Genomic DNA, 225,597 nt, shown 5'->3' on the forward strand with positions numbered 1-225,597 from the left:
CGTTTTCCTTGTCCTTCGCCGGCCTGGTGGTTCTAGCGAGGAGCATGAACCCGATCCCATCCCGAACTCGGCCGTTAAACTCCTCAGCGCCAATGGTACTATGGCTTAAGCCCTGGGAGAGTAGGTCGCTGCCAGGCCTGCCAAGGACAAGAAATTCCTCTTTACGTGTCACGTTGTTCGAAGCGCCGCCTCCAATCGGAGGCGGCGCTTTTTTGTGCGTGGTGAGGGCCGACCCGCGCGCTATTTGGCCATCATCGCGGCTCACCCTGAATGCCAAGTTCACGGCGCGTTCATTTCAAAATTCGTACGCAGTTTCGCCTGTACAATCCAACCGGCCCAAGGACACCCCTCAGGAGACTTTCATGCGCGCGTTCGTTCGTCCCGCTCTTGCTGCGTTGAGCTTAGCGTGTTTCGCTGCCGCCTTTGCCGCCGATGGCGCGCTGGCGCAGAGCAAGGAGGCGCCGCCGGCGCAACAGGCGGCGCAGGCGCCGCAGATCAAGCAGATTCCGCTGACCGAAAAACAGATCCAGGGCGTGCTCGCCTCGCAAAAGGACATGGATGCCGTCACCGCGAAGCTGCCCGAGAATGCCAAGCCGGACCAGAAGGTGATGGCGCAGCTCGACGCTGTCGCCAAGAAGAACGGCTTTGCGAGCTACGACGAATACAACACGGTGATGGACAATATCAGCCTGGTGCTTGGCGGCTTCGATCCCGCGACCAAGAAATATGTCGGCAGTGAAGCCATCATCAAGCAGCAGATCGCCCAGGTGGAGGGCGACAAGAAGATGTCCGCCGCCGACAAGAAGCAGGCGCTCGCCGATCTCAACACGGCGCTGAAGTCGCCCGAGCCGCCGATCGAGAACAAGGGCAATATCGATCTCGTCACCAAGTACTATGACAAGCTCGCCGAGCTGATGGGCGACGACCAGAATTGATTCTCAAGGCCGGCTTGGCGAGAGCCGGAACGACCAAGCAACGCAACGAGCCCCGAAGAACACTCCGGGGCTCGTTTTTCTTGGCAGCTCCGCAAGATCACGTCCTCGTCCGCATCCGCATCATGAAGCTGTCGAACGAGAGCTCCGCCACCTGCATCCAGGCGAGCGATTCGCCACGGTAGGCGGTGAGGCTCGCATACATCTTGTTGAAGTGCGGGTTGCTCTTGGACAGATCCGCATAGATCCCGTTCGCCGCGGCGTAGCACGCCTCGAGCACTTCCTGCGGGAAAGCCTTTAGAATTGCGCCGGCCACCAGGAGCCGCTTCAGTGCCGGCGGATTGACGTAATCGTATTTGCCCGTGACCCAGGTGAAGGTGTCGGCGGAGGCCGACTGCAGCGCCGCCCGGTAATGCTTGGGCAGCGCATTCCACTTGTCGAGATTGATTACGTTATGGCCCTGGCCGGTGCCTTCCCACCAGCCCGGATAGTAGTAATACTTCGCGACCTTCACGAAGCCGAGCTTCTCGTCGTCATAGGGGCCGACCCATTCCGCGGCGTCGATGGTGCCCTTTTCCAGCGCGGGATAGATGTCGCCGCCCGCGATCTGTTGCGGCACGCCGCCGACCTTCGCGATGATGTTGCCGGCAAATCCGCCGACGCGGAATTTCAAGCCTTTCAGATCCTCCATTGACCTGATCTCCTTCCGGAACCAGCCGCCCATCTGCGCGCCGGTCGAGCCGGTCGGAATGCCGATGCAATTATGCTCTTTCAAGAGATCGTTGAGCAGATCCTGTCCGCCGCCCCAGAGCAGCCAGGAAATGTGCTGGCGCGTGTTCAGCCCGAACGGCAGCGCGGTGCCGAAGGTGAACGCCGCGTTCTTGCCCCAGTAGTAGTAGAGCGCGGTATTGCCGATCTCGACCGTGCTGTTGGAGACGGCATCGAGCACCTGAAGGCCCGGCACGATTTCGCCCGCGGCAAACGGCTGGATCTGAAAGCGATTGTCGGTGATCTCCGCGACGCGCTTACAAAAATATTCGCAGCCGCCATAAAGCGTGTCGAGCGATTTCGGCCAGCTCGCGGCGTAACGCCAGCGCACCTCCGGCATCGATTGCGCGACTGCCGGAGCGGCCAAGCCGCTTGCGGCAAGCGTGGCGCCGCCGGCCTTCAGGAATTCACGACGTTTCATGCGTTTCCCTCCTGGTGAGCCGACGCATCGGCGAGGGACAACGATCTTGATTGTCGTTTTATGGTTCGCCGTCGACGGCTTTGGTTTGCATTTGTCCGAGGTCCGTGGGACCGCGGTCAGGATGGTCCTTCAATCTGCGCAAATCAAGCGCATCTCGCCTAACGCAATTGCGAGATGCTGAGTGGCGCCGCTTATCGCGTCCTGAGTTTTTGTCTCGGCGCGCGCTCTTCTTTCCAAGACCGCTGCCCAGTCCGCGCTGACGCGCCTTTTCGGTCCGGATCACGCTCTAAAGGCCGCTTCCATGGCTTTGCGCGTCTTGACGGTATCGCTCTCCGCATCGAACGCGACATCACTCCAACGCACCACCGCACCATGGCTGATATCGTTCTTCAACGTGACATTGTGTGCCAGTCCGATCGGCAGCGCGCCCGCCTCCAGGCTCGCTTTCGCCGGCAGCAATTTGCCCCACACGGTGTACCCGCCTTCGCCGTCCAGCATCTCGCCCTTGCGCAAGCTGCGCTTGGCGACTGCGGCGACATCGCCGCGAAAGCCGATCGGTTGGCCGGTGGCCTCCTTGCGCAGCGCGGCCGATAAGACCGAGATGTTCAATTCCAGCCCGATCAGATGATAGGGCTTGTACATCGCGGCATAACGGCCGCTCTCGTCGGTCTTGAGCCCATACTGCTTGAAGCAGTCCGCGGCATAGTCGTTCGGTGCTTCCAGCACGACATAGACGCCCCAGCGCAGATCGCGAAACACCGGACGGCCGTCGCGCTCGAGCGAGGACACCACCTCGACCATTCCCGCTTTCTCCAGTACGCCGCCTTGCGCGCGCGGCCGCAACACATGCGGCAGGTCGTCGACCCCGCAGGGCGGAAACAAGAGACCGTTGCTCGGCACGTCGAGCCCGGTGGCGTTCGCGATCGCCGCCATCTCGATTGCCGATTTGGTGCCGTCGAGAAAGGAGTTGAACATCTGCGGATTCATGCCGGCCGACTGCGCCTCGCTCCGGGTCAAGCCGTAATGCTGCCAGACATCATCAGGCGTCACGCCGTGATAGGTCGGCAGATATTTGGTGCCCTTGCCGGCACAGACCACCCGAAAGCCGGTGGCGCGCGCCCAATCCACCATTTCCGCCGTGAGCGCCGGCTGATCGCCATAGGCGAGCGAATAAACGACGCCGGCTTTGCGCGCTTCGTCCGCCAGCAGCGGACCGGCGAGCACGTCGGCTTCGACATTGACCATGACGATATGCTTTCCGTGCGCGATCGCCGCGCGGGCATGGCGAATGCCGGCGGCGGGATTGCCGGTTGCTTCGACCACCACTTCGATGTCGTCCGCCATGGCCTTTGCGCTGTCGGCCGTGAAGGTCGTGGCCGCAATGCGCGCGCCATCCCAGCCGACGGTGCGGCAGGCCTCACGCGCCCGCTGCGGGTCGAGATCAGCGATCACGGACACCTCCAGGCCCGGCACATGCGGCACCTGCGACAGAAACATCGAGCCGAATTTGCCGGCGCCGATCAGCGCCACACGCACCGGTTGGCCCTTGGCGCGGCGGGCATTGAGGAGAGGGAACAGGTTCATAGGAATTCCATTGTTGACGGTCATTCCGGGGCGACGCGTCAGCGTCGAACCTCGGATGTGCAATTGCGCATCGGGGAATCTCGAGATTCTCAGGTGCGCAATTGCGCACCATAGTTCGGTGCTTTCGCACCGCCCCGGAATGACGGGGGAACGTCTCTACTCCGCCGCCTGCCGCTGCGCGCGTGCCAGCCGCAGCAGCGCGTCGTCGTCGACCGTTGTGATCGGCGTGAAATCGCGGTGCGCGATATAGTCCGGCCGCGTCGGCGTGCGGATGTAATTGGAAACCGCGTTCAGCGTCAGATAGACGATCTTGCGCGGGTAGGGCGTGATGTTGCCGGCGGAGCCGTGCACCAGGTTACCGTGGAACATCAGCATGCCGCCAGGCTTGCCGGTCGGCGCCACGATGCCGCCCTGTTTCACCAGCCGCGTCACCGTTTCCTCGTCCAGCGTCCATAACGGATAGGACGTGGTCTGAAGATCGTGCGCAGCCTCGAGGTCGCCGGCATGCTGGCTCTTCGGCACCAGCATCAACGGGCCGTTGATCGGCATCACCTCGTCGAGAAAGATCGCGATGTTCATCGCGCGCGGCTCCGGCATGCCGTCGTCGCGCTTCCAGGTGCCGTAGTCCTGATGCCACTGCCAGACGTCGCCGGTGAAGGCGGATTTGGCGTTGATCTTGAACTGGTGCATGTAGACCTTCTCGCCGAAGATCTGCTCCACAGGTTCGATCATGCGCGGGTGCGCGGCCAACACGCCGAACGCTTCGTTATAGAGGTGCGCGGCAAAGGCGGTGCGCGGCGCGCCGCTCTTTTCGCGCCAGACTTCCGGGCGGTTGGCGTCGTAAATGCGCTCCGCCTCGTGCGCCAAAAACTCGGTCTCCTCGGGACTGAACAGTTCGGGCAGGAACAGCCAGCCCTCGCGGTTGAAGAATTGCAACTGCTCTGCCGATAGCTTCATGGGACTTCCTCCTTGTTTGTTGTTGTCATTGCTTTGATCGTTGTCATTCCGGGGCAGGGCCACCGGGCCCAGCCTGTGGCCGGTCCGACGATAACTCCGCCCGACCCCGAAACCCCGAGCTTCCGGGTCAGCGCTAACGCACGCCCCGGAATGACGGCTCCTCACGCCGCCTCAAGTGTCGCCTTCAGCCTCTCTTCCGTTTTCTGGCCTGCGTTAACAGCGTGTGCCAAGGCGGCTGCCTCGGCCGCCCTGGCATTGCCGGAAAGGATGTGCGCCGCGATCTCGGCGTGTTCAGTCCAGGCGCTGTCACGATAATCGAGCTCGGACAGCACGGTCGCCATCGAGCGGCGCATATGCGGCCATTGCGGCGCGATCATTTCCTCAATTACCGGATTGCCGGCGAGGCGATAGATCGCACGATGGAAGTCCACATCGAACGCAATCAAACGTGCCAGCGGCGTTTTCTCATCAGCGCTGCGTCCCGCACGCAGCGCCGATTCAAGCCGGTCGCGCCCGGTCGCGTCAGCCTTGCTGCGTCGTGCCGCGAGTTTTGCCGCGAGCGCATCGATGGCGCCGCGGACCTCGTAAAGCTGACGGATGCGCGGCGGATCGAGCTGGGTGACCTCGAAGCCGCGGCGGCCGCTTTCGGCGACGAGGCCCTGCCGGTGCAACAAATGTAATGCATGCGAAACCGGCTGGCGTGAGACGCCGAGCTTTTCCGCAAGCTCGTTCTGCCGCACCCGCTGCCCCGGCGGCAGCGTCCGGTCGATGATCGCTGCGAGAATCCGCTCATAGACCTGGTCGGCCAGATTGGGGAGCGGGTCGAGGGGGATCATGCGCGCGCCGCCTTTTGGAATACGGAATTCCGTATTCGGAAAGCTAATCCGGCCTCAAGCGGCCGTCAAGCCTGGAGCATGATCTGGAACCGGTCCCTCGCGACAGGTGCGAGGCGTTTGCGCGAAGATCATGCTCAAACAAAGGGATGAGATCATGATCCGATTCCCGTCCAATCGGATCATGATCTAGGGCGCGCCGGGAACGGGGCGCCCGTTGCGACCCCGCTTGCGCGCCGTTACTCAGCCAGAAAATCGAGAACGATTTTGCTGTAGGCCTGCGGTGCCTGCTCGAACATCGAGTGGGTTGCGCCTGCAATCATCTCCGTGCGCGATCCCGCCACATGCGCCGCCAGCGTATGCAGCACCTTTGCCAGCAAGCCCCTGGTAGCGCCACCGCCGATGAATAGCGTCGGCGTCCGTATCGATTCGGCATCGGATTTCGCGAATGGAAGGCGCGCGTCGCGCGCATCTCCGATCAGAGTGGTGGCGTTGTCGCGCAAGAGCTGCTTCGCGGCTGCGGGCAGCCGTTTCCAAGGCACGTGCAACGCGCTCAAGAAAATCTCCAGGCCGCCATCGATATCGCCTTCGGCGATTCGCTCGGCGGCTGCCGAGATCGGCTCCGCCATCGCCCACGGGCCAAGCGTATAGTCGGAATCGAGGCTGGCATCGATCTCGCCGCCCGGCTCGGCCAGAATCAGCTTGCGCAGCAAGTCCGGTCGTCGCTGCGCGACGCGAAAGCAGATATGTCCGCCCCGGGAATGTCCCATCAGGTCGACCGGGCCTGCATCAAGCTGCTCGATGAAGGCGATCATGTCGTCGATGTGCTGCGCGAGGGAATAAGTGTTGCCCGAACCATCCCAGTTCTCGGGAAAGAAATGCCGCAGGCTCAGCGCAATCACGCGACCTCGCGCCGTCAGCGGGCCCAGCACCGGCGACCAGACGCGGAAGTCGCAGAGCGAGCCGTGCACGCAGACCAGGGGCCGGCCACGCCCGATATCGAGATAGGCCATGTCATATCCGTTGACGCGAAGACTTTGCATGCGGCGCTCGTGAGGTGATCGTGTGTGACCTCCCTGGCGGGAGGTGGCAGGACGCGGGATGATAGTTGATGGCCTTAAGGTTTCATCGGAATCCGGGTGGATCGCAACATTCTCCAAGCCTAGATTTCGCACTCAAGGGTAGCATATGGGGTGAACAGAGATTGTTGGAGCCGACCATGCCAAGTCAGCATTTTGCTTTGTTCGACACCGCGATCGGCGTTTGCGGCATTGAATGGGGCCCGCGCGGCATCAATGGCGTGCAACTGCCGATGGGTGATGTCGAGAAGACCAAGACCCGCATTCGCCAGCGTCACGGCGAGATCACCGAAGCCGAGCCGACCGAAGAGGTCAAGCACGCGATCGACGAGATCGTCGAACTGCTCTCGGGCAAGCCGAATGATCTTGCCGACATCGCGCTCGATCTCGAGGACGTGCCTGCCTTCAATCGCAGCGTCTACGAGATTGCACGGCAAATTCCGCCGGGCAAGACCATGACCTATGGCGACATTGCCAAGCGGCTCGGTGGCGTGGAGCTGTCGCGCGACGTCGGCCAGGCGCTCGGCCGCAACCCGTGCCCGATCGTCGTGCCCTGCCATCGCGTGCTCGCGGCCGGCAACAAGCCCGGCGGTTTCTCCGCCAATGGCGGCGTTGCCACCAAATTGAAGATGCTGGCGATCGAAGGCGCGCTCGTCAATCACACGCCGAGCCTGTTTGACTGACGGCTCTTATCCCTCTCCCCGCAAAGCGGGGAGATGTAAGACGACTCAGCCCACCGCCTCGCACGTGAACGCATTGCCCCTGCGCCGGATCTTTCCGACCGAGGGGGAGGGGAAATGCGCGGGGCAGCAGAGCGTATCGGTGTCGCAATAGCGCTCCAGGAAATTGCGGCGTGTCAGCGCAGCCTGCGCCGGATCGACGTCGAATTTCGGTGACAGCGCTGGATAGCGTGTCTGCAGCGGCGAATGCATGAGATCGCCGCTGAACACCGCCTCATCCTTGCCCTTGCCGAATGCAAAGGCGACATGGCCCGGCGTATGCCCAGGCGTGGGGAGGATGTGTGCGTGATCGCCGATCGTAAAATCGTTGCTCACCATCTCGGCCCTGTTGGCCTCGACCACCGGCAGCACGCTATCGATGAAGGTCGGGACTGCCGCCTTGGCGTTCTGGGCGGTCCAGTGGTCGAATTCGGTCTTTGCAAACACATAACGAGCGTTCGCAAAAGTCGGTACCCATCGCCCGTTCTCCAGCCGCGTGTTCCAGCCGGCGTGATCGGGATGCAGATGCGTGCACATCACGAAATCGATCTCGTCGACCGAAACGCCCGCGGCGTTTAATGCCTTCATGTAGGTATCATCGGTCTTCATGTGCCAGTTCGGTCGTGTCGGTCGTTGCTTGTCGTTGCCGATGCAGGTGTCGATCAGGATGGTGTGATGCGGCGTTTTGACGACGTAGGACTGGAAGCACAGGATCAGCGCGTCCGCATCGTCCAGCGCCCTGGCTTGCCGCAGCCAGGCCCGGTTTTCCGCCAGCAATTCCGGTGTGAGATCCGGAAACATCTCCAGCGCGGGCAGGAAGGTCGTCTCCTGCTCGATGACGCGATGGATGCTGAGATCGCCGACGTTAAAGCTGAGACTCATAGCGTCCTTAACCTTCGATTTGGGCACGAGCGCAACGCGACGGCCGCCAATGCCGCCATGCTCTGCTCTATGCTGCCGGCGGCAGCGACACCTTTACCGAGGGCCGCTGCAGCATTCTCTCATGAAACGCATCGAGCTTGGGATAGGCCTTGCGCCAGCCGCAATCGGGGAAACGGAAATCGGCATAGCCGAGCACGCACACGAGTGCGATCTGCGCGATATCGAGCGGGCGTGCCTGCATCGCTTCCACCCGCGTCTCGAACCGCGCCATGCCCAGCCAGGCGCGATTCCAGTGATCGTCGGACCACGCCTTCCAGCGCAAGGCTTCCGGCCGCGTGATGTTTTCGTAGCGGCACAGCAGCATGGAATCGAGCATGCCCTGCAACAGCGAATGATCGGTCTTGATCTTCCATTTCAGCGGGCCCGCGGTCGGAACCAGCTTGTTGCCGCCGGCGAGCTCGTCGAGATATTCGACGATCACGTAAGAATCGACGACGGTATCGCCATTGTCGAGGATCAGCACCGGCAGCTTCTTTAAGGGATGGATCTTCGAATATTCCTCGTTGGGCTGACCGGGCGCGATGGTCACGGGCGTCAGTTCGATCTTGTCGATCAGGCCGAGCTCGATCGCGGCAATACGTACCTTGCGGGCGAAAGGCGAGGCGGGGGAAAAGGTGAGCTTCATGCAAATGTCCTCTTGGGAAAGGCGGCTGCTCGTCCTTGCAAGCCAGCCGCTTAGGACCGTCATTCCGGGTCTGGTGCTAACGCACAATCCCGGAATGACAGTGCCGATCGTGGCTCCCCACCATCAATCCGTCGCCGCGATGATCTGCTGGCGCTGTTCGCCCAGACCTTCGATACCGAGGGTGACGACGTCGCCGACATTGAGGAACTGCGGCGGCTTCATGCCGGTGCCGACGCCGGGCGGCGTGCCTGTCGTGATGATGTCGCCGGGCAGCAGCGTGAGGAATTGCGAGAGGTAGGAGACGCACTTCGCGATCGAGAAGATCATGGTCTTGGTCGAGCCGGTCTGCTTGCGCTGGCCGTTGACGTCGAGCCACATCGACAGGTTCTGCACGTTCTCGATCTCGTCCTTGGTGGCAACCCAGGGGCCGAGCGGGCCGAAGGTGTCGTGCGACTTGCCCCTCGTCCATTGCCCCGGACGGTCGATCTGGAAATTGCGTTCGGAGACGTCGTTGCAGACGCAATAGCCGGCGACGTGGTTCATCGCGTCCGCTTCGGAGACGTATTTGGCGCGGGTGCCGATGATCGCGGCGATCTCGACCTCCCAGTCGAGCTTGGTCGAGCCGCGCGGCTTTTCGACCGGATCGTTGGGCCCCGACAGCGAGGTATTGGCCTTCAAGAAAAAGATCGGCTCGGCCGGGATCGGGTTGCCGGTCTCCTTGGCATGATCGCTGTAGTTGAGGCCGATGGCCACGAATTTGGAAATGCCGGTCACCGGCGGGCCCAGGCGCGGATTTCCGCCCACCGTCGGGAGTGAGGCGGGGTCGATTGCCGCCAGTTTTTTCAGCGAGGCCGGCGTATAGGCCTCCCCATCGAGATCCCGGATATGTGCGGAAAGGTCGCGCAACTGCCCGGATTTGTCGATCAGACCCGGCTTTTCCGCACCCTTCGCGCCGTAACGAACAAGCTTCATTGAACTCACTCCCTAGGATGGACCGCTTGGTTAAATAGCTTCATGGAACAGGGCGGCGGGAAATTCAACCGTTCCCGGGCACTTGCATTGCAGCTCCTCACACCATGAAGGCTTTGAAGGCTTTGTAGGGTGGGCAACGGCGCATCGCGCCATGCCCACCATGCTCCCAGGAAACCCGTTGGTGGGCACGCTTCGCTTTGCCCACCCTACAATTCTCACTACCCCAGCGCGATGAACTTGAAGGCATCGCGCTCGCGTCGGATATGGCCGGCGTCGAAATGTCCGCCGATCACCAGCGTCGGCGTATCCGCAAACCGGGCGAACAGTTGCCGCCGCGTTGCGGCAGACTGGGCGGGGTTGGAGTCGGCCGTCGACGACCAGTCCAGATGCGCCATCTGGCAGGGGTGGTGGGCGACGTCGCCGGCCAAGAGCGCCTCTTCGCCATCGGATGTGATCAAGATGCTCAGATGGCCCGGGCTGTGGCCCGCGGTCTGGATCAGGCTGATCTCGTCGGTGATCTCGGCATCGCTTGCGAGCAGCGTGGCTTTGCCGGCCTCCACGATCGGCTGCACCGAGTCCTCAAAGACCGCGCGCTTGTCTGGCGTCTCGCTGTGGTTGCGCCAATGCTCATATTCGGTCCTGCCGAACAGATAGCGCGCATTGGCAAAGGTCGGCACCCACTTGCCCTCGACGAGTCGCGTATTCCAGCCGACGTGATCGACATGCAGATGCGTGCACAGCACGGTATCGATGCTGTCGGGCGGAAAGCCGGCGGCCGCCATGGCTTCCAGAAACGGCCCCTTGCGGTTATTCCAGGTCGGGATGTTGCGGCCTTCCTTGTCGTTGCCGAGCCCGGTATCGACCACGATGCGATGCTTGGGCGTCTCCACCACCAGCGAGTGGATGGACATTTTGAGCCGGCCGTCCTCGGTGGCGAAATGCGGGATCAACCAAGGCAGCTTCTGGATTTCATCCTTCGTCGCCTGCGGCAGGATGAAGCGCGTCGAGCCGACGGTCTCCAATTCCACGATCTTGCTGATCCTGACCTTGCCTACTTTCCACTGCATCGCCCGCTTCCCAAGCTTGTGATGTTGGGCCGAAAGATGCGGTTTTCCGCCGTCTGGCGCAATGGATCATGTTGGGCCATGCTGCGTTATCGGGTTCACGTTAGGAGGAAGGCGCAATGCCTGAGCTGACGATTTCGCCGGAAAAGGTCGCTTTTGTGATCGAGAAGGCGCGGGAATTCGATGTCAAGGAGGAGGCTTCGGATCCAGATTCGGGATCGAACGCCGCCGATGACGATATGGTCGACGTGCTCGGCGACGATGGCCGGGACCCGGTCGTGCGCGAACTCTCCAGCTTCATCCGGGCACTCAACGAGGACGAACAGATCGATCTGGTCGCGCTGATGTGGCTCGGTCGCGGCGACGGCACGATCGACGAATGGGAGGACTTGCGCGCCCGCGCGGTGGACGCGCGCGGCGAATACCGCAACCCGCGCAGCGAGACGGTGCGCTATCTGCTGGGCGAGCCGATGCTGGGCGATTTTCTCGCCGACGGTCTCGACGAGTTCGGCGTCGAATGGGACGACGAGCACACGACGCCGGATTCCTCCAGCCCGAGCGAGCGCGACGAGGACGAGAGTACGAAGCAGTAAACGGATTTCGCAGCGCTGTTTCCGCAGGTTCAGTCCACCTCTCCCGGAGAGAGAGGTGGAGCAAACGTCTACAGCGTCCCAGGATAGGCGCCGCCGTCGAGCAGGATGTTTTGCCCGGTGATGAAGCCGGCCTTGGCGCCGCACAGGAAGGCACAGAACAGACCGAATTCCTCGGGGTCGCCGAAGCGCCCGGCGGGATTGGCCTTGGCACGCTCGGCCAGAAGCTGGTCTGGCGTGATGCCGCGTTTGTCGGCTTCGGCCTTCGCGGTGCCGCGCAGGCGGTCGGTGGTGAACGGCCCCGGCAACAGCGCATTGATTGTGACGTTGTTGATCACGGTCTTGCGCGAGAGCCCTGCGACGAAGCCCGTCAGGCCTGTGCGCGCGCCGTTGGAGAGTCCCAAAATGTCGATCGGGGCTTTCACCGCGGCGGAGGTGATGTTGACGATGCGGCCAAATTTCCGCGCCATCATGCCATCCACCGTCGCCTTGATCAGCTCGATCGGGGTCAGCATGTTGGCATCCAGCGCCTTGATCCAGTCGTCGCGGGTCCAGTTGCGGAAATCGCCAGGCGGCGGGCCGCCGGCATTGTTGATCAGGATGTCCGGATCGGCACAGGCTTTGAGCACGGCTTCGCGCCCGGCGGGCGTGGTGATGTCGCCCACCACTTCGGTGACGGTGACGCCCGGATTGACCTTGCGAATCTCCTCCGCGGTCTTTGCCAGCGCCTCCGCGCCGCGCGCGGTCAGCGTGACATGTACGCCCTCATTGGCCAGCGCGATCGCGCAGGCGCGGCCCAATCCTTTCGAGGATGCGCAGACGATGGCGCGGCGGCCCTTGATTCCGAGATCCACTTTTTCGCTCCCGTTGGCTTAAGGTGAGTTGGAAGCCGCCAATGTAGCCAAGCCCGGCGGCCGTGGTAAGCCATCCGGCGCTTTGCAAGCGCAGCAAATGCTCTGTATCAAGGCGGCTTGCGGCTGTCTTCCGGAGATTTCGTCATGTCTGGTCTGTTCGACGTCAGTCAGGAAACCATTCTGATCACCGGCGCCTCGCAAGGGCTCGGGCGGCAGTTCGCACGCGTACTGGCCGCTCATGGCGCGGCCGTGATCATTGCGGCGCGGCAGACGTCCAAGCTGAAAAATCTCGAGGAGGAGATCAGGGGCAAGGGCGGCCGTGCGGTCGCCGTGCAGATGGACGTGACGGACACGGCATCGATCGCCAACGCCCTCGATGCCGCGGAGGCCGCGCTTGGGCCGATCACGGTGCTGATCAACAATGCCGGGATCGCGACCGAAAAGCTCGCGCTCGAGCAGAGCGAGGCGGATTGGGATGCGGTCATCGGCGCCAATCTCAAGGGCGCCTATTTTGCCGCGACCGAAGCGGCACGGCGGATGATCGCGCGCAAGCAGGGCGGCAATATCGTCAATATCGCTTCCGTGCTCGGTTTCTCCGTGCTGAAAGCCGTCTCACCTTACGCAATCTCCAAGGCCGGCATGATCCAGGCCACCAAGGCGCTCGCGCTCGAGCTTGCGGGCAACAACATCCGCGTCAATGCGCTCGCGCCCGGCTATATCGACACCGAGATGAATCACGATCTCTGGTCGACGCCCGCCGGCGAGCGGCTGATCAAGCGCATCCCGCAGCGCCGCGTCGGCGCCGAATCCGATCTCGACGGCGCAATCCTTTTGCTCGCCTCAAAAGCTTCGCGTTACATGACCGGCAGCGTGGTGACGGTCGATGGCGGCTTTCTGTTGACGTAATTTTTTCGCCGTCATTCCGGGGCGACGGCACCGTGTGTCTACGACATGAACCGCATCAGCTTTTCCAGCCGTGCGATCTTCGCGCCGTAAGGCGGATAGAGATCGGCCAGCCGGTTCAGCGCCGAGCGATAGAACACCGGCTTGAGCTTGCTGAACGTCCTAAAGCCCCATTCGCCGTGATAGACGCCGCTCCCGGAGGCCCCGACGCCGCCCATCGGCTGGTTGATTTGCGTGAAATGGAACAGGCAATCGTTGACGGTGACGCCGCCGGAGATCGTGCGTGCGAGCACCTCGTCGCGCGCGGCGCTGTCCCTGCCGAACCAGTATAGCGCGAGCGGCCGGTCATGCCTGTTGATGTAGTCGATCGGCTCCTTGGCGTCGCGATAGGCAAGCACGGGCAGCGCAGGCCCAAAGATCTCCTCCTGCATGATCGCCATATCCGGCGTGGCGCCGACCACGAGGGTTGGCGGGAATTTGCGCCTCGCTTTCCAGTTCGGATCGTCGGGTTTGGCGGGTTGGAGAATCCTGGCGCCTCTGGCGGCTGCATCCGCCACCAAGCCTTCAAGGCGCGCATAATGCCGGTCGGAGATGATCGAGGTGTAGTCCTTATTCGCGGGCTCGGTGCCGAACATGCGGCGCATATCGGTGCGCACCTTCTCGGCAAAGGCCTGCACGGATTCTTCCGGCACGAACGCATAATCCGGCGCGATGCAGGTCTGCCCGGCGTTGAGCAGCTTGCCATAGGCGATGCGTTCGGCGGCCTCGTCGAGGCTGGCCGAGCGATGGACGATCGCTGGCGACTTGCCGCCGAGTTCGAGCGTCACCGGCGTCAGGTTGCGCCCCGCCGCCTCCGCGACCAGACGGCCGACCCGGGTCGAGCCGGTGAACACGAGGTGGTCGAAGGGCAGGGCCGCGAACGCTCTTGCGATCTCCTCCTCCACCCCGGTCACAATCAGCTCGTCGGCCGCGAACTTTGCTGCGATCAGCTCTTTGAGCAGCGCGGCAAAACGAGGCGTCAGCTCGCTCGGCTTGATCATCACGCGGTTTCCGGCCGCGATCGCGCCGACCGCCGGCGCCAGCGTCAACTGTAGCGGATAGTTCCAGGGCGCGATGATGCCGACCACGCCGAGCGCTTGCGGGATCAGCCGGTTCTTCGCCGGCAGGAATTGCATGGCGGTGGCGACCCGCTGCGGCGCCATCCATTTTTTCAGATGCTTTGCGGCATGCTTGATCTCGGAGAGCAGGAACAGGACTTCGGCGATCAGGGTCTCGGTCGCCGAGCGATGGCCAAAATCGGCCGAGATCGCCTGTTCGAACCGGGCCTCGTTGTCGGAAATCACCGCGCGCAGGCGGGCGAGCCGCTCGAGACGCACCTCGAGCGAGGGCGGCGTCTCGGTGCGCGATTTTTCGAACATGGCATGGAAGGCATCGTCCAGGGCGGCAAGCCGTTGGCTCTTCACCGGCAGGTCCATGGCGCTTTCCTCAGGCTTCATCGACGGAAGGCTGGTCTTTCGCGGAACTTCTGGCAAGAGGCGCGATTTTGGTCCCGTTTGGCGGATTTTGCGTGTCATAAAATCGAAAAAAGAGCGCGCAACACCCTTTCCAAAGCGGTTCCTGGTTGATACATAGCCCCCGCACCCCGATGGCACAGCCCCGGGGTCGCCTTCTCAGGAAGCTCAAGGGATCGATCGGCGCGGCTGCCGCGTTAGCCCGCTTTCGTCCCCGGCTTTTCCTTTCAAGGCACGCAACGGTTTATCGCGGGGTGGAGCAGCCCGGTAGCTCGTCAGGCTCATAACCTGAAGGTCATAGGTTCAAATCCTATCCCCGCAACCAAGACGTCCGAAATCCAGCAATCCTAACGGATTGCTGGATTTTTGGTTTCTGAGGCGAAGTCATCGCACGAGCTTGGTTGAAGGCGCTCCGCGGGCCTGCAACGTCATCGCCGATTCGAGCCAGCCGCGTGCTCGCGCAAGAAGACTGCAACGACAATTCCGGTCTCGGCGCTCTCGCGCATGTCACCAACGCCATGGCGCAGATGGAGGGAGATTTCGAGAAGGGCGAGGCGATGGCGCGAAGCGACCCTGGCTGCCGTCGCCGCCGCGGCTCGCGCCTTGCGCGAATCGCGCGTGAGAAAGCCGGCGGACAAGCCTCAAAACAAGTTGACCCGGTGCGGAATTAGAACGCCTCAAATTGCACCGACCCGAAACCGGCAGTACGACCGTCATCGGGACAACCTTCAATCTGGCATCCCCGTGACTCTGCTATCCGTACCGCCGCGTCTCGCAGTGCTCGCCATGCTGCTCGCTGCCTTATTCTTCGGCACGGCGAGGGCCGAGACCAGCGATGTCGAAACCACCTGGCGACTGCTGGACTACATCGCGGTGGATTACGCCGGCGCGGTGTCGCGCGGCGCGGTCACGAGTCCTTCCGAATATGCCGAGCAGAACGAGTTCGCGGCGACCGTTGCCGCAAAGCTTGCTGCGCTTCCACCCAAGCCGGAACGGCAAGCGCTTGCGAGCCAAGCCGTCCGCCTGCAGCGCGCCATCGCCGACAAGGCTGATGCCGAGCAGGTTGCGGGCATAGCGCGTGGCCTGGCGGCCGCGTTGCTTGTGGCCTACCCAGTGCCGCTGGCGCCGAGCAAGGTTCCGGACGTCGCACGCGGCGCCACGCTGTTTGCTCAGAACTGCGCCGCCTGTCATGGCGAGGCCGGCGACGGTCATGGGCCGAACGCCGACAAGCTGGATACGCCGCCCGTCGCGTTCACGGATGCCGAACGCGCCCGCCAACGCAGCGTGTTCGCGCTTTACCAGGTGATCACCCAGGGCCTCGATGGCACGGCGATGCCGAGCTTCGACAGTCTTCCGACCGATGATCGTTGGGCTTTGGCCTTCTACGCCGGTCAGTTCGCTTTTCCCGATCCCGCCGCGGTGGAAGGCGAACGGTTGTGGAAGCAGGACTCAGCGCTTCACCGGCTCGTTCCCGATCTGAAGACGCTCGTCGGCACGATCCCCGCAGCGCTCGCCAGCAAGATCGGACAGGACAAGGCCGACGCGCTCATGGCTTATTTGCGTTGCCATCCCGATGCGGTCATGCAGCAGCAGGTCGGATCGCTGTCGCTGGTGCGCAGCCGCCTGAGTGAGAGCCTTGCGGCCTATCGTGCAGGCGACCGCAAGCATGCCGGCGAGCTGGCTTTGTCCGCCTATCTCGACGGATTCGAGCCGGTCGAACCGATGCTGAGCGCGCGCGATCGTACGCTCATGGAGCGGATCGAGGGGGCGATGGGCGACTACCGCGCCGCTATTCAGAGCGGAGAAAATGCCGATGCGCTCGCCAAACGGGTGCAGGTCCTCGACGGTCTCTTTGCTGATGCGGAGGCCTCGCTTTCACCCGATGCGGCAAGCAGCCTTTCGACCTTTCTCGGGGCGGCGACGATCCTGCTGCGCGAGGGGCTGGAAGCGCTGCTGATCGTCGTTGCGATGATCGCCTTCCTCCGCAAGGCCGAGCGCACAGAGGTCATGCCTTACGTCCACGGGGGCTGGGTGGGTGCCCTCGTTGCCGGCTTCATCACCTGGGTCGTCGCGACCTGGGTGATCGGGATCAGCGGCGCGAGCCGCGAACTGACCGAGGGGTTCGGCTCGGTCTTCGCTGCGGTCGTCCTGCTCTCGGTCGGCATCTGGATGCACGGCAAGGCGCAAGCCGACCAATGGCAACGCTACATTCGCGAAAAGATGGCGAAGGCGCTATCCAGCGGTTCGGCCTGGCTTCTATTCGGACTCGCCTTCATCGTCGTCTACCGCGAGGTGTTCGAGACGATCCTCTTCTACGCGGCGCTATGGACCCAGGGAAACGGCGGCACCATACTTGCCGGAGCATTGAGCGCGTGCGCCGTGCTCGCGATCATTGCCTGGGCGATGCTGCGCTATAGCCGCCGGCTGCCGATCGGCAAGTTCTTCACCTATAGTTCGTGGCTCATGGCGGTTCTGACGGTCGTGCTGGCCGGCAAGGGTATCGCGGCGCTGCAAGAGGCCGGCATCGTCAGCATCGCCCCGTTGGGCTCGGTGCCGCGGATCTCGTTGGTTGGTCTGTTCCCAACGACGCAAACGATCGCGGCGCAGATCCTCATGATTGCGGCCCTGGCCATCGGCTTCGCTCTCAATCGTCGAAAGGTCGCATAGAGGAACGGATCGAGCCTTGGTCGCTGTCGCCGCCTTTCTTCGCAAAGACAGCGCAGCGAAGAAGGTGAAGCGACCGTGACGCAAACGGGCTGGATGCGACATCGGACCTCGAGCAACTGACGAATAATGCGAAGACTACAACCGGCGTGATGCGCTCTTAGAACCGGCTGCTATTAGGGCCTGCGCCGGCAGGCGCTTGCGACATTGCGCTATCGCCGGTGAATTTGAGGCGCATCACGACGTTGGCCCCGTCTGACAGGCTGCGCTGATGGAACCCCGGGCGCCCGCACTCCGATCATGCGCTCGTTCACCGCTTTTCCAAAAAGATCATGCCCGGCCGGAAACCTCGCGCATGATGGCGAATTAATCGCAATCGCGTTCCACGCTGCGGGGTCATAGCCAGGAAGGGAGACGCATCATGCAGGACAGCGCCCGGACTCACACTGCTTCCCCGGCCATTCCGTTCGATGCCAAAAAGCTCGATGAGCTGATGGAGGAGGCCGGCATCGACGTCCTGCTCGCCACCTCCAAGCACAATGTGCAGTACCTTCTGGATGTCGAGCGGGCGATCTTCTTCGACTACATGGATGCGCTGGGCGTCAGCCGCTATCTGCCGATCGTGATCTACGCCAAGGGCGCGCCCGACAAGGCGGCCTATGTCGGGCATCGGCTGGAGACGCATCAGCGCGAGGTCGCCGGTCCCTGGGTGCCGGAGCTGCGCACGACGGCCCACGGAACCACGGACGCGATTGCGCTGGCGACGCAATTGATCCGCGGCGCTGGCGTGCCGGCGAAAAGGATCGGCGTCGAGTGTGCCTTCATGCCGATGGATGCCGGCAAGGCGCTGCAGGACGCGTTTCCAAACAGCCAGGTCAAGGACGCGCTTTACGTGCTGGAGCGGCTACGCGCGGTGAAGCGGCCCGCCGAGCTGGCGAAGCTGCGCATGGCGTCCGAGCTCGTCATCGAATCGATGCTCGATGTGATCGCCCATCATGAGCGTAGGGCCACCAAGCGCCAGCTCTCCGATGCGCTGCGCGTGGCGGAAACGAGCCGCGGCCTGACCTTCGAATATTGCCTGCTGGCCTGCGGCGCGAGTCACAACCGCGCGCCCTCGGAGCAGCGCTGGGAAGAGGGCGACGTGCTGTCGCTCGATTCCGGCGGCAATTACCACGGCTATATCGGCGACCTCGCGCGCATGGCGGTGCTCGGCGAGCCGGACGCGGAGCTGAAGGATCTGCTGGCCGAAATCGAGCAGGTGCAGCGCGCAGCCTTCGCTGCGATCAAGCCGGGTGTTGCGGGTGGCGAGATTTACAGCGCCGCCGAACGAGCCCTGCAGACGACGAGCCAGCGCGACAATACCGAGTTCCTCGCCCACGGCATGGGGCTGGTCAGCCATGAGGCGCCGCGCCTCACCGCCACTGGGCCGGTCCGCTACGACGCGGCCGACGCCAAGCGGCCGCTTGAGCCCGGCATGGTGGTTTCGGTGGAAACCACGATGAAGCATCCCAGGCGCGGTTTCATCAAGCTCGAGGACACGGTGGCGGTTACACCGGCCGGCCACGAGATCTTCGGTGAAGGCGGCCGCGGCTGGAATCTCGGCGGCACCGCGCTGCGGTAGGAACCAGCTCGCGGAACCGGCCATGAACTGTCACCGTCACCCCTGAGAAGGCCGCGGAAGCGGCCGTCCCGAAGGGCGACGGTGCGGCTCTCGTAGCCGAGCCGTTCATCCTTCGACGCCTCCGCTGCGCTACGGCACCTCAGGACGACGGATTGGGGTCCAGCGGCTCGGCTTCCGTATAGGCGATGCCATATGCTTCACGCACGGCGTCCTCCAGCTTTCGCCCTTCGCGATAGCTTGCGAGATGGGTCGGGCGCGCCACGCCGGGGAGCAGGCGCGTGCAGGCTTCGGGCGTGCCCAGCACCGTGTAGACCGGCAGGCGTTCGGCGTAGATCGGCAGCTCGTAATCTTCATCGTCATCCGCGACGCCCTTGGCACGGATCTTCGCCGAGGCGCGTTCGATCTCCATGGTGACGACGGCTGTCGCCTTGATTTCCTGCTGCGTGCTCTGGCGCAATTGCGCGGTGCGGCCGGGGAAGAGGCGATCCACCATCATCACCAGCGCGCGTTCCTTCTCTTCCGGATCGCTTACCAGCCTGGCGCGGCCGAACGCCATCACGGAACGATAATCGGCCGAGTGGTTGAAGCCGCAGCGGGCCAGCACGAGGCTGTCGAGATGGGTCACGGTCAGGCAGGCCGGCTCGCCTTCCGACAGATTGCGCAGCATCCGGCTCGCGCTGCTGCCGTGCCAGTACAGCCGTGATCCCTCCCGCCAATACAGCGTCGGCGTGCAGTAGGGCTGGCCGTCGATCACGTAGGCGACGTGGCACAGCGCGGCTGAATCGAGCAGCGCATGCACGGTTTCGACATCATAGAAGCCGCGGTCGTGGCGCCGCCTTACGCGGTTGATCTCATCGACGGGATAGCTCGCACAGGTCTTGCTGGTCATTCTCGCACTTTTCCGAAGTTGAGCGTCATCTAGGCCACAGCTAAAGTGGTCGGCGCGAGGTCCAATTTTGAGCTGATTATGCCGACCACTTCCAAACGACGGGGCGCCGTGCTCGATCTGCCGCTGCAGTTGGAGCGCGCTGTGGGCAGCCGGGCGCTGCAGGTCTATGCAGGCCTCCGCGGTGCCATTCTCGACGGGCGGCTCGGTGCGGGCCTGCGGCTGCCCTCGACGCGCGCGCTCGCGGGCCAGCTTCGGGTCAAGCGCAACGCCGTCGTCATTGCCTATGAACATCTGCAAAGCGACGGGCTGGCCGAGGCGCGCACCGGATCAGGGACGTTCGTCGCATCGCTTCCCGCCCCGCCGCGCCGTGCAAAGCCGCCGCAGGCGGGCGTGCCCGCAGAGGTCAAGCGGCTGCCGAGCAGACCCTTCGCATTGGGCAAGACTTACGCCGATCCGCAATTGCTGCGGCGGCTCGCGGCGGCCACGCGCCGCCGCATCATCAAAGCCAGCGATGCCGATTTCGGCTACGGGGATCCGCGCGGCAGCGAGCACCTTCGTGTGCAGATCGCGCGCTATCTCGCCGCAAGCCGTGGCTTTGCGTGCGACCCCGATTGCGTGGTCATCGTCAACGGCATCCAGCAGGGCCTGCGGCTGTGCGCGGAGGCGCTGCTGGCCCCTGGCGATGCCGTGTGGATGGAAGACCCGGGCTATCCGGCCGCGCGCAGGACTTTGACCAGGGCCGGCCTGAAGGTGGTGCCCGTCCTCGTGGACGCCGAAGGGCTCGACGTGCGCGCCGGGCAGCGGAAGACCGGAGGCGCGAAAGCGGCCTATGTCACGCCATCCCACCAGTTTCCGACCGGGGTCACCATGACGATGGCGCGCCGCACGGCCCTGGTCGATTGGGCGCGCGCGTCAAAAGCGTGGCTGCTGGAGGACGATTACGACAGCGAATTTCGCTACAGCGGTCCGCCGCTGACGGCGCTGGCCGGCATCGGCGGCGGCGATCGTGTGATCTATCTCGGTACCTTCTCAAAACTCCTCGGCGCCGCTCTGCGCCTCGCGTACATCGTGCTTCCGCCTGCCGCCGTCGAGGCCGTTGTTGCGGTGCGCGAGGGACACGATCGCTTTCCGCCGACCCTTGCCGCGGGCGCGGTGGCCGATCTGATGGCGGATGGCTTTCTTGCCGATCACACGCGCCGCATGCGCCGGCGCTACCGTGCAGGGCGCGACGCCGTGGTCGCCGCACTCGAGGCTGCGGCGGATGGCGCCCTCGACATCGTGAGCCCGCAGCAAGGATTGCACCTGCTGGCGCTGCTGCCGAAAGGCTTGCCAAGCGATGCAGCGGCCCGGATCCGCACGCAAGCGCGGGTCGAGAGCTGGCTTCTGTCGGAAACGCGCGTGAAGCCTGCGGACCCTGACGGGTTCATCCTGGGATTCGGCGGACACGACGTCGGTGAACTGATCGCCGCGGCAAATGCCCTGGGACGGACGGCCAAGCACTATCTCGCAGCGTTGCGCTGAGCGCGCCTCGATCCCGCGTTGCGCCATCGCGCCGAGCGGCCCGGCCGCCCGCGCGGCCGGGCCGTCCGCATCAGTAGTCCATTCCCGGAGCAGCCGGTGCGTTCGCCTCGGCCTTCTTCGGCTTGTCTGCCACCAGCGCCTCGGTGGTGATCAGGAGCGAAGCGACCGAGGCGGCATCCTGCAGCGCAGCGCGGACAACTTTGGCCGGATCGATCACGCCGGCCTTTACCAGGTCCTGGTAGTCGCCGGTCGCGGCATTGAAGCCCCAATTGAAGTCCGGATGTTCGAGCAGCTTGCCGACGATCAGCGAGCCGTCCTCGCCCGCGTTGATGGCGATCTGCCGCGCCGGCATCTGGATGGCGCGCCGCACGATGTCGACGCCCGCCTTCTGGTCGTCATTGGCGCTCTTGACACGCTTCAGCGCATTGAATGCGCGCAGCAGTGCCACGCCGCCGCCGGGCAGGATGCCTTCCTCGACCGCCGCGCGGGTCGCGTGCAGCGCGTCGTCGACGCGGTCCTTGCGCTCCCTCACCTCGACCTCGGTCGCGCCGCCGACGCGGATCACCGCGACGCCGCCGGCGAGTTTCGCGAGCCGCTCCTGCAGCTTCTCGCGATCGTAGTCGGAGGTCGTCTCCTCGATCTGCGCCTTGATCTGGGCGACGCGCGCCTCGATGTCCTTCTTGGCGCCGGCGCCATTGACGATCGTCGTATTCTCCTTGTCGATCACGATCTTCTTGGCGCGGCCGAGCATGTTTAGCGTGACATTCTCGAGCTTGATGCCGAGATCTTCGGCGATCGCGGTGCCGCCGGTCAGGATCGCGATGTCCTCAAGCATAGCCTTGCGGCGGTCGCCGAACCCCGGCGCCTTGACGGCCGCGACCTTCAGGCCGCCGCGCAGCTTGTTGACGACCAGCGTCGCCAACGCCTCGCCCTCGACGTCCTCGGCCACGATGAGCAGCGGCTTGGCCGATTGCGCGACCGCTTCGAGCAGTGGCAGCATCGATTGCAACGCCGACAGCTTCTTCTCGTGGATCAGCACATAGGCGTCCTCGAGATCGACCCGCATCTTTTCGGCATTGGTGACGAAATAGGGCGAGACGTAGCCGCGGTCGAATTGCATGCCCTCGACGATTTCCAGCTCGGTGTTGAGGCTCTTGGCCTCCTCGACCGTGATCACGCCCTCATTGCCGACCTTCTTCATGGCATCGGCGAGGAATTTGCCGATCTCGGCATCCCCGTTGGCCGAGATGGTGGCGACCTGGGCGATCTCCTCGTTCGCCGTGACCTTCTTGGCATGCGACTTCAGGTCCTCGACGATGGCGTCCACCGCGAGATCGATGCCGCGCTTTAAGTCCATCGGGTTCATGCCGGCGGCGACCGCTTTGGTGCCCTCCTTGACGATGGCTTCCGCCAGCACGGTCGCGGTCGTGGTGCCGTCGCCCGCGCGGTCGGATGTCTTGGAGGCCACCTCGCGCACCATCTGCGCGCCCATGTTCTCGAACTTGTCCTCGAGCTCGATCTCCTTGGCGACGGTGACGCCGTCCTTGGTGATGCGCGGCGCACCAAAACTCTTTTCGATCACCACATTGCGTCCCTTGGGACCGAGCGTGACCTTGACCGCGTTCGCCAATATATCGATGCCGCGCAGCATGCGATCGCGGGCGTCGGTTGAGAATTTCACGTCCTTGGCAGCCATGATGCGAAACCTCCTTATGTTCTGTCAGCTCCTTTAACTCGGCCTTCGAGCATGATCCGGACCCGGGGGCGCTCCGTCATGCGCAACAGCACACGGTGATGCAGCGGACGGAAATGCATGCACCGCGACGTCATGGGGCCTGGCTGGTCCGCAAAGCGGGCCCGGGCGAAAACCGACCTAGGAAAGAAGAGGAACCGTTCAAGAGACTCGCGAAAATTTTTTGGCACTCCCGGGTCCGGACTGCCAGATGTGCCTTGAAGGCGCCGTTTCTGCGCCCCAGCTATTCGCGCGCGAAAAGGCTCAAAAGCTTCGTGGGAAGGAAAATGAAGGTTTTGCAATTATTTAGGCCTGCGGCCGTGTGGCCCGCGCTATTGTGGTTGCTCATGGCGGGTGCGGCCGCCGCCCAGATTCCGGACCTCGGCACCGGCCGCGTGCCGACGTTGGCGCCGCTGGTCAAGGAGGTGACGCCGGCGGTCGTCAACATCTCGGTGCAGGGTCGGATTCGGGAGGACAATCCGCTCTATCAGGATCCGCTGTTTCGCGAATTCTTCGACGTCCCCCGACAGCTTGAAAAGGAATTCAGCGCCACCGGATCGGGCGTGATCGTCGACGCACAGCGGGGCTATGTGCTGACCGCGAACCATGTCGTGGCGCACGCCTCCGTGGTTCAGATCACGACCAAGGACGGACGGAAGTTCGCAGCCAAGCTGATCGGGCGCGACCCGCCGACCGACGTCGCGCTCCTGCAGATCAGGGATCCGAATGGGCTGAAGGCGCTCAAGCTCGGTGACAGCGACGCGCTGCAGGTCGGCGATTTCGTCATCGCGGTCGGCAATCCTTTCGGACTCGGTCAGACCGTCACCTCGGGCCTGGTGAGCGCGCTGGGGCGTACTGGGCTGGTCAAACAGGGCTATGAGGATTTCATCCAGACCGATGCGGCGATCAATCCGGGCAATTCCGGCGGCGGCCTCATCGACCTCAAAGGCGAGCTCGTCGGCATCAACACCGCGATCATCTCGCCGGCCGGCGGCAATGTCGGGATCGGCTTTGCGGTGCCGATCAACATGGCACGCAAGGTCATGGAGCAGCTCGTTGCATCAGGCCATGTCGAACGCGGCCGGATCGGCGTCGGCTTGGCCGATCTCGACGAGCCCGTCTCCGGTCACCTGCAGGGTGCGCGGATCACCGAGGTCAGTCCTGGGTCGCCGGCGGATCGCGCAGGCTTACGCAAGGGCGACATCATTTTAAGGGCCAACGACGTCACCATCCGCAGCGCCACGCAAATGCGTAACCTGATCGGGCTCACGCCGGTTGGCCAGCAGGTGCGGCTGACGATCGAGCGCGACCGGGCAACGGAAAGCGCCACGGTGCAGGTCGAGCCGCTGGCGGAGCGAAACGCAAAAGCGAGGGTGAGGGGGTAATTTCACAAGCGGATCCCATCTACGGACCGGGGCGAATTGCTCACGCGTTGCTCGCCAGCCGCTCCGCGTAGTCGATCGCCTCGATCAGGCTGCGTTCGTTGGCGATGCCCTTGCCGGCGATATCGAATGCGGTGCCGTGAGCTCGGCGGCGGAGTTGACCGCACCGGTCAAATCGTCGGCCAACAGTCTCAGTATCATTCACTCGCCGATCGCCTCGCGCGATTGCGATCCCTCCGCCATGACGGCAGCGTTCATTTCGCGCAAGTCACGACTTTCCGCAGGGACGATGGATCGTAACCTCATGCCACGGCCAGCCGGATCACCAGTGCCAGTCCGCAGGTATAAGTCAACAGCGCGCCGAGAAACCTGGCCGCATTCGACTTGTCGAGCGACGAGCCCCACAATAAACCTGCAGCCAGCAGAAAGCGCGCGATGGTTGCGATCACGATGAGCACGGAAACCCATCCCGGCGCCGGATGCGCTGCGAACCATAGGAACAGGAGGCCAAGGAACGGTGCATATTCGGCCGTGTTGCCATGTGCGCGCACCGCGCGATGCAGCGTATCCGTCGGATCGCTGTCGTGGCCGATGAGGCGGTGCGCGCGCTGGCGTAGGATCGAGATGTAGAGCCCGAGCCCGAACAGGAGAAGTCCGAGCAGGGCCGTGCAGAGGATGCCGACAGTCATGCTTGCCCCCTTGTGTCCGATCAGGAGAGTAGCAGACCCGAAGATGAAAACACCGCTCTCCGCCGGTACGCCGATCGCCCAACTCTCATAATCCCAGAGCACATCCAATGCCTCAGTTTACCTGCTTTCAGTGCGGCGCGCAGTTTCCCGAAAGCGACAAGCCGCCGGCGTCCTGTCGGATTTGCGAGGACGAGCGGCAGTTCGTGCATTGGGGCGGGCAAAAATGGCTCACCCGCGAGGAACTTGCGCAATCGCACCAGCCGGTCTGGCGCGATGATCTTGGCCTTGTCGGCATTGGCCTGGAGCCGAGCTTCGCCATCGGCCAGCGTGCGCTGTTGATTCCCGAGCGTGACGGCTGCGTCATGTGGGACTGCATTCCGCTCGCGACGCCCGCCGCCGTGCAGCATGTCCGTTCGCTCGGCGGGCTGAAGGCGATCGCGATCTCGCATCCGCACTATTATGGCGCGCTGGCCGATTGGAGCGAAGCCTTCGGCAATGCGCCGGTCTATCTGCATGCGGACGACCGCCAATGGGTCACCCGGCCGTACCAGGGCATCGTGTCGTGGTCAGGTGAGACCTGCAGGCTTTCCGATGACATCCTGCTCCTGCGCGCCGGCGGGCATTTCGCTGGCGGCACGGTGCTGCACTGGCGCGCCGGCGCCGCTGGCCGCGGCGCGTTGCTGACCGGCGACATCGCACAGGTCGCGATGGACCGCCGCTTCCTCAGCTTCATGTACAGCTATCCGAACTACATTCCGCTCAACGGCGAGGCGGTGAGGTCGATTGCCGCAAAGATCGCGCCGCTTGCCTTCGATCGCATCTACGGCGCCTGGTGGGGCCGCAACATCGCAAATGGCGCGAAGGCCGCCTTTGATAGCTCGGTGCAGCGCTATCTGTCGGCGATCGCGTGATCGTCCTTGGCGCGCGCGGGGCCAAGGCGCGCGCCGCGATCCTGCTGCCGCGACCACGATACGTAATAGGCGACCGCCGTCATCAGCACGAGCGCGGTAGCGCTGACCAGCACCTGCAGCAGGTAGGAGTTCGGACTGGTGATCAGCACGATGTATCCGGCCAGCGAGAGGAACACGCCGGCGCAGAAGCAGGCCAGCCATTCTTCGCCGCATTTGATGATGGGCTGCATGAGCCGGCTGTGAAACCCCTTCCAATCTGCCGGCACGAGCCAGGTGAACAGCAGGGCGATGCTGAGGATGTGAAGGACGCGGGCAAGTCCCAAATTCTCGCGGTCGATCGGGATGAACGCCTTGCTGAGGATGTCGGGAAGCATGCTACCGATAGCAGGACTTTCCGCGGCGACCATGATCAAAAGTGAAAACACCAGATAGGCCAGCGCCAGGACCCGCAGCGGCCAAAGTTCCTGCAGCGTGCGCACGAATTTGCCGCCGGAAAGCGCAAACCAGGCGCCGAGCACGAACAGGAGCTGCCAGCAGAATGGATTGAGATAGGGGCTGCCTGCCGGGAAGGCCGGCAGGCCCCAGCCGAATTGGCGGGAGACAAAATAAAGCACAATTGATCCGAGCATGGTCAGATTCGGCCAGCGCAAGAGGCCTGCGAGCGCGACTGGAAAAAACAGCAGCAGCACGATCGCCATCTGCAGCACGTCCAGATTGAGCGGCCGCGATTGCAAGAGCAGGCCATGCGTCAGCACCCGCACCGGATCGTTGAGAATGCCGATCACGCGATATTCTTCGATGATGTCGGGCGCGGCATAGCGCTCCGCGGCCCAGCCGATCGCATTGATGTAGATCACGAACAGGACGATGTGAGCCGCGTAGAGCTGCCAGGCTCTCTTGATGATTCGGCTCGCGGCGACGATGAAGCCGCGCTCCAGCGTCATCTTGCCGTAGAGGATCGCCACCGCATAGCCGGAGACAAAGACAAACAGATCGACGGCGCCGCTGAAGCCGAAATTTCGCATCGTGAAAAGGCCGACCACGTCGTGCGGGATGTGGTCGATCAACATGAACCAGTTGGCGATACCGCGCGCGAAATCGATCCGCAAATCGCGGCCATGCGCAGCGAGGCTCGCCTTGATGGTCGGCTGCATAGAAATTGTGCTGGAATCAAAAGTCACTTGTCAGAACCGCCATCTAGGGACTTAAGGGCGGCTGTCCAGCCCTGTTGCAATAGCGTTTTTGTGAAGTCACGCCGCATTCGGCGCAACGGCTCGCGGCTCTGCGATCATATCCCGGGAAAAGTTAACGCGATGCGTTCAGACCGGCGGCCGCCAGGCGTCTCGGAAGGCCGATGCTGTGGAGATCGGCGAGGTCGGCGAGCCCGGCCGAATGCCTGATACGCTCTGGTAGCGCCGCACCGTGGCCGGCATTGGGAAGCCGCTCCTGCGGCAAACGCTTGCCGGAGCGCGCGGCAAGGCTGCCAACATAAAAAACGGGTCGGCCCGCAGCGGGCCGATCGCATCCACGTCCGCAAGGTTGCGCCTCAAGTGAGATGCGCCGCCTCCTCGACCTCCTCGTCGTTCCAATCGGCGTTGGCGATGGACGTATCGATCAGTTCTCCGCGCAGAAGTGCCAGCGGCGATTTGTAGTAGAGCGCGATATTGTGGAACGGGTCGGTCAGAACCTTGAAGATCCACACCAGCCCGGTTGAAACGCCGCGGGTCATGAAGAGTTGCATCATGCGGAACAGCCCGCCGCCGATGCCGATGACCAGCCACACCAGACCGACGTGGCGAACGAAATCGAACCTCCCGACAGGCGGGGCAAAGATGCCGAACAGCGTTGGGAAGAAAAACAAGGCGAATGGGGCCAGGCCCCACACGATGAGGAGCACGATCTTCCGATTCTGGTTGTAGCCGAGCTTGACGGCTTCCTTGTATTCGTTGGTCGCCTGGTTCATGCTGTCATAGCCGTTCGGCTCGAAAAAGAAGTGACCGGTCTGCCGCGTCAGCATCGCGAGCCAGCCGATCAGGCCGGCCGTCGCCGGGTCCTTGAAGAGAAGGGCGTAGCAGGCCAGGAAAATCACGGCGCTGATCAGGTGCAGCGTCTGATTGATCCGGCTTTGATGATAGTAGCGATAATCGTCCCAACGTTGCGTGCGCAGCGTGTCGTTGAAGCGGCTCATGCGAATCCCCAGTGGTTAAGCAGCAGGCGAACGCGTAGGCCGGTTCAGTGAATGGGTCGTGACAAATGAGTGTCGTCATACAATTTCTGCTTTACATGCCAATAAGTTGCAACTGCAACAAACGTCTTGTTTCATTGATGTGCAGTTCTACTGCGGGATTAGTGGACGCATTCGTGCCTCCTCACCATGAGGGTTCACAGACGCGGTAAGACTAGCTTGAAGGGATGGTTCACATGATCGATCAACCCAACAACCGCTATATTCCAGCGCATGCCGGTGCCTTCGAATATCCGCTGATCAACTTTGCCAGGTGCCTTCGCGCGCCCGAGAGAATCAAGATCGTGGCGATCGGCTCGTCCTCGACCGCAGGCGAAGGCGACATCGTGCCTTATCCCTATCGCCTGGAAACGGCGCTGCGGATCAAATATCCCGGCCGCCTCATCGATGTCCTCAACAAAGGAATTGGCGGGGAGGAGGCGCCGGATGAGCTCGGGCGCATGCGGCGCGATGTGATCGTGGAGGCGCCTGCATTGACGATCTGGCAGGTTGGCACCAACGCTGTCTGGCAACAGGGCCATGATCTCGACTTTGTCGCGGCCAAGATCGATGAGGGCTTGAAGCTGCTTGCCGGCGCGGCGACCGACGTCGTCGTCATGGACCTGCAATACGCGCCCGCCGTGCTGACGGACGACAAGATCGATGCGACCCGCCGCATGCTGTCGCTGATCACGAAAATCGCGGCTGCCAACAAGGCGAATGTCTTTCGCCGGTTCGAGCTGATGCGAAGGCTTGTCGAAGTCGAGCGACGTTCGTTCGACACAATCATCGATCCGACCGACCCGGATCGGCTGCACCAAAGCGATTTCAGCGCGCGCCGCATCGGCTATGAGCTTTGCGAGGCGATCGCGGCTGCCGCCGCGAAGGTCGGCGAATCTCCGGCGTGATGATGCCCTGACTGAGAGCGATTTTTTTGCCGCCTGTGTCGGAAACGACCATCCTCCTTCGTCTTGCAGGCACTGACCACAGCAAGAGGAGAGAGGTATGGTGTCGTCCTATCGCTGGGTGATCGTGGCCTGTGGTGCGCTGATGACATGTGTTGCCATCGGCGCGATGTTTTCGCTCGCCGTCTTTCTGCAGCCGATGTCGGCCGCGACCGGGTGGTCGCGCACGGGGATTTCGAGCGCGATGACGCTCGATTTCCTGGTGATGGGGGCGGCCGGCTTCGGCTGGGGCGCGCTCAGCGACCGGATCGGACCGCGTGCGGTGGTTCTGGCGGGGGCCGTCCTGCTCGGTCTCGGACTGGTGCTCGCAAGCGGGGCGACGTCGCTGTTCCAGTTCCAGCTCACTTACGGCCTATTGGTGGGGCTCGCCGTCGGCGCCTTCTTCGCGCCGATGATCGCGGCCGCCACCGACTGGTTTACCGACAATCGCAGCCTTGCGGTGTCGCTGGTCTCAGCCGGCATGGGTGTAGCGCCGATGACCATCTCGCCCTTCGCCCGCTGGCTGATCTCGGCCTACGACTGGCGCACCGCAATGATGGTGATCGGCATGCTCGCCTGGGCATTGCTGATCCCTGCTGGCCTTCTGGTCCGGCGCGCCCATGCCGCGAAGGCTGCTCCCGCGGCGCCGCAGGCCGCGGCTGTCGAGCCTGCGATGTCGGCGATGCAAGCGTTCCGCTCGCCGCAATTCATCGTGCTCGCTCTCACCTTCTTTCTCTGCTGCGCCGCGCATTCCGGGCCAATCTTTCACATGGTGAGCTATGCCATCGGTTGCGGGATCGCGCCGCTCGCCGCGGTCTCGATCTATAGTCTCGAGGGGTTGTCGGGTCTCGGTGGACGGCTTCTGCTCGGGCTTCTCGCCGACCGTTTCGGGGCCAAGCCGGTGTTGATCACAGGCCTCATGGTGCAGGCGGTCGCGATTGCCTGCTATCTCTTCGTCAGCCGCTTAGGCGAATTCTATGTGCTCTCGCTGGTGTTCGGCACGGCCTATGGCGGCACGATGCCGCTCTATGCGGTGCTGGCGCGGGAGTCCTTCGGCCAGCGCGCCATGGGCACGGTGTTCGGCGCCATGACCATGGCGTCCGCCATCGGCATGGCCTTCGGCCCCTGGGCCGGCGGGCGCATCTTCGACGCCTTCAACAGCTATATGTGGCTCTATCTCGGCGCCTCGATGGTCGCGCTGGGCGCGGTCGCCGTAGCCTGTGCTTTCAGCACGCGACCGCAAGGGCGCCGGTTGCAGGTGGCGTGAGGCGAGGGGCGGCGCAATGCGCCGCCCAGGGCCGCAATCGTGAAGGCTTGATCGGAAGATCGGCTTCGCTATATCGACGTCTTGCCATTCATTTCCGGGTAAGACGTATGACCACGAACGACACCATTTCCGCGACCCAGCCGTTCCAGGCCGAAGTCTCCGAGCTCCTCAATCTGATGGTGCATTCGGTCTATTCCGAGACCGATATTTTCCTGCGCGAATTGATTTCGAATGCATCGGATGCCTGCGACAAGCTGCGCTATGAGGCGATCGCCAGACCTGAGCTGATTGGCGACGGCGAGCCGCCGAAAATCCGCATCCTGCCGAACAAGAAGGCCAATACGCTCACGGTCGCCGACACCGGCATCGGCATGGATCGGCAGGAACTGATCGACAATCTGGGCACCATCGCCCGGTCCGGCACCAAGGCCTTTGTCGCCAGGCTCACTGAGGCGAAGGACGGCGCCGGCCTGATCGGCCAGTTCGGCGTCGGCTTCTATTCCGCCTTCATGGTGGCCGAGCGCATCGTCGTCACCAGCCGTCGCGCCGGATCGAGTGAGGTGTGGACCTGGTCATCTTCCGGCGGGGCCGGTTTCGAGGTCGCCCCTGGCTCGAAGGACGACGCCAAGCGCGTCACCCGCGGCACCGAAATCGTGCTGCATCTGAAATCCGAGGCCGCGAAATATCTCGAGACTTACGAGATCGAGCGCATCGTCGGTGCCTACTCCGACAACATCCAGTTTCCGATCGAACTGGTGGCCGAAGAAGGCGAGCCGCGCCAGATCAATTCGGCAAGCGCGCTGTGGCAGCGGTCGAAATCCGAGCTGACGCCAGAGGATTACAAGCAGGCCTACAAGTCGATCGCGAATGCCTTCGACGAGCCGGCGCTGACGCTGCATTACCGCGCCGAGGGCCGCTACTCCTACGCGGTCCTGCTGTTTGCGCCTTCCACGAAGCCGTTCGATCTGTTCGAGCCGGCGCGCAAGGGCAAGGTCAAATTGTATGTCCGCCGCGTCTTCATCACCGACGATGCCGATCTGTTGCCCGCCTACCTGCGCTTCATCCGGGGCGTGATCGACAGCGAGGATCTGCCGCTCAATATTTCGCGCGAGATGCTGCAGAACAATCCGCAGCTCGCGCAGATCCGCAAGGCGGTCACCGGTCGCGTCATCAGCGAACTCGAACAGCTCGCCGAGAAGGACCCGGAGAACTTCAACAAGATCTGGGACGCCTTCGGCGCCGCGATCAAGGAAGGCATTTACGAGGATTTCGAGCGGCGTGACAAATTGCTGGCGCTGTCACGCTTCACCACCACCAGCGGCGAGCGGCGCTCGCTCAAGCAATATGTCGCGGAGTTGAAGCCCAACCAGACCGAAATCTATTTCCTGGTCGGTGACAGCCTCGACCGGCTGAAATCGAATCCGCGCCTGGAGGCAGCGCGCGCGCGAGGGCTCGAGGTGTTGCTCCTGACCGATCCGGTGGACGCCTTCTGGACCTCCATGCCGTTCGAGTATGAGGGCAAGCCGCTGAAATCGCTGAGCCAGGGCGACCTCAATTTCGATCTCATTCCGCTCTTGGACGAACATGCCAAGGTCGAGGAGAAAGGCGAGCCCGCGGCGGACGAGGCGGCCACGATTGCGCTGATCAAGGCGAGCCTCGGCGATCGCGTCACCGACGTCAAAGCCTCGACGCGGCTGACCACCAGTGCGTCATGCCTCGTGGCCGGCAGTGGTGGGCCGGACCGCGCGCTGGAGCGCTTCCTCGCGCTGCAAAATCGCGGCACCAATGCCAAGCCGATCCTGGAGATCAATCTCCGACATCCGCTGGTCACGGCGATCGCCAGGAATACGGCCGAATCGAAGCTGGTCGACGATCTCTCGCTCTTGCTGCTGGAGCAGGCGCAAATCCTCGACGGCGAATTGCCAGAAGATCCGGCCGCGTTCGCCGCGCGGCTGAACCGGCTGGTGCTGCAGGGCGTGGGAGCGGGGTAGAGACGCAGATTAGGAATATGGTTATTCCGGGGTGGTCCACTGAACTCGGGTTTACCCGATTTCAGCAGTATGAATGTCCAAGTCGGCAACAGCCGACTTGGATGGACCAGACCCGGAATCTCGAGATTCCGGGTTCGATGCTGGCGCATCGTCCCGAAGTGACGGAGCGTTGTTACTCCTTCCGCACTCCCGATAGCTCCACCACCTTGCGCCAGCGCTCGGTCTCCGTCGCAAGCATCGCGCCGAATTCAGAAGCATTGCCGGTGATCGGGATCGCACCGAGTTCGTCGATGCGCTGCCTGATCGCCGGATCCACAAGCGCGGCATTGATCTCCTTGTTGAGGAGATCGACGATCTCGCGCGGGGTCTCATGCGGCGCGCCGACGCCGTAGAAGGAGCTGGTCTCATAGCCCGCCAGGGTGTCGGCGATCGGCGGCACATCGGGCAGGATGTTCGAGCGCTCGCGCGTGGTCACGCCTAGCGCGCGGAGCTTGCCGGCCCGCACCAGCTCGAACGACGAGGTGACGTTATCGAACATGCCCTGAATCTGTCCGGACATCACGTCGGTCAGCCCTGGCGCGGAGCCGCGATAGGGTACGTGTGTGAACTGCACGCCTGCCAGCGCCTTGAACAATTCGCCGGACAGATGCAGCGAGGTGCCGATACCGGAGGACGCGATCGAGAGCTTTCCGGGGTTGGCTTTGGCATAAGCGATGAACTCGGCAACATTCTTGGCCGGCAGGTCGTTGTTGACGACCAGCACCAGCGGAATGCGCGCGACGCCCGCGACCGGCGCAATGCCTTTGGCGAAATCGAACGGCAGCGAGGGATCGAACGACGCGTTGATGGCGTTTGCCGTCGAGGTCAATAGCAGCGTGTAGCCGTCTGGTGGCGCGGCAATCACCGCCTGCGTGCCAATGTTGCTTCCCGCACCCGGCTTGTTCTCGACCACGAAGCTCTCGCCGAGGCGGTCGGAGAGCCGCTGACAGATCAGCCGCGACAATACGTCGGTCGCGCCGCCCGCGGTGTAAGGCACCACCCACCGCACCGGGTGCGACGGATAGGCCGCGCTGGCAAGAGCCGAGGCGGCCGGGCGAAAGACAGGCAGCGCGAGGCCGGCGACGGCAACGGCAACGGACTTAAGAAAGCATCGTTTGCTGATCATGATTACCAAATTCGGTTTTGGCGCATCGTCGTGCGGGTGAACGGTGAGCGCATCACCCGTCACCAGGATCGCCGAATGCTTCTGATCTTGCAGGAATTGGGCCAGTGCGCACCAGCTTCCCGGAATCGTGGTAAAATTCACATTGCACGGGAAACGAGCGGTGGGAGCAGGCGCGCCGGAGCTGTGCGCCGTTACTCCGCGGCGTCCTTCAGCTTTTGGCTGTGATCGTTCGGCTCCGCATGCGCGCCCTTGCGCGGCGTGGTCCAGCGCGTCAGCGCGTTGGAGAGAGTGTCGAGGTAAAGGTAAATCACGGGCGTCGTGAACAGCGTCAGCGCCTGGCTGACCACGAGCCCGCCGACCATGGCATAGCCCAGCGGCTGACGAATCTCCGACCCCGTGCCCGTGCCCAGCATCAAGGGCACGCCGCCGAGCAGCGCCGCCATCGTCGTCATCATGATCGGGCGAAAGCGCAGCAGCGCTGCTTTCCGGATCGCATCGCGCGTGGACAGGTGCTCCTCGCGTTCCGCGGCGATCGCGAAGTCGACCATCATGATCCCGTTCTTCTTGACGATGCCGATCAGCAGGATGATGCCGATCAGCGCGATCAGGCTGAAATCGAAGCCGAACCCCATCAGGATCGCGAGCGCGCCGACGCCGGCCGACGGCAAGGTCGAGAGGATGGTGAGCGGGTGAATATAGCTTTCGTAGAGGATGCCGAGGATCAGATAGACCACGACCAGGGCCGCGAGGATGAGCAGCGGCACGGTGCTCAGCGATTGCTGGAACGCCTGCGCGGTGCCCTGGAAGCTGGAATTGAGCGTCGGCGGCGCGCCCATGCTGGCCATAGCCGCCTGGACCGCGTTGGTGGCTTGGCCCAGCGCCACCCCGTCGGCGAGATTGAAGCTGATGGTAACGGCAGGAAATTGGCCCTGGTGCGCGATCGCCAGCGGGCGCACCGGCACGGTGGTCCACTTGCAGAACACCGAAAGCGGAACCTCCTCGCCCGTGGCCGGCGATTTCAGATAGATCCTGTCGAGCGTTTCGACCTTGCCCTGCAGCTCGGGCAGGATTTCCAGCACCACGTGGTAACTGTTGAGCTGCGTGAAATACTGCGCTACCTGACGCTGCCCGAACGCGTCGTAGAGCGTATCGTCGATGAGTTGCGGCTGGATGCCGTAGCGCGATGCGGTGTCGCGGTCGATCTGGAGCTGCAGCGTCGTGCCCTCGGTCTGCTGGTCAGTGGCGACATCGCGCAGCTCCGGCAATTGCTGCATGCGTGCCAGGATCTTCGGAGCCCACTCGTTCAGCTCGTCCAGATTGGCGTCCTGCAGCGTGAATTCGAATTGCGTGCGCGTGGCGCGGCCCCCGAGCCGCACGTCCTGCGACGCCTGCATGTACAGCCTTGCGCCCTCGACCTTCTCCAGCTTCGGGCGCAGCCGCGAGATGATCTGCTGCGCATCGGCGGTGCGCTCCTCGCGTGGCTTCAGCGAGATGTACATGCGGCCCGAATTCAGCGCGGTGCCGCCGCCGCCGATGAACATGGCGATGCTATCGACGGCGGGATCGGCCTGCACGATCGCGTTGAGCTCCTCCTGACGCCGCTTCATTTCGGCAAAGGAGATGTCCTGCGGCATCTCAGAAACTGCGGTCAGCAGGCCGTTGTCCTGCTGCGGGAAGAATCCCTTGGGGATGATCAGGAACAGGTAGACCGACAAGGCCAAGGTCGCAAAGAAGATGCAGAGCGTGACAAAATTCCATCTCAGCGCCAGATCGAGGCCGCGCTCATAGGCGTGCAGCAGGCGCTCGAAGGCCCGTTCGCTCCATTTGTAGAACCGCCCATGCCGCGTCTCGCTCTCCGCGCGCAGAAAGCGCGAGGCCATCATCGGTGTCAGGCTCAGCGATACCGCCATCGACACCAGGATCGCCATCGCCAGGGCCACCGCGAATTCCCGGAACAGGCGGCCGATCACCCCGCCCATCAGCAACAGCGGGATCAGCACCGCGACCAGCGAAATGCTGATGGATACGATGGTGAAGCCGATCTCGCTGGCGCCCTTGAATGCCGCGGCCAGCGGCCGTTCGCCGTGCTCGATATAGCGGCTGATGTTTTCCAGCATCACGATGGCGTCGTCGACCACAAAGCCCACCGCGATCGTCAGTGCCATCAGCGATAGATTGTCGAGCGTATAGCCGAACGCCCACAAAAGCGCGCAGGCGCCCAAAAGCGCCAGCGGCACGGTGACGGCAGGAATGAAAGTGGCCCAGAAGCTGCGCAGAAAGACGAAGATTACCATGATCACGAGGCCGATGGTGATCAACAGCGTGATCTGCACCTCCTGGACCGCGGCGCGGATGGTGACCGTGCGGTCGCTCATGATCCTGATCTTGATCGCCGCCGGGATCGCCGCGATCAGACGCGGCAGCTCCGCCTTGATGCGGTCGACGGTGGCGATGACGTTCGCGCCGGGCTGCTTGAAAATGACCAGGAACACGCCGCGCTGGCCGTCGGCCCAGGCGGCCGTCTTCATGTCCTCGGGCCCGGCAATGGCCTGCCCGACGTCGCGGATACGCAAAGGCGCGCCGTTGCGGTAGGCGATGATGACGTCGTTCCAGTCCTTGGCGTCGAGCAGTTGGTCGTTGGCGTAGATCGTGAAGGCTCGCCTGGTCCCGTCGATATTGCCCTTCGGGCTGTCGACGGTTGTCACCGCGATCTGGCTGCGGACATCCTCAAGCGAGAGGCCCTTGACCACCAGCTTGGCTGGATCGACCTGGACCCGGATCGCCGGCTTCTGTTGTCCGCCGATGAAGACCTGCGCCACCCCCGAGATCTGGCTGATCTGCTGGCCGAGTTGGGCATCGACGGAGTCGCTCACCTTGATCAGCGGCAGCGTGTTCGAGGTCGCCGATAGGATCATGATCGGCGAGTCCGCCGGATTGACCTTGCGATAGGTCGGCGGAGAGGGAAGGTTCTTCGGCAACTGCCCGCTTGCGGCATTGATCGCGCCCTGCACGTCATTGGCGGCGCCATCGATATTGCGGTTGAGCTCGAACTGGATGGTGACCGCGGTCGAGCCCAGCGAACTCGTCGAGGTCATCTGCGCAATGCCGGGAATCTGCGCAAGCTGCCGCTCCAACGGCTGGGCCACGGAAGAAGCCATGGTTTCGGGGCTGCCGCCCGGCAGGCTGGCCGAGACCTGGATGGTCGGGAAATCGACCTGCGGCAGCGGCGCGACCGGCAGCAGGGGATAGGCGACAAGGCCGATGAACAGGATGCCGGCCATCAACAGCGATGTGCCGATCGGGTAGCGGATAAACGGCGCCGAGATGCTTTCGTTCATGCGCAAGGTCAATTGGCTGGCGCATCTTTTCCCGAAAGCCGGGAGCCGCGCCCGAAAGCCTCGGGCACGGACGTGCGTTTCCTCTCCAAAAGTCGGGCGGGTTCAAAGAATCCGCGATTCCTGACCCGCCCGTTGGGGCCAGCTAACCATTCCTCGGGCGCTTGCGCGAACGGAAAGGCGGGGCGGATGCATTCGACCTTCGTCCTATCGTCGGCTGGCTTGCGAGAGCGCCCTTCATCGGGCGCGGGCCAAGCGGCCCTTCAACTGTCCCAGTTAACACCTCCTGAAGCCCCGCCGTCTATAGCTTGGCCGAGGCAAGCAGAACTTGGGCCATGAACGCAGGCGTCATCGATCGATCGACCGAAGGCAGGAACTCGCGAAAGCCCTCAGCCGCGAAGGCCTGGCTCAAGGCGATCGAGTTGACCTCGCGCATCGAAACTGAACCGCACCGCCTGTTTGCCGATGTGGTGGAGGACTGGGCCAAGCGGCAGCCGGAGCGGCCGGCCCTGGTCTCGCCCCGCGAAAGCTTCACCTACCAGCGGCTGGCCGGGCGGATCAGCCAATATGCCCGCTGGGCACGCGGTCAGGGACTTGGGCACCGCAGCACGGTCTGCCTGATCATGCCGACCACGCCCGATTATGTCGCCTGCTGGCTCGGCATCAGCAAGATCGGCGCCGCGGTGGCGCTGATCAACACCAGGTTGGTCGGCCCGTCGCTCGCTCATTGCATCAACGTTGCCGGCGCCGATCACGTCATTCTCGCCGCCGATTATCTCGATATATTCGAGACGGCGCGTCCGCATCTGGCGCGCGCACCAAAGGTCTGGACACTGGGCGCTGCCGCCGACGGCGCAGATCTGGGCGCCGCGCTGGATGCGATGCCAGCGGACCCGCTGTCATCTGCCGAGCGCGGCGAGGTCACGATCGAGGATCGCGCGCTGCTGATCTACACCTCCGGAACCACCGGCCTGCCGAAAGCCGCCAATATCAGCCATCGCCGCATCCTGAACTGGGGCGGCTGGTTCGCCGGCCTGACGGACGCTTCAATCGATGATCGCCTCTACAATTGCCTGCCGGTCTACCACTCGGTCGGCGGCATCGTTGCGCCCTGCAGCATGCTGAGCGCCGGCGGCTCGGTGGTGCTGGCGGAGAAGTTCTCGGCAACGAGCTTCTGGGCCGACATCCTGCGTTTTGATTGCACGCTGTTCCAATATATCGGCGAGCTTTGCCGCTATCTTCTGAAGGCGCCGGTCAGCGAAGCCGAAACAAGGCACCGGCTGCGCCTCGCGATCGGCAATGGGCTGCGCGGCGATATCTGGGAGGCCTTCGCCACGCGCTTTGCGATCCCGCAGATCCTCGAATTCTACGCCGCGACCGAGGGCAATTTCTCGCTGTTCAACGTTGAGGGCAAAGTCGGCGCCATCGGGCGGATTCCGCCGCTGCTGGCACATCGCTTTCCGGCCGCGATCGTGAAGGTCGATGCCGAAAGCGGCGATCCCCTTCGTGGCCAGGATGGGCTCTGCATGGCGTGCCCCCGCGGCGAAGCAGGCGAGGCGATCGGGCGGATCGGCAGCGCCGATCAGGGCGGCGGCCGCTTCGAGGGTTATACCGATGCCGCCGCTTCCGAGAACAAGATCCTGCGTGACGTCTTCGCGATCGGCGACGCCTGGTTTCGCACCGGCGACATGATGCTGCTGGACGAGCAGGGTTACTTCCATTTCGTCGACCGGGTCGGCGATACCTTCCGCTGGAAAGGCGAGAATGTCGCGACCAGCGAGGTCAACGATGCGATCAGGAACTGTCCGGGCGTTCTCGATGCGTCGACCTACGGCGTCAGCGTTCCTGGAGCCGATGGCCGCGCAGGCATGGCCGCGATCGTGCCCGGCGACGGTTTTGATTTCGGAACGTTCGCCGACCATCTGTCGTGCCGGCTGCCGGCTTACGCGCTGCCTGTTTTCGTAAGGTTTTCGAGCGCGCTCGATGCCACCGAGACCTTCAAGCAGAAGAAGCAGCAATTGATCCGCGAGGGATTCGATCCCGCCATCGTGCGCGATCCGCTGTTCGTGAAGGATCCGGCAAGCGGCGATTACCGGGTGATCGACAGCGCGATGTACGCGCGCATCGTGGAAGGTGCGATCAGGCTTTAGGCCGGTTTGGCAATGCACGGCATTTTATGCAATGCGGCAAGCAAGACGTTTACCACTCGATGTGAAAGACGGCGGAAGGGCGGAGTTGGTTCAGATTTCCGCCCTATGATGGAGGGCAGCAAATTTAATAAAAAGACGAGGCAATCGATGTCGGTACGGTTGAAGATCTTCTCGGCGATGCAGCAGATTGCCGAAGAGCAAAAGGTCACGCTCCCGCCGCTCCAAGACGATCTGTCGCTGCACGAGACGGGCTTTGACTCGCTGGCGTTCGCGATCCTGGTGGCGAGGCTCGAGGACGAGCTCGGTGTCGATCCGTTTACCCTGGCCGAGGATGCGGCCTTCCCGCTGACGATCGGCGATTTCGTGCGGGCCTACGAAAATGTCCCCGCGTGAGCTCTTCGCGCTTCGCGACTATCTGAGCCCCGAATTGCCGGGCCGCACGATCTCGGACGCGCGGCACAGCGTGTCCTTGAGCGGCATTCTTCAGCAGACCTGCCTCATCGACCGCTGGCGCGAGCTGTCGGGACGTTCGGTGTTGCTCTCGACATCTAGCCAATTGTTGGCCGCGCTCGCGATGATCGAGCTCGATGGGGTGGCGCGGCGCCTGCTACTGTGTCCGCCCGATCTGAAGGACGATCACATTCAAGCCCTGATCAACGACGCCGGTATCGACGCCATCGTCACCGATCAGCCGCTGCGCTGGTCGGATGCTGGGGTTTACCTGATCGTCGGCGCGTGTCTGCCCGAACGGGCGCAGACAAAGCCAAGGACGGAGCGGGCAACCGAATGGCTGATGCTCACCTCGGGCACCTCGGGCGTGCCGAAGATCGTCGGTCACACGCTGGAGGGATTGACCGGCGCGATCGGCACCGACGCGCCTGCGCGCGGCGACGGTGCGGTGTGGGCGACGTTCTACGACATCCGCCGCTATGGCGGCTTGCAGATCTTCCTGCGCGCCGTGATCGGCGGCGGATCGATGGTGCTGTCCGAGCCGGGCGAACCGCTGGCCGATCATGTGGCGCGGCTTTCCGCGCGCGGCGTCACGCATATTTCGGGCACGCCCTCGCATTGGCGCAAGCTCCTGATGAGCGGGGTGGCATCGAACTTCTCCCCGCGCTATGTCCGCCTGTCCGGCGAGATCGCCGACCAGGCGGTGCTCGATGGCCTGGCCCAGGCTTTTCCGAACGCTTCCATCGGCCACGCCTATGCCTCGACCGAAGCCGGTGTCGGATTTGCCGTGAATGACGGGCGCGCGGGCTTTCCCGCGGGTCTGATCGGGCAGAATCGCGACGGCGTGGAGATGAAGGTCGTCGACGGCTCGCTTCGCATTCGCTCCAAGCGGACCGCGCATGCCTATATCGGCACGAACGCCGCGGCGCTGACCGACGCGGACGGCTTTGTCGACACGGGCGACATGGTGGAGCTGCGCGGCGACCGCTACTATTTTGTCGGCCGGCGTGGCGGCATCATCAATATCGGCGGCTTGAAGGTTCATCCTGAAGAGATCGAAGCCGTGATCAACCGGCACACCGACGTGCGGATGTCGCGCGCGCGCTCACGCAAGAGCCCCATCACCGGTGCCATCGTGGTGGCCGACGTCGTGCTCTCCGAAGGCACCGATGCCAGCCGCAGCGAAGCCATCGCCAAGGAAATTCTCGCCCTCTGCCGGGCTGCGCTGCCCGCGCACAAGGTGCCGGCCATGGTCCGTTTCGTCGAGCAGCTCGACGTTACGCCGGCCGGAAAGCTGGCGCGTGCCGATGCGTAATGTTCTCGTCACCGGCGGCAGCCGCGGCATCGGGCTTGCGATTGCGCGCAGGCTCGCGCCCATCGGCTACAATGTCATCACGGTGGCCCGGCGCGAGGGCGACGAGCTGCGTGCCGCGATCCGCGAGCTCGGCGAAGACCGCCTTCACTTCAGGGCCTTCGACCTCAGCGAGATCAACGCGATCCAGTCCTTCGTCAAGTCGCTGCGCGACGAGTTCGGCCCGGTTTACGGCCTCGTCAACAATGCGGGAGTTGGCACCGAGGGGCTTTTGGCCACCATGCACAATTCCGAAATCGAGGCGCTGATCCGCCTCAACGTCCTCTCGCCGGTCGTTCTCACCAAATACGTCGTCCGGCACATGATGGCCGACGGCGCCGGGCGCATCGTCAACATCTCCTCCATCATCGCATCCACTGGCTACAACGGCCTCTCCGTCTATGGCGCGACCAAAGCGGCGGCCAGCGGCTTCACGCGCTCCCTGGCAAGAGAGGTCGGCAAGCTCGGCATCACCGTGAACGCGATCGCGCCCGGCTTCATCGACACCGAATTGACGCAGACCCTTTCCGATGAGGGCCGCAAGCGGATCGTCGGCCGCAGCGCGCTGCGCCGCTTGCCCGAGGCCGACGACGTCGCGTCCATGGTGGAATATCTGCTCGGCGACGGCGGTCGCAACATCACCGGCACCGTGCTGACGGTGGACGCCGGCAATACCGCGTGACTAGGCGGTCGCCGCGGGAGTCACGGCGACAGGTTGAGAGCGCGGTGTCCGGCAGGCCATCTCCGCTGCGAGCAACACGGCGGCTCTTGTCGCTCCGATCGCGGCGATGCCGCGGCCGGCGATGTCATAGGCCGTGCCGTGGGCGGGCGTGCAGATCGGAAACGGAAAGCCACCGAGTAGCGTTACGCCGCGATCGAAGCCTAGCAGCTTCATCGCGATCTGGCCCTGGTCGTGATACATCGTCAGCACCGCGTCGAACGCGCCGTCGCGTGCACGCAAGAAAACGGTATCGGCCGGAAACGGTCCTTCCGCGGCGATGCCGTCGTGCCGCGCGGTCGAGACCGCGGGCGCGATGATGTCGATCTCCTCGGCCCCGAAATTGCCGCTGTCGCCGGCATGCGGGTTCAGCCCCGCCACCGCAATCCGCGGTCGCGCAAAGCCGGCGCTGCGCATGCATTCATCGGTGAGCTTCAGCGCGCGATGGATGCGTCCGACGCTCAGGCTCGAGGCCACATCCTTGAGCGCAATATGCGAGGTGACGCGCGCGTTCCAAAGCGCCTCCAGCACGTTGAATTCGCTAGCCGGCGAGGTGAGGCCGACGACCTCGGCCGAAAAGGCGATTTCATCGTCATAGACAGGCCGCGCCAGTCGCATCGCGCGCTTGTTGAACGGCGTAAAGCAGACCGCGTCGGCGCGACCGTCGCGGGCGAGCGTGAGCGCATGGCGGTAGTTCTCGAGCGCGAAGGCGCCGCCCGCCTCGCTGGCCACCGCGCGCGTGATGTGTGTAGGGTCAAGATGGGCCAGATCGATGAACAGGTGCTCGTCGTCCGTGGCGTGGACCTCAGTGCCGGGCGCAATCGTCTTGAGCTCAGGCTTGATGCCGGCGATCCGCGCGCCTTCGTCGAATACGCGACGGTCGCCGATCACCACCAGGCGGGCTTGCGAGCGTACCTCGTCGAGCGCCACCAGCTTTGCCGTCAGCTCCGGGCTGATGCCGGCGGGATCGCCCATTGCGAGCGCGATGATGGGACGGTGGCGTGCCTGGCTCATATGACCCTCACTTTTTCGTGCCGCGCCTCGGCGTCGCCGCGCAGCAGGCGCAGCACTTGCAACAGGAGCGGCAGCAGCAACAGCGCGATGCCGGCGATGACAAGGCTCGTCACCAGCCGGTTATCGAAGAAGATCTCAAGCGAGCCCTTCGACATCAGCATGGATTGCCGGAATGCATCCTCGGCCTTGTCGCCGATCACGATCGCGAGCACCAGCGGTGCCAATGGATAAGAGAGCTTCTTGAAGAGATAGCCGACCACGCCGAAGCCGAGCATCAGCACGATGTCGAGATAGGAGTTCGAGACCGAATAGGCGCCGACCGCGCAGATGATCACGATCAGCGGCGCGATGATGACGAAGGGAATCCGCATCAATGCCGCGAAGACGGGCACGGTAAGCAGCACCAGCGCCACCGCGACGATGTTGCCGACATACATCGAGGCGATCAGGCCCCAGACGAAGTCCTTCTGATCGACAAAGAGCATCGGTCCTGGATTGAGGCCCCAGATCATCAAGCCGCCCATCATGACGGCGGCGGTGGCCGAGCCGGGGATGCCGAGCGAGAGCATCGGCAGCAGCGCGCTGGTGCCGGCGGCATGGTCGGCGGTTTCCGGCGCGATGATGCCTTCGACCTCGCCGCTGCCGAAGCGCTGGCCACGGCGCGAGAAGCGTTTGGCAATCCCATAGCTCATGAAGGAGGCGGCGGTCGGGCCGCCCGGGGTGATGCCCATCCAGCAGCCGATCGCGGCGCTGCGCAGCAGCGCGGTGGCATGCTTCGGCAGCCGGGCGACAGCGCGGATCACCTCCAGCCAATCGATTTTCGAGGAAACGGCGCGGGCGTGAATTTCCTCCTCCACCGCGATCAGGAGCTCGCCGATGCCGAACAGGCCCATGACCGCGACCACGAAACTCACGCCCTTCACCAGCTCGTCGACGCCCATGGTGAGCCGCACGCTGCCGGAGACCGTGTCTATGCCGATCGCGGCGATGGCAAAGCCGATCGCGAGCGCCACCACCGTCTTCATCGGCGCCGCGCCGCCCATGCCGACGAAGCTGGCGAAGGCGAGGAAATAGACCGCGAAATATTCCGCCGGTCCAAAGGCGAGCGCGACCTGCGCCACCCAGGAGGCAAGAAAGGTGATCAGGATCACGCCGATCAGCGCGCCGAACGCGGCCGAGCCGAAGGCGGTGGCGAGCGCGGTGGTCGGCCGTCCTTCGCGCGCCATCGGATAGCCGTCGAAGGTGGTGGCGACCGAGGACGGCTCACCGGGAATGTTGAACAGGATCGAGGTCACGGAGCCGCCGAACAGCGCGCCCCAATACATGCTGGAGAGCAGGATGATCGCCGAGACCGGCTGCATGCCGAAGGTCAGCGGCAGCAGCAGCGATACGCCGTTCGGCGCGCCAAGTCCCGGCAGCACGCCGACGAGAATGCCAAGCAGCACGCCGACCACCATCAGCACCAGATGCTGTGCGCTGAGCGCGATGGCAAAGCCGTGCAGCAGCGCCTGAAGGTTTTCCATCGCCTGGCCTCCTAGTAGCCGAGCGCCGCGGCGAGCTCGCCATGCGGCAGACTCACTTGGAACATGCGCTCGAACACGATGTAGAGCGCGACCGGTGTCGCCACCGCGATGATCAGTGAGCGCGCGAGCGATTGGTGTTTTGGCAGCGCCAGCACCCCAAAAATGTAACCGGCCGAGGCGACATACATCCCGGCCAGCGGAATGGCGCCGACGAAGATCGCCGCGGGCACGAACAGTCCCGCGATGCGGCGCAAATCGGCGCGGGACACCGCGATGCCTGCGGCGAGCCAGCCGCGCGCAAGATTGTAGAGGCTGCCGGCGAGGATGATCACGCCGGTGAGGAAGGGAAAGGTGCCGGGATCGACGCCGGCCTCGCCCCAGCCGATGCCGTTGTCGAGGCTGGAGATGATGACCGCAAGCCCGAAGCTTCCGGTCAGCACCGCCGTCAACACTTCAAGCATGCGCCGCGATATCATGATGGTCACCGATGCAGTGTGGGAAAGGGCGCGCGCGAGGCCGCGCGGTTAGGTCACTTGACCAGCCAGCCCTGCTCGGCGGCGACCTGCTTCACGTGTTCGAGATCCTGCTTGATGAAAGCGTCGAAGGCTTCCCCGGTGAGGAACGTGTTCACCTGCGAAGTCTTCTCGATGTAGTCCTTCCATTCCGGCGTCGCCTGCACCTTCTTCATGAGCTCGACATAGTATGTAGCCTGTTCGCTCGTGATCTTGCCGGGCAGCCACACGGTGCGCGGCTGCTCATATTGCGGGATCGCAAGGCCCTGCTCGACGCAGGTCGGCACATCGCTCCAGCCTTCGCTCGCCGTGACCTTCGCTCCCTCCGGCAGCCGTTTCGGACTGAAGGCGCAAAGCGGACGCTGGGTGCCGCCGCGCCATTGGCCGACGCTTTCGCTGGGATTGTTGACATGGGAATCGATATGGCCGCCCGCGAGCTGCACGGCAGCCTCCGCGCCGCTCTTGAAAGGGATGTAGGTGAGCTTGACGTGGCCGACCTTCTCGATCATCCGCGTCAGCACCTCGTCGGTGTCCTTCGACTGCGCGCCGCCCATTTTGAAAGCGCCCGAGGCGGCCGCCTTCAGGTAATCGCCGACGGTCTTGTAGGGCGCGTCCTGCTTCACCCACAGCAGGAACTCATCCTGCGCCATCGCCGCGACCGGCGTGAGATCGGTGTAGTTGAACGCGACCTTTGAGACCAGCGGCTGCTGCCAGGCATTGGATGTGCCGAAGATCACCTTGTAGGGGTCGCCGGCGGAGGCCTTGCCGTAGACATAACCTTCCGCGCCGCTGCCGCCGCCCTTGTTGACGACGACGACCGGCTGATCGGTCAGCTTGTATTTGGTGACGATGCTCTGCACCGCGCGGGCGAGATTGTCGGTGCCGCCACCGGGCCCGGCGGTGGCGACGAACTCGATCGGCTTCTGCGGCTGCCACGCGGCCTGCGCCGGCATCGCGCCGACAAGCACGCACGTACCCGCGGACAGCAAGAATCCTGATGTGATCTTCATGGTTTCCTCCAGCTTTTGTTTTTGTTGGTTGGTCGCCGATCTTACGTCATGCGACCTGTTGACCTGCTTTGGGAACGTCTTCCGCGGCGAACACGGCGCCCTCCCGTTCGAAGGCCTCGATCTGCGCGTGGTCGAAGCCGTATTCGCGCAAGACCTCGCGGGTGTGCTCGCCGTAAACGGGGGCGCCGCTGCGGACCTTGCCTGGTGTCTCCGAGAATTTCACCGGCAGGCCAATGGTTTTGACCGGCCCGAGCGTCGAATGATCGACCTCCACCACCATGTCGCGCGCCAGCGTCTGCGGGTCGGAAAGCGCCTGCAGCATGTCGTTGACGGGGCCGCAGGGCACGCCTTTTTCTTCCAGGGCGGCGAGCCAATGGTCGCGCGTCTGCTTACGAAAACGCCGGCTCAGCTCCGCCTCCAGCTCTTTCAGATTGGCCATGCGGTCGGAGCCGTTGACGAAGCGCGGGTCGGCGGCGAGCTCCGGCGCGCCGAGCGCATCCAGCATCAGCAGCCAGTTCTTCTTGTTGGCGCCGCCGACAACCAGCCAGCCGTCCGAGGCCTCGAATGCCTGGTAGGGCGCATTGAGCGGATGGGCCGAGCCCATCGCGCGCGGCGCGGTATCAGTGGCGAGCGCGATGGTCGATTGCCAATAGGTCTGCACCAGCGCCGCTTCGAACAGGGATGTCTCGACCCATTGTCCCTCGCCGGTCTTCAAGCGATGCGCATAGGCCGCGAGAATGCCCATGGCCGCGAGCAGGCCGGCGGTGATGTCCGACAGCGGCGGACCGCATTTGACCGGCGGGCCGTCCGGCCGTTCGCCGGTAAAGCTCATGATGCCGCTCATCGCCTGCGCGACGAGATCGAAGCCGCGGCGATGCTTGTACGGGCCGGTGCGGCCAAAGCCCGACAGCGAGCAATAGATCAGCGCGGGAAAATCCTTGTGCAAGGCGTCGTAGCCGAAGCCGAGCCGCTCCATGGCGCCGGGCGCGAAATTCTCCACCAGCACGTCGGCGCCGGCGATCAGCCGCCGCAAAATCGTCTTGCCGCCGTCGGTCTTGAGATCGAGCACAATGCCGCGCTTGTTGCGGTTCATCATCAGGAAGGAGGCGGCCTCCTCGCCGATCTTCGGCGGCACGGAATGGCGCGTGTCGTCGCCGTTCGGCCATTTCTCGATCTTGATGACCTCCGCGCCCATGTCGGCGAGCATCAGCGTGCAGGTTGGCCCCGCCATCACATGGGTGAGATCGATCACCTTGAGGCCGGCGAGCGGCCCGGCGGCGCGCGGCTGGGTCTCCGCGGCGGACATCGGCTTGTTCATCTTGCTAAGGCGCCTCTCTTCTTGTTTTGGAAATTTTGAATGCAAAATCGCAATTTATCAAGCCTGAACCCTCGATATTTTGGCTAATGTCAGCTATTTTGAATGCAAAATTGGCTAAAGGCACCATGCTGCACACTGAGGTCGTCGGCGCCATCCGCGCGATGCTGCTCGAGGGAGAGATTCCGCCGGGGGCGCGCATTCCCGAGCGCGAGCTCTGCGAGAGGCTGCAGATCTCGCGCACGCCGCTGCGGGAGGCGCTGAAGGTGCTGGCGGTCGACGGCTTGGTGCAGCTCCTGCCCAACCGCGGCGCGCGCGCGGCAAAGCTCACGGATAAGGACCTGCGCGATTTGTTCGAAGTCTGCCAGGGTCTGGAGGCGCTCGCCGGTGAACTCGCCTGCGAACGCATCGGCGATGTGCAGGTCGCCGCGATCGAAGCCGCCCATATCGAGATGGCGCGACATCATCGCGAGGGCGACCTCGCGGGCTATTATCGCTGCAACCGTTTCATCCACGAAGCGATCGTCGCGGCCGCGGACAATCCGGTGCTATCGGGGCTCTATGAGTCGGTGACCGCGCGCATCCGCCGCGCGCGCTATGTCACGCCGATGACGCCGGAGCGCTGGGCGCTGGCGATGCAGGAGCACGACGCCATTCTCAACACGCTGAAGCGGCGCGATGGATTCGGGCTCGCCCACATCCTGCATACGCATCTTCGTCACAAGCGCGAGGAGGTCATTCGGGCCGGCTTTGCCGAGGACGGCCGGATGAACGGGATTGATCGCTAGTGCTGTGTCTCTGACATCTGATTCACTCGGTGTCATTCCGGGGCTCGCGAACCGAGAAGCCTGAATCTCGCGCCACAACTTCTGGATTCCGGGTTCAGTCCTGCGGGCTGCCCGGCAATGACGGAATGGATTGTCAGAGTCACAACACTAGGGATGCCTTACTCCCGCACATCGCGGTTGGCTCGCGTCGGTTCGCTGCACGCGCGCTGCGCCTGAGAGGATCTTCGGCTGATTGGAATCAATTCATCCCCCGCGCATTTGGTGCTATGGTCAATCACGAGATCGGTTCCAGCCTTACGTCAATCGATCTGCCCTTTCTGACGAAGGGAGCTGACCATGGTCACTTCGCGTTCAGGTTCGTCGTACATGGGCTCGGCGCCCGCCGAACGTCAGCAGAAGAAACCTGCGCTCGCCAATTCCGGACCCCAATGCGGCCCGATGACGCAACAGGGCACCATGGCTGCGCACAGCCATGACATGCATCCGCAAGGGTTCTTGCGGCTGATCGGCGTTCACGAACCGGGGCAGAAGAAGCAAGACGTCGCGCGGCGCTTGCACGCCTGAATGTTACCGAAATTCATGTCCCGTGCTTCGGCAGGTCGACACGTTCGCGGCAAAACTCCGGCGGCCCGTCGATCAGCCTGCGGATGCGTCGCTCGCGTTCCTCCGGCGGCAGCGAGGGATCCAGAAGCTCGGTGATTTGCTTGACCGCAAACGCCTCGATCTCACGGGAGTTGCGGTGTGGACCGTACCCCGCAACCGGCGCCACCTTCAGCCCCAGCTCCACCAATTGACGGATGGCTTCCGAGCGCACGGTCTGGTGGGCCTCCGCCCAGGCGTCGATCGCCGCGGTGAGCCTTTGGGATAATCTGACCGCGCTGGTGGCGTCGCGGCCCGCGCGCACCGCATGACTTGTATCGGTCTTGCTCTTGCTTGATTTGGCCACACCCGACATCCGACGGCGAGGCGCCGGTCTCCCTTCGTGTCCACGGTATGTGCTTTCACGCCCGCCGCATTTGACGCTGATCAAAGGCGGCGCGCGATCTTGTCGTGCCGAGCCAACCATATTATGCGCAAGCGCGCGGGAAGCGGGCCGATCGAGGTGGCGGGTGCAATTCATCAAGACCTTTCAGCTTTACGATTTTTTCGACACCCTGGTGAGCCTGCTGGGCGCCTTCGTATTCGGTACGCTGATCGGCGCCGAGCGCCAGTACCGGCAGAGGAGCGCCGGGCTGCGGACCAACGTGCTTGTCTGCGTCGGCGCCGCCGCCTTTGTCGATCTTGGCAATCGCCTGACCGGCGCCGAGGGCAGCGTGCGGGTGATCGCCTACGTCGTCTCCGGCATCGGATTCCTGGGCGCCGGCGCGATCATGAAGGAAGGCGCCAACATTCGCGGTCTTAACACGGCGGCGACCTTGTGGGCCTGCGCCGCCGTGGGGGCTTTTGCGGGTGCGGACATGCTGGCGCAGTCCGCCGCGCTCACGGTTTTCGTGCTGGCCGGCAACACGCTGCTGCGGCCGCTGGTGAACGCGATCGATCGCATCCCGCTGCATGAAAAGTCGTCGGAAGCCAATTATGAAATCATTGTGACGACCAATGCCGAGCGCGCGGCCGAGATACGGGAAGCACTGGGCGAAAGGCTGGAGGCCGCAAGCTATCCGATCAGGGAAACCAAGGTCGTGTATCGCTCCGATGACAATGTCGAGGTGGCCGCCGAGCTGGCCACCCTCGCGGCCGAGCCGGACGAGCTCGACGCCATCATCGCCGATCTTTCAAGGATAGCGGGCGTCAGCCACGCGACCTGGAATGTGAGCGCGATGGAGTAGGGCGCCTGAGGCCCGTCATTGCGAGCGCAAGCGAAGCAATCCAGAATCTCGCCGCGGCGGCAGTCTGGATTGCTTGGTCGCTTTTGCTTCTCGCAATGACGCGCGCCGGGGCGGTCAATGCCGCGTGTAGATCTCGTAGAACGTGATCAGGATCTCGAACGCAATCAGAAACACGACGATGATTTCCAACCGCAGCGCGCGCTTGGTGTCGATGATGTCGGAGAGCGTGGTCGCGGTATCGGCGATCACCTCGAGCTTGCGATTCATGGTCTCGGCGCGCTCGCTGAGCTCATATTCGTCCTCCAGCCGCGCATAGAGGCGTTCGAGATCAGGACGATCCCACAGCACGTCGGGCTTGTCGCTCACGGCGACGCGGCCGGAGAGCCGGTGCTGGACGAGAAGGGCGTTGCCCAGAAGCTTGAGCAGGGCGGTACGGTTGCGTGACGTGCGTCCCTCCCCCCCGAGCTCGCGGGCAAAGGGCTCGATGGTGTCGAACACGTTGGCGACCTGCCTTTCGTCGCGCGCCAGCACGACGCTCTTGGCCAGCGCATCGGCAACCACCAGCAGCCGCTCCACCGACAATTCCCGCACCAGGATCGGACCGCCGACGGGAATTGGCTCGTCGCCCTCCTTGGCCACCTGAATTTTCGCCCACTCGTCTTCATACGGCGCGATCTTGCCGAAGGTGCGCGTTTCCAGCTTGCCCAGAAACTCCGCTTCCTGATCGGCGGTCAATCCGACGAACACCACGACGCCATAGCGAAACACCACGGCAAAGCCATTCGAGCCGACCCGCACGGCCAAGGGCGCGGTGGACAGAAGTTGTCCCTCGAAACCGGCGGTATTGATGCGATCGCCGATCTGCAGCGCGTGCGCCGAGACCTGGTCCGTGGTGGGAGCGGTGGAAACGGAATCTGCCATGAGCCTCGCCGAAGGGATCGAGAACTGAACAACGTGTCGCCCGCTATCTTCCTTTCAATTATAGCAATGGTAAATGGAGGTGATCGAGAGGGCGGCGCGTCGTTTGATGCGGCGGATTTCGCCCCAAGCCACTGCACTTGACTGAAACCAATTCAGGACCCGCACGTATCTGCCGGCAATCGTGCCCCAGCATTGCGCCAATCCCATGACCCCAGGCGGCAGCGACAGCTTCTATGGCGCTATTCCAGTGTTTCGCGGCTTTGAGCGGCTGATGGAGCCGTCCCTGTATTCGCCGTTGCCTGACGACTGGACGGTTGGCGTTGCCGATATCGTCAATTCGACCCAGGCGATTGCGGCCAAGCGCTACAAGGCGGTGAACATGGCGGGCGCCGCCGTGATCGCGGCGGTGACCAACGCGCTGGAGGGCCGCGAATTCCCCTTCGTGTTCGGCGGCGATGGCGCAAGCTTTGCCGTGGCGCCGGACGATCTGCCGCTCGCGCGGCAGGCGCTGGCTGCGACAGCGACGTGGGTGAAGGAGGACCTTGGCCTTCAGATGCGCATCGCGCTGGTCCCGCTCAGCGCCATCCGCGGCTTGGGACTCGATGTGCGTGTCGCCCGGTTCGGGCCGTCGCCGAATCTGTCCTATGCGATGTTTTCCGGCGGCGGGCTCGCTTTCGCGGAAGCGGCGATGAAGCGTGGCGAGTTTGCCGTGACGCCTGCAGCGCCCGGCAGCCACCCCGACCTGTCGGGCCTGTCATGCCGTTTCGAAGAAATTCCGACCTCGCACGGTCTCATTCTGTCCGTGCTGGTCGTGCCGGCGCGCGCCGCCGATCCGGCCGCCTTCCGCAAGGTGATCGAGGATGTACTTAAGGCCGTTCATCGCAGTCCTCAGGCGGGACGGCCGGTACCGGCGGACGGCCCGGCGCTGCGCTGGCCACCGGCGGGCCTTGAGTACGAGGCACGCGCCTGGCGCGGCGGCTCGCTTGCGAAGCGGCGTGCGCTCGCTCTTGCGCGTACGCTGTTCGTCTACGCCGTGATGCGATTCGGCCTCAAGATCGGCGGCTTCGTGCCGAAGCTCTATCTGCAGCAGGTGGTGGAAAATTCCGACTTCCGCAAATATGACGACGGGCTGCGCATGGTCATCGATTGCACGGAAGAACTGGCAGTCGCTCTGACGCAGAGCCTGGCCGCGGCGGCGGCGGAAGGCATCGTGCGTTACGGCCTGCATCGGCAGGATGCGGCCATGATGACCTGCTTCACGCACAAGGCCGCGCGCAGCGACCATGTGCATTTCATCGATGGCGCGCGTGGCGGCTATGCGTCCGCGGCGACGGCGCTGAAGGCGATGTGAGGCCGAGCCTTTCAACCCAGCCCGTCATTGCGACGCCGGAGGTTGCGCGCGCGTGCTGTCGATTCGGTTGTCTCGAGGATTGGTTTCGTTCAGCGCGCGCGGGTCCAGGTCTCGCCGCCGCAGAGCGCGCCGACGCAGCCTTCGACGCTTAGCGAATCGGGCCCTGTCAGGGAGACATGGCTCGCATACATATTGCCGTCATCGGCATTGTAGATCTGGCCGGCCCAGCGATTGGGACCGGACGGCTCCATTCCGGAGAACAGCGGCAGCCCGATCATCGGACGCTTGGCGAGCGAGGGATTGGGATTCTTGCTGTCGGTGGCAGGTTTTCCGGTCGTGGAATCGACGGGCTCACGCAGCCAGACGATGACGCCGCAGAGTCCTTCGCCGCATTTGCTGACCCGCACCTTGGCGTCGCCTGCCTGCGTCAGCCAGACCCCGCTTGGCTCGAGTGCCTGCGCCTGAGCGGCCTCGGCGGAGAAGAGGCCCGCGAAAACCATGCCGATGACGGCCGCTCTGCAAATCATGGAAACTCCCCCTGAAAAAAGCAGGACTGAATAGCAACAAATTGGATTCGTGCAATGGGTTCGTCTGCGCAGCGATGAGCGTCAGCGCCGTGACGTCAGGCGCTCGTTGCCCTGCGATCTTTTGCCCCAGCATTGCTGGCATGCATTGTGTTCGGTCCGTCTCACCAGGGCAGCCCGCAAAGATCGATCGTGCCCTGCCGAAGCTTGCGGCGGAGATCGTAGACGTACGGCGCGATCGCGGTGAAACGAATCCGCCCGCTTGGCTGCTCGGCAAAGATCTCGCCCTCAAACGGCGTCCAGCCGCGCGCCGCGTAGAACGGCACGTTCTTCGGCTCGCAAAACAGCAGCGCGAAATCTGTGGAGGCTTCGTCCTTCAGGGTACGGATCGCCGCGTTCAGCGCGATCGTCGCATAGCCGCGGCCGCGCTGGTCTTCCCGGGTCAAGACCCCGCCGATACCGCCGGCGCGCAGCTTGCGCCCATTCCAGGTCACGTCGCGACGATGGATGCCGACATGGCAGATGACGTCGTCCAATTCATCTCTGACCAATACCCGAAGCTCGGCATGGGCGAAGGCAATGCCTGCCCAGGGCAGCGTCGCAACGACGTGCGGCGGCCACACTGCTTCGAACAGCGGCTTGGCGTCCTTCCACGAGGCGTCCCCATTCACAATATCGATTTCGATGCTCATATGGCGTGCAAATCCTGGCGAGGAGCGGCCTGCGGGATTGGACCGGCTGCCACTCTTCGTCCGACAGACAATTATCCGACATACCGTCAATTTGTTCGAGGGCGGCGAGCCACGCCCGCCCGCGATTTTCGAATTTGGGATGTTCGAAATTGCGGTGTTTTACCCCGCTGGAACCTTCTATAAGAGGTCCCGTTAGAACCAGTCCCCCACTATGTTGGACATCACCCATGACCTTTACGCTTCCCCCTCTGCCTTATGCCTATGACGCCCTTGGGCCCCACATGTCGAAGGAAACGCTGGAGTACCACCACGACAAGCATCATCAGGCCTATGTCACCAACGGCAACAACGCGATCAAGGGGACCGAATTCGAAGGCAAATCCCTCGAAGAGATCGTGAAAGGCTCGTACGGCAAGAACGCTGCCGTCTTCAACAATGCTGGTCAGCATTTCAACCACATCCATTTCTGGAAATGGATGAAGCCGAGTGGCGGCGGTAGCAAATTGCCCGGTCGCCTCGAAAAGAAGATCAACGAGGACCTCGGCGGGTTCGAGAAGTTCAAGACCGACTTCGCCGCCGCCGGCGTTGCCCAATTCGGCTCCGGCTGGTGCTGGCTGCAGGTCAAGAACGGCAAGCTCGAAATCTCCAAGACACCCAACGGCGAGAATCCGCTGGTGCATGGCGCGACCCCGATCCTCGGCTGCGACGTCTGGGAGCACTCCTACTACATCGACTATCGCAACCGCCGGCCGGACTATCTCAAGGCGTTCCTGGATCACCTCGTGAACTGGGACTACGTCGACGAATTGTTCGGGAAGGCTTGATCATTGGTCTTCGTCATTCCGGGGCGATGCATCTGAGAATCTCGAGATTCCGGGCTCGCCTCGGAGGCTGTCATCGGGCCGCGCGTCGCGCGGACCCGTTGGAGGCGCCCCGGAATGACGGGCTGGGCTCGGCATCAACCGGCCCCGCTTTTATCTGGATGCTCTCGCGGGCCTGCATCGCTCGGCGTTTGCCAAGGCCGTGATTCCTTAACGGAAACGGGATCGTGATGGACAGGGGTGGTGTTATAATATAACATTACCGAATGGTTCCCGCCGACGAGTTCCACAGCCACCGGCATGATCACGGGCATATGCATGCCCACGCCCATGGGCCGGCATTGCCGCATCCTGCGCAGGCGGCGCCCTGGTCGATCCTGCGCATGGCTGTGCCCGCGCGGCTTGCCGCGGCGTTGGTCCTCATTGCCGCCCTGTGGGCGGTGGTCTGGATGGCGATGAGGTGAGCATGCCGGCGCTGCTGACCTTCCGCGACGTCACGCTCGGCTATGACCGCCACCCGGCGGTGCACCATCTCACTGGTGAGGTCGGCTCGGGCGCGCTGCTTGCGGTGGTCGGCCCCAATGGGGCCGGCAAGTCGACGCTGTTTCGTGGGGTTGTCGGCGTCCTCAAGCCGCTGTCGGGTTCGATCTCGCTGTCCGGCCTTCATGCGCGTGACATCGCCTATTTGCCGCAGGTCGCGGAAATCGACCGCAGCTTTCCGATTTCGGTGTTCGATTTCGTGGGCACCGGGCTGTGGCGCGTCACCGGCTTTTTCAGCGGCATCGGCAAGGGCGGGCGCGGGAAAATCGCGCAGGCGCTCGCGGCCGTCGGTCTTAACGGTTTCGAGAACCGCACCATCGGCACGCTCTCCGGCGGGCAGATGCAGCGCATGCTGTTCGCACGTGTGCTGTTGCAGGATTCGGCGCTGATCGTGCTGGACGAGCCCTTCAATGCCGTCGATGCCAGGACCTCGGCCGATCTGCTTGCGCTGTGCAAGCGCTGGCATGGCGAGGGACGCACGGTGATCGCGGCGCTCCACGATATGGATCTGGTGCGGGCGCATTTTCCGCAAACGCTCTTGCTCGCGCGCGAGCCTGTCGCCTGGGGCGCGACCTCAGAGGTGCTGACGGCCGAAAACCTGCTGCAGGCGCGGCACATGTGCGAAGCCTTCGACGAACGCGCGGCCGCCTGCGCCGCCGATTCACAGCCGCGGGCGGCCTGACGTGTCGGTTTATGCCGCGCTGGTCGCGCCGTTTACCGAGTTCGAGTTCATGCGCCGCGCGCTTGCGGCGATCATTGCGCTGTCGCTTGCCGGCGCCCCCATCGGCGTGTTCCTGATGCTGCGGCGGATGAGCCTGGTCGGCGACGCCATGGCGCATGCGATCCTCCCTGGAGCCGCGATCGGCTTTCTGCTGTCCGGCCTCAATCTGTTCGCGATGACCACGGGCGGGCTGATCGCCGGCTTTACGGTCGCGATCCTCGCCGGGCTGGTGTCGCGGACGACCGGGCTCAAGGAGGACGCCTCGCTTGCGACCTTCTATCTCGCTTCGCTCGCGCTCGGCGTCAGCATCGTTTCCATCAAGGGCTCCAATATCGATCTGTTGCACGTGCTGTTCGGCAACATCCTCGCGATGGACGACCAGACGCTGCTGGTGATCGCGGCCAATGCAACGATCACGCTGATCGTGCTCGCGGTGATCTATCGTCCCCTGGTGATCGAGAGCGTCGATCCTCTGTTCCTGCGGACGGTGAGCCGGGCCGGCGCGCCGGCGCATCTGCTGTTTCTGGCGCTGGTGGTCATCAATCTCGTCAACGGCTTCCAGGCGCTCGGCACCCTGCTTGCGGTCGGCCTGATGATTTTGCCCGCGGGCATCGCGCGGTTCTGGGCGCGCGATATTACCGGCCTGATCTGTATCGCGGTTATCAGCGCGCTGATATCAGGCTATGCCGGGCTGGTGCTGTCGTTTCAGACCCGGCTGCCGTCGGGGCCGGCGATCATTCTGGTGGCCGCGGGGCTCTATGTTGCCTCGGTGCTGTTCGGCCCTGTCGGCGGGCTGCTGCGGCAACTGTTTCCCGGCCGTCATTTGGAGGCGTGATGCGGCGTTTATGCATTTGGTTGATGGCGATGGTGGTTGCGCTCAGCGCAGCGCCATTGCGCGCGCAAGACCGCCTCAAGGTCGTGGCGAGCTTCTCGATCCTCGCCGACTTCGTCCGCAATGTCGGCGGCGACCGCGTCGACGTGGCGACACTGGTCGGCGCCAATGGCGATGTCCATGTCTATACGCCGGCGCCGACCGATGCGAGGAAGGTCGCCGATGCGCGGCTCGTCATCGTCAACGGGCTCGGCCTGGAGGGTTGGCTGCCGCGGCTCTTGCAATCGTCCGGCAGCAAGGCGGCTACCGTCACGGCGACCGAGGACATCAGCCCGCTCAAGCTGGGCTCGCAAGTCGATCCGCATGCCTGGCAATCCGTCCAAAACGCCAAGACCTATGTCGAAAACATCCGCGATGCGCTGGTCGAGGCTGACGCCGCGGACGCCGATTATTTTCGCACGCATGCGCAGGCCTATCTGGCCGAGCTCGACGGGCTCGACCGCGAGGTGCGCGCGGCAATCGACAAGATCCCGCCCGAGCGGCGCAAGGTGATCTCCACCCATGACGCCTTCGCCTACTTCTCGAGGGATTACGGCATCGCGTTCATCGCGCCGCTCGGCGTCTCCACTGAATCCGAGCCGAGCGCGCGCGATATCGCCACCATCATCGCCCAGGTTAAAAAGGATCAAATCCCGGCCGTCTTCCTGGAGAATATCAGTGACGACCGGCTGATGCGGCGGATCTCGCAGGAGACCGGGGCCAAGATCGGCGGGACCCTCTATTCCGACAGTTTGACCGATGAAAACGGCCCTGTTCCCACTTACATTGCCCTGGTCAGGCACAATATAAAGGCCCTGACCAGCGCGCTTGCCCCTTGAGGGGCGGGGGCCTCCCTGCCGCCGGCGGCGCCGCAATGCCAGTTCCCTAGGACACTCTGAGGTTTTCGCAAGTATGTCTGAAACGACGTCAGAAAAGATCCCCGTGACCGTGCTGACCGGCTATCTCGGCGCCGGCAAGACCACGCTGCTCAACCGCATCCTGTCGGAAAACCACGGCAAGAAATACGCCGTCATCGTCAACGAATTCGGCGAGATCGGCATCGACAACGACCTCATCATCGGCGCCGATGAGGAAGTGTTCGAGATGAACAATGGCTGCATCTGCTGCACCGTGCGCGGCGATCTCGTGCGCATCATGAGCGGCTTGATGAAGCGCCGCGGCAAGTTCGACGCCATCATCGTCGAGACCACGGGCCTTGCCGATCCGGCGCCGGTGGCGCAGACCTTCTTCGTCGATGAGGACGTGCAGAGCAACGCACGGCTGGACGCGGTGGTTACAGTGGCCGACGCCAAATGGCTGTCCGACCGGTTGAAGGATGCGCCCGAGGCCAAGAACCAGATCGCCTTTGCCGACGTGATCGTGCTCAACAAGACCGACCTCGTGACCAGGCCTGAGCTCGCCGAAGTCGAGGCGCGCATCCGCGGCATCAATCCTTACGCGAAATTGCACCGCACCGAGCGCTGCAAGGTCGCGCTGTCGGATGTGCTGGAGCGCGGTGCCTTCGATCTCGACCGCATCCTCGACATCGAGCCGGATTTCCTGGAGGCCGACGAGCATGATCATGATCACGACCATGATCATCACCACCATGACGGCCATGATCACCATCATCACCACCACGATCACGATCATGGCCTGAAGCACTATCACGACGAGGAGATGCAATCCTTATCGCTTCGCACCGACAAGCCGCTCGATCCGACGGTGTTCATGCCCTGGCTGCAGAACCTGGTTCAGCTCGAGGGGCAGAAGATCCTGCGCTCGAAGGGCATCCTTTCGTTCAAGGGCGATGACGACCGCTACGTCTTCCAGGGCGTGCACATGATGCTGGAAGGCGATCACCAGCGGAAGTGGAACGAGGGCGAGACGCGCGAGAGCCGCCTCGTCTTCATTGGTCGTGAATTGCCGGAAAAGGCCATTCGCGAAGGCTTCGAAGCCTGCATCGCCTCGTGATGAGCGCGGACCAGGCCTCCATCGCGTCGGTCACCGAGCGGGTCCGCCCGGTCGCGATCGGCGCGCCTGTCGCATCGCTCCATTTTCTCGGCGACCGCGCGGCGTTCGTGTGCGGCGAGGAGAATGTCGCGCTGGTGGACCGGCAGGGCGAGATCGCCAAGGTCGCGGTCCATGGCGGCGGCATCCTGAGCGCCGCTTCCGACGGCGAGCGCATCGTCATGGGCGGCGATGACGGCAAGGTGGTTGCTCTCGATGCCAAGGGCGAGGTCGTAACGCTGGCGACCGATCCCAAGCGGCGCTGGATCGACAATGTCGCGCTGCATGCCGACGGCACGATCGCCTGGTCGGCGGGCAAGACGGCGTTCATTCGCAGCCCCAAGGGCGAAGAGAAATCGTTGGAGGTGCCCTCCACCGTCGGCGGGCTCGCCTTCGCGCCGAAGGGGCTTCGGCTCGCGATCGCCCATTACGGCGGCGCGACGCTGTGGTTTCCCAACATGGCGGCGACACCGGAATTCCTGGCCTGGGCGGGATCGCATCTTGCCGTCACCTTCAGTCCGGACAACAAGTTTCTGGTCACCGCGATGCATGAGCCGGCGCTGCATGGCTGGCGCCTGTCGGACAACCGCCACATGCGCATGACCGGCTATCCGGCGCGCGTCAAATCGATGTCGTGGAGCGCGGACGGCAAGCTCCTGGCGACCTCGGGCGCCGACACCGTCATCGTGTGGCCGTTCGCCGGCAAGGACGGCCCGATGGGCAAGGGGCCCGCGATGCTCGCGCCCCTGCAGGCGCGGGTCGCCGCCGTCGCCTGTCATCCAAGGGATGGCGTGCTTGCGGCCGGCTACAGCGACGGCACCATCCTGATGGTGCGGCTGGACGACGGCGCGGAAATCCTGGTGCGCCGGAACGGCGCGCCGGCCGTCTCGGCGCTCGCATGGAACGCAAAGGGCACGTGGCTCGCCTTCGCCGACGAAGAGGGGAATGGCGGCATGCTGGAGCTCTGATCATGATCTGGAAAAGCGTGTAGCGGTTTTCCGAAAAGATCATGCTCGCTCAAAGAGCTAAAGCGCAATGACGCTTCAACCCCATGTCATCGCGCTTTAGGTTCCGTCCAGTTTCAGCGCGGAACATTGGCCTCCACCGGTCGTTGATCTCGCCGGATCCTCTTGCAGGTCGAGCGCGATGCCAACAGACGAGCGGAAACGCGAGATCAACCGACATCTGGCCCTTGCCGCGGCCCTGGTTGCGGCGGGCGTGGTGATGTCGGGCCTCTCGCTTGCTGAAATCGTGGCGCGCGGCCCGCAACAGTTCGCCGAGAGCACGCCGGGCACGCCGCCGCTGCAAGGTACGCCCGCGCCTGAGCAGAGCAGCAAGCCGGCCGAGCCAAAGCCCGGCGGCACACGGCCCACGACACCGGCGCCCGAGCCCGCGCGCCCCGATGCGCAGGCCCAGAAGGAAGGCGCCAAGCCCGTGCTGCCGCCCGCGCCGGCGGAGAAGGTGGCGCCGCCGATCAATCCGTCAGAGAAGGCGAAGTAGGGACATCCCTCTCGCGCGCGACGTCAGAAGACCCGTCACAAGTTCGATGTCATCGCCCGGCTTGACCGGGCGATCCAGTACGCCGTGTTCTCTCGGTTCATTGGTCTCTCTGGAATACTGGATCGTCCGCTTTCGCGGATGATGATGGAGGAGCGTGTGGACGCACCCAGAACAGCGTCACATTTATGACGCGGGTACGACATCCGCGCCAGATTCCGTCGTCGGCTGCCTCCTTTACGACCTCGCCAGTCGTGCGCGACCCATTCATAATCCGCGCATCGCGATTGACAGGGGTAAGCTCATGAAGATCGAGGACATCAGGCGCAGCGCCTATTCCATGCCGCTCACCAACCCGTCGTTTCCGCCGGGGCCCTATCGCTTCTTCAACCGGGAATATTTCGTCATCACCTATCGCACCGACGCGGAAGCGCTCCAAGCGGTGGTGCCGGAGCCGCTCGAGGTCGCAAAGTCGCTGGTCAATTACGAGTTCATCCGCATGCCCGACTCCACCGGTTTCGGCGACTACACCGAGACCGGGCAGGTGATCCCGGTGCGCTTCAAGGGCGAGGAGGGCGTCTATGTCCACTCGATGTATCTGGACGACGAGGGCCCGATCGCCGGCGGACGCGAGCTCTGGGGTTTTCCGAAAAAGCTGGCGCGGCCCAAGATCGAGGTGGAGAGCGACGTGCTGGTCGGCACGCTGCATTACGGCTCGGTGCTCTGCGCCTCAGGCACCATGGGCTACAAGCACCGCCCCGTCGACCACGAGACGGTGCTGAAGGGGATGAGGGTGCCGAACTTCATTTTGAAGATCATTCCCCACGTCGACGGCACTGCGCGGGTCTGCGAACTCGCGCGCTATTATCTCGAGGAGATCACGTTGAAGGAGGCCTGGACCGGTCCCGCCGCGCTCGGCCTGTTTCCGCACGCGCTGGCCGACGTCGCGCGGCTGCCGGTGCGCGAGGTCGTCTCGGCGCTGCATTTCAAGGCGGACCTGACGCTCGGACTTGGGACTGTCGCGTTCGATTATCTCGCGAAGTAGCGCGCGGTCATTCCGGGGCGGTGCGAAAGCGCCGAACCCGGAATCTCGTGCCCCAAACCTCGAGATCCCGGGTCTGCGCGCCTTTGGCGCGCATCCCGGGATGACACCTTCGGGGTCAACGCACCAGCACGTTCCGGAACTGCCAGGGGTCGCTGCCGTCGATGTCCTCCGGGAACAGGCCGGGCCGGTCGGTCAGCGGCGTCCAGTCGGTGTAAAAACCTTTCACCGGGCCGAGATAGGGCCGCTGGATCTGCAGGCAGCGGTGGAAATCCATCTCGTCCGCCTCGACGATGCCGGCGTTCGGGTTTTCGAGCGCCCACACCATGCCGGCGAGCACGGCGGAAGAAACCTGCAGGCCGGTGGCGTTCTGGTAGGGCGCGATGCGGCGCGTCTCCTCGATCGAGAGCTGCGAGCCGTACCAATAGGCGTTCTTGGCATGGCCGTAGAGCAGCACGCCGAGCTCGTCGATGCCGTCCTCGATCTCGTTCTCGTCCAGGATGTGCCACTTCGGCTGCATCTTGCCGGCGGCGCCGAAAATCTCGTGCAGCGACAGCACCGCATCGTTCGCGGGGTGATAGGCGTAGTGGCAGGTCGGCCGGTACACCACCTTCTGTCCGTCGCGCACCGTGAAGTAGTCCGCGATCGAGATCGACTCGTTGTGGGTGACCAGAAAGCCATATTGCGCGCCGGGGGTCGGGCACCAGGAGCGCACGCGGGTGTTGGCGCCGGGCTGCTGCAGGTAGATGGCCGCCCCACAGCCATAGGCATGAGTGGCGCCGTTCTCCGGCATCCACGTCTCATGCGTGCCCCAGCCGAGCTCGGCCGGCTGCAGGCCCTCGGAGACGAAGCCTTCCACCGACCAGGTGTTGACGAACACATTCATCGGCTTCGGCTTCTTGGAACGCTGGGTGTCGCGCTCGGCGATATGGATGCCCTTCACTCCGAGCTTTTGCGCAAGCAGGCCCCAGCCTTCGCGGCTCTTCGGCTCGGTGAGCTCGACGCCGGTGTCGCGCGCGATGTCGAGCAGCGCCTGCTTCACGAACCAGGACACCATGCCGGGATTGGCGCCGCAGGTGGAGACCGCGGTCACACCGCCCGGGCTCTTGCGGCGCGCCTCCAGCAGCGTCTCGCGCAGCGCGTAGTTGGAGCGCTTTTCCACGCCCATGCTCTTGTCGAAATAGAAGCCGGCCCAGGGCTCGACGACGGTGTCGATATAGAGCGCGCCGATCTCCCGGCACAGTGTCATGATATCGACTGAGGACGTGTCGACCGAGAGGTTCACGCAAAAGCCCTGACCGCCGCCTTCGGTGAGCAGCGGCACCAGGAACTCGCGATAATTGTCGCGGGTCACCGCCTGCTTGATGAAGCGCACGCCATGCTTTTTGGCGAGCTCGCCGTCCTCATGCGGATCGATGATGACGAAGCGGGACTTGTCGTAATCGAAATGCCGTTCGATCAGGGGCAGCGTGCCTTTGCCGATCGAGCCGAAGCCGATCATGACGATGGGGCCGGAAATCTTGGCGTGGATCTGCTGGGGTGGGCTCATGGGCTTTCGTTTCTCCGAAAATGTGCTTGCGAAGGGCAGGTCAGTTGGAGCGGCGCTTGGCCGTGACTTCGATCTCGACTTTCATCTCGGGCTTGAGAAGCGCGGCGACCACGAGCAGCGTCGCGGCCGGTCGGATTTCGCCCAAGTACTCGCCGCAGACCGCGAAATGGGCATCGGCGTCCTTGACGTCGGTGAGGTAGTAAGTCGCGCGGACGATGTCGCCCATCGAAAAGCCCGCTTCTTTCAAGGCGGCTTCGATGGTCTTGAAGCAGTTGCGTGACTGGCTTGTGACATCGGCAGGCATGGTCATGGTGGCGTAGTCGTAGCCGGTGGTGCCGGCCACAAAGCAGAAATCGCCGTCGACCACCGCGCGACTGTAGCCGGCGGTCTTTTCAAACGGGGAGCCGGTCGAAATCAGACGGCGTGACATTAAATACCTCCGCTTGCTGGGGTTCCCTGGCGGCCAGCGGGGCCGGCGCGATCCAATAAAAGGCTTGGCTATCTCAGTGCGAACGCTGTGTCACGTCGGACTGGGGGCCTCTTTCGCCGCCCCAGCGGCGGACCAGAATGTCCCTGACGATCATGACCGCCACCATCACCACGACGATCGTGGTGATGATGCTGCGCGCGAACGAGGGTTCGACCCGGCGCGGCGTTGGCCGGTTTGCGAATGCCATGGTCGGGACCTCAGGCCGCGTGCGGGACCAGCCGCGCGGCCTTCTTCGCGCGGGCCGCCCCGGCCTTGATCCTGGCTTTGGCCGCTGCGCCGGTTGGCACGATCATGCCCCAGGCACCGTCCAGCGCACCTTCTCGTAATTCGAGGCCGAGCAGGCGCTCGCGTTCGAAGGCGCCGGGCAGCATGAGTTCGGCGGTCTTCGCGGTCGAGAAGCCGAAGCGGGCGTAATAGGGCTCATCGCCCAGCAGGATGACCGCGCGATGGCCGCGCGCACGAGCCGCCGCAAGCGCGCGGGCCATCAGCGCGGCCCCGACACCAAGCTTGCGGCAATCAGGATCCACCGCAAGCGGGCCGAGAACGAGCGCCGGGACTCCCCCGGCGCTGACGTGCCACAACCGCACGGTCCCCACAAGCTTGCCCTCGCGCACCGCCGAGAGGGCAAGGCCGTCGGCAGGCGCCCGTCCGTCGCGCAGGCGCTGACAGGTGCGCGTATGGCGGTCTTCGCCAAAGCAGGCATCCAGCAGCGCTTCACGCGCAACGATGTCGGAAGCACGCTCCGCACGGATCGCGAACGAAGCGCCTTGCGAGGGGAGGGCAACGGGGGTGTTCCGCAAGTCGGTCATGGCACGTCAGTCCCCGCTTGGTTCGCGTGCGCAAAGCCACGCAGCCCAAGCGTCGTCGGCAAATCTGTTTGTTGGGAGGGAGCCGACGCATCGGCTCCCGCTCTCTCATCTCCTCCGCACCGCGGAGGGTGCTCAGATGTGGTAGGTCTTGAGCGGCGGAATGCCGTTGAAGGCCACCGACGAGTAGGTCGACGTATAGGCCCCGGTCCCCTCGATCAGCACCTTGTCGCCGATCTCGAGCGTCACCGGGAGCGGATACGGGATCTTCTCGTAGAGCACGTCCGCGGAGTCGCAGGTGGGCCCGGCGAGCACGCAGGGCGTCATCTCGGCTCCGTCATGCGGGGTGCGGATGGCGTAGCGGATCGACTCGTCCATGGTCTCGGCCAGCCCGCCGAACTTGCCGATGTCCAGGTACACCCAGCGCACCTCGTCTTCGTCGCTCTTCCTGGAGATGAGCACGACCTCGGACTCGATGACCCCGGCATTGCCGACCATGCCGCGTCCCGGCTCGATGATGGTCTCCGGGATCTGGTTGCCGAAATGCTTGCGCAGCGCGCGGAAGATCGACCGGCCATACTGCACGACCGGCGGCACATCCTTCAGATACTTGGTCGGGAAGCCGCCGCCCATGTTGACCATGGACAGGTTGATGCCGCGCTCGGCGCAGTCGCGGAACACGGTCGCGGCCATCGCCAGCGCGCGGTCCCACGCCTTCACCTTGCGCTGCTGCGAGCCGACATGGAAGGAGATGCCGCAGGGCTCCAGACCCATCCGCTTGGCGAGGTCGAGTACCTCGACCGCCATCTCGGGGTCGCAGCCGAACTTACGCGACAGCGGCCATTCGGCGCCGGCGCAGTCATAGAGGATGCGGCAGAACACCCGCGCGCCGGGAGCGGCCCGCGCGACCTTCTCGACTTCGGCGGCGCAGTCGACCGCGAACAGCCGAATGCCGAGCGCGAAGGCGCGCGCGATGTCGCGCTCCTTCTTGATGGTGTTGCCATAGGAGATGCGGTCGGCCGTCGCACCGGCGGCCAACGCCATCTCGATCTCGGCCACCGTCGCGGTATCGAAGCAGGAGCCCATCGAGGCGAGCAGCGCCAGCACCTCAGGCGCGGGATTGGCCTTCACCGCGTAGAACACGCGGCTGTCCGGCAGCGCCTTGGCAAAGCTCAGATAGTTGTCGCGCACGACCTCGAGGTCGACGACGAGACAGGGCTCGGTGTCGAGACCCTTGTTGCGGCGATCGCGCAGGAATTCCCTGATGCGTTCGGTCATAGCACCCCTCCAAACGGCCTCAAGCGACGAGACCCGTTCAAAACGTTCTCGGACGTGGATGCTTCGGCGCTGCCGACGCGATGGAGGCGCGACAGGGCCTAAAGAACCCAGACCGAATTGTGCTGCCGTGGATTGGTTGGGAATTTTCCCGCCCGCTCACCTGGCAATGAAGGACAAGCCTTTTCAGTAGCCCGCGCCGGCGTTGGACTGCCGGTAGAGACCAAAAAAGCCCGCTCCGTCGTTGCTTTAAGTCGCGTCCCCCGTTGAGAACGAGGTGCGCCGGTTCGCCTCCGGCTGCCAGTCACGGTTGCAAGGGAGGAAGTGACCTTCAACGGCATCCCTTGAGAGAGATGCTGGCCTCTCGAGCGTTCGACCCAACGTTGTCTCGGTTGAGTCTCGGCCTTGAGCGACCCTCGGTTCTTCATCCCTTGGCGGCTGTCCGGCCTCTTGTCCGGATACCTACCGACTGACACACGACCACAGGCACGTGCGAAATTGGGCAAGCGTTGAGATAAGCTCTTTGACTCTGCTTCGCAAGAAAATTTTTAGGCTGAGGACAAGTTTGCCTAACGCGAACTTGCGATCGCGCGCGCGTGAGCATCGAAGATGAACGTGCGTTAAGTCTTTGCGCGCGAGCTACAAGCCTTTGCGAGAGAGCGACGTCGCACTTGTGCCGATGGCACAAGGCTTTCTTGCATCGAACAACTTACGCGCGGCGCGTGAACGGTTCGACGCGCGAGGCGTTGCGGACGAACGCGATCATCACGAACACGCCGAAGGCAAACAAGAGCGCCTGCAGGATGTGCGCGCCGGTGTCGCCGAGATCGAACAGGATGGCGAGCGCCCAGCCGCCGGCGAACGCCGCGCCGAACACTTCGGCGCCGATCAGGATCGCGGCGCTGATCACAGTGACGACGCTCGTCCAGACGATCCGGCGAGAGGTGGAGGTGGTTTCGGGGCTCTGCGAACTCATGGCTTCATCCTGGCTTTTTCGGGGGGCAATCTCCCCGAAAAGTGCTGCTGTATCAAGCGGAAAAGGCCCAAAAAAGCCCCATCGCGTGCTATATCTGGCCCAAGGTTTTAAGCGACAAAACGGATAATTCCGATGGTAGAAATCCTGCAGACGACGATGCTTCCGCAAGCGCGTGACAACCCGCTTTTGAAGGGCTGGGAGACGCCGCATCAGACGCCGCCGTTCGACGAGATCACGCCGGAGCATTTCCTGCCGGCCTTCGAGCAGGCCTTCACCGATCATTCCGCCGAGATCGCCGCCATCACCCACGACCCGACGACCCCGGACTTCGACAATACGATCACGGCGCTGGAACGTTCCGGTAAGTTGCTCAACAAGATCTCGGCCGTGTTCTACGACCTGGTCTCGGCCCATTCCAACCCGGAGATCCTCAAGCTCGACGAGCAGGTCTCGTTGCGGATGGCGCGGCACTGGAATCCGATCATGATGAACGGTGTGCTGTTCGGCCGCATCGCCATGCTGCACGACAACCGCAACGGCCTGAAGCTGACGGGCGAGCAGATGCGGCTCCTCGAGCGCACCTACACCCGCTTCCAGCGCGCCGGCGCGGGCCTTTCCGAGGACGGCAAGAAGCGGATGGCCGAGATCAACGAGCGGCTCGCCCAGCTCGGCACCACCTTCAGCCATCATCTGCTTGCCGATGAGCAGGAATGGTTCCTCGAGCTCGGCGAGGACGATCGCGAAGGGCTCTCCGACACCTTCATTGCCGCCGCCAAGGCCGCCGCCGAGGAGCGGGGCATGCCCGGCAAGGCGATCGTGACGCTGTCGCGCTCCTCGGTCGAGCCGTTCCTGCAGACGTCGGCCAGGCGCGACCTGCGCGAAAAGGTGTTCAAGGCCTTCATCGCCCGCGGCGACAACGGCAACGCCAATGACAACAATGCCGTCATCCTGGAAATCCTCAGCTTGCGCGAGGAGAGCGCGAAGCTGCTCGGCTATCCGACCTTCGCCGCCTACCGCCTCGCGGATTCGATGGCCAAGACGCCCGAGGCCGTGCGCGGCCTCCTGGAGCGGGTCTGGCAGCCGGCGCGGGCCCGCGCCCTTGCCGACCGCGACGAGCTGCAGGACTTGATCCAAAAGGATGGCGGCAATTTCAAGCTCGCGGCCTGGGACTGGCGCTACTATGCCGAGAAGCTCAGGCAGGCCAAGGCCAATTTCGACGACGCGGCGATCAAGCCCTATCTGCCCCTCGACAACATGATCGAGGCCGCCTTCGACTGCGCCACGCGCCTGTTCGGCATCACCTTCACCGAGCGCAAGGACATCCCGGTCTGGCACCCGGATGTGCGGGTCTGGGAGGTCAATGACGCGAGCGGCCGCCACAAGGCGCTGTTCTATGGCGACTACTTTGCAAGGCCGTCAAAACGCTCCGGCGCCTGGATGACCTCGCTGCGCGACCAGCAGAAGCTGGACGGCGAGGTCGCGCCTCTCGTCATCAACGTCTGCAACTTCGCCAAGGGGGCGGAGGGCCAGCCTTCGCTGCTGTCGCCGGACGAGGCGCGGACGCTGTTTCACGAGTTCGGCCATGGGCTGCACGGCATGCTGTCCAACGTGACCTACCCCTCGCTGTCGGGCACCAGCGTCTTTACCGACTTCGTCGAACTGCCCTCGCAGCTTTACGAACACTGGCAGGAGCAGCCGCAGGTGCTGCAGAAGTTCGCCCGGCACTACGAGACCGGCGAGCCGCTGCCGGAGGACCTGCTCCAGCGCTTCCTGGCCGCGCGCAAGTTCAACCAGGGCTTTGCCACCGTGGAGTTCGTCTCCTCCGCGCTGATCGATCTCGAATTCCATACCCAGCCGGCTTCAAACGTGCAGGACGTGCGCGCCTTCGAGCGCGCGGAGCTGGAGAAGATCGGCATGCCCGAGGAGATCGCGATGCGGCACCGGCCGCAGCAATTCGGCCACCTGTTCTCCGGCGGCTACTATGCGGCCGGCTATTACAGCTACATGTGGTCGGAGGTGATGGACGCCGATGCCTTCGGCGCCTTCGAGGAGGCCGGCAACATCTTCGATCCGGCCGTGGCCAAGCGCCTGCACGACGACATCTATTCCTCGGGCGGCTCGGTCGATCCGGAAGCGGCCTATGTCGCCTTCCGCGGCCGGGAGCCGGAGGCCGACGCGCTCTTGCGCCGGCGTGGATTGTTGGACGACGCGAAGGCGGCGTGAGAGCGGGCAGGTCCTAGCGCCGGCGCGATGTTCGTCAGTAGGCTCGGGCTCGATTGCTGTGATCGCGCAAGTCAGGCATCCGCGAACTCGCTCCATCTCCCCGGCGCGGAGAGATGAAGCGAGCGGGACAGTTCAACCCAATGTCCTCATGCCCTAGAGCAATTCATGGCTAGGCTGAATCGGGAGGGATTCCCCTGAGGGTTGGTTTGTGATTCAAGATGCTGGCTGGGCTGGGGGCCAGCATCTGATGAGCCGACCTCTTTCCAATGATCTGCGAGAGCGAGTGGTGGCGGCGGTGGCAGCTGGCGAGAGCTGCCGTACGGTAGCGGCACGGTTTGGTGTTGCAGTGTCGTCGGTGGTGAAGTGGTCGCAGCGCCATCGGGCGACCGGCTCGGTGAGCCCGGGCAAAATGGGCGGGCATCGCAAGCCGGTGCTGGAACCACACCGCGCTTTCATCAAAGAGCGGATCCGACAGACGCCGCATCTGACGCTGCACAAGCTGAAGGACGAACTCGCCGCGCGCGGGGTCAAGGTCTCGCACAATGCGGTCTGGACATTCCTGCGGCGCGAAGGACTGCGATTCAAAAAAACGCTGTTCGCCCTCGAGCAAGGCCGCGCTGACGTTGCGCGTCGGCGGCGACGCTGGCGGTCATGGCAGGCCAGCTTGGATCCCCAGCGCCTGGTTTTCATCGACGAGACCTGGATCAAAACCAGCATGGCCCCGCTGCGCGGATGGGGACCGAAGGGCGAGCGGGTGCGAGGTTTTGCCCCGCACGGCCACTGGCGAACGCTGACTTTTCTCGGCGCTCTGCGCTGCAATGGTCTCACGGCCCCTTGCGTCTTCGACGGGCCGATCAACGGCGAGTGCTTCCGAGCTTATGTCGAACAGCAACTCGTTCCCGTTCTCAAGCCCGGCGACATCGTCATCATGGACAATCTCGGCAGCCATAAGTCGGCCGCTCTGCGCCGCATCATCCGCGGCGCCGGCGCCAGGCTCTGGTACCTGCCGCCTTACTCACCAGATCTCAATCCGATCGAGCAGGCCTTTGCCAAGATCAAGCATTGGATGCGCATCGCCCAGAAGCGCACCATCGAAGACACTTGGCGTTGCATCGGCGACCTCGTCACAACTATCCAGCCCCGCGAATGCAGCAACTATTTCGCCAACGCAGGTTACGCTTCCGCCAAATCGTGAAACGCTCTAGCCGCTCGCGGCGGCACCTGCTTCCGCCGTCTTGACCGCCGCTACGGCCTGCCCATGTGCCTGCGGCCGCACGGCGCGGCCCAGCGCCATCAGCGGGAAGTAGTGCCGGTACATGTCATAGCGCAGCATGAACGCGCGCGAGAGCTCGGGGCCCTGCATCAGGCGGCCGGGCAAGGACGGGTCAGTGAGCTTGATGGTCTGGCCGACGCCATAGCCGGGAAAGCCGGTGCCGGTGAACTGCGGCTCGCGCCAGGTGCCGCCGGACTGATGCTCCACCAGGAACATGCAGCCGCGCTCGATCGCCTCGCGATCCCCAGGCCGATTGGCGGCGAGCAGGGCCATCAGCGCCCATGCCGTCTGCGATGCGGTCGCGGTGCCGCGGCCAACCGCCTTGATATCCATGTAGGACGCGCAGCTCTCGCCCCAGCCGCCATTGTCCTGCTGATGCGCGACCAGCCAGTCGCAGGCCTTGCCGATGAACGGCTGGCTCATGTCCTCGCCGATCGCCGCGAGCGCCGGCAGCACGGCGCCGGTGCCGTAGACATAGTTCACGCCCCAGCGGCCGAACCAGGGGCCATCGGGCTCCTGCTCACGACGGATGAAGTCCAGCGCGCGAACGATCGAGGGATGCTGGCGCGACATGCCGAGCTTGCCGAACGCCTCGATGACATGCGCGGTGACGTCGACCGACGGCGGATCGAGCGCTTCGCCGTAATCGCAGAACGGGATCTTGGTCAGGATCTTCTTGTCGTTGTCCTTGTCGAAAGCGCCCCAGCCGCCGCCTCTGCTCTGCATGCCGACCAGCCAGTCGACGCCGAGCCGGATCGCTTCCTCGATGCCCCTGGCCTTCCATTTCGGATCATGACGCAGCGGTGCCAGCGCGATCAGCGCCACCGCCGTATCATCGACATCGGGATAGTAGTTGTTGGCGTATTCGAAGGCCCAGCCGCCCGGCTTGACGTGAGGAAGCTTCACCGACCAGTCGCCGGGCACGCGCACCTGCCGGTCCAGCACCCACTGCACCGCCTTTTCGACGGCTTGCGGATAATCGCCGATCGCGCCGGCATCGTCGAAGGCGAGCAGCGTCAGGATCGTGTCCCAGACCGGACTGTTGGTGGCCTGGATGTAGGTCGCATCCCCTACGTCGACCCGCCAGCCGGGGTCGTTCAGAGCATCGAGGCCCTTGGCCAGGACCGGATGGTTGACGGGATAGCCCTCCGCATAAAGCGCCATCAGCCCGTAGATCCAGGGCGGCTGGATTCCGCCCCAGGCGCCGTCGTAGTCCTGATGCCGGATCATCCATTCGGTCACGCGGCTGACCGCCGCGTTGCGCCACAGCCCAAGGTTCAGCCGGTTACCGAGGTTCTGCAGGGCGTGAAGCACCTTGTCGGCGCCGCGGAAGAACTTGTCCCAACCGCCCGCGCCGGCCTTGATCGGCAGTTCGTAATCGAACTTGTCGCGTCCTTCGGGGAACAGCGCGTCGAGCCGGTTTTCAGGCGGCAGCGGACGGCTCGGGCGGCGTGCCGAGAGCAGGGCGATCGGCATCAGGGTTGCGCGCGCCCATTGCGCAAAATTGTAGATCGAGAACGGAAACCAGACCGGAAACCAGATGACCTCCGGCGGAATGTTCGGCGTCTTCTCCCACGGCCACTCCCCGAGCAAGGCGAGCCAGTAACGGGTGAAGACGCGGATGTTGCGCAGGCCGCCTTTCGCGGCGATCCATTGGCGGGCGCGAACCAGCGCAGGCTCATCATCACGATAGCCGAGCGAGCGCAGCGCGGCGTAAGCCTCCACCGTGGTGTTGATGTCGCCATTCGGCGCACCGTAATAGACCTGCCAGGCGCCGTCCGGCCGCTGCGTATCGAGCAGCGACTGCCCCAGGCGCTTGCGCAAGGGGTGATTTTCGAGCCCCATGAACCAGAGCGCGAGGCACCACTGCGCTTCCATGCAGGCGTTCGATTCCGCGCGTCCCACCCAGTGTCCATCCGGCTTCTGGTGCTCGATCAGCCACTCCGCCGCGGCCCGCACGCTCGATTGCAAGGCGGTGCGGAAGTTGTGAGGGTCCCTCGTCGTGCTCTCGAACGTCGAGCCGTTCAACGTCATCAGAATCTCCCGGCGGCCTTCGCGAGGCGCCTTCTCGTCGGTCTAAATCCTGCCCGCCGTATAGGTAATTTTTCCGGTGAAGCCAATTCGGCCGGGCCGCGCAGGGATGAGATCAAACGCGGAACGAAAAATCGCGCGGGGGGCGAACTTCAGATCGGCAGGTAGCCGCGGATCAGCGGCAGGAAGAAGATGGCGACATTGATGATGAAGCCGACGCTCCAGAGGATCGAGCGCAGGCTGGGGCGGTTGCCGATATAGGTCAGCACATAGGCCATCCGCACGATCAGGAACAGCACCGCCAATTCGTTGATCAGGCCCTGCGGCGCTCCGCGGAATTCGGCGAGCAGCACGGCGATTGCAAAGAACGGGAACGCCTCGATGCCGTTCTGGTGCGCGCCCAATGCGCGGGCGCGGATCCCGTCTTCATAAAAGGCGGGATCGCGCGGTTTTGAATTGTCATAATCGCGAAATCCCAGCCATTTGATCGGGACGATCGTCAAAAAGTAGAGCGCCACGCTGGCGAAAACGCAGTATTCGGCGATCGTCATTCGTCACCCCGCCAATCCGCGCGGGACACTAGAGCATGATCCGGAAAAGTGGAAACCGGTTTTCCGAAAAGATCATGCTCAAACAAAGAGATGAGATCATGATCCGATTTCGTCCAATCGGATCATGATCCAGCCAACGGCGGCTTGGCTTGACAAGGATGGTGCAAGGCGCCAATCCAGCTCACGCTATGACGGCGGTGCTTCCCAGGGAGAGCGCGAAGGAAAGCGCGATGCAAGGCGTGAAGACGTCGGCCACGCCGAGCCTGCCGCGCGTCGGCGTGCTTCTGGTCAATCTCGGCACGCCTGACACCGCCGACGCCGAGGGCGTGCGCGTTTATCTGAAGGAGTTCCTGTCGGACCGCCGCGTCATCGAAGACCAGGGACTGCTCTGGAAGATCATCCTCAACGGCATCATCCTGCGCAGGCGCCCCAGGATCAAGGCGCGCGACTACCAGAAGATCTGGAATAACGAAAACAACGAATCCCCGCTGAAGACCATTACCCGCTCGCAGGCCGAGAAACTCGCCTCCGCCATTGCCGACCAAAAGCATGTCGCGGTCGAGTGGGCGATGCGCTACGGCAACCCATCGATCCGTTCGGGCATCGAAGCGTTGACGGCGCGAGGCTGCGACCGTCTTCTGCTGGTGCCGCTCTATCCGCAATACTCCGCGGCGACGTCGGCGACCGTCTGCGACGAAGCCTTTCGCGTGCTCGCGTCCTTGCGCGCGCAACCGACGCTGCGCGTGAGCCCGCCTTACTATGACGATCCCAATTACATCGAGGCGCTCGCGGTCTCGGTCAACGCCCATCTTGCGACGCTGCCGTTCGAGCCGGAGCTGATCCTGGCCTCCTATCACGGCATGCCCAAATCCTATGTCGATGCCGGCGATCCGTATCCTGCGCAATGCGCCGCGACCACGGAAGCGCTCCGCGAGCGGCTTGGCCTCGACAATTCGAAGCTCCTGATGACCTTCCAGTCGCGCTTCGGCAATGAAGAATGGCTGCAGCCCTACACCGACAAGACAGTCGAGCGGCTGGCGAAGGAGGGCATCAAGCGCCTTGCGGTGGTGATGCCGGGTTTTTCAGCCGATTGCCTGGAGACGCTGGAAGAGATCGCCGGCGAGAACGCCGAGATCTTCAAGCACCATGGCGGCGAGCAGTTCTCCGCCATCACCTGCCTCAACGACAGCGCGTCCGGCATGGACGTCATCCGCCAATTGGTGCTGCGCGAGCTGCAGGGCTGGATTTAGCGATCGGTTGACGCACTGGTGTGATGGCAACCGCCCGCGCTGCGGGGAGAGAAACGTCAGTCCTCCTCCCGCCTGCTCCAGCGCTCGGCGAATCGATGCAGCGGCAGAAAGGTTTCGCACAGCTCGCGGCCGAGCGGCGTCAGTCCATAGCCTTCCGCCGGCGCGAGTTCAATGAAACCGGCCGCGCGCAACTCGGACAGGCGCGCCTGCAGCACTGTGGGAGAAGCCTCGTCGCAAGCCGCCCGCAAGGCACGCGAGGTCAGCCTGTCGCCGCGCAGCTCCCACAGAATCCGCAAGCTCCAGCGCCGGCCCAACAGCTCGAGCAGGACCATGATTGGCCGGCCCGTGCGTGAGCCGCGCACGCTGCGCGTCTTCAAGGCTCGTTTCGGCAACGCCGCCCTCCCTTGTCGCTCCGCTACGGATATTGTAGCATCGCTACAATAATTGTAGCAACAGGGCCGGCCATGTCGTCAACGATGTCACGCATCACGCCGCTTAGTCCGCCTTACCCGCCCGAGATCCAGGCCCAGTTCGATCGCATCATGCGCGGCGCGCCGCCGTTGATGCTGTTCCGTGTGATGGCGGGCCATGCGCGCGCCTGGGACAAGTTCCGCGCGAGCAGCCTGCTCGATCCGGGCCCGCTGTCATTGCGCGAGCGGGAGATCGTGATCGACCGCACCTGCGCGCTCGCCAGATGCGAGTACGAATGGGGCGTTCATGTCGCGATATTCGCAAAGGCCGCGCAGCTCACCGAAACCGAGGTCCGCGCCACTGTGCAGGATGGCGCTGAGGCGTCGTGCTGGTCGCAAGCCGAAAAGGCGCTGATCGCCGCCGTCGACGCCCTACATCACCGCGCCACCTGGAGCGAGGCGGAATTCGCCGCGCTCCGCGCCCATTACGACGAGGCCAAGATCCTGGAGATCATCCTGCTCTGCGGCTTCTATCGCACGGTCGCGTATCTGGCGAACGGGCTCGCCCTGCCGCTGGAAGAGAACGCGGCGCGGTTTCCGCAACTCTGAACGTCATTGCGAGGAGCGAAGCGACGAAGCAATCCAGAGTCTTTGAGTGGCTCTGGATTGCTTCGCTTCGCTCGCAATGACGGCGATTAAGGAATCACGCTACCCCCGCGCGCAACAGATCATGCAGGTGCAAGATCCCGACCGGCTTGTTTGCTTCCGTCACGATCAGCGTGGTGATCTTGGCCGAATTGAGCAGCTCGATCGCTTCGCTGGCGAGCGATGAGGTGTCGATGGTCTTGGGATTTTTGGTCATGACGTCATCGACCGCGGCGGTGATGAGGTCGGGCCGCATCTGGCGGCGCAGGTCGCCGTCGGTGATGATGCCGGCAATGCAGCCGCGCCCGTCAACGATGGCGACGCAGCCAAAGCCCTTGGCCGACATCTCGACCAGCGCGTCCGCCATCTTCGTGCCCAGCGGCTTGATCGGCACGGCCTCGCCCGTGTGCATGAGATCGCTGATGTGCTTGAGCATGGCGCCGAGCTTGCCGCCGGGATGGAAATTCGCAAATTGCGACGCCGTAAAGCCGCGGCTTTCCAGAAGCGCGATCGCGAGCGCATCGCCGATGGCGGCCTGCATCAGCGTCGAGGTGGTCGGCGCCAGATTGTGCGGGCACGCTTCGCGCACCCTGGGCAATTCCAGCACGGTCCGCGCCGCCGCACCCAGCGACGATTCCGCGTTCGAGGTTACCGCGATCATCGGGATCGCAAAGCGCGCGGAGTAATTGACGAGGTTCTTCAGCTCCGGCTGCTCACCGGACCAGGACAGCGCGACGATGACGTCATCCGTGGTGATCATGCCGAGGTCGCCGTGGCTGGCTTCGGCTGCGTGCACGAAGAAGGCGGGCGTGCCGGTCGAGGCCAGCGTGGCGGCGATCTTGCGCGCGACATGGCCTGACTTGCCGAGCCCGGTGACGATGACGCGCCCGCGCGCCTGGCGGATCAGCTCGACCGCGGCAGCAAAGGCCGCGCCCAGCGGGCCGCGCAAGGCTGCGGCCATCGCGGCAATGCCGCTCGAGCCGACGTCCAGCGTGCGCAGGGCCGATTGAATGGCGTCGGCATGGTCGGGTGATGTCGCCATGAGCGGTTTGGTTTGAGGCATGTCGCTTTCCAGGGAGGAGGCCAGACGGCAGTTACGCAATGCTTAACATGCCCGTTGAGGTGGGGCGACGGCGCCCGTCCCGCCCTCAACGGGTCATTAACCATAATTGTTTTAACTCCATTAACGACATGTTCCGCAAGGCCTGCGTGCCCGGCCGGAAATGTTCAATGAAGTGCATGTTTTCGTTGGGGTTTTTTCATCGTGGGGTGGGGGCCGGAAAGGGGCCGGGAGACTGGCGCGCTCGTCTTGCGCGCGGGCGTGGCTTGCCTGGGGCTTGCCGCCTTCGCCCCGTCCATCGCCGGCGCCCAGACGCTGACCTCCGACCTGTTCAATCCGCAGCGCGGCGCCTTCGTCCCGGCGCAGGAGATGCCGTTCCGCAAGATCGGCGACGATAGCGCCGATGATTCGGCAGGGTCTTCGCCGCCAAATCCCAACCAGGTGAGCTCGCTCGCGCCCGGCACGCCGGCACCGGTCGGGCAGTCTCCGACCTTCGGGCTGCCGGCGGGCGAGAGCATCGGCGATGCCGGCTTCGATTCGCTCAATCGCAAGCGCAAGCCGCCGAAATATTATCCGGGGCAGGCGCGGCCCAAACCGCCGCCCGGTCCCGGCACGCCGCCGCCTCCGCCGCCGCAGGTCAATGCGGTCGGCGATCTGCGCCTCTCGATCCCGCCTTCGGAGATGGCCGCGAGGCCCCCGGTGCCGCCGTCGGTGGCCGGCAGCGTGCCCGGCCAGCCGCCGCGCCGCCGGCTCAAGCTGGACGATGATCCGTTCGGCGCGGTCGGCGATTATGCGGGGTCGTTCCTGGTCAAGACGGCGGTGGAATTGTCCGGCGGCTACGACAGCAATCCCGGCCGCCTCAACGAGCCGCGCGGCCTGCCGTCCTGGGTGGTCGCGCCGGAGTTTCTGGCGGTCTCCAACTGGGACCGTCACGCGCTGGTTGCCGACCTGCGCGGCTCCTTTACCGGCTATGGCGGCAGCCTGCCCACGACCATCGATGGGGCGGCATCGCCGGCGCCGACCAATGTCGACCGTCCGAATTTCATCGGCCATGTCGACGGGCGGCTCGATGTCTCCAGCGACACCGACATCACCGCGCAGCTCCGCTTGAACGTCGCGACCGACAATCCCGGCAGCCCCAACGTGCAGGTGGGGCTCAAGAGCTATCCGATCTACACGACCCTCGGCGGTACGCTCGGCTTCGACCAGCGCTTCAACCGCCTCACGATTTCCGGCGGCGCGACGGTCGACCGCACCTCCTACCAGAACTCGACGCTCGCCGACGGCACCACCTCCTCCAACGACGACCGCAATTTCAACCAGTATGGCGGGGTCGGGCGCATCTCCTATGAGGTGCTGCCGGGCCTCAAGCCGTTCGCGGAAGTCGAGGGCGACACCCGCGTGCATGACCTGCAGTTCGACCGCAACGGCTATCAGCGCGATTCCTCCGGCGGCTATGCCAAGGCCGGCACCTCCTTCGAATTCACGCGCCTCATCACCGGCGAAGTCTCGATCGGCTATGCCGCGCGCAACTATGTCGATCCCCGGCTGAACCGGCTGGACGGCCTGCTCACCTCGGCCTCGCTGATCTGGACCGCGACCCCGCTCACCACGGCCAAATTCTATTCCGACACCCAGATCGCCGAGACCACCGTGCCCGGCACCTCGGGCACGCTGATCCACACCTATACCTTCGAGGTCGATCACGACTTCCGCCGCTGGCTCACCGGCATCGGCAAGTTCACCTACGGCACGCTCGACTACCAGGGCGACAACCGCAACGACACCACCTACTCGATCGAGGGCGATGTCATCTACAAGATGACCCGCTATCTCTGGCTCAAGGGCACGCTGCGCTACGACGCGCTGGATTCCAACGTGGTGAACGCGAGCTCGAAGGCGACGGTGGTGATGCTGGGGGTGCGGCTGCAGAATTAGCGCATGATCCGGACAAAGTGGGCACCGGCGTTCCGAAAAGATCATGCGCAAAACAAGAATCTCAAACGTCGGTGGCCTTTCACGCGGTCGCAGGGCTAGCGCATATCCGGATCGCGCTGCAGGTTCGGTGCGCCTTATCTGGTTGGCCCACAAGCTCGTCATGCCCGGCCTTGTGCCCGGGCATCCACGTCTTGGTTTCGCGTGGCGAAAGACGTGGATGGCCGGGCCTTCGCCTCGCCGAAGGGGCTTCGGCCCGCAGGCGGGACAAGCCCGGCCATGACGATCCGGAAACATCGGCGCAAGAATCCGGCGGCGCCATATGCGATAGCCCTACACCTGACAGGGCGCCGCGGAAGATCGCTGCTCGCTCACATATTGACCTTGCCCCGCCAATCCGCTTGCTTGGGCGTAAAGCAAACCTTCCGGGAAGAACGCCAGGAATCATCTCCAGGAATCACCACCATGTCTTTCGTGCTGGCCATCGATCAGGGCACCACATCCTCGCGCGCCATCGTGTTTCGCGGCGACATTTCCATCGCGGCGGTGGCGCAAGCCGAATTCCCGCAGCACTTTCCGGCCTCGGGCTGGGTCGAGCACGAGCCGGAGGACATCTGGACCTCCACCGTCATGACCTGCCGCCATGCGTTGGAGAAGGCGGGCCTGAAGGCAAAAGACATCGCCGCGATCGGCATCACCAACCAGCGCGAGACCACCGTGGTGTGGGATCGCGCCACAGGACAAGCCGTGCACCGCGCCATCGTCTGGCAGGACCGCCGCACCGCCGACATCTGCGCGCGGCTCAAGGCCGAAGGCCTGGAGCCAGAAATTTCGCGGCGAACCGGCCTGATCATCGACCCCTATTTTTCCGGGACAAAAGTCGCCTGGATCCTCGACCAGGTCCCCGGCGCCCGCGCCCGCGCGGAAGCCGGCGAGCTGCTGTTCGGCACCGTGGATTGTTACCTGCTGTGGCGGCTCACCGGCGGCAAGGTGCACGCGACCGATGCCACCAACGCCTCGCGCACGCTGCTCTTCAACATCCACACCGGCGAGTGGGATGAGGAGCTGCTGAAGATCCTGCGCGTGCCGCGCTCGATGCTGCCGGATGTGAAGGATTCGTCCGCCAGCTTCGGCGAAAGCCTGCCGGAATTGTTCGGCGGCGCGATTCCGATCGCTGGCATCGCGGGCGATCAGCAGGCCGCAACCATCGGCCAGGCCTGCTTCACGCCCGGCATGATCAAATCGACCTACGGCACCGGCTGCTTTGCGCTCCTCAACACCGGCGCCACGCCTGTTGCGTCCAAGAACAAGCTGCTCACCACCATCGCCTATCAGCTCCAGGGCAAGCGGACTTATGCGCTCGAAGGCTCGATCTTCGTCGCGGGCTCGGCGGTGCAGTGGCTGCGCGATGGCTTAGGGATCATCAAGCAGGCCGCCGAAACCGGCCCGCTCGCCGATCAATCCGATTCCATGCAGAGCGTTTACCTGGTGCCGGCCTTTGTCGGCATGGGCGCGCCCTATTGGAATCCGAACGTGCGCGGCGCGCTGTTCGGGCTCACGCGCAACACCGGCCCGGCCGAGCTCGCGCATGCCGCGCTCGAAAGCGTCTGCTACCAGACGTTCGACCTCTGGGAAGCCATGCGCGCCGATTGGCCGGAAGCAAAAGCCGCCAACATCGTGCTGCGCGTCGACGGCGGCATGACGGCGTCGGATTGGACCATGCAGCGCCTCGCCGATCTCTTGAACGCGCCGGTCGACCGCCCGATGATCCAGGAGACCACGGCGTTAGGGGCCGCCTATCTCGCGGGCCTTGCCGCCGGCGTCTATCCCGAACCGTCAAAATTCGCCGACAACTGGCGCTTGGAATATCGCTTCAAACCGAACATGAGCCAGGCCACACGCGAGCGCAAGCTGAAGGGCTGGGCAAGGGCGGTGAGGGGCGTGCTGGCGAGTGATGGGGGGTAGGGGCAGCCGATCGCTGCCGCGATTTCCCCCATCATCCGCGAAAGCGGATGATCCTGTATTCCAGAGACGTCGTAATAACATCGCGACAGCACGGCATGCTGGATACCCGCATGGGCGGAGTATGGCAGAATGGGTGAAGAGAGAAGGTATCGACCATGTTCCTCATCGGCCAATACGACTCCCCTTTCGTCCGCCGCGTCGCGATCGCGATGCGGCTTTATGGATTGAAGTTCGATCACAAGCCGTGGTCGACCTTCGGCGATGCCGACAAGATCGCGCCCTATAATCCGTTGCGGCGGGTGCCGACGCTCGTGCTCGATGACGGCGAGGCGCTGATCGATTCCGCCGCGATCATCGATTATCTCGATGAACTCGTCGGCCCCGACAAGGCGATGATCGCGCCCAACGGAATTGAGCGTCGCAGGCATTTGCGCATGATCGCACTGGCGACTGGTCTTGGCGACAAGTCGGTGAGCCTCGTTTACGAGAGCGTGCTGCGCAAGGAGCAATTAAAACTCTGGGTCGATCGCTGCGAGGCGCAGATTTCAGGCGCGCTCGATGCGCTGGAGCAGGAGCGCGCGACAACGGCGAGCCCCTATCTGTTCGGCGAGCGCATCGGCCATTCCGATATCGCGATTGCCTGCGTGCTGCGCTTCACGAGCGAGGCGCATTCGCATCTGTTCAATACCGATCGCTATCCGGCGCTGGCCGCCCACGCCACGCGTTGCGAGGCGCTGCCGGCGTTCAAGGAAATCGTCCAGCCGCTGGCGCCGCCGAAGGGGTGATCGAAAAGCGTTACCCGTAGGATGGGTTGAACGAACTGAAACCCATCGCGTTTGCGCCGACGGTTGATGGGTTTCGCTTGCGCTCAACCCATCCTACGGACTCCGCTAAGGTGATGGGTTTGCGCTCTGATCACTTCTACTGATCATCCGGCGGCAGCATGGGCGCCGGCGGCCGCGCTCTGGCTTGTTGCGGCAAAGGCGCTGCAACGGGCTTGCGCGCCGGGGCGGCGATCGGCCTCGGTGCCGGCGCTGTTGCCGACGCTGGGGTGGGCGCGCGCGGGGTCTGCTGGGAGACCCTTGGCTCGGAGGCCTTCTGCTCGGAAAGCTTGGCGATCAGGCGTGTCATTTGGTCCTGTCCCGCCTTGAGCTGCTCGACAGCCCTCGCATTGTCGCCGGCAATCTGGGCCTGGTCCGCCTTGAGCTGGGCCTGGTCCGTCTTGAGTTGGTCGATCGCCTGCTGCAGGTTTGTGACATCGCGCGCGATCAACTGCAGGAGCTCCGCCAGTTCGGCGAGCGACGGGGCGGCTGGCGCCGCGATTGCCTGCGGCGCCGCGTCCTGCGGTGCGGTCTGGGCCGCCGGCGTTGCGTCCGCAGCCGCCGGATCCGCCGCGGCCACCTGAACGGGGGGTGGGGCGGACTGCGCGGAAGGTGATGCGTTCTCCGCCTGCGCCGATGGCGTCGAGATCAGTTGCGGTGCCCATCGGGCGATCATCAGCTTGAGCGGCTTGCCATAGGACGACTGCGCAACGAACGCAGCGACAATGATGCCGGCCGCAAGCAGCAGGCCGGTGAGGCCACGCAGCATCGCGCTTCCACGGGATGCCCGCCGGCCGGGCGCGGCGGACGGATTGCGCCCCGTGCTGTGCTCCAGCCTTGAAAGCTGTTCGGTGACACGCGCGAGCTGGTCATCGGCGCGCGCGATCTGTTCATAGGCATGCGCGAGCCGTTCATCCGCACGCGCGGCCAGCATACCGTCGGCTTCAGTGGCGTTCGGTGTGGAATTCATTGGCACTCCCTTTCCCCGTTTCAAAATTACCCGAAGGAGGGCAGTCAGATTTCCACCAGAGCATGATTCGGACCCGAAGCGCCGCGTTGGCGCAAGGCGCCTGCCGGTTTTCCAAAAAGTTCATGCTCAGTCGAGGGGCTGGCGTGGGACGTCAGTCCAACCTGACCCCATCGCTCTTGCCACTCGACGACCTCTCAAGCACTCCGCTCAGTTTTGACCAAAGCATGGCTGTACGAAGGAGAGTCTGCGGCCGGACCGCGAAGTCTTTTGGGGAACCTGGAACGAATGTCTGCATCATCGGTCGCCGGGGGGGCCTGGCTTTCGCCAGGATGGCCAAACAATCTGGCTGCCGCTCGAGAAAATCGTCGCCGCTTCGCTGGCGTGCATTTCAGCGACTAAAAAATTGCATGCGCCAAAAAACTGATTTCGCAAGCCGCATCAAGCTGATTTGGGTGGTCCAGATCCGCGCGCAAAAATATTCCGCTTTGTGATCACCCCAAATCAGTCGCATCCTTCCCGCGTCCCGCCTCGATTGAAGAGGGGCGTGTCGCGAACGTCACGGACGTGGAGGCGGGATGCGGTGGACGCGGATGTATCGAAGACGAACGATACGGAAGCGGACGGCGAAGTCGTGTGGTCCTGGCGCCCCAAGGCTGGCGCCAAGTTTTGCGAAGATGCGTGACCGCATCTCGCTGGCGACGGTGACAACAAAGTCTGGCTCACCGGGGAGAGCGCGGAGTAAGCCGTAAAACCACTGCGCAGGGAATGCCGGACTGCTCCGGCTGAACCTGTCGGTCAACGCGCGCGCGTTGCGCAGTTTTTTGCGCGGTGGCCATGGGTGCAGCCTGCACCCGGCATTCCCTGCGCCCTCTCATTTTCGGAGGGGCCAGTCGATGCAAAGCTCGGGCGCGGATCGCGCGGCGAGAACGAAAAATCGTGTCGCCGTTCTTGTCGGGGCCAGACGCGGCCTGTCACCACTCCCCAGGATGAGGTCGTAACACGTGGGCACGACATCAGACCCTCATGGTGAGGAGCGCGGCAACGCCGCGCGTCTCGAACCATGAGGCCCATAGATGCAATACGTCAGCGCCGCCGCCCGGCCTACACCGGCACGCGCACGGTGGCGCGGAGGCCGCCCATCGGGCTGTCGCCGAGCATGATGTCGCCGCCGTGGGAGCGGGCGATATCGCGGGCGATCGCGAGCCCGAGTCCGGTGCCGCCCTCGTCCTGGTTGCGGGCGCCGTCCAGCCGCAGGAAAGGCTTGAACACCTCTTCGCGCATGTGCGCCGGAATGCCCGGGCCGTCATCGTCGACCATCACGGTGAGATAGCGGTGATCGCGATGCCCGGTGATGGAGATGGTGTTGGCGTGCCGCGCCGCGTTGGAGACGAGGTTGGCGAGGCAGCGCTTGAACGAGGCCGGCTTGACCGTGACCACCGGCAGCCCGCGGAAGGCCACGGTGGCGGAATGGCCGTGGCGCTCGGCATCATTGCGCAGCTCCTCAAGCGCCATCGCCATGTCGGTCGGCTGTGCATTCTCGCCGGAATCGCCGCGGGCGAAGGCGAGATAATCCTCGAGCATCATCGACATTTCGTCGACGTCCTTGCGCATGGCGTCGATCTCGGGACTGTCGCCGAGCAGCGCAAGCTCGAGCTTGAAGCGGGTGAGAATGGTGCGCAAATCGTGACTGACGCCGGCGAGCATGGCGGTGCGCTGCTCGATGGTGCGCTCGATGCGCGCCTTCATTTCCAGGAAGGCATGGGCTGCGCGTCGTACCTCGCGCGCGCCGCGCGGCCGGAACTTCGGTGCCTCTCGGCCCTTTCCGAAGCTCTCGGCGGCATCCGCAAGGCGCAGGATCGGCTTGATCTGGTTGCGCAGGAACAGCACAGAGACGATGAGCAGGATCGAGGAGGTCCCGACCATCCAGAACAGGAAGATCTCCGAGTTGGAGGCATAGGCCGCGCTGCGCAGCGCGAACACCCGCATCACCGCGTCGTCGAGCTGGATGCGGATCTCGACCAGGTTGGACTTCCCGACCGTGTCGATCCAGAAGGGGCGGCCGATCTGGCGGCCAATCTGCGCCGAGAGCGATTGATCGAGCAGCGAGAAGAACGGCTTTGGCCCCGGCGCCGGCATGTCGCCGACGGGGAGGAAATCGACCACCAGTCCCAGCCGCTGCTGGGCTATGCGGCGGATCTGCGCGCGGTCCTTGTCCTGCGGATAGCCCTTGTAGACGTCGATCAGCGCGGCGATGTCCTGCACCACCGCGGCCGAGAGATGCCGCGTCACCGTGTTCCAATGCCGCTCCATGAACACGAAGGCGACCACCGACTGCAGGATCACCATCGGCACGATCATGATCAGCAGCGTGCGCGCGTAGAGCCCGGTCGGCATCCAGCCCTTGAAGGCGCCGCCCAGCCGCCCATTGGCGGCGGAAACGCGCCCCGCGGCACTTCGCAGCAGAGTGAGGCCGGCGTCGATCGTGCTCATGGGGTGCGCACGCGTCTATCACCGTCATCCTGAGGTGCGAGCGTGAGCGAGCCTCGAAGGGTGACGGTCAAAGATGGAAGTTCGCTTCGATCCAACGCCATGGCGGCCCTAAGGCGAAGCGACCAGGCGGTAGCCGACGCCGCGCACCGCCTGCAGGAACAGGGGATTGGCGGGATCGCGCTCGATCTTGCGGCGGAGGCGGTTGATCTGTACGTCCACCGCGCGCTCATTGACCGTGCCGTTGCCGGTCAGCGCGCCGCGCGGCACGGTCTCGCCACGGCTTTCGGCGAGGATTCGCAGCATCTCGCGCTCGCGGTCGGTGAGGTGGATGATCTCCTCGCCCTGGCGCAATTCGCCGCGGCCGAGGTGGTAGATGTAGGGGCCGAAGGCGACCTGCTCCAGCGCCTCCGCGGGCGGGGGCGTGGTGCGCTTGAGGATGTTGCCGATCCGCAGCGCCAGCTCGCGCGGCTCGAAGGGCTTGGCGACATAGTCGTCGGCGCCGATCTGCAGGCCCTCGATGCGGGCCTCCGCTTCGTGCCGCGCGGTCAGCATGATGATCGGCACGGTGGAGGACTGGCGGATGAAGCGCGCCAGATCGAAGCCGGTCTCGCCCGGCATCATCACGTCCAGGATCAGCAGGTCGAAATGCAGGCCGATCAGCTTGGCTCTCGCATCGCTTGCGCTCATCGCGGTGGTGACGCGATAGCCTTCGGCGCAGAGAAACCGCGAGAGCAGATCGCGGATACGGCGGTCGTCGTCGACCAGGAGAATATGCGGTGCGTCGTCGGCCGGTCGCGGGACGGGGCGCGCGGCAATTGAGGCGAGAGGCACGATCATTCCTTTGCGCTGGCGTTTTTGAAAATCGTCTCCAGAACCTTGTCCGGTTCGTCGTGATCGATCATCGCGCGCAGGAAGCGCCGCACCGTTTCGGTACCGGAAGGGTCGATGCCGGCGAGCGCGCGCTCGATCCGCGTGGTCTGCAGCGTCGCGAGTTTGGTAACCAGCGCCTCGCCCTTGGGGGTGGCGAAAAGAAGGCGTTGCCGGCGATCGTTGCTGCCGGTCTTTTGCACGATGTAGCCTTCGTCCAGCAATTGCTTGAGCACCCGCCCCAGCGACTGCTTGGTGATGCGCAGCACGTCCAGGAGATCGGCGACTTTCAGGCCGGGATAGCGGGTGACGAAATGCATCACGCGGTGATGCGCCCGGCCGAAGCCAAAGGCCTCGAGCTCCTGATCGGCGTCGCCGACGAAATCGCGATAGGCGAAGAAAAGGAGCTCGATGATATCCCAGCGCAATTCGCCCCCGCGCGGTGCTGTATCCCGCGGCTCCGTCGCTCGGGAATCGGCGCTCGCCATGGCGCTTGCCTCGGCACTCGAGAAATTTATGTCAGCCATGTTGACGTTTCTAGGGTTCAATGTTACAAAACAATCAGCCGCCACGAAATATTAGATCGTTTCGTGCTGCGACGACGTTTTCAAGGACGTTCCAAGACGGGCAGAAATGCTCATATAAGCGGCATGCGCCGCGCCCCGATGTACCGTGCGATGTTCGAGCGGCATGTCGGCAAACATACTGGAGTTCGGCATGCCGCAAAAGCATGTCGTGAACCGCTCGATGGCGCTAGAAACCGGCCGCGAGGTCGGCGGCCGTGGTGAAGTCCAGTGCCCATAAGCCGGCAGGTCCGGAGAAACAGGCTGGCGGCAGAAATGGCGCCGGTTCCGACAGCGGAAAGCAAGAAAATGAGTTTGAAATTCGAAATCCAGCCTGCGACGAACCCGACCTCCGACAAGGAGCGCGCGGCAAAGCTCGTGGACCCGGGCTTCGGCCGGGTGTTCACCGATCACATGGCTGTGCTCCGCTACACCCACGCCACGGGCTGGCATGACGCCCGTGTCGAAGCCCGCGCGCATTTTCCGCTCGATCCGGCCGCGGCCATCCTGCACTACGCGCAGGAGATTTTCGAAGGCCTCAAGGCCTACAAGCGCGAGGACGGTGGCGTGAACCTGTTCCGCCCCGACGCCAACGCCCGGCGCTTTCGGGATTCGGCTGAGCGCATGGCCATGCCGCCGTTGCCCGATTCCGCATTCATCGATGCGGTCGAGCAACTCGTTCGCATCGACCGCGCCTGGATACCCGGCGGCGAGGGAAGCCTTTACCTGCGGCCCTTCATGATCGCGAGCGAGGTCTTCCTCGGCGTGAAGCCTTCCGCGGAATACATCTTCGCCGTCATTGCCTCGCCGGTCGGCTCCTACTTCAAGGGCGGACCCGCGCCCGTATCGATCTGGGTTTCGGAGAACTACACGCGCGCCGCGATCGGCGGCACCGGCGCCGTCAAATGCGGCGGCAATTACGCCGCGAGCCTGCGTGCGCAGGCAGAGGCGATCGATCACGGCTGCGACCAGGTCGTCTTCCTCGATGCGGTCCAGCGCCGCTATGTCGAGGAACTCGGCGGCATGAACGTCTTCTTCGTGTTCGATGACGGTTCGCTCGCGACCCCGCCGCTTGGCACGATATTGCCGGGCATCACCCGCGATTCGATCATCGCGCTGGCGAAGGATTCCGGCACGCCCGTGCGCGAAGAGCCCTACACGATCGACCAGTGGCGCGCCGATGCCGCCAGCGGAAGACTGAAAGAGGCCTTCGCCTGCGGGACCGCGGCTGTGATCTCGCCGATCGGCAAGGTGCGTTCGGCAAGCGGCGAGTTCCTCATCGGCGGCGGCGCGGCTGGTCCCGTCGCCATGGGGCTGCGCAAGAAGCTCGTTGATATCCAATACGGTCGCGCGCCCGACCCGCACGACTGGATCAGGAAGGTTCTCTAACTGGCGGCGGAATTATTCACTCCTCGCGGCCGGCAACGACGCGATAGCCTAGCCGCGTCCTCGTTTGAGGCACCGTCGTTCCGGGGCGATGCGAAAGCATCGAACCCGCAAATCTCGAGATTCCGGGTTTGGTCGCGGCGCGACCGAACCCGGAATGACGCCGTGCCGTATGACGCACCCGTTGCCGCCTCGCTGCATCGCTGGTAAACGCCGCCGATGGCCGACAAACCCAAAAAACCGCAAAAGCTCAAAGCCCGCTTGCCGCGCGGGCTTGAGGATCGTGGCCCCGCCGCGATCAAAGCCACGCGGCAGATGGTGGAGAAAATCCGCCAAACTTACGAGCGCTATGGCTTCGAGCCGGTGGAGACGCCGGCGATCGAATATACCGACGCGCTCGGCAAATTTCTGCCCGACCAGGATCGTCCCAACGAGGGCGTGTTCTCCTTCCAGGATGACGACGAGCAGTGGCTGTCGCTGCGCTACGACCTCACCGCGCCGCTTGCGCGCTATGTGGCGGAGAATTACGACACGCTGCCGAAACCGTACCGCAGCTATCGGGCCGGGTACGTGTTCCGCAACGAAAAGCCTGGCCCCGGCCGCTTCCGCCAGTTCATGCAGTTCGATGCCGACACCGTCGGCTCGGCTTCACCCGCGGCGGATGCCGAGATGTGCATGATGGCGGCCGACACCATGGAAGCGCTCGGCGTGCCGCGCGGCTCCTATGTGGTGAAGGTGAATAACCGCAAGGTGCTGGATGGGGTTCGTGACGCGCTTGGGATTGCCGACGAAGCGCAGTGGCTGACAGTGATGCGCGCGATCGACAAGCTCGATCGCCTGGGTGTTTCCGGAGTCCGACAATTGCTTGGCGAAGGGCGCAAGGATGAATCCGGCGACTTCACCAAAGGTGCGGGGCTGCAAGAGAACGATATCGCGCTTGTGCTTTCCGCCATCGAGCAGGATCTAGGCGCGCCCATGGATGCGCGTTTGCGCGACAGCAAGATCGGGCAGGAAGGTCGCGACGAGCTTGAGCAGATCAATCGGTTCGTTGCTGCATCCGGCTATGGGCCGGACCGCATCAAGATCGATCCCTCCGTCGTCCGCGGCCTCGAATATTACACCGGCCCGGTCTTCGAGGTTGAGCTCCTGCTCGACACCAAGGACGAGAAGGGTCGGCCCGTGCGCTTCGGTTCGGTCGGTGGCGGCGGGCGCTATGACGGCCTGGTCTCGCGCTTCCGCGGCGAGGTCGTGCCGGCGACAGGATTTTCGATCGGCGTCTCGCGCCTGCAGGCGGCGCTCACGCTGCTCGGCAAGCTCGATACGCGGCCCGAATTCGGCCCCGTGGTGGTCACCGTGTTCGACCGCGACCGCGTCGCGGATTATCAGAAATTCGTCTCCGCGCTGCGCAACGAGAACATCCGCGCCGAGCTCTATCTCGGCAACCCCAAGAACATGGGAAACCAGTTCAAATATGCCGACCGCCGCAATTCGCCTTGCGTGATCATCCAGGGCTCGGACGAAAAGGCGCGCGGCGAAGTGCAGATCAAGGACCTGATCGAAGGCGCCAAGGCGGCCGCCGCCATCGCCTCCAATCAGGAATGGCGCGAGACGCGTCCTGCGCAATTCTCCTGCAAGGAAGAGGAGATCGTCGCCAAGGTGCGCGAGGTGCTCGCGCGCCATGATGTGAAGTGGGGATAGGCCGTTTTCGCCAAGCGCGGACTTGACCCGCGCATCCATCTTTCAAATGATGCATTGCCTGTTCGCATAGCGGGCCCGGCAATGCCGGTCTGGCGACCAACCAAGAACAAGGGGAGTAAGACAATGCCTGAGATTACCGTGAGCATGGCCGCCGGCCGCACCGAGGAGCAGAAGGTCGGCATGATGCGCGACATCACCCAGGCGCTGGTGAAGAATCTCGGTGTCGATGCCGAAGCCGTCGTGATCCAGATCAACGAGGCGCCGCTGATCCATAAGATGAAGGGCGGCAAGACCTTCGTCGAGCGCGCGGCTGAGCAGAAGAAGTAATGGAGCCGTCATTCCGGGGCGCGCGCCAGCGCGAACCCGGAATCTCGCGCCACAACCTCGAGATTCCGGATCGGTCCGCGTGCCGCGGCCCGTCCGGAATGACGGTTTTCCCGAGATGGACGCACGCGACGTCATCAAGATCGGCATGAGCGCCGAGCGCACCCTGGTGGTGCCGCCGGAGCGCACGGTGGGGCATTTCGTGTCCTACATGCCCATGGTCTACGCGACGCCGATGCTGATCCTGGAAATGGAGATGGCATCCGGCGATGCCATCCATCAGTATCTCCCGCCTGGCTGGGTCACGGTCGGCACCGAAGTCGACATCCGCCACATCGCGGCGACGCCGGTCGGCGCCACGGTGCGCACCACCGCGAAAGTGATCGCGGTGGAGCGTCGTGTTATTCGCTTCGAGGTCGAAGCGTTCGATCAGAAGCGCAAGATCGGCGAAGGCCGTCACGCGCGCGGGCTGGTGAGTGTGGCCGCGTTCAAGGAGCGGTTTGGCGTCCCGTAGGCCAATGTCTCACTAACCGCGATGCGAGCGAATTGTAGGGTGGGCAAAGCGCAGCCTGCCCACCACATTCTCGATCCGCGTAGAAGGTGGTGGGCACGGCGCTGACACGCCTTTGCCCACCCTACAACTCTTCACCGCTGACGAGATGCTACTTCGCCAATTCCTTCGACCGCACGGTCGCGGCCGCGATTGCGCGCGTCATCAATTGCCGCAAGCCATCTTCGCCCATCAACACGGACAGCGCCGCCGCGGTGGTGCCGCCGGGTGAGGTCACGTTCTGGCGCAGCGTCGCGGGGGAAAGATCGGAGCGATGCAAGAGTTCGCCGGCGCCGGCGACTGTCTCGCGGGCGAGTTTCGCGGAAAGCTCCTCCGGCAGTCCGGCAGCAACACCGGCGCGGGCGAGTTCTTCCGCGAGCAGGAACACATAGGCCGGGCCCGAACCCGACACGGCGGTCACCGCATCCATCAGGTGTTCGTCAGCGACCCACTCGACCGAGCCGGTCGCGCGCAGCAGCGCATCGGCCGTGGCCCGCTGCGCGGCGCTGACATCTTTTGCCGGGACGGCCACCGTGATGCCGCGGCCGATCGCCGCCGGCGTGTTGGGCATCGCGCGCACCACCGCGCCACCGCAGACGTCCTGCAACGAGGCGATCGTCATGCCGGCCATGATCGAGACGACGAGCGTCGCGGGGCCGACAAACGGCTTCAGCACGACGCCTGCGTCGCGAAAGCTCTGTGGCTTGACCGCAATCACCAGCGTGTCCACCGCCGCTGTCTGTTTCGGATTGAACGCAACGCCCTTGGCGGCGAGCGCGCTGATGTCAGCCGACGGCGCCGGCTCGATCACCGCGACGCGTCGGGGGTCAAGGCCGCCGGCCAACCACCCCGTCAGCATGGCGCCGCCCATCTTGCCCGCGCCAGCGAGCGCGATCGTGCCGGTGATATCCTGTAAGGAAGAGGTGTTACTCACGATCTCACCGCGAATACCGCTGTTGCCCCGGGGAAGGCCGGGACCCGTAACCACAGGCGGTTGTAGTGAAGCACGGCGCCAGCGACAAGCATTAACGCGTTCTTGCCGGGCTCGAAGGCTTGGCGGACGACTACGCCTCGCCCTCGGTGTCGAACATCGCGGCGGCCAGCGCTTCTGTCGTGGATTTGCCGGCCCAGACCACGAATTGGAATGCCGGAAAATAACGTTCGCAGGCGTTGAGGGCGCCGGCCAGCATGCTCTTGCATTGCCGGCTTGTGGCCGTCATGCCGCCCGGCAGCACCAAGGCCTGCCGATGCATGATCATGCCGGTGTGGGTCCAGAGATCGAAATGGCCCACCCACAATTGCTCGTTGATGCCGGCGATCAGTTGCTGCACCTCGGCCTTGCGCGCGCTCGGTATCTTCATGTCGAAGGCGCAGGCCAGATGCAGCGCCTCGATCTCGCTCATCCAGGTGAAGGAGAGCTGATAGTCGGTCCACTCGCCCTTGGAGACGATGGTGACCTCGTCTTCACCGGAGCGTTCGAACGGCCAGTTGTTATCGGCGGCGATATCCTCGACCACCGCGAGCGGGTGCTTTGGGGAATCGACGATGCCTTCGAGCAGGGACATGCCGTCTCGACCTTTTCTTTTTCGATCTGTTGGTACACACGCGGCGACCGGTTTGCGCGCGCCTCCCGCGCGGTGCTGCCGGTTGCAACCCCGGGGTCGGGCCTGCCGGGATCAAGTGATGTGATTTGCGGAATCCGCGCAACGGGGCCCCGAATCCGTCCACAACCAAAGGGGCGGCCGTCCACAGCACAATCGTTAACGGGAGAACAAACCGGAATCGGATTCGGCCTGGCAAGGAATCGTTAACTTTTGGCCCTGGAAGCCGGTATTGATTCGCTCCGTGCTGATCCTGTGTGCACCTCGCCGGGGTCGCCGGGAGAGGTCGACGCGCGACGCGCGGCGCATCACGCCGACCCCCTCATCGCGCGAGCTTCGCTCGTCGCGTCACCCAACGGCGAGAGGGAACAGCAGCAGCGATTCGCGCTCCCGGCATGGGAACCATGAGGATTTTCCATGCCAAAGTCGCTTGCTGGGATCGTCGCATTCGCCATAGTTTCGGACGGCCATCCATTCCGGGTGGCTCTAAGTTCTCAGGGCGGGGTGAAAGTCCCCACCGGCGGTAAAGGCTCTAAGCCCAAGCCCGCGAGCGCCTTCTCATCGAGGGAAGGGTCAGCAGATTCGGTGCGAATCCGAGGCCGACGGTTAAAGTCCGGATGAAAGAGAACGGTCGCGATGACCCGCGCTTTGGCGCGGGAGGTGTCGTTCCGTGTGCCCTGATTCTGGTCCTGAAACGAGGAAAACCATGAATCAGATGTTGCAAGACCCCCAAATCCAAGACCCCCAACTTCAAAATCCTCAAATCCAAGATTCTCAAATCCAGGACTCTCAAATCGAAGAGTCCCAAGTTCTGGAAGCCTCCGCCCAAGGCGCAGGTGTGTCCGCCGGCGATGCGCCGCCACGGCCCCAGCATCCGCGTTTCGCCAAGCCCCAGCGCGTGGCCTTTGTGCAGTCCTCCTGGCATCGCGACGTGGTGATGGAAGCCCGCATCGCCTTTCTTGATGAGATCGAGGCGCGCCACGTCCCGCGCGAGCGGGTGGACATTTTCGAGGTGCCGGGCTCGTTCGAAATCCCGCTGCATGCGCAGATCCTCGCCAAGACGCGGCGCTACACCGCGATCGTGGCGGCCGGACTCGTGGTCGATGGCGGCATCTACCGGCACGAGTTCGTCGCGGACACCGTGATCAAGGCGCTGATGGACGTGCAATTGCGCACCGAGGTGCCGGTGTTCTCCGCAGTGCTGACGCCGCAGCAGTTTCACGAGAGCCAGGCGCATTTCGAGTTCTTCAAGAAGCACTTTGCGACGAAGGGCGTCGAAGTCGCGGAGGCCTGCGCCAACACGCTGCTCAGCCTGGAGCGGCTGCGCGGCCAGGTCGCCGCCGGGATCGTCGCGGGCGGTTAGACCGCCACAATGGATTGATTGTCATCCCCGTCGCCGGGTTGGTAAGCTCGGCGGCGGGAGGAGGCTTGCCCGTGGCGACGGGTAGGCCGAAAAGATCATGTTCGAAGGACACGATCCCTATCTCGTCGCGCTCTCGGTGGCGATCGCGATCCTGGGAGGCTACACCGGTTTTGCGCTGGCAGCCCGCGTCCGCAATGCGGTGGGTGTCAGCCGCCGCGCGCTGTTGGCCGGCGCTGCCGCCTTTCTCGCGCTCGGCATCTGGACCATGCATTTCGTCGGGATGCTTGCGGCACCGATTCCGCCCGAGGCCGTCTATCTCGTCCTGCCCACCGTGATTTCCTTTCTGATCTGCGCCCTGGTGGTCGGTATTTCCCTGTTCTTCGCCTCCATCGGCGAACCGTCACTCTTGCGTGTGGCGTCCTCGGCCGTGCTGCTGGGGCTCGGTATCGTCAGCATGCATTACGTCGGCATCCACGGCCTTGCCGGCGATTTCGCGATTGCACATGACGGCGCCATGGTCGCGCTTTCGGTATTGGTCGCGATCGTGACCGCCTATGGCGGCCTGCGCGCCTTCCTCGCGCGGCATGATGGCGCACGGCTGACCGCGAGCGCGATTGCCTTTGGGCTTGCCGTCTCTGGCATGCACTACACGGCGATGGGCGGTATGCATTTCGTGTCCCTGACGGCCGAGGCGCACCATCGCGCGGCAATGGGGCTTGCCGCCTCACCGCAAATCCTGTCGATCGTCGTGGCCGTGCTGTGCTTTGTCATCGCGGCGGGGTTCTTGCTGTCGCTGGTGCCGGATCCGCGGCGGCAAAATCTGGCGACAGCGGCGGAGCAGGTGAGTGCGGCCGAAGCCGGCCCCGTTGCGCTGCAGGTTGAAGCGACGGCGGTTGCATTGGCCGCGCCGCGGCTGACGGCGGCGCCGCTCGGCGGGCTCGGCCGGCCGCCGCGGCCTGCGCCGGCGCCAAGGCTTCCCGTCGAGGGCGCCGACGGGACCCACTTCATCGACACCGCCGATATCCGCAGCGTGCGCGCGGACGCCCATTACACGCGGGTTCACGACGGCACGCGGGAGCGGATGTGTCCCTGGTCGATCTCGGAAGCCGAGGCGCAACTCGATCCCGGCCTGTTCGTCCGCGTGCACCGCAGCCATATCGTGGCCATTCCGCATGTTACCCTGGTCCGCAAAGAGGGCGACGGTGCGGTCATCGAGCTCGACGGACCCTCGCCGCATCGCGTTCCCGTCAGCCGCGCCAAGATTGCGGAGGTCAAAGCCCGCCTCGGGCTTGTGCGCCGCAACGTGCATGCGCCTCGGTCGTCGCTGTCGCCGTCAAGCTCAACTCCGTAGATGGTTGAGCGCAAGCCTACGGGTTACCAACGCAGTATCACCTCACCCTGACGCGCTCGCGAAAGCGAGGCTCGAAGGGCGAGAGGGCGGCTCTGACAGCGGGCGGGCGGTTCATTCTTCGAGGCTCGCTCGCAGTTCAGGCACGAGGGAGCAACGGCCACGGCCAAATTAGGTCGCTCACTCTGACGCAATTCGTGCGCCGACGGCCGCACCTCGTGCGAATTTCGTGGGTTTGTGCCCGCGCCGTTGCGAACTCGCTTATGCGGAGAGACCGTCTCCGCCCAACGTCTGCGCGAATCCAACGCGTGCAAAAGGACGGAGGGAGGAGACGATGATTCCCGGCGCATTCAGCTATCACCGGCCCGAAAGCCTGGCCGATGCCATCAAGCTTTTGTCCACGCTTGGCGAGGAGGCTCGTCCACTCGCCGGAGGCCACAGCCTCATCCCGATGATGAAGCTGCGGCTCGCGACCCCCGGCCATCTGATAGATCTGCACGGGGTTGCCGGACTGAAGGGCATCCGCCGGGAGGGCGACAAGATTGTCATCGGCGCGATGACCACCCAGCACGAGCTGCTAACCTCGGATGAGATCAGGACGGCGCTGCCGATCCTGCAGGAAGCCGCCGCCCTGATCGCCGATCCCCAGGTGCGCTACCGCGGCACCTTGGGCGGCAATGTCGCCAATGGCGACCCCGGCAATGACATGCCGGCTCTCATGCTGACGCTCGGCGCCATTTACCGGCTCGAGGGCCCGAACGGCGCGCGCGAGGTCGCGGCGTCAGAATTTTACCAGGGCGCCTATTTCACCGCGCTCGAGCCCGGTGAAATTCTCACCTCCATTACCATTCCCGCAGCCGCGGCCGGGCATGGGCATGCCTATGAGAAATTGAAGCGCAAGGTCGGCGACTACGCGACTGCAGCCGCAGCCGTGGTGCTGACGATGGCCGGCGGCAAGGTCGCGAGCTGCGCGATCGGTCTCACCAATCTGCACGAGACGCCATTGCTTGCCACCGACGCAGCCAACGTCGTGATCGGCACCGGCCTGGATGCGGCGACATTGAAGCAGGCAGCAGCCGCGGCGGAGGCGATCATGTCGCCCGCGGCGGACGCACGCGGGCCGGTGGAATACCGCAAGCATGTCGGCGGCGTGATGGTGATGCGGGCGCTGCAGCGCGCGGCCGGGCGCGCGAGATAGAGGAGGGATCAAATGGCAAAAACCCACATCAGCATGAAGGTCAACGGCGTCGAGGTCGAAGGCCTGGTCGAGCCGCGCACGCTGCTCGTGCATTTCATCCGCGAGAACCTGCAGCTCACCGGCACCCATATCGGCTGCGAGACCACCCATTGCGGCGCCTGCACCGTCGACATCGACGGCATGTCGGTGAAGAGCTGCACCATGTTCGCGGTCCAGGCCAATGGTTCCGAGATCACCACCATCGAAGGCGTGGCCAATGCAGATGGCTCGCTGTCGCCGCTGCAGGAAGGTTTCCGCATGATGCATGGCCTGCAATGCGGCTATTGCACACCCGGCATGATTATGCGTGCGCATCGGCTCTTGAAGGAGAATCCGGCTCCGACGGAGGAGGAGATCCGGCAGGGCATTGCCGGCAATATTTGCCGCTGCACCGGCTACCAGAACATCGTCAAGGCGATCCAATACGCCGCCGCCAAGATCAACGGCGTGGAATTCAAGGAGGCCGCGGAATGACCGATATAGCTCCCACGCGGGAACACCGCACCGCCGCGCTCGAGGGCCTGGGCTGCAAGCGCAAGCGCGTCGAGGACATTCGCTTCACCCAGGGCAAGGGCAATTACGTCGACGACGTGAAGCTGCCGGGCATGCTGCACGGCGACTTCGTCCGCTCGCCGCATGCGCATGCGCGCATCACGTCGATCAATTCGGAAGAGGCGTTGAAGGTGCCGGGCGTGCTCGCGGTCATCACCGCGGAGACGCTGAAGACCGTCAATCTCGCCTGGATGCCGACACTGGCCGGCGATGTCCAGATGGTCTTGGCCGACGGCAAGGTGCTATTCCAGAACCAGGAGGTTGCCTTCGTCGTCGCGACCGACCGCTATGCCGCCGACGATGGCGTCAGCAAGGTCGTGGTCGAATACGAGCCATTGCCGCCGCTGATCGATCCCTTCAAGTCCATGGCCCCGGATGCGCCCGTGTTGCGCGAAGACCTCGCCGGAAAGACAAACGGCGCTCATGGCCCGCGCAAGCACCACAACCACATCTTCGAATGGACCGTTGGCGACAAGGAGCTGACGGACGCCGCGTTCAAGAAGGCCGATGTCACCATCAAGGAGCTGATCTCCTATCACCGCACCCATCCCTCGCCGCTGGAGACGTGCCAGTGCGTCTGCTCTTTCGACAAGGTCAAGGGCGAGTTGACCATCTGGGGCACGTTCCAGGCGCCGCATGTCATCCGCACCGTGGTGTCGCTGATCGCAAAGCTGCCGGAGCAGAAGATCCACGTGATCTCACCGGACATCGGCGGCGGTTTCGGCAACAAGGTCGGCGCCTATCCCGGCTATATCTGCGCGGCGGTGGCCTCGATCGTCACCGGCAAGCCGGTGAAATGGGTGGAGGACCGCATCGAGAACCTGACGGCAACTTCGTTCGCGCGCGACTATCACATGACGACCGAGATTGCCGCGACCAGGGACGGCAGGGTTATGGGCCTGCGCGTGCATGTGCTCGCCGACCACGGGGCTTTTGATGCCTGCGCCGACCCCTCGAAATGGCCGGCGGGTTTCTTCAACATCGTCACCGGCTCCTACGATTTCCCGGTCGCGCATCTCACGGTCGACGGCGTCTACACCAACAAGGCGCCGGGCGGGGTCGCCTACCGCTGCTCCTTCAGGGTGACGGAGGCGGCCTATTGCATCGAGCGCGCCATGGACATCCTGGCGCAAAAGCTCGGCATGGATCCGGCCGAATTGCGGTTGAAGAACTTCATCCGGCGTGAGCAGTTCCCGTATCACTCGGCGCTGGGGTGGGAATATGATTCCGGCGACTATCACGCCGCGATGCGCAAGATGATGGAGGTGACGGATTACGCCGCGCTTCGAAGCGAGCAGGCTTTAAGGCGTGCGGCATTCAAGCGCGGGGAGACGCGCGAGATCATGGGGCTTGGCGTCTCCTTCTTCACCGAGATCGTCGGCGCCGGTCCGTCGAAGAATTGCGACATCTTAGGGATCGCGATGTTCGACTCCTGCGAGATCCGCATGCACCCGACCGGCGCCGGTATCGCGCGCATGGGGACCAAGAGCCAGGGCCAGGGACATGAGACCACCTGGGCGCAGATCATTGCGAGCGAGATCGGCATCCCCGCCGACAACATCATGGTGGAGGAGGGCAACACGGATACCGCGCCTTACGGGCTCGGCACCTACGGCTCGCGCTCGACGCCCGTGGCCGGCGCGGCAATCGCGATGGCAGCGCGAAAAATCAAGGCCAAGGCGCAGATGATCGCAGCCTACAAGCTCGAGGTTCACGAGGATGATCTCGAATGGGACATCGACGGCTTCCGCGTCAAAGGCCTGCCGGAGAAATTCATGTCGATGAAGGATATCTGCTGGGCGGCCTACAACTCCGTGCCACCAGGCATGGAGCCTGGGCTGGAGGCGGTGAGCTATTACGATCCGCCCAACATGACCTATCCATTCGGCGCCTATCTCTGCGTGATGGACATTGATGTCGATACCGGCGTCTACAAGGTCAGACGCTTCTATGCGCTCGATGATTGCGGCACGCGCATCAACCCGATGATCATCGAAGGCCAGGTGCATGGCGGCCTGACCGAGGCGTTCGCGATCGCGATGGGCCAGGAAATCCGCTACGATGACGACGGCAATGTCGTCACCGGCTCGTTCATGGACTTCTTCATGCCGACCGCGGTCGAGACGCCGCATTGGGAGACCGATTTTACGGTAACGCCTTCGCCGCATCATCCGATCGGCGCCAAGGGCGTCGGCGAGAGCCCGAATGTGGGTGGTGTGCCGGCATTCTCCAACGCGGTGAACGACGCATTCTCGTTCCTGGGATCGACGCACATCCAGATGCCGCATGACTATTGGCGCAACTGGCAGGCGGCGAAGAATCTGGGCGCGGTCGCGGCGTAGCGACCCGGTGCCGTCATTGCGAGGAGCGAAGCGACGAAGCAATCCAGAGTTTTTACGGGAGGCGCTGGATTGCTTCGCTTCGCTCGCAATGACGAGGAGGAGTCATTACAGGAAATGAAAACACGGGACGAGATCGCCGAAGCTCTAACGGCATGCGGCTACATCGCCGACGCCGAGCTTGCGATCGCGATATCGCTGATGCAGCTCCTGAAACGTCCACTGCTCCTGGAAGGCGAGGCGGGCGTTGGCAAGACTGAGGTGGCAAAAGCACTCGCCCGCGTGCATGCGACCGAGCTGATCCGCCTGCAATGCTATGAAGGGCTGGATCAATCCTCGGCGCTGTATGAATGGAACTATCAGCGGCAGTTGCTGGCGATCCAGGCGCATCATGGTGCCGACGCCGACACGATCGAGGACCAGATCTTCTCGGAGAAATATCTGCTGCAGCGGCCGCTGCTGGCAGCAATCCGCCAGGACAAACCGCCGGTGCTTCTGATCGACGAGATCGACCGCGCCGATGACGAGTTCGAGGCTTTCTTGCTGGAACTGTTGTCCGATTTTCAGGTCTCTATCCCCGAACTCGGCACCGTCACGGCGAATTCGATTCCGCATGTGGTACTGACCTCGAACGGCACGCGCGAGCTCTCCGACGCGCTACGCCGGCGCTGTCTCTATCATTATGTCGATTATCCCGACGTCGATCGCGAGGCGCGCATCATCATGGCGCGGATCGATGGCGCCTCCGCTTCGCTGTCGCTGCAGATCGCGCAGATGGTCCAGAGCGTGCGCAAGGAGGACTTGCGCAAGGTGCCGGGCGTCGCGGAAACGCTGGACTGGGCGGCGGCGCTGGTCGGCCTCGACGTCCGCGGTCTCCATGACCTTCCGGAAGTCGTGCACGAGACCCTGATGTGCCTGCTCAAGACCAAGGAGGATCGCGCCCGGATGACGCGCGAGGTCATCGACCGCTTGTTGGGGAAGGTCGCATGAGCTGCTGCGGCGATACTCCCCATTTCGCGGAGATCGATGAGGTCTCACGCCTCTCCGCGCAAAAGCTCGCCGCCTTTCTGCGGACGCTGCGCGACAATGATTTTGCGGTCGGGCTTGCCGAGGGGCAGGACGCCGCGATGTTGATGGCTTCGGGTTTCGCCGCGAGGCCCGGGCTGTTGCGGTCGGCGCTGAAGCATCTGTTCTCGGCGCGCAAATCCGACTGGGACAGGTTCGACGGGTTGTTCGATGCGTTCTGGCTCGGCAAGCGCGTGCGGTCGCGTTCGAGCACGATGGGCGCGGCAAAGGCGGCGAGCAGTCCGTCGCTGAAGAACTTGCAGGGCAAAGGCGCGCGCGACAGTCCCTCCGTGAGCGACCAGGTGCCCTCGGCCGACGACGCGCCGGAAGGCCGTAGCGGCGAGGGACGCATGGAAGGCGCCTCGCGTGCGGAAAATCTCGGCGAGGCCGATTTCCGCCGTCTGGCCGACCCCGATCAGGTGGAGCAGGCCCATGCTGCCGCGGCGCGGCTTGCAAAGGCCATGCGCACGCGGCTGACGCGGCGCGATCTGGCGCGGCGGCGCGGCTATCGTCTCGATCTCAGGCGGACCATTCACCGCAACATCAGTCACGGCGGCGTGCCGATCTCGCTCGTCAAGCGCCGGCGCAAGATCAAGCCGCTGCGCATGATCGTGTTGCTCGATGCCTCCGGCTCGATGAGCATGTATACGGGCGTGTTTCTGCGCTTCATCCATGGCGTGCTCGACGAATTTCGCGAGGCCGAAGCGTTCCTGTTCCACACCCGGCTTGCCCACGTGTCCGATGCGATGAAGGAAAAAGACGCAGCCCGCGCGCTCGACCGGTTGTCGATTCTGGCGCAGGGCGCGGGTGGCGGCACCAGGATCGGCGAGAGCCTCGCGACCTTCAACCGCCACCATGCGGCGCGCGTCATTCATTCGCGTAGCTGCGTGTTGATCGTCTCCGATGGCTACGAGACCGGCGATGCCAAGCTGCTCGGCCGCGAAATGGCCGCGCTGGCAAAACGCTGCAGCCGCATCGTCTGGCTCAACCCGATGATGGCATGGGAGGGCTACGCGCCCATCGCCGCCGGCATCCAAGCCGCCCTGCCGCATGTCGATCTCTATGCGCCCGCCAACACGCTGAAAGGCCTGGCTGCGCTCGAGCCATATCTGGCCAAGCTCTAGGAGTGCGTCATGACCGCCCATGTCGATGTGATGGATCTGGTCGCGCAAATGAAAGCCGCCGAACAGACCTTTGTACTGGCGACCGTGGTGCGCACGGTCTCGGTGACCGCGGCCAAGGCCGGAGCGAAGGCGATCATTGCGCCCGATGGCAGGGTGGTGGCGGGCTGGATCGGCGGCGGCTGCGCCCGCGGTGCAGTGCTGAAGGCAGCGCGCGAGGCGCTTGCCGACGGCGAGCCGCGCATGGTCTCGGTGCGGCCTGAGAACCTGCTCGCCGAACTCGGCGTGAAAGCGGGCGAGCACCGCGACGGCGTGCGCTTTGCCGCAAATTTTTGCCCCAGCAAAGGCACCATGGACATCTTTGTCGAGCCGGTGCTGCCGCATCCTTCGCTGGTCGTTTTTGGCGCGAGCCCCGTCGCCCTGTCGCTTGCGACCCAGGCGCGGCAGCTCGGCTATCACGTGACGCTGGCGGCTCCTGCGGTGGATCGTCCTTCAGCGATCGATGCCGACACGCTGATCGACGGCTTTGCGCTAGGCGAGTTGCATCCGGCGAGGCGCTTTGTCGTGGTCTCGACGCAAGGCAAAGGCGATGAGGCGGCGTTGCGCGCAGCGCTCGCCACCGAAGGCTGCTATCACGCCTTCGTCGGCAGCCGCCGCAAGATGGCCGCGCTCCGTGACAGGCTGCTAGCGGAAGGCATCGCCAACGAGACGATCGACTGCGTCAAGGCGCCGGCCGGCCTTGATCTCGGCGCCATCACACCGGAGGAGATCGCGATGTCGATCCTGGCCGAGATCACGATCGAGCGGCGACGAGGGCAGCGGCAAATCCGCCCGGCGGATTAGCGATCGCATATATTGGCATTTCGTGGCTCACGCTTCCGCTTCTCGCAACCAGGGCGGCTTCGCTTTCACGAAATCGCACCATGCGTTCCATAGCCGCGGCTCGGAACCGGCCATGGCGTGAGCCTGCCACCCGGCAATTGCGGCGGCTGCCGTGCCGCAATCCGCGCGCTCCGCACCGAGCCCGGCAAGCAATGACGCCGTCGTCGCCATGTCGTTGAAGGAGCCGAGTTGCTCCTGTAGCTCGGCGAGCTTGGCGCCGAAGCGTTTCGTCGCCTTCTTTCGCCCATACAAGGGCAACAGGAAATCGGCGACATAGCGCAATTTCTTCACGGCGAGCCGCAAGCGGTGCCGCTCTTCGGCGTTAAGGGATCTGAAGCGGCGACCGCGCTTGATTACCTTGGCATATTGATCGGACAGAATTCGCCGCGCGAAATTGATCGCGGGCTCCGCCAGTTGCCCGAGATCTTCGGGAGCGATGTCGCCACGCCAGCCTCTCGTTTCGATCCAGCCGCCCAGCCCGATCAGGAAATGCGCGCAGCGGCGGTCAGCCAGCACGAAGCGCACGTTGCGATAGGCGGCCGAGCGGCGCTTCTCGGCAACCTCTTCCAAACTGTCGAAGCCACCGATCGAGGGACAGCCTTTCGCGACATTTGGCAACGTCTCGCTTTGAAAGATGTCCCAATCGCGCGCGGCCGAGAGGCTTTGCGCCAGCCATTTTGCTTCCGACTGCAGCGATTCCAGCTTGTTGTTTGCCCCGACCGATCGCATCAAATGCAGCGCCGACCGGAGCCGGCGCAGCGACACGCGCATCTGATGGATGCCTTCGGGATCGCGGCCATCCTCGGCGGCCGGCAGCGACTGCAGGAGATGGCCGAGACAGGAGCGCAGCGTCGTCGCGAACGCGTCATCCAGCGGGATCGACGGGTCGAAGCGAAGCTTTTGCGGCTTTCGCGCGGCAGGTGGCGTGTCATCCGCCAGATCAAATCCGCGTGCGGCCTTGCTGCGGATCGACGGCCTGACCGGCCCATGCTCGGCGAGCCGGAGCGCGATTTCGTAGATCGCGCTGGCGCTGCCGCGCTTCAACTCCAACTCGATTTCGCTCACGGTGAGCGAGCGATCGTCGGTTTTCAGAACGCCCTGATCGAAAGCAACTTCGATCGTGCCGGATGGTAGCTCGATGATGCGCTGATGTCGCCGGATGTCGGCAATGAAAACCGCCTTGAGCCGGTCGGATTCGACATCGGCGCGAAGCTTGGCCGGAATGAAGGGCATCGCAAGCGCGAGATCGGGCGTCATGGATGGAACGCTCGCCTCCCACTCGCCGCGCCGGAGCGGGTCGTCGCCGCACTCGGCCTTGACGGTCTGCAGGAAGCGCGTGCCGCTCTGGCGAACCCGCAAGCTCAGGCCGTTGCGCCACAGCGTCCGCTCCGGAGTGTCGTAGTATGCGGACTTGAGATGCTTTCGCGTGCCCTTGCCGCGCGCGTTCGTCGCGATAACCGGAGCGTCGTTGAAGTCCGCCAGCCGATCGGAATCGACAAGAAGCTTCAGTTCGAATTCGCTGCCGCGTGGCGCAGCAGCGTTTGGCGATGAAGCGTCCGACGCCGCTTCAGTTCGAGCCGGTGTTTGCGCCGGAGTTGCTTCGCTGGATGTCAGCTCTTCAACGGGAAGCTCGGCTGCGTCTTGCTTCGTGGCAGACGTCGCAGACTTTCTCGTCTGCCTTCTGCTTGCTGGCGGACTGGCATGGTCCTGGAGCCCGGTCACGGCGCGCAGGCCTTCACCGGCGAGCGCCATCGCATCGTTTTCAGGCATTCTGTGATTGTGTGACAGTTTAATGACAACGCACACCATATACCGGATCCGACCCGAAAGAAAGAACGGCGACGCTCCGTCGTAAGCGCGAACCGCGATTGCGAGCGATTCGCGCGCTGACACTTGCGTTACTTTCGGATTCGCCGCGCTCGCGCGGTCGTTGGCAATCGAGATTGCACGCGCGCAAATGTCAGTGTCGCTTCCGCTGCCGATGCGCCGTACCGAGTCGACGAATTCAGAAATACTCAAGTCGATCACTGAGCCGATCGCATCAGTCGTGCTGTGCGCGGAAACGCCTAATGGCCGCAGCGGGTTCGTCCAACTCCGGGCTTCGCCTTCTCCGTAATCGGCCCGACGCAAACTGAACATTCGGCGAGAAGATCGCCGGCGCGATACTCGCGCTGCAGCACGGGAACTTGAAACCGTAGCTCGTTACCGAGACCACGCCCGATGGGAGCATCCATCCTCCAAAGATCGAATTCGCGATTGACAAACGAATTTGATAATAGCTAATTCGCGATATCCAACACCGCCGCAGAGCGGGCGAACATAAGGGGAAGGAAACTCATGAGAAGGCTTCTGGCCTGCGCGATCCTCGCTACCCTCACATCGACTGCGCACGCGCAGATTTCCGACGACGTCGTGCGGATCGGGGTCCTCACCGATCTATCGAGTTGGGGCCGCGACAATTCCGGCCCGGGCTCGGTCGAGGCGGCGAAAATGGCCGTGGAGGAATTCGGCCCCACCGTGCTCGGCAAGCCGATCGAGATCGTCAGCGCCGATCACCAGATGAAGACCGATGTCGGCGTCCAGATCGTGCGCGGCTGGTTCGACAACGGCAAGGTCGATGCCGTCGTCGACATTCCAAATTCCGGGATTGCGATTGCGGTCCACAACATGGTGCGCGAGCGCAACAAGATCGCGCTGTTGTCCGGCCCCGGCGCAAGTTCGCTGACCGACGAGCTGTGCAGCCCCAACACCGTGCATTTCACCTACGACACTTACGCGCTGTCGAAGGTCACCGCCTCGGCCATGATCAAGGAGGGCGGCAAGTCCTGGTTCTTCGTGACGGCCGATTATGCCTTCGGTCATCAACTCGAGGCCGACGCCACGCGCTTCATCAAGGAGATGGGCGGCACCGTGCTGGGCAGCGTGCGTCATCCGACCAATACCGCCGATTTCTCGTCCTTCGCGCTGCAGGCGCAGAGCTCGAGGGCCGACGTGGTCGCTTTTGCCAATGCCGGCCAGGACACTGACAATGCGATCAAGCAGTCCGGTGAATTCGGTCTCGCGCAAGGCGGCCAGAAGCTCGTCGGTCTCCTGATGTTCGACACCGACGTGCATGCGATCGGCCTGAAAGCCGCGCAAGGGACCTACATGACGACGGCGTCATACTGGAACATGGATGAGGCGACCCGTGCCTGGTCGCAAAAATTCTTCCAGCGTGTGCACGTGATGCCGACCATGATCCAGACCGGCGTTTACGGCGCGGTGCTGCATTATCTGAAGGCGATCAAGGCCGCCGGTACCGACGATCCGGCCAAGGTAATGGCCAAGATGCGCGAATTGCCGATCGAGGACACCTTCGTGCACGGCGGACGCTTGCGCGAGGATGGACGCGTGATCCGCGACATGTATCTGGCGAAAGTGAAATCGCCCGAACAGTCCAAGGAGCCCTGGGACTATCTCGACATCGTCAAGACCGTGAAAGGCGAGGACGCCTTCCGCCCGGTCTCCGAGTCGAAATGTCCGCTGCTGAAGAAGTGAAGGTGCGCGATGGGTGCGATCATCGACAACACTGGCGAGACTTACGAATGCGACGTGCTCGTCGCCGGATCGGGATGCGCCGGCATGGCCGCGGCGATCACCGCGCGCCATCGCGGCCTCGACGTGCTCATTGTCGAGAAGGAGCCGCGCTTCGGCGGCACCACCGCGCGCTCCGGCGGCTGGCTGTGGATTCCCGGCACCTCGCTCGCGCGCGCCTACGGCATCAACGAGCCGCAGGATGCCGCGCGCACCTATCTGCGGCACGAGGCCGGCAACAATTTCGATGCGGGGAGGGTCGATGCCTTCCTTGCGGCAGGGCCCGAAGCGGTTGATTTCTTCACGAAAGAGACCGCGCTCCGCTTCGACATGCCGCTGGTGTTTCCGGATTATCACGCGGAAGCCCCGGGCGGAGCCCAGGGTGGCCGCTCCATGGTGACCCGTCCCTTCGACGGACGCGAGCTCGGCGAGCACATCAAGAACTTGGGCGCGCCGCTCCCCGAACTCACCGTGTTCGGCATGATGCTCGGCTCGGGCAAGGAGATCATTCACTTCATGCGCGCGACGCGCTCGCTGACCTCGGCGGTTTACGTCGCAAAGCGGCTGTCGCGGCATCTACTGGATGTGCTGCGCCATGGCCGCGGCATGACTTTGACCAACGGCAATGCGCTCGCGGGGCGGCTGGCGAAATCCGCGCTCGACCTGAAGATTCCGCTCTGGCTATCCTCGCCGGTCCGCGAGCTCATTGTCGAGAACGGCGCGGTGCGCGGCGCAATCGTCACGCGCGAGGGCCGCAGCGTGCGTGTCCGCGCACGGCGCGGCGTCGTGCTCGCCTGCGGCGGCTTCCCCCATGATGTCGCGCGACGCAAGGCGATGTTTCCGCATGCGCCGAGCGGCGCGGAGCATTTTTCGCCGGGCCCCGTCGGCAACACCGGCGACGGATTGCGGCTCGCGGAGGCCGCGGGCGGGCGCATCGAGGATCGCTTGCCGAATGCAGCCGCCTGGGTGCCGGTCTCCCTCACGCGGCGCAAGGATGGCTCGCGCGGGGTGATGCCGCATTTCATCGATCGCGCCAAGCCCGGTGTCATCGCCGTGATGCGCGATGGCAGGCGCTTCGCCAATGAAGGCAATTCCTATCACGATTTCGTCCAGGACTTGATGAAAGCGGCAAGGCCGGGCGAGGAGATCGCGGCGTTCCTGATCTGCGATCACAAGACGCTGCGGAAGTACGGCCTCGGCAGCGTGCCGCCGTTTCCGATGCCGCTGGGCCACCATCTGCGCTCAGGCTATCTGATGCGCGGCTCAACGCTCGCCGAGCTCGCCGGCCAGGCCGGAATTGACGCGAAGGGTCTCGCCGAGACCGTGGCGCAATTCAACGCCACGGCAGGTGAAGGGCGCGATCCTCTGTTTGGCAAAGGCACGCGGGCCTATAATCGCTATCAGGGCGATGCCCTGCACGGGCCCAACCCTTGCGTCGCGCCGATCGCAAGCGGGCCGTTCTATGCCATCAAGCTGGTGATCGGGGATCTCGGCACTTACGCCGGGATCGTCACCGACGCCAACGCGCGCGCGCTCGATGCCGAGGGGCGCGTCATTCCGGGGCTTTACGCCGCCGGCAACGACATGGCGAGCATCATGGGCGGCAATTATCCGGGCGCCGGCATCACCCTCGGGCCTGCCTTGACCTTCGGTTACATCGCCGGTCGGCATCTGGCCGACAGCGCGGCGGAAAGGAGCGCGGCATGAGCATCATCAGCGATCTCCTCGCAGGCAAGCGTGCGTTGATCACCGGGGCGGCCCACGGCAACGGGCGAGCGATCGCGCTCGGGCTCGCGGCGCATGGCGCCGACGTGGTGGTGACCGATATCGATCTCGCAGGCGGCGAGCGCACGGCCACGGACATCCGCGAGCACGGCCGCGCGGCCTGGGCGTTCCCGCTCGATGTGACGGACGCTGAAGCCTGCAACGTGCTGGCGCGCACGGTGGCGCGCGACGTCGGGCCGATTTCGATCCTCATCAACAACGCCGGCATCATCATCCGCGAGGGGATCGATTCCCCCCGCGCGGGCGAAAACTGGCGCCGCGTGCTCGACGTCAACCTCACCGGCGTTTTCAACGTCACCCACGCCTTTCTGCCCGCGCTGCGCCAGACGCGCGGCGCGATCGTCAATCTCGGCTCCATCGCCTCGTTCGTCGGCGTCGGCGGCACCCTCGGCTATGCGCCCTCCAAAGGTGGCGTAAAGCTCCTGACACAGGCGCTGGCACGCGATCTCGCGCCCGACGGTATCCGCGTCAATGCCATCGCGCCCGGCGTCATCGCAACCGCCATGACGCAAGCAACGCGCGATGATCCAGCGCGGCTGGCATCGTTCATGAGCCGCACGCCGCTCGGCCGTGTCGGCGAGCCCGACGAACTGGTCGGGCCCGTGGTGTTTCTCGTCTCCGACATGGCATCTTATGTGAACGGCGCGACACTGCCCGTCGACGGAGGATTTCTGGCGGTGTAACGGCGTATCGGGAGCAGATCAGCCTCGCTGATGGGGCGGATGCTCAGGGCGAACGGGGATACATGGCCACGCAAAGCCGCGGCATCCAATCGATCGAGGTGGGCGGAGAATTGCTCCGCGCCCTGGCGCGCAGCGGCGAGCCGATGATGCTGCGCGATCTCGCGCGCGAAGCCGGCATGTCGCCGGCAAAGGCGCATCCCTATCTCGTGAGCTTTTCCCGGATCGGACTGATCGAGCAGGATGAAACAAGCGGTCGATACGAGATCGGCGCGCTCGCGCTCGAGCTTGGGTTGATCAGCCTGCGCCGGCTCTCGGCCGTGCGGATCGCAACGCCAAAGATCGCGGCACTCGCCGGCGCCATCAAGCACGCCGTCTCGCTCTCGGTCTGGGGCACCCACGGGCCCACCGTGGTCCGGCTTGAGGAGCCGAGCCATCCGGTGCACATCGTGATGCGCGTCGGCTCGGTCATGGCGTTGTTGGAAACAGCGACCGGGCGTGCATTCACCGCGTTTCTGCCGCCTGAAACGGTCACAGCCGCCATTGAAAGCGGCCTCGATCATCTCGGCGTCAGCTACAACCCGAAGCGTGCACCGAGGAGTCCGAAGGTCGCCGAGATGCTGGCCGAGGTCCGCAGCCACGGTCTTGCGCGCGCCATGGGGGATCCGTTACCGGGCGTCAACGCTTTCGCAGCTCCGGTGTTCGACCACGCCGGCCATGTCGCGCTCGTCATCACCGCCATGGGCCCGGAAGGCACCTTCGACGCAAGCTGGGACGGCCCGATCGCGAACGCCCTGCGCACCTGCGCGGAGGATATTTCGAAGCGGCTGGGCTACGGGACGGCGTTGGCGGCGGGGTGACTTCAACAGTCGAGCCTCGCAGCACAGATCGGCGCAGCGCGTCGCGCCAACCGATCGAGTTGCGAAGCCGAATGAGCGCTTTCAACCAGGCTCGTCATTGCTGTGCATGTTCACTAATTCGCTGATCGAATCCAGCCCGCAGGGGGGATTCGATCAGCGAATTAGTGAACATGCACAATTGCAAGGAGCGAGAGCGATGACCCGACGTCGCTCGCTGCGCGAGCTATGGCGAGGCGTGAAGTCCCGCCGAAGCGCCTTTGCGCGGAGGCGGAAGCAATCCAGCCCGCATCTGCGGAAAGAGTCTGGATTGGTTCGCGGAGCCGGTCATCGGGCCGCGCTTCGCGCGGACCCGTTGGCTCGCAGTGACGGCGATGCGGACGGCGGGCCTCAGTCGAACAGGCTCGACACCGACTCTTCCGCCGCGGTGCGGCCGATGGCTTCTGCGATCAGCGAGGCGATGGAGAGGGTGCGGATGTTGGGCGCGTTGCGCACCGCCTCGGTGGGCTGGATCGAATCGGTGATCACCAGTTCCTTCAGCCGCGAGGAGGTCACGCGCGTCACCGCGCCGCCGGACAAGACGCCGTGGGTAATGTAGGCGTAGACCTCCTTGGCGCCGTGGGCGAGCAGCGCGTCGGCCGCGTTCACCAGCGTGCCGCCGGAGTCGATGATGTCGTCGACCAGGATGCAGGTGTAGCCCGCGACATCGCCGATCACGTTCATGACCTCGGATTCGCCGGGCCGCTCGCGGCGCTTGTCGATGATGGCGAGCGGGGTGTTGATGCGCTTGGCGAGGCCGCGCGCGCGCACCACGCCGCCGACATCGGGCGAGACCACCATGACCTTGGCAAGGTCGAAGCGGTCCTTGATGTCGCGCACCATCACCGGCGAGGCAAAGAGATTGTCGGTCGGGATATCGAAGAAGCCCTGGATCTGCATGGCGTGCAGGTCGAGCGTCATCACGCGGTCAGCGCCGGCATGGGTGATCAGGTTCGCAACCAGCTTGGCGGAGATCGGCGTGCGGGAACCGGATTTGCGATCCTGCCTGGCATAACCAAAATACGGCACCACCGCGGTGATACGGCGGGCGGAAGCCCGGCGCAGCGCGTCCGTGATGATCAACAGCTCCATCAGGTGGTCATTGGCCGGATAGGACGTCGATTGCAGGATATAGACATCCGACCCGCGGACGTTTTCCTGGATTTCGACGAAAATCTCCATGTCGGCGAAACGCCGCACCACCGCCTTCGTCAAGGGCAATTCAAGCCATCCGGCGATGGCCTGCGCCAGAGCGGGATTGGAATTGCCGGCAACGAGCTTGATGGCGCCATTCTTGGCCGACATCGAGAGTTCTCCCCGCGGCGTGGAGACAACGTTCAACATATCGGGTTTCCCCGTGGAACCGGCTAAATTCAACGGGGCAGGAAATATCAGGGAGACAACGCAGATGGCAACCCGCCGGTGCGGTTTTCCCGGCCAAAAATCCCTCTGCCGGGCAAGATTTGACTAACGATCGGTGTAACCAAGTGCACTGACGCTGTCGGCGCCCGATACCGGGGAATTGGGTTCCACGCTGGCGATGGCTGGCCCTGATATCGGCGTCGAGGGCGCCGGCGAGGGAGTGTCCTGCGGCGTTCCGTTGAGCATATTGGAGAGCCCGCTCAGGCCCGCTTGGGCGATCTTGCGCAGGACCAGGCCGTCGGCGGTCGCCCAGGGATCGTTGCCGGCCTTGCCCGCCTGCTCTTCGCCCGAGAGCCGTAGCGCGCGCTGCTGATCGCGGTCATAGACGTCCCAGACCCAGGCGATCACGGCGCGGCCGCGCACCACCTGCGCTGCAAGATAGCTACGCACGCGATAGGCGGCCTGTCCTTCGCGGGACACGACGGAGAGGTTGCGCAGCTTGCTCTCGCTGTCGAGCACGCCGACCATGCGGTCGAACACCTGCGGTGGCGGGCCGTCGATCGATTCGAATGCAATCGTCGGCCCTTCGGTCGTTGCCATTGCGTAGGCGCCGCTCGGGCCCGCGCTGCCGGCACAGCCGCCGAGCGCGCCTGCTGTTGCGAGCAGAACCGCAGCCATGCACGCGCGCAGACCGGCACGGCCCGCCCGCTTCGGATGAATTGACGCTTCCCTCATTGAGAGGAGCGATATCGTTAAAATGCATTAACGTCTAGGGCGCTGGCGGGGTACGGATGATGAACGCCCACGGTCACGATTCCAGCGCAATCGCGTGAATATGCCGGCCGTAGTCCAGCTCCTTGCGATGCACGGAGCGGCGATAGCTGAAGAAGCGATCATCCGAATAGGTGTCGACACCGAGATCGTCGATCATCAGCACTCCGGCGTGCTCCAGCCGCATCCGGATGTAGCCCGCGAGGTCGAACATGGCGTGCCCAGCGCGCGCGGAAGCCAGGAAGAACACCGCGTTCTCCGCGTCGGCATCGAGAAAGCGCGTGACGAATTCGTTGCCGACCTCGTAGCTTTGTTGCCGGATCAGGGGACCGATCGCAGCGATCATGCCGCCACGATCGGCGCCGAGCCTTTCCATCGCCGCGATGGTGGATTCCAGGATTCCGGTCAGGGCCCCTTTCCACCCCGCATGCGCTGCGCCGATCACCCGCGCCTTTGGGTCGACCAGCAGGACGGGACCGCAATCGGCCGTGGTCACGCCGATCGCGAGATTTGCGGTTGCGGTGACGATGGCATCGGCCTTCGGCCGCGCGCTCGTCGGCCATGGGCCATTGGCGACCACCGCGTCCGGCGAGTGGATCTGATGCGCGCTGATCAGATGTTCGGTTGCAATGCCCATGCGCTCCGCCATGCGGCGGCGGTTTTCCGCGACCAGGGCCGGATCGTCGCTGGAGCCGAGCCCGGCATTGAGGCTTTGGTAGATGCCGTCGGAGACCCCGCCCTCGCGGGTGAAGAAGGCGTGGCGCAGGCCCGGGATGGCCGAAAGCAGGGGCGAAGACAGCATCATGATGCGGCAGGCTCCTCGTCGCTCAAGCCCGGAAGAGAGGTGAGGTGAGGCGCCGCGACGCCGAGCACCTTGAACATCGATCCCATGCCGCCGCGGCCGCCGCCGATGAGCCGCTGCAGCGCGCCGGCAATGTCTTCCGCCATTTCGGGGCCGGCCTTGGCCATCAAGGTCGCCGCGCGGGTCTCGATCCCGAGCCGCCGCAAGAACTCGCCCTGCGTCACCGGGCCGTGGACGCGGGCGCCGACATCCTCGGCGGCGCGTGAAAGCGCCTCGAAATCGACATGCGCGGTGACATCGGCCCGTCCCGGCGCCTCCAGCGGATCGGCGAAGCTGTGGCGGGCAATGGCCTGCAGCGTGTCGCCGGCATCGCTGTGCAGGTGGCCGTAATCGATGATCAGCGCGGCGCCATCCTGATTGCGTACCCTTGATGCGATCTTCATGATCTCTACGTCGGGCCGCCATTCGAAGACGGCGCCGATGGGCGCCGCGCGGACCGAGCGCGGGACCAGTACGTCGAAATGCGGCATCGGCTCGGCGGCTTCGCCGAAGGCGAGATCATCATTGCTGTCGAGCTCGATGACCCGCTCGTGCCAGCCCGTCTTGCTCTTGATCGCCTGATGGATCGGCAGGACGTCGAAATATTCGTTGGCGAGGATGATCGCCGGGCCTTCCGGCACCTCGTCGAGATGGTTGTGCCAGATGACGCTGCGCGCGCCCGACAGCATCGCACGCTGCTTCTCGCGCAGCACCGGATTAATCTCGACCAGATGGACGCTCAGCGCTTGGTACAGCGGCGGCACCACCCGCAGGGCGCGCAGCGCGTCCGCCATCATGGTGCCGCGGCCGGGGCCGAGCTCGACCAACCGCAGCGTCGGCGGCGAGCCCATCGACTTCCACACCGATGCCGACCACAGTCCGAGCAGCTCGCCGAACATCTGGCTGATCTCCGGGGAGGTCGTGAAGTCGCCCTCACGGCCGAGCGGGTCGCGCGAGACATAATAGCCGTACTGCGGATGCATCAGGCACAGCTCCATGTAGCGCCAGACCGGCATCGGGCCGGAAGACCTGATCAGCTTCTTGATCTCGTTCAGCAGCGGCGAAGACCCGGTCACGCCCTCAGAGCACCCTTGGATTGAGGATTAGCGGCTTGCCGGCGCGGTCTTGGCCGTGCCGTGCCGCCAAGCCAGAACAACGATGAGAATGCCTGCGATCACCATCGGCACCGACAGCAGCATACCCATGGTCAGTCCTCCCCACAAAAATCCGAGCTGCGGGTCGGGCTCGCGAAAATGTTCACCGACGATGCGCGCAATCCCGTAAATCGTGACGAAAGAGCCGAGGATCAATCCGGGTCGTTTCAGCGCCCCGAGCCGAACCATGACGGCCAACACGGTGAACAGAAAAATGCCCTCCATTCCTGCTTCATAGAGCTGGCTCGGATGGCGCGGCACAGGTCCGCCGGTGGGAAAGATCATCGCCCAGGGAAGGCCTGGGTCCGCCGGCCGCCCCCATAATTCGCCGTTGATGAAGTTGGCGATGCGGCCGAGGAACAGGCCGATCGGCCCGACGGCGGTGGTGATATCGCCGAGCGAGAGGATCGGCACGCTGTTCTTGCGCGCAAACCAGATCACCGCGACGACGCAGCCGAGGAAGCCGCCATGGAAGGACATGCCGCCCTTCCATAGCTCGAAGATCTCCGCCGGGTGCTGGATGAAGAAGGGGAGATTGTAGAACAGGACATAGCCGGTGCGGCCGCCGAGGATGATGCCGATGGTCACCCAAAGGATGAAGTCATCAAGCTGGACGAGCGAGATCGGCGCCGGTCCGCCCCACAATCTCTCGTTCTTGAGCATCGCGCGCGCATAGATCCAGCCGATCACGATCCCGCCGATATAGGCGAGCGCATACCAGCGGATGACGATTGGCCCGATCGCAATCGCGACCGGGTTGAAGACCGGGAAGTTGATCAGCAGAAAGGGCATCAATCAGCGATGGCGACGGCGAAGATGTCTCGGCCGTTGCGCTCCGGATGGGTGAAGAGGGGCGTGCTGTGGCCGTCCTCGGTCTCGATCTGCCGGTCGATCATGGCGCTTCTGTGTGTCTTTTTGTGTGGCTTGCGGGGTGTCCTGGGGGCAGCCCGCTCATTACGATGGCAACGAAACCGCGGCATGACAAGGCGGCCTGTCGCAGCCGTGGTCAGCAGGCCTTGAACCCGGTCCCTGGTATCGCCATTCTCTGGCTCGGACAATGCGCACAAGGCGTTAGCCACCGGAGTTGTTTCCATGACCCAGACCACCAATCGTTTTTTTGATGAGATCGGCCGCCTGATGAACGACGCCGCGGGCGCGGCGCAAGGCATGAAAAAGGAGGTGGACGCGCTCTGGCGCAATCAGGCCGAAAAGATCCTGCGCGATCTCGACATCGTCAAGCGCGAGGAGTTCGAGGCGGTCAAGGATATGGCGCGCCTGGCGCGCGAGGAAAACGAGGCGCTCAAGGCGCGGATTGCGGTTCTGGAAGCCAAGCTCGGGATCTCGCCGAATGGCTCCGATCCCGGCGGCACCAGGGCGGACGGCTAGGGCTGCGCGGCACCGTCATTCCGGGGCGATGCGAAGCATCGAACCCGGAATCCCGAGATTCCGGGCCGGGTCCTTCGGGCCATGCCGGAATGGTGGTGTTAGGTGTTGCTGGTGGTCTCGCCCCCAAAGCGGATGTCGGCGGTTCAGCAGAAAAATCCCTTCATTTCCTTGTCATTTCGCCGCTTTGCGGCTAGAACGCCGCCACATCCGCAGCCCCGACACCCCTGGAGGCATGCTTGCGGAGTGAGCAAAACGGGCCGCGTTTGCGGCCTTTAGCTTTTAAACACAAGGACTTAAGACAATGGCGACCGTCAAGGAATTGAAGGCGACCGCACGTCCGTCAGTCGGCAAGGGGGCCGCACGGGCAGAGCGTCGCGCCGGGAAAGTTCCCGGAGTGATCTATGGCAACAACCAGCCCCCGCTGCCGATCTCGGTCGAGGACCGCGAACTGCGCCAGCGTATCCTGGCGGGCCGGTTCCTGACCACGATTTACGACATCGAGCTCGACGGCAAGAAGCACCGCGTGATCCCGCGCGACTTCCACCTCGATCCGGTGCGCGACTTCCCGATCCATGTCGATTTCATGCGGCTCGGCGAAGGCGCGACCATCCGCATCAGCGTGCCGCTGCATGTGCAGCGTGCGGACATCTCGCCCGGCGTCAAGCGCGGCGGCACCGTCAATATCGTGACTCACGCGATCGATATCGAATGCTCGGCCGAAAACATCCCGCAATACCTCGAGGCGGATGTTGGCGCGCTTGAAATCGGTTACTCGCTGCATTTGTCCGACATCAAGCTGCCCGCGGGTGTGAAGGCGTTGGCGCGCGAGGATGCAACGCTCGTGACCATCGTGCCGCCGTCCGGCTATGCCGAAGAGCAGAAGGCGGCGGCTGCTGCTGCGGCTGGCGCCCCTGCGGCGGGTGCTCCGGCCGCCGCGGCTCCGGCGGCCGCCGCGCCTGCAGCGGGTGCGGCAGCGCCTGCAGCGGGTGCCAAAGCCCCTGCCGGGGGCGAGAAGAAGAAGTAAGACGAGAGCCCGGGATGCCGCGTCATGCTGCTCTTCGTCGGACTCGGCAATCCCGGTGCGAAATACGCGCGTAACCGGCACAACATCGGCTTTCTTGCGGTCGAGGAGATTGCGCGGCGTCATGGTTTCGCACCATGGCGCCGTCGTTTTCAGGGCGAGACGTCGGAAGGCAGCCTTGATGGCGAGCGCGTGATCCTGCTCAAGCCCACGACCTACATGAACGAGTCCGGGCGCGCGGTGCAGGAGGCGGCGAACTTCTTCAAGCTGGGCACTTCCGAGATCACCGTGTTCCAGGACGAGCTCGAACTGCCGCCGGCAAAAGTTCGCGTCAAGATCGGCGGTGGTATCGCCGGCCACAACGGCCTGCGTTCCGTCAGCTCGTACATCGGCAACGATTATCGCCGCGTCCGGCTCGGGATCGGTCATCCCGGCGTCAAGGAGCTGGTGCACGGCTACGTGCTGTCCGATTTCGCCAAGGACGAGGTGCCCTGGGTTGGCGCACTTTGCGAGGCGGTCGCCGACAATGCGGCCCTGCTTGCAAGTGGACGCGACTCGACGTTCCAGAACAAGGTGCATCTGGCGATGCAGGCAAAGGGATTTGGTTCGAAGCAAGATAGCGCAGAGAAACAGGAGTGATGTCTCTGCGCCGTCATGGCCGGGCTTGTCCCGGCCATCCACGTCTTGGCTAGAGAAGAGGGACGTGGATGCCGCGACAAGCGCGGGCATGACAAAGGAGATACTGAGGACGCAATGGGATTTAAATGCGGTATCGTCGGCTTGCCCAATGTCGGCAAATCGACGCTGTTCAACGCGCTGACCGAGACGGCGGCGGCGCAGGCGGCGAATTATCCGTTCTGCACGATCGAGCCCAATGTCGGCGAGGTGGCCGTGCCCGATCCGCGGCTGGAGAAGCTCGCCGAAATCGCCAAATCGGGGCAGATCATTCCGACGCGGCTGACCTTTGTGGACATCGCGGGGCTGGTTCGCGGAGCATCGAAGGGCGAGGGGCTGGGCAACCAGTTTCTCGCCAACATCCGCGAGGTCGACGCGATCGCGCATGTGGTGCGCTGCTTCGAGGATTCCGACATCACGCATGTCGAGGGCAAGATCGCCCCGCTCGCAGACATCGAGACCATCGAGACCGAGCTGATGCTCGCCGATCTCGATAGCCTGGAGAAGCGCGTCGACAATCTCGCCAAGAAGGCGAAGGGCAACGACAAGGAAGCCAAGGAGCAACTCGACCTCGTCAACCGCACACTGGAGCTGTTGCGAGCGGGCAAGCCGGCCCGCTTGCTCGAGCGCAAGGCCGAGGAGGAGCGTGCCTTCGAAATGCTCGGTCTGTTGACCTCAAAGCCCGTGCTTTATGTCTGCAATGTCGAGGAGGCCTCGGCCGCCACCGGCAATGCGTTCTCCAAGATGGTCGCCGAACAGGCGGCCAAGGAGGGCGCGGTTTCCGTGGTGATCTCGGCGAAGATCGAATCGGAGATCGCGACGCTTTCGCGCGAGGAACGCGCCGATTTCCTGCAGACGCTGGAACTGGAGGAGGCTGGCCTCGATCGCTTGATCCGTGCCGGCTATCAGCTCCTTGACCTCATCACCTATTTTACAGTCGGACCGAAGGAGGCGCGTGCCTGGACCATTCACCGCGGCACCAAGGCGCCCGCGGCCGCTGGCGTGATCCACACCGATTTTGAGAAGGGCTTTATCCGCGCGGAGACCATCGCCTATGCGGACTACGTTGCGTTCGGCGGCGAAGCCGGCGCGCGTGAGGCCGGGAAGCTGCGGCTGGAAGGCAAGGACTACGTCGTCGCCGACGGCGACGTGATGCATTTCAGGTTCAATACCTAGACCGCTGCACCAGCGTCATTCCGGGTCCACGCTGGCGCGCGCCCAGCAAACGGCGGGACTCACCGCATCCCGCCCTGGTCACGGATGGCGCCGAGGTGCTCGTTGATGCGAAACACGATCAGGATGAACTCGGCGAGAATTCGCGAAAACACGATGCCGACCACGACGCTGGCGATGGAGGAGAGCAGCACCAAGAATCCGCCGAAAGGGCTGATCGCCATGGCGGCCAGTCCCGAGAAAATACCGGACAGGCCGAACAGGCAGATCAGCGCAATCACGAGTCCATAGAACGTCTTGATGATTGTCGGCGTGATGAAACGGTCCCACTGAAACAGGTCCCGAAATTCAAACATCGGTCGGCTCCCCCGGCAAAGCGAAATGTGCTTACGCTTGAACTGATGGCTGATAGCTCCCGCCTAGCCCCGAATGCGCTCTCCGACAAGATCGAGCATCGGCCATGCGGGTAAACAGGATTGAGATTGCCTCAAAGTACGGCCACAATCTGGCTTTCCGCACCGCAATTCCCCGATGACCACACTAACCTTTGAAGATTTTGCGCCCGGCCGTTTCGGCAGCTTCGGACCGCGCCACGTGACGCGCGAGGAAATCCTCGCCTTTGCCGCCGAATTCGATCCGCAGCCGATGCATCTGGATGAGACGGCGGCGAGTCGATCCATGTTGAAGGGCCTGTCGGGCTCGGGCTGGCATCTCTGCTCCCTGATGATGCGAATGCTGTGCGACGGCTTCGTCGATCGCACCGCTTCGCTCGGTTCACCAGGGGTTAACGAGGTGCGTTGGCTCGCGCCGCTGCGCCCCGGCGACGAACTGACGCTCGAGGTCGATGTCATCGAGGCGCGGGTCTCGCGCAGCCGCCCCGAAACCGGCATCGTGACGTTCAAGAGCACCGCCCGCAACGCGGCAGGAGAGGCGCTGTGCGAGATGATCTCGCCGATGATCATCGGCCGGCGGACAGGCGCCGTGGAGGGGATGCGCTGATGCGTTTTTTCGAGGACATGGAGGTCGGTCAGCGGCGCGAAATCGGCTCCTTCACCTTCACAGCCGCCGCGATCAAGAAGTTCGCCGCGCAATTCGATCCCCAGCGCTTTCATCTGGACGAGGAGGAAGGCCGCAAATCGCTGTTCGGCGGGCTCGCCGCTTCCGGCTGGCATGTCGGTTCGGTCTGCATGAGCCTTCTGGTCACTGATGCCCAGCGCCAGATGCGGGAGGCGGCGGCGCGCGGCGACGAGATCGCGCTGTGGGGACCCTCGCCCGGCTTTCGCGAACTGCGCTGGCTCAAGCCGGTGCTGGCGGGGGATACGATCAGTTTCGCGAGCGAGATCGTCTCCAAGCGGATCTCGGCGTCGCGGCCGCAATGGGGAATCCTCGAGGGGCGCAACACCGGCACCAATCAGCGCGGCGAGCTCGTCTATTCGGTGCTCGCAACCGCCTTCGTGCCGCGGCGCGTAAACGAAGATGGTTAACGAGCTGGTGCCGCGTTTCACCGCTTTTCACAATGTTGCGAAACTCAGTCTTTGCTAACGCATTTTGAACACTGTCCTGCCCATAAGAGAGCAACCTAGAAGACGGCAGGGACAAACGATGGCGGACCGCGGCGCTTTGAAATTGGTGGGTTTTATCTTTGCGAGCATCACGATTGCGGTGATGCTGACCACGACCATGGTGGTGAAAGGCTATGCCGATGGCGTCTACTCGCTTGAGACGACGTCCGGCGATGGCCGCTAAGCAGGTCTTTGCTAACCATACTTGCCAACCATACATCGCGTTTTGCGACCGGATATTTCCTCCTGCCGGCCGCGAATCAGAACCGCCGCGCTCCCGTTGACGGGAGGCGGCGGTTTTTTCAGAGGAAGACGAACGAACTTTAGCCGTTGCGCAGGTTCTCGGCAGCGCGCTTCCATTGCGAAACGTTGTCCGAGATCATGCGCGTCGATTTCATCGCCGCCTGGCTAAGCTGGGCATAGCCGGAAATCTCGCGCTGGACGCGCTGGCCTTCGGCATGCAGGAGGTCGCGCAGGCTTTCCAGCTCGGTGATCAGGTTTTCGATCTCCGACAGCGAGGTGCCCGCGACGCGCTGGATCAGCGAGTTGACATTGTTCACGGTAGCCTCCGCGCTTGCATCGAGCGCGGGCTCGGTGCCGCCCTGCGACGCCGGCCGGCGCAGATACGCGATATCGTTACGGACGAAATCGCGAATGCCGGCCTCGACCTCCGAGACCGCGGCGAGATTGTTGTCCACTACCTCAGTTTCGGTCGCTTCAACTTTTTCCGAACGCAGAATGCTCATCGGCTTTAACCCCTGTTTCGCGGTTTGCGCGAGTTGTCCCCCGCACGACGAATGGAAGTACAGGCTCCCATGTGGCGGACTGATTTTGACCGCATCGCGGCCGATCTGCGGCAATGCTCGATCATTCGATGGATTTGCAGTGGCAGGACGGTTTTTTTTGAAGGCTTTTTGAAGAAGAGAGTGGCCTGGCCCTTGCCTCAACGAGAAGAAAGCATGTCAAATCCAAATAAAATTTACCCTATTTCTTAGCGATTACCAGCTCCGCCTGAAGCCTGCGGTGACGCTCTTGTTGGTCACGCCCTGAGCGGTCTCGCCGATCGAGCCCGAAATGGTGACGCCGTCGGTGAGCTTCTGCTCGGCGCCGAATTTGCGCAGCCATCTGTCGTCGGATGAGGAGAGGCTCTGGCCGGCGACGAGGCTCGTGCCGGTGTCGCCGATGTCAAGCTTGGCCGATTGGTCGGTATCAAAACCGCGGCTCGAGCGGGCTCCGATGCCGGGCAGGGGGACGGCGCCCTGTTCGGTCACGTCATAGCCGTTCTGCAGCGTCAGCGAGTATTGCCCGGACAGCGGCACCGACTTGCTGATGGAGGCGCCGATCTTGCTCTGGTCCTGAGACGGATCGACGCGGGCTTCGACCGACGTCTTGTCCCACAGCGCGCCAGCGCCGGGCGCGGTGATCGCCGCCCAGGCCGTGCCTCCCGACTGCGGGACGTTGCCGCCATTGGCCGTCTTCTCCGCAAGCAATTCGGACATCGTGGTGGGCTCCCGCGCCACCGTCATGTCCGCGCCGACGCGGGTGTCCCAGAACGGGGAAAGCGACTGCTTCACCGACACCGCCGACGCGCCGTTCGGGTTGTTCTTGGCCGACCATGTCATGTCCGTGCTCGCGGCCTTTTTCGGCGCGTTCGGCGCGGGACGCGCCATTGCCTCGCCGAGACCGGAGGCATCGACATTGAGCTGGCTCCAGTCGAGCTTGCTCACGTCGATATCCTTCATGTCGGGATCGTCGGCGGCGGGTGCTGCGACCTGCTCGGCCGGCGCGTCCGCATCTTCCGGCCAAGGGCTTTGCGCCGATGCCGGCAGCGCGATGACCACAGTAAAACTGGCCGCCAGCATGAGAGCCTTCAGCCTGCCGCACGATATATTGGACGTCATGAACCCAGCCCGCGAATTTCGCCGCCCAAGATGCGGAGATTCAGGTGCAAAATTGTGACGGGGAACTCACACTTGCGTCAAGCGTGCGAGAGTGTTGCGCCGTCGCCTCACGCGAACGAGGTTATCTTCGGCAGATGGATCGGCCGGCCCAGCGTCTGCTCGACCAGGTCGAAGGTGTCGAGCAGCACGCGGATGCTGCGCAGCCGCCCGCCCTTGAACTGGGCGAAATGCGCAAGCCGCAGGGAAATCGGCTTGTTGGAGTCGAGCGAGGTGAGCGAGAAGCGTAGCATCGAAGCCGCCGTGTCGGCCCCGAGCAGCACCGACTCGCGATCGAAGCGATAGACCCTGACGTAGTTTGCGATCTGCCTGATCACCTCGAGCACCGCGGACTTGCCGCGACGTGCGCCGAGAAAGGGAAACATGTCGATCGGCCCATAGATCGCCCATTCCACGTCGTCGTCGATCAACGGCTCAATGGCTTCCAACTGGCGTTCGTTGATCGCGCGATGCAATGCGCGCGCAAAACGCCAGAGACTATGCTCTGTCATTTACCTGCGATCCTGAAATGAAGTGCAAAAAACAGCAAATGTGCCGACCAGGGGCGCGTCATTCGCGACGCGCGCGGCTCCATTGCTGCACTGTTGTTTGCCCACAAATAATCGAATTTGCCGAAAACGCAATGCGAATTTTTTGCATTACACAGATGCGGGCGGTTCCGAATCAATTGGACGACGGCGCCACCCGCCCGAGCCGCCGCTTTCCCGTTCGATGGCGATCTCCTCATCGCAGCGGGGCTCGGGCGGGTTCGATGCGGGGCGCGTAAATGTCTTATCCCGAGATTCCCGCTTCGCCGTTCGCGGGTAACGGGCGGTAGACTAAGCGTCGCTCGGCTTGTTGCCGAGCAGGGTGGCCGTGAGGTCGCGCTCGAGCACCTGCTGCACGAGATCGAACGAATCCAGGATCTCGCGGATATGGGTGATGCGGCCGTTCTTCAGCGTATAGAACGCCGCCATGTCGAACTGCACGATGCGCCGGTTGGCGCGCTTGCGGTAGTAGGCGCGCATGTCGACCGCGACCTTGTCGTCTTCGGCGACGATGGTCTTGAGTTCGTGGCGGATGCTGGAATAGCTGCCGTGGATGGTCTTCCACATCTGCCGCACCTCGTCCTTGCCGCGGCGATGGCCCATATGCGGCAGGATATCGACAGGGGCGTTGGCGACGACGTCAATGTCGTTGCTGCAGCGTGCCAGCGTGGCTTCGGTATCGCCAGTCTCAAACCTTTTGAGAAAGCTGATCACACGTTGGCGGTTGAGATGGTTGACCATTGCTGTTCCGACCGCAAACTTTTTCATTTGCGTTGCTGTTTGTTTCCGAACTCGGATGCCTCCCGATCGGCGCGCGGATGAATCCGCAAAAGCCTCTGAGAGATCGTTAAGTGATAGGTCGGCAAAACGTTGACGGCGGTTCACCTTTCAACTGAAAGATGCAATGATATCAAATGCACGTTGCGCGGTGCCAGAAATGCCCCGTGCGACCGTTGCTTTCCAGCGATTGTCTCGCAATTGCCGCTCACCCCGCGGCGTCGCCCCCGCATCCTCGGCGATCAAAACAAGCCGTGGGCAAGTGATGGGGACATGGTGATATCGGCCGAGCGGTATCCTCAGCCGCTCGCACGCAAGCGCTCAGCGCCCGGAACCGCCGCGAGCGATCCCCGTTATTGATGCGAATCCTTTTTGGAGCATCGCGTCATGAAAATCCCGTTCGCCATTCTCGCCGCGACGCTTGCGCTTGCCGCGAGCTCACCGGGCCATGCCAAAGGTTGCATCAAGGGCGCCGTCGTCGGCGGGGTCGCCGGCCACTATGCCGGCCATCACGGCATGCTCGGCGCCGCAGCCGGCTGCCTCTACGGCCGCCACCACGCCAAGCAGCAGGAGCGGCAACGCGAGATGCAGCAGAACCAGGCGAACGGGCAGGGGAAGATATAGCGCTGGGCGGGGGCGGTCAGCGACAACTCCGATCCTTTCTCCATGGTCGTCCTGGTGAAGGCCAGGACCATAAGCACAGGCCTTCCTTCTTACGGGACACGTCCACTCGCATAGGCCACGGACCGATTCCGCGGTCTGAGTTCTGGCTTTCGCCAGGACGACGCGCTTGATTTCCGATTCAATTGTCAAACAGCTTACTCCGCATTGCGAGCGGAGCGAAGCAATCCAGAGCCACGCAAGCGACTCTGGATTGCTTCGTCGCTGTCGCTCCTCGCAATGACGGCAGAGAGACACGCCTTCGCCTTCCCGCGACGCATTGCGCGCCCGAGCTTTGCATCATCGTGACCTCCGAAAGAGAGAGGGCGCAGGGAAGAAAGCGTAGACCTCATCCAGTGTGAACTGGCGTTTGCCCGGAGACTCGACGCATTGGATGTTGGTCGCCGCGGGGCGCGAGTCCCGGCCGGGCAGGCCCAGCGCATCTTCGCAACATGCCAGATAAACTGAATGCCATTGTGAGGCTATCGACCAATAGCGTCGTCGAGGCATATCCCGCGATGGTTCGGTGTTTCGCTGCTGCGACGTCTTGCGACAGGTTGGGAACGGCAGGGTATAAGTAGGCAGAGTTTCCGATTGGCATCGCCGGCCGCTTCTCGTTAGTCTTCTTTATCCGCGCAAGCGATCAGAACAGCGGAACGGGTGGGAGGACATTCGACATGCAGCAGATTCGCGTCTGCACCTATGACGGCCCGAGCGCAGAGCCTGTCATTCGCACCGTGCCCTGGCCGAAGATTCCGCGCAAGGCGGCGCTGATCAAGGTCGGCGCCTGCGGCGTGTGCGGCACCGACCTGCACATCCTCAAAGGCCACTGGCCGAAGCCTTTGCCGTGGCCGTTTACGCTCGGACACGAGATCGGTGGCGTGCTGGTCGAGACCGGTTCCGAGTTTACCGCAGATTTCATGGACAGGCCGTTGCAGGTCGGGTCGAAAGTGATGATCCCGCCCCTGATGCCGTGCGGCCGCTGCTATTACTGTATCCACTATCCCGAGCACGCCAACAAATGCCTCACGCCGGTGTATTACGGGCGCTATCTCGGATTCGAGAAGGCGCCGCATCTGTGGGGCGGCTGGGCCGAATATGTCTATGTCGATCTCGAGATGCTGCCGGGCACCAAGATCTACAAGCTTCCGGACGACATGTCGCTGCGGCTTGGCTCTCTGTCGGAGCCTCTGACGTCTTGCATCCGCGCCTTCAACCGCGCCACGCGGGCAGGCGGTTTCTCCTGGGGCGACACGGTGGTGATCCAGGGCTCCGGCCCGATCGGAATTTTGGCGGTGGCCGCGGCGCAGGAGATGGGGGCGGCCAGGGTCATCTGCGTCGGCGCGCCGGAAGAGCCGCGGCTGAAGCTCGCGCGCAAATTCGGCGCCGAAACGACTGTCGACATCGAGCAACTGAAGACGGCCGAGGAGCGCATCGGCGCGGTGCGCGAGATCGTCGGCGGCTTCGGCGCGGATCTCGTGATGGATTGCTCGGGCCATCCGAGCGCGGGGCCGGAAGGAATCGAGATGCTGCGCGACGGCGGCACCTATGTCGAGATGGGCCAGTTCACCGATGCCGGCGCGATTCAAACCTCATGGCACCGCATCTGCACGAAAGACATCACCGTGCTCGGCTCCTGGGGCTTTACCGGCAACGACCTGCCGCTCGGCGTCGACATGCTTTATCGCACCCGCGACAAATATCCTTGGCTCGAGATGCAGACCATCTATCCGTTCTCGCAAGCGGGCATCGCTCAGGCTGTGAAGGACGCGATGGCGATGAAGACCGTCAAATCAACGATCGTGCCCTGGCCAGAGCTGGTGGAATGACAAGGAGGGCGCAAGGGCACGGACTCATCAAGCCCGGGCCCGCAGCCATGGGCAGACAGGTTGTCAACGGTATATGCTAGCTGCACCCTGACCGGCGACAACCGTCTTTCGAGCATCCAATGGTTGGATTTATACGGCCGCCCTGCGACGCCGGGGTCGTCGAGGCGACACCGGCTTTTGACGCGGGCCTGTCACAGAGACGCAAGTGGCTGACGGTGGTGGCGACCATAGTCGGGTCCAGCATGGCCCTCCTCGACAGCTCAGTGGTGAACATCGCGCTACCCGCCATCCAGCAGGCGCTGCATGCGGATGCGGCAGGGACGCAGTGGATCGTCAACGCCTACCTGCTTCTGCTCGGTGCGCTCGTGCTGATCGGCGGCTCGGCGGCGGATCTCTATGGTCGACGTCGGATTTTTGTTCTGGGCGTTGCGGTCTTTGTCGCCGCCTCCATCGCTTGCGGGCTCTCACCGAACGTTGCGGTGCTTATCGTCAGCCGCGCGGTTCAAGGCGTTGGAGCCGCCCTGTTAACGCCGGCCAGCCTGGCAATGTTAGGAGCGACCTTTGGCGAGCAAGAGCGGACTCGGGCAATCGGGATATGGGCGGGCGCAGGTGCGCTGACGATGGCGGCGGGTCCGTCGCTGGGCGGCTGGCTGGTCGATCAGGTCTCATGGCGGGCAATCTTCCTCCTCAATGTCCCACTCGCCATTGCCGCGACCGCACTAGCGCTTCGCTTCGCCTGCGAAAGCAGCGATCCCAACGCGAAGCAACTTGACTGGAGCGGCTCGGCCGCAGTCGCGATTGGCCTTGCTGGGATCACCTGGGGTCTGAGCGCCATTCCGGCGTCAGGAATTCGCGACAACGCAGTGCTGGCCGCTCTTGGAGTGGGAACCGCTTCGCTGATCTCCTTCGTCGTGATCGAAGCCCGCCTCCATGACCGGGCGATGATGCCCCTATCGCTCTATCGATCACGCAATTTTTCAGCGGCGAATGCATTGACGCTGTTGCTCTATTTCGCGCTCGGGGGCGCGCTCTATTATCTGCCGTTCGGCCTCATTCGTCTCGGCGGCTACTCGGCGACGGAAGCCGGCGCAGCATTGCTGCCTTTTGCCCTGATGATGGGATTCGGCGCATCTTTCGCCGCAACCATGGCCGAGCGTTTGGGGCCGCGGTTGCTACTCACAGCCGGGCCCATCGTCGCGGCCTGCGGATTGGCGATGCTTGCTTTTGTCGACCTCAGCCAGGCTTACTGGGTTGGCGTGTTTCCACCGATGTTCCTTCTGGGCGTGGGGATGGCGATTACAGTGCCGCCGCTGACCTCGACGGTGATGGGGGCCGCCGGGAAAGCCCATGCCGGCATTGCCTCGGGCATCAAGAATGCGGTCGCTCGCGTTGCTGGCCTGCTTGCGGTCGCGGCGCTCGGAGCGGCGCTCTTTGCAAGCTTTTCATATCATCTTTCCGCAACCACGCCTGTGCAAGCCAACGAGGCTCTGAACGCCGTGATGTCCGGACAACCCGCCGCCAATGCCGAGGCAATCGCCGCTTTCGAGCGCGCGCTACGCACGATCATGCTGATGCCCGCCAGTTGCGCCGCACTTGCCGGCCTCACGGGCTGGATATGGATCGAGCCGAGTGGCCCGCGCGCAAGTAGCTGAGGCCCTGCCCTCAGCAGCGCATCTGACTTGCACAACGGGCCAGGATCGATATGCAACACCGAAGACGTCCGCCTTGGTCAGGCTCCGACGAACCACTTGACTGACGTGGCCAATGCATGGACGCGGCCGCGTCGGAGCGCGGGTTTATGGATTTTGACCCTGGCTTTACCTCTTCTTCCAGCCACCGCGTCGTCCCGGCGCGCCGCCGGTCGAGCGTGGGCTGGGCGGCTCAAGCCCCACGGCTTCGCGCGAGGACGTCGGTTGCCAGATGCGGCTGCCGCTCTCGCCATCTCCCTCGCGTGTCGGCCTTTTCGGCAGCACGCGGTTGGGGCGATGGGGCAGGGACTCCGGCCCATGCATCTCGTCGAGATGGGGCTTGTGGACTTTGGAGCGATTGCCACGCATCGAGCTTTCGCTTCGTCCTTCTTCCTCGAACGGAGAAAAGGCGAGAGGGTCTTCGTGGGGCTTTATCCCGCCGCGCGAGCTTCGGTCGTCTCGACTCCCTCCAGGGGAGCGCGAGGGGCCACCAAACGGCGTCGTGGTGCGCCGGCCGCCGCCGCTTTGCTTGGCATATTTGCCGGCGCGGCTGACGAGTTCGGGCAGATTTGCGGCTTCGCCGTATTTCTTGGGGCCGGCGTAAGAACCCGCACGGTCCTGCACGGTGCGCTGTTTTGCCGTGGGGTCGTCGACGACCGCAAGTTCGGTGGCGCGCAGGCGCTTGACTTCGTCGCGCAGGCGCGCGGCTTCCTCGAAGTTCAAATCGGCCGCCGCCTCGCGCATGCGCGTCTCGAGATCGGCCAGCACCGCCTCGAAATTGTGGCCGATCGAGATGACGTCGTCCGCCATGCCGCGATCGCCGAGATCGATCATGACATGATCGCGCTCATAGACCGAGTTGAGGATGTCGCCGATCGACTTCTTCACGCTCTCCGGTGTGATGCCGTTGGCCGCGTTGTAGTCCATCTGCTTCTCGCGGCGGCGGTTGGTCTCCGCGATCGCGCGCTCCATCGAGCCGGTCATGGCGTCGGCATAGAGAACCACCTTGCCGTCGACGTTGCGCGCGGCGCGGCCGATGGTCTGGATCAGCGAGGTCTCGCTGCGCAGGAAACCTTCCTTGTCGGCGTCGAGAATGGCGACCAGCGCACATTCGGGAATGTCGAGGCCCTCGCGCAGCAGGTTGATGCCGACCAGCGCGTCGAAGGCGCCCAGCCGCAAGTCCCGGATGATCTCGATGCGCTCGATCGTGTCGATATCAGAGTGCATGTACCGGACACGAATGCCCTGCTCGTGCAGATATTCGGTGAGGTCCTCCGCCATGCGCTTGGTCAGCACCGTGATCAGCGAGCGATAGCCGGCGGCTGCAGTGGCGCGCACCTCGCCGACCAGATCGTCGACCTGCGTGCGCGCGGGGCGGATCTCTACGGGAGGATCAATAAGTCCGGTCGGCCGGATCACCTGCTCGACGAACACGCCGCCCGATTCGTTCAGCTCCCAGCCGCTGGGCGTCGCGGAGACCGCGACCGTCTGCGGCCGCATCATGTCCCACTCTTCAAAACGCAGCGGGCGGTTGTCCATGCAGGAGGGCAGGCGGAAGCCATATTCGGCGAGGGTTGCCTTGCGACGGAAGTCGCCGCGGAACATGGCGCCGATCTGCGGGATGCTGACGTGGCTCTCGTCGCAGAACACCAGCGCGTTGTCTGGCACATATTCGAACAGCGTCGGCGGCGGCTCGCCGGGACGGCGGCCCGTGAGATAGCGCGAATAGTTCTCGATGCCGGCGCAGCTCCCCGTGGCTTCCATCATTTCGAGATCGAAGGTGGTGCGCTGCTCCAGCCGCTGTGCCTCGAGCAGACGCCCTTGCGCGTTGAGCTGGTCCAGCCGCTGCTTCAACTCGACCTTGATCGCCTTGATCGCCTGCACCAGGGTCGGGCGCGGCGTCACATAGTGCGAATTGGCGTAGACCTTGATGAACTCGAGCTCGTCCTGCTTGTGGCCGGTGAGCGGATCGAACTCCTCGATGTTTTCGACCGTGTCGCCGAACAGGTTCACGCGCCAGGCGCGGTCCTCATAGTGCGCCGGGAAAATGTCGATGACATCGCCGCGCACGCGGAAGGTGCCGCGGGTGAAATCGGCCGAAGTGCGCTTGTACTGAAGCGCAACGAGATCCGCGATGAGCTGGCGCTGGTCGATGCGCTCGCCCTTCTTCAGGGCGAAGGTCATCGCGGTATAGGTCTCGACCGAACCGATACCGTAAATGCAGGAGACGGAGGCGACGATGATGACGTCATCACGTTCGAGCAGTGCGCGCGTCGCCGCATGGCGCATGCGGTCGATCTGCTCGTTGATCGAGGAGTCCTTCTCGATATAGGTGTCGGTGCGCGGAACGTAGGCTTCCGGCTGGTAGTAGTCGTAATAACTGACGAAATACTCCACCGCGTTGTCGGGAAAGAAGTTCTTGAACTCGCCGTAGAGCTGGGCGGCCAGCGTCTTGTTCGGCGCGAGGATCAGCGCCGGGCGCTGCGTGGCCTCGATCACCTTGGCCATGGTGTAGGTCTTGCCCGAGCCGGTGACGCCGAGCAGCACTTGCGTGCGGTCGTTGCGGTTGATGCCTTCGACCAGTTCGGCGATCGCGCCCGGCTGGTCGCCCTTGGGCTGATATTCGGACTTGATCTCGAAGCGGACGCCGCCTTCGCTCTTCTCCGGGCGCGGCGGACGGTGCGGCGTCCACACACGCATCGAGCCGTCCTCTTTCCGGAACTCCGGGCGGCCGTCGCGGATCAGGGTCTCCAGCGCTTCGGCGGTGGCCTTGACGCCGAGCGCTTCCATCTTGCTGCGCGGTGGGCGGGCGAGCGCTTCGGCATCGTCCTCCTCGGTCGGCAAGCCGAGCTGCCGCGCGAGTTCGGGATCGAGCGTCGGCACCGTCGCCGCCGTGCCATACCGCGCCTGCGGCGCTTCGCCGACTCCTTCCTGGCTTGCGCCCGCGGACGATGCGTCGCGCCTCGCGACATCCTCGCTCTTGTCGCGGGTGGAGGCGCGCGCGCGATGCGCGGCCGCTTCACCGCCCGAACGGCGATCCCACGAGTTGTCCGGCGGCGGTTGCAATCCTGTCGACGAGCCGATGCCGCTTTCGCCGCGATTGATGGCGGGATTGAGCAGTTCGGCCAAGGCCGGCCCGATCGCTTGAAGCTCGGGGCGGTGGGCCTTGGATTTCGGGGTTCTTGAAGGTTTTTTCGGCCGTTCTGGATTCTTCGCCATGGGGCGAATATGGGACGAGTCCGGCTGACATGAAAGAGCAAACGCGGATATGAGCGTGGGGGGTGGGAACCCTCGCGCAATGCTGTCAGCATCTGGCACGAAATGGTGCGATGCGCATGATTGTGCCCTCGCCCCTTGTGGGAGAGGGCAGCTCAATCGGGAGATGCATCCTCGCTTGGGTGAGAGGTCTGTCTCCGCGCATTCAACGGAAGAGATTCGTCCGTGGAGGCAAACCCCTCACCCGAGTGAGCCCGTGCCTAGCTGCGGAGCAGCCCTCTCCCACAGGGGGGCGAGGGCACAACAACGAGCAGCGCTACGGCGCGCAGTCCGGCGTCGATAATCCATCGCGCTTTTTAGTGTCCTGCCGCCCCGGGCCGCACGATGTCCAGGTGAATCCCGCCGCAGCTCGTGCAGCGTTGGGCCCAGTATTCGGATCCGGCGCGGCCGCCGAAGACGCGCAGGATGCTGAGTTCGCCGTGGCATTCCGGGCATTCGGAACGGACCGGCGGCGACGATAATGGAATCGGGGAGATCGTTTCAGCGCGTTGCATGGCCGGCTCCGCGCTCACAAAAACGGCTGCATTTCGAATTCGGCCGCCTCTGGCTCCGACCAGCGGTCCTCGCTGCGGTCGATATGCTGCTTGGCGTCGGCGACCGCCGCGTCCTGGCTCGGCCAGGCCAAGCCAACCTCGACTTTCGGAAACAAAGCGCCATCGATCAGGAACGGCTGGAGATCGGCGCGCCTGATCCGGGCATGCCAGAGGCCTTTTCCGGCCTCGAAGGACTCGATGTCGTAACCCTTATAAAGAAAAGCCATTTCAGGTCCCCGCGTGATGAGGGGGACAGGCAATCATGAATCCTCGGGATGACTTGTGAAGCCGTTCACAGAATCAACTCTTTTTTGCCATGCTTTCTTCCTGGACGCGATGGCCTGCGCGGCCGGCGCGGTGGCGGCGTGCATGATCCAGCGGTGGAACGCGGCAAAGTCGCGCTGGCCGGCCTGGAAGCTGCGATAGACCAGGTACCAGCGCATGCCCTTCGGCACGGTCAGCGCGAACGGCGCGACCAGCCGGCCGGCGGCGAGGTCGTCGTCGATATAGGGCCGGATGCCCATGGCAACCCCGAGCCCGTCCACTGCCGCCTGCAGCGCCTGGCCGTAATATTCAAATTCGGGGCCGCGCGCGCTCAGGCGCGGCACGCCGGCGGCCTTGAGCCAGAGCGGCCAGTCTTCGCCGGCATGCGCGACGCGGAGGAGACTCGGCCCCTTCAGGTCGGACGGACGTTTCAGGCCCGCCGCCAGCCGCGGCGCGCAGACCGGCACGAGATCGGCCGCGAACAAGGGCTCCGCGACGAGGCCCGGCCAGTTGCCGTCGCCGAGCTTGATGCCGCAGCTCCAGTCGTCGCCGAAGGGCGCCAGCACGCCGCCGGCGGTGATGCGGACCTCGATGTCGGGATGGGCTTTGCGAAAGTCTGAGAGATGCGGAATCAGCCAGCGCATCGCGAAGGTCGGCCCGACGCCGATGGTCAGCACGCGCCGGCTGGAGGGGGCCGTCACCTGCGCGGTCAGGCTCGCCAGCGCATCGAAAATCGGAGTAAGCCCGCTCTGATAGACGCGGCCGGTGGCGGTCAGCACCAGGCGGTTGGCCTTGCGCTCGAACAGCGCAACGCCAAGCCGCTCCTCCAGCAGATGCACCATGCGGCTCACCGCCGCCGCGGAAACATTGAGCTCCTGGCCCGCGGCGGCAAAGCTGCCGCTGCGCGCCGCCGCCTCGAATGCCTTGATGCCGTTGAGAAAGAGCAGCCGCCGCACGTGAGCCTCAGGAAAACTGATGCTGGGCAAGATAACTCGGTTTGTGCGGCAAGGACAAGGAAGGCAGAAGGAGGAGAAGCTTTGCTTCGATTGAATTTGGAGCAGCGGCGCCCCGCCTCGCCCCGCTTGCGGGGAGAGTTCACAACTTCGCCAACTGCCTGATCGCGATGGTTGCAAGCTGCTATATTCTCTATCTCTATGGCGGCTGGCTGTTGCTGCTGCCGTGCTTAGCGAGTTCCTGATCCAACAACGACCACGGAGAACGCCATGAGCGATGCCGACAATCCGCTGGTGCTCGACTTCGTCGAATGGATCGCGCGCGAGCCGCGCGCCTATTCGGAGGTGATCGGAACCTGGAAGACCTCCTGTCCGCGCCTGACCATCTGGGAGGACGCGACCGACCTCGGCTATGTCGCCCGCGAGACGATCGCCGGCTTCGGCATGATCGTCACGGTCACCGAGGCCGGCGAAAAACTCTTGCGCGCCAACGGCCGCATGTGCTGACGCGGCTTCTCATCGGCTTTCCCCCGATCACGTTTCTGCGCCCGCTTGTCGGGCGGCATTGACTTCGCGGTGATCAGGCGCGAAATTCATGCAATCGCATCTTTTTTGCGGTTGTCGTGAAAAGATGCCTTGGAAAACGCCAGCAGGAACGCCGCCATGATCGACCTTCACTATTGGACCACGCCCAACGGCCACAAGATAACGATGTTCCTCGAGGAGACCGGGCTCAAATACAAGATCTTCCCGGTCAACATCGGCAAGGGCGATCAGTTCAAGCCGGAATTTCTGGCGATCGCGCCCAACAACCGCATCCCCGCCATCGTCGATCACGAGCCGAAGGGCGGCACCAAGCCGCTGTCGATCTTCGAGTCCGGCGCCATCCTGCTCTATCTCGCCGAGAAGACCGGCAAGTTCATCCCGACCGATGTCTACGGCCGCTATGACGTGATCCAGTGGACGTTCTGGCAGATGGGCGGGCTCGGGCCGATGGCCGGGCAGAACCATCATTTCCGCAACTACGCGGTCGAGAAGATTCCTTACGCTATCGACCGCTATGTCAACGAGACCAACCGTCTGTACGGCGTGCTCAACAAGCGTCTCGCCGACCGCGAGTTCATCGCCGGCGAGTATTCGATCGCCGACATGGCCTGTTATCCCTGGGTCGTGCCTTTCAAGAACCAGGGCCAGGACATCGAGCAGTTTCCGCATGTGAAGCGCTGGATGGAGACGATCCACGCGCGGCCCGCGACCGAGCGCGCCTATGCGAAGGCCAAGGAGGTCAATCCGAACTTCGGGCAGCCTGCGCTCCGCACCGAAGAGGAGCGCAAGATCCTGTTCGGGCAGACGGCCGCGGTGGTGAGGTAAGCCGCGCGCTGGGCGGTGCCTGTACTCCGTCATTGCGAGGGGCGAAGCGACAAAGCAATCCAGAGCCGTGCGTGAGGCTCTGGATTGCTTCGCTTCGCTCGCGATGACGACTATAGGCTGGGGGCATGAACGCTCAGCATGTGGGGGCATCCATGACTCTAAAGCTCTTCGAACTGGTCGGCACCGACGCGAGCCGTCCGTTCAGTCCGTTCTGCTGGCGCATTCGCATGGCGCTTGCGCATAAGGGGCTCTCCGCCGATTCCATTCCCTGGCGCTTTACCGAGAAAAGCGCGATCGCGCCGCATGGTTCGGACAAGGTGCCGGTGCTCCTGCATCGTGACACGCCGGTGGTCGATTCCTGGGTGATCGCCAATTACCTGGAAGATGCGTTTCCGCAGGCACCATCGCTGTTCGGCGGCGGGGGTGGCCGCGCCTTGATGCGGATGCTGAACTGGTGGGGCGATGTCGTCGTGGTCGGCGGCATGTTCCCATTGATCGTCGCCGACATCCCGGCGCAATTGGCACCAGATGACGCGGCCTATTTCCGCGCATCGCGCGAGGCGCGGTTGGGCAAGCCACTGGAAGAGGTGTGTGCGACCCGCGACAAAGGCGTGATCGCTTTCCGCAAATCGCTCGATCCGCTGCGCCTGACGTTGAAGACGCAACCCTATCTCGGCGGCGCCGCACCGAACTACGCCGACTACATCGTGTTCGGCGGCTTTCAGTGGGCGCGGGTGGTGAGCCCGTTCAAACTGCTGGAGGCTGGCGACCCGGTCTATGCCTGGCGTGAGAAGCTGCTTGACGCGTTCGACGGCATGGCCCGGCAATCGCCTGGCTTTGCCGTATAATCGGCTACGCCGCCGACTTCACGGGCACGGCCGAGCCGCTGTTCTTGCCGCGCGTCTGCCTGAGCCGCCATTCGCGCCGGCCCCAGATCAGCACGCCCGTCGACAGCAGCGTGAGCAGAACGAGCGAGATCAGGAGATTGACCGGGCTCGTGATCATCACCGCGCCGTTGCCCTCGTGCAGCAGCCGCGGCCAATTGCGCGGCAGCGGTGCGAGCCCGTCCGCCTTCACCGCAAACGCACGCAATTCGCCGCCATCGTAGATGCGCGCGATCACGTTATTGCCGCGCGAGACGATTGAGATCATCTGTGCGAGATCATAGGATTTTGCAACCACGCGCACGGCATCAGGCAGGGAAAGCGCGCGGCCGCTGCCCGCCGATGGTGCGCCGTTCTGAAAGGTCAGGCCGAACGCCATGCAAAGTCCGGTCAAGGGACTGAGCAGGATCAAGGGCAAACTGAACCAGGCCGCGCCTTTGTGCCAGCCGCCAAGATTGTTGCGCAGCCGCGGCGGCCCCATGGCGATGCCGAGCAGCATCACCACGAGCATTGCAATGGTCGAAGCGATCACTAGCCACGACTGACCGAGCAGACGCTCATGCGTGAAGCGCGCCCAGACGATGACGTCGGCGAGCGTCGTGCCGCTCGGCGTGACCTTTTCGCCACTGACGAGATCGATCTGCGCCGCGCCGGGGCCTTGGAACCGCAGCCGCTGGGCGGCCGAATTGATGAAGATCCCGCGCGCCTTGCCCTCCGGATCGTAACGCTTGATCAGATCGACGACGCGCGCGGCGTCGATCGATTGCGGTTTGATTCCTGTCAACTGGACCATCGGCTCGAACGACAGGATCACTCCGGTCAGGATGATCGCGAGCAGCGGCAGCGCAAACACAAGGCTCGTCCAGCGATGCAGTCTGAGAAGCAGGCTCTTTGTCACGGCACTCTCCAGCGGACGGGCGAAGCTCGCGCAGCGCAAATGCAAGACAAATGGCGCTTTGTCCATTGCCGCTGCTTTGATTCAGAACAAATCTAAATTGATGCGCCTGCTCGTTTTGCGAGCCGCGAACGAGGCGCGCTTGATGACGAAAAGTTAATCGAGCATGTGGAGTCGTTTTTGCGACTGCGCGAACTGTCGCGACGCTTCGATCTTTTCAGTTGGAAGAGACGTTTGCGGTGCTCGCCGCAGCGAGCTTGCGCAGACAATCCCGGCACAGGCAATCGGCGCCTTCCGGCGGCATCGGCAGGCGGAGCATCTCCTCGGCGCACCAGCATTGGGCTGACAGTTCGCAGGTGAACGGAGTTCCGCAACCTGAACAGAGGAGCTGGCGCGCGGCCGTTTCTTTCCGATTTGTCATGATCGCTTACGCAGAATGGCCGCGTTTTTCATGTCGGGTTCATCTCGAACGGCGCTAGGATGATGCTCGAAAATAGACCAGTGCGGCGCGCCGGGCAAAGCGCCAAAGCGAGCCGAAGCGCCAAAGGTAATGGTGCCAAGAACAGTAGCGCCAAGAACAATGGCCCCGAGGGGTAATCGAGCATGTCCCGCGATCCGCAAGCCGCTCTCATCGCGCTCAACCGTTTCGGTTTCGGTGCCCGCGGGGGCGCCTCCGGCGACTTCGTCAATGCCGCCTCGGATCCGCGTGGCTTCGTCAAGGCCGAGCTCGCGCGCTCCAGCGGTGTGCTCTTGGAGCTCCCCGGCTTGCTGACGACGCCGGCGCTCGCGCAAGCGGCCTTTGCCTATCAGCTCGAGGTGAAGCAGGCGCGAGAAGCCGCGGCCAAGTCAGCGCAAGCCTCCGAAGCCGCGCCGGCGTCCGAGCCAATGCAGGCCAATGCGGCCAACATGCAAGACAAGACGCCAGACAAGCCGCAAGAGAAGCCGCAAACCGAGCCGCCGGCGCAGCCGCTCAATGTCATCCAAAAGACCTACCGCGCCGAAGCCTTGGCGCGGTTGCAGCGCGCCGTGCTTGCCGATTGCGGCTTCACCGAGCGCCTGGTGGCGTTCTGGTCGAACCATTTCTGCATTTCCGCGAGCAAGGGCCAGCTCGCCCGGATCTGGGCCGGCGCGTTCGAGCGCGAGGCGATCCGCCCGCATGTGCTGGGGCGCTTTGCGGATATGGTCAAAGCGGTCGAACAGCATCCGGCCATGCTGTTCTTCCTCGACAATCAGCAGTCACTGGGACCGAACTCCCGCGCCGGGCTGAACCGCAAGCGCGGGCTGAACGAAAATCTAGCGCGCGAAATCATGGAGCTGCATACGCTGGGTGTCGGCGGCGGCTACACCCAGGAAGACGTCACCTCGCTCGCGCGTATCATCACGGGATGGAGTTTTGTCGGGCGCCAGGGAATTCTGGGCACACCCGGCAGTTTCGTCTTCAACGCCAATGCGCATGAGCCGGGGCCGCAGCGCCTGCTTGGCAAGATCTACCCGGCTGGCGGCGTCGAGCAGGGCGAGGCGGCACTCGCCGACATCGCGCGCCATCCGTCCACGGCAAAATTCATCGCGACCAAATTCGCGCGCCATTTTGTCGCCGACGATCCGCCGCCGGCCTTGCTCGCGCGGCTGCAGAACACTTTCGTCAAGACCGATGGCGATCTGAAAGCGCTGAGCTTGGCCCTGGTGGATTCGGACGAGGCCTGGTCCGCGCCGCCGACCAAAATGCGCAGTCCTTATGAGTTCCTGGTCGCGACCGGGCGGCTCTTGGCGCATGTGCCCGAGGACCCCGGCCCCTATCTCAATGGCCTCAACGTGCTCGGCGAGCCCCTGTGGTCGCCGGCGGGACCGAACGGATTTCCGGATACCAGCGCCGCCTGGGCCGCGCCCGAGGGCATGAAGCTGCGGCTCGACATTGCGGCGCAACTGGGCTCGCGCCTCGGCAACACGGTCGATGCGCGCGATCTCCTGGGTTGCGCTTTTGGCGAGACGGCCTCGCCGGAGACGCGCCGCACGATCGAGCGCGCGGAGTCGCGGCAGCAGGCCTTGGCGTTGTTGTTGATGTCGCCGGAATTCCAGAGGAGGTGATCATGGAATGCTGTGAAAGTCGTCTGTTGACCTCGCGGCGTTCGCTTCTGCTCGGCGGCGCTGCGTTCGCGGCCTGGGCGTACGTGCCGAAATTCGCGCGCGCTGGCGACGGCCGCGATCCGCGCCTGATCGCGGTGATCCTGCGGGGCGCGCTCGATGGACTTGCGACGGTGGCGCCGGTCGGCGATCCCGACTACGCCGCGCTGCACGGCTCGATCGCGCTTAGCGCGAGCGGCCCGCACCCCTCTGTCATGCTGGACTCCTTCTTTGCGCTGCATCCGTCGATGCCGGAATTTGCGCGCATGTATAAGGACAAGCAGGCGGCTGTGGTCCACGCGGTGGCGACGCCTTATCGCGACCGCTCGCATTTCGATGGCCAGGACGTGCTGGAAAGCGGCTTTGCGGGACCAGGCCGCGTGCAATCCGGCTGGCTCAATCGCGCGCTGCAGGCGCTGCCGCAAGGCGAGCGCGTTTCGGGCGCGCTTGCAGTCGGTCCGACCACGCCGCTGGTGTTGCGCGGCCCGGCGGCCACTGTCGGCTGGGCGCCGGTGGCGCTGCCGCAGGCCGATGACGACACGGCGATGCGGCTCATCGAACTCTATCGGCATCGCGATCCAACGCTGGCCGAGGCGCTGACGCAAGGCCTCGCGCTGGAGAAGACCGCGCAGGGCGGCGACATGAAGGCCAAGCCCGGCGGCGGCGCGCCGGCGCAGATGCGCAACGTGGCGCGCGGCGCGGCCAAGGTGATGGCGGCCGACGATGGGCCGCGCATCGCCGCGCTCGCCTTCGACGGCTGGGATACCCATGCCAATGAGGGTGGTCCCGTCGGGCGGCTTGCCAATCTGCTCTCCGGCCTCGACGGCGCGCTCGCCGAATTCGAAAGCGGGCTCGGCGCGCATTGGCGCGACACTGTCGTGGTGGTCGCGACCGAATTCGGCCGCACCGCCCGCATCAATGGCACCGAAGGCACCGATCACGGCACCGGCACCATCGCGCTGCTCGCGGGCGGCGCGGTGAAAGGCGGCCGCGTCATCACGGACTGGCCGACGCTGAAGGAGGCAAGCCTCTATGAAGGTCGCGATCTCGCGCCGACCACCGATTTGCGTGCGGTGATCAAGGGCGTGCTCGCCGATCACTTGGGCTTGAGCGCGCGCGTGCTGGCGGATGCGGTGTTCCCTGATAGCGGGATGGTGAAACCGATGCAGGGATTGATCGCGTAAACTTTCGCCGCGCCGCGGCCCGCGAATTCTGCTACTGACGCTGTGGAGAGTATCGATCGACACAGGTCAGGAGGCGGCTCAAATGTTCATCGCCATGAATCGTTTTCGCGTGGCCAAGGGCTCGGAGGCAGCGTTCGAGCAGGTCTGGCTGTCGCGCGACTCTCATCTTGAGAAGGTGCCGGGCTTCATCGAGTTTCACCTGCTCAAGGGGCCCGAGGCGGAGGATCATACGCTCTACGCCTCGCACACGATCTGGGCAAACCACGCAGCCTTCGAGGCTTGGACCAAATCGGAAGCCTTCCGCGCGGCGCATCGCGACGCCGGCAACAACAAGCCGCTCTACCTCGGTCACCCCCAATTCGAGGGCTTCGAGGTGCGCCAGACGGTGGGGCGCGGCGGGAGGAACTGAGGAGGCGACTATTGGGGCGGAGTTCAAACCTCTCCCCGCTCTTCGCGGGGAGAGGTCGGAGCAGCGCGAAGCGGTGCTCCGGGTGAGGGGCAAGGCAATGCGTGGCCCAGATCGCAAGTCCATCCGAATCGCAAGACGATTGCGCGTCAACCAAACGGACGCGGAAACTGTTCTCTGGAATCGCCTCCGCAACAGACAGATCGACGGGCACAAATTTGTGCGGCAACAGCCGATCATGGGCTACATTTGAGATTTTGTTTGCCGCGAGAAGTTGCTCGTCATTGAGGTTGATGGCGGACAGCATAGCGAATCCGCTGAAGATGTGGTTCGCGATCGCCGGTTGGCCGACGAAGGCTACAAGGTGCTTCGATTTTGGAACAACGATGTGCTCGGCAATATCGAGGGCGTTCTTAGCCAAATTCTGAGCGAGCTTCGCGGATAGAGCCCCTCACCCCGACCCTCTCCCCGCGAAGAGCGGGGAGAGAGCGGCGGCGGGAGGGCGAACGCGGCGCGAAAATTCGCGTCGTCCCGGACAAGTGAATTCCCGGCGACGCGCAGCGTTGTGCGGTAGCGAGCGCGATCCGGGTCCCATGATCACAGGCGGCTGCTCTCGTGAAGATTGTCTCCCACCAAGCGTCGCGGAGAGATTCCGCGGTATGGGTCCCGGCTTTCGCCGGGACGACAGCGGTTACTTCGTAATCTGATCGATCTCCGCCATCTCTTGCGCGCTTAAGCTCCATCCGATGGCCTTCACGTTCTGCTCGACCTGTTCGACGCGGGTGGCACCGGCGATGACGCTGGCGACTTGCGGTCGTGCGGCGAGCCAGGAGAAGGCAAGCTCCAGCAGTGTATGGCCTCGCGCTTGCGCGAAGGCCTGCAGCTTCTCGGCGATCTCCTCATTGCGCGACGTGACATACTGGTCGCGCAATCTGGGCGTCGTCGCGAACCGCGTGCCCTCCGGCGCGGCTGCGCCGCGTTTGTATTTGCCGGTCAGAAGTCCGCTCGCGAGCGGGAAATAGGGCAATAGCCCCAGCTTGTATTCCTGCGCCGCGGGCAACAGCTCCTTCTCGATGCCGCGCACCAACAGGCTGTATTCATCCTGGCAGGAGATGAAGCGGTTGAGGTTCGCCGCGCGCGCCGTGAACTCGGCTTCCGCGATGCGCCAGGCCGGAAAGTTGGAATTGCCGATATAGCGGACCTTGCCCTGCCGGATGAGATCGTCGAGCGCACGCAGCGTCTCCTCGATTGGCGTCAGCGGATCGTAATCGTGCTGCTGGTAGAGATCGATATAGTCGGTCTTCAGCCGCTTCAGGCTCGCTTCCACCGCCGACATGATGTAGCGGCGCGAGGCGCCCTGCTTGGTGCCGTCGGTCGCCATCGGCTTGGAGAATTTCGTCGCGAGCACGATCTCCTTGCGGCGATCGCCGAGCACGGTGCCGAGCACCGTTTCCGAGCCGCCCATGCCCGCATAGACGTCTGCGGTGTCGAACAGCGTGATGCCGAGATCGAGCGCCCTGTGGATCACCTTGCGCGAGGTTTCGAGATCAGTGCGCTGGCCGAAATTGTTGCAGCCGAGACCGACCGCGGAAACGCGCAAGCCGGAGCCGCCGAGATTGCGAATTTGCATGGACCTATCCTGTTGCGGAAAAGCAGGGCACGTATTGTGGCGCGCGAGCCCTACTGTCGCAAGCGACGGTCCCGCATGGCTATTGCCCGAAAGATCGGTCACAAAAACGCGGGATCAAAAAAGTGCGGCCCCGGTCAGACGCGGCGACTGACGGGGACCGCTGGCGCTTGATCTGTGACGGGGGGCCTGATCAGACGCGAGCGAGAGCTTAGTCCTGCTTTGTTACGTCGCAGTGACAGGTGGACTTATCCACAGGCGTCGGGAGTCCTCACGCGTCAGAACAACTTGCGATAGACGATGAAGCCGGACCGTTCGGCGATGCGGTCGTAGAGCTGTCGCGCGGTCATATTGGTCTCATGGGTTTGCCAATAGACGCGCTTGGCGCCGGCGAGTTCGGCTTGCCGGTACACGCCCTCGATCAGCGCGCGGCCCACGCCCTTGCCGCGCGCCGCCTGCGCGGCGAACAAATCCTGCAGGTAGCAGACCGGCTCGATCGCGGTGGTGCTGCGATGAAACAGATAATGCGCCAATCCCAGCAACTCGCCGTCGCATTCCGCGACGAGCGCATGAACCGGCTCATAAGTATCGAAGAAGCGCGACCACGTCATGTCAGTGATCTCGCGCGCAAGGGCCGTCGCGCCGGAGCGGCCGTAAAAGGCGTTGTAGCCGTCCCACAAGGGAAGCCATTTGTCGAAGTCACTTCGCTGAGCGAAGCGGATGGAGAGATCGTTGGACATTTCTTCTACCCAGAACCTGCGGCTGTAACAGTCACCGAGCTGCGCAAAATGGGGAAAGGCGGCAACTTCGGTTGTCATTGCGAGCCACCGGGTCGGCGCGAAGCGCCGCCCGATGACAGGCTCCGCGAAGCAATCCAGAGTTTCTCTCCGCGGGTGCAGTCTGGGTTGCTTCCGCCTACGCGCAGAGGCGCTTCGGCGGGACTTCACGCCTCGCCATAGCTCGCGCAGCGAGCGACGGCGGGTCGTCGCTTCGCTCCTCGCAATGACAGTCTTACTGAGGGCATCGTCCGGTTCTGCCACTTGATCCGCCGATGCTCTATTCCTTACCCTATTAAGAACAGAAGCGGCCACGATCAATCTCGAATTCAGGATCATACTGAAAGAGGTCCACGCATCTACTCAGCCGCACGGAGCTGGCGGACAAGTCCAAGTTCACCGCTCACGCGCAGCGAGCGATAATATTCGGCGTTGGCGGGATCGTCGGTGTGGCGGATGAGATCGGTCACCGGCGTGTAGCTTAGCATGCGACCGCCGCCGGCGAGCGCGGTGCAGGAGAAGCGGAGCGCCGTGCCGTCCTTGAGCTTGATGATGATCGGTGTGGAATCGCCGGCGCGCATCATCTCCATGCGTCGCGCGATATAGGTGTTGAGCTGCTCCTGAGGCAGCTCGAACGCGCCGGTGTCGCGGCCGTGATACATCAGCGCGATGAACGGCGGTTTGGAGTCGGCCTTGGCATCGGGCAGCGAGAAATAGAAGCGGAATGCGCGGTTGATGAATTCGGCGCGGGTGTCGGCATCGAGCAGGACAATGCCGATGTCGACCTGGTCGAGCGCGGCGGCGAGGCGCTGCGCGGTGACCTGCTCCATGCGCTCCTTCGCGAAGGTGTCCATCAAGTGTTGCCGCAAGAGGCCGGTGATGGCGGCAGTGCCGCAAGCGGTCACGCCCAGGATGGCCAGGCGGAGCAGCTCGGCGCTGTCAAAGCCGGCATCACGACTGAAGACAAGCAGCGCCGAGCCGATGATGGCGATTGCGGCGCTTGGCATGGCCGAGCGAACGCCGCTGAGCGAGCCCGCCAACGCCACGATGCCGACGTAGAGCGGCGCGGGATTGGGGACGCCGATCAGATAACGATCGACGCTGATCGCGGTCAGCGCTGTCGCCGCCGCCAGGACCGGACCGGAAATTGGGCGCCAGTCGAACTGCATGCCGGTTCTCGCTCGCCCCGAGAGCTTAGACGGCAAGTTTGACCGGTCACCCCGCGCACACGGGATTTTCTTGCGTCGTGATTAAGAGCGGGTTGCGCTCGCGGCGCGAGTTGTTCGTTTCAGCCGATGATCGGCATGGCCATGCTGGCCTTGATTGAGAGCACGGTGATGCCGACGACGAGGCACAGCGAAAACGCGCCGATCGCGAGCGAAGCCGCAACGGCGTCGATCAACCGAGATGAAGCAACAGGCGCGTTGTGGCCGTTGAAGCCGCAGGCGCCGGGCGACCGTGTCATAGGCTTTAATCCTGGCCTTCGATGCTGGGCCCAAAAAGATCCTTGCGCGCACGAGCGAATCAGTTCGTGCACCAGGCGAAATTCGCAGCGCCCGCCGGCAAGATTGCGGCGGCCGATGTGCGAAGGACAGTTAAATTACGGCAAGGATTAACGTTTTCGGTACGACGCGTTAACCGCTCGTTAACCTTTAGAGGCTGGCGGCGATGCTCGCGGGGTTCTCGATCTCGACCGGCTGCCAATCCATCGAGACGAAGCCCGGCGTCTGCTCGACGCGCTTCAGCCAGCCGCGGATCGACGGGAAAGGCTCGAGGTCGAAGTCGCAGCGGTCGGCGAGATGGGTGTAGCCGTAAAGCGCGATGTCGGCGACCGTGAGCTGGTTCGCCGCGAAGAACTCGTGGCCCTTGAGATGATTTTCCATCACCTGGAGCGCGCCATAGCCGCGCTCCATCCAGTCTTCCAGCGCGTGCGTCTGCAGATCGCGGCCACCCTTCACCAGCGCGAGCCAGAAATAGGCGGCGCCGATATTCGGCTCCAGCGCGTGCTGTTCGAAGAACATCCACTGCAGCGCCTCGGCGCGTTCGATCCGCGATTCCGGTGCGAGTGACGTGCCGCCGCAGACATACCAGAGAATGGCGTTGGATTCGGCAATGTAGCGTCCTTCCGCCACTTCGAGCAGCGGCACCTGGCCGCTCGGGTTCTTGGCGAGAAACTCCGGCGTGCGGCTCTCGCCGCGCAGGATGTCGACTTCGATTGCCTGATAGGGCGCGTTCAGGATCGCCAGCGCAAGGCGGACCTTGTAGCTGTTGCCGGAACGCTGCATCGAATAGAGCTTGTACATTCTGCGGTTCGACCGGTGTGACGCGGGGAGGTGAAGCGAGCTTCTTGTCTCGCAACGCGGCTAAACAATGATGCCGTTGCGCATGCACCGCAAGAGCCAATCCTTGGAAAAAGTCGAAAAGCTCTGCCGCACTGCAACGGCAGGCAAGAACCTTCCAACACGCTCAAACAAATCAGATCACAGTTGCGCTATGTGAAAATTGCGAATCGATCGGCGAGAGCGCGCGCAAGCGTGCGGCGAGCAGCCGGCCAGACATTGCGTCGCGATCCGGACGATTCCGATACCCGCGACAGCGCCATGAAAGTCATGCGACTGACAAGAACGCCATCGGCCGAGTTCGCCTCGCTTTGCGCGCGTCGTCCCCGAACATTGCGGCGCCGGATAAGCACAGGGCGGATAGGGCATCTCTAGTGTTGTGACTCTGACAATCCATCATTCCGGGGCAGCCGGCAGGGCTGAACCCGGAATCCAGAGGTTGTGGCGCGAGATTCCGGGTTCTCGCCTCGCGAGCCCCGGAATGACACCGAGTGAATCAACCGAGTGAATCAGATGTCAGAGACACAACACCAGCGGGCCACGCAGGAGAGCCCCGGCTTGCGGCAATTGCCGGAGACGGGCCGAGCGGCGTGCCCGCCGAACGTCTGCCGGGCGAGGTGCGCGGCGTGCGGTGGGGCGCGCCGCGGCAGTCCGCGCCGATCTCGGCCGATCGCCCTGACAGCAGTGTTGCCGGATATGAGCCGTTTCCCCGCGGAACTTTAGGAATGTTGCGCGCGATCGAACGCGCCGGCATTGGCGCGCCCCAAACTTTAATGTTTCTCCAGAAAGCTCCTTGCGGTGCAGCGGAACGCGCCTTAGGGTAGGGTCGTTCCCCCATCATAAAGAGTCGTGGACGGATCGGCCGTTTCACGACGCCTGCAAGGAGGCCATGATGCCCTTTCTGTCCGCTGCGCTCGACCGTGTGAAGCCGTCCGCGACCATCGCGGTCACGGATAAAGCACGCGCGCTCAAAGCGGCGGGGCGCAACGTCATCGGTCTGGGCGCCGGCGAGCCGGATTTCGATACGCCTGCCAACGTCAAGCTGGCGGCGATCCATGCGATCGAGGCGGGCAAGACCAAATACACCGATGTCAGCGGCATCCCCGAGCTGAAGGAGGCGATCATCGCCAAGTTCCAGCGCGAGAACGGGCTGGCCTACAAGCCGAACCAGATCATCGTGTCCACCGGCGGCAAGCAGGTGCTCTATAACGCGCTGATGGCCACCCTCAATCCGGGCGACGAGGTGATCATTCCCGCTCCCTATTGGGTGAGCTACCCGGAAATGGTGGCGCTGGCCGGCGGCGAGTCGGTGCCGGTGGTCTGCCCCGCGGAAAGCGGCTTCAAGCTCAAGGCGGAGGACCTGGAAAAAGCGATCACCCCCAAGACCAAGTGGCTCATCCTCAACTCGCCCTCGAACCCGACCGGCGCCGCCTATACGCGTGCCGAGCTGAAGGCGCTCACCGATGTGCTGGTGAAGCATCCGCATGTCTGGGTGATGACCGACGACATGTATGAGCACCTCGTCTATGACGACTTCCAGTTCACCACGCCGGCGCAGATCGAGCCGAAACTGTACGACCGCACGCTGACGGTGAACGGCGTCTCGAAGGCCTATTGCATGACCGGCTGGCGCATCGGCTACGCCGGCGGACCGGCGCCGCTGATCAAGGCGATGGCGACCATCCAGTCGCAGTCGACCTCGAACCCGTGCTCGATCGCGCAATGGGCGTCCGTGGAAGCCTTGAACGGTCCGCAGGATTTCATCCCCGTCAACAACAAGGCGTTCAAGGAGCGCCGCGATCTCGTGGTGTCCATGCTCAATCAGGCCAAGGGCATCGATTGCCCGCGGCCCGAGGGTGCGTTCTACGTCTATCCGTCCTGCGCCGGCACGATCGGCAAGACCACGCCGTCCGGCAAGGTGATCGGCAATGACGAGGATTTCGTCACCGAGCTGCTGGAGAGCGAGGGCGTTGCGGTCGTGCACGGCTCGGCCTTCGGTCTTGGGCCTGCGTTCCGTATCTCCTACGCGACCAAGACGTCCGATCTCGAAGATGCCTGCAAGCGCATCCAGCGCTTCTGCGGCAATCTGCGGTGACGAAAATCCAGCGACACTCTGAACGGTCGCTGAATGAAAAGGCCCGCTCGCGAGCGGGCCTTTTTTCTTGTTCGCATTGTCGTCGCGTTTTCTTTGGCGCGGAATCGTATGTTGTGGCATAGACGAAGAGGCGCCTGGAGCATGATCCGGACCCGGAGGGCCGCGAAGCGCGAAGCGCAAAGTGGAAACCGGTTTTCCGGAAAGATCATGCTCAAACTTATAGGCGCCGTTCTCGTGTCTGCTCGCATCACATTCTTCAGCCAGGGGTTTTCTTCATGCGCCGCTTTACTGTTGTTGCCGCGCTGGCCGCGGTCACCCTCACTGCGTCTTTCAACGGAGCCGACGCGCAGGATCGCGTGCGGGTCGGCGTGCTCGAATGTCGCGGCGGTGCCAGCGTCGGCTTCATCGTCGGGTCGGTGATCAATCTCGGCTGCGTGCTGCGCGTCGAAGGAATGCCGGAGGACCGCTATATCGCTACCATTCGCAAGGTCGGTCTCGATCTCGGCATCACGCAGGAGACTGCGCTTGGCTGGGCGGTCTATGCGCCGGTCGCACGCCTCGGACAGGGCGACCTCGCCGGCACTTATGCCGGCGCGCAGGGCAGTGCGACGCTCGGCGTCGGCGTCGGCGGCAATGTGCTGGTCGGCGGTTCCAACAACTCCATCGCGCTGCAGCCTTTGAGCTTGCAGGGCCAGGTCGGCATCAACGTCGCCGCCGGATTGGAGAGCCTGGAACTGCGGCCGGGACGGTGAGGGGGCAACCGTCATGCCGCGACCGGAAGTTCAGTGCTCGTCATTCCGGGTCGATGCGTCAGCATCGAACCCGGAATCTCGAGATTCCGGGTTCGCGCTAACGCGCGCCCCGGAATGACTGAGGACTCTTTTGGTTCTCGCTCCCGCTCATCGTTCCCAAGAGCAATTCCAAGAGCATCTCGCCTCCCCGCAGCGCAGCGATCTTTTTTCCCGCTTGCCAAACCGCCTCCGCAGGCAGAGCATCGCCCGCGCCGACCCAATCACGGGCCGAGCTCCACAAGCAGGAGGCGGCGAATGGGACAAGACGTCAGAAGTCCCCGCGGTCCACGGTGCATCGCACTGGTGGGCCCTTTCCAAAGCGGTAAAACCACTCTCTTAGAAGCAATCCTGGCCCGCACCGGCGCGATCGCGCGCGCGGGCAGTGTCGACGCCGGAACCTCGGTCGGCGACGGAAGTCCCGAAGCGCGTCATCACAAGATGAGCGTCGCTTTGACAGCCGCCTCCGCGAGCTTCATGGGCGAGGCCTACACCTTCATCGATTGTCCCGGCTCCGTGGAATTCTCGCATGACATGCGCGCCGCGCTGCCCGCGGTGGATGCCGCCGTCGTGGTGTGCGAGGCCGATGAAAAGAAGCTGCCGCAACTGCAGATCATCCTGCGCGAGCTGGAAGACCTGAAAATTCCGCGCTTCCTGTTCCTCAACAAGATCGACCGCGCCAACAACCGCATCCGCGAGACGCTGGCGATGCTGCAGGCGGCATCGCGCGTCCCCCTGGTGCTGCGCCAGATTCCGATCTGGAACGGCGACCTCATCGAGGGCTTCGTCGATCTCGCACTCGAGCGCGCCTTCGTCTATCGCGAGCACAAGGCCTCCGAAGTCGTCGAGCTCGATGGCGGCAATCTCGACCGCGAGAAGGAAGCGCGCTTCTCCATGCTGGAAAAGCTCGCCGACCATGACGATGCTCTGATGGAGCAGTTGCTGGAGGACATTCAGCCGCCGCGCGATGCGGTGTTCGACGATCTCGCCCGCGAACTGCGTGGAGGGCTGATCTGCCCGGTGCTGCTCGGCTCCGCCTTGCGCGAGAATGGTGTGCTGCGCCTCATGAAGGCGCTACGTCACGAAGCGCCCGGCGTGGCCGAGACCGCCGCAAGGTTAGGGGTGCCCGCGTCCAAGGATGCGCTCGGCTATGTCTTCAAGACCATGCATTTGCAGCACGGCGGGAAATTGTCGCTCGCGCGCCTGCTCGCGGGCCATCTCGACGACGGCGCAACCTTGCAATCCTCCTCCGGCCAGAGCGGCCGCATCTCCGGCATCTTCGCGCCCGGAGCGGCGCAAGACGGCAAGCGCGCTTCGGCTGAGGCGGGGGATACGGTCGCGCTCGGCAAGCTCGATGCCATCAGGACCGGCGATACTTTTTCGAGCGGCAAGACCGCGCCGGCTGCCCTGGTCACGGTCGAAGCGCTGCCGCCGGTGCTGGCGATGTCGATCGCCGCAGCCGACCGCAAGGACGACGTCAAGCTCGGCCAGGCGCTGCTGCGGCTCAACGAGGAAGATCCGTCGCTGACCATGGTGCAAAATCAGCGGACCCACGACATCGTGCTGTGGGGCCAGGGCGAGATGCACCTGCGCGTCGCGCTGGAACGCTTGCGCGAGCGCTACGGCGTCAACGTCAAATCGCATCCGCCCGCGATCGGCTATCAGGAGACCATCCGCAAACCCATCACCCAGCGCGGCCGGCACAAGAAACAGTCCGGCGGCCATGGCCAGTTCGGCGACGTCGTGCTGGATATCAAGCCGCTGCCGCGCGGCGAAGGTTTCCACTTCTCCGAAACGGTGGTCGGCGGCGCAGTGCCGCGCAACTACATCCCCGCGGTGGAGGAGGGCGTCGTCGACGGGCTGGCGCGCGGACCGCTCGGCTTTCCGGTCACCGACGTCGCGGTGACGCTGACCGACGGCTCCTACCATAGCGTCGACTCCTCCGACCTTGCGTTCCGGACCGCGGCGCGGATCGGCATCAGCGAAGGCCTGCCGCATTGCCAGCCGGTGCTGCTCGAGCCGATCCATAGCGTGGAGATCGTCTGCCCGACCGACGCCACCGCCAAGATCAACGCCATCCTGTCGGCACGGCGTGGCCAGATCCTCGGCTTCGATACCCGCGACGGCTGGTCGGGCTGGGATTGCGTGCGCGCGCTGATGCCAGAGGCCGAGATCGGCGAGTTGATCGTCGAACTGCGTTCGGCGACGGCAGGCGCCGGAAGCTTTACCCGGCAGTTCGACCATATGGCCGAAGTCACGGGACGCGCCGCCGACCAGATCATCGCCGCGCATCGCGCCGCCGCGTGATCCTTCTCGATTTCGGGCCGCACGCGAAAAGCGTGCGAGCCCGAAACGCCGGCTCTTTTCAAGTCGGCCGCTTTCATGAACACTCTCGTCTCTCCGCGACGACGACCCGCAGGTTCATGGATTCTCCCCGCAACATCGCGCTCGCCTGCGCGCTGAGCATGCTTGCCGGCTATGTCGACGGCATCGGCTATCTGCATCTCGGCGGGCTTTTCGTCTCGTTCATGAGTGGCAACTCGACGCGGATGGGCGTGAGCCTTGCCGCGGGACAATGGCCTTTGGCGGCACAGGCCTTTGGTCTCATCGTGCTGTTCGTCATCGGCGCGGCCTGCGGCAGCCTCATCGTACTCGGCCGCGGCGCGCGTCAGCAGTCTCGCCTGTTGCTCGCCGAGACGATGCTGCTTGTGCTCGCCGGTAGCTCTCACGCGTTCGGCTTCTCCGCTTACGCCATCGCGGCGATCGTGCTGGCGATGGGACTTGAGAACGCGGTGTTCCAGATCGAGGGCGGCGGCGGCCTCGGCGTGACTTACGTGACCGGCGCGCTGGTGAAGGCGGGCCAGCTCATCGCCGCCGCACTCACAGGCGGCGCGCGCTTGGCGTGGCTGCCGAACCTGTTGTTATGGGTGGCGCTGGTTGCGGGCTCGGTCCTTGGCGCGCTGGCGTATCGCTGGATCAATCTGGCGTCGGTCTGGTTTGCCGCCGGTTTCGCATTGGCGCTGTGTGCGTTTGCGGCGCTGACCGTGCGCCGATGAGCGTCGAGTTGACATTGACTTGAGCACCTGCTTGGTCGATTGAACGAGCATGGCAACCGAGACCCGAGCACCCGCCGCATGTCTGATCGGATGGCCGGCCGCGCATTCGCGCTCGCCGCTGATCCATCATTACTGGCTGCGCACGCTCGGCATTGCCGGCGGCTACTCGATCGAGGCGGTGCCGCCGGAAGGCTTTGCCGATTTCGTACTGCGCCTGAGGGACCACGGCTTCGTCGGCGCCAATGTCACCATCCCGCACAAGGAGCGCGCGCTGGCGCTGTCGAGCCCGGACGCCCGCGCCCGTGCGATCGGTGCCGCCAACACGCTCTGGTATGAGGGCAGCGAGCTGCGCTCGACCAATACCGATGTGGAAGGCTTCATCAATAATCTCGATGCCTCCGCGCCCGGCTGGGACAATGCCGAGGAAGCGCTGGTCGTCGGCGCCGGCGGCTCCTCGCGCGCGGTGGTGTTTGGCCTCATCGAGCGCGGCATTGCCCGCGTGCACCTCGCCAACCGTACCTTTGAGCGCGCGCGAGCGCTGGCGGACCAGTTCGGCGCGAAAGTGCATCCTCTGCCCTGGCAGGACATCGGCGACGTGCTGCCGCGCACGGGTCTTCTGGTCAACACCACCTCGCTCGGCATGCATCGCCAGCCGGCGCTCAAGGTCGATGTCGGGCGGCTGCCGTCGCATGCGGTGGTCAGCGATCTCGTCTATGTGCCGCTCGAAACGCCGCTGCTTGCGGCGGCGCGGGCGCGGGATCTAAGGACCGCGGACGGGCTCGGTATGCTGCTGCATCAGGCCGTGCGCGGTTTCGAATTGTGGTTCCACCGGCGGCCGCAGGTGACGGCCGAGCTGCGTGCCCTGGTCGAGGCCGACCTCACGGGCGGCTGATCAGAGACAAGCCCATCATCACGTTATCGCTCTCGCGGTTGTGAGGCGGAATATCACGAAAGCTTCGGGGTCTGTCGCTAGATCAAACCCGTCCTTCCGGGAGATCTTTCATGCCCCTCCGATATTCCGCCTTCGTCCATCCGCTGCTGGCCGTGACGATGGTCGCGGCCTCCACGCTCTACGCCATCGCCCAGCAGGCGCCCTCGCCCTCGCGCATCCGCGGGACCATCGAGAAGGTCGAGGGCGACATGCTGGAGGTGAAGTCGCGCAGCGGCGATGAGGTCAAGCTGCACATGGCCGGCGACACCAGCATCGCCGGGATCACCAAGACTTCGCTCTCCGACATCAAGGTCGGCTCCTTCATCGGCACCACGACGGTGCCCGGCCCGGATGGGAGCCAGCAGGCCGTGGAGGTTCACGTCTTTCCCGAAAATATGCGCGGCACCGGCGAAGGCTCGCGCGCCTGGGATCTCCGCCCGAACTCCACCATGACCAACGCCACCGTCAGCGAGAGCGTCGTCGGCAATGACGGCCACACGCTTCTGGTCAAATACAAGGGCGGCGAGAAGAAGGTTGTGGTGCCGGATCAGACACCGGTGGTGACCTATGTTCCCGGCGACAAGTCCGATCTGAAGGTGGGCGCCAAGCTGATCGCCTTCGTGAAGCAACTGCCCGACGGCTCGTTCGAGGCCAGCCGCATCAGTGTCGGCCGCGACGGCCTGACCCCGCCGATGTGACACGAGTATGATGTGACACGCGTATGATGCCGGGGCGATGCGTCAGCGATCGAACCCGGAATCTGGAGCTTGCGAGTTCGTGCTGAAGCGCTTTGCCATTGCAACAACGCTTGGGAGGACAAAGCCATGCCAAAATTCTTGACCATTCCGCGCGCTGTCGCTGCCCTGGTCGTGCTTACATCGCTCGCCTCGGCGCAGCAGGCGCCGACCGTGCGGATTCGCGGCACCATCGAGGCCGTCGACGGCCCGGTGCTGAGCATCAAGACGCGCGAGGGCAACGACGTCAAAGTGCGGACGACCGACAATGTCGCCGTGTTCGGCGTGATCAAGACCTCGCTGTCGGAGATCAAGCCGGGCTCCTATATCGGCGTCACCGCGATGCCCGAGCCCGACGGCACCCAGAAGGCGGTCGCCGTTCATATCTTTCCTGAAAACCAGCGCGGCGCTGCTGAAGGTTTTCGCCCTTGGGATCTGCGTGCCAACTCCACCATGACCAACGCGACGGTTGCCGAGACGGTCGCCGGCACTGATGGCCAGCACATCCTGGTCAAATACAAGGATGGCGAAAAGAAAGTGCTGGTGCCGCCGGATACGCCGATCGTGACCTTCGTCGCTGGCGACAAGTCCGAGATGAAGCCGGGCGCCAAGATCATCATCTTCGGTGCGGCGAAGAAGGATGACGGCATGCTGGAAGCCAATCGCGTCAATGTCGGCCGCGATGGGATAACACCGCCGATGTGAAGGCGGGCGGCCGAGACTGTTTTCGCTGGCGTCCTGGCGGAAAGCCAGGGCCAACAACCACAGGAGTGGTCGTTGCGATAACTCCTTGCCCTGGTGTGCTCAACACGGCCGCCTGGGGTTATGAGTCCCGGCTCGCTCCGCTTCGCGTGGCCGGGACGACAACCTTGTTGAATCGCCGGCGCGGCTCACTCCGCCAGCACCTGCTTGCCGATCTCGCCGATGGTGTTGACGCCGCACAGGCCCATGGTGGTGACGAGTTCCTTGCGGATGATGTCGATTGCTTTTTCCACACCGGCCTGTCCGCCGGCCCCCAGGCCATAGGCATAGGCGCGGCCGATCATGCAGGATTTTGCGCCGAGCGCGAGCGCGCGCATCACGTCCTGGCCGGAGCGGATGCCGCCATCGAACATGACTTCCATCTTCGAGCCGACGGCGTCGACGATTTCCGGCAGCACCGCGATCGAGGACCGCGCGCCGTCGAGCTGGCGGCCGCCATGATTGGAGACGACGATCGCCTGTGCGCCGACCTTGGCGGCTTCCAAGGCATCCTCGACGTCGAGGATGCCTTTGAGGATCAGCTTGCCGGGCCAGATGCTGCGGATCCAGTCGAGGTCCTTCCAGCTCAGCGAGGTGTCGAATTGCGAGGCCGTCCATTCCGAAAGCCGGTTGAGATCCTCGGTATTTTTGACGTGGCCCGCGATGTTGCCGAAGGTGCGGCGCTTGCCTTGCAGCACGCCGGCGACCCAGGCGGGTTTGCTCGCGAAATCGATCAGTTTCGACAGCGACCATTCCGGCGGCACCGTCATGCCGTTCTTGATGTCGGCATGGCGCTGGCCGATGACCTGCAGATCGACGGTGAGAACCAGCGCGCTGCATTTGGCCGCGATCGCGCGCTCGATCAGCGCTTTGATGAAGCCCCGATCCTTCATCACGTAGAGCTGAAACCAGAACGGCTTTTGCACATTGGCGGCGATGTCCTCGATCGAGCAGATCGACATCGTGCTCTGGGTGAACGGGATACCGGCCGCCTGCGCCGCGCGGCAGGCGTGAATCTCGCCGTCGCCATGCTGCATGCCCAGCAATCCCACCGGCGCCAGGATCAGGGGCAGGGACGAGGGCTCACCGAGGATGGTGGTGGAGGGATCGCGCCTGGAGACGTCGACCAGGATCCGCTGGCGGAATTTGATCTTCTTGAGGTCGTCGCTGTTGGCGCGCAGCGTCTCCTCGGCATAGGAGCCGCGGTCGGCGTAGTCGAAAAAGGCTTTCGGCACGCGCCGCTTGTGCAACAGGCGAAGATCTTCGATGCAGGTAATGTGCTTCATGGACGTTTCCGGCCCCTTTTAGTCCCGTCTTGTATTTCGCGAACGCGGTGTCATCTAGCACGGTTGAGGGCGTCGCCAAATCTGAAGGCGGAAGCGGCGTCGCAAGGAGGGCGTCATGACCCAATCAGGTTCCAAGCCCAAACAGGCGGAAGAGAGCGAAAAGCGCCGGCTCGAGGAGGCCCTCGAAGAAGGGCTGGAGGAGACCTTTCCGGCCTCCGACCCTGTGAATGTGGCGCAGCCGCCGCCGTCCAAAGCCGATCACCACGTCCGGCGCAAGCAATAGCCGCCCGACATAGCCGCAAATTGTAAGGTTAACAAGGGCTTACCTAGCCGGTCGCGGGGTAGGCCCGTAATGATTCATCATTTTTTTTGAAGCCATTTTAGTGACAAAGGCATTATAAGACCCGGGAAAGTGGGACTAGGGGCCTTTTCGCAAGTTATGCGAGCATCGGGGGCTTTTCTGGGGGATATATGAGCCGCAACTATTTCGGTACGGACGGAATCCGGGGACGTGCCAACGGTCTGATCACGCCGGAGCTCGCGCTCAAGGTCGGCCAGGCCGCGGGCCTGGTGTTTCAGCGCGGCGACCATCGCCATCGCGTCGTCATCGGCAAGGACACCCGCCTGTCCGGCTACATGATCGAATACGCCATGGTGGCCGGCTTCACATCGGTCGGCATGGACGTGCTCCTGGTCGGCCCGATGCCGACGCCCGCGGTGGCGATGCTCACCAAGTCGATGCGCGCCGATCTCGGCGTGATGATTTCCGCCTCCCACAATCTGTTCGAAGACAACGGCATCAAGCTGTTCGGCCCGCAGGGCTTCAAGCTATCGGACGACGTCGAACGGCAGATCGAGCAGTTGCTCGACGAATCGCTCGACAAGCGGCTGGCGCAGAGCGCGAGTCTCGGCCGCGCCCGCCGTATCGACGGCGTTCATGACCGCTACATCGAATTCGCCAAGCGCACGCTGCCGCGCGACCTCTCTCTCGACGGTCTGCGCGTGGTGGTGGATTGCGCCAATGGCGCCGCCTACAAGGTGGTGCCGGAAGCGCTGTGGGAGCTGGGTGCCGACGTGATCTCCATCGGGGTCGAGCCCGACGGCTTCAATATCAACAAGGAATGCGGCTCGACCGCGCCGGAAGCGCTGTGCCGCAAGGTGCGCGAGATGCGCGCCGATATCGGCATCGCGCTCGACGGCGACGCCGACCGCGTCATCCTGGTCGACGAGCGCGGCCATCTGGTCGATGGCGACCAGTTGCTCGCCGTCATCGCGCAAAGCTGGAAGGAAGACGGCCGGCTGGCGCGGCCCGGCATTGTCGCCACCGTGATGTCCAACCTCGGGCTGGAGCGCTTCCTCAAGGGCCAAGGGCTCGAACTCGTGCGCACGCCGGTCGGCGACCGCTACGTGCTCGAGCGGATGCTGAGCGATGGCTACAATCTCGGCGGCGAGCAGTCCGGCCACATCATCCTGTCGGACTATGCCACCACCGGCGACGGCTTTGTCGCCGCGCTGCAGGTGCTTGCCGTCGTGCAGAAGCTCCGCCGCCCGGTCTCGGAAGTCTGTCACCGCTTCGATCCGCTGCCGCAGATCCTGAAGAACGTGCGCTACCGCAGCGGCAAGCCGCTCGACGATGCCGACGTCAAATCGGCGATCGTTGACGGCGAGCAGCGGCTCAACGGCCATGGCCGGCTTTTGGTCCGCTCCTCCGGCACCGAGCCCGTGATCCGCGTGATGGGCGAGGGTGACGATCGCATCCTGGTGGAAGAAGTCGTCGACAACATCGTCTCAGCGCTGGGCCAGGCCGCCGCGTAAAGACGTTCTTCCGACCGAGCCACATTCCCCAACACCTCTCCCCAGCGGGGAGAGGTGAAGACCCTCGTGTGGCCATCTGATATTGCTTCGCTGACGATTGCATCGCAGCTATCGGCTATTGCTAGTGGTGCGCATCAGGTTCGCGCGTTAGTTACAGCGCATCGAGATTCTGCGCTGCCGCGCCTGCCGGGAATGCTGTTTTGAACAAAGCCGTTATTGTCTCCAAGAAAGCACCAACCGAAAAAGTCGTGCTGACGGATGCCAAAGCTTCGTTCGCAACGAAAGCCGCCGGTCCCGCCTACATCGTGCTTGCCGGCATCAGCTTCTCGCATTTCCTCAACGACACCATGCAGTCGTTGATTGCGTCGGTCTATCCGATCCTGAAGGACAATTACGCGCTGGACTTCGCGCAAATCGGCCTGATCACGCTGGCGTTCCAGTTCACCGCCTCGCTGCTGCAGCCGCTGGTGGGACATTTCACCGACAAGAAGGCGCAGCCGTTCTCGCTTTCGATCGGCATGGGCTCGACCTTCTTCGGCCTGCTGCTGCTCAGCATCGCGCACCATTACGCGGTCATCCTGATCGCGGCGGCGATGATCGGGCTGGGCTCGGCGGTGTTCCACCCGGAGTCCGCACGGATCGCGCGGCTTGCTTCCGGCGGCCGCTATGGTTTTGCGCAATCGGTGTTCCAGCTCGGCGGCAGCTTCGGCACCTCGATGGGCCCGGTGCTGGCGGCACTCATTGTGGTGCCGTTCGGGCAGGGCAGCATCGCCTGGTTTTCCTCGATCGCCTTTATCGCGATCGTGCTCTTGTGGCGGATTGGCCTCTGGTACAAACCGCAGATCACCGCGAAAAAGAGCGCGCCGATCGCGCCCGAAGCGCATGGCCAGAGCCGCGGCACCGTGCTGCTCGCACTCGGCGTGCTGGTGCTGCTCTTGTTCTCCAAGCAGCTCTATGTCGCCAGCCTGTCGAGCTACTACATCTTCTATCTGATCGACCGGTTCGGCGTCTCGACGCAGGCGGCGCAAATCTATCTCTTCGTCTTTCTTGCCGCCAATGCGGTCGGCGCCTTTTTCGGCGGACCCTTGGGCGATCGTTTCGGCCGCCGGATCGTGATCTGGCTGTCCATTGTCGGCGCGCTGCCGTTCACGCTGGCACTGCCCTATGCGGGCCTTGCGGCCAGCGCCGTGCTGTCGGTGATCATCGGCCTCATCATCTCCTCGACCACGTCCTCGATCATCGTGTTCGCGCAGGAACTGGTGCCGCATCGCTTCGGCATGATCTCCGGCGTGTTCTTCGGCGTCGCTTTCGGCATCGGCGGTCTTGGCGCGGCGGTGCTCGGCAAGGTCGCCGACTACACCTCCATTGAGTTCGTCTATCAGGTCTGCGCCTTCCTGCCGGCGATCGGGCTGTTCGCGGTGTTCCTGCCGAAATTGCCGCAGCACGCGCGGTGAAGCAGTCGCCTATCAAGTTGCAGAGCCAGGCGAGCGCGTTCAATCAGACCCGTCATTGCGAGGAGCGAAAGCGACGAAGCAATCCAGACTGCGTCCGCGGTGAGATCTGGATTGCTTCGCTTCGCTCGCAATGACGGCGAAGGTTGGCGAGCGTCCTCCGATCCGCTCATCTCGATCAATGCGCTAAAGCAGGCGGGAAGTAGCCAATAGCAGTCGTGCGCTCTTTTTCTTTTCGCTGCTCGCCAGTCGCTGTTTCGCCTTTCACACATTGTTAGGGATTGCCGCTCGCGCGCTCTTGCGGCGGCGTCGTTGCCGACAATCGTCACACAACATCAACCTTAAAAATTAGGGTTAAGTGCGGCTTAAGCTTTTCATGGCATCGTCCAGCCGTGGGTTTTCGACGTGAGGCTTTGGTGTCTGCCTCACCGGCCAAGAGGACGAAGCCAAAATGCGTAGCGTTAAGTTTTTGATTGCCGCCGGGGCGGCCTCACTGTTGTCCACCGCGGCCTTTGCCGCCGACATGCCGATTGCACCGCCGCCGATGTACGCGCCGCCGCCGCCCGCCGATTTCGGCGGCTGGTATCTGCGCGGCGATATCGGATTCAGCAATCAGAGCGTGAAGGACGTCAAGCTGTCGAATCCGGCAGCGTATCAGGGCCTCAGCAGCTTCAATCAGACGACAGATTTTGATACCGCGGGCACCTATCAGATCGGTGTCGGTTATCAATTCAACAATTGGTTTCGCGCTGACATCACCGGCCAGTACCGCGGCAAGTCCAACTTCAAGGGCACCGATCTCGTCACCTTCCCCTGGGGCGTCGGCACCGCAAGCGGCAGCGACTTTTACAACGCCAGCAAATCCGAGTTGCTGTTTCTCGCCAATGTCTATGCGGATCTCGGAACGTGGTGGTGCGTGACCCCGTTCATCGGCGCAGGTATCGGTGCTTCGCGTGTCACGATCTCGAACTTTACCGACAGCGGGCTCACCAATGCGAATTTCACTGCGGCTGGCGTTCCCGTCGTCAGTGGTCCGCCGATTTCGAGTTTTGCGACCGCCGCATCGGGCTCCAAGTGGAATTTCGCGTGGGCGCTTCACGCAGGTCTCGGCTACAAGGTCATGCCCAACGTGACGCTCGAGCTTGCCTACAGCTATGTCAATCTCGGCGATGGCGTCACCGGCGTCGCTTCGACGTTCGACGGCTCGTCCGGGGGACATGTGTTCAACTTCAGGAACATCACCTCGAACGACGTGAAGCTCGGTGTGCGTTGGGATCTCGACACCCCGCCGCCCCCGCCGCCTCCGCCGCTCATTCGCAAGGGCTGAGTTCGCCTTTCGCTCTCTTTAGAACTTGTCGACGGCGCGGGACCAACCCGCGCCGTTTGCTTTTGGCCGTGCCGCAGCGCTCAGGAAAATTCGCGGTCAGCGCGCGCAACAACGCGCAACTACGGGCGCGCAACAACCATTGGTTAAGGTTAACGAGCGATGATCTGCGTGTCCTTTGAGAGTTTTTTTGGGAGCGTTGCGATGCGTGGGCTGTGGGTGGCGGCGGTGATGTGCGGAATGATGACGGGCGCGAGAGCCGCCGATCTCCCGATCCTTCGCGGCGGCTTCGCCGATGGGCTCAGCGCGTCCCATCCGAACTGGGAAGGATTTTATGTCGGTGGCCAGGCCGATTGGGGTTCGATCAGGTCGAGCATTCCTGCCAATATCAATGCCGATCTGCAAGGCGCCTTCGTTCCGCCGCCGAACTACAGTTATGGATGGGCGCCGCTCGGGACGGCGCATAGCACGAACACCGGCTTCGGCGCGTTTGCGGGCTACAACGGTCAATGGGACGACGTCGTCGTCGGTGTCGAGGCGAACTACGTGCATGGCGGGTTTCGCGCCACGTCCAGCGGCACCGGATATACCTACGATTTGAACACCTTCCAGGCGACGACGATGACGCATTCGACTGCAACCGTCGGGGTGTCGGATTTCGGCTCGTTGCGCCTGAGGGGCGGCTACGCCATTGGATGTTTCCTGCCGTACGGTTTTATCGGCGCCGGCTTCGGCGATCAGACGGTCGACCGCAGTGTCTCCGCCACTCCCCCTCCAATGCTGTCGCCTGCGACCTCGGCCAGCAAGGAAAAGCTGGTCTACGGATATTCGGCCGGCGTCGGCTTTGACGTCATGTTGGTCGGCGGACTGTTTGCGCGCGCCGAGTACGAATATCAGCGTGTGACGTCGGATATCGAATCCAACATCAACACCGTGCGCGCCGGCCTCGGCTACAAATTCTGAGCCGACCGTTTCGTTTCGCCCTCGGCCGCGGTTGACAGCTTCGCTGCCGCCTGTTGCTCTGTCCGCCTGAAGACGGAGACGGGCGGCAGGAATATGAAAATCTACGGCGACGGCAATTCCGGCAATTGCCTCAAGGTGAAATGGGTCTGCGATGATCTTGCGCTGCCCTACACCTGGATCGAGGTCGATACGCTCAATCGCGAGACGCGCACGGTCGAATTCCTCGCGCTCAACAGCGCCGGCCAGGTGCCGACGGTTCAGTTCGATGACGGCCGGACCCTCGCGCAATCGAACGCGATCATCCGCTATCTCGCGCGCGGCAGCGATCTCATTCCCGCCGACGACTTTGCCGCCGCCAAAATGGACGAGTGGCTGTTCTGGGAGCAATACAGCCATGAGCCCTATCTGGCGGTGTGCCGCTTCCAGATGCGCTATCTCGGCAAGCCCGCCTCCGATCTCGATCCCGACAAGGTCAGGCGCGGCTATGCGGCGCTGGCGCGGATGGAGCAGGAACTCGCGGTGACGCCCTTCCTCGTCGATGGCGGTTTCTCGCTCGCCGATGTCGCGCTGCTCGCCTATACCAGGCTCGCGCATGAGGGCGGCTTCGAGCTCGACGCGTATCCCGCGATCCGGCGCTGGATTGCCGCATGCGAGCAACGTCTGCGGCTGCCGCCCGCGCCTTGAGACTCGAAAGGACAACGATGACTGCCAGCTCCATCATTCTGCGCCGTGCCCGCCGCGAGGACGTCGACAAGATCGTCGCGATGCTCGCGGATGATCCGCTCGGCCGCGGGCGCGAGCGGATCGAGGCGCCGCTGCCGGACTGCTATTTTCAAGCTTTCGCCAGGCTCGATACCGATCCGAACATCCACCTGATGGTTGCGCAAGAGGAGGGACATGTGGTGGGCTGCCTGCAGCTTTGCATCCTGCCCGGCTTGAGCTCGCAAGGCGCCTCGCGCGGCCTGATCGAAGACGTCCGCGTCGCATCCGATCGCCGCAGCCGCGGCATCGGCGAGCAACTCGTGCGCTGGGCGATCGAAGAGGCGCGCGCGCAAGGCTGCAGGCTGGTCGAGCTGCTCACGCATCATACACGGGGGGACGCGCAACGCTTCTATGAGCGGCTTGGATTTTCGAAGAGCCACGTTGGAATGACGATCAGGTTTTAGAGGACGCCGTGAGAGTCGAAACAAGCACCCAACCATCACCGTCACCCTGAGGCGCCTCCGCGCGGCGGAGGCCTCGAAGAGCGACGGCCCGGCTCTCGCAGCGGGGGCCGTTCATCCTTCGAGGCCGTCGCTTTGCGACGGCGCCTCAGGATGACGGCTCAACAGCCATGGTGAGAGCAGGGAGGCCGTGCAATGTCTTCCATCCATCCTTTGACGGCGCTGGCCGTCGTGATCGCCACCGCGGCGACCGATGCGGTTTACGTGATGTTTACGTCGTCAGTGGTGGCACGAAAACGCGTTCACGCGGCGACCTGGAGCAGCATCTGGTATCTGCTCTCGTCCTTCGCCGTCATCAGCTACACCGAGAACTGGATCTACGTGCTGTTCGCCGCCATCGGCTCCTGGATCGGTGCCTACGCGTCCATGACATTCCTGCACCGGCCCGGCGGCGGCGCGCCGGTGGGGGCTGCGCCGGAATAGCGCGGCGTCTCCGCGGGGGCTTTGTCGTGCACGACCGCTTGCGTGAGCGCTCGGCGCCTCTGGCATCAATCGAACGTGAGGGGTGCGAACTTCCTTGACGTTTGCACCCGATTCCCTTATGCACCGCGGCGGGACACCTCCCCCCAACGGGAGGCTTACTATCTGGAAGGGTAGATTATGACTGTAGCGAAGCCCGCTCAGCGGCCGATCGTGCCGCATTTTTCGTCCGGCCCCTGTGCGAAGCGCCCCGGCTGGAACCCCCAAAATCTCAAGGACGCAGCCCTCGGCCGTTCGCATCGCGCGAAGGTCGGCAAGACCAAGCTCAAGCTTGCGATCGATCTGACGCGCGAAGTGCTGGAAGTGCCGGCCGACTACCGCATCGGCATCGTGCCGGCCTCCGATACCGGCGCCGTCGAAATGGCGCTATGGTCGCTGCTCGGCGCGCGTCCCGTCACCATGCTCGCCTGGGAGTCCTTCGGCGAGGGCTGGGTCACCGACGTCGTCAAGCAGTTGAAGCTCAAGGACGTCACCAATGTGACGGCGCCTTACGGCGACATCCCCGACCTGTCCAAGATCGATTCCGACACCGACATCGTCTTCACCTGGAACGGCACCACCTCCGGCGTTCGCGTGCCGAACGCCGATTGGATCAAGGCGGATCGCAAGGGCCTGACGATTTGCGACGCCACCTCGGCCGCCTTCGCGCAGCCGCTGGATTGGGCCAAGCTCGACGTCGTCACCTTCTCCTGGCAGAAGGCGCTGGGCGGCGAGGCCGCGCACGGCATGCTGGTGCTGAGCCCCCGCGCGGTCGAGCGGCTCGAGACCTACAAGCCCGCCTGGCCGCTGCCGAAGATCTTCCGCATGACCAAGAACGGCAAGCTCAACGAAGGCATCTTCGTCGGCGAGACCATCAACACGCCGTCGATGCTCTGCGTCGAGGATTATCTGGACGCGCTGAACTGGGGCAAATCGATCGGCGGGCTGAAGGCGCTGACCGCGCGTGCCGATGCCAACACCAAGGTGCTCGCCGACTGGGTCGCGCGGACGCCGTGGATCGATTTCCTGGCCAAGGACGCGACGATCCGCTCCAACACCTCGGTGTGCCTGAAGTTCACCGATCCCGCGATCACCTCGCTGACGGCGGACGCGCAAGCAGATTTCGTCAAGAAGCTCGTCGCCATGGTCGAGAAGGAAGCTGCCGGTTACGACTTCGCGCATTACCGCGATGCGCCGGCAGGCCTGCGCATCTGGTGCGGCGCCACGGTGGAAGCTGCCGACGTCACGCTGCTGACGCAGTGGATCGACTGGGCCTTCGTCGAGGCCAAGGCGCTGCTCGCCAAGGCGGCCTGACTCACTCCATCGTCATCCCGGGCCGGCGACTTGTCCGCCGTGGCTCAAAGAGAAGGCGGAAGCCGACCCGGGACCCATAAACGACCATCGGGAGTATGGGTCCCGGCGCTTTGCGCAAGTGGCGCTTCGGCCGGGACGACGGATTCAATCCATTCTTAGGATCACACCCATGTCCAAACCCAAAGTTCTCATTTCTGACGCTCTCTCGCCCGCCGCCGTGCAGATCTTCAAAGACCGCGGCGTCGAGGTCGATTTCCAGCCCAACCTCGGCAAGGACAAGGACAAGCTCGCCGAAATCATCGGCGACTATGACGGCCTCGCCATCCGCTCCGCCACCAAGGCCACCGCCAAGATCATCGACCGCGCCAAGAAGCTCAAGGTGATCGGCCGCGCCGGCATCGGCGTCGACAATGTCGAGATCCCCGCCGCCACGGCAAAAGGCATCATCGTGATGAACACGCCGTTCGGCAATTCGATCACGACCGCCGAGCACGCCATCACGCTGATGCTGGCCTTGGCGCGCGAAATCCCGCAGGCCGACGCCTCCACCCAGGCCGGCAAATGGGAGAAGAACCGCTTTATGGGTGTCGAGATCACCGGCAAGGTGCTGGGCATCATCGGCTGCGGCAATATCGGCTCGATCGTCGCCGACCGCGCCATGGGTCTGCGCATGAAGGTGATCGCCTACGATCCGTTCCTGTCGCCCGAGCGCGCGGTCGATCTCGGCGTCGACAAGGTCGATCTCGACGAATTGTTCAGGCGCGCCGATTTCATCACCCTGCACACTCCGCTCACCGATAAGACCCGGAACATCATCGACGCGGCCGCGATCGCCAAGATGAAGAAGGGCGTGCGCATCATCAACTGCGCACGCGGCGGCCTGGTCGACGAGCAGGCCCTGGCCGATGCGCTCAACTCCAAGCATGTCGCGGGCGCGGCCCTGGACGTGTTCAGCGAGGAGCCGGCGGCCAAGAACGTGCTGTTCGGTCATCCCAACGTGATCTGCACGCCGCATCTCGGCGCCTCCACCACCGAGGCGCAGGAGAATGTCGCGCTGCAGATCGCCGAACAGATGTCGGATTACCTGCTCAGTGGCGCGATCTCCAACGCCATCAACTTCCCGTCGATCACGGCCGAAGAGGCGCCGAAGCTGAAGCCGTTCATCGAGCTTGCCGAAAAGCTCGGCTCTTTCGCGGGCCAGCTCACCGAGACCGGTATCCGTAAGGTCGAGATTACCTATGAGGGGCATGTCGCCGAGATGAAGATCAAGGCTCTGACCTCGGCGGTGCTCGCCGGGCTGCTGCGGCCGATGCTGGGCGAGGTCAACGTCGTCTCCGCGCCTGTCGTTGCCAAGGAGCGCGGCATGATCGTGGACGAGGTCGTGCGCGCCGCGCAAAGCGACTATGAGAGCCTGATCACGGTCACTGTCGCCACCGAGCGGCAGCAGCGCTCGGTGTCGGGCACGGTGTATCACGACGGCAAGCCGCGCCTGGTCGATGTCAAGGGCATCCGGATCGATGCCGAATTCGGCAAGTCGATGATCTATGTCACCAACGAGGACAAGCCGGGCTTCATCGGCAAGTTCGCAAGCCTGCTCGGCGACGCCAAGATCAACATCGCGACCTTCCATCTCGGCCGCACAGCGCCCGGCGGCGATGCCATCGCCCTGGTCGAGGTCGACGGCGCAGTGCCGGCGGAGTTGCTCGGCAAGGTGCAGGCCCTGCCGCAGGTCAAGCAGGCCAAGGCGCTGGCGTTCTAGTCCGGATACTCGCCGGCCATAGCAATCTCCCTCGTCATTCCGGGGCGATGCGAAGCATCGAACCCGGAATCTCGAGATTCCGGGTCTGCGCTGCGCGCATCCCGGAATGACCGGGGATACGTCGATGGCCGGGACAAGCGCGGACATGACCGCGCTCTTGCGCACCGGCTTGCGATCGAGCCTCACTCATTTGCGTTTGATGACCGCCCAGGCGACGTGCTGGGCGGTCTTTTTTATGCCTGGCTGCCCGTTGATCCAGAGCAAATGCCGGGAACCGCAGCCTGCTAGCAAGGTTTATACTTATGGCCCGGTGTGCGGGCTTTAGCAGGCGGAGCACCAGATGAAATCGGACCCCTCCCAGCGCAAGCAGGCCATCGCGATGGGGTACATCTTCGCAGCCGGCATCGGCATGCTGGTGCTGCAATGGTTGTTCACGACATACAACACCGTCGAGACCATTCCCTATAGCCAGTTCGAGCAGCTCGTGGCCGCAGGCAAGGTCGCCGAAGTTGGCGTCGGCCAGGATACCATCACCGGCAAGTTGAAGGAGAACGAGAAGCTCCCGAGCGGCAAGTCGGCCTTCGTCACCGCGCGCGTCAATCCGGCGCTGGCCGAAAAACTCGCGGCCAAGGGCGTCGTCGTCAACGGCGTGCCCTCGGGCGGTCTGCTGCAGACCATCCTGTCCTGGGTGGTGCCCGCGCTGATGTTCTATCTGATCTGGATCTTCCTGTTCCGGCGCGTCGCCGAGCGACAGGGCTTTGGCGGACTGATGTCGATCGGCAAGTCGCGCGCCAAGGTCTATGTCGAGAAGGACACCAAGACCACTTTCGCCGATGTCGCCGGGGTTGAAGAGGCCAAGTTCGAATTGCAGGAAGTGGTATCGTTCCTGAAGGATCCGAAGAGCTACGGCCGGCTCGGCGCGCATGTGCCCAAGGGCATCCTGCTGGTTGGCCCGCCCGGTACGGGCAAGACGCTGCTCGCGAAAGCGGTGGCCGGCGAGGCCGGCGTGCCGTTCTTCTCGATCTCTGGCTCCGAATTCGTGGAGATGTTCGTCGGCGTTGGCGCGGCGCGCGTGCGCGATCTCTTCCAGCAGGCGCGCCAGGCCGCGCCCTGCATCATCTTCATCGACGAGCTCGACGCCCTCGGGCGCAGCCGTTCGTCGGGCGCGCTCGGCGGCTATGACGAGAAGGAGCAGACGCTGAACCAGCTACTCGCCGAACTCGACGGCTTCGATCCCTCGACCGGCGTGATCCTGCTCGCCGCCACCAACCGGCCGGAAATCCTCGATCCCGCCTTGCTGCGCGCCGGCCGCTTCGACCGACAGGTGCTGGTCGACCGTCCCGACAAGAGCGGTCGCATCGCCATTCTGAGAGTGCATATCCGCAAGATCAAAGTCGACAGCGATGTCGATCTCGACAAGATCGCGAGCCTCACCGCGGGCTTCACCGGCGCGGACCTCGCCAACCTGATCAACGAGGCGGCGATCGCGGCGACCCGACGCCGCGCCGACCAGGTCTCGTTCGACGATTTTACCCTGGCCATCGAGCGCATCGTCGCCGGCGTCGAGAAGAAGAGCCGGGTGCTCGGCAAGGAGGAGCGCCGCCGCGTCGCCTATCACGAGATGGGGCATGCGCTGGTGGCCGCGAACCTCCCCGGCGTCGATCCGGTGCAGAAAGTCTCGATCATTCCGCGCGGCGTCGGCGCCCTTGGCTACACCATGCAGCGGCCGACCGAAGACCGCTTCCTGTTGTCGGCGAGCGAATTGAAGAACCGCATCGCGGTGCTGATGGGAGGGCGCGCATCGGAGCAGCTCATCTATGACGGCGACGTCTCGACTGGAGCCGCCGATGATTTGCAGCGCGCGACCGAAATCGCGCTGGAGATGGTCACCAAATATGGCATGGACACCACCATCGGCCAACGCACCTACGCACCGCGACCGCAGACGTTTATCCAGGCCGCGCAGGATCAGCTCGTCAGCGCCGCCGAAGCGACGGGGCGCGAAATCGATCTCGCGGTGCGCGGCTTGATCGAGGACGCGGACAGACGCGCCCGCTCGATCCTGGAGTCGCATCGCAACGATCTCGAAGCCGGCGTCCAGCTCCTGATCGCGAAGGAGACGCTGACGGTCGAGGATTTCCCGCCGCTGCGGGGCATCCCGCCGAAGGAGACCGTCGCCGAGCGCACGGGCGAGGCTTGGCGTCCGCGCGAGCCGGCCCCGGCGCAATGATCGCAGGCTCTGCTGCCGCGTTCTCCATGCCATACTTGTGGCGGGCCGTATCGAGCGAAGCCGTTAGGCGTGGCGGCAGGCCGCTTCCGCCGTGAATTAGGCCAATCGGATTCACCTATGCGAATGCCGGAACCCGGCAAAGGTAAGATGATGATCCTCGGTCCGCTTCGTCCGTGTGGCGGATCACCCCCGAACGGCCTCAGCATCCGCCCCCACACAGAATGCTGAGGTCGTTTTCGTGGCTTTTCGGCCGCCAGGCCGCTGGAGGGTGACCGTTCTGGAGCGTGCCAAGCGGTTCTGCTCACGCGACTCCCGTGCCCGGAGGGGACCGATCAACACAGTTGGCTACAGTCGTGAGCGCATGAAGCGCGAGCGGGCGTGGTCAGGCTCGACGCGTGTCGTCCGGAACCGTCGCGCGTCGAGCCGCTGTTTCGAGAGGTGGGCGGCTTGACCCGAGAGTAACCCCGCTCCACGGCTCGCGCCGCTCAATCGATGCGGCGCCTCATATCAGAGGCTCAGCGTCCGCGGCGTCTGTTTGCAGGTCCTGTAAACTCGGCACGTGCTTTCTCCAGACCGTCCACACGACCGGCGAGCGCGCCAACCTGATCCGATAGCAGCTTTCGTTCGCCTTGTTCGGCCGATAGCTGTCGTTGCAGGTCGGCGATCTGCCCCTCGTCGCGTTGACGGGCAGACTGAAGATCGTTCACGGTTTGTTGGAGCGCAGCCAACGTCTGTTTTGTCTCATCATTCGCTCGCGGCTGCTCGGTGGATTGATTTGCAGCCACCGCCGGAGAATTTTTCTCGGCGCGGTTGTTCGCCCAAAACAATGCGCCGCCAATGACCAGCAAGATGACGACCAAGACCCATGGAAGGACCCGACGCGCGCGGCCCGGTCCGCTTTCGTCCTGATCCGTGTCGAAAAGGTCACTCATCGGCCGAACAAGTCAGGGATAGAAGAATCGTTCCGTCAAATTTTTCTGTTGGCGACGTTGAGGCGCCGCATCGAGGGTGGCACCTCTGCAGGCCACTGAGTCCTAAGGCATGCACGGCCCGTGCAGCCGCCGGGCCGTGTTGCGCGATCGTCTTTGGGGATGATCGGGCTGGTCTCAGGAACCGAAGCGATCTGAACGAGTGTTGTGTCTCTGACATCTGGTTCACTCGGTGTCATTCCGGGGCTCGCGAAGCGAGAACCCGGAAATCTCGCGCCACAACCTCTGGATTCCGGGTTCAGCCCTGCGGGCTGCCCCGGAATGACGGAGGATTGTCAGGGTCACAACACTAACTGTTCGGTCCGCGGTCCATGCTGACGGGCTGCCAGCGCCGGAGTTTCGTGTTCTGCAGCACCGCGGGATTGACGCAGCTCACCGGCCACATGCCCTGCAACACCAGCGACAATTCGTAGCCGACGCGGCGCTTGCGCGCTTCATCGAAGCGCGCGGAGGCGGAAGCGACGTGCGCGGTCAGCGTGACGTTCTCCATCCGCAGCAGCGGATTGTTGTGCGAGGGCGGCTCCTTCTCCAGCACGTCGAGCGCGGCATGCGCGATCCAGCCCTCCTGCAGTGCCTTGATCAGCGCCTCCTCGTTCACGGTGGCGCCGCGGCCGGTATTGATGAAGATCGCGTTTTTCTTCATCTGCCTGAAGTGCTGTTCGTTCAGCATGTGATGCACCTCGGGACGGGCCGGGGCGTGCATCGAGACGAAATCGGATTGCGACAGCACTTCCGACAGCGTCGCCGGCATCACGCCGTGATCGTACATCAACGTTTCCTGGATGAAGGGATCGAAAGCCATCATGCGCAATCCGAACGGCGCGGCACGTTTTGCCACCGCGCGCGCCACCCGCCCGAAAGAGATGAAGCCGAGCGTCTGTCCCATCAGTCGCGGGATCTTGAGCAGCGCCGGCCGGCCCTCGCTCCAGCAGCCTTCGCGTACCATCTTGTCCTGCTCGACGAGGCGGCGGAAGCCGGCGAGCAGCAGCATCATGGCGTGATCGGCAACCTCCTCGATGAACGTATCGGGAATGTTGGTGACGGGAATGCCGCGCGCGGTCGCGGCTTTCACATCGACGCTGTCGACGCCGACGCTGCCGAGCGTGATCACTTTGCAGTTCTGAAGCGCATCGATGATGGCTTTGGTGATCGGCATGCCCTTGGCGTAGATGGCGTCGGCGCTCTTCGCTGCGGCGATGAATTCGGTCTCATTGGCCGGTGCCTCGACGATCTCCGCGCCGATCGGCTCGAGCGCTTCCATCTCGTAACCGTAGCCGCCGCCGGCCACCGTGAAACTCGCGCCCTTCGGCGTCACCACCTTGAACTTTGCCATCGCTTGCTCCCGAATGTCCGCTCCCGGCGGCCCTCTTTCTTATCGCGCCATCAAAGCATGGCCGGACGCGGTTCGACTAGGCTCTGCGGATGCATGGCGTCCCGCAAATTGCGGTAAGCCGCGGTGCCTCGGCGAGAGATCGCAACGGATCGCAATGAGCAGTCGCGATCCCGAGGGGATGCGTGCGCCCGGCACTCGCAACTGGCTTTGTCATCTCACGCTTACCCGCACTTCTACGGAGCGGCGCGTAACTCAGCGCTAAGGGATTTCACTCTATCGTGAGCGAAATCCTTCAATTTCTACTCAATTTTTCCGCGTGCCGAAAATTGCTGGGGGCATATCCGTGAAGCTGAACAATCTGAAGATCGCACCCAAGCTAGGTATTCTGGTGGGGATCACCTTGTTTGGCCTCTGCATCGCCGGCGCACTGGCGCTCTATCTGGTGCAGCAGGAAATGCTGAATGCGCGCGTCGAGCAGATGCACTCGATCGTCGATATGGCGCGCAACATGGCGCTCGGCCTGCAGAAGGACGTCGAGGCCGGCAAGCTCACCAGGGAGCAGGCGATCGCGGAATTTGGCCGTCGCGCGAACACGCTGACCTACAACAATGGTAGCGGTTATCTGTTCGGCACGACCTTCGATGGCATCACGGTGCTCTCGCCGAATCCGAAGGAGATCGGTCAGAACCGTGGCGACGTCGTCGTCAATGGCAGGAACATCGGCAAGGAATGGCGCGACGGCGTCATGGCCAAGGGCGAGCACACGCTCTTTTACGACTATGTGAAGCCGGGTGAGCAGAAGCCGATCCGCAAGATGGGCTATGCGGTCGCCATCCCCGGCTGGAATATGTATGTCGGCACCGGGGCCTATCTCGACGATCTCGATGCCAAGCTGGCGCCGGTCGCCTGGCTGCTCGGCCTGTCCATTCTCGGCATTGCCCTGGTTAGCGGTAGTATCGCCTGGCTGATCGGGCGCAGCATCAGTCGTCCGCTCAATCTGTTGGGCGCGCGGATGCGCGCGCTCGCCGACGGCAAGCTCGATGGCGAGATTCCGGGCGTCGGCCGCGGCGACGAGGTCGGCGCCATGGCCGCGACCGTGCAGATCTTCAAGGACAATGCCGTGCGCGTGCACGAGCTGGAAGAGGCGGAAGCCGACACGCGCTCGCGCGCGGCGGCCGAGCGGCGCGCGGCGATGGAAGAGCTCGCCAATGATTTCGAGCGCAGCGTCAACGGCATCGTCCGTTCGGTCTCGAGCGCCGCAACGGGGATGCAGAGCACCGCGCAGTCGATGACCTCGACCGCAAGCGATGCCAGCGCGCGGGCCGCGACGGTGAGCGCGGCCTCGCAAAATGCCTCCAACAATGTCAGCACCGTGGCCGCGGCGGCGGAGGAGCTGTCGAGCTCGGTGGCCGAGATTTCCCGCCAGGTCACCCGCTCCAGCGAGATCGCCAGCAGGGCGGTGGGCGATGCCGAGCGCACCAATGCCACCGTGCAGGTGCTCTCGACCGGCGCGGAAAAGATCGGCGAGGTGGTCAAGCTGATCCACTCGATCGCCGCGCAGACCAACCTGCTGGCGCTCAACGCCACCATCGAGGCGGCGCGTGCCGGCGAATCCGGCCGCGGCTTTGCGGTGGTTGCCTCGGAGGTCAAGGCGCTGGCCAACCAGACCGCGAAAGCGACCGAAGAGATTTCGGCGCAGGTCGCCGCCATGCAGCAGTCGACCAGCGATGCCGTCGACGCGATCACCGGCATCACCCAGACCATCGCCCAGATGAACGAGATCACGGTCAGCATTTCCGCGGCAATCGAGGAGCAGGGCGCCGCGACGCGGGAGATCGCGCGCAACATCCAGTCGGTCGCGGAGGGATCGAGCGAGATCAGCTCTCATATCGGCGGCGTCACCTCGGCGGCGGCTGCGACCGGCACGGCGGCCTCCGACGTGCTGGCCAACGCCCGCGAGCTCGACAACCAGTCGGGCATGCTGCGCAGCGCGGTCGATGGCTTCCTCGCCAAGATCCGCGCGGCCTAGATAGTCCAAGAACCAGCTTTCGGCTCACCTCTCCCCAATGGGGAGAGGTCGGATCGCGTCGCCAGATGCGATCCGGGTGAGGGGCCTTGCTTTCACGGGGACCGTAACCCCTCACCCGATTTGCTGACGCAAATCGACCTCTCCCGATGGGAGAGGTTGACCGCCCGCGGCCACGGCTTAACTGATCTCATGCTGACTTGTGGCCTGCCTACCCCTGCCGGGATGCGATGATCACGCCGGCGAGCACCAGCGCGTAGCCGACGAGGTGAAACAGGCGCAAGCTTTCGCCGAGCAGCAGGATCGCCATCGCCGAGCCGAACACCGGCATCAGGTGAAAGAACGGCGCGGCCCGGTTCGGCCCGATCAGCGCGATGCCGCGATTGAAGAAGAGATAAGCGAGCGTCGAGGGAAAGATCACGACATAGCCGAGCGTGGCGAGTGTCAGCGCATCGAGCGTGAGGGCTGATCCGGTCCAGGATTCCCAGACCGCGAACGGCAGCAACATGGCGGCGCCGCAGCCCGTGGTGAAAGCGATCAGCGACAATTGGTGAGTCACCGGTCGCTTCGTCATCAGCGCCGAATAGAGGCCGAAGGCGAACAGCGAGCTTGCGAACATCACATCGCCCTTGTTGAGGCGAATGCTTGCGAGCGCCGAAAAATCGCCGCGCAAAATGATGGTGAGCACCCCAAGCAGCGAGATGATGATGCCGGCGAGCTGCGCCCTGGTCAGGCGCACGCCGAACAGGAGCAGCGACCACAGCGCGACGAACAATGGCCCGGCGGACTGGATCAACAAGGCGTTCAACGCCTGCGTATACTGCATGGCCCAGTAGGACACCGCGTTGTTGAAGGCAAAGCCGGTCGCCGACAACAGCAGCATCAAGGGCAGCTTCTTGCGCAGGGCAGGCCAGTCGCGCCGCAAATGCGGCCTGGCGAACGGCAGCAGGATCAGGAAGACGCCGATCCAGCGGATGCAGGACAGCGTCAGCGGCGGAACGTGGCCGGCGACATAGCGCGCTAGCACGATGTTGCCGGCCCAGAACAACGAGGTCAGGCTGAGCAGGAGATAGGGCTGGTTGTTGAGCCAGCCCAGCGGTGAATGTGATTTGGCTTCGGCGGGCAATGTGGCGCTATTTTTGCTGCCTGCGCGAGGCCACGAACACGCCGGCCAAGACCAGCGCAAAGCCCACGACATGGAAGAGCTGCGGGTGTTCGCCGAGGAAAACGATCGCCATCACCGAGCCGAACACCGGTACGACGTGAAAGAAAGGCGCGGCGCGGTTGGCGCCGATCAGCTCAATACCGCGGTTGAAGCAGAGATAGGCAAGCGTCGAGGGAAACACGGCGACATAGAGCACTGACAGCAAATTGGCCATGTTGAGCGCCATCGGCGGGCGCGAGGCCAATTCCCAGATCAACAAGGGGATGAGGCAGACCGCGCCGCAGCCGAAGGTGAAAGCCACGAACGACAGGCCGTGAATCGCGGGACGCTTCAGGGTCAGGACCGAATAGAACCCGAAGATGACCAGCGCGACGATGAAGATCACATCGCCCTTGTTCAATTGGATGTTGGCAATCGCGGTGAGATCGCCGCGCAGCAGGATCACCAGCACGCCGATCATCGAGAGCAGCACGCCCGCGGCCTGCGCCAGCGTCAACCGCACGCCGAGCAGGACGAGCGACCACACCGCGACGATCAGCGGGCCGGCCGATTGCAAGAGCAGCGTGTTCAGCGCCTGGGTGTATTCCAGCGCCCAATATTGCATGGTGTTGAAGGCGCCGATGCCGGTGACGGAGAGAATGATCATCACCGGAAGCTTGGCGCGGATCGCGGGCCAGTCGCGTACCAGGTGCTTCCGGGCAAAAGGAAGGATCAGCAGGAAGGCGAACCACCAGCGCAGGAACGACAACGTCACCGGCGGAATGTGTCCGGCCGCGAGCCGGCCGACAATGGCGTTGCCGGCCCAGCATAGCGCGGTGATGCTGAGCAAGAGGTAAGGCTGGTTGGCGAGCCAGGAATGCGGCGAGGCGGCGCGCGAGGTTCGCTCGGAGACAGACATCGAAGCGGGTGAGCCTTGACTTCCAGACACGTCATGACGCCGCGGCCACCGGCCAAGCATCGGCTGCCCGGCCGGAGCATGACCCGGCTCGTCTTAAAGACACGGATTCTCCAGTGGCGACAATGCCGCCCGTCGCATCGCGACCATGCAGCGAGTTGCGCGGCATGCTTTGTATGCGCTGCGACGGCTCGCGATGGGCCGGCCGCACCGCGCGCGCAAGGACGAATGGAGCGAATCGGAAGGTAGAGCGAAGCGCCCACGCGCGCTGACGCCGGGCGCGATCCTCATGCGGCGGGAGCTGAACAGAACTGTCACATACGCGCCCGCCTCGTCACGCCGGCGAGGTCCGATTGCCCCTGGGACGTCGCGGCTATTGCCATGTTTCGGACACAAATTTTTAGGGGGATATCAAGGGCTTGGGAGCGAGGCCGAGGGCCGCCAGAGCCCGTTCTTGCTTGCGTCGCCTGCCTGCTTCCTTTATCCGGATGTCTGCACCCTTAAGCGAAGCGGCGCCGCAAGCCGCCGATTGGGCAGGGGGCATGATCACGGGCATGATCTGGAAAGATGGGTAGGGACCGGTTTTTCCGAAAAGCGACCGTGCGTGTGTGAGCGATGGTTTTAGAAGGAATAGTCCGCGAATGACCAATGTTGTCGTCGTCGGCGCCCAGTGGGGCGACGAAGGGAAGGGCAAGATCGTCGATTGGTTGTCGGAACAAGCCGACATCGTTGTGCGCTTCCAGGGCGGCCACAATGCCGGACACACGCTGGTCATCAACGGCGAAACCTACAAGCTCGCGCTGTTGCCCTCCGGCGTGCTGCGGCCCCAGAAGCTGGCCGTGATCGGCAATGGCGTGGTGTTCGATCCGCAGGCTTTCCTCGACGAGGTCGAGAAGCTGAGAGGCCAGGGCGTGGCGGTGAGCCCGGATAATCTGCGCATCGCCGAGAACGTGACCCTCATCCTGCCGCTCCACCGCGAGCTCGATGCGCTACGCGAATCCTCCAATGCGGGAACCGCGATCGGCACCACGCGCCGCGGCATCGGCCCGGCCTATGAGGACAAGGTCGGCCGCCGCGCGATCCGGCTGATGGATCTCGCCGACCTCGACACGCTGCCGCACAAGATCGACCGTCTGCTCGCCCATCACAACGCGCTGCGGCGCGGACTGAATTTGCCCGAGTTCGACGGCAAGAACATCCTGCGCGAACTGAGCGCGATGGCGCCCAAGCTCCTGCCCTATGCCGAGACGGTCTGGCGGCTTCTGGATACCGAGCGGCGCGCCGGCAAGCGCATCCTGTTCGAGGGTGCACAGGGCGCCCTGCTCGATGTCGACCACGGCACTTACCCCTATGTCACCTCGTCCAATACGGTGGCGGCGCAGGCCGCCACCGGAACCGGCATGGGCCCGGGCGGGGTCGGCTACGTGCTCGGCATCTGCAAGGCCTACACGACCCGGGTCGGCCAGGGGCCGTTTCCGACCGAGCTCACCAATGAGATCGGCGAAGAGATCGGCCGCAGAGGCCGCGAGTTCGGCGTCAATACCGGTCGCAAGCGGCGCACCGGCTGGTTCGATGCCGTGCTGGTACGCCAGACCGTGCGGACCTGCGGCATCAACGGGCTGGCACTCACAAAGCTCGACATTCTCGACGGCTTCGACACCATCGAGGTCTGTATCGGGTATAAGCTGGACGGCAAGGAGATCGACCACCTGCCGGCCGGCGAGGGCGCGCAGGCCCGTGTGGTGCCGATCTACGAGACCATCGAGGGCTGGAAGCAGCCGACCGCCAAGGCGCGTTCCTGGGCGGATCTGCCGGCACAGGCGATCAAATATGTGCGGCGGGTTGAGGAATTGGTGGGTTGCCCGATCGCCCTGCTTTCCACCAGCCCCGAACGCGAAGATACTATCTTGGTACAGAATCCATTTGAGGCTTAACGAGCTATTACCGGGACGTGCGTATAGTTAACGAAAATGGCTGACTATTACCCGCTGATCGCCCGTGCCGTTGCCGGATTGGACCCCAATGCCCCCGGCGAGAGCCGGCGCGCGCTATACGAGCGGGCGCGCGCCGCGCTGATCGCGCAGCTACGCAGCGTGGAGCCGCCGCTCAGCGAATCCGAGATCACCCGCGAGCGGCTGTCGCTGGAAGAGGCGGTGCGCAAGGTGGAGTCCGAGGCCGCCCAGCGTGCCCGCGATGCGGCGCGCGGCGTCACCTCGCGTCCCGCCGATTCCTCGCGCCGTAACAATGGGCGCCCCTCCGCGGAGCTGCCGCAAGCCGGCGCACCCGCACCAGGTGCGACAAACGGAGCACGGCCGCGTCCGGCCGCGCCGCAGCCGCCGCGCAACGACCGGCCGCCGCTTGGGCTGGACGAGCGCGCCGGGGCGCCAGACCAGCCGCGGCCCCGCGGCGCACGCCCCGAAGCGCCGCCGCCACCGCCGATTCCCGGGCGGTCGCAACCGCCATCGCCGGATGCTCAAGTGCAGCCGCTGCGAGAGCGGGCGGGCGCAGCACCGCGCCGTGGCGCCGACAACGGCGCCAACCAGCCGGGCGTGCGCGGTTTCCGCGATATCACCGCCGACGTCGATGATCTCGGCCGCGCCGCCGCGCAGGCCAGCCGCGCCGCGCGCAAGACCTACGCCAATGTGCCCTCGCCCTCGTCGGAGTTCGACCGCATCGAGCCCAGCATGGACGACCGCGGTGGCGAAGAGGAGCCTCCCTATTCCTATGACGAGTCGGCGGAGGACGCTGATCGCTACGGGTCCGCCCGCGCGCGTGGCGGCGCCGACGCAGAACCGAAGCGCGTCCGCACCGGCTCCATGTTCCCGTTCAAGACGGCGATCGCCATCGGCATCGTGCTGATCCTGGTCGGTGCGGGAATCCTGTGGGGCAAGTCCGCGGTGACCATGGTGAGCGGGCTGCTCAAGCCCTCCTCCACGCAAACCGCCGAAACGGCGAAGGACACCTCCGCCCCGGCGGTCAAGCCGAAGATCACCGATCGCGTCGGTCAGCCTTCGACAGAGCAGCCGGTCGCGCCGGTGGCGCAGCGCGTCGTGCTCTATGACGAGGATCCGTCCGATCCGAAGGGCAAGCAATATGTCGGCACGGTGGTCTGGCGCACCGAGCCGATCAAGGCGTCCGGGAGCCAGCCCGGCGACCTCGCCGTGCGCGCGGACATCGAAGTGCCCGACCGCAAGTTCAAGATGACGATGTCGTTCCGCCGCAACACCGATTCGTCGCTGCCGGCGAGCCACACGGCCGAGCTCACCTTCATCCTGCCGCCGGATTTTTCGGGCGGCGGCGTTTCCAACGTGCCCGGCATTCTCATGAAATCCAATGAGCAGGCGCGCGGCACGCCGCTCGCGGGCCTCGCGGTGAAGGTCACCGACGGCTTCTTCCTGGTCGGCCTGTCCAATGTCGATGCCGACCGCTCGCGCAATGTCCAGCTCTTGAAGGAGCGCTCCTGGTTCGACGTGCCGCTGGTCTACAGCAACCAGCGCCGCGCCATCATCGCGATCGAAAAAGGTCCGCCCGGCGAGCGCGCCTTCAATGATGCCTTTGCGGCATGGGGAGAGTGAGCGCGAGGTCGACGCTTCGCGCCGTCCGGCTATGAGAGGCGCCAGAGGCGAGCATGAAGCGCTATGTGATCTTCGCGTTGGTCGGGCCGTTCTTCGGCGGGTTCTGGCTCTTGCTGACCACCACGCTGATGTCCGGCTACCTGCATCAGGCAGGTTACGCCGAGGTGAGCAAGCTCATCGCGGTGTTCTTCAAGTCGCTGCAATTCAGCTATCTGTTCGGCATCCTGCCGTCGCTGATGCTGGGGGCGGTCGACGACATTCTCTGGCACGTCAAGCGGATCAGACCGGCGCTGCGCGTGCTCCTGGTGGGCTTGATCGGCTTTGTGGCCGCGGAATTGATGTACGGTTCGCGCGGTCCCGACTCCGGCCTGCTGCAGTTCATCATGTATGGCCTGGTCGGGTTCATTCCCGCCACGATCTCGTCCGCGCTGGCCCATAAATTTGCCGATGATCAAGAGGCGGTCGCCTCCGCGTGATGTTGTGTCCGCCGCCTACGCGCTTTCCGGCAGGCAACCCCGGCAGCAGCAATGCGTTACAATTCCATGACCATCCACGACCGTGACATTCATGCCCGCCATGGAACGTCGCAGCGGACCTCGCGCGCAACCTTCACGGAAGCCGAGGCGCGCGGCCCCATCATCGACCAGGAGGGACAGGAGATTCCGCCGGAATCGCTGCGCGACGGGTTTCGCGAGTTCCGGTTCGATTTCTCGACCGCCAATCCGTTCGGCCATTTGTCGCGTGAGCAGCGCCTGGCGCGGCTGGAGGCGATCGCAAAGCTGCTCGACGTCGCCTTCATCCTGCCGGGCACCAAGGTCCGCTACGGCATCGACGGCATCATCGGCCTGATCCCGGTGGTCGGCGATATCATCGCGACCGCGCTATCGCTGTGGCTGGTGCGCGAGGCGCGAGCGCTGGGCGCGCCCTGGCACATCACCGCGCGGATGCTGGGCAATGTCGCCATCCAGGGCGTGGTCGGTACCGTCCCGGTGGCCGGCGATGCCTTCGACGTGCTGTTTCGCGCCAACATGCGCAATGCGCGGCTGCTGCGCCGCTGGCTCGAGCGGCAGCCTCATTGAGGCGTTAGCCCGATTTTGTCCCGTTGCCCGTCGAGCCTCGCTTTCGCGAGCACCTCCAGCGACAAACCGCAAAGCGGTTTGCGCGGGAGTGGCGGTGATGCAGGGATGACAGGGCCCCAAAAGAAAACGCCCCCGGACATCGGTCCGAGGGCGTGGTGCAAACTGGTTGCTCTTACGCGGCGTCCTTGTCGCCGTCGGCCGAGGCGGCAGCGCGCTTGCGGCGCGGCAGCGGGAATGCGTCGCTCTCATAGAGCGAGCGGATGCCGCTCTGGTCGAAGCGCGCTTCCTCGACCTGCAGATAGGCACCGTTCAACGAATCCGCCGGCAATTCCTCCATCGCAAAGCGAACAGCTTCTGCCGCAGTGCCGAAGCGGCGATAGGTGAAGCCAGCCCGTTTCTTCTTGCGGATCGCAGCGGGAAAAAGTTCGGCGGCGGTGTTGAAGTTGAACGGACGCATAGGACGCATGGTCGAGGACCTCTTGATCTTTTTGGCGCTCGGAGCGGTTGGGGATGAATGGCGGTCAAGCCGCGACCAGCGGCGCACCGCGCGTGTCGTTTCGCCCACTAATATAGGCTTTCTTGACAGAATTGCGAATCCAGAAAGCCCAAGAAATGAATCGGGCTCCGATGGCCTGGATCAGAAATGTGTATGAAACATCAGTAGCTTAGCTTGGATTATAGCTTGCCCAGCAACAATAGGATGATGAGCACGATCAAAACAACCGTGCCGAGCCCGATTCCGGAATGACCCATGCCATAGCCATACCCGCCAAACCGGCCGCTGATGCCGCCGACCAGGTAGATGACGACCAGGATGATCAGGATCAATCCAAGGGACATCGTGCCCTCCCGTCCGGCGATCGAATCCGCTCGCCCGCCGCGCGCGCCTTGCGAATTGTGGCAGCAAAGCACATTCCCGCACGCGGTTCCAAGCGGAACCCGCGCAGGCGGGAAGGCTGTCTGAGATTTCGTCTTGCCGCGCGATCCGACTTCAGCTCCCGAGCGGGGAGAGTGAAGGTAAGGATCGTGGCCGCGCGGTTAGCGCGGCTTCAATTTCAGCGCGGCTGAATTGATGCAGTAGCGCAGGCCGGTCGGGCCCGGGCCGTCATTGAAGACATGGCCGAGATGCCCGCTGCATTTCGAGCACAGCACCTCGGTGCGGACCATGCCGTGGCTGTAATCGGTTTCCTCGTCGACATGGCTCTCGACCGCAGGCTGAGTAAAGCTCGGCCAGCCGCAGCCAGAATCGAACTTGGCGTCGGATTCGAACAGCGTCTGGCCGCAGCCGGCGCAGATGTAGGTGCCCGGGCGATGTTCATGCTCATATTCACCGGAAAATGGCCGCTCGGTCGCCTTCTCGCGCAGCACCGCATACTGCATCGGCGTCAGCTCGCGCCGCCATTGCTCTTCGCTCTTGATGATCTTTTCTGAGGTTTTGGTGTCGGACATGGAATCTCCTGATCTAAACAAGTCGAAGCGAGCGCCATCCGCCAAGCCGTCGTCCCGAGGGGGCGCGTGAGCGCCGTCTCGAAGGATGAACACCCCGCTGCAACGACCCGGGCCGTCGCCCTTCGAGGCCGCTAGGCGACGGCACCTCCGGCGACACACGGCAACGCCGTTTGCGCGGGGGTGACGGCGACGGTTGGGAGGCCGTTGCGCGGGAGCTAGTTCGAAACGCTGCGCACCAGCGTGGGCTTCTCCTGATAGTTCTCGGCAAAGATCCTCTTCAGGTTCTCGATCTTCGGCAGGTCGTTATAGGCGATATAGGGCTGGTTCGGGTGCAGTGTCAGGTAGTCCTGGTGATACGCCTCGGCCGGATAGAAACCCTGCAGCGCTCCGATCTTGGTCACGATCGGCTTTGTATAGACCTTCGCGGCATCGAGCTGGGCGATATAGGCCTCGGCCACCTTCTTCTGCGCATCCGTGGTGGCGAAGATCGCCGAGCGATATTGGCTGCCGGTGTCCGGGCCCTGGCGGTTGAGCTGGGTCGGATCGTGCGCGACCGAAAAAAATATCTGCAGGATCTTGCCATACGAGATCTGTCTCGGGTCGTATTTGACCTGGACCGATTCGGCATGCCCCGTCGTGCCGGTCGAGACCAGCTCATACTGGGCATTCGCCTTGCTGCCGCCGGCATAGCCGGAGACCGCGCTGACCACGCCCTTGGTGTGCTGAAACACGCCCTGCACGCCCCAGAAGCAGCCGCCGGACAGCACGACGGTCTGAACGCCCTCGGAGGCCGGCAGGTCGGCCGCGGGCGCGGGAATGACCACCGCGTCTTCAGCGGCAAGCGCAGGAGAGAGGACAAAGGCGGCGATCGCCAGCGCGCCGATGGCGCCGCAAAGCGAAAGACGGGTGAATGAGCTTGTCCGCATGGCGTATCCTCGTTGGGCCAAGGTTTGAGGATCCGTCGGCAGTTTAGCCGAGCCCGCGGCCCTCACAACCGCTGGCGGTTCCCCTATCGCCCAAAATACGCGGCCGGCGGCGGTTCGTTACCGGCGAGCGGACACGACTGCGTGAATGAGCACCTTCCCGGGATGGCCAGCCCCGAAAAATCGCCCCCCGATGTCGGCCGCGCCCCGGCTCGTTCGTCCCTAGTGCAAACCGTCAAGCCGAGGAGTTCTTTAGATGGAAGCGCACGAGGTGGTGAGCCGCGAACAATGGCTGCAGGCGCGTCGGGCCCTGCTCGCGAAGGAAAAGGAGATGACCCGCCTGCAAGATGCGCTCGCGGCCGAGCGGCGGAATTTGCCCTGGGTCAGGGTGGAGAAGGACTATGTGTTCGACGGCCCGGCCGGACAGGTCACGCTGTCGGATCTATTCGGCGGCCGCAGTCAATTGTTCATCAAGCACTTCATGATGGGGCCGGGCGCGCAGCACCAGTGCGTCGGCTGCTCGCTCGAGGTCGACCATGTCGAGGGGCTGCTCGAGCATCTCAACAACCACGATGTCACCTATGCGGCTGTAGCTCGCGCGCCGATCGAGGAGATTGAAGTCGTCCGCAAGCGGATGGGTTGGCGCTTTCCTTTCGTCTCCTCCTATCACAGCGATTTCAACTACGACTTCAACGTCTCATTCGCACCGGAGGCGGTGGCGAGTGGCCGGGCGATCTACAATTTCGCGCCAGCAGGCGAGTGGGCGGCTCGACTTCAGGACCTCTCCGGCGATAGCGTCTTCTATAAAGACGGACAGGGCCGCATCTTCCACACCTATTCGGTCTACAGCCGGGGCGGCGAGCAGTTTCTGGGTATCTACAGATACTTCGATGTCATGCCCAAGGGTCGCAACGAGAATGGTCCTTACCATTCGCTCGGCGACTGGGCTCGTCCTCGGAACACGTATGGTCAGGGCGGCATGGTCGAGTCCAACGGTCGCTACCACGCGCCGGGATGTGGCTGTGGCGCGCATGGATGATGAGCCACCGTCATTCCGGGGCGATGCGTAAGCATCGAACCCGAAATCTGGAGATTCCGGGTTCGCCTTTTTCGAGGCGCCCCGGAATGCCGGCCTCGGGTCACACCACTACGGAGAGCCGCTTGGCCGCGCGCGTGATCCCCGTATAGAGCCAGCGGGCGCGGCTGTCCTGGAAGGCAAAACTCTCGTCGAACAGCACCACGTCGTTCCACTGCGAGCCCTGTGACTTGTGCACGGTGAGCACATAGCCGTAATCGAACTCGTCATAGGGCTTGCGCTGCTCCCATGGGATTGTCTCGATGCCGCCCTCGAAACAATCCTGGCGCACCGAGACTTTCGTCACCTTGTGGCCGAGCTCTTCGTCCGGCATCACCCGCATGGTCAGGATCTTGGAGGTCGCGCGCGGCGTCGTGCGCGACTTCACCCGCCAGAGCCCGCCATTGAACAGTCCCTTCTTGCGGTTGTTGCGCAGGCAGACCAGCTTGTCGCCGGCAACGGGAAACTTGTCTTCGATGTTCTGGCGCTGCCGCATCCGCATATTGTAGGCGCGGCGGGTGTTGTTGCGCCCGACCAGCACCTGGTCGGCTTGCATCACCCGCTCGGGATCGAGCTCCTTGCGTGACACCACCTCGCTGTCGCCAAAGCTGCCGAATTCGAGCGAGCGGCCCTCGCGCACATCCATCGACATCCGCACGATCGGATCGTCCTGTGCCTGGCGATGTACTTCGGTCAACATGGCGTCGGGCTCGGCATCCGTGAAGAAGCCGCCGCCCTGGATCGGCGGCAATTGCGCGGGGTCTCCGAGCACCAGCAGCGGACAATCGAACGACAACAGATCCCGGCCCAGATCGGCGTCGACCATGGAGCATTCGTCAATCACGATCAGCTTTGCTTTCGAGGCCGGCGCGTCGTCCCAGAGCTCGAAACTCGGCTGCTCTTCGCCGCTTTCGCGCGCGCGATAAATCAGCGAGTGAATGGTGGAGGCGCCTTCGCAGCCCTTGTTGCGCATCACCAGCGCAGCCTTGCCGGTAAAGGCCGCGAATTTGACCTCGCCGTCGACGCCTTCCGCGATATGACGGGCCAGCGTGGTCTTGCCGGTTCCGGCATAGCCGAACAGCCGAAACACCTGCGGCGTGCCGGCCCGACCGGGTTTCGCCTTCAGCCAATCGGCGACGGCTTTCAGCGCGGCATCCTGATGCGGGGTGAAGGTCGGCATGGATCTTTTGAACGGGAGCGGGCGAGCGAAGCTGTAATCCAATCGCGAGCCGCAACCTAGTGATTTCGGCTGCCGGCGCAAGCATCTTCCACGATGCGGAATTGGCCGGACGTGGCGTCGGCTGGACTTGTCACCGCCCTCCGCTACACTTCTGCGCATAACAATAAAACGTGCGGGAGAAACCGGTCATGAAGTTCGGCATCTTCTATGAGCTGCAATTACCGCGGCCCTGGGCTGCGGGCGACGAGCTCAAGCTCTACCAGGACGCGCTGACGCAGCTCGAGACGGCCGACCGGCTCGGCTATGACTATGCCTGGGTGGTCGAGCATCATTTCCTGGAGGAATACTCGCACTCACCATCGCCGGAATCCTTTCTCGCTGCCGCAAGCCAGCGCACGCAAAACATCCGGCTCGGCCACGGCATCTTCCAGCTCACCACCAATCATCCGGCGCGCGTTGCCGAGCGCGTCGCCGTGCTCGATCTGTTAAGCCGCGGCCGATGCGAATTCGGCATGGGCGAAAGCGCCTCGATCACCGAGCTCGAACCGTTCGGTCGCGACATGGAGATCAAGCGCGAGGTGTTCGAGGAAGCCGTGAGCGCGATTTTTCCCATGTTCAGGGACGGCGGAAGCGAGCATCACGGCAAGTATTTCGACATCCCCTTGCGCAACGTGGTGCCGAAGCCGGTGCAGAAGCCGCACCCGCCGCTGTGGATGGCCTGCTCGCAACTGCCGACGATCGAGCGCGCCGGGCGATGCGGCTTTGGCGCGCTCGGCTTCCAGTTCGTCAGCGCGGATGCGGCGCACGCCTGGGTCCATGCCTATTACAACGCAATCACGAAGCGGCTGACGAAGCTCGCGGATTACGAGATCAATCCGAACATGGCGCTGGTGTCGTTCTTCATGTGCGCGAAGACCGACGAGGAAGCGCGCCGGCGGGCCGATGGCGCGACCTTCTTCCAGTTCGCGCTGCGTTACTATGGCGCCGCGCAGAACCGCCAGCGTCCCGCGCCGGGTACGGTGAACATGTGGGACGAGTACAACAAATGGAAGCGCGATAATCCGCAGGCGCAGGAGCAGGCGTTGCGCGGCGGTCTGATCGGCTCGCCCGAGACGATTGCGAAGAAGCTGCGCCGCTTTCGCACCTCGCACATCGACCAGGTGATCCTGCTCAACCAGGCCGGAAAGAACACCCATGAGCATATCTGCGAATCGCTGGAGCTGTTCGCCAGGGAGGTGATGCCGGAGTTCAGGAGCGACCCCGAGCACGACGCCTGGAAGCAAGCCGTGCTGAGCGGCGAGCTTCAGCTCGAGGAGATCGACACCGAGGCGTTCACCGACCGCTATGGTAAACTCGCGCTCAACGTCGCGCCGCAACCGCCGAAAGTCGTCGCCACCGGATAGAAAGTTCTCTCCAGACCTCAATTCACATTCGCGTGGGGAAAAATTTCGCTCCACGCGATGCAAATACGAAAAGAAATGCCGTGCTGACGCCCACGCGAGAGTGCGGGCATCGTTATTTTTGCGCGCCGCTCGACAGCTTTTCGCGCCCGCACCATCATTTCCCGACGCGCATGGAACACGTGCATGCGCGCAGGAGATGATGATGAAGCGACGGGACTTTCTTCAGTTCGAATTGGGAACCGCGGCCGCAGCCGCGCTTCCGGCGCGCGCGACGTGATCTCCAGCCGCCAAAGCAATCAAGGGACTCATCATGAAGCGCTTCGTAAAACGTTGGATCACGCGCGCCGTGCTCTCGGTGAGCCTTGTCGCGGCAACCGTCAGCGCGTCCTACGGAGAGGACAAAGTCGTCCGCATCGGCTACCAGAAATATGGCAAGCTGGTGCTTCTGAAGGGGCGCGGCTCTCTGGAAGAGAAGCTCAGGCCGCTCGGCTATCAGGTGTCGTGGACCGAGTTTCCGTCCGGCCCGCCGCTGCTTGAAGCGCTCAATGTCGGCTCGATCGACTTCGGGATCGCCGGCGAGACGCCGCCGATCTTCGCCCAGGCCGCCGGCGCGCCGCTGGTCTACCTCGCTTATGATCCGCCGGCGCCGCGAGGCGAGGCGATCCTGGTCCCGAAGGACTCGAATCTGAAATCGGTGGCGGACCTTCGCGGCAAGAAGGTCGCGCTGAACAAGGGCTCGAACGTTCATTATCTCCTGGTCAAGGCGCTGGAGCATGCTGGCCTGAAATACACCGACATCCAGCCGGTGTTTCTGGCGCCGGCGGATGCGCTGGCCGCGTTCACGCGCGGCTCCGTCGATGCCTGGGTGATCTGGGACCCCTATGAGGCCGCGGCCGAAGCCTCCACCGGTGCGCGCATCCTCACCGATGGCACAGGCCTCGTCGCCAATCATCAGTTTTACTTCTCGTCGAAGAAATTCCTCGCCGAGAACGCCAAGGCCGTCGACGTCGTGCTCGAGGCGCTCAACGAGGCCGACGACTGGACCAAGGACCATATCGACGAGGTCGCGGCGCAGTTGAGCCCGTCAGTCGGTTTGCCAGCACCGGTGCTCGCGACGTCGCTCCGGCGCGAATCCTACGGCATCCGGCCGATCAATGACGAGGTGATCGCAAGCCAGCAGCGCATCGCCGACACTTTTGTCGCGCTCGGCCTGCTGCCCAAGGCCATCACCGTTTCCGATCTTCAGCGTAAGCAAGGTTCCTGATTATGCCTGCCCAAAAGCCGTCCAAGGCGAACATCCTCTGGTTTCTCCCGACCCATGGCGATGGTCGCTATCTCGGCACCACGAGCGGCGGCCGCGAGGTCAACTTCAACTATCTGCGCCAGATCGCGCAGGCGGCGGATCAGCTCGGCTATTACGGCGTTCTGCTGCCGACGGGGCGAAGCTGCGAGGATTCCTGGATCGTCGCCTCCGCGGTCGCGCCATTCACCGAACGCCTGCGTTATCTCGTGGCGGTCCGGCCCGGGCTGCAATCGCCAAGCGTTGCGGCGCGGATGACCGCGACGCTCGACCGCGTCTCCAACGGGCGGCTTCTGATCAACGTCGTCACCGGTGGTGATCCCGTCGAGAACAGGGGCGACGGCATCTATCTCGCGCATGACGAGCGCTACGCGGTCACCCGCGAGTTCTTGAGCGTTTATAATGATCTGCTCGCCGGCAAGACCGTCAATTTCGAAGGCAAGCACATCCGCATCGAGGATGGGCGGCTCTTGTTCCATCCGCTGCAATCGCCGCGCCCGCCGATTTATTTCGGCGGATCGTCCGACGCCGGCATCGATGTCGCGGTCGACACCGTCGACAAATATCTGACCTGGGGCGAGCCGCCGGCGCAGGTTGCGGACAAGATCGCGCGGGTCAAGACGGTGGCGGAAAAGCGCGGACGCAAGCTCTCTTTCGGCATTCGCCTGCATGTGATCGTGCGCGAAACCAATGCGGAAGCCTGGGCGGCCGCGGACGATCTGATCAAATACGTCACCGACGAGACGATCGCATCGGCGCAGAAGATCTTCTCGCGGATGGATTCGGTCGGCCAGCAGCGCATGGCGCAGTTGCACGGCGGCCGGCGCGACAAGCTCGAGATCAGCCCGAACCTGTGGGCTGGCGTCGGGCTCGTGCGCGGCGGAGCCGGCACGGCGCTGGTGGGCGATGCCGAGACGGTCGCGGCGCGGATCAAGGAGTATCAAGACCTCGGCATCGATACTTTTATCCTGTCCGGCTATCCGCATCTGGAGGAGGCCTATCGGTTCGCGGAATTGGTGTTCCCGCGACTCGCGCTCGAGGAGGGCGGCAATGTCACGCCGCTTCGCGTCAACACCGGTCCGTTCGGCGAGACCATCGGCAACGAGTACCGGCCGGCTGTAGGGGCATCGCAGTCATGAGTCTGATCGACAGTCTCCCGCGCGTGCGCGCCGTCAGGCTGCCGCGCGCTGACGGTTTTGTTCAGTGGATCGTGCCGCTGGCGATCCTCGTGATTTGGCAGGCGGCGTGCAGCGCCGGGCTCGTGCCGAGCCGCGTGCTGCCGGCCCCGAGCGATGTGGCCTTGGCGGGATGGAAGCTCGCGCGCTCCAGCGAGCTTGCGACCAACATCTGGGTCAGCTTCTGGCGCGCAGCCATCGGCTTTGTGATCGGCGGCGGCATCGGCTTTGCTTTTGGGCTGGCGAACGGCCTGTCGCAGCTTTCGAGCAAATTGAGCGACACCACCTTGCAGATGGTGCGCAACGTGCCGCATCTGGCGCTGATCCCGCTCGTGATCCTCTGGTTCGGCATCGACGAGACGGCGAAGATCTTCCTGGTCGCGCTCGGCGTCTTCTTCCCGATCTACATCAACACGCTGCACGGCATCCGCACCGTCGACCCGCAGCTCATCGAAATGGGCCGCATCTACGGCATGTCGGATCGCGAATTGTTCACCCGCGTGATCTTTCCGGGCGCACTGCCCTCGATCTTCGTCGGCATCCGCTTCGCACTCGGCATCATGTGGCTGACCTTGATCGTCGCGGAAACCATCGCCGCTTCCTCAGGGCTCGGCTACATGGCGATGCAGGCGCGCGAGTTCATGCAGATCGACGTCGTCGTGCTCAGCATCCTGATCTACGCGGCTCTCGGCAAGATCGCCGACAGCGCCTCGCGCCTGCTCGAGCGCTTGACGTTGTCCTGGCATCCGGCCTTCCAGAAACATTGAGGAAGTCCCCATGCAGGAAGCTCTACAATTTCGCGCCCCCGCCGAAGCCCTGGATCGCACCGATCTGGTCGAGCAGGCGAGAGTCGTGCGGCGGCATACGCATGGCTCGCAGCGCGGTCTGCCCTTGACGATCCGCGGCTTACGAAAGTCGTTCGGCGATCATGAGGTGCTGCGCGGCATCGACGTGCATATTCCCGCCGGGCAGTTCGTCGCCATTGTCGGCCGCAGCGGCTGCGGCAAGAGCACGCTGTTGCGGCTGATCGCGGGGCTGGAAAAAATCGATGCCGGCACCATCAGCTTCGGCGAGGCCGCGCGGCGCGAAGAGATTCGGGTGATGTTCCAGGAGCCGCGGCTGTTGCCCTGGGCACGGGTGCTCGCCAATGTCGAGGTCGGCCTCGGGCGCGAACGCAAAACGGCCGCCGCGCAAGCGCGGGCGGAACAGGCGCTCGCCGAGGTGGGGCTCGCGGAGAAGGGCGGCCAGTGGCCCGCGGTGCTGTCCGGCGGCCAGAAGCAGCGTGTCGCGCTGGCCCGCGCGCTGGTCGGTGATCCGCGCGTGCTCGCCTTCGACGAGCCGCTCGGCGCCTTGGATGCGCTGACGCGCATCTCCATGCAGCGGCTGCTGGAGCGGGTCTGGCGCGACCAGGGCTTTACCGCGATCCTGGTGACGCATGACGTCTCCGAAGCGGTGGCGCTCGCCGACCGCGTGCTGGTGATCGAAGAGGGGCGGATCGCGCACGATATCGACGTGAACATCCATCGGCCGCGGCAGCGCGGCTCCGCCGATCTGGCGCGGCTCGAGGGCTCGATTCTGCGCGAGCTGCTAAAAACCGGCGATGAACAGTCCGCAGAGGACCAATCTGTCTTGTGAGAATGCCATGAGTTCTGCCCAAATCATCAAGCTCGACCGCGATGTCCCCGCGCCTGATTTCCGCACCGCGATGCGCCATCTCGTGGGAGGAGTCAGTGTGATCACGGTGGGACAGGGGGCCGACGTGACCGGCATGACCGTGACCTCGGTCTCTTCGCTGTCGGTCGATCCGCCTTCGCTCATCGTTGCCGTCAACCGCGCGGCTTCCTCATGGCCGCTGCTCAAGCGCTACGGCTTCTTCGGCGTCAATATCCTCGCGGCAGATCAGACCGACATTGCCGAGCGATTTTCCGGCAAGGGCGGCCTGAAGGGCGCGGAACGTTTCGCCGGCGGCCGATGGGTGGCGCGTGCACCGGGCGCGCCCTTGCTGGTTGGCGCGCTGGCGGCGCTCGATTGCGAGGTTGAGGACATCATTGAGCGGCATTCCCACGGGATCGTCATCGGCCGCGTGCGTGACCTGCAGGTCGCCCCGCAAGGCTCGGCGCTCGCTTATTGGCACGGCGATTATGTCGCGATCGATCGCGACGAGGACATCGCCAAGCTTGCCGAGGTGAGCATCCCAGCGCCGCGGGCAGGCAACAGTTAGCGGATGCGTTCGGCTGGCCTCTCCCGTAGCAGGGCGAGGTGAGCCGGCTCTGGCCTTTCGTCAATCCGCCCTCTAAAAGCGCCTCATGAACTCCCGGTGGAGATGATGAAGCGCATTGCGACTTGGGCATTTTACGTCGTCGGCACGCTCGCGATCCTTTATCTCGCGCTCTATGCCTATGCTGCCTTCACCGGGCGTCAGCTTGAGCCCGGCGATCCCATTCACATTTTCCGGAATCCCGACGCGCCAAGCTATTCGTGATTTGGCCGGCGGCATATTCGCCGGATCGTGGTCCGCGCGTGGCTTCCCTCGGCCGCCGCAAGGCTGCTATGCTCTTTAAGACGAGAAGAATAGCTTGGGAGAGCGCCATGAGGCCTCACGGGGCTTTGCCGGAGGCGACAGCCGCCGACATTACACCTGCCGTGCTCGCGATCGGGCGGCCGCATTTCTCGCAGGCCCTGATCGCAACCTTGCGGCGGCTCGCCGATGTCGGTCATTGCATGGTGTTTTCGTTTACGCCACAGGGTTCCGCGCGTTGCCTGCTCGACATCGGCAACATACCGGTCGGCGGTTATCTCGGCGTTGCCTATTCCGAGCATTTTCACGCGGCCGATCCCAACCGGGACGCCATCCTCGCTGGAGAGGACGCCGTAGCGCCGATCGTGCTGCCGACCTTTGCGCCGCGCATGTACAGCGACGCCTATCGCAAGATCTTCTTCGACGATTCCGGCATCGTCGATAAGTTCGCCGCCGCAATCTGGGTGGACCGTGCCTGCTTCTACGTGAATTTCTACCGCACCCGGTCGCAGGGCCGCTTCGGGAGCGGGGAGCTGCGCTGCCTGAAGCAGATCGCGCCGACTGTGAGCGCCGCGGTGGCGCGCCATTTTCAGGAGGACGGCGTCTCGAATCCCGATCCAGGCGACAGGATCGAGGCGATGATCGCGACGGGTGAACCGTTCGCCGCGCTGACCGGCCGCGAAAAGCAGGTATGTCGGCATATCCTGTCGGGCTTGAGCTCCGAGGCGATCTCCGCCGAGCTCGGCATCAGCCTGCACTCGACGCTGACCTATCGCAAGCGCGCCTATGAAAAACTCGGCATCTCCTGCCAGAACGAGTTGTTCGGTATGATGCTGCGCCTGCTCACCGCGACGCCGAAGCTGAACTGAGCAGGGCTGGGCCCGGGGCTAACCATGACCGGCGCCTTGTCCCAATCGCTGGGGACAGACGCGCAGCTCACGAAGACCTAAGGTGAGCGGCGCCATTCATGAGGGCCGACCGTGAGCACCGCTCCCCGCTTCGACATTGATGCTGCCGCATTCTGGAATGATCCCTATCCGGCACTGGCGCAGATGCGCAAGGAGGCGCCGATCGCCTTCGTGCCGCAGCTTGGCAGCACGCTTCTGTGCAGCCGCGACGACATCTTCGTGTCCGAGAAGAAAATCGACGTGTTCAGCTCGGACCAGCCGGGCGGGTTGATGAACCGCCTGATGGGCCAGAACATGATGCGCAAGGACGGGAACGCGCACATGGCTGAGCGAAACATCTTCTTCCCCGCGGTTTCGCCGAGGGCGGTCAGGACAAATTGGATGGCGCAGTTTCAGGCCCATGCCGATCGCATTGTCGACGCGCTCGATCCGGCAGGCCCGATCGACCTCGTTCGTGATTTCGCGCTCCCCTTCTCCGCCGAGTGCCTGAAGTCGATCACGGGCCTCACCAACATGCGCTTTCAGGACATGAATGCATGGTCGCAAGGCATGATCGACGGCATCGCCAACTACATCGGCGATCCCGCGGTGGAGGCGCGCTGCCATGCGGCGACATCGGGCATCGATGCCGCGATCGACGACATGCTGCCCGTGTTGCGCAAAGAGCCCGACCACAGCCTGCTCTCGGTGATGGTTGCCGCGGGCATGCCGATGGGGAGCGTGCGCGCCAACATCAAGCTTGCCATCAGCGGCGGCCAGAACGAACCGCGCGATGCCATCGCCGGCACGGTGTGGGCGCTGCTGACCCATCCGGATCAGCTCGCGCTGATCCGCGACGGCCGCGCGTCGTGGCTGCAGGCATTCGAGGAGTATGCGCGCTGGATCTCGCCGATCGGCATGTCGCCGCGCCGCATCGCCAAACCATGGACCATTCGCGAGGTCGCCTTCGAGCCGGAGGAACGTGTCTTTCTGATGTTCGGCTCGGCCAACCGCGACGAGAAGCACTTTGAACACGCCGACCGGTTCGACCTGCGCCGCGATGCCGGCAAGAGCGTCGCATTCGGCGCAGGCCCGCATTTCTGCGCCGGCGCCTGGGCCTCGCGCGCAATGATCGCCGACGTGGCGCTGCCCACAATCTTCTCCCGCCTGAAAAATCTGCGCATCGTCGATGGTGAGCCGATCAGGATCGGCGGCTGGGCTTTCCGCGGCCTGTTTAATTTGCCGGTGACGTGGGATCGGTGAGCGCGCGTCGGCTGCGCCTTGCGAAGCCTGCGCGCTCGGCCGGCGCCTTCAACCAAGCCCGTCATTGCGAGGAGCAACGCGACGAAGCAATCCAGACTGCACCTGCGGAGAAAGTCTGGATTGCTTCGCTTCGCTCGCAATGACGACGGACGTTGAAGGCGCTCGTCGGGTTCTACAACTTCATCGGCGACTGCCCTAAGCCGCGCGGACGTAGCCGTAGCGCAGGTTCGAGGGTTCGTTGGCCGCGCGCGCGTACTCGTTCTTGAGTGTGGCGAGGCGGTCCTCGGAGAAGGCCGGCATCCTGGTGTTGTCGGCCGCCCTCAGTTTGATGTTGTAGAACCTGGTCGCGTTGCCGGCGAAGATCAGTTGCTTGGTGGCGCTGTTGGCATCGCCGAGCGGCGCAAAACCGTACTTCTTCTGCATATCATCAGGGATTTCGAGCCGGCGCAGCGCCTCGATCTGCCACTGCGGCGAGCCGTACCAAACGGAGTCGGTGCCCCACATGACGTGATCGACGCCCATGCCCTTGATCAGCGTGCCGACGAGCGCGGCGCAGAACTTCGGATGCGCCACCGCCGAGTTGGCAAACGACGTGCCGAGCTCGGCATAGACGTTGGTGACGCCGAACTTTTGCGGGATCTCCGCAAGATCCGTGGCCCACTGGATGCGGCCGGTCTGCTCGAATTCCGCCCATGCCTGGTCTGGCAGCTCCAGGAACGGTCGCAGCGCCGAGTGATAGATCACGAAGTTCATCTGCGGCCAATCCTTGGCGGCCTTGCCGATGTCCCACGCGGTTGCATATTCCCATACCCCGGCGAACGACTTCTCGTAATCGGGCGGCAGCAGTCCCTTGTGGATGCACAGCGTGTTGATGCCGGCCTTCACCGCTTTCTCGTAGAACGGATACATCACCTGCTCGTCATCGAGCCGCCACGGAAATTTCGAAGGCGCCAGCGGATCGCCGATCGTGTAGGACTTCCAGGAATCCGGCTTGTACACCTCGATCGCCTTGTCGACCTCCTCCATCCAGCCGGGCTGCTTTGGCGTAATGACGGTGTGCGCCAGGAGGCGCCGTGAGCCGGCGAAGCCGTTGATCAGTTCGCGCGCCCTGACGATCTGCTCGTTTGACAGGAGCCACCAGCTCGGGTCGTCGAACGGCGCGCCGCTAAGGAGCGCCATGTTGGTATCACTGTCGTAATAGATCTCTTTCACGTAGTTCTGGAACTTGTAGCGGGCGAGGGAGGAGACGCCCTCCTGCTGCATGACCGGGTTCCAGTGCTCGCTCGCGAACTTGGCCAGTCCGAGCAGCTCCTTATGATCGAATTCGTCGCGCACGAAATGGGTCTGCACGTCGAAGATGAACTGGCCCGCGAGGCTTTGCGCCCGGGCCTGCATCAGTTCGGGCTCGTGCGCCTCGGCGGGCGCGACCTGGAAGACATTGCCGTAGATGTCGTTCATGGCGAGGAACGCCGCCGCCATGCCGCAGCTCGTGTGCAGGAACTGCCGACGGCTCAAGCCAAGCCGCCTGCCGTTCACGTCGGCGAGTTCGTTGATCCGCGCCTCGACCTTCTTCTGCGTGGCGCTCTGCGGCGGCGGCAGGTACTCTCCATTGGAGACGATCTGGGTCGGAATCGGCGTTGCCGCCGATGCCGTCTCGGCCCCCGCGACGAGGCGCTGTTCTCGTTCACTCAGCCAGGTGCTCATCGTTTTCCTCCCTTTTGCTGACCTTTTGCTGGTGGTCGACCGGACCCAAGCCCGTCGTTGCGAGGCGCCAACCGGTCCGCGCGAGGCGCGGCCCGATGACAGGCTCCAGCGACGACCCGCCATCGCTCGCTGTGCGAGCCATGGCGGGGCTTGGAGTCTCGCCGAAGCGCCTTTGCGCGTAAGTGGAAGCAATCCAGACTGCGTCCGCGGAGCAAATCCGGATTGCTTCGCTTGCGCTCGCAATGACGAGGCAGTTGGCCGCGCTTACACCCGCTCGCTCAGCTCGCGCCACGCTCCAGCCGTAGCGTCCCGTCCTCAGCTCCGCATGAATCCTTCACATTCGCCTTCCGCCCAGGCGAGCGTGTTCTCCATGGGCTCGCCTTGCGCATGGCGCAACACCATCTTGGTCAGTGTCGCCTGCGTGTAGATTTGCTGCGCGATTTTCGGCGGGGCCGGCGCGGCGGCAATCGACAGCTTCTGATGGTTGTAGGGATTGGGATAGTGATAGAGCGTGCCCTTCGGCGGCTCCGCTTCCGCCCAGACCTTCAACGTCGTGAGCTTGTTGTAGGCCGGCAGGTCATAGCCGCCGCTGCCGATCACCAGCCTCTCGATCGATGACGGCCGCGACAGATGCCTGAGCAGACTCTTGGCGGCGTCTTTGTTCTTCGAGAATGCCCAGATGGTCCAGAAGAAAGGCACGTAGGGCGCGAAGCGGCCGGCGGGACCGGCCGGGAAGCCGTGGGTCCAGCATTGCGCGGCGACTTGCGGTGCATCGCGCTTGGCGACCGCCCAGGCGCTCGGCGGGTTCATGATCAGCGCGCCCTTGCCGGAAATCAGCCACTTGTTGTTGGACGAGTCGTCCCACGCCGCGACATCCGCGGGAAGGAAGGGGATCAGCTTCTTGTAGAAATCGAGTGCCTGCCGAACGGCGTCGGTCTTTACTGTGAGGTCGCCCTTGGCATCGACGAGTTCGGCGCCAAACGATTGGAAGACGGCGCCGGCGGTATCGACGCTGTCGGCAGTCTGGCCGAGACCGATGCCGAACGGGAAACCGCCCTTGTAACAGCCTTCCGCTGCCTTCAGGAACGTTTCGAGTGTCCAATCGGCAGCTTTGGGCGGGCTGCCCGCCGGATACATCGCCTGCACGTCGATATCGGCGTATGTCTTCATCAGATCGATACGCGAGCAGGGCCCCTTGATCTGGCTGCCGAAACAAGCGGGAACGCCGAGCCAGGCACCGCCGGCTTGGCCGAGATATTCGACCGTGCTGTTCACCTGCCCGTTCTCAGCGATGGTCGTCTCCATGATCTCGTTGACCGGTTCGAGCAGTTCGGCGTTGGCATGCGGATTCCATGCCGGCATGGTCAGAACATCGTGGCCGGTTCTTGCTTGCGCTTCGGCGGAGATGGTCAGGAGGAGTTTATTGCCCTGGCTCGTGATGTAGTCGATCTGAGCCTCGACTTTTTCACTTTCGGCCCATTCCTTCACGAGTTCGGTCAGAGTCTTGTTGGCGCCGGGAACCCAGTGATCCCAGAAGCCTATCGACAATCTGCCGCCTGCGTGGGCGCTGCGCACATAAGGCGCGGCGATGAGCGCTGCGGATGTCGCGGCGGTAGCAGCTACGAATTGTCGTCGAGACAGCTTTCGTGACATTTGCTCCCTCCTGCTGATCTATTTGTCGGCTTGTTCTTGTTTCTTGGCCTCCATCAGCACTGCGCTGAAAAGAGCGCGTGGCCATCGAGATCGACTTCATGCAATCGGAAAAAATGATTGCGCGAAAAGCGACATCATACGCTACAGGACCTGCGGTAGTAGTGTTTGAACTCAACGCTCAAAATTGTGATCGCGCAAGCGATGTAATGTGGCAGCCATGCTGTCACGATTCCACGTGGCCTCGCTGCAATTAGCCTTCCGCGTTCGCTCTCCAACGGATGGCGGACAACCCGCCGAACACTCGCAACGTGAGTCGCCCGACGGGCAGGATCAGGCAACTTTTGTCTCTGGTCGCCCGGCGTTCAGGCCTTCGGACGTTTAAAATGCGCTGCGCGAAAAATCGAATTTGCTGAGGCGATTCAAGCTGATTTGGGTCGTCCAGATACGCATGCAAAAATATTCCGCTTCCGTTTTTCCGAAATTGATGGCTCCTTAGTGACGTCCCGCCTCGACATGAGGGGCGGATCGCGATCGTCACGAAACGCGAGGTGGGATGCGGTGGACGCGTTGGTGCCGAAAGACGAACGGCATCGATGCGGACGGCGAAGTCGTGTGGTCCTGGCGCCCCAAGGCTGGCGCTAAGTTTTGCGAAGATGCGTGAGCGCATCTCGCCGACGACGGTGACAACAAGGTCTGGCTCACCGAGGAGAGCGCGAAGTAAGTCGTAAACCACTGCGCAGGGAAGGCCGGGTTGTCTCGGCTGAACCTGTCGGTCAACGCGCGCTTCTCGCGCAGTTTTCCGCGCGGTGACCATGGGTGCAGCCAGCACCCGTCCTTCCCTGCGCCCTCTGATTTTCGGAGAGGGTGGTCGAAACCAAAGCTCGGGCGCATCGCGCCGCGGGAATGTGGAGTCGTGGCCGCAGCGTCACTCGTGGCCCATCCTTCGAGACACGGCCTCACGGCCGCTCCTTTAGGATGAGGTCGTCATGTGCCGCACACCCAACATCCATGAGACCCTCATGGTGAGGAGGCGCGTGAGCGCCGTCTCCAACCATGAGGCCCGGATGCCCGAGGTAGGCTCCCAAAACGCCGATGCCCGGCACGGGGCCGGGCATCGGAGCGTGGAGCGAGACGATCAGTGATCACATCGCGTTCGGCATGCGCGCATACTCGCCCGCGCCGGGCGGCGGGATCGGGAGGCCGCCGTCGGCATATTCGTTGAGCTTGTTGCGCAAAGTGCGGATCGAGATGCCCAGGATGTTGGCCGCGTGGGTGCGGTTGCCGAGGCAATGCTTCAGCGTTTCCAGGATCAGATCGCGCTCGACATCGGCGACCGTACGCCCGACCAGGGCGCGGGTGACCTGCTCGGCGGCGAGCGTTGCGTGCGCAACCGCCGGCGCGGTCTTGGCGATGTCGAGGCGATCGCCGTCCGGTGTCAGAATGGCGTCGGGCCCGATCTCGTCGCCCTGCGCCATCAGCACCGCGCGATGCACGGTGTTTTCCAGCTCGCGGACATTGCCCGGCCAGCGGTTGGTGGTCAGGACCCGCCGCGCCTCCGCCGAGAGCGCGCGCACGGGCACGCCGTTGGCCTGCGCGTATTTCTTGGCGAAATGCTGCGCGAGCTCGAGGATATCGGCCGGCCGCTCCCGCAAGGGCGGGATCTTCAGGTTGACGACATTGAGGCGGAACAGCAGGTCCTCGCGGAACGTGCCCTCGCGCACCGCGTCGGCAAGGTTGCGGTTGGAGGTCGCGATGATGCGGATGTCGACCGGCACCGGCCGCGTGCCGCCGACGCGATCGATCACGCGCTCCTGGATGGCGCGCAACAGCTTCGATTGGAGCCGCACGTCCATCTCGGAAATCTCGTCGAGCAGCAGCGTGCCGCCGCTTGCCTCCTCGAACTTGCCGATGCGCCGCGCCACCGCGCCGGTGAAGGCGCCTTTCTCATGGCCGAACAGCTCCGATTCCAGGAGGTGTTCGGGAATGGCCGCGCAGTTGATGGAGATGAACGGCTTCTTGGCGCGGGAGGAGCGGGAGTGGACATAGCGCGCCAGCACCTCCTTGCCGGTGCCGGATTCGCCGGTGATCATCACCGAGGCCTCGGAGCCCGCGATCTGCTGCGCGAGCTTGATCACCTTGGCCATCGCCTCGTCGCGATAGACCAGATCGCGGGAATCATTGGCGACAGCCGCCAGGATCGCGGCGATCAGCTCGGAATCGGGCGGCAGCGGGATGTATTCCTTGGCGCCGGCATGGATCGCTGCCACCGCGGCGCGGGCATCGTTGGTGATGCCGCAGGCGACGATCGGGACATGGATATGCTCGGCCTCGAGCCGCATGACGAGGTCGCGGATGTCGAGACCGACATCCACCAGGAGCAGGTCGGCGCCCTTGCCGCCCCGCAGCACCCGCATCGCCTGCTCGTTGTCTTCGGCATGGGTCACGGTCGCGCCGTTCTCCATGGCGATCTTGGTGGCTGCGGTGAGCTGGCCTTTCAACGTGCCAACGATAAGAAGCCGCATGTCGATCTCCTTGTGCGTCTGTTTGCGCCGTCCACGGCGCGAGCGTTATCGAAGAAACTTTCTCATTGCAGTCGAGCGCGTCTTTCCCGGAACCCGACTTTCCGGCCCGGGTCAGCCGCGCTCTGCCTTGATGATCTCCGTCATGGTCACCCCGAGCTTGTCTTCCACCAGCACCACTTCGCCGCGTGCGACCAGGCGATTGTTGACGTAGATGTCGATCGCTTCGCCGACCCGGCGGTCGAGTTCGAGCACGGTACCCGGTCCGAGCTTGAGGAGCTCGCCGACCTCCATCTTCGAGCGGCCGAGCACCGCCGAGACCTGCACCGGCACGTCGAAGACGGCTTCGAGATCGGCGGCGATGCGCGCCGCCTGCTCGTCTTCGTTATAGGCCACGTCCCCGGCGGGCGGCACGTCGGCCGCGTTCAGATCAGGCAACGGGACCTGTGTATCGGTGTCACTCATAATCTAATCCCCGCCTCCCTATTTCCTGGACGCGATGTAGCGTCCGACAAGTTCACTGATCTTCGCGTCGATCGCCGCGCGCTCCAGCACCACGCCCCCGTCGGCCCATTCGATCCGGCAATCGCCGCTCGCGATCTCGGGCTCGGCGAGAATGACGAGGCGCCCCTGGAAGCCGCTCTGCTTGGCCATCTTCTCGATGCGCTCATGCGCCGATTCGTAAAGCCCGTCATTGATGCGCACCACGAGATGCGGCGTCGACACCAGATGGGCAAAGCAATCCCGCACCAGGCCTTCGATCTCGCCGAGCGGCTCGGCGGCGACCAGTTCGCCGCAGAGCTTGCGCGCGACCGCGACCGCCACATCGACCGCCTCGGTCTCCATCCGCGCCTCGACGCCGGCAAAGCTAGCCGCGATTCCCTGCAGCGCGATCTTGATTTCCTCCAGTGCGAGGGCGGAGCGGCGGTCGCTCTCGGCCTTGGCCTCGCGCTGGCCTGCGTCGAAGCCGTCGCGATAGGCGCGCGCTTCGGCGGCGGCGATCTTCTGGGCCACCTCGGCGGCGGTGGTGGCGCGCTCGCGCCGGTCGGGCGCGGAGAAATCGGTGTCGAACAGGAATTTTGCGGGCGCAGCCATCAATACACCAATTCGTCGTCGGCTCGGTTCTTGGTCAGCATGATCTCGCCCTTGGCCGCGAGATCCTTGGCGAGATTGACGAGCAGCGCCTGCGCCTCGTCGACGTCGCGCAGGCGGACCGGTCCCATCGCGGCCATGTCGTCGAGGAGCATCTTGCCGGCGCGCGAGGACATGTTGCCCAGGAAGAAGCCGCGGACCTCTTCGTTCGCGCTCTTCAGCGCGACACCGAGCTTCTCCTTGTCGACATGGCGCATCAGTGTCTGCGCCGAGCCGGAGTCGAGCTTGACGAGGTCGTCGAAGGTGAACATCAGCGCCTTGATGCGCTCGGCGGACTCGCGGTTCTCTTCCTCGAGCGCGGTGATGAAGCGGGTTTCGGTCTGGCGATCGAAATTGTTGAAGATTTCCGCCATCACCTCGTGCGCGTCGCGGCGACGGGTCTGCGAGAGGTTGGACATGAACTCGACGCGCAGCGTCTGCTCGACGCGCTCGATCACTTCCTTCTGCACCGCTTCCATCTTCAGCATGCGCCCGACCACGTCGAGCGCCATGTCCTCGGGCAGAATGGCGAGCACGCGGGCGGCATGTTCCGGCTTCAGCTTGGACAGCACGACCGCGATGGTTTGCGGATATTCGTTCTTCAGATAGTTGGCGAGGACTTCTTCTTGAACGTTGGAAAGCTTTTCCCACATGTTGCGGCCCGCGGGACCGCGGATCTCGTCCATGATGCCGGACACCCGGTCGGGCGGCAGGTATTGCTGCAGCAGCCGTTCGGTGGCGTCGAAATTGCCCATCAGCGCCCCGGACGCCGACATGCGCGAGACGAACTCAAGCAGCATGTCCTCCACGGTTTCGGCTTCCACGGTGCCGAGCGTCGACATCACGATCGACAGTTCGCGCACCTCGTCATCGTCGAGCATCTGCCAGATCTTGCCGCCATATTGCTCGCCCAGTGCCAGCATCAGCATGGCCGCCCGCTTCGGCCCCGGGATCTTCTCCCGCTGCCTGCCGGCCTGGCGCTGCGCCAGGCTCGCGATGACGCTCGTGATGTCGTTGTTGTTTGCAGTCTGTGGAACGGCCATGACGGATTATTCAGCGGGTTCGTTCAGCCATTGACGGATAATGGCCACGGTTTCGTTGGGATTGCGGTCGGCCAGCTCACCGACGCGATGCACGGATTGGGCGTGGAGCTGGCCCTGGACCTGGGCGACATCGATGAGCTGGGCGGTGTTGTTGTTGCCGGGAAGCAGCGCTTGTCCCGTGGGGGCCTGCTGAGCTTGGGCCGGGGCGGGTTCGGCCAGCGCCGGGGCGGGCGGAGCGAGCGCCGCGACCTCTTCGGAGGCGATGATGCGCTTGACCAGCGGCCGCACCACCATGAACAGCACGACAAGGCCAAGCAGCATCATGACGCCGAGCTCGATGACGTACATGACGTCATCCTTGGTGAATTGCAGCATCCCGAGCAGACCGGTGGGGCCTTCGATCGGAGCCACCGCGGGCCCCTCCGCGAACTTCAGGTTGACGACCTCGACCTGATCGCCGCGCTTCTGGTCGAAGCCGATCGCCGAGCGCACCAGTGCCGCGATGCGGTCGAGTTCGTCCTTGCTGCGTTCCTTGTAGACCAGCTCGCCCTTTTCGTTCTTGCCGTAGCTGCCGTCGACCAGCACCGCGACCGAGATGCGGTTGACCCGTCCGGCCTCGGTCACCTCGGTCTTGGTGGTGCGGGAAATCTCGTAATTGTTGGTTTCCTCGGTCTTCTTGCTCTGGTCGCGCGCGGTCTGCTGATTGTTGTTCTGCTGCGCGCCCGGAAGCTCGTTGCCGACGCTGACCTGGCCGCTGTTGTCGGCGGTCAGGGAGGATTCCTCCCGTGTCTGGCTCGAGCGCAGCACTCGCCCTTCGGGATCGAACTTGTCGGAGGTCTGGGTGATCTTGTTGTAGTCGAAATCCGCCGAGAGCTGGACGCGGGCGCGACCCGCTCCGACCACCGAGGACACGATGTCCTCGACCTGCTTGCGCATGCGCTTCTCGAAGGCGGCGCGCCGCTCGTCACCGACCTGCTGATCGACATCTGTCGCCGCGCCGTCGGCCAGCAACTGGCCCGACTCGTCGACGATCGAGACCCGCTGCGGCTTCAGCCCGCTGACCGAGGAGGCGACCAGATGGCGGATGGCGCGAATCTGCTGCGGCTCCAGGCTGCCGCGGACCCGCACCACGATGGAGGCGGAGGGTTCGGGCGTCTCGCGCGAGAACAGCGGCCGTTCGGGCAGCACGAGGTGGACGCGCGCGGCCTGGATGCGATCGATGGAGGAGATGGTGCGGGCGAGTTCGCCCTCGAGCGCGCGCAGGTGGTTGATGTTCTGGACGAAGCTGGTGGTGCCGAGCGCGTCGGACTTGTCGAAGATCTCGTAGCCGACGCCGCCGCCCTTGGGCAGGCCGCCTTCGGCGAGCTTCATACGCAGCCGCGTGACCTTGTCCTTCGGCACCAGAATAACGCTGCCCTCGTTGCGCAGCTCGTAGGCGATGCCCTGGCGCTCCAGGTCCTTGATGATGCTGGAGGAGTCCTCCAGGCTGAGATCGGTGAAGAGGGTGGTCATCTGCGGCGTGGTGACCCGCATGATGACAAACGCGAAGAAGCCGATCAGCGCGGCAGTCACCGCAACCATCGCCATCAAACGCGCGGCACCCAGACCTTTAAGGAAGTCTACAAGCCCCTGCACAGCTACCCCAGATTCGCCACCTGTCGAAACTGGGCAATTATTGCCTAGGGTATGGTTTCGATATGGTTAACGACTGTTAAGCGGCTATCGAACTTGTTCGGTCATGAAAAAAATTGGCCTCGCAAAGCGAGGCCGATTTTCATCAAACTGGGTCTGACCCGTTTCAGCTCATTGGCGATATTGCTGGATCCGGGTGGTGCGCAACCCCGCAAGACCGTGCTGGTCGATCGAGAACTGCCAGGAGAGAAATTCGTCGACCGTCAGCGTGTAGCGGCTGCAGGCCTCTTCGAGGGAGAGCAGGCCGCCGCGGACGGCGGCAACGACCTCGGCTTTACGGCGAATGACCCACCGTTTCGTCCCGGGCGCGGGCAGATCCGCTATCGTAAGCGGGCTGCCGTCAGGCCCGATGACGTATTTCACCCTCGGGCGATGGGGTTCTGTCATGGCGTACTCACAAACTCTTAACCACTGAAACTCACCGCAACAAAGCTACGCTCAGCGGCTTAAAATTTGGCTAAGCCCAAGGGTTCAATAAGATTCTCCTTTGACAGGTCTGGAACCCGCCGTTTGCGCATCGCGGCGGGAGGACGTGTAAACCAATTGGTAACTTTCTCTTTTCCTTGCGCGAGGGCGGCGTTAGTTGAGGATGCTCTTGATCTGGCTGACGGTGTAGTTCTGGCCGTTGATCGACAGCAAGGGCGGTGTCTGGGTGAGATCGACCGAGGTCACCACGCCCTGGATCAGCGTGCTGACGCCGACCGAATTGCCCGAGAGGTCGGTGGCGGTCGCCGTCAGCGTGTACTGGCCGTCGGGCATTTGCGAACCGTCGTTGGCCTTGCCGTTCCAGCTAAAGGGCTGGTTGTTGCCGGCGGTCGCCGTATAGGCCCCGCTGAACACGGTTTGCCCGGCCTTGTTGGCGATCGAGATCTGCAGGTTGCAATCGCTGGGAATGTTCAGGGCCCAGGTTGCCTGGGAGTTCGACAGTGCCGTGGTGCTGCCGTTCACGGTCGCGGTCTTGCCCACAAAGGTCAGCGCCTGGGTCGATTGCGCCGTCTGCTGCAAGGTGACCAGGCTGCTCAGCGAATCATTGGTCTTGAGCTGCTGTTCGACGCCGGCGAACTGGACGAGCTGCTGCGTGAACTGGTTGGTGTCCAGCGGATCGAGCGGGTTCTGGTTCTGGAGCTGAGTGGTCAGCAGTGTCAGAAAGGTCTGGAAATTTCCGGCAATGGTCTGGTTCGCGTTCGAACCCAGCGTCGAGCTCGAAGAGGATGAAGATGCCGGAGGCTGGGTCGTTCCTGAAACGACCTTGCTCCCGCTGACCGCCGCGCCTGTTGTTGCCATCTTGCGTCTCCTCAGACTCTGATATCCACGCCACCGCTCAGCCCGAGCATGCGGCCGTAGGATTGGCCCGCAACCGCTGCGGGCAGTGTGTTCTCATCATTGACGACCAACCGCTGCGCATTGCCGGGCATCTGCTGGTTGCCATTGTTCTGGCCGGACGAGGATTGGTCGCGCAGGCTGAACTGCAGCCCGCCATTGCCGGTCTTCAAGCCGGCATCGTTCAGCGCCTGCTGCAATTGCCGCGAGTCCTGTTGCAGCATCGAGAGCGTCTCCGGTTTCTCGACAATCAGATGCGAGGTCACCTGGCCGCCGCGATTGACGTCGATGCGCACGTCGATGCGGCCGAGATCCGCCGGATCGAGCCGCACTTCGAAACGGGTTTTGCCGCTTTGAACGGACGCTGCGATCTCGACCGCGAGCCCGCTCACCGGCACCGGTGCGCCGGTCGCCGCAGTCACGGTCAGCGTGCTGGTCGCGGCTGCCAGCGAGGCGCTGGGCACTTGCGTCGGCAGCGTCGCGGCCTGGATGCTCGGATCGGGCGTGGCGGGTTGAGGCTGAGCGGTGGTGATCGCCTGTCGATCGTGAGATGTCGGCGAGGCCGCGGCCGAGGGCCCGCCGTCGGCCTTATCGCCCTTCACCGCATCGGTGAGCGCGGGAGGCGCATCCTGCTTGGCCGCGACCGCGGCTTGCGATGCGGCATTGCCGTTGGCCGTCGTTGGGGCCGCTGACGGGGTAGTACCTGCCTCTGCTGGATTTAAGCCCGTCGTCGCAGAGGCCTTCGCCGCTGTGCTGGCCGGAGTTTTGAGTGAGCTCGCCTTGACGGAGCCTGGCGCGGATCCGGCGGCGGCTGCGGCAGCCGCCAACGCGTCCGGCGCTGCCGCTTCATCCGACGTTGCATCCTGGCCGGCGGTGGTCAGCGCGGCAATCTGGGTCTGTCCCTTTGCGGCGGGCGTCGTGCCAGCCGTCGCAGCGGTGCCGGCGGCGGTTGCCGGATCAGCTTTGCCTTGGCCGCCGTTCGTGGCGGCGGGGCCAGTCGTGGGAGAGGCGTCGGCAGCAATAGCTGCGGCTGCGATCGCAAGAGAGCCACCCGAATCTCCGGTTGGCGGCGGCGTCGCGGAGCCGTCGGCCGGTGTCGGGCTGGTGATAGCCGTGGCGACCGGGGCTGCTGTGTTGGCCGGGATTCCATTCGAGATTGCCGTCGCGGTGGAATCGCTGCTCGCGGTGCTGTCGGTCGACGACTTATCACTCGACTTGCCGTTCGACTTGGACTTGTCGGTTTTCCCGTCTCCCGGCTTCGCCTCCCCAGCCCCGTTCGCCTTGCTTGCGCCGTTCGCGTTCGCGGAACTGGTGCCGCGATCCGGTGCGGAACCGCTATCGGTGTTGGTGGAAGCGGTGGAGGACGGTGCTCGGCTGCTGCTCGCCGGATCATACGATGCCGCGTCGTTTGTCTGCGTCCGCGCGCTGCTGGGGGAGGGGATATTGGCCGGATCCGGGCCTGCGGATGGCGCGGTGAAATAGCTGGCCGGCGTATTGCCCGCGATCAGCGCCGCAAAGCTCTCGCTCGGCAGCGACGGCTCTTGCCGCATGGATTTTGGGGGCGCGCTTGCATAGGACGCGCTGGCGGCGACATCTGACGTAACGCTTACCACGACCGGCCTCTTGTCATGAAACTCCGTCTTGGGAGCTAGCAAGGAGCGGGCCAGCCAGCGGAGCATAAAATCCGCTGCTTTTTCAGACGTTTACCGGATCGCCTGATCGCAGTGATCCCCGCTTTTTCTGCCCGTCGGCAAGAATTGCCGTGGTCGGCCCCTGGCTGCGATTGCCTCACGGGAATACGGCCTATATTAAAGACAGGCCTTGCCCAGCCGTTTCCGTTCAAACGCTTCGTTCGGAACCGCCCGGGAGGCTCCCCGACCGCAAAACGGGCTTTGTTCGCACTATGGCTTTTTTGATCGTGGTCGGCCGCCGGCTTTATCGCGATCGTTAATGTGACCGCACCGATGCTCAACAGTCTCGATATCGAAGGCCGTCCGCAGGACACGAGGGTCGTTGTCGCCATGTCCGGCGGCGTGGACTCCTCGACGACGGCTGCGTTGTTGAAGGCGGAGGGCTATGACGTCGTCGGCATCACGCTGCAGCTTTACGACCACGGCGCGGCCACGCACCGCAAGGGCGCCTGCTGCGCCGGCCAGGACATCCATGACGCCCGGGACGTGGCCGAGCGGATCGGCATTCCGCATTACGTGCTCGATTATGAAGACCGCTTCCGGGAATCGGTGATCGACAATTTCGCCGCGAGCTACGCCTCGGGCGAGACGCCGGTCCCCTGCATCGAGTGCAACCGCGCGATCAAGTTTCGCGACCTGCTCAAGACCGCGCGCGAGCTTGGCGCGGCGGCGCTGGCGACCGGTCATTATGTTGCCTCGCGGCGGCTCGCCGACGGATCGCGCGCACTGGTCTGTGCCGCCGATGCCGATCGCGACCAGAGCTATTTCCTGTTCGCGACGACGCGCGAGCAGTTGCAATATTTGCGCTTCCCGCTCGGCGAAATGACAAAGCAGCAGACGCGTGAGCTGGCGCGGCGCTTTGGCCTTTCGGTTGCTGACAAGCACGATAGCCAGGACATCTGCTTCGTGCCGACCGGGCGCTATACCGATATCATCAGCCGCTTGCGGCCGAATGCGATGGAGCCCGGCGACATCGTCGACGTCGACGGCCGTGTGCTCGGCCGCCACCAGGGCATTGCGCATTTCACCGTCGGCCAGCGCAAGGGGCTCGGGATCGCGGCCGGAAGTCCGCTTTATGTCGTGCGGCTCGATGCTGCGAGCCGGCGCGTCGTGGTCGGTCCGCGCGAGGCGTTGCGGATGGACGGCATCCAGCTTCGCGACGTGAATTGGATCGGCGACGGCGATCTCGATGCCGCCGTTGCGGGCGGCCTTGAAATTTACGTCCGGGTGCGATCGACGCGCGCGCCGCAGCCGGCTTGGCTGCGGGGCTCAGGCGGTCATTATGAGGTCGAGCTGGTCGCGGGCGAAGAGGGCGTGTCGCCGGGGCAGGCCTGCGTGTTCTATGATGCACCGGCGGGACAGGCGCGCGTGCTCGGCGGCGGATTCATTCAGAGCGCGGCGGCGAAGCGCGCGGCCACCGGTGCCGCACGGCCGTTGGTCGAAGCGATACGCGGGTAAGCGTTCGGGGCGCAGGGGGGATGGTTTCCGATATCGACCGCGCAGGGGTCGAAAAGGCCTACGAGCGCTGGGCACCGGTCTATGATCTGGTGTTCGGCAAGGTCTTCGATCAGGGCCGCCAATCCACCATTGCGGTCGCAGACCGCATCGGCGGACGCATCCTTGATGTCGGCGTTGGCACGGGCCTTTCGCTGTCTGATTATTCGCGCACGACCCGGATCTGCGGCGTCGATATTTCGGAGCCGATGCTGCGCAAGGCGCAAAACCGCGTGCGCGCGCTCGGCCTTGGCAATGTCGAACTGCTCGCGGTGATGGACGCCAAGAACCTGGCGTTCAAGGATGGCTCCTTCGACGCGGTGGTGGCGCAATATGTCATCACCGCGGTCCCCGATCCCGAAGCGACGCTCGATGACTTCGTTCGCGTGCTGAAGCCCGGCGGCGAACTGATTCTGGTCAATCACATCGGCGCGGAGAGCGGCCCGCGCCGCGCCTTCGAGCTTGCATTTGCGCCGCTCGCGCGCCGGCTTGGCTGGCGACCAGAGTTTCCCTGGCAGCGCCTGGTCAACTGGGCACAAAAACACGGCGGCGTCGCTCTGACCGAGCGTCGCCCGATGCCGCCGCTCGGGCATTTTTCCCTGATCCGTTACCGCAAAACGTAATGATCGGGACCCGGAACCTCCGCCTGTGGGGTTCGTTTTCGCTGCATGCAGTTGAAACCGACCCTGATTCTTTCGACAATGATGGCGGCCCTTGCTGCGGCACATGCGCAGGCGCCGCCCGCACCTTCAACCCCGATGGCAGAGACGGCCCCTCCGTCCCAACCGCAGGGGACTGAGTGCGCGCCGACCACCAAAACCACTCCGGATCACGGCCCGAACGCGACGGAGGGGAAAACCGTTGGCCAGGCGAATGAGGCGCTTGGCGACAAGCTCGCCAAATCCAACGGCGTATTGTGCCCGCCGGCCGGCGTCGATCCCCAAATGCGGGCGCCGCCGCCTGAAACCGGCACAACACCCGTGATCCCGCCGCCCGGCAGCCCCGGCGGAAATCCTAACGTGCAGCCAAAATAAGACGGCCTTGCAATAGCTTAAAGAACCGGCGCGGCTTGCTTGACAGGCGTGAGACGTGCTCCTTATATGCGGCGCGTTCGCGCCCGGGATCTTTCGTCTCGCGCGCGCGGTGTGCCGTGGCGGGGTAGCTCAGCTGGTTAGAGCACGGGAATCATAATCCTGGGGTCGGGGGTTCGAGTCCCTCCCCCGCTACCACGCGTGACCCACTATCATATCTGGCTTCCGGAAAAGGCCCCCCACCGACGAGGGCAGCTAACTTGCCGTTCGCCTCGACCTCGAAGCGTTGCCCGGGTCCCCTCGGGTGAACGATGACGCTGTGGACGAGTGCCCGGAAAGCGTCGATCAAAGGTCCGCGGTCGTCCTCGGCGCTGGCGTGGCCCGCCGTCGTTTAGCGGGCGCGCTGATCGTGCTTGCCGAGACAAAAGAAACCGGAAGGAGGGAGCCATGGGCGAAGCGCGGGGCCGCGTTTTTTTCAAAGCCGCGCAGGGCGAACTGCGCCAACAGGCACTCGGGCGCAAGCGGACGGCGCGCAACCGGCATCAAGCCGCAAGGGCGCGACATGACATGCGCACGTGGCAGGTCGAACGCCGGAAGCGCACGCGGCTGCTGATCGAACTCGGCGGCCTCGTCGTCAAGCCTCGCGTCGTGGAGCTTACCGGCGATGATCGCGCCACGATCCTCGGCGCGCTACTCTGGATGGCCGACAAGCTCCAAAGCGATCAGGGCGAACGGGCGCGATCGCTCTGGGCCCCGACGGGGAAGCAGGCGTTCGAGGCAGCCCACAAGGGGACAGGTCGAACTGTTTCAGAAGTTCGTCGTTGATGCACGACAATGGCATTGCCAGCGGAGCGGCGGCGTGCCGGAGCAACGTTCGATCGCGCTATGAGCGCTGGAGAGAGACGTTTTGCCGGTGTCTGGATCGTTCGGGATGAGATGGCGAGCGGGTCGACAGGTGAATAGACCTGTCACTCGCTGTTACTCAAGACCAGCGGCAGCCTGATCCGAAATACCGCGCCCCCTGTTGTCTCGCTCTCGGCTAATATCTGCCCCTGGTGCGCTTCGATGATGGTTCGCGCAATGGACAGCCCCATTCCCATGCCTTGCGGCTTCGTTGTGAAGAATGGTTCAAAGACGTCTTTCGCTTTCTCCGGCGGGATGCCAGGACCAGTATCCGCCATCGAGACCTCGCCGAGATTGTCGGCGCGCCGGGTCGAGATTGTTAACCTGCGCTTTCCTGCCGGCAAATCCGACATGGCGTCCATGGCGTTTGTGACAAGATTGACGATAACTTGCTGAAGCTGGGTTTTGTCGCCTTTGATCGGTAGCGCGATCGGGCTGATTAAGCTGGTTAGAGTCACGCCGCGCGCGGCAGCAAGTGCGGAGAGAAATTCCGTGGCCTCGCGCACAATGTCGTTAAGATTGAGACTGTTGAGTTCGAAGGGGGTCTTCTTCAGGAGGCTCCGTAGCCGGCGAATGACTTCGCTCGCTCGCTCATTGTCCCGTCGAATGTCGGCGACAATCTCCCTGGCTTCGTCCATTTCAGGACCCGAAGAGCGAAGCACTAACTCCAGAGTTTCCGCGTTCGTGAGTATAGCTGCGAGCGGCTGGTTAATTTCGTGTGCAATCAATGTCGTCAGCTCTCCCGCCATCGAAAATCGGTTCGCGCGCGCCAGATCCGCTGTGCGCTGGCGGGCTTGCGATTCGGCGTATTGACGTTGGCGCTGAACGAAGAGGAGCCGGCCGATCAGGGCTGACTGTACAAGTATGATGAGCGACGCTAGTGCAATTTGCCAGCCATATTTTTGCCAGATGGTGGACTCCCGAAAATAGATCTGACTACCTGGCGGGAGGAGCGTCTCGCTGATGCCCCAGCGCTGCAACTGTCGCCAATCATATTTGGGTGGCCCGTACTGCAGAACCGGCGTCTTGATGTCGCCTGGTATCTCTCCTGCCAAAATTCGCAGTGCTACATTCGCAGTCGCGCGCGCCCCGTCAGCAACCGAAGTCATGGGGCCTCCGACAATCTCCCCCCGCAAGAATGAATCATCATAAGAGAAAATCGGAGCATCGGCGACCGCATAAAGTTCTTTCAGCGCCCGCTCGCCATCGTGCACCGCGCCTACCGCGTCCACCTGCGGCTGATTCCACCAAATTGCGCTATGCGGCGGAAGCGACGCCGCTCGCTTCAGGACGTCTTCAAAAGAAAGATCATTCAGAAAAAGAAATTGTACGCGATCGCTCAGCGGTTCAAGCTTACGTTTCATCTCAGCGATCCAGAATCGCTCGTTGGGTGAATTGCCGATCACCACCGCTATCGTTTTTGTTTCCGGCAGCAGCCGCAGGATGTTTCCGAACAGCACCGGAACGTCTTGGCGCACTGCCACCACGGCATCGTTCTTCGTCAGAGCTGCGTCCTGCACACGCCGTTCATCAATGGCCGACAACACCACGGGTGCGTTCGGAAACAACTGAGCCCGCTGCCGCTGGACAAAGGCTCCCGCCGGTGCACCAAATGCGACAATCAGGTCGGGCGCCTGATGAGAAAACAAGGCGCGCAGATAGTTGGAGAACTCGACTTCGGCCCTTTCGTCCTCGGAGCGTGCCGTGATCACTGAAAAATCCTGAACATCCAGGGCCCATTGTGACCTGCCCTCAAGCTCTTGTCGCAACGCCTTGGCATATTCGCCCCAAGGCTTGAAGTTTTGGCCGTATGAATGAAGGACGATCACTCGCTTGGGCTCGGAGGCTCGCGAGATGCTCGAAAAGAGCAGGACAGCGCAGCCAAAGATGAGCAGCCGGGTTACCATCAACAGGCGCGTGGTCCAGCTATCCACGACGTGGTTCCTGATTGATCGAGTGAACGCAATGTCCTGAGTAAAGGCGCTAGGCGGGAATTAGTCAACGCGCCCGCGCGCCGCCTCTGTACGCCGAAGTGATCTCGCCTCGTGTTATTTTTCGCTGGCGGTCTCACGGGCTTGCCTCTAGTTCGCTGGCGTTAGTCGTCTCCCGCTCTTTGCCCGAGATCGTGAGCATTGATCTAGATCAACGTCGGTCCGGCCTCGCCGCCAATTGTCCAGGTAAGGCAGCGGCCCGGATGCCGTCCAATGCCAGAACTCAGGAGTGTGGCGATCATGACGGTCGGTGCGGGCGACGTGCGTGGACGGCAGCGCCGCAAGCGCATGGAGATCTTTGCGTTCCTGTTCCTGACCGCGGTGTTGATGCCCGCGATCGCCGTATCGGCGGTCGGCGGCTACGGGCTTGCCGTCTGGGTTTATCAGATGGCGGCGGGCCCGCCTGGCCCTCCGTCCGCCCACTAAGGAGAGACCTTTTGCTTAGATCCATCGAAACCATCGATCGCCGCGCTCTCCTTACGGGTCGGTTGCGAAGTGGAGATCGCGTCGTCGCGCCGCAGGGCGGTGAGATCGCCAGTATTATCGTTCAGGCCCGCCCCGAGCGCCTCGTTGAGGTCGAGACGGAAATTCTCGCCTTGGCATGTTGCGAGATTTGTGGCCGCGACTCGCGTGGCAAGCTCGTGGTCGTGGTCGATGTACCTGACGCGGGTGCATTGGGGGCAACGCTCAACAGGATTGCGCTGCTGCCGAACGTCTATTCCGCCTCCCTCGTCTTTCACGCCGTTGAGGTCGGCTCGATGCCCGATGGGAGATCGATATGACTGTGCCGAAGCTCGATCGCCGCCAGATGCTGAAGCTGGAAGCCGCAGCGGTTGCAGCCGCTGCTGCCGGTATGCCCGCGCCGTCGCTTGCCGCCAACCTTGTCACCGAGCGGGAGGCCAGCGAGCTCGACTGGAACAAGGCGCCGTGCCGATTCTGCGGCACGGGTTGCAGCGTGATGGTCGCGACCAGGGATAATCGGGTGGTCGCAACCCACGGCGACATCAAGTCGGAGGTCAACCGCGGGCTCAATTGCGTGAAAGGCTATTTTCTCTCCAAGATCATGTACGGTCATGATCGCCTGACGCGACCGATGCTGCGCAAGACGAACGGCAAACATGACAAGAACGGGGAGTTCACGCCCGTCTCCTGGGACGAAGCCTTTGACGTTATGACGGAGCGGTTCAAGGCGGCGCTGAAGAAGCGCGGTCCCTCCGGCGTCGGGATGTTCGGCTCCGGGCAATGGACGATCTGGGAGGGCTACGCCGCGGCAAAGCTGTTCAAGGCGGGGTTCCGCTCAAACAATATCGATCCGAATGCGCGCCACTGCATGGCCTCCGCCGTCGCTGGAATGATGCGCACGTTTGGAATGGATGAGCCGGCGGGGTGCTACGACGACATCGAAGCCACCGACGCCTTCGTGTTGTGGGGATCCAACATGGCGGAGATGCACCCGATCCTGTGGACCCGGGTAACCGACCGCCGCCTGTCCGCGCCGCATGTGCGGGTCGCGGTGCTCTCGACCTTCGAACACCGCTCATTCGACCTCGCCGACATCGGCATTGTCTTCACTCCCCACAGCGATCTCTATATTCTCAACGCGATTGCCAACCACATCATCAAAGCTGGGCGGGTGAATAGGGATTTCGTCGCAGCGCACGCGGTGTTCAAGCGCGGCCAGACCGACATCGGCTACGGCCTGCGTCCCGATCATCCCCTGCAGAAAGAGGCGGCGGGGGCGGCGAAGGCCAACGACGCCGCCGACATGACCTTCGACGAATACGCAAAATTCGTCGCCGACTACACCCTGGAAAAGACAGCCAGGATGTCGGGCGTGCCGCTCAATCGCCTGGAGGCCGTGGCCGAGCTCTATGCCGATCCGAAGATCAAGGTCGTCAGCTTCTGGACCATGGGCTTCAATCAGCACGTCCGCGGTGTCTGGTGCAACAATCTCATCTACAACATTCATCTCCTGACCGGGAAGATCGCTCAGCCCGGCAACAGCCCATTTTCGCTGACGGGCCAGCCCTCGGCTTGCGGCACTGCACGCGAAGTCGGCACCTTCTCGCATCGGCTTCCCGCCGACATGGTGGTGACCAACAAGGAGCATCGTGACAAGGCAGAAGCGATCTGGAAACTCCCGCAGGGCACCATTCCCGAGAAACCCGGTTACCACGCGGTGCTGCAGAGCCGGATGTTGAGGGACGGTCTGCTCAACGCTTACTGGGTTCAGGTCAACAACAATCTGCAGGCCGGTCCGAATATCAATGAGGAGACCTATCCGGGCTTTCGCAATCCAGATAATTTCATCGTGGTCAGCGAAGTCTATCCATCGGTCACAGCGCTTGCGGCCGATCTCATTCTGCCGACGGCGATGTGGGTCGAAAAGGAAGGGGCTTACGGCAACGCCGAGCGGCGCACGCAATTCTGGCACCAGCTCGTTACGGCGCCGGGAGAGTCGCGCTCCGACCTCTGGCAGCTCATCGAATTTTCCAAGCGATTCAAGATCGAGGAAGTATGGCCGGAGGAGCTGATTACCAAGAAGCCGGAATATCGCGGCAAGACGCTGTATGACGTACTCTACAAGAATGGTGAGGTCGATAAGTTCCCGCTGTCCGACATCGAAGCCGGTTACGCCAACGACGAGTCCAAGGCGTTCGGCTTTTATGTGCAGAAAGGCCTATTCGAGGAATACGCCGAGTTCGGTCGAGGGCACGGCCACGACCTCGCGGCGTTCGATACCTATCACCGCGAGCGCGGACTGCGTTGGCCGGTAGTCAACGGGCAGGAGACCAAGTGGCGTTTCCGCGAAGGTTCGGATGCCTACGTCAAAGCGGGTGCCGCCGTTCAGTTCTACGGCTTCGCTGATGGTAAGGCGCGCATCTTTGCGCTCCCCTACGAGCCGCCGGCGGAATCACCTGATGGCGAATATCCTTTCTGGCTTTCGACGGGGCGCGTGCTGGAGCATTGGCATTCCGGCACAATGACGCGGCGCGTGCCGGAATTGTACCGGGCCTTTCCTGAAGCGGTCTGCTTCATGCACCCGGATGATGCGCAGGCAGCGAATCTGCGTCGCGGTGATGAGGTGAAAGTGATCTCTCGCCGCGGATTCATCCGCGCACGCGTTGAGACGCGCGGACGCGACAAGCCGCCGCGTGGACTGGTTTACGTGCCCTGGTTTGACGAATCGAAGCTGATCAACAAGGTGACGCTCGACGCGACGGATCCGATCTCGCTGCAAACCGATTTCAAGAAATGCGCGGTGCGCGTCGAGAGGGCGTAGTTGACATGTTCAGAACGATGCAAGCCGTGCTCCTCGCCGCGGCGGTCGCGACCGCCGTCAGTACGCTAGCCGCGCAGGCCATCAATTCCGAATTGCGCGGTTCGACCCCACTCAACGAGGAGGGCGCGGCAGCGCCGATGACGCCGACGCGCAACACGGCGGAGCGTGAAGCACGCAACTATCCGGAACAGCCGCCGGTCATTCCGCATTCGATTGACGGCTATCAGATCGATCTCCGGAGCAACAAATGTCTGTCCTGTCATGCACGGGCGCGGACGGCAGAGTCCCGGCGCCGATGGTCTCAGTTACCCATTTCATGGATCGCGACGGTCAGTTCCTCGCCTCCATCTCGCCGCGACGATACTTCTGTACCGAATGCCATGTGCCTCAGAACGTAGCCAAGCCGCCGGTGAGCAACGACTTCGTCGATATTGACACGCTACTCAGCCGCTCGGTTCCGGGGGCCCTCCATGAGCACGCCCGATAAGCAAACTGCGCGCCAGGGTCTCTTTACAAGGACATGGCAGTTCGCCGCGGAACTGTGGGACGTGTTGATTCGACCCAGCTCGGTCTTTGGGCTTGGCGTTCTGGTGCTGGCGGGATTCATCGCCGGTGTGATCTTCTGGGGCGGGTTCAACACCGCGCTCGAACTGACCAATACCGAGAAGTTCTGCATTAGCTGCCACGAGATGCGTGACAACGTGTACGCGGAGCTGAAATCGACCGTTCATTTCACCAATCGTTCCGGCGTTCGCGCGACCTGCCCGGATTGCCACGTCCCGCATAACTGGACGAACAAGATTGCCCGCAAGATGCAGGCTTCCAACGAGGTGTGGGGCCATCTGTTCGGCGTCATCGACACCCGCGAAGAGTTCGTCGACAAACGGCTGGAACTGGCGCTGCACGAATGGGCAAGGTTCAAGGCGAACGATTCGCTTGAATGCCGCAACTGCCACAGCGCGGAGTCAATGGACATTACCAAGCAGTCGCCGCGCGCCGCGGGGGCCCATCAACGTTTCCTGTTCACTGGCGAGAAGACATGCATCGACTGTCACAAGGGCATAGCCCACCATCTCCCCGATATGCGCGGCATTCCAGGCTGGCAATAGTGTTGCCTGACCGGCTGGCGTTTATCGGCGAGCACCCAGCTTGGCGGTCCGCGGACGCAACTGCCCGCGCGAGCGTAGCGAAATCCTAGCTGAAAGCGCGGCCCGCACGAGAGTTTGTAGGAGGAGCCTCACGAAAATCGCATAATCAGATTTCTCACCCGAGCATCCTGCGCGGGCGCGGCGTGAAATCCAAAGGCGCTGAGCATACCGAGCATTGCCGTATTTTCCGGTAACACTTCTGCTTTCAGCTCCTCCAGGCCCGCGGCGCGGGCGAGAGCGAGCAGATGTCGGAGCAGCGCACTCCCAACTCCCTTTCCTTGATATGCATCGATTACCATAAAAGCCAGTTCGGCTTTCGTCGGTTGCACCAGAACGTAGCGTCCTCCACCGACGATCACAGGTCGGCCATCTTCCTCAAGCTGCGCAACCAATGCGACGTGGTTCTCAAAATCGATATTCATGAAAAAAGAGACTTCGTTCTCCGAAAATCCCCGTTTTGGAACGAAGAAGCGGCGCTGGAGCGATTGAGCGCTGGTGCGGCCGATTGCCGCGAGCATATCGTCCCGATCGCCCGGCCGGAGGGCGCGGATTTCGAAAGCGCTGCCGTCGCGTAGGCGCTCGACGATCGAATATCGATCGGCTTTGGCCATTGTAGTCGTTCTCGCCGGTGAACTGCCGAAGAACGCCAATTTGTGAGCAAGCGGCAACTGCAGCGGCTTGATCTGGATCAAGCCTGGCTCGGCAAAAACGTCAGTAGGCTTGAGTGTCACGTCAGTATTGCCGGCGAAAAATCCGGGCAGGAGCGCTGTCGCGTCGGCGAGGCACTGGATGTCATCGAGATGCCGCTGCGGGTATTGCGTCAGAGCCGATCGGGCGAGGAGGTGATCCAGCTCGCCATTCGCCTCGGCTTGCTTGCTGGCCTGATCGTCTGGTGTTTTGTCCTGATTCGTCCCTTCATTCCCATCCTGGCGTGGGGCATGGTGCTGACAGTTGCGCTCTACCCGCTATTTGGCTGGCTATCCGACCACTTTGGGGATCGGCCGAAGCTGGCCGCCGGCTTTATCACCATTGTCGCCGTTGCAATCGTGATCGGGCCCGTCGCATGGCTTGGGTTGGGTCTGGTTGACGGTTTGCGAACGATTTTCGAACGACTCGGCTCGGACACGCTTGGCTTACCGTTGCCGCCTGCCGCCCTCAAGGATTGGCCTCTGATCGGGGGCCCGCTGTACGATTTTTGGCATCAGGCATCCACCAATCTCGAAGCAGCCTTTGCACAACTCGCGCCCCATCTAAAGCCACTGGTGGGGCCTGTGCTGGCGGCGGCAGGCAGCGCCGGTTTGGGCACACTCAAGTTTCTGGCCTCGGTGATTTTGGCAGGCTTTCTGTTTCCGGCTGGGCCGAAGCTGCTCCAAGCGGGCAGGAACATCATGGCGCGCCTGTTGCCTGGGCGTGGTGAAGACTTCGTTGCGCTGGCCGGCGCCACGATACGCACCGTATCGCAAGGAGTCATCGGTATCGCGCTTCTGCAATCATTTCTGTTCGGAATCGGGCTGAAATTCGCGGGCATCTCGAGCGCCGGCTTATTGGCGTTCGCAGTTTTGATCCTCGGCATCCTGCAAATCGGCTCGGCAATCGTTCTGATTCCCTGTGTCATCTGGATCTGGACCACGAAGGACTTCAGCACGTCTGTGTTACTGACCGTCTACCTGGTTCTGGTTGGCCTCGCAGACAATGTGCTCAAGCCGTTGCTGATGGGACGCAGTCTCACGACACCGATGCTCGTCATCTTCATTGGGCTTTTGGGTGGAACGTTGGCCCATGGGATCGTCGGTCTTTTCGTCGGGCCGATCGTTCTGGCCGTAGCCTGGGAATTGACGATGGCCTGGATCCGCGACGAGCGGACTGGCGGAGTCCCGACCGTCCCCTCGAGCGCCGCCGCCGAAGTCAGAGGTTCCGAGCCGCAAACAATGTCGCACTTACGTTCTAATTCCGAATAGCATCATACCGGCCGCGACCAGAACCAGCGCAAACGCCGAAGTCGAGCTCGCCTTGACTTATATCAAAGGTCTGCTCTCGCACCGCGCAATCCTGACCATCAGGCTCACAGCGAACCCAAGAGATTTCAAGCATGTCCACTGACAAGCCGATGATCTCAAACGATATGGCGGCTGGCTTCTTTGCGTCGCTCCAGGAATATCTGGTCGATGCGCGACAACGCAGCATTCTCTTTCTGGAGGTAATGCGCCAGCGCGGGAGCCAATATCGCGAGCATCTCGCCGAAACCGCGCCGCACGTCCTCAACTATGGCGTCGAATTGATCGTCGACGGCCGGAACCTCGAGCGGCCCGTCAACTACGGCCTCGTCCGCATCATCCCGCCGAAAGGCGTTGCAATCGATCTCAAGCGACGCCCGTTCGTGGTCGTTGATCCTAGGGCCGGCCATGGCCCGGGCATTGGCGGCTTCAAAGCTGACAGCGAGATCGGCGTTGCGATGAGCGCCGGCCACCCCTGCTATTTCGTGGGCTTCCTGCCCGAGCCCATGCCGGGGCAGACCATCGAGGACATCGCCCGGGCGGAAGCCGTGTTTCTCGAGAAAGTGATCGCCCTGCATCCAGAGGCCGACGGCAAGCCCTGCGTGATCGGAAACTGCCAGGCCGGTTGGGCTGTGATGATTCTCGCGTCGCTCCGGCCGGAGTTGTTCGGGCCGATCATCGTCGCCGGCGCGCCGCTGTCTTACTGGGCAGGCGTCCGCGGCAAGAATCCGATGCGCTACACCGGCGGGCTGCTGGGCGGAAGCTGGCTGACTGCACTCACCAGCGATCTTGGCGCTGGCAAATTCGACGGTGCCTGGCTGGTGCAGAACTTCGAGAACATGAACCCTTCGAACACGTTATGGACCAAGCAATACAATGTGTATTCGAAGGTCGACACCGAGGCGAGCCGGTATCTCGAATTCGAGCGATGGTGGGGAGGGCACGTCAACCTTAACGCCGAAGAGATACAGTTTATCGTCGACGAGCTCTTCATCGGCAACAAGCTCGCGGCGGGCCGCATCAAGACCTCCGACGGGTCGATCGTCGATCTTCGCAATATCCGCTCGCCGATCGTCGTGTTCTGCTCGAAAGGCGACAATATCACCCCGCCGCAGCAGGCGCTCGGGTGGATTCTCGACCTTTACCGCGATGTCGACGAGATCAGGTCGTATGGGCAAACCATTGTCTACACCGTTCATGAAACCGTCGGTCATCTCGGAATCTTCGTGTCCGGGGGCGTCGCCAAGAAGGAGCACAGCGAGTTTTCCAGTAATATCGACCTGATCGATGTGCTGCCGCCTGGGCTTTACGAGGCGACCTTCGAGGCGAAATCCGCCGACGCTCTCAATCCGGATCTGGCGGCCGGAAAATGGATCATGCGCTGCGAGCAGCGCACGCTCGACGACATCCGTGCAATGGGCGGCAATAGCCCCGAGGACGAGCGCCGTTTTGCCACCGCCGCGCGCGTTTCCGAAATCAATCTCTCCAATTACCGACATTTCGTCCAGCCGTGGGTCAAGGCCATGGCGACGCCGCAGTTGGCGGAGTGGATCCGCAAGCTGCATCCGCTGCGCGTCCAATATGACGCCTTGGCAGGCGACAATCCCATAACCAAGGCCATCAGCGGAGCGGCCGAAAAGGTGCGCGAAGACCGAAAACCGGCTGCTTCGGATAATCCATTCCTAGCGATCCAAGAAGCGCTGTCGAAAAACATTGTCACCGCTCTCGATAGTTGGCGGGACACGCAGGAAGCGCTCAGCGAAACGCTCTTCCTGGCGATTTACGGCTCGCCCGCCCTTCAGGCCATGGTCGGAATCGATCCGGAATCGGTACCGTCGCCGAAGCCGGAGATGTCAGCCGAATATCGGAAGCGACTAGACGCGCGGGTCGCGGAGCTCCAATCCCGCATCGGAACGGGCGGCTTGAGAGAGTGCGTCATCCGCGGACTGCTCTATGTGGGCATGGCACGCGGCATGGTCGACGAGCGAAGCCTGGAGGCTCTGCGCCGGGCGCGCCGGAACGACTCTGGCCCGCGGCTCACGCTCGCCCAGTTCAAGACCATGGTGCGCGAGCAGTTCTTCATGCTGCTGCTCGAACCGGAGGCGAGCCTAGCCGCCATTCCGAAACTGCTGCCGCAAAATGCGGAGGCGCGCCGGGCGGGATTTGCGGTCATCCGTGAGGTTCTGTCCGCGAGTGCGCAAATATCCGGCGAATGCGCCGAGCGTTTGAAACGCATAGGCAGTCTCTTTGGGGCGGACCAGGAGGAATTGCCACGAGTTGGCGAGATCTCGCCTCAAGCGAAAGCATCGTGATCCAAGCATTGGAGCCGAAGGATGAGCGCACAACCGAGTGAAGCACCAGAAGCGCGGCCTCATGCGAAATACGAGCGCCTAATCGCGATAGCAAAGAAGATTCCTGCGGCGACAACGATCGTGGTACATCCCTGCGACGAAAGCTCGCTGCGCGGCGTCACCGAAGCCGCAGATGCGGGCCTAATTATCCCGATTCTCGTCGGACCTGTTCCGAAGATCACGGGCGCTGCGGCCAAGTACGGCCTCGATATCAATCGTTTCGAGATTATCGATGCACCCCACAGCGAGGCGGCGGCAGCGAAGGCGGTCGAGCTCATTCACGCCGGACGGGGCGAAATGCTGATGAAGGGCAGCCTTCACACCGACGAACTGATGCGCAGCGTCACGGCAAAAGACAGAGGACTGCGCACGGACCGGCGCATCAGCCATGTGTTCGTGATGGACGTGCCGGCTTATGCCGAGACCATCTTCGTGACGGACGCTGCCATCAATATCTTTCCCGATCTCGACTGCAAGCGCGACATTGTCCAGAACGCAATCGACCTCTTCACCCAAGCCGGCTTTGGCACGCTTCCCAGGGTAGCGATCCTTTCAGCCGTCGAAACCGTCACCTCCAAGATTCCTTCCACGATCGACGCCGCAGCGCTCTGCAAGATGTCCGATCGTGGCCAGATCGCCGGAGGCCTGCTGGACGGCCCGCTCGCGTTCGACAATGCGGTCGACATGGAGGCCGCCAGAATAAAGGGAATAAAGTCGGAGGTCGCCGGACGCGCCCAGATCCTCGTCGTGCCCGATCTCGAAGCCGGTAACATGCTGGCCAAAAATCTTGCCTATTTCGCTAACGCCGATGGGGCCGGGATCGTACTTGGCGCCCGCGTGCCCATCGTGCTGACATCGCGGGCGGACCCGCTAAGGGCGCGCATGGCGTCCTGCGCCGTGGCTACCCTCTATGCCGACGCGCGTCGCCGCCGCGCTGTCAATGCCGCCGCGTGATCGCCATGGATAGCATCCTTGTCGTCAATGCGGGGTCATCGAGCGTCAAGTTCCAGGTGTTCGGCCTTGATAGCGAGGGCAGGCTGAGCCGCCAGCTCAAGGGGCAGATGGATGGTATTGGCAGCCGGCCGCGGCTTCGGGCGAGCGGGGCCAGCGGGGACACGCTGGCCGACCGCGCCTATCCAATAGAAGCCATACCGGACGTTGCCGTCGCAATGACGGTCGCTGGAACTTGGCTGCGCGAAGAGCTGCGGGTCACGCCGCTGGCTGTGGGCCACCGGGTCGTTCATGGTGGCCCGAACTATGACGGGCCTGTCCTGGTTGACCATGGCGTCGTCGCCCGCTTGGAACGTTTGGAGCCGTTGGCGCCGCTTCACCAGCCCCACAATCTCGCGCCGATAAAGTCCATTCTCGCCAACTTTCCTGCGCTTCCGCAGGTCGCCTGCTTTGATACAGCTTTCCACCGGGGCCATGATGCCGTCGCAGATCATTACGCGCTGCCTTACCGGCTCCATGAGGAGGGCATACGCCGCTACGGCTTTCACGGTCTTTCCTACGAATACATTGCGAAAACGCTGCCCAAGGTTGCGCCCGAGATCGCAGACGGTCGCGTGATCGTGGCACATCTTGGCAGCGGCGCCTCGATGTGCGCACTGCATGGCGGTCGCAGCGTTGAGAGTACGTTGGGTTTCACGGCGCTCGATGGACTGCCGATGGGAACGCGACCGGGGCAGCTCGATCCCGGCGTTGTCCTTTATCTGATTTCCGCAAAGGGAATGACGCCTGACCAGCTCCAGGATTTTCTCTATCGCGATTGCGGATTGAAGGGCTTGTCCGGCGTCAGCAATGACATGCGGGAGCTTCAGGCAAGTGGCGATCCTCGCGCGACATTTGCGATCGATTATTTCGTCTACCGGATAGGGCTTTATGCCGGCATGCTCGCCGCCGCATTGCAGGGGCTCGATGCCTTCGTCTTTACCGCCGGCATTGGCGAGAACTCCGCTTCTACCCGCGGGCGCGTGGCCGAGAAGCTTGAATGGCTCGGCGTTGCTCTCGACCCGCTCGAGAACGCCAAACATGCGCTCAAGATATCCAAGCCCGCTAGTCGCATACCCGTTTATGTCGTTCCCACTGACGAAGAGCGGATGATCGCGGAACACACCTTGTCGCTGCTTTGGAAAATGCATCCAGTTGGTTCAACGCACGCGAGAGCATCATGACCATTCCAGTATTTCCTGAGACGAAGGTCGCCCTTAAGGGACGAAGAGGCCTAATCGTAGGCATCGCGAACGATCAATCGATTGCCTGGGGGTGTGCCAAAGCCTTTCGGGCCCTGGGCGCCGATTTGGCCGTGACCTATCTGAACGATCGCGCCAAAAGGTTTGTCGAGCCGCTCGCCCAGGAGCTGGAAGCGTCGATTTTCATGCCACTGGATGTGAATGTCGAAGGACAGACGGAGCAGGTATTCGAGCGGATCGCAAGGGAATGGGGGCAACTCGATTTCCTGCTGCATTCGATCGCCTTCTCGCCGAAGGAAGCGCTGCACGGACGGGTCATTGACGTTCAGCGGGACGGCTTTCTTAGGACCATGGAAGTATCCTGCTGGTCATTCATGCGGATGGCACACCTGGCGGAGCCATTGATGAAGAACGGCGGTACGATGTTCACCATGACCTATTACGGCAGCCAGATGGTCGTGGAGAACTACAATGTCATGGGCGTGGCAAAAGCCGCGCTTGAGGCCGCGGTACGCTATATCGCGGCGGAAGTCGGCCCGAAGGGGATACGGGTGCATGCTATCTCTCCAGGACCGCTGGCGACGCGAGCGGCCTCGGGCATCCCGGAATTCGATGAATTGCTGGACAAGGCTCAGAGCAAAGCGCCGACTCGGAGTCTCGTCTCGATCGATGATGTCGGCGCGGCGACGGCGTTTCTGGCGCTTGACGGCGCTAAGCTCATCACAGGCGACGTTATCTATATCGACGGCGGCTATCACATCATCGATTGAGGCTGTCCCCCGTTCCCAAGCTTCGGCGCGATGATAAGATTCAGCGATAGTGGAGGGCGATGAGCTCGGCAACGCAGGCCGGCCGCTGGCCGCCCTCGATCTCGATGACCATGTGATAGTTCACGCGCAATCCGTCGGGCGGCACGTCCTCCACTTCGGCGATCGTGGTACGACCTCTTATCCGCGATCCCGCCGGAACGGGAGAGAGATAGCGGATGCGATCGGCGCCATAGTTCAGTGTGTTTCGCAATCCTTTGAGGCCCATGACCGATCGGATGAACATCGGCGCGAGGCTGAGCGAGAGCAGGCCGTGCGCGATGGTTCTGCCACCGGGGAGCTCCTCTTTCGCCCTCTCCTGATCAACATGGATCCATTGTTCGTCACAGGTCGCCTCGGCAAATCGATCGATACGATCCTGTGTTATTTCGATCCATTCGCTTGCCCCGATCTCCTTGCCAACGGCCGATTTGATCTCGTCGAAGCTGTCAAATATTTTCATCTCACGCACCGCTAAAGCACTGTGTTGATCCTAAATCCTCATTTCCGGTACATTGTTCGGGATTGAAAGGTCGGCCTCCGTCACCGCCATCACCTCGGCCACGCTCACACCCGGCGCGGTCTCGAGCAGCGTGATCTTTCCGCCCGGGAAGCCGATCACTGCGAGATCGGTCACCACCAGATCGACGGGTCGCGATGACGTGAGCGGAAGAGTGCATTTCTGCACGATCTTTGATTTTCCTTTCGCCGCGTGCTGCATGGCGACGATCACGCGCTTGGCGCCGGTCACGAGATCCATGGCGCCTCCCATGCCAGGCACCATCTTGCCGGGGATCATCCAGTTGGCGAGATGCCCCTCGGCGTCGACCTGCAATCCGCCGAGCACCGTGACGTTGACGTGCCCGCCGCGGATCAATCCAAAGGACATCGCGCTGTCAAATGTGCAGGCGCCGGGCAATGCGCTGATCGGGCGTCCGCCCGCGTCCGTCAGCAATGGATGCGCCATGCCTTGCTCCGGAATCGGGCCCGTGCCGATCAACCCGTTTTCCGATTGAAAGAAGACCTTGAGCTCCGGCGGAACGTAGTTCGCAACCAGGGTCGGAATGCCAATCCCCAGATTGACCAGATCTCCCGATCGAAGTTCGAGCGCAACGCGGCGCGCAATGAGCGTTTGTGCGTCCATGGTTCACCTGTTCGCTACGATGTAGTCGACAAGAGGTGCCGGCGTGACGACGTGGTCCGGCGCGATCACCCCCACCGGAACGATGTGCTCGGCCGTGACAATCACGGTGTCGGCCGCCATCGCCATCACGGGGTTGAAGTTGCGCGCGGTAAGGGCATACGAAAGGTTGCCGAGATAGTCGGCCAGAAAAGCGTGGATCAGGGCGAAGTCCGAACGAAGAGCGGTCTCGAGCAGGAAGGCCTTGCCGTCGATCCGGATTTGCTGTTTGCCTTCCTCGACGATCGTCCCCGTTCCGGTAGGCGTCAGCACGCCGCCAAGGCCGCATCCACCGGCGCGAATGCGTTCCACCAGCGTACCCTGAGGCACCAGATCGACGGCGATCCTCTTCGCCATCATCTGCTCCTGTACCTTCGGGTTCAGGCCGATGTGGCTTGCGGTCAGGGCGGAGACGAGAGCAGCGTCGAACAACTTTCCGATGCCCCTGCCGGGCACCGCGGCGTCGTTGCAGATCAGGGTCAGCTCGCATTTCTTCTGTCGTACCAGCTCGTCGAGCAGGCGCTCCGGCGTGCCGACGCCCATGAAGCCGCCAACCATGATGGTCGCGCCGTTCGGGATCATGGCGATCGCTTCTTCAGCAGAGACGGGCTTCATCTGACGCCTCCTTGGGAGCGCATGGCGCTTTGATGCTCTCACGAAGGGTTGGGACAGCCGAAATCGGGACCTTTGATCTGAATCAATGGAGCGCCCGGCTTTTGCCGGTGCACTCTATGCTGGTTGTTTCAGGGAAATGGCGTTCTGATGTTCGGCTGATCCGCCGCGCCGATGTTAAAGATGCCGTGAAGGACAATAGCCCACCACAGCTACTTCGCACCAGCGCGGGTTGAAGACCTATAGATCCAATTTGGTCAGCTCGAGCCTGTTGAGCAGCACGATCTGCCGCTGCGTCTGCCCGAGGAAGCCGAGGAGTCCCTTCTCGTGAAGGTATGAGAGCGCGCGCGAAACCGTCTCCAGCGTTAATCCTAGATAATCAGCGATGTCGCGACGGCTCATGGGAAGCGCCATCACACCGGCGGCGGTCAGGCGAGTGTCCATCTCGAGCAGGAACGCGGCCACACGTTCCAGCGAGGTCTTGCGACCTAGAAGGAGCATGTGATTCTCGGCGTGTTGCAGATTGCTCGTCGTCATCGTCAGAAGATCGCGCGCAACCAGCGCATCCTTTTCTGCGACATGCTCGAGGCTGACTCGCTTTGCGAGCCGAACGGTCGTCTCGACAATCGCTTCGGCTGTGAAACGATGGGTCGGGCCGTTCTCGAGGCCAAAAATATCGCCGACCAGATGAAATGCGCCAATTTGTCGCCGGCCGTCGGACAGGAGCTTATAGCTTCGCACAGCGCCTTCGACCACTTGATATACATACTCGGCCGGCTCCGCTTCGCCGAAGATTTCGGCGCCGCGATTATATTTGAATTCGCTTAAAACGACCGGTGCGTGAGAGAGGCCGCCCAATTCGCCCGCAAATCTTGATTTATTCGCCGCATTGGCGTTGATGTTGACAAACATGGATTATCTCCCTGTTTGAACGGGCTTTTCGCGTCCGCGAGGGAGCCGCCGCTCCTGCCGCAATGGTTGTACGCCGCGGCAGGTCGGACGGACTATTGGCCTGGAAGCCATTGTCCCAAAGGACAATGTCCGAAAGGTCAGGGCTGCGGGCCTATTCTCGCCTTGAGGTAGCGTCGCCCTGCCGCACCGAACGAGGGTCGCCAGCGTATTCTCATCGATACAAGCGGATGATAGGGTCCAGATGGAAATCGGCCCGGGCAACGGTCGATATAATCAAGCGAATCAGTGGAGTGTTTGTCTGACTCCTTGCCTTGGTAGCATCTGCGCCTCGTGCAAAGAGTTTTCGCACCTGCTCCATCCGTATCTCGACCAGTCGAATGCGTGAGCCTTGGGAGGGGGACTTGTCGGGCACGATCCACATTGTTGATGATGATGCGTCCTTCCGATCCGCGCTCGAACGTCGACTGAAGCGGGCAGGTTACTCAGTCACCACCTATCCCTCCGCTCAGCTTCTTCTTGACCATCTGCCCGATGATAGCGAGCCGGCGTGCATCCTGCTTGATTTGCGAATGCCGGACTTGAGCGGAGTCGAAGTGCACGCGCGGCTCTTAGAACGCGGCTCGACACTGCCAGTGATTTTTCTCACGGGCTACGCCGATGTGCGCACCGGCGTCAGAGCGATCAAGGCCGGTGCCGAGGACTTCTTTGCCAAGCCGGTCAGCTCAGAGCAGTTGCTTGGCGCCATCGAGCGCGCGATGGTGCGGCATGGAGCGCTTCGCGAACTGAGATCTGCGCAGGATGCGGGGCGGGTTCATCTCGCGAGCTTGACGCCCCGCGAGCGGCAGGTGTTCGAGCTCGTGGTGCGCGGCAAGATCAACAAGCAAATCGCCCTGCAGCTTGGGACAACAGAACGTACCATCAAGGCCCATCGACACAAAGTGATGGAGAAAATGGGTGTTCAATCGCTCGCCGAGCTGGTGTCTATGGCCGAGCGATTGGGTGTTCTCGGCCGGGTCTCTGGCGACGGCAAGGGGACGTGAACACTGCTGCTGCGGATGTCCAGAGTTTTGCAGTTCGATCTGTTGTCCCAAGGGACAATAGGAACAAAGGCCCGTCAGACATATTAGCAAGAGGCTGCTTAGCAAGAGACTGCGCGCTTGCCTTGGGAACAAGCGCGAAGGTTCATTTAGCTTACAGTCAGCTTACGGGATGGGCGATCCGCCAACAAACTTATGTTGTTGTCGGATTGCTTGGGCAGGGCGAGTGTCGGACCTTGAAAGGCGGGGACTGCGCTTGTCGAATCGAAAACTCGTTCTCGTCGTTGACGACGACCCTGGCATTCTCAGGGGTCTGAGCCGACTGCTGAACCGGCATGGCTATGACTGCATGCTCTTTCAATCTGCTGAGGCGTTCGAAGACTGCAGTGATGTTTCTACGGCGATCTGCATCGTACTAGACGTTCAGCTCAACGGTCGCTCGGGAATAGAACTTAGATCTCGGCTGAGTTCAGCCGGAATATCTCTGCCCGTCATCTACATCACAGCCAACGACAATGATTTCGTTCGCAGCGCAGCCATAAGGTCGGGCTGTATCGCCTATCTCACAAAGCCCTTTTCCGCAGCCTCCTTGCTCGAACCGGTGGCGCGCGCTGCAGCCGGGCTGGCATAGACCGCACAGGAGCGCGGGGGCGTGCTTCGCGCTATTCATCCACGTCCTGCTGGAAGGTCTGCGTTGGCGCGTTGTCGTGGGCGGTGGCAAACTCCGCAAGTGGCAGAGTTGTCGTGACGGCGAGGACATTGGAGTCCACCAGCTCGAGTGAGAGTTTCTGGCCGGACTCCATTTGCTGGACGAACTTCGGGTCCGCCACCTGGGCCGCGATGCAGGTGTTCGTCAGGCACCAGACATAAGGGATCTGGGATGCTACGCCCTGGTCGACGCTCAGCTTTACGCCGGCCGGGAGATAGAGGCCAACGGGCAGGAAGAGCTGAAGGCGTGCGGCGCCTTCGCCGTCGCGCTCGATCAGGTCCGCGCGCACCGCTGTCTGACCCGTGTCCCATGTGCCGCTGATGCTTGTGCGGCAGACCATGTTTGCTCCTGGCGTTTTGAAACAAACCTTGCGCCATTCGCCGTATTTGATGTCCCGCGCCATGCGCTGACCGCGCGGTGCGACTATCGCTTCCGGAACTTTTTGCGCGGCCGCTGTTCCGTTGGTCTGGTTCACTTCATCTGCCAAAGCGACGCTCCGGAGAGCCAGCACCACAAGCAGCGAAGACAAGGCGAGCGTTAGAAACAATGGCGACTCAATTGGAGAGGAGTTATGGCTGCTCATCCGATCCTCCGTATCATTACTGGTGCCGGTCTAAAAACTCGGTGACCAGAGGAGACCAGAGCGGAATGGCATCGGCGGCATCGACCAAGAAGTGGCCGTCGCTACCGAACGGAGGCAGCATGTGGTATTCCGCGTTGCCGCCACCGGCGGCGTAGGCCTCGTGCATTCGTTTGGTCAAGGCGGGACCGAAAAACGTATCGTTCTCGCTGTAGATCCACAGCATGGGCGTGCGAGCTGTGCGCCCGAAATCGGCGGTCGCTTCCACCAGCTTGTCGGGTGCGCAATTGTTATTCGGCTTGCCGCCGACGCGACCGCCGCGACCAGCCGCAAAGGTGATGATGGCTCGTACGGATGGCAGATTTCGACTCGACAGTGCAATCGCGGCCCAGCCGCCCGCGGATTGGCCAACAACAACGGTCTTGTCCGGCACGATCAACTTCTGATCGGTCAGATACTCGATGATCCACTTGTCGAGTAGGGCAACCGCAAGACCTGCGTCATGAAAGTTGGGGTTATCGCAATTCCCAATTTTGGAATAGAACACGCCGTACAGCCCTTGTTCCGGAACATCGAGGGCAGCGGCGCCGTATCCCGATCCCGTTGGCGCTACCACTGTGTTGCCCCGGCGCGCGAACCACATGGCAGCATCTCTGAATTCGACAAGCGGGAAGAAGCTGCGTTCGCGCGCATTGAGTGACACGCCGTGATTCATGACCACCAGGGGGAAGGGACCCTTGTCGACCGGATGAACGACGTAGGCCAGGGTTGGGATTGTGAGCGGAAGCGCCCAGACCTCTTCCTGGATGCGGCGCAGGCCTCCGTCTTCCGCTGTAGCGCGGACGGTCGGGATCGCGAGCCCGATAAACGTGGAAGCTGCAAAGACGAAACGGAGCCAGCATATCATCGAGACCTCTCCGATCGGCTGATCCCGAGCGATCGAACCTGAGCCTTTCGCGTCAGGCACTTGGTGCGTTGATCTAGATCAATGGTTGCGGCCCGAGATCAAAACCAGCAGGAGTCGTTAGCTGAATCCGCTAAGCAACGCGTCGAGCGTCAGGGCACGGGATACGCCTCCGACCTTTTGATCGATGCCCTCGGCTCTGACCAAATCGCGCACCGCACCATGGGCACCGACGATACGAAACGAAATCCCGCGCGCCGCCAGCCCGTCATGCAGGTTATGCAGCATGCGGGCCCCAGCCAGGTCGAGATAGGGGGATGCCGAGAGGTCGCAGACCACGAGACGGATAGGAGATGGCGCTGACCGAAGATGGTCGAGCACACCTTCCAGGACGGATTCGGCGTTTACATAAATCAGGGAGGCTTCCGGGCGAAAGGCAATGACGCCTGCTAACGGCTCATTTTCAGGATGCCGCGCTACATCGGAGTAAAGATTGGTGCCAGGCTTGCGACCGAGGTATGCCACATGCGGGTACGACACGCGCATAAGCAGCAGCAGGATTGAGGCCGCGGCAGCAAGCAAGATGCCGTCAAGTATTCCGAGAGCCAGGACCGCTCCGAGAGCGATTGCAGCGGCGTAGAAATCCAGCCGGCTGATCCGCCACATGCGCAGCAATGCCGGGAAATCCACGAGACTGTAAATCGCCGTCAACACGACTGCCGCCAGCACCGCTTTTGGAAGGTTCTCGAGCAAGCCGGTCAGGAATAGCAGGCACAAGGCAAGCGTCATCGAGGTAACGACGAGGGCGAGCGGCGTACGCGCGCCGGCCTTGTCATTGACTGCCGATTGCGACAGACCGCCCGCGACCGGATAACCGTGCGCCAGGCCGGCTGCCAGATTGGCTGCGCCGATGCCCAGAAGCTCCTGCCGCGCATCCAATGCGTAACCATGCTTCGCGGCGAATGTGCGGGCAGCGGATACGCCCTCGATGTAGGCGAGCAGCAGGCAGCCGCCGGCCAGGGGAAAGATACCCTCGACATCCCGCAGCCTAAGCGCTGGCCCCGCCAGGCTGGGCAAGCCCGCCGGAATCTTTCCCGTCACGGCAACGCCCATCGCCGGAAGCTGCAATATGGTCGCAAGCAGGATCGACAGTGCAACGACACCTAGCGCGACGGGCTTTCTAGGCAAGGCGCGCTGACCGAGCACGAGCAGTCCAAGCGCCACGATGGATATGAGTACGACGAATCCGTTGAGCTGGCTGATCTGCCCGCCGAACAGCCATGCCCGCTCGAAGAAATTGTGCCCTCCGCCAGGTACCCCGAACAGGGCTGGAAGCTGCGTCATCGCAATTGTCAGGCCGGCACCCGTCTTGAAGCCTACGAGAATGCTGTCGCTGATCAGCTTCACCAGCGCGCTTAGGCGCAATAGCCAGGCAATCACGCAAAGCGCTGCCGTGGTGAACGCGGTCAGGCTTGCGATTTGCGCGTAGCGCTGTGCATCTCCACCAGCCATCGTTTCAACCGTTCCTGCGATCATGAGCGAGATCGCGGAGGTGGGACCGACGGCGAGTTGCCGCGACGACCCGAACAGGGCGTACCCAAGCCCACCCAAGAGATATCCGTACACGCCAACTTGCGGGGGCAGGTCTGCAAGCGTCGAATAGGCGAGCGATACCGGGATGGCATAAGCAGCCAAAGTAACACCCGCGACGATATCGCCCGTCAGGAAGGAGAGGTGGTATTCAGCGAGCCAGCGCGCCGGTGGAAACCACCAGAGCCAGCCTTTTTCAGCTTGCCGGCCTGCGGTGTCGGCGACTGTCTCCATCAGCATACCGCGCCATGATTAAAGAGGGTGGTCAGGGACGCTCTCGCGATCAGGCGCAAAGGCCTTGATCTAAATCAAGCGTGAGGCGCGGCGAAATCCGAAATTGCATCGACCAGTCTTGGATCGGCTGATCCTTGTGAGGGGAGCGATGGCATGAGGAAGCGCTTTAGGTGGATCGTTCAATGGAGCG

Annotated in this window: 210 protein-coding genes, 2 tRNA genes, 1 rRNA gene, 4 pseudogenes and 1 riboswitch (1 of these 218 running past the window's edge); of the genes and pseudogenes, 124 read left to right on the forward strand and 93 right to left on the reverse strand. The window is 63.5% G+C overall.

Annotation, left to right across the window (positions count from 1 at the left end):
• The first annotated feature begins 22 nt into the window (after positions 1-22).
• Together rrf and P6U23_RS04265 are read left to right on the forward strand one after the other, a co-directional pair.
• Positions 23-137 (forward strand): 5S ribosomal RNA (gene rrf, locus P6U23_RS04260).
• A gap of 225 nt (positions 138-362) precedes the next feature.
• Entirely contained in the window at positions 363-935 is a 573-nt protein-coding gene (locus tag P6U23_RS04265; RefSeq protein ID WP_407178345.1) for a hypothetical protein, read from the forward strand.
• A gap of 97 nt (positions 936-1,032) precedes the next feature.
• Here P6U23_RS04265 and P6U23_RS04270 read toward each other — a convergent pair whose 3' ends face one another.
• The 5 genes from P6U23_RS04270 to P6U23_RS04290 all read right to left on the reverse strand — a co-directional run bounded on the left by P6U23_RS04270 (position 1,033) and on the right by P6U23_RS04290 (position 6,538).
• On the reverse strand, positions 1,033-2,121 hold the full coding sequence (locus P6U23_RS04270) for a TRAP transporter substrate-binding protein (protein WP_407178346.1): 1,089 nt from the start codon (positions 2,119-2,121) through the stop codon (positions 1,033-1,035).
• Positions 2,122-2,400: 279 nt separating this feature from the next.
• Complete coding sequence (locus tag P6U23_RS04275) at positions 2,401-3,705, reverse strand: NAD(P)H-dependent oxidoreductase (protein WP_407178347.1); 1,305 nt, start codon at positions 3,703-3,705, stop codon at positions 2,401-2,403.
• A gap of 156 nt (positions 3,706-3,861) precedes the next feature.
• Complete coding sequence (locus tag P6U23_RS04280; RefSeq protein WP_407178348.1) at positions 3,862-4,662, reverse strand: phytanoyl-CoA dioxygenase family protein; 801 nt, start codon at positions 4,660-4,662, stop codon at positions 3,862-3,864.
• A gap of 161 nt (positions 4,663-4,823) precedes the next feature.
• Positions 4,824-5,498 carry a GntR family transcriptional regulator gene (locus P6U23_RS04285; RefSeq protein WP_407178349.1) on the reverse strand — a complete coding sequence of 225 codons (675 nt, stop codon included), beginning with the start codon at positions 5,496-5,498 and terminating at the stop codon, positions 4,824-4,826.
• 236 nt (positions 5,499-5,734) lie between these two features.
• Complete coding sequence (locus P6U23_RS04290) at positions 5,735-6,538, reverse strand: alpha/beta fold hydrolase (protein ID WP_407178350.1); 804 nt, start codon at positions 6,536-6,538, stop codon at positions 5,735-5,737.
• 176 nt (positions 6,539-6,714) lie between these two features.
• Here P6U23_RS04290 and P6U23_RS04295 point away from each other — a divergent pair, with 176 nt between their 5' ends.
• Positions 6,715-7,257, forward strand: a complete 543-nt coding sequence (locus tag P6U23_RS04295; protein ID WP_407178351.1) for a methylated-DNA--[protein]-cysteine S-methyltransferase — start codon at positions 6,715-6,717, stop codon at positions 7,255-7,257.
• A gap of 45 nt (positions 7,258-7,302) precedes the next feature.
• Here P6U23_RS04295 and P6U23_RS04300 read toward each other — a convergent pair whose 3' ends face one another.
• The 4 genes from P6U23_RS04300 to P6U23_RS04315 form a co-directional block, all read right to left on the reverse strand.
• Positions 7,303-8,175, reverse strand: a complete 873-nt coding sequence (locus P6U23_RS04300; protein WP_407178352.1) for an MBL fold metallo-hydrolase — start codon at positions 8,173-8,175, stop codon at positions 7,303-7,305.
• 67 nt (positions 8,176-8,242) lie between these two features.
• Positions 8,243-8,860 carry a glutathione S-transferase family protein gene (locus P6U23_RS04305; RefSeq protein ID WP_407178353.1) on the reverse strand — a complete coding sequence of 206 codons (618 nt, stop codon included), beginning with the start codon at positions 8,858-8,860 and terminating at the stop codon, positions 8,243-8,245.
• A gap of 123 nt (positions 8,861-8,983) precedes the next feature.
• Positions 8,984-9,832 carry a fumarylacetoacetate hydrolase family protein gene (locus P6U23_RS04310; protein ID WP_407178354.1) on the reverse strand — a complete coding sequence of 283 codons (849 nt, stop codon included), beginning with the start codon at positions 9,830-9,832 and terminating at the stop codon, positions 8,984-8,986.
• Positions 9,833-10,050: 218 nt separating this feature from the next.
• A complete protein-coding gene (locus tag P6U23_RS04315; protein WP_407178355.1) occupies positions 10,051-10,899 on the reverse strand; it encodes an MBL fold metallo-hydrolase in 849 nt (282 codons plus the stop codon).
• 116 nt (positions 10,900-11,015) lie between these two features.
• On the opposite strand from P6U23_RS04315, the gene P6U23_RS04320 reads away from it, so the two are divergent.
• Positions 11,016-11,489, forward strand: coding sequence for a DUF3775 domain-containing protein (locus P6U23_RS04320; protein ID WP_407178356.1), 474 nt, complete (start codon positions 11,016-11,018; stop codon positions 11,487-11,489).
• 68 nt (positions 11,490-11,557) lie between these two features.
• Here P6U23_RS04320 and P6U23_RS04325 read toward each other — a convergent pair whose 3' ends face one another.
• On the reverse strand, positions 11,558-12,340 hold the full coding sequence (locus P6U23_RS04325) for an SDR family oxidoreductase (RefSeq protein WP_407178357.1): 783 nt from the start codon (positions 12,338-12,340) through the stop codon (positions 11,558-11,560).
• 144 nt (positions 12,341-12,484) lie between these two features.
• Between P6U23_RS04325 and P6U23_RS04330 the strand changes: the two genes are divergently transcribed.
• Complete coding sequence (locus P6U23_RS04330; RefSeq protein ID WP_407178358.1) at positions 12,485-13,246, forward strand: glucose 1-dehydrogenase; 762 nt, start codon at positions 12,485-12,487, stop codon at positions 13,244-13,246.
• Positions 13,247-13,284: 38 nt separating this feature from the next.
• Here P6U23_RS04330 and P6U23_RS04335 read toward each other — a convergent pair whose 3' ends face one another.
• A complete protein-coding gene (locus tag P6U23_RS04335; RefSeq protein WP_407178359.1) occupies positions 13,285-14,718 on the reverse strand; it encodes a coniferyl aldehyde dehydrogenase in 1,434 nt (477 codons plus the stop codon).
• 284 nt (positions 14,719-15,002) lie between these two features.
• Between P6U23_RS04335 and P6U23_RS04340 the strand changes: the two genes are divergently transcribed.
• The 4 genes from P6U23_RS04340 to P6U23_RS04355 all read left to right on the forward strand — a co-directional run bounded on the left by P6U23_RS04340 (position 15,003) and on the right by P6U23_RS04355 (position 19,039).
• Positions 15,003-15,079 (forward strand) — tRNA-Met (locus P6U23_RS04340).
• A gap of 127 nt (positions 15,080-15,206) precedes the next feature.
• Complete coding sequence (locus P6U23_RS04345) at positions 15,207-15,425, forward strand: hypothetical protein (RefSeq protein WP_407178360.1); 219 nt, start codon at positions 15,207-15,209, stop codon at positions 15,423-15,425.
• Between the two features lie 115 nt (positions 15,426-15,540).
• Entirely contained in the window at positions 15,541-17,421 is a 1,881-nt protein-coding gene (locus P6U23_RS04350) for an FTR1 family protein (RefSeq protein ID WP_407181321.1), read from the forward strand.
• Positions 17,422-17,839: 418 nt separating this feature from the next.
• Entirely contained in the window at positions 17,840-19,039 is a 1,200-nt protein-coding gene (locus P6U23_RS04355) for a M24 family metallopeptidase (RefSeq protein WP_407178361.1), read from the forward strand.
• Between the two features lie 139 nt (positions 19,040-19,178).
• Here P6U23_RS04355 and P6U23_RS04360 read toward each other — a convergent pair whose 3' ends face one another.
• On the reverse strand, positions 19,179-19,928 hold the full coding sequence (locus P6U23_RS04360) for a pyridoxamine 5'-phosphate oxidase family protein (protein ID WP_407178362.1): 750 nt from the start codon (positions 19,926-19,928) through the stop codon (positions 19,179-19,181).
• Positions 19,929-20,006: 78 nt separating this feature from the next.
• On the opposite strand from P6U23_RS04360, the gene P6U23_RS04365 reads away from it, so the two are divergent.
• Positions 20,007-21,449: a PLP-dependent aminotransferase family protein gene (locus P6U23_RS04365; protein WP_407178363.1), complete on the forward strand. Its 1,443-nt coding sequence runs from the start codon at positions 20,007-20,009 to the stop codon at positions 21,447-21,449.
• Positions 21,450-21,519: 70 nt separating this feature from the next.
• Here the strand turns inward: P6U23_RS04365 and groL are convergent, their stop codons facing one another.
• Entirely contained in the window at positions 21,520-23,145 is a 1,626-nt protein-coding gene (groL, locus tag P6U23_RS04370; RefSeq protein WP_407178364.1) for a chaperonin GroEL, read from the reverse strand.
• A 323-nt stretch (positions 23,146-23,468) separates the two neighbouring features.
• Between groL and P6U23_RS04375 the strand changes: the two genes are divergently transcribed.
• A complete protein-coding gene (locus P6U23_RS04375) occupies positions 23,469-24,566 on the forward strand; it encodes a trypsin-like peptidase domain-containing protein (protein WP_407178365.1) in 1,098 nt (365 codons plus the stop codon).
• Positions 24,567-24,606: 40 nt separating this feature from the next.
• Here P6U23_RS04375 and P6U23_RS04380 read toward each other — a convergent pair.
• Together P6U23_RS04380 and P6U23_RS04385 are read right to left on the reverse strand one after the other, a co-directional pair.
• Positions 24,607-24,705: pseudogene (locus P6U23_RS04380) on the reverse strand (4-hydroxythreonine-4-phosphate dehydrogenase PdxA); the annotation flags it as partial.
• A gap of 160 nt (positions 24,706-24,865) precedes the next feature.
• Complete coding sequence (locus tag P6U23_RS04385) at positions 24,866-25,252, reverse strand: MAPEG family protein (protein ID WP_407178366.1); 387 nt, start codon at positions 25,250-25,252, stop codon at positions 24,866-24,868.
• A 107-nt stretch (positions 25,253-25,359) separates the two neighbouring features.
• On the opposite strand from P6U23_RS04385, the gene P6U23_RS04390 reads away from it, so the two are divergent.
• Complete coding sequence (locus P6U23_RS04390) at positions 25,360-26,163, forward strand: MBL fold metallo-hydrolase (RefSeq protein WP_407178367.1); 804 nt, start codon at positions 25,360-25,362, stop codon at positions 26,161-26,163.
• On the opposite strand, the gene P6U23_RS04395 is transcribed toward P6U23_RS04390, so the two are convergent.
• Positions 26,142-27,317, reverse strand: coding sequence for an OpgC family protein (locus tag P6U23_RS04395; protein WP_407178368.1), 1,176 nt, complete (start codon positions 27,315-27,317; stop codon positions 26,142-26,144). The genes P6U23_RS04390 and P6U23_RS04395 overlap by 22 nt on opposite strands.
• 392 nt (positions 27,318-27,709) lie before the next feature.
• Positions 27,710-28,351 (reverse strand): hypothetical protein, encoded by a 642-nt coding sequence (locus P6U23_RS04400; protein ID WP_407178369.1) that lies wholly within the window; start codon positions 28,349-28,351, stop codon positions 27,710-27,712.
• Between the two features lie 233 nt (positions 28,352-28,584).
• On the opposite strand from P6U23_RS04400, the gene P6U23_RS04405 reads away from it, so the two are divergent.
• The 3 genes from P6U23_RS04405 to htpG all read left to right on the forward strand — a co-directional run bounded on the left by P6U23_RS04405 (position 28,585) and on the right by htpG (position 32,589).
• Positions 28,585-29,295 (forward strand): SGNH/GDSL hydrolase family protein, encoded by a 711-nt coding sequence (locus P6U23_RS04405; protein ID WP_407178370.1) that lies wholly within the window; start codon positions 28,585-28,587, stop codon positions 29,293-29,295.
• 97 nt (positions 29,296-29,392) lie between these two features.
• Positions 29,393-30,598: an MFS transporter gene (locus P6U23_RS04410; protein WP_407178371.1), complete on the forward strand. Its 1,206-nt coding sequence runs from the start codon at positions 29,393-29,395 to the stop codon at positions 30,596-30,598.
• Positions 30,599-30,705: 107 nt separating this feature from the next.
• Positions 30,706-32,589: a molecular chaperone HtpG gene (gene htpG / locus P6U23_RS04415; RefSeq protein ID WP_407178372.1), complete on the forward strand. Its 1,884-nt coding sequence runs from the start codon at positions 30,706-30,708 to the stop codon at positions 32,587-32,589.
• A gap of 172 nt (positions 32,590-32,761) precedes the next feature.
• Here htpG and P6U23_RS04420 read toward each other — a convergent pair whose 3' ends face one another.
• Together P6U23_RS04420 and P6U23_RS04425 are read right to left on the reverse strand one after the other, a co-directional pair.
• Positions 32,762-33,754 carry a Bug family tripartite tricarboxylate transporter substrate binding protein gene (locus P6U23_RS04420; protein WP_407178373.1) on the reverse strand — a complete coding sequence of 331 codons (993 nt, stop codon included), beginning with the start codon at positions 33,752-33,754 and terminating at the stop codon, positions 32,762-32,764.
• Between the two features lie 191 nt (positions 33,755-33,945).
• Entirely contained in the window at positions 33,946-37,092 is a 3,147-nt protein-coding gene (locus P6U23_RS04425; RefSeq protein ID WP_407178374.1) for a multidrug efflux RND transporter permease subunit, read from the reverse strand.
• Between the two features lie 332 nt (positions 37,093-37,424).
• Here P6U23_RS04425 and P6U23_RS04430 point away from each other — a divergent pair, with 332 nt between their 5' ends.
• From P6U23_RS04430 to P6U23_RS04445, 4 genes are all read left to right on the forward strand, one after another.
• The gene (locus tag P6U23_RS04430; RefSeq protein WP_407178375.1) at positions 37,425-39,239 is read left to right on the forward strand and encodes a long-chain-acyl-CoA synthetase; all 1,815 of its coding nucleotides are present in this window, start codon (positions 37,425-37,427) and stop codon (positions 39,237-39,239) included.
• 147 nt (positions 39,240-39,386) lie between these two features.
• Positions 39,387-39,632 (forward strand): acyl carrier protein, encoded by a 246-nt coding sequence (locus P6U23_RS04435; protein WP_407181322.1) that lies wholly within the window; start codon positions 39,387-39,389, stop codon positions 39,630-39,632.
• Positions 39,619-41,004, forward strand: a complete 1,386-nt coding sequence (locus tag P6U23_RS04440) for a class I adenylate-forming enzyme family protein (protein ID WP_407178376.1) — start codon at positions 39,619-39,621, stop codon at positions 41,002-41,004. Before P6U23_RS04435 ends, P6U23_RS04440 begins: the two co-directional genes overlap by 14 nt.
• Positions 40,997-41,722: an SDR family NAD(P)-dependent oxidoreductase gene (locus P6U23_RS04445; RefSeq protein WP_407178377.1), complete on the forward strand. Its 726-nt coding sequence runs from the start codon at positions 40,997-40,999 to the stop codon at positions 41,720-41,722. Before P6U23_RS04440 ends, P6U23_RS04445 begins: the two co-directional genes overlap by 8 nt.
• On the opposite strand, the gene P6U23_RS04450 is transcribed toward P6U23_RS04445, so the two are convergent.
• The 5 genes from P6U23_RS04450 to P6U23_RS04470 all read right to left on the reverse strand — a co-directional run bounded on the left by P6U23_RS04450 (position 41,723) and on the right by P6U23_RS04470 (position 47,135).
• Positions 41,723-42,772, reverse strand: coding sequence for a 4-hydroxythreonine-4-phosphate dehydrogenase PdxA (locus P6U23_RS04450; RefSeq protein WP_407178378.1), 1,050 nt, complete (start codon positions 42,770-42,772; stop codon positions 41,723-41,725).
• Positions 42,769-44,295 carry a tripartite tricarboxylate transporter permease gene (locus P6U23_RS04455; RefSeq protein WP_407178379.1) on the reverse strand — a complete coding sequence of 509 codons (1,527 nt, stop codon included), beginning with the start codon at positions 44,293-44,295 and terminating at the stop codon, positions 42,769-42,771. The genes P6U23_RS04450 and P6U23_RS04455 overlap by 4 nt, the downstream gene beginning before the upstream one ends.
• Positions 44,296-44,306: 11 nt before the next feature.
• Positions 44,307-44,756 carry a tripartite tricarboxylate transporter TctB family protein gene (locus P6U23_RS04460; protein ID WP_407178380.1) on the reverse strand — a complete coding sequence of 150 codons (450 nt, stop codon included), beginning with the start codon at positions 44,754-44,756 and terminating at the stop codon, positions 44,307-44,309.
• A 68-nt stretch (positions 44,757-44,824) separates the two neighbouring features.
• A complete protein-coding gene (locus tag P6U23_RS04465) occupies positions 44,825-45,817 on the reverse strand; it encodes a Bug family tripartite tricarboxylate transporter substrate binding protein (RefSeq protein ID WP_407178381.1) in 993 nt (330 codons plus the stop codon).
• Positions 45,818-45,863: 46 nt separating this feature from the next.
• Entirely contained in the window at positions 45,864-47,135 is a 1,272-nt protein-coding gene (locus tag P6U23_RS04470) for a CaiB/BaiF CoA transferase family protein (protein WP_407178382.1), read from the reverse strand.
• 125 nt (positions 47,136-47,260) lie between these two features.
• Between P6U23_RS04470 and P6U23_RS04475 the strand changes: the two genes are divergently transcribed.
• On the forward strand, positions 47,261-47,920 hold the full coding sequence (locus P6U23_RS04475) for a GntR family transcriptional regulator (protein ID WP_407178383.1): 660 nt from the start codon (positions 47,261-47,263) through the stop codon (positions 47,918-47,920).
• A gap of 336 nt (positions 47,921-48,256) precedes the next feature.
• Positions 48,257-48,484 (forward strand): hypothetical protein, encoded by a 228-nt coding sequence (locus tag P6U23_RS04480; protein WP_407178384.1) that lies wholly within the window; start codon positions 48,257-48,259, stop codon positions 48,482-48,484.
• A gap of 13 nt (positions 48,485-48,497) precedes the next feature.
• On the opposite strand, the gene P6U23_RS04485 is transcribed toward P6U23_RS04480, so the two are convergent.
• Complete coding sequence (locus tag P6U23_RS04485) at positions 48,498-48,875, reverse strand: hypothetical protein (protein WP_407178385.1); 378 nt, start codon at positions 48,873-48,875, stop codon at positions 48,498-48,500.
• A gap of 154 nt (positions 48,876-49,029) precedes the next feature.
• On the opposite strand from P6U23_RS04485, the gene P6U23_RS04490 reads away from it, so the two are divergent.
• Entirely contained in the window at positions 49,030-49,746 is a 717-nt protein-coding gene (locus tag P6U23_RS04490; protein ID WP_407178386.1) for an MgtC/SapB family protein, read from the forward strand.
• A gap of 114 nt (positions 49,747-49,860) precedes the next feature.
• On the opposite strand, the gene P6U23_RS04495 is transcribed toward P6U23_RS04490, so the two are convergent.
• Positions 49,861-50,667, reverse strand: coding sequence for an RMD1 family protein (locus P6U23_RS04495; RefSeq protein WP_407178387.1), 807 nt, complete (start codon positions 50,665-50,667; stop codon positions 49,861-49,863).
• A gap of 205 nt (positions 50,668-50,872) precedes the next feature.
• Between P6U23_RS04495 and P6U23_RS04500 the strand changes: the two genes are divergently transcribed.
• On the forward strand, positions 50,873-52,018 hold the full coding sequence (locus P6U23_RS04500) for a DUF3095 domain-containing protein (protein WP_407178388.1): 1,146 nt from the start codon (positions 50,873-50,875) through the stop codon (positions 52,016-52,018).
• Positions 52,019-52,107: 89 nt separating this feature from the next.
• Here the strand turns inward: P6U23_RS04500 and P6U23_RS04505 are convergent, their stop codons facing one another.
• Both P6U23_RS04505 and P6U23_RS04510 read right to left on the reverse strand, forming a co-directional pair.
• Positions 52,108-52,545 (reverse strand): DUF2147 domain-containing protein, encoded by a 438-nt coding sequence (locus tag P6U23_RS04505; protein ID WP_407178389.1) that lies wholly within the window; start codon positions 52,543-52,545, stop codon positions 52,108-52,110.
• Positions 52,546-52,706: 161 nt separating this feature from the next.
• Positions 52,707-53,234, reverse strand: a complete 528-nt coding sequence (locus P6U23_RS04510) for a GNAT family N-acetyltransferase (RefSeq protein ID WP_407178390.1) — start codon at positions 53,232-53,234, stop codon at positions 52,707-52,709.
• Positions 53,235-53,461: 227 nt separating this feature from the next.
• On the opposite strand from P6U23_RS04510, the gene P6U23_RS04515 reads away from it, so the two are divergent.
• The 9 genes from P6U23_RS04515 to P6U23_RS04555 all read left to right on the forward strand — a co-directional run bounded on the left by P6U23_RS04515 (position 53,462) and on the right by P6U23_RS04555 (position 60,739).
• Positions 53,462-54,058, forward strand: a complete 597-nt coding sequence (locus tag P6U23_RS04515; protein WP_407178391.1) for a superoxide dismutase — start codon at positions 53,462-53,464, stop codon at positions 54,056-54,058.
• Positions 54,059-54,321: 263 nt separating this feature from the next.
• Positions 54,322-54,519, forward strand: coding sequence for a hypothetical protein (locus P6U23_RS04520; protein WP_407178392.1), 198 nt, complete (start codon positions 54,322-54,324; stop codon positions 54,517-54,519).
• Positions 54,520-54,521: 2 nt separating this feature from the next.
• Positions 54,522-55,277 (forward strand): metal ABC transporter ATP-binding protein, encoded by a 756-nt coding sequence (locus P6U23_RS04525; protein WP_407178393.1) that lies wholly within the window; start codon positions 54,522-54,524, stop codon positions 55,275-55,277.
• Between the two features lie 49 nt (positions 55,278-55,326).
• Positions 55,327-56,151 carry a metal ABC transporter permease gene (locus P6U23_RS04530; RefSeq protein ID WP_407181323.1) on the forward strand — a complete coding sequence of 275 codons (825 nt, stop codon included), beginning with the start codon at positions 55,327-55,329 and terminating at the stop codon, positions 56,149-56,151.
• Positions 56,151-57,026, forward strand: coding sequence for a metal ABC transporter substrate-binding protein (locus P6U23_RS04535; RefSeq protein WP_407178394.1), 876 nt, complete (start codon positions 56,151-56,153; stop codon positions 57,024-57,026). The genes P6U23_RS04530 and P6U23_RS04535 overlap by 1 nt, the downstream gene beginning before the upstream one ends.
• A 73-nt stretch (positions 57,027-57,099) precedes the next feature.
• A complete protein-coding gene (locus P6U23_RS04540) occupies positions 57,100-58,161 on the forward strand; it encodes a CobW family GTP-binding protein (protein ID WP_407178395.1) in 1,062 nt (353 codons plus the stop codon).
• Positions 58,161-59,165 carry a WD40 repeat domain-containing protein gene (locus P6U23_RS04545; protein ID WP_407178396.1) on the forward strand — a complete coding sequence of 335 codons (1,005 nt, stop codon included), beginning with the start codon at positions 58,161-58,163 and terminating at the stop codon, positions 59,163-59,165. Before P6U23_RS04540 ends, P6U23_RS04545 begins: the two co-directional genes overlap by 1 nt.
• 178 nt (positions 59,166-59,343) lie before the next feature.
• Positions 59,344-59,697, forward strand: coding sequence for a hypothetical protein (locus tag P6U23_RS04550; protein WP_407178397.1), 354 nt, complete (start codon positions 59,344-59,346; stop codon positions 59,695-59,697).
• Between the two features lie 301 nt (positions 59,698-59,998).
• Positions 59,999-60,739 (forward strand): acetoacetate decarboxylase, encoded by a 741-nt coding sequence (locus tag P6U23_RS04555; protein WP_407178398.1) that lies wholly within the window; start codon positions 59,999-60,001, stop codon positions 60,737-60,739.
• Positions 60,740-60,854: 115 nt separating this feature from the next.
• Here P6U23_RS04555 and P6U23_RS04560 read toward each other — a convergent pair whose 3' ends face one another.
• The 6 genes from P6U23_RS04560 to P6U23_RS04585 form a co-directional block, all read right to left on the reverse strand.
• Entirely contained in the window at positions 60,855-62,285 is a 1,431-nt protein-coding gene (locus P6U23_RS04560) for a homospermidine synthase (protein ID WP_407178399.1), read from the reverse strand.
• Positions 62,286-62,325: 40 nt separating this feature from the next.
• The gene (locus tag P6U23_RS04565; protein ID WP_407178400.1) at positions 62,326-62,715 is read right to left on the reverse strand and encodes a RidA family protein; all 390 of its coding nucleotides are present in this window, start codon (positions 62,713-62,715) and stop codon (positions 62,326-62,328) included.
• Positions 62,716-62,788: 73 nt separating this feature from the next.
• Positions 62,789-62,962, reverse strand: a complete 174-nt coding sequence (locus P6U23_RS04570; RefSeq protein WP_407178401.1) for a hypothetical protein — start codon at positions 62,960-62,962, stop codon at positions 62,789-62,791.
• 10 nt (positions 62,963-62,972) lie between these two features.
• Positions 62,973-63,584 (reverse strand): GNAT family N-acetyltransferase, encoded by a 612-nt coding sequence (locus P6U23_RS04575; protein ID WP_407178402.1) that lies wholly within the window; start codon positions 63,582-63,584, stop codon positions 62,973-62,975.
• A gap of 132 nt (positions 63,585-63,716) precedes the next feature.
• Positions 63,717-64,859, reverse strand: a complete 1,143-nt coding sequence (locus tag P6U23_RS04580) for a type III PLP-dependent enzyme (protein WP_407178403.1) — start codon at positions 64,857-64,859, stop codon at positions 63,717-63,719.
• A gap of 706 nt (positions 64,860-65,565) precedes the next feature.
• Positions 65,566-65,832, reverse strand: coding sequence for a hypothetical protein (locus P6U23_RS04585; RefSeq protein WP_407178404.1), 267 nt, complete (start codon positions 65,830-65,832; stop codon positions 65,566-65,568).
• Between the two features lie 132 nt (positions 65,833-65,964).
• Between P6U23_RS04585 and P6U23_RS04590 the strand changes: the two genes are divergently transcribed.
• Together P6U23_RS04590 and P6U23_RS04595 are read left to right on the forward strand one after the other, a co-directional pair.
• On the forward strand, positions 65,965-68,055 hold the full coding sequence (locus P6U23_RS04590) for a M3 family metallopeptidase (RefSeq protein WP_407178405.1): 2,091 nt from the start codon (positions 65,965-65,967) through the stop codon (positions 68,053-68,055).
• 247 nt (positions 68,056-68,302) lie between these two features.
• On the forward strand, positions 68,303-69,250 hold the full coding sequence (locus tag P6U23_RS04595; RefSeq protein ID WP_407176024.1) for an IS630 family transposase: 948 nt from the start codon (positions 68,303-68,305) through the stop codon (positions 69,248-69,250).
• A gap of 6 nt (positions 69,251-69,256) precedes the next feature.
• On the opposite strand, the gene shc is transcribed toward P6U23_RS04595, so the two are convergent.
• Positions 69,257-71,362, reverse strand: a complete 2,106-nt coding sequence (gene shc / locus P6U23_RS04600; RefSeq protein ID WP_407178406.1) for a squalene--hopene cyclase — start codon at positions 71,360-71,362, stop codon at positions 69,257-69,259.
• Positions 71,363-71,511: 149 nt separating this feature from the next.
• Positions 71,512-71,910, reverse strand: a complete 399-nt coding sequence (locus P6U23_RS04605) for an MAPEG family protein (RefSeq protein ID WP_407178407.1) — start codon at positions 71,908-71,910, stop codon at positions 71,512-71,514.
• A gap of 230 nt (positions 71,911-72,140) precedes the next feature.
• Between P6U23_RS04605 and hemH the strand changes: the two genes are divergently transcribed.
• Positions 72,141-73,160, forward strand: coding sequence for a ferrochelatase (gene hemH, locus P6U23_RS04610; protein ID WP_407178408.1), 1,020 nt, complete (start codon positions 72,141-72,143; stop codon positions 73,158-73,160).
• A gap of 56 nt (positions 73,161-73,216) precedes the next feature.
• Here hemH and P6U23_RS04615 read toward each other — a convergent pair whose 3' ends face one another.
• The gene (locus tag P6U23_RS04615) at positions 73,217-73,492 is read right to left on the reverse strand and encodes a winged helix-turn-helix transcriptional regulator (protein WP_407181324.1); all 276 of its coding nucleotides are present in this window, start codon (positions 73,490-73,492) and stop codon (positions 73,217-73,219) included.
• Between the two features lie 132 nt (positions 73,493-73,624).
• Here P6U23_RS04615 and P6U23_RS04620 point away from each other — a divergent pair, with 132 nt between their 5' ends.
• Positions 73,625-74,179, forward strand: coding sequence for a carboxymuconolactone decarboxylase family protein (locus P6U23_RS04620; RefSeq protein ID WP_407178409.1), 555 nt, complete (start codon positions 73,625-73,627; stop codon positions 74,177-74,179).
• 94 nt (positions 74,180-74,273) lie between these two features.
• Here the strand turns inward: P6U23_RS04620 and P6U23_RS04625 are convergent, their stop codons facing one another.
• Complete coding sequence (locus tag P6U23_RS04625) at positions 74,274-75,278, reverse strand: SIS domain-containing protein (protein WP_407178410.1); 1,005 nt, start codon at positions 75,276-75,278, stop codon at positions 74,274-74,276.
• Positions 75,279-75,479: 201 nt separating this feature from the next.
• On the opposite strand from P6U23_RS04625, the gene P6U23_RS04630 reads away from it, so the two are divergent.
• The 3 genes from P6U23_RS04630 (at position 75,480) to P6U23_RS04640 (ending at position 79,960) form a co-directional block, all read left to right on the forward strand.
• Entirely contained in the window at positions 75,480-77,213 is a 1,734-nt protein-coding gene (locus tag P6U23_RS04630; RefSeq protein ID WP_407178411.1) for an outer membrane beta-barrel protein, read from the forward strand.
• Positions 77,214-77,675: 462 nt separating this feature from the next.
• A complete protein-coding gene (gene glpK, locus P6U23_RS04635) occupies positions 77,676-79,175 on the forward strand; it encodes a glycerol kinase GlpK (RefSeq protein ID WP_407178412.1) in 1,500 nt (499 codons plus the stop codon).
• A 155-nt stretch (positions 79,176-79,330) separates the two neighbouring features.
• The gene (locus P6U23_RS04640; protein WP_407178413.1) at positions 79,331-79,960 is read left to right on the forward strand and encodes a glutathione S-transferase family protein; all 630 of its coding nucleotides are present in this window, start codon (positions 79,331-79,333) and stop codon (positions 79,958-79,960) included.
• 136 nt (positions 79,961-80,096) lie between these two features.
• On the opposite strand, the gene P6U23_RS04645 is transcribed toward P6U23_RS04640, so the two are convergent.
• The 4 genes from P6U23_RS04645 to P6U23_RS04660 all read right to left on the reverse strand — a co-directional run bounded on the left by P6U23_RS04645 (position 80,097) and on the right by P6U23_RS04660 (position 84,850).
• Positions 80,097-80,966, reverse strand: a complete 870-nt coding sequence (locus P6U23_RS04645; RefSeq protein WP_407178414.1) for a hypothetical protein — start codon at positions 80,964-80,966, stop codon at positions 80,097-80,099.
• A gap of 1,101 nt (positions 80,967-82,067) precedes the next feature.
• Complete coding sequence (locus tag P6U23_RS04650; protein WP_407178415.1) at positions 82,068-83,456, reverse strand: ATP-binding protein; 1,389 nt, start codon at positions 83,454-83,456, stop codon at positions 82,068-82,070.
• Positions 83,457-83,564: 108 nt separating this feature from the next.
• Positions 83,565-84,293 carry a response regulator gene (locus P6U23_RS04655; RefSeq protein WP_407178416.1) on the reverse strand — a complete coding sequence of 243 codons (729 nt, stop codon included), beginning with the start codon at positions 84,291-84,293 and terminating at the stop codon, positions 83,565-83,567.
• Positions 84,290-84,850 (reverse strand): MarR family winged helix-turn-helix transcriptional regulator, encoded by a 561-nt coding sequence (locus P6U23_RS04660; protein WP_407178417.1) that lies wholly within the window; start codon positions 84,848-84,850, stop codon positions 84,290-84,292. The genes P6U23_RS04655 and P6U23_RS04660 overlap by 4 nt, the downstream gene beginning before the upstream one ends.
• A gap of 345 nt (positions 84,851-85,195) precedes the next feature.
• Between P6U23_RS04660 and P6U23_RS04665 the strand changes: the two genes are divergently transcribed.
• From P6U23_RS04665 to P6U23_RS04680, 4 genes are all read left to right on the forward strand, one after another.
• Positions 85,196-86,275 carry a branched-chain amino acid aminotransferase gene (locus P6U23_RS04665; RefSeq protein WP_407178418.1) on the forward strand — a complete coding sequence of 360 codons (1,080 nt, stop codon included), beginning with the start codon at positions 85,196-85,198 and terminating at the stop codon, positions 86,273-86,275.
• A gap of 312 nt (positions 86,276-86,587) precedes the next feature.
• A complete protein-coding gene (gene hisS / locus P6U23_RS04670; RefSeq protein ID WP_407181325.1) occupies positions 86,588-87,970 on the forward strand; it encodes a histidine--tRNA ligase in 1,383 nt (460 codons plus the stop codon).
• 123 nt (positions 87,971-88,093) lie between these two features.
• The gene (locus P6U23_RS04675; protein WP_024506154.1) at positions 88,094-88,297 is read left to right on the forward strand and encodes a tautomerase family protein; all 204 of its coding nucleotides are present in this window, start codon (positions 88,094-88,096) and stop codon (positions 88,295-88,297) included.
• A gap of 115 nt (positions 88,298-88,412) precedes the next feature.
• Positions 88,413-88,808 (forward strand): thioesterase family protein, encoded by a 396-nt coding sequence (locus P6U23_RS04680; protein WP_407181326.1) that lies wholly within the window; start codon positions 88,413-88,415, stop codon positions 88,806-88,808.
• Positions 88,809-88,956: 148 nt separating this feature from the next.
• Here P6U23_RS04680 and proC read toward each other — a convergent pair whose 3' ends face one another.
• Entirely contained in the window at positions 88,957-89,715 is a 759-nt protein-coding gene (proC, locus tag P6U23_RS04685; protein WP_407181327.1) for a pyrroline-5-carboxylate reductase, read from the reverse strand.
• A 193-nt stretch (positions 89,716-89,908) separates the two neighbouring features.
• Positions 89,909-90,409, reverse strand: coding sequence for a YbjN domain-containing protein (locus P6U23_RS04690; protein ID WP_407178419.1), 501 nt, complete (start codon positions 90,407-90,409; stop codon positions 89,909-89,911).
• 522 nt (positions 90,410-90,931) lie between these two features.
• Positions 90,932-91,078, forward strand: a riboswitch (FMN riboswitch).
• A 205-nt stretch (positions 91,079-91,283) separates the two neighbouring features.
• On the opposite strand from P6U23_RS04690, the gene P6U23_RS04695 reads away from it, so the two are divergent.
• The 8 genes from P6U23_RS04695 to P6U23_RS04730 all read left to right on the forward strand — a co-directional run bounded on the left by P6U23_RS04695 (position 91,284) and on the right by P6U23_RS04730 (position 100,313).
• The gene (locus tag P6U23_RS04695) at positions 91,284-91,808 is read left to right on the forward strand and encodes a 6,7-dimethyl-8-ribityllumazine synthase (RefSeq protein WP_407178420.1); all 525 of its coding nucleotides are present in this window, start codon (positions 91,284-91,286) and stop codon (positions 91,806-91,808) included.
• 97 nt (positions 91,809-91,905) lie between these two features.
• Complete coding sequence (locus tag P6U23_RS04700) at positions 91,906-93,159, forward strand: MHYT domain-containing protein (RefSeq protein WP_407178421.1); 1,254 nt, start codon at positions 91,906-91,908, stop codon at positions 93,157-93,159.
• 331 nt (positions 93,160-93,490) lie between these two features.
• Positions 93,491-94,354: an FAD binding domain-containing protein gene (locus P6U23_RS04705; RefSeq protein ID WP_407178422.1), complete on the forward strand. Its 864-nt coding sequence runs from the start codon at positions 93,491-93,493 to the stop codon at positions 94,352-94,354.
• A 12-nt stretch (positions 94,355-94,366) separates the two neighbouring features.
• On the forward strand, positions 94,367-94,867 hold the full coding sequence (locus P6U23_RS04710; RefSeq protein ID WP_407178423.1) for a (2Fe-2S)-binding protein: 501 nt from the start codon (positions 94,367-94,369) through the stop codon (positions 94,865-94,867).
• Complete coding sequence (locus P6U23_RS04715) at positions 94,864-97,287, forward strand: aerobic carbon-monoxide dehydrogenase large subunit (RefSeq protein WP_407178424.1); 2,424 nt, start codon at positions 94,864-94,866, stop codon at positions 97,285-97,287. Before P6U23_RS04710 ends, P6U23_RS04715 begins: the two co-directional genes overlap by 4 nt.
• Positions 97,288-97,401: 114 nt before the next feature.
• Positions 97,402-98,274, forward strand: coding sequence for an AAA family ATPase (locus P6U23_RS04720; protein ID WP_407178425.1), 873 nt, complete (start codon positions 97,402-97,404; stop codon positions 98,272-98,274).
• Entirely contained in the window at positions 98,271-99,473 is a 1,203-nt protein-coding gene (locus tag P6U23_RS04725) for a vWA domain-containing protein (RefSeq protein ID WP_407178426.1), read from the forward strand. The genes P6U23_RS04720 and P6U23_RS04725 overlap by 4 nt, the downstream gene beginning before the upstream one ends.
• A 9-nt stretch (positions 99,474-99,482) precedes the next feature.
• Entirely contained in the window at positions 99,483-100,313 is an 831-nt protein-coding gene (locus P6U23_RS04730) for an XdhC family protein (RefSeq protein WP_407178427.1), read from the forward strand.
• 27 nt (positions 100,314-100,340) lie between these two features.
• Here the strand turns inward: P6U23_RS04730 and P6U23_RS04735 are convergent, their stop codons facing one another.
• A complete protein-coding gene (locus tag P6U23_RS04735; RefSeq protein WP_407178428.1) occupies positions 100,341-102,122 on the reverse strand; it encodes a CHAD domain-containing protein in 1,782 nt (593 codons plus the stop codon).
• A 567-nt stretch (positions 102,123-102,689) separates the two neighbouring features.
• Here P6U23_RS04735 and P6U23_RS04740 point away from each other — a divergent pair.
• The 4 genes from P6U23_RS04740 (at position 102,690) to P6U23_RS04755 (ending at position 107,250) form a co-directional block, all read left to right on the forward strand.
• Positions 102,690-103,889: an ABC transporter substrate-binding protein gene (locus P6U23_RS04740; RefSeq protein ID WP_407178429.1), complete on the forward strand. Its 1,200-nt coding sequence runs from the start codon at positions 102,690-102,692 to the stop codon at positions 103,887-103,889.
• A 9-nt stretch (positions 103,890-103,898) separates the two neighbouring features.
• Positions 103,899-105,632: an FAD-dependent oxidoreductase gene (locus P6U23_RS04745; RefSeq protein WP_407178430.1), complete on the forward strand. Its 1,734-nt coding sequence runs from the start codon at positions 103,899-103,901 to the stop codon at positions 105,630-105,632.
• 5 nt (positions 105,633-105,637) lie between these two features.
• Entirely contained in the window at positions 105,638-106,393 is a 756-nt protein-coding gene (locus tag P6U23_RS04750) for an SDR family NAD(P)-dependent oxidoreductase (RefSeq protein WP_407181328.1), read from the forward strand.
• Positions 106,394-106,455: 62 nt separating this feature from the next.
• The gene (locus tag P6U23_RS04755) at positions 106,456-107,250 is read left to right on the forward strand and encodes an IclR family transcriptional regulator (protein WP_407178431.1); all 795 of its coding nucleotides are present in this window, start codon (positions 106,456-106,458) and stop codon (positions 107,248-107,250) included.
• Between the two features lie 387 nt (positions 107,251-107,637).
• Here the strand turns inward: P6U23_RS04755 and P6U23_RS04760 are convergent, their stop codons facing one another.
• From P6U23_RS04760 to lgt, 5 genes are all read right to left on the reverse strand, one after another.
• Entirely contained in the window at positions 107,638-108,591 is a 954-nt protein-coding gene (locus P6U23_RS04760; protein WP_407181329.1) for a ribose-phosphate pyrophosphokinase, read from the reverse strand.
• A 162-nt stretch (positions 108,592-108,753) separates the two neighbouring features.
• Positions 108,754-109,383 carry a hypothetical protein gene (locus P6U23_RS04765; RefSeq protein WP_407178432.1) on the reverse strand — a complete coding sequence of 210 codons (630 nt, stop codon included), beginning with the start codon at positions 109,381-109,383 and terminating at the stop codon, positions 108,754-108,756.
• Positions 109,384-109,456: 73 nt separating this feature from the next.
• The gene (gene pgeF, locus P6U23_RS04770) at positions 109,457-110,224 is read right to left on the reverse strand and encodes a peptidoglycan editing factor PgeF (RefSeq protein ID WP_407178433.1); all 768 of its coding nucleotides are present in this window, start codon (positions 110,222-110,224) and stop codon (positions 109,457-109,459) included.
• A complete protein-coding gene (locus P6U23_RS04775; protein ID WP_407181330.1) occupies positions 110,221-111,276 on the reverse strand; it encodes a class I SAM-dependent methyltransferase in 1,056 nt (351 codons plus the stop codon). The genes pgeF and P6U23_RS04775 overlap by 4 nt, the downstream gene beginning before the upstream one ends.
• An 87-nt stretch (positions 111,277-111,363) precedes the next feature.
• Positions 111,364-112,206, reverse strand: coding sequence for a prolipoprotein diacylglyceryl transferase (gene lgt / locus P6U23_RS04780; RefSeq protein WP_407178434.1), 843 nt, complete (start codon positions 112,204-112,206; stop codon positions 111,364-111,366).
• Positions 112,207-112,506: 300 nt separating this feature from the next.
• Here lgt and P6U23_RS04785 point away from each other — a divergent pair, with 300 nt between their 5' ends.
• The 4 genes from P6U23_RS04785 to ychF all read left to right on the forward strand — a co-directional run bounded on the left by P6U23_RS04785 (position 112,507) and on the right by ychF (position 115,672).
• Positions 112,507-112,800, forward strand: a complete 294-nt coding sequence (locus P6U23_RS04785) for an accessory factor UbiK family protein (RefSeq protein ID WP_407178435.1) — start codon at positions 112,507-112,509, stop codon at positions 112,798-112,800.
• Positions 112,801-113,101: 301 nt separating this feature from the next.
• Positions 113,102-113,824, forward strand: coding sequence for a 50S ribosomal protein L25/general stress protein Ctc (locus tag P6U23_RS04790; RefSeq protein WP_407178436.1), 723 nt, complete (start codon positions 113,102-113,104; stop codon positions 113,822-113,824).
• A gap of 24 nt (positions 113,825-113,848) precedes the next feature.
• On the forward strand, positions 113,849-114,460 hold the full coding sequence (gene pth / locus P6U23_RS04795) for an aminoacyl-tRNA hydrolase (RefSeq protein WP_407178437.1): 612 nt from the start codon (positions 113,849-113,851) through the stop codon (positions 114,458-114,460).
• A gap of 114 nt (positions 114,461-114,574) precedes the next feature.
• The gene (ychF, locus tag P6U23_RS04800; protein WP_407178438.1) at positions 114,575-115,672 is read left to right on the forward strand and encodes a redox-regulated ATPase YchF; all 1,098 of its coding nucleotides are present in this window, start codon (positions 114,575-114,577) and stop codon (positions 115,670-115,672) included.
• Positions 115,673-115,731: 59 nt separating this feature from the next.
• Here the strand turns inward: ychF and P6U23_RS04805 are convergent, their stop codons facing one another.
• Positions 115,732-116,025, reverse strand: coding sequence for a DUF4282 domain-containing protein (locus P6U23_RS04805; RefSeq protein WP_024506182.1), 294 nt, complete (start codon positions 116,023-116,025; stop codon positions 115,732-115,734).
• A gap of 175 nt (positions 116,026-116,200) precedes the next feature.
• On the opposite strand from P6U23_RS04805, the gene P6U23_RS04810 reads away from it, so the two are divergent.
• From P6U23_RS04810 to P6U23_RS04820, 3 genes are all read left to right on the forward strand, one after another.
• Positions 116,201-116,668, forward strand: a complete 468-nt coding sequence (locus P6U23_RS04810; protein WP_407178439.1) for a MaoC family dehydratase — start codon at positions 116,201-116,203, stop codon at positions 116,666-116,668.
• Positions 116,668-117,153 carry a MaoC family dehydratase gene (locus P6U23_RS04815; RefSeq protein ID WP_407178440.1) on the forward strand — a complete coding sequence of 162 codons (486 nt, stop codon included), beginning with the start codon at positions 116,668-116,670 and terminating at the stop codon, positions 117,151-117,153. Before P6U23_RS04810 ends, P6U23_RS04815 begins: the two co-directional genes overlap by 1 nt.
• Positions 117,154-117,271: 118 nt before the next feature.
• On the forward strand, positions 117,272-117,415 hold the full coding sequence (locus P6U23_RS04820; RefSeq protein WP_407178441.1) for a hypothetical protein: 144 nt from the start codon (positions 117,272-117,274) through the stop codon (positions 117,413-117,415).
• A gap of 139 nt (positions 117,416-117,554) precedes the next feature.
• On the opposite strand, the gene P6U23_RS04825 is transcribed toward P6U23_RS04820, so the two are convergent.
• The 4 genes from P6U23_RS04825 to P6U23_RS04840 form a co-directional block, all read right to left on the reverse strand.
• Positions 117,555-117,977 carry a hypothetical protein gene (locus P6U23_RS04825; RefSeq protein WP_407178442.1) on the reverse strand — a complete coding sequence of 141 codons (423 nt, stop codon included), beginning with the start codon at positions 117,975-117,977 and terminating at the stop codon, positions 117,555-117,557.
• Between the two features lie 252 nt (positions 117,978-118,229).
• Positions 118,230-119,093, reverse strand: a complete 864-nt coding sequence (locus tag P6U23_RS04830; RefSeq protein WP_407178443.1) for a hypothetical protein — start codon at positions 119,091-119,093, stop codon at positions 118,230-118,232.
• A 146-nt stretch (positions 119,094-119,239) separates the two neighbouring features.
• On the reverse strand, positions 119,240-119,680 hold the full coding sequence (locus tag P6U23_RS04835) for a nuclear transport factor 2 family protein (protein ID WP_024506188.1): 441 nt from the start codon (positions 119,678-119,680) through the stop codon (positions 119,240-119,242).
• Positions 119,681-120,007: 327 nt separating this feature from the next.
• Complete coding sequence (locus P6U23_RS04840; RefSeq protein ID WP_407178444.1) at positions 120,008-120,484, reverse strand: nuclear transport factor 2 family protein; 477 nt, start codon at positions 120,482-120,484, stop codon at positions 120,008-120,010.
• Positions 120,485-120,880: 396 nt separating this feature from the next.
• Between P6U23_RS04840 and P6U23_RS04845 the strand changes: the two genes are divergently transcribed.
• The 3 genes from P6U23_RS04845 to P6U23_RS04855 all read left to right on the forward strand — a co-directional run bounded on the left by P6U23_RS04845 (position 120,881) and on the right by P6U23_RS04855 (position 124,634).
• Positions 120,881-121,117 carry a hypothetical protein gene (locus tag P6U23_RS04845; RefSeq protein WP_024506190.1) on the forward strand — a complete coding sequence of 79 codons (237 nt, stop codon included), beginning with the start codon at positions 120,881-120,883 and terminating at the stop codon, positions 121,115-121,117.
• Between the two features lie 713 nt (positions 121,118-121,830).
• Positions 121,831-122,982, forward strand: coding sequence for a zinc-binding dehydrogenase (locus tag P6U23_RS04850; RefSeq protein ID WP_407178445.1), 1,152 nt, complete (start codon positions 121,831-121,833; stop codon positions 122,980-122,982).
• A gap of 119 nt (positions 122,983-123,101) precedes the next feature.
• On the forward strand, positions 123,102-124,634 hold the full coding sequence (locus tag P6U23_RS04855; protein ID WP_407178446.1) for an MFS transporter: 1,533 nt from the start codon (positions 123,102-123,104) through the stop codon (positions 124,632-124,634).
• A 165-nt stretch (positions 124,635-124,799) separates the two neighbouring features.
• Here P6U23_RS04855 and uvrB read toward each other — a convergent pair whose 3' ends face one another.
• The 3 genes from uvrB to P6U23_RS04870 form a co-directional block, all read right to left on the reverse strand.
• Positions 124,800-127,889, reverse strand: coding sequence for an excinuclease ABC subunit UvrB (uvrB, locus tag P6U23_RS04860; RefSeq protein WP_407178447.1), 3,090 nt, complete (start codon positions 127,887-127,889; stop codon positions 124,800-124,802).
• 565 nt (positions 127,890-128,454) lie between these two features.
• Entirely contained in the window at positions 128,455-128,706 is a 252-nt protein-coding gene (locus P6U23_RS04865; RefSeq protein ID WP_407178448.1) for a hypothetical protein, read from the reverse strand.
• A 33-nt stretch (positions 128,707-128,739) separates the two neighbouring features.
• The gene (locus P6U23_RS04870; RefSeq protein WP_407181331.1) at positions 128,740-129,699 is read right to left on the reverse strand and encodes a LysR substrate-binding domain-containing protein; all 960 of its coding nucleotides are present in this window, start codon (positions 129,697-129,699) and stop codon (positions 128,740-128,742) included.
• A gap of 267 nt (positions 129,700-129,966) precedes the next feature.
• Between P6U23_RS04870 and P6U23_RS04875 the strand changes: the two genes are divergently transcribed.
• The 3 genes from P6U23_RS04875 (at position 129,967) to P6U23_RS04885 (ending at position 131,915) form a co-directional block, all read left to right on the forward strand.
• Positions 129,967-130,203 (forward strand): hypothetical protein, encoded by a 237-nt coding sequence (locus P6U23_RS04875; protein WP_407178449.1) that lies wholly within the window; start codon positions 129,967-129,969, stop codon positions 130,201-130,203.
• 156 nt (positions 130,204-130,359) lie between these two features.
• Positions 130,360-131,067 carry a glutathione S-transferase N-terminal domain-containing protein gene (locus tag P6U23_RS04880; protein ID WP_407178450.1) on the forward strand — a complete coding sequence of 236 codons (708 nt, stop codon included), beginning with the start codon at positions 130,360-130,362 and terminating at the stop codon, positions 131,065-131,067.
• Positions 131,068-131,219: 152 nt separating this feature from the next.
• On the forward strand, positions 131,220-131,915 hold the full coding sequence (locus P6U23_RS04885; RefSeq protein ID WP_407178451.1) for a glutathione S-transferase family protein: 696 nt from the start codon (positions 131,220-131,222) through the stop codon (positions 131,913-131,915).
• Between the two features lie 4 nt (positions 131,916-131,919).
• Here P6U23_RS04885 and P6U23_RS04890 read toward each other — a convergent pair whose 3' ends face one another.
• Positions 131,920-132,849 (reverse strand): PepSY domain-containing protein, encoded by a 930-nt coding sequence (locus P6U23_RS04890; RefSeq protein ID WP_407178452.1) that lies wholly within the window; start codon positions 132,847-132,849, stop codon positions 131,920-131,922.
• 600 nt (positions 132,850-133,449) lie between these two features.
• Here P6U23_RS04890 and P6U23_RS04895 point away from each other — a divergent pair.
• The 4 genes and pseudogenes from P6U23_RS04895 to P6U23_RS04910 all read left to right on the forward strand — a co-directional run bounded on the left by P6U23_RS04895 (position 133,450) and on the right by P6U23_RS04910 (position 137,002).
• On the forward strand, positions 133,450-134,931 hold the full coding sequence (locus P6U23_RS04895; protein ID WP_407178453.1) for a DUF1800 family protein: 1,482 nt from the start codon (positions 133,450-133,452) through the stop codon (positions 134,929-134,931).
• 2 nt (positions 134,932-134,933) lie between these two features.
• Positions 134,934-136,151, forward strand: coding sequence for a DUF1501 domain-containing protein (locus P6U23_RS04900; RefSeq protein ID WP_407178454.1), 1,218 nt, complete (start codon positions 134,934-134,936; stop codon positions 136,149-136,151).
• 82 nt (positions 136,152-136,233) lie between these two features.
• Positions 136,234-136,560 carry an antibiotic biosynthesis monooxygenase family protein gene (locus tag P6U23_RS04905; protein ID WP_407178455.1) on the forward strand — a complete coding sequence of 109 codons (327 nt, stop codon included), beginning with the start codon at positions 136,234-136,236 and terminating at the stop codon, positions 136,558-136,560.
• A gap of 97 nt (positions 136,561-136,657) precedes the next feature.
• Positions 136,658-137,002 (forward strand): annotated as a pseudogene (locus P6U23_RS04910) (endonuclease domain-containing protein).
• 246 nt (positions 137,003-137,248) lie between these two features.
• Here the strand turns inward: P6U23_RS04910 and P6U23_RS04915 are convergent.
• From P6U23_RS04915 to P6U23_RS04935, 5 genes are all read right to left on the reverse strand, one after another.
• Positions 137,249-138,187 (reverse strand): aldo/keto reductase, encoded by a 939-nt coding sequence (locus P6U23_RS04915; protein ID WP_407178456.1) that lies wholly within the window; start codon positions 138,185-138,187, stop codon positions 137,249-137,251.
• Positions 138,188-138,462: 275 nt separating this feature from the next.
• The gene (locus P6U23_RS04920) at positions 138,463-138,924 is read right to left on the reverse strand and encodes a GNAT family N-acetyltransferase (RefSeq protein ID WP_407181332.1); all 462 of its coding nucleotides are present in this window, start codon (positions 138,922-138,924) and stop codon (positions 138,463-138,465) included.
• A gap of 395 nt (positions 138,925-139,319) precedes the next feature.
• Complete coding sequence (locus tag P6U23_RS04925) at positions 139,320-140,129, reverse strand: PAS-domain containing protein (protein WP_407178457.1); 810 nt, start codon at positions 140,127-140,129, stop codon at positions 139,320-139,322.
• A gap of 119 nt (positions 140,130-140,248) precedes the next feature.
• Positions 140,249-140,425 carry a hypothetical protein gene (locus P6U23_RS04930; protein ID WP_407178458.1) on the reverse strand — a complete coding sequence of 59 codons (177 nt, stop codon included), beginning with the start codon at positions 140,423-140,425 and terminating at the stop codon, positions 140,249-140,251.
• 187 nt (positions 140,426-140,612) lie between these two features.
• Complete coding sequence (locus tag P6U23_RS04935; RefSeq protein WP_407178459.1) at positions 140,613-141,263, reverse strand: glutathione S-transferase family protein; 651 nt, start codon at positions 141,261-141,263, stop codon at positions 140,613-140,615.
• A 928-nt stretch (positions 141,264-142,191) separates the two neighbouring features.
• Here P6U23_RS04935 and P6U23_RS04940 point away from each other — a divergent pair.
• From P6U23_RS04940 to P6U23_RS04970, 7 genes are all read left to right on the forward strand, one after another.
• Entirely contained in the window at positions 142,192-143,394 is a 1,203-nt protein-coding gene (locus P6U23_RS04940) for a pyridoxal phosphate-dependent aminotransferase (protein WP_407181333.1), read from the forward strand.
• Between the two features lie 275 nt (positions 143,395-143,669).
• A complete protein-coding gene (locus P6U23_RS04945) occupies positions 143,670-144,146 on the forward strand; it encodes a DUF992 domain-containing protein (RefSeq protein WP_407178460.1) in 477 nt (158 codons plus the stop codon).
• A gap of 294 nt (positions 144,147-144,440) precedes the next feature.
• Positions 144,441-146,489 (forward strand): elongation factor G, encoded by a 2,049-nt coding sequence (locus tag P6U23_RS04950; protein WP_407178461.1) that lies wholly within the window; start codon positions 144,441-144,443, stop codon positions 146,487-146,489.
• Positions 146,490-146,605: 116 nt separating this feature from the next.
• Complete coding sequence (locus P6U23_RS04955) at positions 146,606-147,238, forward strand: YoaK family protein (RefSeq protein ID WP_407178462.1); 633 nt, start codon at positions 146,606-146,608, stop codon at positions 147,236-147,238.
• A 49-nt stretch (positions 147,239-147,287) separates the two neighbouring features.
• The gene (locus P6U23_RS04960; RefSeq protein WP_407178463.1) at positions 147,288-148,130 is read left to right on the forward strand and encodes a shikimate dehydrogenase; all 843 of its coding nucleotides are present in this window, start codon (positions 147,288-147,290) and stop codon (positions 148,128-148,130) included.
• 158 nt (positions 148,131-148,288) lie between these two features.
• Complete coding sequence (locus P6U23_RS04965) at positions 148,289-148,867, forward strand: hypothetical protein (RefSeq protein WP_407181334.1); 579 nt, start codon at positions 148,289-148,291, stop codon at positions 148,865-148,867.
• A gap of 126 nt (positions 148,868-148,993) precedes the next feature.
• On the forward strand, positions 148,994-149,608 hold the full coding sequence (locus tag P6U23_RS04970; RefSeq protein WP_407178464.1) for a hypothetical protein: 615 nt from the start codon (positions 148,994-148,996) through the stop codon (positions 149,606-149,608).
• 185 nt (positions 149,609-149,793) lie between these two features.
• Here the strand turns inward: P6U23_RS04970 and P6U23_RS04975 are convergent, their stop codons facing one another.
• On the reverse strand, positions 149,794-150,930 hold the full coding sequence (locus P6U23_RS04975) for an L-lactate dehydrogenase (RefSeq protein WP_407178465.1): 1,137 nt from the start codon (positions 150,928-150,930) through the stop codon (positions 149,794-149,796).
• 115 nt (positions 150,931-151,045) lie between these two features.
• On the opposite strand from P6U23_RS04975, the gene P6U23_RS04980 reads away from it, so the two are divergent.
• From P6U23_RS04980 to ftsH, 11 genes are all read left to right on the forward strand, one after another.
• Entirely contained in the window at positions 151,046-151,213 is a 168-nt protein-coding gene (locus P6U23_RS04980) for a hypothetical protein (RefSeq protein WP_407178466.1), read from the forward strand.
• A 188-nt stretch (positions 151,214-151,401) separates the two neighbouring features.
• Positions 151,402-152,745: a phosphoglucosamine mutase gene (gene glmM / locus P6U23_RS04985; protein ID WP_407178467.1), complete on the forward strand. Its 1,344-nt coding sequence runs from the start codon at positions 151,402-151,404 to the stop codon at positions 152,743-152,745.
• A gap of 200 nt (positions 152,746-152,945) precedes the next feature.
• Positions 152,946-154,199 carry an MFS transporter gene (locus tag P6U23_RS04990; protein ID WP_407178468.1) on the forward strand — a complete coding sequence of 418 codons (1,254 nt, stop codon included), beginning with the start codon at positions 152,946-152,948 and terminating at the stop codon, positions 154,197-154,199.
• A 448-nt stretch (positions 154,200-154,647) separates the two neighbouring features.
• A complete protein-coding gene (locus P6U23_RS04995; protein ID WP_407178469.1) occupies positions 154,648-155,523 on the forward strand; it encodes an outer membrane protein in 876 nt (291 codons plus the stop codon).
• Positions 155,524-155,724: 201 nt separating this feature from the next.
• A complete protein-coding gene (locus P6U23_RS05000) occupies positions 155,725-156,483 on the forward strand; it encodes an outer membrane protein (protein WP_407178471.1) in 759 nt (252 codons plus the stop codon).
• Positions 156,484-156,576: 93 nt separating this feature from the next.
• Positions 156,577-157,167 (forward strand): glutathione S-transferase family protein, encoded by a 591-nt coding sequence (locus P6U23_RS05005; protein WP_407178472.1) that lies wholly within the window; start codon positions 156,577-156,579, stop codon positions 157,165-157,167.
• Positions 157,168-157,184: 17 nt separating this feature from the next.
• Positions 157,185-157,649 (forward strand): GNAT family N-acetyltransferase, encoded by a 465-nt coding sequence (locus P6U23_RS05010; protein WP_407178474.1) that lies wholly within the window; start codon positions 157,185-157,187, stop codon positions 157,647-157,649.
• A gap of 192 nt (positions 157,650-157,841) precedes the next feature.
• Positions 157,842-158,129 carry a hypothetical protein gene (locus P6U23_RS05015; RefSeq protein WP_024506222.1) on the forward strand — a complete coding sequence of 96 codons (288 nt, stop codon included), beginning with the start codon at positions 157,842-157,844 and terminating at the stop codon, positions 158,127-158,129.
• Between the two features lie 177 nt (positions 158,130-158,306).
• A complete protein-coding gene (locus P6U23_RS05020; protein ID WP_407178475.1) occupies positions 158,307-159,479 on the forward strand; it encodes a phosphoserine transaminase in 1,173 nt (390 codons plus the stop codon).
• A 169-nt stretch (positions 159,480-159,648) separates the two neighbouring features.
• Positions 159,649-161,238, forward strand: coding sequence for a phosphoglycerate dehydrogenase (gene serA, locus P6U23_RS05025; protein WP_407178476.1), 1,590 nt, complete (start codon positions 159,649-159,651; stop codon positions 161,236-161,238).
• 340 nt (positions 161,239-161,578) lie between these two features.
• Entirely contained in the window at positions 161,579-163,468 is a 1,890-nt protein-coding gene (ftsH, locus tag P6U23_RS05030) for an ATP-dependent zinc metalloprotease FtsH (protein ID WP_407178477.1), read from the forward strand.
• Between the two features lie 515 nt (positions 163,469-163,983).
• Here the strand turns inward: ftsH and P6U23_RS05035 are convergent.
• Positions 163,984-164,400 (reverse strand): hypothetical protein, encoded by a 417-nt coding sequence (locus tag P6U23_RS05035; protein WP_407178478.1) that lies wholly within the window; start codon positions 164,398-164,400, stop codon positions 163,984-163,986.
• A 346-nt stretch (positions 164,401-164,746) separates the two neighbouring features.
• The gene (locus tag P6U23_RS05040; protein WP_407178479.1) at positions 164,747-165,790 is read right to left on the reverse strand and encodes a C-terminal binding protein; all 1,044 of its coding nucleotides are present in this window, start codon (positions 165,788-165,790) and stop codon (positions 164,747-164,749) included.
• A 343-nt stretch (positions 165,791-166,133) separates the two neighbouring features.
• On the opposite strand from P6U23_RS05040, the gene P6U23_RS05045 reads away from it, so the two are divergent.
• Positions 166,134-167,819 (forward strand): methyl-accepting chemotaxis protein, encoded by a 1,686-nt coding sequence (locus P6U23_RS05045; protein ID WP_407178480.1) that lies wholly within the window; start codon positions 166,134-166,136, stop codon positions 167,817-167,819.
• 208 nt (positions 167,820-168,027) lie between these two features.
• Here P6U23_RS05045 and P6U23_RS05050 read toward each other — a convergent pair whose 3' ends face one another.
• Positions 168,028-168,942, reverse strand: a complete 915-nt coding sequence (locus P6U23_RS05050) for a DMT family transporter (protein WP_407178481.1) — start codon at positions 168,940-168,942, stop codon at positions 168,028-168,030.
• A 7-nt stretch (positions 168,943-168,949) separates the two neighbouring features.
• Positions 168,950-169,879, reverse strand: coding sequence for a DMT family transporter (locus P6U23_RS05055; protein WP_407178482.1), 930 nt, complete (start codon positions 169,877-169,879; stop codon positions 168,950-168,952).
• Positions 169,880-170,517: 638 nt separating this feature from the next.
• Here P6U23_RS05055 and P6U23_RS05060 point away from each other — a divergent pair.
• The 4 genes from P6U23_RS05060 (at position 170,518) to P6U23_RS05075 (ending at position 174,530) form a co-directional block, all read left to right on the forward strand.
• Positions 170,518-171,810 carry an adenylosuccinate synthase gene (locus P6U23_RS05060; protein ID WP_407178483.1) on the forward strand — a complete coding sequence of 431 codons (1,293 nt, stop codon included), beginning with the start codon at positions 170,518-170,520 and terminating at the stop codon, positions 171,808-171,810.
• A 36-nt stretch (positions 171,811-171,846) separates the two neighbouring features.
• On the forward strand, positions 171,847-173,451 hold the full coding sequence (locus tag P6U23_RS05065) for a hypothetical protein (protein ID WP_407178484.1): 1,605 nt from the start codon (positions 171,847-171,849) through the stop codon (positions 173,449-173,451).
• A 53-nt stretch (positions 173,452-173,504) separates the two neighbouring features.
• The gene (locus P6U23_RS05070) at positions 173,505-173,927 is read left to right on the forward strand and encodes a DUF5413 family protein (RefSeq protein ID WP_407178485.1); all 423 of its coding nucleotides are present in this window, start codon (positions 173,505-173,507) and stop codon (positions 173,925-173,927) included.
• 66 nt (positions 173,928-173,993) lie between these two features.
• Positions 173,994-174,530 carry a DUF4112 domain-containing protein gene (locus P6U23_RS05075; RefSeq protein ID WP_407181335.1) on the forward strand — a complete coding sequence of 179 codons (537 nt, stop codon included), beginning with the start codon at positions 173,994-173,996 and terminating at the stop codon, positions 174,528-174,530.
• A gap of 172 nt (positions 174,531-174,702) precedes the next feature.
• Here the strand turns inward: P6U23_RS05075 and P6U23_RS05080 are convergent, their stop codons facing one another.
• From P6U23_RS05080 to msrA, 4 genes are all read right to left on the reverse strand, one after another.
• The gene (locus P6U23_RS05080) at positions 174,703-174,996 is read right to left on the reverse strand and encodes a hypothetical protein (protein ID WP_024506236.1); all 294 of its coding nucleotides are present in this window, start codon (positions 174,994-174,996) and stop codon (positions 174,703-174,705) included.
• Positions 174,997-175,205: 209 nt separating this feature from the next.
• Positions 175,206-175,370, reverse strand: coding sequence for a DUF3309 family protein (locus P6U23_RS05085; RefSeq protein ID WP_407178486.1), 165 nt, complete (start codon positions 175,368-175,370; stop codon positions 175,206-175,208).
• A gap of 198 nt (positions 175,371-175,568) precedes the next feature.
• Positions 175,569-175,979, reverse strand: a complete 411-nt coding sequence (gene msrB / locus P6U23_RS05090) for a peptide-methionine (R)-S-oxide reductase MsrB (protein ID WP_407178487.1) — start codon at positions 175,977-175,979, stop codon at positions 175,569-175,571.
• A gap of 215 nt (positions 175,980-176,194) precedes the next feature.
• Complete coding sequence (msrA, locus tag P6U23_RS05095) at positions 176,195-176,905, reverse strand: peptide-methionine (S)-S-oxide reductase MsrA (protein ID WP_407178488.1); 711 nt, start codon at positions 176,903-176,905, stop codon at positions 176,195-176,197.
• Positions 176,906-177,158: 253 nt separating this feature from the next.
• Here msrA and P6U23_RS05100 point away from each other — a divergent pair, with 253 nt between their 5' ends.
• Positions 177,159-177,941, forward strand: coding sequence for a DUF899 domain-containing protein (locus tag P6U23_RS05100; protein ID WP_407178489.1), 783 nt, complete (start codon positions 177,159-177,161; stop codon positions 177,939-177,941).
• Between the two features lie 100 nt (positions 177,942-178,041).
• On the opposite strand, the gene P6U23_RS05105 is transcribed toward P6U23_RS05100, so the two are convergent.
• Positions 178,042-179,157, reverse strand: a complete 1,116-nt coding sequence (locus P6U23_RS05105; protein WP_407178490.1) for an ATP-dependent RecD-like DNA helicase — start codon at positions 179,155-179,157, stop codon at positions 178,042-178,044.
• A gap of 188 nt (positions 179,158-179,345) precedes the next feature.
• On the opposite strand from P6U23_RS05105, the gene P6U23_RS05110 reads away from it, so the two are divergent.
• From P6U23_RS05110 to P6U23_RS05150, 9 genes are all read left to right on the forward strand, one after another.
• Positions 179,346-180,560, forward strand: coding sequence for an LLM class flavin-dependent oxidoreductase (locus tag P6U23_RS05110; protein WP_407178491.1), 1,215 nt, complete (start codon positions 179,346-179,348; stop codon positions 180,558-180,560).
• 310 nt (positions 180,561-180,870) lie between these two features.
• Complete coding sequence (locus tag P6U23_RS05115; RefSeq protein WP_407178492.1) at positions 180,871-181,824, forward strand: sulfonate ABC transporter substrate-binding protein; 954 nt, start codon at positions 180,871-180,873, stop codon at positions 181,822-181,824.
• A gap of 2 nt (positions 181,825-181,826) precedes the next feature.
• Complete coding sequence (gene ssuD, locus P6U23_RS05120; RefSeq protein ID WP_407178493.1) at positions 181,827-182,999, forward strand: FMNH2-dependent alkanesulfonate monooxygenase; 1,173 nt, start codon at positions 181,827-181,829, stop codon at positions 182,997-182,999.
• Positions 182,996-183,802 (forward strand): ABC transporter permease subunit, encoded by an 807-nt coding sequence (locus P6U23_RS05125; RefSeq protein WP_407178494.1) that lies wholly within the window; start codon positions 182,996-182,998, stop codon positions 183,800-183,802. The genes ssuD and P6U23_RS05125 overlap by 4 nt, the downstream gene beginning before the upstream one ends.
• A 10-nt stretch (positions 183,803-183,812) precedes the next feature.
• The gene (locus tag P6U23_RS05130) at positions 183,813-184,670 is read left to right on the forward strand and encodes an ATP-binding cassette domain-containing protein (protein ID WP_407178495.1); all 858 of its coding nucleotides are present in this window, start codon (positions 183,813-183,815) and stop codon (positions 184,668-184,670) included.
• Positions 184,671-184,677: 7 nt separating this feature from the next.
• Complete coding sequence (locus P6U23_RS05135; protein ID WP_407178496.1) at positions 184,678-185,256, forward strand: flavin reductase family protein; 579 nt, start codon at positions 184,678-184,680, stop codon at positions 185,254-185,256.
• Positions 185,257-185,358: 102 nt separating this feature from the next.
• Positions 185,359-185,517 (forward strand): hypothetical protein, encoded by a 159-nt coding sequence (locus tag P6U23_RS05140; protein WP_407181791.1) that lies wholly within the window; start codon positions 185,359-185,361, stop codon positions 185,515-185,517.
• A gap of 107 nt (positions 185,518-185,624) precedes the next feature.
• A complete protein-coding gene (locus tag P6U23_RS05145; RefSeq protein ID WP_407178497.1) occupies positions 185,625-186,422 on the forward strand; it encodes a helix-turn-helix transcriptional regulator in 798 nt (265 codons plus the stop codon).
• Between the two features lie 111 nt (positions 186,423-186,533).
• Entirely contained in the window at positions 186,534-187,703 is a 1,170-nt protein-coding gene (locus P6U23_RS05150) for a cytochrome P450 (protein ID WP_407178498.1), read from the forward strand.
• Positions 187,704-187,898: 195 nt separating this feature from the next.
• On the opposite strand, the gene P6U23_RS05155 is transcribed toward P6U23_RS05150, so the two are convergent.
• The 10 genes from P6U23_RS05155 to P6U23_RS05200 form a co-directional block, all read right to left on the reverse strand.
• On the reverse strand, positions 187,899-189,407 hold the full coding sequence (locus tag P6U23_RS05155) for an amidohydrolase family protein (RefSeq protein WP_407178499.1): 1,509 nt from the start codon (positions 189,405-189,407) through the stop codon (positions 187,899-187,901).
• Positions 189,408-189,722: 315 nt separating this feature from the next.
• The gene (locus P6U23_RS05160; protein WP_407178500.1) at positions 189,723-191,060 is read right to left on the reverse strand and encodes an ABC transporter substrate-binding protein; all 1,338 of its coding nucleotides are present in this window, start codon (positions 191,058-191,060) and stop codon (positions 189,723-189,725) included.
• A 1,142-nt stretch (positions 191,061-192,202) separates the two neighbouring features.
• Positions 192,203-193,582, reverse strand: a complete 1,380-nt coding sequence (locus tag P6U23_RS05165; RefSeq protein ID WP_407178501.1) for a sigma-54 interaction domain-containing protein — start codon at positions 193,580-193,582, stop codon at positions 192,203-192,205.
• A 111-nt stretch (positions 193,583-193,693) separates the two neighbouring features.
• On the reverse strand, positions 193,694-194,044 hold the full coding sequence (gene fliN / locus P6U23_RS05170; protein ID WP_407178502.1) for a flagellar motor switch protein FliN: 351 nt from the start codon (positions 194,042-194,044) through the stop codon (positions 193,694-193,696).
• A gap of 18 nt (positions 194,045-194,062) precedes the next feature.
• Positions 194,063-194,674 (reverse strand): FliH/SctL family protein, encoded by a 612-nt coding sequence (locus tag P6U23_RS05175; RefSeq protein ID WP_407178503.1) that lies wholly within the window; start codon positions 194,672-194,674, stop codon positions 194,063-194,065.
• Positions 194,674-195,753, reverse strand: a complete 1,080-nt coding sequence (fliG, locus tag P6U23_RS05180) for a flagellar motor switch protein FliG (protein WP_407178504.1) — start codon at positions 195,751-195,753, stop codon at positions 194,674-194,676. The genes P6U23_RS05175 and fliG overlap by 1 nt, the downstream gene beginning before the upstream one ends.
• Positions 195,754-195,759: 6 nt before the next feature.
• Positions 195,760-197,388, reverse strand: a complete 1,629-nt coding sequence (gene fliF / locus P6U23_RS05185) for a flagellar basal-body MS-ring/collar protein FliF (protein ID WP_407178505.1) — start codon at positions 197,386-197,388, stop codon at positions 195,760-195,762.
• Between the two features lie 168 nt (positions 197,389-197,556).
• Complete coding sequence (locus tag P6U23_RS05190) at positions 197,557-197,832, reverse strand: DUF1153 domain-containing protein (RefSeq protein WP_002714638.1); 276 nt, start codon at positions 197,830-197,832, stop codon at positions 197,557-197,559.
• Between the two features lie 192 nt (positions 197,833-198,024).
• The gene (locus tag P6U23_RS05195; protein WP_407178506.1) at positions 198,025-198,729 is read right to left on the reverse strand and encodes a flagellar hook assembly protein FlgD; all 705 of its coding nucleotides are present in this window, start codon (positions 198,727-198,729) and stop codon (positions 198,025-198,027) included.
• An 11-nt stretch (positions 198,730-198,740) separates the two neighbouring features.
• Positions 198,741-200,378: a flagellar hook-length control protein FliK gene (locus P6U23_RS05200; protein WP_407178507.1), complete on the reverse strand. Its 1,638-nt coding sequence runs from the start codon at positions 200,376-200,378 to the stop codon at positions 198,741-198,743.
• Between the two features lie 351 nt (positions 200,379-200,729).
• Between P6U23_RS05200 and mnmA the strand changes: the two genes are divergently transcribed.
• The 6 genes from mnmA to P6U23_RS05230 all read left to right on the forward strand — a co-directional run bounded on the left by mnmA (position 200,730) and on the right by P6U23_RS05230 (position 203,806).
• Positions 200,730-201,914, forward strand: coding sequence for a tRNA 2-thiouridine(34) synthase MnmA (mnmA, locus tag P6U23_RS05205; RefSeq protein WP_407181336.1), 1,185 nt, complete (start codon positions 200,730-200,732; stop codon positions 201,912-201,914).
• Positions 201,915-201,934: 20 nt separating this feature from the next.
• A complete protein-coding gene (locus tag P6U23_RS05210; protein WP_407178508.1) occupies positions 201,935-202,573 on the forward strand; it encodes a class I SAM-dependent methyltransferase in 639 nt (212 codons plus the stop codon).
• Positions 202,574-202,618: 45 nt separating this feature from the next.
• Entirely contained in the window at positions 202,619-202,984 is a 366-nt protein-coding gene (locus P6U23_RS05215) for a hypothetical protein (RefSeq protein WP_407178509.1), read from the forward strand.
• A gap of 118 nt (positions 202,985-203,102) precedes the next feature.
• Positions 203,103-203,179: transfer RNA gene (locus P6U23_RS05220), tRNA-Met, on the forward strand.
• A gap of 211 nt (positions 203,180-203,390) precedes the next feature.
• A complete protein-coding gene (locus P6U23_RS05225; RefSeq protein WP_407181337.1) occupies positions 203,391-203,594 on the forward strand; it encodes a hypothetical protein in 204 nt (67 codons plus the stop codon).
• A complete protein-coding gene (locus P6U23_RS05230; RefSeq protein WP_407178510.1) occupies positions 203,549-203,806 on the forward strand; it encodes a conjugal transfer protein TraD in 258 nt (85 codons plus the stop codon). The genes P6U23_RS05225 and P6U23_RS05230 overlap by 46 nt, the downstream gene beginning before the upstream one ends.
• 143 nt (positions 203,807-203,949) lie before the next feature.
• On the opposite strand, the gene P6U23_RS05235 is transcribed toward P6U23_RS05230, so the two are convergent.
• On the reverse strand, positions 203,950-205,818 hold the full coding sequence (locus P6U23_RS05235; RefSeq protein WP_407178511.1) for an ATP-binding protein: 1,869 nt from the start codon (positions 205,816-205,818) through the stop codon (positions 203,950-203,952).
• A 297-nt stretch (positions 205,819-206,115) separates the two neighbouring features.
• Here P6U23_RS05235 and napE point away from each other — a divergent pair, with 297 nt between their 5' ends.
• The 5 genes and pseudogenes from napE (at position 206,116) to P6U23_RS05260 (ending at position 210,267) form a co-directional block, all read left to right on the forward strand.
• Positions 206,116-206,301, forward strand: a complete 186-nt coding sequence (napE, locus tag P6U23_RS05240; protein WP_407181339.1) for a periplasmic nitrate reductase, NapE protein — start codon at positions 206,116-206,118, stop codon at positions 206,299-206,301.
• Between the two features lie 11 nt (positions 206,302-206,312).
• The gene (locus tag P6U23_RS05245) at positions 206,313-206,657 is read left to right on the forward strand and encodes a chaperone NapD (RefSeq protein WP_407178512.1); all 345 of its coding nucleotides are present in this window, start codon (positions 206,313-206,315) and stop codon (positions 206,655-206,657) included.
• Positions 206,654-209,158 carry a nitrate reductase catalytic subunit NapA gene (gene napA, locus P6U23_RS05250; protein WP_407178513.1) on the forward strand — a complete coding sequence of 835 codons (2,505 nt, stop codon included), beginning with the start codon at positions 206,654-206,656 and terminating at the stop codon, positions 209,156-209,158. The genes P6U23_RS05245 and napA overlap by 4 nt, the downstream gene beginning before the upstream one ends.
• Positions 209,131-209,645, forward strand: a pseudogene (locus P6U23_RS05255) (nitrate reductase cytochrome c-type subunit). Before napA ends, P6U23_RS05255 begins: the two are co-directional and overlap by 28 nt.
• On the forward strand, positions 209,629-210,267 hold the full coding sequence (locus P6U23_RS05260; RefSeq protein WP_407178514.1) for a NapC/NirT family cytochrome c: 639 nt from the start codon (positions 209,629-209,631) through the stop codon (positions 210,265-210,267). Before P6U23_RS05255 ends, P6U23_RS05260 begins: the two are co-directional and overlap by 17 nt.
• A gap of 128 nt (positions 210,268-210,395) precedes the next feature.
• Here the strand turns inward: P6U23_RS05260 and P6U23_RS05265 are convergent, their stop codons facing one another.
• The gene (locus P6U23_RS05265; protein WP_407178515.1) at positions 210,396-210,917 is read right to left on the reverse strand and encodes a GNAT family N-acetyltransferase; all 522 of its coding nucleotides are present in this window, start codon (positions 210,915-210,917) and stop codon (positions 210,396-210,398) included.
• 42 nt (positions 210,918-210,959) lie between these two features.
• Here P6U23_RS05265 and P6U23_RS05270 point away from each other — a divergent pair, with 42 nt between their 5' ends.
• The 5 genes from P6U23_RS05270 (at position 210,960) to fabI (ending at position 217,613) form a co-directional block, all read left to right on the forward strand.
• Positions 210,960-212,264, forward strand: coding sequence for an AI-2E family transporter (locus P6U23_RS05270; protein ID WP_407178516.1), 1,305 nt, complete (start codon positions 210,960-210,962; stop codon positions 212,262-212,264).
• A 131-nt stretch (positions 212,265-212,395) separates the two neighbouring features.
• Positions 212,396-214,612, forward strand: a complete 2,217-nt coding sequence (locus P6U23_RS05275) for a DUF3141 domain-containing protein (RefSeq protein WP_407178517.1) — start codon at positions 212,396-212,398, stop codon at positions 214,610-214,612.
• Positions 214,613-214,633: 21 nt separating this feature from the next.
• Positions 214,634-215,605: a phosphate acetyltransferase gene (locus P6U23_RS05280; protein ID WP_407178518.1), complete on the forward strand. Its 972-nt coding sequence runs from the start codon at positions 214,634-214,636 to the stop codon at positions 215,603-215,605.
• 5 nt (positions 215,606-215,610) lie between these two features.
• Positions 215,611-216,825: an acetate/propionate family kinase gene (locus tag P6U23_RS05285; RefSeq protein ID WP_407178519.1), complete on the forward strand. Its 1,215-nt coding sequence runs from the start codon at positions 215,611-215,613 to the stop codon at positions 216,823-216,825.
• Positions 216,822-217,613: an enoyl-ACP reductase FabI gene (gene fabI / locus P6U23_RS05290; RefSeq protein WP_407178520.1), complete on the forward strand. Its 792-nt coding sequence runs from the start codon at positions 216,822-216,824 to the stop codon at positions 217,611-217,613. The genes P6U23_RS05285 and fabI overlap by 4 nt, the downstream gene beginning before the upstream one ends.
• Before the next feature lie 40 nt (positions 217,614-217,653).
• On the opposite strand, the gene P6U23_RS05295 is transcribed toward fabI, so the two are convergent.
• The 4 genes from P6U23_RS05295 to P6U23_RS05310 all read right to left on the reverse strand — a co-directional run bounded on the left by P6U23_RS05295 (position 217,654) and on the right by P6U23_RS05310 (position 220,353).
• Positions 217,654-218,112, reverse strand: a complete 459-nt coding sequence (locus P6U23_RS05295) for a MaoC family dehydratase (RefSeq protein ID WP_407178521.1) — start codon at positions 218,110-218,112, stop codon at positions 217,654-217,656.
• 30 nt (positions 218,113-218,142) lie between these two features.
• Entirely contained in the window at positions 218,143-218,793 is a 651-nt protein-coding gene (locus P6U23_RS05300) for a 3-oxoacid CoA-transferase subunit B (protein WP_407178522.1), read from the reverse strand.
• A 3-nt stretch (positions 218,794-218,796) separates the two neighbouring features.
• The gene (locus P6U23_RS05305; RefSeq protein WP_407178523.1) at positions 218,797-219,444 is read right to left on the reverse strand and encodes a CoA transferase subunit A; all 648 of its coding nucleotides are present in this window, start codon (positions 219,442-219,444) and stop codon (positions 218,797-218,799) included.
• 237 nt (positions 219,445-219,681) lie between these two features.
• Entirely contained in the window at positions 219,682-220,353 is a 672-nt protein-coding gene (locus tag P6U23_RS05310; RefSeq protein WP_407178524.1) for a helix-turn-helix domain-containing protein, read from the reverse strand.
• 401 nt (positions 220,354-220,754) lie between these two features.
• On the opposite strand from P6U23_RS05310, the gene P6U23_RS05315 reads away from it, so the two are divergent.
• Together P6U23_RS05315 and P6U23_RS05320 are read left to right on the forward strand one after the other, a co-directional pair.
• On the forward strand, positions 220,755-221,393 hold the full coding sequence (locus P6U23_RS05315) for a response regulator transcription factor (RefSeq protein WP_407178525.1): 639 nt from the start codon (positions 220,755-220,757) through the stop codon (positions 221,391-221,393).
• 169 nt (positions 221,394-221,562) lie between these two features.
• Positions 221,563-222,021 carry a response regulator transcription factor gene (locus tag P6U23_RS05320; RefSeq protein WP_407178526.1) on the forward strand — a complete coding sequence of 153 codons (459 nt, stop codon included), beginning with the start codon at positions 221,563-221,565 and terminating at the stop codon, positions 222,019-222,021.
• A 31-nt stretch (positions 222,022-222,052) separates the two neighbouring features.
• Here P6U23_RS05320 and P6U23_RS05325 read toward each other — a convergent pair whose 3' ends face one another.
• From P6U23_RS05325 to P6U23_RS05335, 3 genes are all read right to left on the reverse strand, one after another.
• Positions 222,053-222,682 (reverse strand): invasion associated locus B family protein, encoded by a 630-nt coding sequence (locus P6U23_RS05325; protein ID WP_407178527.1) that lies wholly within the window; start codon positions 222,680-222,682, stop codon positions 222,053-222,055.
• Positions 222,683-222,698: 16 nt separating this feature from the next.
• Positions 222,699-223,586 carry an alpha/beta hydrolase family protein gene (locus tag P6U23_RS05330; RefSeq protein ID WP_407178528.1) on the reverse strand — a complete coding sequence of 296 codons (888 nt, stop codon included), beginning with the start codon at positions 223,584-223,586 and terminating at the stop codon, positions 222,699-222,701.
• A 117-nt stretch (positions 223,587-223,703) separates the two neighbouring features.
• A complete protein-coding gene (locus P6U23_RS05335) occupies positions 223,704-225,407 on the reverse strand; it encodes a SulP family inorganic anion transporter (RefSeq protein ID WP_407178529.1) in 1,704 nt (567 codons plus the stop codon).
• A 153-nt stretch (positions 225,408-225,560) separates the two neighbouring features.
• On the opposite strand from P6U23_RS05335, the pseudogene P6U23_RS05340 reads away from it, so the two are divergent.
• A pseudogene (locus P6U23_RS05340) lies at positions 225,561-225,597 on the forward strand (hypothetical protein) (it continues 400 nt past the right edge of the window).

The organism is Bradyrhizobium sp. STM 3562 (genome assembly GCF_045571435.1).
Classification (GTDB): Bacteria; Pseudomonadota; Alphaproteobacteria; order Rhizobiales; family Xanthobacteraceae; genus Bradyrhizobium.

Coding starts and splice junctions, on each gene's coding strand:
- P6U23_RS05005 (WP_407178472.1), top strand. CDS start 156,577: ATGAAAATCTACGGCGACGGCAATTCCGGCAATTGCCTCAAGGTGAAA.
- P6U23_RS05105 (WP_407178490.1), bottom strand. CDS start 179,157: ATGCCGACCTTCACCCCGCATCAGGATGCCGCGCTGAAAGCCGTCGCC.
- P6U23_RS04280 (WP_407178348.1), bottom strand. CDS start 4,662: ATGAAGCTATCGGCAGAGCAGTTGCAATTCTTCAACCGCGAGGGCTGG.
- P6U23_RS04840 (WP_407178444.1), bottom strand. CDS start 120,484: ATGAAAAAGTTTGCGGTCGGAACAGCAATGGTCAACCATCTCAACCGC.
- napE (WP_407181339.1), top strand. CDS start 206,116: ATGACGGTCGGTGCGGGCGACGTGCGTGGACGGCAGCGCCGCAAGCGC.
- P6U23_RS04275 (WP_407178347.1), bottom strand. CDS start 3,705: ATGAACCTGTTCCCTCTCCTCAATGCCCGCCGCGCCAAGGGCCAACCG.
- P6U23_RS05310 (WP_407178524.1), bottom strand. CDS start 220,353: ATGTTTGTCAACATCAACGCCAATGCGGCGAATAAATCAAGATTTGCG.
- P6U23_RS04865 (WP_407178448.1), bottom strand. CDS start 128,706: ATGGCTTTTCTTTATAAGGGTTACGACATCGAGTCCTTCGAGGCCGGA.
- P6U23_RS04305 (WP_407178353.1), bottom strand. CDS start 8,860: ATGAAGCTCACCTTTTCCCCCGCCTCGCCTTTCGCCCGCAAGGTACGT.
- P6U23_RS04375 (WP_407178365.1), top strand. CDS start 23,469: ATGAAGGTTTTGCAATTATTTAGGCCTGCGGCCGTGTGGCCCGCGCTA.
- proC (WP_407181327.1), bottom strand. CDS start 89,715: ATGGGCGGCGCCATGCTGACGGGGTGGTTGGCCGGCGGCCTTGACCCC.
- P6U23_RS04270 (WP_407178346.1), bottom strand. CDS start 2,121: ATGAAACGTCGTGAATTCCTGAAGGCCGGCGGCGCCACGCTTGCCGCA.
- P6U23_RS04400 (WP_407178369.1), bottom strand. CDS start 28,351: ATGAGCCGCTTCAACGACACGCTGCGCACGCAACGTTGGGACGATTAT.
- P6U23_RS04650 (WP_407178415.1), bottom strand. CDS start 83,456: ATGAGCACGATCGACGCCGGCCTCACTCTGCTGCGAAGTGCCGCGGGG.
- P6U23_RS04655 (WP_407178416.1), bottom strand. CDS start 84,293: ATGATCGTGCCTCTCGCCTCAATTGCCGCGCGCCCCGTCCCGCGACCG.
- P6U23_RS05280 (WP_407178518.1), top strand. CDS start 214,634: ATGAGCGCACAACCGAGTGAAGCACCAGAAGCGCGGCCTCATGCGAAA.
- P6U23_RS04940 (WP_407181333.1), top strand. CDS start 142,192: ATGCCCTTTCTGTCCGCTGCGCTCGACCGTGTGAAGCCGTCCGCGACC.
- P6U23_RS04550 (WP_407178397.1), top strand. CDS start 59,344: ATGCCAACAGACGAGCGGAAACGCGAGATCAACCGACATCTGGCCCTT.
- P6U23_RS04455 (WP_407178379.1), bottom strand. CDS start 44,295: ATGGAAAACCTTCAGGCGCTGCTGCACGGCTTTGCCATCGCGCTCAGC.
- P6U23_RS05100 (WP_407178489.1), top strand. CDS start 177,159: ATGGAAGCGCACGAGGTGGTGAGCCGCGAACAATGGCTGCAGGCGCGT.
- P6U23_RS04590 (WP_407178405.1), top strand. CDS start 65,965: ATGGTAGAAATCCTGCAGACGACGATGCTTCCGCAAGCGCGTGACAAC.
- P6U23_RS05140 (WP_407181791.1), top strand. CDS start 185,359: ATGATGAAGCGCATTGCGACTTGGGCATTTTACGTCGTCGGCACGCTC.
- P6U23_RS05320 (WP_407178526.1), top strand. CDS start 221,563: ATGGGCGATCCGCCAACAAACTTATGTTGTTGTCGGATTGCTTGGGCA.
- hisS (WP_407181325.1), top strand. CDS start 86,588: ATGGTGGAGAAAATCCGCCAAACTTACGAGCGCTATGGCTTCGAGCCG.
- P6U23_RS04390 (WP_407178367.1), top strand. CDS start 25,360: ATGCCTCAGTTTACCTGCTTTCAGTGCGGCGCGCAGTTTCCCGAAAGC.
- P6U23_RS04530 (WP_407181323.1), top strand. CDS start 55,327: ATGCGCCGCGCGCTTGCGGCGATCATTGCGCTGTCGCTTGCCGGCGCC.
- P6U23_RS04615 (WP_407181324.1), bottom strand. CDS start 73,492: ATGGTCCTGCTCGAGCTGTTGGGCCGGCGCTGGAGCTTGCGGATTCTG.
- fabI (WP_407178520.1), top strand. CDS start 216,822: ATGACCATTCCAGTATTTCCTGAGACGAAGGTCGCCCTTAAGGGACGA.
- P6U23_RS04935 (WP_407178459.1), bottom strand. CDS start 141,263: ATGTACAAGCTCTATTCGATGCAGCGTTCCGGCAACAGCTACAAGGTC.
- P6U23_RS04475 (WP_407178383.1), top strand. CDS start 47,261: ATGCTGCACACTGAGGTCGTCGGCGCCATCCGCGCGATGCTGCTCGAG.
- P6U23_RS04845 (WP_024506190.1), top strand. CDS start 120,881: ATGAAAATCCCGTTCGCCATTCTCGCCGCGACGCTTGCGCTTGCCGCG.
- P6U23_RS05160 (WP_407178500.1), bottom strand. CDS start 191,060: ATGTCACGAAAGCTGTCTCGACGACAATTCGTAGCTGCTACCGCCGCG.
- P6U23_RS04460 (WP_407178380.1), bottom strand. CDS start 44,756: ATGCTTGAAGTGTTGACGGCGGTGCTGACCGGAAGCTTCGGGCTTGCG.
- ssuD (WP_407178493.1), top strand. CDS start 181,827: ATGCCTGCCCAAAAGCCGTCCAAGGCGAACATCCTCTGGTTTCTCCCG.
- P6U23_RS04570 (WP_407178401.1), bottom strand. CDS start 62,962: ATGGCATTCGCAAACCGGCCAACGCCGCGCCGGGTCGAACCCTCGTTC.
- P6U23_RS04975 (WP_407178465.1), bottom strand. CDS start 150,930: ATGAAGCACATTACCTGCATCGAAGATCTTCGCCTGTTGCACAAGCGG.
- P6U23_RS04855 (WP_407178446.1), top strand. CDS start 123,102: ATGGTTGGATTTATACGGCCGCCCTGCGACGCCGGGGTCGTCGAGGCG.
- P6U23_RS04740 (WP_407178429.1), top strand. CDS start 102,690: ATGAGAAGGCTTCTGGCCTGCGCGATCCTCGCTACCCTCACATCGACT.
- P6U23_RS04495 (WP_407178387.1), bottom strand. CDS start 50,667: ATGGCAGATTCCGTTTCCACCGCTCCCACCACGGACCAGGTCTCGGCG.
- P6U23_RS05260 (WP_407178514.1), top strand. CDS start 209,629: ATGAGCACGCCCGATAAGCAAACTGCGCGCCAGGGTCTCTTTACAAGG.
- P6U23_RS04735 (WP_407178428.1), bottom strand. CDS start 102,122: ATGCCTGAAAACGATGCGATGGCGCTCGCCGGTGAAGGCCTGCGCGCC.
- P6U23_RS04300 (WP_407178352.1), bottom strand. CDS start 8,175: ATGAGTCTCAGCTTTAACGTCGGCGATCTCAGCATCCATCGCGTCATC.
- P6U23_RS05065 (WP_407178484.1), top strand. CDS start 171,847: ATGGCTGACTATTACCCGCTGATCGCCCGTGCCGTTGCCGGATTGGAC.
- P6U23_RS04465 (WP_407178381.1), bottom strand. CDS start 45,817: ATGAAGATCACATCAGGATTCTTGCTGTCCGCGGGTACGTGCGTGCTT.
- P6U23_RS04625 (WP_407178410.1), bottom strand. CDS start 75,278: ATGCCTCAAACCAAACCGCTCATGGCGACATCACCCGACCATGCCGAC.
- P6U23_RS05305 (WP_407178523.1), bottom strand. CDS start 219,444: ATGAAGCCCGTCTCTGCTGAAGAAGCGATCGCCATGATCCCGAACGGC.
- P6U23_RS04765 (WP_407178432.1), bottom strand. CDS start 109,383: ATGAGGGAAGCGTCAATTCATCCGAAGCGGGCGGGCCGTGCCGGTCTG.
- P6U23_RS04395 (WP_407178368.1), bottom strand. CDS start 27,317: ATGCAGCCGACCATCAAGGCGAGCCTCGCTGCGCATGGCCGCGATTTG.
- P6U23_RS05135 (WP_407178496.1), top strand. CDS start 184,678: ATGAGTTCTGCCCAAATCATCAAGCTCGACCGCGATGTCCCCGCGCCT.
- P6U23_RS05335 (WP_407178529.1), bottom strand. CDS start 225,407: ATGGAGACAGTCGCCGACACCGCAGGCCGGCAAGCTGAAAAAGGCTGG.
- P6U23_RS04295 (WP_407178351.1), top strand. CDS start 6,715: ATGCCAAGTCAGCATTTTGCTTTGTTCGACACCGCGATCGGCGTTTGC.
- P6U23_RS05165 (WP_407178501.1), bottom strand. CDS start 193,582: ATGCGGCTTCTTATCGTTGGCACGTTGAAAGGCCAGCTCACCGCAGCC.
- P6U23_RS04960 (WP_407178463.1), top strand. CDS start 147,288: ATGGCAACCGAGACCCGAGCACCCGCCGCATGTCTGATCGGATGGCCG.
- msrA (WP_407178488.1), bottom strand. CDS start 176,905: ATGCGGACAAGCTCATTCACCCGTCTTTCGCTTTGCGGCGCCATCGGC.
- P6U23_RS05330 (WP_407178528.1), bottom strand. CDS start 223,586: ATGATATGCTGGCTCCGTTTCGTCTTTGCAGCTTCCACGTTTATCGGG.
- fliN (WP_407178502.1), bottom strand. CDS start 194,044: ATGAGTGACACCGATACACAGGTCCCGTTGCCTGATCTGAACGCGGCC.
- mnmA (WP_407181336.1), top strand. CDS start 200,730: ATGCTCAACAGTCTCGATATCGAAGGCCGTCCGCAGGACACGAGGGTC.
- P6U23_RS04365 (WP_407178363.1), top strand. CDS start 20,007: ATGCCGACCACTTCCAAACGACGGGGCGCCGTGCTCGATCTGCCGCTG.
- P6U23_RS04950 (WP_407178461.1), top strand. CDS start 144,441: ATGGGACAAGACGTCAGAAGTCCCCGCGGTCCACGGTGCATCGCACTG.
- P6U23_RS05085 (WP_407178486.1), bottom strand. CDS start 175,370: ATGTCCCTTGGATTGATCCTGATCATCCTGGTCGTCATCTACCTGGTC.
- P6U23_RS04320 (WP_407178356.1), top strand. CDS start 11,016: ATGCCTGAGCTGACGATTTCGCCGGAAAAGGTCGCTTTTGTGATCGAG.
- P6U23_RS04510 (WP_407178390.1), bottom strand. CDS start 53,234: ATGAGCATCGAAATCGATATTGTGAATGGGGACGCCTCGTGGAAGGAC.
- P6U23_RS04980 (WP_407178466.1), top strand. CDS start 151,046: ATGACCCAATCAGGTTCCAAGCCCAAACAGGCGGAAGAGAGCGAAAAG.
- P6U23_RS04700 (WP_407178421.1), top strand. CDS start 91,906: ATGTTCGAAGGACACGATCCCTATCTCGTCGCGCTCTCGGTGGCGATC.
- P6U23_RS04710 (WP_407178423.1), top strand. CDS start 94,367: ATGGCAAAAACCCACATCAGCATGAAGGTCAACGGCGTCGAGGTCGAA.
- P6U23_RS04520 (WP_407178392.1), top strand. CDS start 54,322: ATGGTTCCCGCCGACGAGTTCCACAGCCACCGGCATGATCACGGGCAT.
- P6U23_RS04620 (WP_407178409.1), top strand. CDS start 73,625: ATGTCGTCAACGATGTCACGCATCACGCCGCTTAGTCCGCCTTACCCG.
- P6U23_RS04705 (WP_407178422.1), top strand. CDS start 93,491: ATGATTCCCGGCGCATTCAGCTATCACCGGCCCGAAAGCCTGGCCGAT.
- P6U23_RS05070 (WP_407178485.1), top strand. CDS start 173,505: ATGAAGCGCTATGTGATCTTCGCGTTGGTCGGGCCGTTCTTCGGCGGG.
- P6U23_RS04575 (WP_407178402.1), bottom strand. CDS start 63,584: ATGACCGACTTGCGGAACACCCCCGTTGCCCTCCCCTCGCAAGGCGCT.
- P6U23_RS04640 (WP_407178413.1), top strand. CDS start 79,331: ATGTTCCTCATCGGCCAATACGACTCCCCTTTCGTCCGCCGCGTCGCG.
- P6U23_RS05010 (WP_407178474.1), top strand. CDS start 157,185: ATGACTGCCAGCTCCATCATTCTGCGCCGTGCCCGCCGCGAGGACGTC.
- P6U23_RS04815 (WP_407178440.1), top strand. CDS start 116,668: ATGCGTTTTTTCGAGGACATGGAGGTCGGTCAGCGGCGCGAAATCGGC.
- P6U23_RS05195 (WP_407178506.1), bottom strand. CDS start 198,729: ATGGCAACAACAGGCGCGGCGGTCAGCGGGAGCAAGGTCGTTTCAGGA.
- P6U23_RS05285 (WP_407178519.1), top strand. CDS start 215,611: ATGGATAGCATCCTTGTCGTCAATGCGGGGTCATCGAGCGTCAAGTTC.
- P6U23_RS04820 (WP_407178441.1), top strand. CDS start 117,272: ATGGCGGACCGCGGCGCTTTGAAATTGGTGGGTTTTATCTTTGCGAGC.
- P6U23_RS05230 (WP_407178510.1), top strand. CDS start 203,549: ATGCGCACGTGGCAGGTCGAACGCCGGAAGCGCACGCGGCTGCTGATC.
- P6U23_RS04775 (WP_407181330.1), bottom strand. CDS start 111,276: ATGCCGGTCTGGCGCTACATGGAGCTGTGCCTGATGCATCCGCAGTAC.
- P6U23_RS04900 (WP_407178454.1), top strand. CDS start 134,934: ATGGAATGCTGTGAAAGTCGTCTGTTGACCTCGCGGCGTTCGCTTCTG.
- P6U23_RS05015 (WP_024506222.1), top strand. CDS start 157,842: ATGTCTTCCATCCATCCTTTGACGGCGCTGGCCGTCGTGATCGCCACC.
- pth (WP_407178437.1), top strand. CDS start 113,849: ATGCTGCTCTTCGTCGGACTCGGCAATCCCGGTGCGAAATACGCGCGT.
- P6U23_RS05080 (WP_024506236.1), bottom strand. CDS start 174,996: ATGCGTCCTATGCGTCCGTTCAACTTCAACACCGCCGCCGAACTTTTT.
- P6U23_RS04850 (WP_407178445.1), top strand. CDS start 121,831: ATGCAGCAGATTCGCGTCTGCACCTATGACGGCCCGAGCGCAGAGCCT.
- P6U23_RS04945 (WP_407178460.1), top strand. CDS start 143,670: ATGCGCCGCTTTACTGTTGTTGCCGCGCTGGCCGCGGTCACCCTCACT.
- P6U23_RS04440 (WP_407178376.1), top strand. CDS start 39,619: ATGTCCCCGCGTGAGCTCTTCGCGCTTCGCGACTATCTGAGCCCCGAA.
- P6U23_RS04830 (WP_407178443.1), bottom strand. CDS start 119,093: ATGCTGGCGGCCAGTTTTACTGTGGTCATCGCGCTGCCGGCATCGGCG.
- P6U23_RS04605 (WP_407178407.1), bottom strand. CDS start 71,910: ATGACGATCGCCGAATACTGCGTTTTCGCCAGCGTGGCGCTCTACTTT.
- P6U23_RS04810 (WP_407178439.1), top strand. CDS start 116,201: ATGACCACACTAACCTTTGAAGATTTTGCGCCCGGCCGTTTCGGCAGC.
- P6U23_RS04355 (WP_407178361.1), top strand. CDS start 17,840: ATGCAGGACAGCGCCCGGACTCACACTGCTTCCCCGGCCATTCCGTTC.
- msrB (WP_407178487.1), bottom strand. CDS start 175,979: ATGTCCGACACCAAAACCTCAGAAAAGATCATCAAGAGCGAAGAGCAA.
- P6U23_RS04315 (WP_407178355.1), bottom strand. CDS start 10,899: ATGCAGTGGAAAGTAGGCAAGGTCAGGATCAGCAAGATCGTGGAATTG.
- hemH (WP_407178408.1), top strand. CDS start 72,141: ATGCAAGGCGTGAAGACGTCGGCCACGCCGAGCCTGCCGCGCGTCGGC.
- P6U23_RS04785 (WP_407178435.1), top strand. CDS start 112,507: ATGACCCAGACCACCAATCGTTTTTTTGATGAGATCGGCCGCCTGATG.
- P6U23_RS04595 (WP_407176024.1), top strand. CDS start 68,303: ATGAGCCGACCTCTTTCCAATGATCTGCGAGAGCGAGTGGTGGCGGCG.
- P6U23_RS04760 (WP_407181329.1), bottom strand. CDS start 108,591: ATGTCGGCCAAGAATGGCGCCATCAAGCTCGTTGCCGGCAATTCCAAT.
- lgt (WP_407178434.1), bottom strand. CDS start 112,206: ATGCCCTTTCTGCTGATCAACTTCCCGGTCTTCAACCCGGTCGCGATT.
- P6U23_RS05190 (WP_002714638.1), bottom strand. CDS start 197,832: ATGACAGAACCCCATCGCCCGAGGGTGAAATACGTCATCGGGCCTGAC.
- P6U23_RS05115 (WP_407178492.1), top strand. CDS start 180,871: ATGAAGCGCTTCGTAAAACGTTGGATCACGCGCGCCGTGCTCTCGGTG.
- P6U23_RS04730 (WP_407178427.1), top strand. CDS start 99,483: ATGACCGCCCATGTCGATGTGATGGATCTGGTCGCGCAAATGAAAGCC.
- P6U23_RS04875 (WP_407178449.1), top strand. CDS start 129,967: ATGAGCGATGCCGACAATCCGCTGGTGCTCGACTTCGTCGAATGGATC.
- P6U23_RS04505 (WP_407178389.1), bottom strand. CDS start 52,545: ATGATTTGCAGAGCGGCCGTCATCGGCATGGTTTTCGCGGGCCTCTTC.
- P6U23_RS04470 (WP_407178382.1), bottom strand. CDS start 47,135: ATGAACAAGCCGATGTCCGCCGCGGAGACCCAGCCGCGCGCCGCCGGG.
- P6U23_RS04565 (WP_407178400.1), bottom strand. CDS start 62,715: ATGTCACGCCGTCTGATTTCGACCGGCTCCCCGTTTGAAAAGACCGCC.
- P6U23_RS05110 (WP_407178491.1), top strand. CDS start 179,346: ATGAAGTTCGGCATCTTCTATGAGCTGCAATTACCGCGGCCCTGGGCT.
- P6U23_RS04920 (WP_407181332.1), bottom strand. CDS start 138,924: ATGTCCAACGATCTCTCCATCCGCTTCGCTCAGCGAAGTGACTTCGAC.
- P6U23_RS04545 (WP_407178396.1), top strand. CDS start 58,161: ATGAGCGCGGACCAGGCCTCCATCGCGTCGGTCACCGAGCGGGTCCGC.
- P6U23_RS05040 (WP_407178479.1), bottom strand. CDS start 165,790: ATGGCAAAGTTCAAGGTGGTGACGCCGAAGGGCGCGAGTTTCACGGTG.
- P6U23_RS04445 (WP_407178377.1), top strand. CDS start 40,997: ATGCGTAATGTTCTCGTCACCGGCGGCAGCCGCGGCATCGGGCTTGCG.
- P6U23_RS04500 (WP_407178388.1), top strand. CDS start 50,873: ATGACCCCAGGCGGCAGCGACAGCTTCTATGGCGCTATTCCAGTGTTT.
- P6U23_RS04330 (WP_407178358.1), top strand. CDS start 12,485: ATGTCTGGTCTGTTCGACGTCAGTCAGGAAACCATTCTGATCACCGGC.
- shc (WP_407178406.1), bottom strand. CDS start 71,362: ATGACGTTGAACGGCTCGACGTTCGAGAGCACGACGAGGGACCCTCAC.
- P6U23_RS05295 (WP_407178521.1), bottom strand. CDS start 218,112: ATGAAAATATTTGACAGCTTCGACGAGATCAAATCGGCCGTTGGCAAG.
- P6U23_RS04675 (WP_024506154.1), top strand. CDS start 88,094: ATGCCTGAGATTACCGTGAGCATGGCCGCCGGCCGCACCGAGGAGCAG.
- serA (WP_407178476.1), top strand. CDS start 159,649: ATGTCCAAACCCAAAGTTCTCATTTCTGACGCTCTCTCGCCCGCCGCC.
- P6U23_RS04525 (WP_407178393.1), top strand. CDS start 54,522: ATGCCGGCGCTGCTGACCTTCCGCGACGTCACGCTCGGCTATGACCGC.
- P6U23_RS04665 (WP_407178418.1), top strand. CDS start 85,196: ATGAGTTTGAAATTCGAAATCCAGCCTGCGACGAACCCGACCTCCGAC.
- P6U23_RS05265 (WP_407178515.1), bottom strand. CDS start 210,917: ATGGCCAAAGCCGATCGATATTCGATCGTCGAGCGCCTACGCGACGGC.
- P6U23_RS04480 (WP_407178384.1), top strand. CDS start 48,257: ATGGTCACTTCGCGTTCAGGTTCGTCGTACATGGGCTCGGCGCCCGCC.
- P6U23_RS04880 (WP_407178450.1), top strand. CDS start 130,360: ATGATCGACCTTCACTATTGGACCACGCCCAACGGCCACAAGATAACG.
- P6U23_RS04580 (WP_407178403.1), bottom strand. CDS start 64,859: ATGACCGAACGCATCAGGGAATTCCTGCGCGATCGCCGCAACAAGGGT.
- P6U23_RS04405 (WP_407178370.1), top strand. CDS start 28,585: ATGATCGATCAACCCAACAACCGCTATATTCCAGCGCATGCCGGTGCC.
- P6U23_RS04805 (WP_024506182.1), bottom strand. CDS start 116,025: ATGTTTGAATTTCGGGACCTGTTTCAGTGGGACCGTTTCATCACGCCG.
- P6U23_RS05300 (WP_407178522.1), bottom strand. CDS start 218,793: ATGGACGCACAAACGCTCATTGCGCGCCGCGTTGCGCTCGAACTTCGA.
- P6U23_RS04290 (WP_407178350.1), bottom strand. CDS start 6,538: ATGCAAAGTCTTCGCGTCAACGGATATGACATGGCCTATCTCGATATC.
- P6U23_RS04660 (WP_407178417.1), bottom strand. CDS start 84,850: ATGGCTGACATAAATTTCTCGAGTGCCGAGGCAAGCGCCATGGCGAGC.
- P6U23_RS05275 (WP_407178517.1), top strand. CDS start 212,396: ATGTCCACTGACAAGCCGATGATCTCAAACGATATGGCGGCTGGCTTC.
- napA (WP_407178513.1), top strand. CDS start 206,654: ATGACTGTGCCGAAGCTCGATCGCCGCCAGATGCTGAAGCTGGAAGCC.
- P6U23_RS05020 (WP_407178475.1), top strand. CDS start 158,307: ATGACTGTAGCGAAGCCCGCTCAGCGGCCGATCGTGCCGCATTTTTCG.
- P6U23_RS05035 (WP_407178478.1), bottom strand. CDS start 164,400: ATGAGTGACCTTTTCGACACGGATCAGGACGAAAGCGGACCGGGCCGC.
- glpK (WP_407178412.1), top strand. CDS start 77,676: ATGTCTTTCGTGCTGGCCATCGATCAGGGCACCACATCCTCGCGCGCC.
- P6U23_RS04515 (WP_407178391.1), top strand. CDS start 53,462: ATGACCTTTACGCTTCCCCCTCTGCCTTATGCCTATGACGCCCTTGGG.
- ftsH (WP_407178477.1), top strand. CDS start 161,579: ATGAAATCGGACCCCTCCCAGCGCAAGCAGGCCATCGCGATGGGGTAC.
- P6U23_RS04310 (WP_407178354.1), bottom strand. CDS start 9,832: ATGAAGCTTGTTCGTTACGGCGCGAAGGGTGCGGAAAAGCCGGGTCTG.
- P6U23_RS05130 (WP_407178495.1), top strand. CDS start 183,813: ATGCAGGAAGCTCTACAATTTCGCGCCCCCGCCGAAGCCCTGGATCGC.
- P6U23_RS04725 (WP_407178426.1), top strand. CDS start 98,271: ATGAGCTGCTGCGGCGATACTCCCCATTTCGCGGAGATCGATGAGGTC.
- P6U23_RS04645 (WP_407178414.1), bottom strand. CDS start 80,966: ATGAATTCCACACCGAACGCCACTGAAGCCGACGGTATGCTGGCCGCG.
- P6U23_RS05125 (WP_407178494.1), top strand. CDS start 182,996: ATGAGTCTGATCGACAGTCTCCCGCGCGTGCGCGCCGTCAGGCTGCCG.
- P6U23_RS04555 (WP_407178398.1), top strand. CDS start 59,999: ATGAAGATCGAGGACATCAGGCGCAGCGCCTATTCCATGCCGCTCACC.
- P6U23_RS05055 (WP_407178482.1), bottom strand. CDS start 169,879: ATGTCTGTCTCCGAGCGAACCTCGCGCGCCGCCTCGCCGCATTCCTGG.
- P6U23_RS04930 (WP_407178458.1), bottom strand. CDS start 140,425: ATGACACGGTCGCCCGGCGCCTGCGGCTTCAACGGCCACAACGCGCCT.
- groL (WP_407178364.1), bottom strand. CDS start 23,145: ATGGCTGCCAAGGACGTGAAATTCTCAACCGACGCCCGCGATCGCATG.
- P6U23_RS04715 (WP_407178424.1), top strand. CDS start 94,864: ATGACCGATATAGCTCCCACGCGGGAACACCGCACCGCCGCGCTCGAG.
- pgeF (WP_407178433.1), bottom strand. CDS start 110,224: ATGATGCTGTCTTCGCCCCTGCTTTCGGCCATCCCGGGCCTGCGCCAC.
- P6U23_RS04285 (WP_407178349.1), bottom strand. CDS start 5,498: ATGATCCCCCTCGACCCGCTCCCCAATCTGGCCGACCAGGTCTATGAG.
- fliG (WP_407178504.1), bottom strand. CDS start 195,753: ATGGCCGTTCCACAGACTGCAAACAACAACGACATCACGAGCGTCATC.
- ychF (WP_407178438.1), top strand. CDS start 114,575: ATGGGATTTAAATGCGGTATCGTCGGCTTGCCCAATGTCGGCAAATCG.
- P6U23_RS05155 (WP_407178499.1), bottom strand. CDS start 189,407: ATGAGCACCTGGCTGAGTGAACGAGAACAGCGCCTCGTCGCGGGGGCC.
- P6U23_RS04885 (WP_407178451.1), top strand. CDS start 131,220: ATGACTCTAAAGCTCTTCGAACTGGTCGGCACCGACGCGAGCCGTCCG.
- P6U23_RS05145 (WP_407178497.1), top strand. CDS start 185,625: ATGAGGCCTCACGGGGCTTTGCCGGAGGCGACAGCCGCCGACATTACA.
- P6U23_RS04895 (WP_407178453.1), top strand. CDS start 133,450: ATGTCCCGCGATCCGCAAGCCGCTCTCATCGCGCTCAACCGTTTCGGT.
- P6U23_RS05325 (WP_407178527.1), bottom strand. CDS start 222,682: ATGAGCAGCCATAACTCCTCTCCAATTGAGTCGCCATTGTTTCTAACG.
- P6U23_RS04995 (WP_407178469.1), top strand. CDS start 154,648: ATGCGTAGCGTTAAGTTTTTGATTGCCGCCGGGGCGGCCTCACTGTTG.
- glmM (WP_407178467.1), top strand. CDS start 151,402: ATGAGCCGCAACTATTTCGGTACGGACGGAATCCGGGGACGTGCCAAC.
- P6U23_RS04420 (WP_407178373.1), bottom strand. CDS start 33,754: ATGATCAGCAAACGATGCTTTCTTAAGTCCGTTGCCGTTGCCGTCGCC.
- P6U23_RS04360 (WP_407178362.1), bottom strand. CDS start 19,928: ATGACCAGCAAGACCTGTGCGAGCTATCCCGTCGATGAGATCAACCGC.
- P6U23_RS04350 (WP_407181321.1), top strand. CDS start 15,541: ATGCTGCTCGCTGCCTTATTCTTCGGCACGGCGAGGGCCGAGACCAGC.
- P6U23_RS04970 (WP_407178464.1), top strand. CDS start 148,994: ATGCCAAAATTCTTGACCATTCCGCGCGCTGTCGCTGCCCTGGTCGTG.
- P6U23_RS04965 (WP_407181334.1), top strand. CDS start 148,289: ATGGTCGCGGCCTCCACGCTCTACGCCATCGCCCAGCAGGCGCCCTCG.
- P6U23_RS04430 (WP_407178375.1), top strand. CDS start 37,425: ATGAACGCAGGCGTCATCGATCGATCGACCGAAGGCAGGAACTCGCGA.
- P6U23_RS04955 (WP_407178462.1), top strand. CDS start 146,606: ATGGATTCTCCCCGCAACATCGCGCTCGCCTGCGCGCTGAGCATGCTT.
- P6U23_RS04410 (WP_407178371.1), top strand. CDS start 29,393: ATGGTGTCGTCCTATCGCTGGGTGATCGTGGCCTGTGGTGCGCTGATG.
- uvrB (WP_407178447.1), bottom strand. CDS start 127,889: ATGGCGAAGAATCCAGAACGGCCGAAAAAACCTTCAAGAACCCCGAAA.
- htpG (WP_407178372.1), top strand. CDS start 30,706: ATGACCACGAACGACACCATTTCCGCGACCCAGCCGTTCCAGGCCGAA.
- P6U23_RS04690 (WP_407178419.1), bottom strand. CDS start 90,409: ATGTCCCTGCTCGAAGGCATCGTCGATTCCCCAAAGCACCCGCTCGCG.
- P6U23_RS04825 (WP_407178442.1), bottom strand. CDS start 117,977: ATGAGCATTCTGCGTTCGGAAAAAGTTGAAGCGACCGAAACTGAGGTA.
- P6U23_RS04755 (WP_407178431.1), top strand. CDS start 106,456: ATGGCCACGCAAAGCCGCGGCATCCAATCGATCGAGGTGGGCGGAGAA.
- P6U23_RS05000 (WP_407178471.1), top strand. CDS start 155,725: ATGCGTGGGCTGTGGGTGGCGGCGGTGATGTGCGGAATGATGACGGGC.
- P6U23_RS04905 (WP_407178455.1), top strand. CDS start 136,234: ATGTTCATCGCCATGAATCGTTTTCGCGTGGCCAAGGGCTCGGAGGCA.
- P6U23_RS04680 (WP_407181326.1), top strand. CDS start 88,413: ATGGACGCACGCGACGTCATCAAGATCGGCATGAGCGCCGAGCGCACC.
- P6U23_RS04925 (WP_407178457.1), bottom strand. CDS start 140,129: ATGCAGTTCGACTGGCGCCCAATTTCCGGTCCGGTCCTGGCGGCGGCG.
- P6U23_RS04450 (WP_407178378.1), bottom strand. CDS start 42,772: ATGAGCCAGGCACGCCACCGTCCCATCATCGCGCTCGCAATGGGCGAT.
- P6U23_RS05210 (WP_407178508.1), top strand. CDS start 201,935: ATGGTTTCCGATATCGACCGCGCAGGGGTCGAAAAGGCCTACGAGCGC.
- P6U23_RS04585 (WP_407178404.1), bottom strand. CDS start 65,832: ATGAGTTCGCAGAGCCCCGAAACCACCTCCACCTCTCGCCGGATCGTC.
- P6U23_RS04335 (WP_407178359.1), bottom strand. CDS start 14,718: ATGGACCTGCCGGTGAAGAGCCAACGGCTTGCCGCCCTGGACGATGCC.
- P6U23_RS04915 (WP_407178456.1), bottom strand. CDS start 138,187: ATGCAAATTCGCAATCTCGGCGGCTCCGGCTTGCGCGTTTCCGCGGTC.
- P6U23_RS04560 (WP_407178399.1), bottom strand. CDS start 62,285: ATGAGCCCACCCCAGCAGATCCACGCCAAGATTTCCGGCCCCATCGTC.
- P6U23_RS05060 (WP_407178483.1), top strand. CDS start 170,518: ATGACCAATGTTGTCGTCGTCGGCGCCCAGTGGGGCGACGAAGGGAAG.
- P6U23_RS04435 (WP_407181322.1), top strand. CDS start 39,387: ATGTCGGTACGGTTGAAGATCTTCTCGGCGATGCAGCAGATTGCCGAA.
- P6U23_RS04720 (WP_407178425.1), top strand. CDS start 97,402: ATGAAAACACGGGACGAGATCGCCGAAGCTCTAACGGCATGCGGCTAC.
- P6U23_RS04265 (WP_407178345.1), top strand. CDS start 363: ATGCGCGCGTTCGTTCGTCCCGCTCTTGCTGCGTTGAGCTTAGCGTGT.
- P6U23_RS04835 (WP_024506188.1), bottom strand. CDS start 119,680: ATGACAGAGCATAGTCTCTGGCGTTTTGCGCGCGCATTGCATCGCGCG.
- P6U23_RS05075 (WP_407181335.1), top strand. CDS start 173,994: ATGACCATCCACGACCGTGACATTCATGCCCGCCATGGAACGTCGCAG.
- P6U23_RS04540 (WP_407178395.1), top strand. CDS start 57,100: ATGTCTGAAACGACGTCAGAAAAGATCCCCGTGACCGTGCTGACCGGC.
- P6U23_RS04385 (WP_407178366.1), bottom strand. CDS start 25,252: ATGACTGTCGGCATCCTCTGCACGGCCCTGCTCGGACTTCTCCTGTTC.
- P6U23_RS04745 (WP_407178430.1), top strand. CDS start 103,899: ATGGGTGCGATCATCGACAACACTGGCGAGACTTACGAATGCGACGTG.
- P6U23_RS05215 (WP_407178509.1), top strand. CDS start 202,619: ATGCAGTTGAAACCGACCCTGATTCTTTCGACAATGATGGCGGCCCTT.
- P6U23_RS05175 (WP_407178503.1), bottom strand. CDS start 194,674: ATGGCTGCGCCCGCAAAATTCCTGTTCGACACCGATTTCTCCGCGCCC.
- P6U23_RS04425 (WP_407178374.1), bottom strand. CDS start 37,092: ATGAACGAAAGCATCTCGGCGCCGTTTATCCGCTACCCGATCGGCACA.
- P6U23_RS04485 (WP_407178385.1), bottom strand. CDS start 48,875: ATGTCGGGTGTGGCCAAATCAAGCAAGAGCAAGACCGATACAAGTCAT.
- P6U23_RS04790 (WP_407178436.1), top strand. CDS start 113,102: ATGGCGACCGTCAAGGAATTGAAGGCGACCGCACGTCCGTCAGTCGGC.
- P6U23_RS04535 (WP_407178394.1), top strand. CDS start 56,151: ATGCGGCGTTTATGCATTTGGTTGATGGCGATGGTGGTTGCGCTCAGC.